General features: G+C 38.5%; 249 protein-coding genes, 2 tRNA genes, 7 pseudogenes and 1 riboswitch (2 of these 259 running past the window's edge). Of the genes and pseudogenes, 85 read left to right on the forward strand and 173 right to left on the reverse strand.

The annotated features are described in order from the left end of the window. Positions 1–689, forward strand: partial view of an EamA family transporter gene (locus BEN71_RS09895; RefSeq protein WP_068975940.1) — the 3' portion only. It extends 229 nt beyond the left edge of the window; 689 of the gene's 918 nt are visible here — the last part of the coding sequence; the start codon falls outside the window, past its left edge; the stop codon is at positions 687–689. A 73-nt stretch (positions 690–762) separates the two neighbouring features. On the opposite strand, the gene cueR is transcribed toward BEN71_RS09895, so the two are convergent. Next, a complete protein-coding gene (gene cueR / locus BEN71_RS09900; protein WP_068975939.1) occupies positions 763–1167 on the reverse strand; it encodes a Cu(I)-responsive transcriptional regulator in 405 nt (134 codons plus the stop codon). 64 nt (positions 1168–1231) lie between these two features. Beyond that, entirely contained in the window at positions 1232–3709 is a 2478-nt protein-coding gene (locus BEN71_RS09905) for a heavy metal translocating P-type ATPase (protein ID WP_068975938.1), read from the reverse strand. Between the two features lie 145 nt (positions 3710–3854). Here BEN71_RS09905 and BEN71_RS09910 point away from each other — a divergent pair, with 145 nt between their 5' ends. Beyond that, positions 3855–4055, forward strand: coding sequence for a heavy-metal-associated domain-containing protein (locus BEN71_RS09910; RefSeq protein WP_130113717.1), 201 nt, complete (start codon positions 3855–3857; stop codon positions 4053–4055). Positions 4056–4403: 348 nt separating this feature from the next. Next, a complete protein-coding gene (locus BEN71_RS09915; protein WP_068975936.1) occupies positions 4404–5879 on the forward strand; it encodes a coniferyl aldehyde dehydrogenase in 1476 nt (491 codons plus the stop codon). A 107-nt stretch (positions 5880–5986) separates the two neighbouring features. Here the strand turns inward: BEN71_RS09915 and BEN71_RS09920 are convergent, their stop codons facing one another. After that, a complete protein-coding gene (locus tag BEN71_RS09920; RefSeq protein ID WP_068975935.1) occupies positions 5987–8185 on the reverse strand; it encodes an OsmC domain/YcaO domain-containing protein in 2199 nt (732 codons plus the stop codon). Positions 8186–8551: 366 nt separating this feature from the next. On the opposite strand from BEN71_RS09920, the gene yddG reads away from it, so the two are divergent. Next, positions 8552–9475 carry an aromatic amino acid DMT transporter YddG gene (yddG, locus tag BEN71_RS09925; RefSeq protein ID WP_068976000.1) on the forward strand — a complete coding sequence of 308 codons (924 nt, stop codon included), beginning with the start codon at positions 8552–8554 and terminating at the stop codon, positions 9473–9475. 41 nt (positions 9476–9516) lie between these two features. Here yddG and BEN71_RS09930 read toward each other — a convergent pair whose 3' ends face one another. The 3 genes from BEN71_RS09930 to BEN71_RS09940 all read right to left on the reverse strand — a co-directional run bounded on the left by BEN71_RS09930 (position 9517) and on the right by BEN71_RS09940 (position 11677). Further along, a complete protein-coding gene (locus BEN71_RS09930; RefSeq protein ID WP_068975934.1) occupies positions 9517–10404 on the reverse strand; it encodes a DMT family transporter in 888 nt (295 codons plus the stop codon). A 104-nt stretch (positions 10405–10508) separates the two neighbouring features. Further along, entirely contained in the window at positions 10509–11123 is a 615-nt protein-coding gene (locus tag BEN71_RS09935; protein ID WP_068975933.1) for a lysozyme, read from the reverse strand. 107 nt (positions 11124–11230) lie between these two features. Then, positions 11231–11677, reverse strand: coding sequence for an urease accessory protein UreE (locus BEN71_RS09940; RefSeq protein ID WP_227542591.1), 447 nt, complete (start codon positions 11675–11677; stop codon positions 11231–11233). Between the two features lie 361 nt (positions 11678–12038). Between BEN71_RS09940 and BEN71_RS09945 the strand changes: the two genes are divergently transcribed. Both BEN71_RS09945 and BEN71_RS09950 read left to right on the forward strand, forming a co-directional pair. Next, a complete protein-coding gene (locus BEN71_RS09945; protein WP_068975931.1) occupies positions 12039–12503 on the forward strand; it encodes a universal stress protein in 465 nt (154 codons plus the stop codon). Positions 12504–12535: 32 nt separating this feature from the next. Beyond that, entirely contained in the window at positions 12536–12979 is a 444-nt protein-coding gene (locus BEN71_RS09950) for a universal stress protein (RefSeq protein WP_068975930.1), read from the forward strand. A gap of 53 nt (positions 12980–13032) precedes the next feature. On the opposite strand, the gene BEN71_RS09955 is transcribed toward BEN71_RS09950, so the two are convergent. Next, a complete protein-coding gene (locus BEN71_RS09955) occupies positions 13033–13266 on the reverse strand; it encodes a hypothetical protein (RefSeq protein ID WP_068975929.1) in 234 nt (77 codons plus the stop codon). Positions 13267–13794: 528 nt separating this feature from the next. On the opposite strand from BEN71_RS09955, the gene BEN71_RS09960 reads away from it, so the two are divergent. Together BEN71_RS09960 and BEN71_RS09965 are read left to right on the forward strand one after the other, a co-directional pair. Then, positions 13795–14268 (forward strand): CinA family protein, encoded by a 474-nt coding sequence (locus tag BEN71_RS09960; RefSeq protein ID WP_068975928.1) that lies wholly within the window; start codon positions 13795–13797, stop codon positions 14266–14268. Positions 14269–14411: 143 nt separating this feature from the next. Continuing rightward, positions 14412–14888 carry a hypothetical protein gene (locus BEN71_RS09965; RefSeq protein WP_068975927.1) on the forward strand — a complete coding sequence of 159 codons (477 nt, stop codon included), beginning with the start codon at positions 14412–14414 and terminating at the stop codon, positions 14886–14888. A gap of 67 nt (positions 14889–14955) precedes the next feature. Here the strand turns inward: BEN71_RS09965 and aroC are convergent, their stop codons facing one another. The 4 genes from aroC to BEN71_RS09985 all read right to left on the reverse strand — a co-directional run bounded on the left by aroC (position 14956) and on the right by BEN71_RS09985 (position 18746). After that, the gene (gene aroC, locus BEN71_RS09970; RefSeq protein WP_068975926.1) at positions 14956–16050 is read right to left on the reverse strand and encodes a chorismate synthase; all 1095 of its coding nucleotides are present in this window, start codon (positions 16048–16050) and stop codon (positions 14956–14958) included. Between the two features lie 12 nt (positions 16051–16062). After that, positions 16063–17073, reverse strand: coding sequence for a 50S ribosomal protein L3 N(5)-glutamine methyltransferase (prmB, locus tag BEN71_RS09975; RefSeq protein ID WP_068975925.1), 1011 nt, complete (start codon positions 17071–17073; stop codon positions 16063–16065). Positions 17074–17184: 111 nt separating this feature from the next. Beyond that, entirely contained in the window at positions 17185–17568 is a 384-nt protein-coding gene (locus tag BEN71_RS09980) for a lysozyme inhibitor LprI family protein (RefSeq protein WP_068975924.1), read from the reverse strand. 794 nt (positions 17569–18362) lie between these two features. Further along, positions 18363–18746, reverse strand: a complete 384-nt coding sequence (locus BEN71_RS09985) for a hypothetical protein (protein WP_068975923.1) — start codon at positions 18744–18746, stop codon at positions 18363–18365. Positions 18747–18910: 164 nt separating this feature from the next. On the opposite strand from BEN71_RS09985, the gene BEN71_RS09990 reads away from it, so the two are divergent. From BEN71_RS09990 to gcvH, 8 genes are all read left to right on the forward strand, one after another. Beyond that, positions 18911–19216: a hypothetical protein gene (locus tag BEN71_RS09990; RefSeq protein ID WP_068975922.1), complete on the forward strand. Its 306-nt coding sequence runs from the start codon at positions 18911–18913 to the stop codon at positions 19214–19216. Positions 19217–19375: 159 nt separating this feature from the next. Further along, positions 19376–20749 carry an ABC1 kinase family protein gene (locus tag BEN71_RS09995; protein ID WP_068975921.1) on the forward strand — a complete coding sequence of 458 codons (1374 nt, stop codon included), beginning with the start codon at positions 19376–19378 and terminating at the stop codon, positions 20747–20749. Positions 20750–20993: 244 nt separating this feature from the next. Then, complete coding sequence (locus BEN71_RS10000; protein WP_171404994.1) at positions 20994–22280, forward strand: acyl-CoA dehydrogenase family protein; 1287 nt, start codon at positions 20994–20996, stop codon at positions 22278–22280. Positions 22281–22311: 31 nt separating this feature from the next. Then, entirely contained in the window at positions 22312–23511 is a 1200-nt protein-coding gene (locus BEN71_RS10005; protein ID WP_068975919.1) for an acyl-CoA dehydrogenase family protein, read from the forward strand. Between the two features lie 134 nt (positions 23512–23645). Continuing rightward, on the forward strand, positions 23646–24131 hold the full coding sequence (locus BEN71_RS10010; protein WP_068975918.1) for a GNAT family N-acetyltransferase: 486 nt from the start codon (positions 23646–23648) through the stop codon (positions 24129–24131). A 275-nt stretch (positions 24132–24406) separates the two neighbouring features. Then, the gene (locus BEN71_RS10015; protein ID WP_068975917.1) at positions 24407–24856 is read left to right on the forward strand and encodes a MaoC family dehydratase; all 450 of its coding nucleotides are present in this window, start codon (positions 24407–24409) and stop codon (positions 24854–24856) included. Between the two features lie 95 nt (positions 24857–24951). Beyond that, positions 24952–25983, forward strand: a complete 1032-nt coding sequence (locus tag BEN71_RS10020) for a helix-turn-helix transcriptional regulator (protein WP_068975916.1) — start codon at positions 24952–24954, stop codon at positions 25981–25983. Between the two features lie 144 nt (positions 25984–26127). Then, on the forward strand, positions 26128–26502 hold the full coding sequence (gcvH, locus tag BEN71_RS10025) for a glycine cleavage system protein GcvH (RefSeq protein WP_068975915.1): 375 nt from the start codon (positions 26128–26130) through the stop codon (positions 26500–26502). Between the two features lie 78 nt (positions 26503–26580). Here gcvH and BEN71_RS10030 read toward each other — a convergent pair whose 3' ends face one another. The 8 genes from BEN71_RS10030 to BEN71_RS10065 form a co-directional block, all read right to left on the reverse strand. Then, positions 26581–27636: a 3-deoxy-7-phosphoheptulonate synthase gene (locus BEN71_RS10030; RefSeq protein WP_068975914.1), complete on the reverse strand. Its 1056-nt coding sequence runs from the start codon at positions 27634–27636 to the stop codon at positions 26581–26583. Positions 27637–28370: 734 nt separating this feature from the next. Then, on the reverse strand, positions 28371–30479 hold the full coding sequence (locus BEN71_RS10035) for a sensor domain-containing protein (protein WP_068975913.1): 2109 nt from the start codon (positions 30477–30479) through the stop codon (positions 28371–28373). Positions 30480–30967: 488 nt separating this feature from the next. Then, entirely contained in the window at positions 30968–31837 is an 870-nt protein-coding gene (locus BEN71_RS10040) for an MBL fold metallo-hydrolase (protein WP_068975912.1), read from the reverse strand. A gap of 2 nt (positions 31838–31839) precedes the next feature. After that, complete coding sequence (locus BEN71_RS10045) at positions 31840–32250, reverse strand: DUF6691 family protein (protein WP_068975911.1); 411 nt, start codon at positions 32248–32250, stop codon at positions 31840–31842. A gap of 2 nt (positions 32251–32252) precedes the next feature. Further along, positions 32253–32669, reverse strand: coding sequence for a YeeE/YedE family protein (locus tag BEN71_RS10050; RefSeq protein ID WP_068975910.1), 417 nt, complete (start codon positions 32667–32669; stop codon positions 32253–32255). Positions 32670–32798: 129 nt separating this feature from the next. Beyond that, a complete protein-coding gene (locus tag BEN71_RS10055; RefSeq protein ID WP_068975909.1) occupies positions 32799–33137 on the reverse strand; it encodes a hypothetical protein in 339 nt (112 codons plus the stop codon). An 86-nt stretch (positions 33138–33223) separates the two neighbouring features. Beyond that, positions 33224–33970 carry a zeta toxin gene (locus BEN71_RS10060; protein ID WP_068975908.1) on the reverse strand — a complete coding sequence of 249 codons (747 nt, stop codon included), beginning with the start codon at positions 33968–33970 and terminating at the stop codon, positions 33224–33226. Positions 33971–33976: 6 nt separating this feature from the next. Beyond that, complete coding sequence (locus tag BEN71_RS10065; protein WP_068975907.1) at positions 33977–34234, reverse strand: hypothetical protein; 258 nt, start codon at positions 34232–34234, stop codon at positions 33977–33979. Between the two features lie 267 nt (positions 34235–34501). Here BEN71_RS10065 and BEN71_RS10070 point away from each other — a divergent pair, with 267 nt between their 5' ends. The 6 genes from BEN71_RS10070 (at position 34502) to BEN71_RS10095 (ending at position 41603) form a co-directional block, all read left to right on the forward strand. Then, positions 34502–34813 carry an ArsR/SmtB family transcription factor gene (locus BEN71_RS10070; RefSeq protein WP_068975906.1) on the forward strand — a complete coding sequence of 104 codons (312 nt, stop codon included), beginning with the start codon at positions 34502–34504 and terminating at the stop codon, positions 34811–34813. 142 nt (positions 34814–34955) lie between these two features. Then, positions 34956–36683, forward strand: a complete 1728-nt coding sequence (locus BEN71_RS10075) for a SulP family inorganic anion transporter (protein WP_068975905.1) — start codon at positions 34956–34958, stop codon at positions 36681–36683. A gap of 179 nt (positions 36684–36862) precedes the next feature. After that, entirely contained in the window at positions 36863–38059 is a 1197-nt protein-coding gene (gene sstT, locus BEN71_RS10080; RefSeq protein WP_068975904.1) for a serine/threonine transporter SstT, read from the forward strand. Between the two features lie 68 nt (positions 38060–38127). Then, a complete protein-coding gene (locus tag BEN71_RS10085; protein ID WP_068975903.1) occupies positions 38128–38805 on the forward strand; it encodes a YoaK family protein in 678 nt (225 codons plus the stop codon). A 13-nt stretch (positions 38806–38818) separates the two neighbouring features. Continuing rightward, positions 38819–39352, forward strand: coding sequence for a DUF2058 domain-containing protein (locus BEN71_RS10090; RefSeq protein ID WP_068975902.1), 534 nt, complete (start codon positions 38819–38821; stop codon positions 39350–39352). A 181-nt stretch (positions 39353–39533) separates the two neighbouring features. Next, positions 39534–41603 carry a TonB-dependent receptor plug domain-containing protein gene (locus BEN71_RS10095; protein ID WP_068975901.1) on the forward strand — a complete coding sequence of 690 codons (2070 nt, stop codon included), beginning with the start codon at positions 39534–39536 and terminating at the stop codon, positions 41601–41603. Positions 41604–41838: 235 nt separating this feature from the next. Here BEN71_RS10095 and BEN71_RS10100 read toward each other — a convergent pair whose 3' ends face one another. The 13 genes from BEN71_RS10100 to BEN71_RS10160 form a co-directional block, all read right to left on the reverse strand. Then, positions 41839–42579 carry an adenosylcobinamide-GDP ribazoletransferase gene (locus BEN71_RS10100; RefSeq protein WP_068975900.1) on the reverse strand — a complete coding sequence of 247 codons (741 nt, stop codon included), beginning with the start codon at positions 42577–42579 and terminating at the stop codon, positions 41839–41841. Further along, a complete protein-coding gene (locus BEN71_RS10105; RefSeq protein WP_068975899.1) occupies positions 42576–43202 on the reverse strand; it encodes a histidine phosphatase family protein in 627 nt (208 codons plus the stop codon). Before BEN71_RS10105 ends, BEN71_RS10100 begins: the two co-directional genes overlap by 4 nt. Positions 43203–43239: 37 nt before the next feature. Beyond that, a complete protein-coding gene (gene cobT / locus BEN71_RS10110) occupies positions 43240–44292 on the reverse strand; it encodes a nicotinate-nucleotide--dimethylbenzimidazole phosphoribosyltransferase (RefSeq protein ID WP_068975898.1) in 1053 nt (350 codons plus the stop codon). A gap of 100 nt (positions 44293–44392) precedes the next feature. Next, positions 44393–44917 carry a bifunctional adenosylcobinamide kinase/adenosylcobinamide-phosphate guanylyltransferase gene (gene cobU / locus BEN71_RS10115; RefSeq protein WP_068975897.1) on the reverse strand — a complete coding sequence of 175 codons (525 nt, stop codon included), beginning with the start codon at positions 44915–44917 and terminating at the stop codon, positions 44393–44395. After that, a complete protein-coding gene (locus BEN71_RS10120; RefSeq protein ID WP_068975999.1) occupies positions 44905–45579 on the reverse strand; it encodes a 2'-5' RNA ligase family protein in 675 nt (224 codons plus the stop codon). Before BEN71_RS10120 ends, cobU begins: the two co-directional genes overlap by 13 nt. Positions 45580–45693: 114 nt before the next feature. Further along, complete coding sequence (locus tag BEN71_RS10125; protein WP_068975896.1) at positions 45694–46953, reverse strand: MFS transporter; 1260 nt, start codon at positions 46951–46953, stop codon at positions 45694–45696. Positions 46954–47050: 97 nt separating this feature from the next. Next, positions 47051–49312 carry a TonB-dependent receptor gene (locus BEN71_RS10130; RefSeq protein WP_068975895.1) on the reverse strand — a complete coding sequence of 754 codons (2262 nt, stop codon included), beginning with the start codon at positions 49310–49312 and terminating at the stop codon, positions 47051–47053. 18 nt (positions 49313–49330) lie between these two features. Continuing rightward, positions 49331–50575 (reverse strand): MFS transporter, encoded by a 1245-nt coding sequence (locus BEN71_RS10135; RefSeq protein ID WP_068975894.1) that lies wholly within the window; start codon positions 50573–50575, stop codon positions 49331–49333. Further along, the gene (locus BEN71_RS10140) at positions 50563–50943 is read right to left on the reverse strand and encodes a hypothetical protein (protein WP_068975893.1); all 381 of its coding nucleotides are present in this window, start codon (positions 50941–50943) and stop codon (positions 50563–50565) included. The genes BEN71_RS10135 and BEN71_RS10140 overlap by 13 nt, the downstream gene beginning before the upstream one ends. Next, positions 50940–51620 carry a GNAT family N-acetyltransferase gene (locus tag BEN71_RS10145; protein ID WP_068975892.1) on the reverse strand — a complete coding sequence of 227 codons (681 nt, stop codon included), beginning with the start codon at positions 51618–51620 and terminating at the stop codon, positions 50940–50942. The genes BEN71_RS10140 and BEN71_RS10145 overlap by 4 nt, the downstream gene beginning before the upstream one ends. A gap of 72 nt (positions 51621–51692) precedes the next feature. Next, a complete protein-coding gene (locus BEN71_RS10150) occupies positions 51693–53537 on the reverse strand; it encodes an IucA/IucC family protein (protein ID WP_068975891.1) in 1845 nt (614 codons plus the stop codon). After that, positions 53534–54985 (reverse strand): lysine N(6)-hydroxylase/L-ornithine N(5)-oxygenase family protein, encoded by a 1452-nt coding sequence (locus tag BEN71_RS10155; protein WP_068975890.1) that lies wholly within the window; start codon positions 54983–54985, stop codon positions 53534–53536. The genes BEN71_RS10150 and BEN71_RS10155 overlap by 4 nt, the downstream gene beginning before the upstream one ends. Then, on the reverse strand, positions 54978–56771 hold the full coding sequence (locus BEN71_RS10160; RefSeq protein WP_068975889.1) for an IucA/IucC family protein: 1794 nt from the start codon (positions 56769–56771) through the stop codon (positions 54978–54980). Before BEN71_RS10160 ends, BEN71_RS10155 begins: the two co-directional genes overlap by 8 nt. 419 nt (positions 56772–57190) lie before the next feature. Here BEN71_RS10160 and BEN71_RS10165 point away from each other — a divergent pair, with 419 nt between their 5' ends. Next, positions 57191–57886, forward strand: a complete 696-nt coding sequence (locus BEN71_RS10165; protein WP_068975888.1) for a hypothetical protein — start codon at positions 57191–57193, stop codon at positions 57884–57886. 15 nt (positions 57887–57901) lie between these two features. Continuing rightward, positions 57902–58312 carry a hypothetical protein gene (locus BEN71_RS10170; protein ID WP_130130704.1) on the forward strand — a complete coding sequence of 137 codons (411 nt, stop codon included), beginning with the start codon at positions 57902–57904 and terminating at the stop codon, positions 58310–58312. Positions 58313–58319: 7 nt separating this feature from the next. On the opposite strand, the pseudogene BEN71_RS10175 reads toward BEN71_RS10170, so the two are convergent. Further along, positions 58320–58646 (reverse strand): annotated as a pseudogene (locus BEN71_RS10175) (aminoacyl-tRNA deacylase); the annotation flags it as partial. Between the two features lie 169 nt (positions 58647–58815). Here BEN71_RS10175 and BEN71_RS10180 point away from each other — a divergent pair. Next, on the forward strand, positions 58816–60036 hold the full coding sequence (locus BEN71_RS10180) for a tyrosine-type recombinase/integrase (RefSeq protein ID WP_068975886.1): 1221 nt from the start codon (positions 58816–58818) through the stop codon (positions 60034–60036). 159 nt (positions 60037–60195) lie between these two features. On the opposite strand, the gene BEN71_RS10185 is transcribed toward BEN71_RS10180, so the two are convergent. The 13 genes and pseudogenes from BEN71_RS10185 to BEN71_RS10240 form a co-directional block, all read right to left on the reverse strand. Beyond that, on the reverse strand, positions 60196–60702 hold the full coding sequence (locus BEN71_RS10185) for a lysozyme (protein WP_117276795.1): 507 nt from the start codon (positions 60700–60702) through the stop codon (positions 60196–60198). 33 nt (positions 60703–60735) lie between these two features. Further along, positions 60736–60897: pseudogene (locus BEN71_RS19570) on the reverse strand (DUF7940 domain-containing protein); the annotation flags it as partial. Beyond that, positions 60894–61208, reverse strand: coding sequence for a hypothetical protein (locus BEN71_RS10190; RefSeq protein ID WP_068975507.1), 315 nt, complete (start codon positions 61206–61208; stop codon positions 60894–60896). The pseudogene BEN71_RS19570 and the gene BEN71_RS10190, both read right to left, overlap by 4 nt. A gap of 51 nt (positions 61209–61259) precedes the next feature. Beyond that, positions 61260–62585, reverse strand: coding sequence for a hypothetical protein (locus tag BEN71_RS10195; protein ID WP_068975508.1), 1326 nt, complete (start codon positions 62583–62585; stop codon positions 61260–61262). Between the two features lie 18 nt (positions 62586–62603). After that, positions 62604–65312 carry a phage tail protein gene (locus BEN71_RS10200; RefSeq protein ID WP_068975509.1) on the reverse strand — a complete coding sequence of 903 codons (2709 nt, stop codon included), beginning with the start codon at positions 65310–65312 and terminating at the stop codon, positions 62604–62606. Next, a complete protein-coding gene (locus BEN71_RS10205; RefSeq protein ID WP_068975510.1) occupies positions 65305–65541 on the reverse strand; it encodes a hypothetical protein in 237 nt (78 codons plus the stop codon). Before BEN71_RS10205 ends, BEN71_RS10200 begins: the two co-directional genes overlap by 8 nt. 7 nt (positions 65542–65548) lie before the next feature. Beyond that, positions 65549–65764: a hypothetical protein gene (locus BEN71_RS10210; RefSeq protein ID WP_068975511.1), complete on the reverse strand. Its 216-nt coding sequence runs from the start codon at positions 65762–65764 to the stop codon at positions 65549–65551. Then, on the reverse strand, positions 65764–66729 hold the full coding sequence (locus BEN71_RS10215) for a baseplate hub domain-containing protein (RefSeq protein ID WP_068975512.1): 966 nt from the start codon (positions 66727–66729) through the stop codon (positions 65764–65766). Before BEN71_RS10215 ends, BEN71_RS10210 begins: the two co-directional genes overlap by 1 nt. Positions 66730–66732: 3 nt before the next feature. Beyond that, entirely contained in the window at positions 66733–67878 is a 1146-nt protein-coding gene (locus tag BEN71_RS10220) for a hypothetical protein (protein ID WP_068975513.1), read from the reverse strand. Beyond that, positions 67875–71423: a transglycosylase SLT domain-containing protein gene (locus BEN71_RS10225; RefSeq protein WP_086322800.1), complete on the reverse strand. Its 3549-nt coding sequence runs from the start codon at positions 71421–71423 to the stop codon at positions 67875–67877. The genes BEN71_RS10220 and BEN71_RS10225 overlap by 4 nt, the downstream gene beginning before the upstream one ends. A gap of 62 nt (positions 71424–71485) precedes the next feature. Continuing rightward, entirely contained in the window at positions 71486–72064 is a 579-nt protein-coding gene (locus BEN71_RS10230) for a hypothetical protein (protein WP_068975696.1), read from the reverse strand. A gap of 76 nt (positions 72065–72140) precedes the next feature. Further along, a complete protein-coding gene (locus BEN71_RS10235; protein WP_068975695.1) occupies positions 72141–73025 on the reverse strand; it encodes a KilA-N domain-containing protein in 885 nt (294 codons plus the stop codon). 76 nt (positions 73026–73101) lie between these two features. Continuing rightward, positions 73102–73266, reverse strand: coding sequence for an Arc family DNA-binding protein (locus BEN71_RS10240; RefSeq protein WP_068975694.1), 165 nt, complete (start codon positions 73264–73266; stop codon positions 73102–73104). A gap of 114 nt (positions 73267–73380) precedes the next feature. Between BEN71_RS10240 and BEN71_RS10245 the strand changes: the two genes are divergently transcribed. After that, on the forward strand, positions 73381–73725 hold the full coding sequence (locus tag BEN71_RS10245) for an Arc family DNA-binding protein (RefSeq protein ID WP_068975693.1): 345 nt from the start codon (positions 73381–73383) through the stop codon (positions 73723–73725). A gap of 149 nt (positions 73726–73874) precedes the next feature. Here BEN71_RS10245 and BEN71_RS19490 read toward each other — a convergent pair whose 3' ends face one another. The 31 genes from BEN71_RS19490 to BEN71_RS10405 form a co-directional block, all read right to left on the reverse strand. Then, on the reverse strand, positions 73875–74000 hold the full coding sequence (locus tag BEN71_RS19490; RefSeq protein WP_319922622.1) for a hypothetical protein: 126 nt from the start codon (positions 73998–74000) through the stop codon (positions 73875–73877). A gap of 92 nt (positions 74001–74092) precedes the next feature. Continuing rightward, complete coding sequence (locus BEN71_RS10255) at positions 74093–74530, reverse strand: hypothetical protein (protein WP_068975692.1); 438 nt, start codon at positions 74528–74530, stop codon at positions 74093–74095. Beyond that, entirely contained in the window at positions 74530–75000 is a 471-nt protein-coding gene (locus BEN71_RS10260) for a phage tail tube protein (RefSeq protein WP_068975698.1), read from the reverse strand. Before BEN71_RS10260 ends, BEN71_RS10255 begins: the two co-directional genes overlap by 1 nt. A 106-nt stretch (positions 75001–75106) precedes the next feature. Next, entirely contained in the window at positions 75107–75658 is a 552-nt protein-coding gene (locus BEN71_RS10265; RefSeq protein WP_068975295.1) for a PD-(D/E)XK nuclease family protein, read from the reverse strand. Positions 75659–75773: 115 nt separating this feature from the next. Further along, complete coding sequence (locus tag BEN71_RS10270) at positions 75774–76145, reverse strand: DUF3168 domain-containing protein (protein WP_068975296.1); 372 nt, start codon at positions 76143–76145, stop codon at positions 75774–75776. Beyond that, a complete protein-coding gene (locus tag BEN71_RS10275; RefSeq protein ID WP_068975297.1) occupies positions 76142–76600 on the reverse strand; it encodes an HK97-gp10 family putative phage morphogenesis protein in 459 nt (152 codons plus the stop codon). The genes BEN71_RS10270 and BEN71_RS10275 overlap by 4 nt, the downstream gene beginning before the upstream one ends. Before the next feature lie 3 nt (positions 76601–76603). Beyond that, entirely contained in the window at positions 76604–76933 is a 330-nt protein-coding gene (locus tag BEN71_RS10280; RefSeq protein WP_068975298.1) for a phage head closure protein, read from the reverse strand. A 1-nt stretch (position 76934) separates the two neighbouring features. Then, the gene (locus BEN71_RS10285) at positions 76935–77240 is read right to left on the reverse strand and encodes a head-tail connector protein (RefSeq protein ID WP_068975299.1); all 306 of its coding nucleotides are present in this window, start codon (positions 77238–77240) and stop codon (positions 76935–76937) included. After that, the gene (locus tag BEN71_RS10290) at positions 77237–77419 is read right to left on the reverse strand and encodes a hypothetical protein (protein ID WP_068975300.1); all 183 of its coding nucleotides are present in this window, start codon (positions 77417–77419) and stop codon (positions 77237–77239) included. Before BEN71_RS10290 ends, BEN71_RS10285 begins: the two co-directional genes overlap by 4 nt. Before the next feature lie 53 nt (positions 77420–77472). Next, positions 77473–78675 carry a phage major capsid protein gene (locus BEN71_RS10295; protein WP_086322802.1) on the reverse strand — a complete coding sequence of 401 codons (1203 nt, stop codon included), beginning with the start codon at positions 78673–78675 and terminating at the stop codon, positions 77473–77475. Next, entirely contained in the window at positions 78668–79330 is a 663-nt protein-coding gene (locus tag BEN71_RS10300; protein ID WP_068975302.1) for an HK97 family phage prohead protease, read from the reverse strand. Before BEN71_RS10300 ends, BEN71_RS10295 begins: the two co-directional genes overlap by 8 nt. Next, the gene (locus BEN71_RS10305; protein ID WP_068975303.1) at positions 79323–80558 is read right to left on the reverse strand and encodes a phage portal protein; all 1236 of its coding nucleotides are present in this window, start codon (positions 80556–80558) and stop codon (positions 79323–79325) included. The genes BEN71_RS10300 and BEN71_RS10305 overlap by 8 nt, the downstream gene beginning before the upstream one ends. Continuing rightward, on the reverse strand, positions 80555–82075 hold the full coding sequence (locus BEN71_RS10310; protein ID WP_068975304.1) for a terminase large subunit: 1521 nt from the start codon (positions 82073–82075) through the stop codon (positions 80555–80557). The genes BEN71_RS10305 and BEN71_RS10310 overlap by 4 nt, the downstream gene beginning before the upstream one ends. 35 nt (positions 82076–82110) lie before the next feature. Next, positions 82111–82575 (reverse strand): TerS protein, encoded by a 465-nt coding sequence (locus BEN71_RS10315; protein ID WP_068975305.1) that lies wholly within the window; start codon positions 82573–82575, stop codon positions 82111–82113. Positions 82576–82685: 110 nt separating this feature from the next. Beyond that, on the reverse strand, positions 82686–83018 hold the full coding sequence (locus BEN71_RS10320) for an HNH endonuclease signature motif containing protein (protein WP_068975306.1): 333 nt from the start codon (positions 83016–83018) through the stop codon (positions 82686–82688). Positions 83019–83330: 312 nt separating this feature from the next. Continuing rightward, positions 83331–83834, reverse strand: a complete 504-nt coding sequence (locus BEN71_RS10330; RefSeq protein ID WP_068975307.1) for a hypothetical protein — start codon at positions 83832–83834, stop codon at positions 83331–83333. Next, complete coding sequence (locus tag BEN71_RS10335; protein WP_068975308.1) at positions 83818–84093, reverse strand: DUF968 domain-containing protein; 276 nt, start codon at positions 84091–84093, stop codon at positions 83818–83820. The genes BEN71_RS10330 and BEN71_RS10335 overlap by 17 nt, the downstream gene beginning before the upstream one ends. Beyond that, positions 84080–84259: a hypothetical protein gene (locus BEN71_RS10340; RefSeq protein ID WP_068975309.1), complete on the reverse strand. Its 180-nt coding sequence runs from the start codon at positions 84257–84259 to the stop codon at positions 84080–84082. The genes BEN71_RS10335 and BEN71_RS10340 overlap by 14 nt, the downstream gene beginning before the upstream one ends. Before the next feature lie 225 nt (positions 84260–84484). After that, a tRNA-OTHER gene (locus BEN71_RS10345) sits at positions 84485–84546 on the reverse strand. A gap of 401 nt (positions 84547–84947) precedes the next feature. After that, positions 84948–85262: a hypothetical protein gene (locus BEN71_RS10350; RefSeq protein WP_068975310.1), complete on the reverse strand. Its 315-nt coding sequence runs from the start codon at positions 85260–85262 to the stop codon at positions 84948–84950. A gap of 140 nt (positions 85263–85402) precedes the next feature. After that, a complete protein-coding gene (locus tag BEN71_RS10355; RefSeq protein WP_068975311.1) occupies positions 85403–85843 on the reverse strand; it encodes a hypothetical protein in 441 nt (146 codons plus the stop codon). An 83-nt stretch (positions 85844–85926) separates the two neighbouring features. Next, positions 85927–86358 (reverse strand): RuvC family protein, encoded by a 432-nt coding sequence (locus BEN71_RS10360; RefSeq protein ID WP_068975312.1) that lies wholly within the window; start codon positions 86356–86358, stop codon positions 85927–85929. An 85-nt stretch (positions 86359–86443) separates the two neighbouring features. Then, positions 86444–86713, reverse strand: coding sequence for a hypothetical protein (locus BEN71_RS10365; protein WP_152033033.1), 270 nt, complete (start codon positions 86711–86713; stop codon positions 86444–86446). 4 nt (positions 86714–86717) lie between these two features. Then, on the reverse strand, positions 86718–87116 hold the full coding sequence (locus BEN71_RS10370; protein WP_117276793.1) for an HNH endonuclease: 399 nt from the start codon (positions 87114–87116) through the stop codon (positions 86718–86720). Positions 87117–87433: 317 nt separating this feature from the next. After that, the gene (locus tag BEN71_RS19340; protein WP_068975314.1) at positions 87434–87676 is read right to left on the reverse strand and encodes a hypothetical protein; all 243 of its coding nucleotides are present in this window, start codon (positions 87674–87676) and stop codon (positions 87434–87436) included. Beyond that, positions 87666–88007, reverse strand: a complete 342-nt coding sequence (locus tag BEN71_RS19345) for a hypothetical protein (protein ID WP_068975315.1) — start codon at positions 88005–88007, stop codon at positions 87666–87668. The genes BEN71_RS19340 and BEN71_RS19345 overlap by 11 nt, the downstream gene beginning before the upstream one ends. Positions 88008–88257: 250 nt before the next feature. After that, positions 88258–89067, reverse strand: a complete 810-nt coding sequence (locus BEN71_RS10385) for a hypothetical protein (protein ID WP_117276784.1) — start codon at positions 89065–89067, stop codon at positions 88258–88260. Further along, positions 89060–90043: a hypothetical protein gene (locus BEN71_RS10390; RefSeq protein ID WP_068975864.1), complete on the reverse strand. Its 984-nt coding sequence runs from the start codon at positions 90041–90043 to the stop codon at positions 89060–89062. Before BEN71_RS10390 ends, BEN71_RS10385 begins: the two co-directional genes overlap by 8 nt. Beyond that, positions 90040–90774, reverse strand: coding sequence for a phage antirepressor KilAC domain-containing protein (locus BEN71_RS10395; RefSeq protein WP_227542680.1), 735 nt, complete (start codon positions 90772–90774; stop codon positions 90040–90042). The genes BEN71_RS10390 and BEN71_RS10395 overlap by 4 nt, the downstream gene beginning before the upstream one ends. 2 nt (positions 90775–90776) lie before the next feature. Continuing rightward, entirely contained in the window at positions 90777–91088 is a 312-nt protein-coding gene (locus BEN71_RS10400; RefSeq protein ID WP_152033038.1) for a hypothetical protein, read from the reverse strand. Positions 91089–91111: 23 nt separating this feature from the next. Beyond that, entirely contained in the window at positions 91112–91297 is a 186-nt protein-coding gene (locus BEN71_RS10405; RefSeq protein ID WP_068975861.1) for a hypothetical protein, read from the reverse strand. Positions 91298–91400: 103 nt separating this feature from the next. Between BEN71_RS10405 and BEN71_RS10410 the strand changes: the two genes are divergently transcribed. The 10 genes from BEN71_RS10410 (at position 91401) to BEN71_RS10455 (ending at position 97057) form a co-directional block, all read left to right on the forward strand. Beyond that, complete coding sequence (locus tag BEN71_RS10410; RefSeq protein WP_068975860.1) at positions 91401–92090, forward strand: S24 family peptidase; 690 nt, start codon at positions 91401–91403, stop codon at positions 92088–92090. Between the two features lie 200 nt (positions 92091–92290). After that, a complete protein-coding gene (locus BEN71_RS10415; protein ID WP_068975859.1) occupies positions 92291–92635 on the forward strand; it encodes a hypothetical protein in 345 nt (114 codons plus the stop codon). Further along, positions 92635–93009, forward strand: coding sequence for a hypothetical protein (locus BEN71_RS10420; protein WP_117276776.1), 375 nt, complete (start codon positions 92635–92637; stop codon positions 93007–93009). Before BEN71_RS10415 ends, BEN71_RS10420 begins: the two co-directional genes overlap by 1 nt. A gap of 4 nt (positions 93010–93013) precedes the next feature. After that, entirely contained in the window at positions 93014–94081 is a 1068-nt protein-coding gene (locus BEN71_RS10425) for a coiled-coil domain-containing protein (RefSeq protein ID WP_068975880.1), read from the forward strand. Positions 94082–94114: 33 nt separating this feature from the next. Further along, entirely contained in the window at positions 94115–94924 is an 810-nt protein-coding gene (gene bet, locus BEN71_RS10430) for a phage recombination protein Bet (RefSeq protein WP_068975879.1), read from the forward strand. Beyond that, positions 94911–95549, forward strand: coding sequence for a hypothetical protein (locus tag BEN71_RS10435; RefSeq protein WP_117276775.1), 639 nt, complete (start codon positions 94911–94913; stop codon positions 95547–95549). The genes bet and BEN71_RS10435 overlap by 14 nt, the downstream gene beginning before the upstream one ends. 72 nt (positions 95550–95621) lie before the next feature. Continuing rightward, positions 95622–95969 (forward strand): hypothetical protein, encoded by a 348-nt coding sequence (locus BEN71_RS10440; protein ID WP_068975877.1) that lies wholly within the window; start codon positions 95622–95624, stop codon positions 95967–95969. Further along, positions 95969–96523 (forward strand): hypothetical protein, encoded by a 555-nt coding sequence (locus tag BEN71_RS10445; RefSeq protein ID WP_227542592.1) that lies wholly within the window; start codon positions 95969–95971, stop codon positions 96521–96523. Before BEN71_RS10440 ends, BEN71_RS10445 begins: the two co-directional genes overlap by 1 nt. Then, on the forward strand, positions 96507–96782 hold the full coding sequence (locus BEN71_RS10450; protein WP_068975157.1) for a hypothetical protein: 276 nt from the start codon (positions 96507–96509) through the stop codon (positions 96780–96782). The genes BEN71_RS10445 and BEN71_RS10450 overlap by 17 nt, the downstream gene beginning before the upstream one ends. After that, on the forward strand, positions 96782–97057 hold the full coding sequence (locus BEN71_RS10455; RefSeq protein ID WP_068975156.1) for a hypothetical protein: 276 nt from the start codon (positions 96782–96784) through the stop codon (positions 97055–97057). The genes BEN71_RS10450 and BEN71_RS10455 overlap by 1 nt, the downstream gene beginning before the upstream one ends. Before the next feature lie 89 nt (positions 97058–97146). Here BEN71_RS10455 and ybaK read toward each other — a convergent pair whose 3' ends face one another. Further along, positions 97147–97614 carry a Cys-tRNA(Pro) deacylase gene (ybaK, locus tag BEN71_RS10460; protein WP_068975155.1) on the reverse strand — a complete coding sequence of 156 codons (468 nt, stop codon included), beginning with the start codon at positions 97612–97614 and terminating at the stop codon, positions 97147–97149. A gap of 161 nt (positions 97615–97775) precedes the next feature. Here ybaK and BEN71_RS10465 point away from each other — a divergent pair, with 161 nt between their 5' ends. From BEN71_RS10465 to BEN71_RS10500, 8 genes are all read left to right on the forward strand, one after another. Then, positions 97776–98420, forward strand: a complete 645-nt coding sequence (locus tag BEN71_RS10465) for a CDP-alcohol phosphatidyltransferase family protein (protein ID WP_068975154.1) — start codon at positions 97776–97778, stop codon at positions 98418–98420. Positions 98421–98446: 26 nt separating this feature from the next. Then, on the forward strand, positions 98447–100195 hold the full coding sequence (locus BEN71_RS10470) for a bifunctional alpha/beta hydrolase/class I SAM-dependent methyltransferase (RefSeq protein ID WP_068975153.1): 1749 nt from the start codon (positions 98447–98449) through the stop codon (positions 100193–100195). 94 nt (positions 100196–100289) lie between these two features. Then, on the forward strand, positions 100290–101657 hold the full coding sequence (locus BEN71_RS10475; RefSeq protein ID WP_068975152.1) for a phosphatase PAP2/dual specificity phosphatase family protein: 1368 nt from the start codon (positions 100290–100292) through the stop codon (positions 101655–101657). Continuing rightward, on the forward strand, positions 101654–102088 hold the full coding sequence (locus tag BEN71_RS10480) for a hypothetical protein (RefSeq protein WP_068975151.1): 435 nt from the start codon (positions 101654–101656) through the stop codon (positions 102086–102088). Before BEN71_RS10475 ends, BEN71_RS10480 begins: the two co-directional genes overlap by 4 nt. Before the next feature lie 81 nt (positions 102089–102169). After that, complete coding sequence (locus BEN71_RS10485) at positions 102170–102820, forward strand: lysophospholipid acyltransferase family protein (RefSeq protein ID WP_171405023.1); 651 nt, start codon at positions 102170–102172, stop codon at positions 102818–102820. After that, complete coding sequence (locus tag BEN71_RS10490) at positions 102817–103761, forward strand: phosphatidate cytidylyltransferase (protein ID WP_068975149.1); 945 nt, start codon at positions 102817–102819, stop codon at positions 103759–103761. The genes BEN71_RS10485 and BEN71_RS10490 overlap by 4 nt, the downstream gene beginning before the upstream one ends. Positions 103762–103819: 58 nt before the next feature. Next, positions 103820–104410: a hypothetical protein gene (locus BEN71_RS10495; protein ID WP_068975148.1), complete on the forward strand. Its 591-nt coding sequence runs from the start codon at positions 103820–103822 to the stop codon at positions 104408–104410. Between the two features lie 201 nt (positions 104411–104611). Continuing rightward, complete coding sequence (locus BEN71_RS10500) at positions 104612–105094, forward strand: lytic transglycosylase domain-containing protein (RefSeq protein WP_162994971.1); 483 nt, start codon at positions 104612–104614, stop codon at positions 105092–105094. Between the two features lie 355 nt (positions 105095–105449). Here BEN71_RS10500 and BEN71_RS10505 read toward each other — a convergent pair whose 3' ends face one another. From BEN71_RS10505 to BEN71_RS10515, 3 genes are read right to left on the reverse strand one after another with little or no spacing between them, the layout of a single operon-like run. After that, positions 105450–106235, reverse strand: a complete 786-nt coding sequence (locus BEN71_RS10505; RefSeq protein ID WP_068975146.1) for a glutathione S-transferase N-terminal domain-containing protein — start codon at positions 106233–106235, stop codon at positions 105450–105452. A gap of 38 nt (positions 106236–106273) precedes the next feature. Then, a complete protein-coding gene (gene rraA / locus BEN71_RS10510) occupies positions 106274–106786 on the reverse strand; it encodes a ribonuclease E activity regulator RraA (RefSeq protein ID WP_068975145.1) in 513 nt (170 codons plus the stop codon). Positions 106787–106798: 12 nt separating this feature from the next. Continuing rightward, positions 106799–107479, reverse strand: coding sequence for a Rossmann-fold NAD(P)-binding domain-containing protein (locus tag BEN71_RS10515; RefSeq protein ID WP_068975144.1), 681 nt, complete (start codon positions 107477–107479; stop codon positions 106799–106801). A gap of 214 nt (positions 107480–107693) precedes the next feature. Here BEN71_RS10515 and rpsT point away from each other — a divergent pair, with 214 nt between their 5' ends. Continuing rightward, the gene (gene rpsT / locus BEN71_RS10520; RefSeq protein WP_004720657.1) at positions 107694–107960 is read left to right on the forward strand and encodes a 30S ribosomal protein S20; all 267 of its coding nucleotides are present in this window, start codon (positions 107694–107696) and stop codon (positions 107958–107960) included. Between the two features lie 154 nt (positions 107961–108114). Next, positions 108115–108918 (forward strand): hypothetical protein, encoded by an 804-nt coding sequence (locus BEN71_RS10525; protein WP_068975143.1) that lies wholly within the window; start codon positions 108115–108117, stop codon positions 108916–108918. Positions 108919–109294: 376 nt separating this feature from the next. Here the strand turns inward: BEN71_RS10525 and ispF are convergent, their stop codons facing one another. Next, positions 109295–109786: a 2-C-methyl-D-erythritol 2,4-cyclodiphosphate synthase gene (gene ispF, locus BEN71_RS10530; protein WP_068975142.1), complete on the reverse strand. Its 492-nt coding sequence runs from the start codon at positions 109784–109786 to the stop codon at positions 109295–109297. A gap of 98 nt (positions 109787–109884) precedes the next feature. On the opposite strand from ispF, the gene BEN71_RS10535 reads away from it, so the two are divergent. The 5 genes from BEN71_RS10535 (at position 109885) to BEN71_RS10555 (ending at position 113727) form a co-directional block, all read left to right on the forward strand. Beyond that, on the forward strand, positions 109885–110535 hold the full coding sequence (locus BEN71_RS10535; protein WP_068975141.1) for an A1S_1983 family putative colistin resistance protein: 651 nt from the start codon (positions 109885–109887) through the stop codon (positions 110533–110535). Positions 110536–110647: 112 nt separating this feature from the next. Then, positions 110648–111247 (forward strand): hypothetical protein, encoded by a 600-nt coding sequence (locus BEN71_RS10540; RefSeq protein WP_068975140.1) that lies wholly within the window; start codon positions 110648–110650, stop codon positions 111245–111247. 19 nt (positions 111248–111266) lie between these two features. Continuing rightward, positions 111267–111905 carry a DUF4304 domain-containing protein gene (locus BEN71_RS10545; protein ID WP_068975139.1) on the forward strand — a complete coding sequence of 213 codons (639 nt, stop codon included), beginning with the start codon at positions 111267–111269 and terminating at the stop codon, positions 111903–111905. Between the two features lie 196 nt (positions 111906–112101). Continuing rightward, entirely contained in the window at positions 112102–113142 is a 1041-nt protein-coding gene (locus BEN71_RS10550) for an AlbA family DNA-binding domain-containing protein (RefSeq protein ID WP_068975138.1), read from the forward strand. A gap of 27 nt (positions 113143–113169) precedes the next feature. Further along, the gene (locus tag BEN71_RS10555; RefSeq protein ID WP_068975137.1) at positions 113170–113727 is read left to right on the forward strand and encodes a CbrC family protein; all 558 of its coding nucleotides are present in this window, start codon (positions 113170–113172) and stop codon (positions 113725–113727) included. A gap of 43 nt (positions 113728–113770) precedes the next feature. On the opposite strand, the gene BEN71_RS10560 is transcribed toward BEN71_RS10555, so the two are convergent. Beyond that, the gene (locus BEN71_RS10560) at positions 113771–114373 is read right to left on the reverse strand and encodes a GNAT family N-acetyltransferase (RefSeq protein ID WP_068975136.1); all 603 of its coding nucleotides are present in this window, start codon (positions 114371–114373) and stop codon (positions 113771–113773) included. Between the two features lie 318 nt (positions 114374–114691). Further along, positions 114692–115429, reverse strand: coding sequence for an SDR family oxidoreductase (locus tag BEN71_RS10565; protein ID WP_068975135.1), 738 nt, complete (start codon positions 115427–115429; stop codon positions 114692–114694). Between the two features lie 125 nt (positions 115430–115554). On the opposite strand from BEN71_RS10565, the gene BEN71_RS10570 reads away from it, so the two are divergent. After that, positions 115555–116448, forward strand: a complete 894-nt coding sequence (locus tag BEN71_RS10570) for a LysR family transcriptional regulator (protein WP_068975134.1) — start codon at positions 115555–115557, stop codon at positions 116446–116448. Between the two features lie 4 nt (positions 116449–116452). Here the strand turns inward: BEN71_RS10570 and BEN71_RS10575 are convergent, their stop codons facing one another. The 4 genes from BEN71_RS10575 to BEN71_RS10590 all read right to left on the reverse strand — a co-directional run bounded on the left by BEN71_RS10575 (position 116453) and on the right by BEN71_RS10590 (position 120204). Continuing rightward, the gene (locus BEN71_RS10575) at positions 116453–117313 is read right to left on the reverse strand and encodes a DMT family transporter (protein WP_068975133.1); all 861 of its coding nucleotides are present in this window, start codon (positions 117311–117313) and stop codon (positions 116453–116455) included. A 110-nt stretch (positions 117314–117423) separates the two neighbouring features. After that, positions 117424–118461, reverse strand: a complete 1038-nt coding sequence (fba, locus tag BEN71_RS10580; protein ID WP_068975132.1) for a class II fructose-bisphosphate aldolase — start codon at positions 118459–118461, stop codon at positions 117424–117426. Positions 118462–118590: 129 nt separating this feature from the next. Beyond that, complete coding sequence (locus BEN71_RS10585) at positions 118591–118866, reverse strand: hypothetical protein (protein ID WP_068975131.1); 276 nt, start codon at positions 118864–118866, stop codon at positions 118591–118593. Positions 118867–119016: 150 nt separating this feature from the next. Next, complete coding sequence (locus tag BEN71_RS10590; RefSeq protein WP_068975130.1) at positions 119017–120204, reverse strand: phosphoglycerate kinase; 1188 nt, start codon at positions 120202–120204, stop codon at positions 119017–119019. A 142-nt stretch (positions 120205–120346) separates the two neighbouring features. Here BEN71_RS10590 and BEN71_RS10595 point away from each other — a divergent pair, with 142 nt between their 5' ends. Genes BEN71_RS10595 through BEN71_RS10605 form a run of 3 tightly spaced genes read left to right on the forward strand, consistent with a single transcriptional unit; the run spans position 120347 to position 121901 of the window. Continuing rightward, positions 120347–120730: a DUF2237 family protein gene (locus tag BEN71_RS10595; protein WP_068975129.1), complete on the forward strand. Its 384-nt coding sequence runs from the start codon at positions 120347–120349 to the stop codon at positions 120728–120730. Then, entirely contained in the window at positions 120730–121338 is a 609-nt protein-coding gene (locus tag BEN71_RS10600) for a Maf family protein (RefSeq protein WP_068975128.1), read from the forward strand. Before BEN71_RS10595 ends, BEN71_RS10600 begins: the two co-directional genes overlap by 1 nt. A gap of 50 nt (positions 121339–121388) precedes the next feature. After that, entirely contained in the window at positions 121389–121901 is a 513-nt protein-coding gene (locus tag BEN71_RS10605) for a hypothetical protein (RefSeq protein WP_068975127.1), read from the forward strand. Between the two features lie 289 nt (positions 121902–122190). Here the strand turns inward: BEN71_RS10605 and BEN71_RS10610 are convergent, their stop codons facing one another. Beyond that, entirely contained in the window at positions 122191–123216 is a 1026-nt protein-coding gene (locus tag BEN71_RS10610; RefSeq protein WP_001988464.1) for an IS30-like element ISAba125 family transposase, read from the reverse strand. A gap of 292 nt (positions 123217–123508) precedes the next feature. Here BEN71_RS10610 and BEN71_RS10615 point away from each other — a divergent pair. Continuing rightward, positions 123509–123754 (forward strand): annotated as a pseudogene (locus tag BEN71_RS10615) (acyltransferase); the annotation flags it as partial. Positions 123755–124003: 249 nt separating this feature from the next. Here the strand turns inward: BEN71_RS10615 and BEN71_RS10625 are convergent. From BEN71_RS10625 to groES, 3 genes are all read right to left on the reverse strand, one after another. After that, a complete protein-coding gene (locus BEN71_RS10625; protein ID WP_015056392.1) occupies positions 124004–125533 on the reverse strand; it encodes an IS91 family transposase in 1530 nt (509 codons plus the stop codon). 188 nt (positions 125534–125721) lie between these two features. Then, the gene (gene groL, locus BEN71_RS10630) at positions 125722–127362 is read right to left on the reverse strand and encodes a chaperonin GroEL (RefSeq protein WP_004201176.1); all 1641 of its coding nucleotides are present in this window, start codon (positions 127360–127362) and stop codon (positions 125722–125724) included. A 55-nt stretch (positions 127363–127417) separates the two neighbouring features. Then, positions 127418–127708 carry a co-chaperone GroES gene (gene groES, locus BEN71_RS10635; RefSeq protein ID WP_004201172.1) on the reverse strand — a complete coding sequence of 97 codons (291 nt, stop codon included), beginning with the start codon at positions 127706–127708 and terminating at the stop codon, positions 127418–127420. A 193-nt stretch (positions 127709–127901) separates the two neighbouring features. Between groES and cutA the strand changes: the two genes are divergently transcribed. Continuing rightward, positions 127902–128231: a divalent-cation tolerance protein CutA gene (cutA, locus tag BEN71_RS10640; protein ID WP_004201171.1), complete on the forward strand. Its 330-nt coding sequence runs from the start codon at positions 127902–127904 to the stop codon at positions 128229–128231. Between the two features lie 4 nt (positions 128232–128235). After that, a complete protein-coding gene (locus tag BEN71_RS19460) occupies positions 128236–129267 on the forward strand; it encodes a protein-disulfide reductase DsbD domain-containing protein (protein ID WP_004201169.1) in 1032 nt (343 codons plus the stop codon). A gap of 10 nt (positions 129268–129277) precedes the next feature. Here BEN71_RS19460 and BEN71_RS10650 read toward each other — a convergent pair whose 3' ends face one another. From BEN71_RS10650 to cysK, 5 genes are all read right to left on the reverse strand, one after another. After that, positions 129278–129916, reverse strand: coding sequence for a phosphoribosylanthranilate isomerase (locus tag BEN71_RS10650; RefSeq protein ID WP_004201168.1), 639 nt, complete (start codon positions 129914–129916; stop codon positions 129278–129280). Between the two features lie 4 nt (positions 129917–129920). Next, positions 129921–130286, reverse strand: coding sequence for a bleomycin binding protein Ble-MBL (gene ble, locus BEN71_RS10655; RefSeq protein WP_004201167.1), 366 nt, complete (start codon positions 130284–130286; stop codon positions 129921–129923). 3 nt (positions 130287–130289) lie between these two features. Beyond that, complete coding sequence (locus tag BEN71_RS10660; protein WP_004201164.1) at positions 130290–131102, reverse strand: subclass B1 metallo-beta-lactamase NDM-1; 813 nt, start codon at positions 131100–131102, stop codon at positions 130290–130292. 100 nt (positions 131103–131202) lie between these two features. Then, entirely contained in the window at positions 131203–132228 is a 1026-nt protein-coding gene (locus tag BEN71_RS10665; RefSeq protein WP_004994718.1) for an IS30-like element ISAba125 family transposase, read from the reverse strand. 307 nt (positions 132229–132535) lie between these two features. Further along, positions 132536–133534 (reverse strand): cysteine synthase A, encoded by a 999-nt coding sequence (cysK, locus tag BEN71_RS10670; protein ID WP_068974266.1) that lies wholly within the window; start codon positions 133532–133534, stop codon positions 132536–132538. Positions 133535–133765: 231 nt separating this feature from the next. Here cysK and plsB point away from each other — a divergent pair, with 231 nt between their 5' ends. Further along, a complete protein-coding gene (gene plsB, locus BEN71_RS10675) occupies positions 133766–135970 on the forward strand; it encodes a glycerol-3-phosphate 1-O-acyltransferase PlsB (protein WP_068974267.1) in 2205 nt (734 codons plus the stop codon). An 84-nt stretch (positions 135971–136054) separates the two neighbouring features. On the opposite strand, the gene BEN71_RS10680 is transcribed toward plsB, so the two are convergent. Together BEN71_RS10680 and BEN71_RS10685 are read right to left on the reverse strand one after the other, a co-directional pair. Beyond that, positions 136055–136732: a class I SAM-dependent methyltransferase gene (locus BEN71_RS10680; RefSeq protein ID WP_068974268.1), complete on the reverse strand. Its 678-nt coding sequence runs from the start codon at positions 136730–136732 to the stop codon at positions 136055–136057. Positions 136733–136777: 45 nt separating this feature from the next. Continuing rightward, positions 136778–137422 (reverse strand): TetR/AcrR family transcriptional regulator, encoded by a 645-nt coding sequence (locus BEN71_RS10685; RefSeq protein WP_162994927.1) that lies wholly within the window; start codon positions 137420–137422, stop codon positions 136778–136780. Positions 137423–137824: 402 nt separating this feature from the next. Here BEN71_RS10685 and BEN71_RS10690 point away from each other — a divergent pair, with 402 nt between their 5' ends. Together BEN71_RS10690 and BEN71_RS10695 are read left to right on the forward strand one after the other, a co-directional pair. Further along, positions 137825–139066 (forward strand): OmpP1/FadL family transporter, encoded by a 1242-nt coding sequence (locus BEN71_RS10690; protein WP_068974270.1) that lies wholly within the window; start codon positions 137825–137827, stop codon positions 139064–139066. 199 nt (positions 139067–139265) lie between these two features. Beyond that, positions 139266–139514 (forward strand): hypothetical protein, encoded by a 249-nt coding sequence (locus BEN71_RS10695; protein ID WP_068974271.1) that lies wholly within the window; start codon positions 139266–139268, stop codon positions 139512–139514. Positions 139515–139609: 95 nt separating this feature from the next. Here BEN71_RS10695 and BEN71_RS10700 read toward each other — a convergent pair whose 3' ends face one another. Then, positions 139610–140365: a phosphodiester glycosidase family protein gene (locus BEN71_RS10700; protein WP_068974272.1), complete on the reverse strand. Its 756-nt coding sequence runs from the start codon at positions 140363–140365 to the stop codon at positions 139610–139612. Between the two features lie 198 nt (positions 140366–140563). Here BEN71_RS10700 and BEN71_RS10705 point away from each other — a divergent pair, with 198 nt between their 5' ends. Next, positions 140564–141103 carry a lecithin retinol acyltransferase family protein gene (locus BEN71_RS10705; RefSeq protein ID WP_068974273.1) on the forward strand — a complete coding sequence of 180 codons (540 nt, stop codon included), beginning with the start codon at positions 140564–140566 and terminating at the stop codon, positions 141101–141103. Between the two features lie 170 nt (positions 141104–141273). Here the strand turns inward: BEN71_RS10705 and BEN71_RS10710 are convergent, their stop codons facing one another. Next, a complete protein-coding gene (locus BEN71_RS10710; RefSeq protein WP_068974274.1) occupies positions 141274–141723 on the reverse strand; it encodes an SRPBCC domain-containing protein in 450 nt (149 codons plus the stop codon). A 98-nt stretch (positions 141724–141821) separates the two neighbouring features. Continuing rightward, positions 141822–142871: an aldo/keto reductase gene (locus BEN71_RS10715; RefSeq protein ID WP_068974275.1), complete on the reverse strand. Its 1050-nt coding sequence runs from the start codon at positions 142869–142871 to the stop codon at positions 141822–141824. Positions 142872–143034: 163 nt separating this feature from the next. Between BEN71_RS10715 and BEN71_RS10720 the strand changes: the two genes are divergently transcribed. After that, positions 143035–143934 (forward strand): LysR family transcriptional regulator, encoded by a 900-nt coding sequence (locus BEN71_RS10720; RefSeq protein ID WP_068974276.1) that lies wholly within the window; start codon positions 143035–143037, stop codon positions 143932–143934. Positions 143935–143978: 44 nt separating this feature from the next. On the opposite strand, the gene BEN71_RS10725 is transcribed toward BEN71_RS10720, so the two are convergent. Beyond that, positions 143979–144296 carry a pyrimidine/purine nucleoside phosphorylase gene (locus BEN71_RS10725; RefSeq protein ID WP_068974277.1) on the reverse strand — a complete coding sequence of 106 codons (318 nt, stop codon included), beginning with the start codon at positions 144294–144296 and terminating at the stop codon, positions 143979–143981. 117 nt (positions 144297–144413) lie between these two features. Further along, positions 144414–146135, reverse strand: a complete 1722-nt coding sequence (locus BEN71_RS10730) for a glutamine--tRNA ligase/YqeY domain fusion protein (RefSeq protein WP_068974278.1) — start codon at positions 146133–146135, stop codon at positions 144414–144416. A 166-nt stretch (positions 146136–146301) separates the two neighbouring features. Here BEN71_RS10730 and BEN71_RS10735 point away from each other — a divergent pair, with 166 nt between their 5' ends. The 5 genes from BEN71_RS10735 (at position 146302) to BEN71_RS10755 (ending at position 150342) form a co-directional block, all read left to right on the forward strand. Next, the gene (locus BEN71_RS10735; RefSeq protein WP_068974279.1) at positions 146302–146811 is read left to right on the forward strand and encodes a peptidylprolyl isomerase; all 510 of its coding nucleotides are present in this window, start codon (positions 146302–146304) and stop codon (positions 146809–146811) included. 141 nt (positions 146812–146952) lie between these two features. After that, positions 146953–147684, forward strand: coding sequence for a UDP-2,3-diacylglucosamine diphosphatase (locus BEN71_RS10740; protein WP_068974280.1), 732 nt, complete (start codon positions 146953–146955; stop codon positions 147682–147684). Positions 147685–147710: 26 nt separating this feature from the next. Then, positions 147711–148256 carry an RNA 2'-phosphotransferase gene (locus BEN71_RS10745; RefSeq protein ID WP_068974281.1) on the forward strand — a complete coding sequence of 182 codons (546 nt, stop codon included), beginning with the start codon at positions 147711–147713 and terminating at the stop codon, positions 148254–148256. An 87-nt stretch (positions 148257–148343) separates the two neighbouring features. Beyond that, positions 148344–148997 (forward strand): oxygen-insensitive NAD(P)H nitroreductase, encoded by a 654-nt coding sequence (gene nfsB / locus BEN71_RS10750; protein WP_068974282.1) that lies wholly within the window; start codon positions 148344–148346, stop codon positions 148995–148997. A 151-nt stretch (positions 148998–149148) separates the two neighbouring features. Further along, the gene (locus BEN71_RS10755) at positions 149149–150342 is read left to right on the forward strand and encodes a hypothetical protein (RefSeq protein WP_068974283.1); all 1194 of its coding nucleotides are present in this window, start codon (positions 149149–149151) and stop codon (positions 150340–150342) included. A 134-nt stretch (positions 150343–150476) separates the two neighbouring features. On the opposite strand, the gene BEN71_RS10760 is transcribed toward BEN71_RS10755, so the two are convergent. The 5 genes from BEN71_RS10760 to ftsB all read right to left on the reverse strand — a co-directional run bounded on the left by BEN71_RS10760 (position 150477) and on the right by ftsB (position 155920). After that, on the reverse strand, positions 150477–151730 hold the full coding sequence (locus BEN71_RS10760; RefSeq protein ID WP_068974284.1) for a D-amino acid dehydrogenase: 1254 nt from the start codon (positions 151728–151730) through the stop codon (positions 150477–150479). A gap of 200 nt (positions 151731–151930) precedes the next feature. After that, positions 151931–152016: riboswitch (glycine riboswitch) on the reverse strand. Between the two features lie 76 nt (positions 152017–152092). Next, complete coding sequence (locus tag BEN71_RS10765; RefSeq protein WP_068974285.1) at positions 152093–153361, reverse strand: D-amino acid dehydrogenase; 1269 nt, start codon at positions 153359–153361, stop codon at positions 152093–152095. A 254-nt stretch (positions 153362–153615) separates the two neighbouring features. Continuing rightward, positions 153616–154752 carry a rod shape-determining protein RodA gene (gene rodA / locus BEN71_RS10770; protein WP_068974286.1) on the reverse strand — a complete coding sequence of 379 codons (1137 nt, stop codon included), beginning with the start codon at positions 154750–154752 and terminating at the stop codon, positions 153616–153618. 99 nt (positions 154753–154851) lie between these two features. Then, positions 154852–155568 carry a 2-C-methyl-D-erythritol 4-phosphate cytidylyltransferase gene (gene ispD, locus BEN71_RS10775; RefSeq protein WP_068974287.1) on the reverse strand — a complete coding sequence of 239 codons (717 nt, stop codon included), beginning with the start codon at positions 155566–155568 and terminating at the stop codon, positions 154852–154854. Further along, on the reverse strand, positions 155534–155920 hold the full coding sequence (gene ftsB, locus BEN71_RS10780) for a cell division protein FtsB (RefSeq protein ID WP_068974288.1): 387 nt from the start codon (positions 155918–155920) through the stop codon (positions 155534–155536). Before ftsB ends, ispD begins: the two co-directional genes overlap by 35 nt. A gap of 315 nt (positions 155921–156235) precedes the next feature. On the opposite strand from ftsB, the gene BEN71_RS10785 reads away from it, so the two are divergent. Together BEN71_RS10785 and BEN71_RS10790 are read left to right on the forward strand one after the other, a co-directional pair. Beyond that, positions 156236–156490 carry a type II toxin-antitoxin system Phd/YefM family antitoxin gene (locus BEN71_RS10785; protein WP_068974289.1) on the forward strand — a complete coding sequence of 85 codons (255 nt, stop codon included), beginning with the start codon at positions 156236–156238 and terminating at the stop codon, positions 156488–156490. Next, positions 156487–156744, forward strand: a complete 258-nt coding sequence (locus BEN71_RS10790) for a Txe/YoeB family addiction module toxin (RefSeq protein ID WP_068974290.1) — start codon at positions 156487–156489, stop codon at positions 156742–156744. The genes BEN71_RS10785 and BEN71_RS10790 overlap by 4 nt, the downstream gene beginning before the upstream one ends. 90 nt (positions 156745–156834) lie before the next feature. On the opposite strand, the gene eno is transcribed toward BEN71_RS10790, so the two are convergent. From eno to BEN71_RS10805, 3 genes are all read right to left on the reverse strand, one after another. After that, positions 156835–158124, reverse strand: a complete 1290-nt coding sequence (gene eno / locus BEN71_RS10795) for a phosphopyruvate hydratase (RefSeq protein ID WP_068974291.1) — start codon at positions 158122–158124, stop codon at positions 156835–156837. A 64-nt stretch (positions 158125–158188) separates the two neighbouring features. Continuing rightward, complete coding sequence (gene kdsA, locus BEN71_RS10800) at positions 158189–159046, reverse strand: 3-deoxy-8-phosphooctulonate synthase (protein WP_068974292.1); 858 nt, start codon at positions 159044–159046, stop codon at positions 158189–158191. A gap of 27 nt (positions 159047–159073) precedes the next feature. Continuing rightward, on the reverse strand, positions 159074–160714 hold the full coding sequence (locus BEN71_RS10805; RefSeq protein WP_068974293.1) for a CTP synthase: 1641 nt from the start codon (positions 160712–160714) through the stop codon (positions 159074–159076). A 228-nt stretch (positions 160715–160942) separates the two neighbouring features. Here BEN71_RS10805 and BEN71_RS10810 point away from each other — a divergent pair, with 228 nt between their 5' ends. After that, positions 160943–161419: a prolipoprotein diacylglyceryl transferase gene (locus BEN71_RS10810; protein WP_068974294.1), complete on the forward strand. Its 477-nt coding sequence runs from the start codon at positions 160943–160945 to the stop codon at positions 161417–161419. 115 nt (positions 161420–161534) lie between these two features. Here the strand turns inward: BEN71_RS10810 and BEN71_RS10815 are convergent, their stop codons facing one another. The 3 genes from BEN71_RS10815 to BEN71_RS10825 all read right to left on the reverse strand — a co-directional run bounded on the left by BEN71_RS10815 (position 161535) and on the right by BEN71_RS10825 (position 165614). Beyond that, positions 161535–162626, reverse strand: a complete 1092-nt coding sequence (locus BEN71_RS10815) for a YheT family hydrolase (protein ID WP_068974295.1) — start codon at positions 162624–162626, stop codon at positions 161535–161537. Positions 162627–162820: 194 nt separating this feature from the next. Next, entirely contained in the window at positions 162821–163228 is a 408-nt protein-coding gene (locus BEN71_RS10820) for a nuclear transport factor 2 family protein (protein ID WP_068974296.1), read from the reverse strand. Between the two features lie 361 nt (positions 163229–163589). Beyond that, a complete protein-coding gene (locus BEN71_RS10825) occupies positions 163590–165614 on the reverse strand; it encodes an NADPH-dependent 2,4-dienoyl-CoA reductase (protein WP_068974297.1) in 2025 nt (674 codons plus the stop codon). A gap of 161 nt (positions 165615–165775) precedes the next feature. Between BEN71_RS10825 and BEN71_RS10830 the strand changes: the two genes are divergently transcribed. The 5 genes from BEN71_RS10830 to BEN71_RS10850 all read left to right on the forward strand — a co-directional run bounded on the left by BEN71_RS10830 (position 165776) and on the right by BEN71_RS10850 (position 170087). Beyond that, the gene (locus tag BEN71_RS10830) at positions 165776–166318 is read left to right on the forward strand and encodes a PadR family transcriptional regulator (RefSeq protein ID WP_068974298.1); all 543 of its coding nucleotides are present in this window, start codon (positions 165776–165778) and stop codon (positions 166316–166318) included. 15 nt (positions 166319–166333) lie between these two features. Next, complete coding sequence (locus BEN71_RS10835) at positions 166334–167245, forward strand: alpha/beta fold hydrolase (protein ID WP_068974299.1); 912 nt, start codon at positions 166334–166336, stop codon at positions 167243–167245. A 341-nt stretch (positions 167246–167586) separates the two neighbouring features. After that, positions 167587–168885, forward strand: coding sequence for an MFS transporter (locus tag BEN71_RS10840; RefSeq protein ID WP_068974300.1), 1299 nt, complete (start codon positions 167587–167589; stop codon positions 168883–168885). A 143-nt stretch (positions 168886–169028) separates the two neighbouring features. Continuing rightward, entirely contained in the window at positions 169029–169364 is a 336-nt protein-coding gene (locus BEN71_RS10845; protein WP_068974301.1) for a hypothetical protein, read from the forward strand. Between the two features lie 240 nt (positions 169365–169604). Next, the gene (locus BEN71_RS10850; protein WP_068974302.1) at positions 169605–170087 is read left to right on the forward strand and encodes a DUF3828 domain-containing protein; all 483 of its coding nucleotides are present in this window, start codon (positions 169605–169607) and stop codon (positions 170085–170087) included. A 47-nt stretch (positions 170088–170134) separates the two neighbouring features. Here the strand turns inward: BEN71_RS10850 and BEN71_RS10855 are convergent, their stop codons facing one another. Next, complete coding sequence (locus BEN71_RS10855; protein WP_068974303.1) at positions 170135–172162, reverse strand: DUF4034 domain-containing protein; 2028 nt, start codon at positions 172160–172162, stop codon at positions 170135–170137. Beyond that, a complete protein-coding gene (locus BEN71_RS10860) occupies positions 172159–174153 on the reverse strand; it encodes a DUF1266 domain-containing protein (RefSeq protein ID WP_068974304.1) in 1995 nt (664 codons plus the stop codon). Before BEN71_RS10860 ends, BEN71_RS10855 begins: the two co-directional genes overlap by 4 nt. A 183-nt stretch (positions 174154–174336) precedes the next feature. On the opposite strand from BEN71_RS10860, the pseudogene BEN71_RS10865 reads away from it, so the two are divergent. Further along, positions 174337–175037: pseudogene (locus tag BEN71_RS10865) on the forward strand (SIR2 family NAD-dependent protein deacylase). 84 nt (positions 175038–175121) lie between these two features. On the opposite strand, the gene BEN71_RS10870 reads toward BEN71_RS10865, so the two are convergent. Together BEN71_RS10870 and aspA are read right to left on the reverse strand one after the other, a co-directional pair. Continuing rightward, entirely contained in the window at positions 175122–176129 is a 1008-nt protein-coding gene (locus BEN71_RS10870; protein WP_068974315.1) for a DUF4349 domain-containing protein, read from the reverse strand. Positions 176130–176282: 153 nt separating this feature from the next. Beyond that, a complete protein-coding gene (aspA, locus tag BEN71_RS10875; RefSeq protein ID WP_068974305.1) occupies positions 176283–177734 on the reverse strand; it encodes an aspartate ammonia-lyase in 1452 nt (483 codons plus the stop codon). Positions 177735–178116: 382 nt separating this feature from the next. On the opposite strand from aspA, the gene putP reads away from it, so the two are divergent. Continuing rightward, positions 178117–179622, forward strand: a complete 1506-nt coding sequence (gene putP / locus BEN71_RS10880; RefSeq protein ID WP_068974306.1) for a sodium/proline symporter PutP — start codon at positions 178117–178119, stop codon at positions 179620–179622. A gap of 103 nt (positions 179623–179725) precedes the next feature. Here putP and BEN71_RS10885 read toward each other — a convergent pair whose 3' ends face one another. Beyond that, a complete protein-coding gene (locus BEN71_RS10885) occupies positions 179726–180223 on the reverse strand; it encodes an Lrp/AsnC ligand binding domain-containing protein (RefSeq protein WP_068974307.1) in 498 nt (165 codons plus the stop codon). 118 nt (positions 180224–180341) lie between these two features. Here BEN71_RS10885 and putA point away from each other — a divergent pair, with 118 nt between their 5' ends. Beyond that, a complete protein-coding gene (gene putA / locus BEN71_RS10890) occupies positions 180342–184127 on the forward strand; it encodes a trifunctional transcriptional regulator/proline dehydrogenase/L-glutamate gamma-semialdehyde dehydrogenase (protein WP_068974316.1) in 3786 nt (1261 codons plus the stop codon). A gap of 112 nt (positions 184128–184239) precedes the next feature. Here the strand turns inward: putA and BEN71_RS10895 are convergent, their stop codons facing one another. From BEN71_RS10895 to BEN71_RS10910, 4 genes are all read right to left on the reverse strand, one after another. Next, positions 184240–184734, reverse strand: coding sequence for a TetR/AcrR family transcriptional regulator (locus BEN71_RS10895; protein WP_086322778.1), 495 nt, complete (start codon positions 184732–184734; stop codon positions 184240–184242). A 76-nt stretch (positions 184735–184810) separates the two neighbouring features. Continuing rightward, positions 184811–185155, reverse strand: a complete 345-nt coding sequence (locus BEN71_RS10900) for a DMT family transporter (RefSeq protein ID WP_068974308.1) — start codon at positions 185153–185155, stop codon at positions 184811–184813. 903 nt (positions 185156–186058) lie between these two features. Then, complete coding sequence (locus BEN71_RS10905; RefSeq protein WP_068974309.1) at positions 186059–186283, reverse strand: hypothetical protein; 225 nt, start codon at positions 186281–186283, stop codon at positions 186059–186061. A 204-nt stretch (positions 186284–186487) separates the two neighbouring features. Continuing rightward, positions 186488–186703, reverse strand: coding sequence for a hypothetical protein (locus BEN71_RS10910; RefSeq protein ID WP_068974310.1), 216 nt, complete (start codon positions 186701–186703; stop codon positions 186488–186490). Positions 186704–187035: 332 nt separating this feature from the next. Between BEN71_RS10910 and BEN71_RS10915 the strand changes: the two genes are divergently transcribed. Next, entirely contained in the window at positions 187036–187317 is a 282-nt protein-coding gene (locus BEN71_RS10915) for a hypothetical protein (protein ID WP_068974311.1), read from the forward strand. Positions 187318–187723: 406 nt separating this feature from the next. Here BEN71_RS10915 and BEN71_RS10920 read toward each other — a convergent pair whose 3' ends face one another. Then, positions 187724–188518 carry a BRO-N domain-containing protein gene (locus BEN71_RS10920; RefSeq protein WP_068974312.1) on the reverse strand — a complete coding sequence of 265 codons (795 nt, stop codon included), beginning with the start codon at positions 188516–188518 and terminating at the stop codon, positions 187724–187726. Positions 188519–188661: 143 nt separating this feature from the next. Here BEN71_RS10920 and BEN71_RS10925 point away from each other — a divergent pair, with 143 nt between their 5' ends. Together BEN71_RS10925 and BEN71_RS10930 are read left to right on the forward strand one after the other, a co-directional pair. Beyond that, positions 188662–189039 carry an Arc family DNA-binding protein gene (locus tag BEN71_RS10925; protein WP_068974313.1) on the forward strand — a complete coding sequence of 126 codons (378 nt, stop codon included), beginning with the start codon at positions 188662–188664 and terminating at the stop codon, positions 189037–189039. A 77-nt stretch (positions 189040–189116) separates the two neighbouring features. After that, positions 189117–189590, forward strand: coding sequence for a hypothetical protein (locus tag BEN71_RS10930; protein WP_068974314.1), 474 nt, complete (start codon positions 189117–189119; stop codon positions 189588–189590). Here the strand turns inward: BEN71_RS10930 and BEN71_RS10935 are convergent. The 6 genes and pseudogenes from BEN71_RS10935 to BEN71_RS10965 form a co-directional block, all read right to left on the reverse strand. Then, positions 189550–189918, reverse strand: a pseudogene (locus BEN71_RS10935) (IS3 family transposase); the annotation flags it as partial. The gene BEN71_RS10930 and the pseudogene BEN71_RS10935 sit on opposite strands and share 41 nt — an antisense overlap. 61 nt (positions 189919–189979) lie before the next feature. Next, a protein-coding gene (locus tag BEN71_RS10940) for an IS3-like element ISAba14 family transposase (protein WP_223155595.1) occupies positions 189980–191112 on the reverse strand; the annotation gives its coding sequence in 2 pieces (ribosomal slippage) (positions 189980–190860 and positions 190860–191112; 1134 coding nt in all). A gap of 88 nt (positions 191113–191200) precedes the next feature. Continuing rightward, positions 191201–191994, reverse strand: a pseudogene (locus tag BEN71_RS10945) (IS3 family transposase); the annotation flags it as partial. 540 nt (positions 191995–192534) lie between these two features. Continuing rightward, a complete protein-coding gene (locus BEN71_RS10955; RefSeq protein WP_152033039.1) occupies positions 192535–193491 on the reverse strand; it encodes a hypothetical protein in 957 nt (318 codons plus the stop codon). Positions 193492–193632: 141 nt separating this feature from the next. Further along, positions 193633–194139: a PIN domain-containing protein gene (locus tag BEN71_RS10960; RefSeq protein ID WP_068975728.1), complete on the reverse strand. Its 507-nt coding sequence runs from the start codon at positions 194137–194139 to the stop codon at positions 193633–193635. Beyond that, positions 194136–194951, reverse strand: a complete 816-nt coding sequence (locus BEN71_RS10965) for a hypothetical protein (protein ID WP_068975729.1) — start codon at positions 194949–194951, stop codon at positions 194136–194138. The genes BEN71_RS10960 and BEN71_RS10965 overlap by 4 nt, the downstream gene beginning before the upstream one ends. A 245-nt stretch (positions 194952–195196) precedes the next feature. Here BEN71_RS10965 and BEN71_RS10970 point away from each other — a divergent pair, with 245 nt between their 5' ends. Both BEN71_RS10970 and BEN71_RS10975 read left to right on the forward strand, forming a co-directional pair. Next, on the forward strand, positions 195197–195421 hold the full coding sequence (locus BEN71_RS10970; RefSeq protein WP_068975730.1) for an excalibur calcium-binding domain-containing protein: 225 nt from the start codon (positions 195197–195199) through the stop codon (positions 195419–195421). 173 nt (positions 195422–195594) lie between these two features. Further along, entirely contained in the window at positions 195595–195828 is a 234-nt protein-coding gene (locus tag BEN71_RS10975) for a DUF2171 domain-containing protein (RefSeq protein WP_068975731.1), read from the forward strand. A 130-nt stretch (positions 195829–195958) separates the two neighbouring features. Here the strand turns inward: BEN71_RS10975 and BEN71_RS10980 are convergent, their stop codons facing one another. From BEN71_RS10980 to BEN71_RS11040, 15 genes and pseudogenes are all read right to left on the reverse strand, one after another. Continuing rightward, the gene (locus tag BEN71_RS10980) at positions 195959–196456 is read right to left on the reverse strand and encodes a lipocalin family protein (protein ID WP_406565279.1); all 498 of its coding nucleotides are present in this window, start codon (positions 196454–196456) and stop codon (positions 195959–195961) included. Positions 196457–196716: 260 nt separating this feature from the next. After that, positions 196717–197223, reverse strand: a complete 507-nt coding sequence (locus BEN71_RS10985) for a lysozyme (protein ID WP_117276797.1) — start codon at positions 197221–197223, stop codon at positions 196717–196719. A gap of 33 nt (positions 197224–197256) precedes the next feature. Next, a pseudogene (locus BEN71_RS19575) lies at positions 197257–197418 on the reverse strand (DUF7940 domain-containing protein); the annotation flags it as partial. After that, positions 197415–197696 carry a phage holin family protein gene (locus BEN71_RS10990; protein WP_068974361.1) on the reverse strand — a complete coding sequence of 94 codons (282 nt, stop codon included), beginning with the start codon at positions 197694–197696 and terminating at the stop codon, positions 197415–197417. The gene BEN71_RS10990 and the pseudogene BEN71_RS19575, both read right to left, overlap by 4 nt. A 49-nt stretch (positions 197697–197745) precedes the next feature. Next, positions 197746–197919, reverse strand: a complete 174-nt coding sequence (locus tag BEN71_RS19210; RefSeq protein ID WP_162994925.1) for a hypothetical protein — start codon at positions 197917–197919, stop codon at positions 197746–197748. 123 nt (positions 197920–198042) lie between these two features. After that, entirely contained in the window at positions 198043–198273 is a 231-nt protein-coding gene (locus BEN71_RS10995) for a hypothetical protein (protein ID WP_068974362.1), read from the reverse strand. Next, positions 198266–200149, reverse strand: coding sequence for a hypothetical protein (locus BEN71_RS11000; RefSeq protein ID WP_068974363.1), 1884 nt, complete (start codon positions 200147–200149; stop codon positions 198266–198268). The genes BEN71_RS10995 and BEN71_RS11000 overlap by 8 nt, the downstream gene beginning before the upstream one ends. A 15-nt stretch (positions 200150–200164) precedes the next feature. Next, positions 200165–200557: a hypothetical protein gene (locus BEN71_RS11005; protein ID WP_068974364.1), complete on the reverse strand. Its 393-nt coding sequence runs from the start codon at positions 200555–200557 to the stop codon at positions 200165–200167. After that, positions 200554–200856 carry a hypothetical protein gene (locus tag BEN71_RS11010; protein ID WP_068974365.1) on the reverse strand — a complete coding sequence of 101 codons (303 nt, stop codon included), beginning with the start codon at positions 200854–200856 and terminating at the stop codon, positions 200554–200556. Before BEN71_RS11010 ends, BEN71_RS11005 begins: the two co-directional genes overlap by 4 nt. 2 nt (positions 200857–200858) lie before the next feature. After that, entirely contained in the window at positions 200859–202091 is a 1233-nt protein-coding gene (locus BEN71_RS11015; protein WP_068974366.1) for a hypothetical protein, read from the reverse strand. Positions 202092–202148: 57 nt separating this feature from the next. Beyond that, positions 202149–203768, reverse strand: a complete 1620-nt coding sequence (locus tag BEN71_RS11020) for a hypothetical protein (protein WP_068974367.1) — start codon at positions 203766–203768, stop codon at positions 202149–202151. Positions 203769–203777: 9 nt separating this feature from the next. Beyond that, a complete protein-coding gene (locus BEN71_RS11025) occupies positions 203778–205736 on the reverse strand; it encodes a hypothetical protein (protein WP_068974368.1) in 1959 nt (652 codons plus the stop codon). After that, positions 205726–206139 carry a hypothetical protein gene (locus BEN71_RS11030; RefSeq protein WP_068974369.1) on the reverse strand — a complete coding sequence of 138 codons (414 nt, stop codon included), beginning with the start codon at positions 206137–206139 and terminating at the stop codon, positions 205726–205728. Before BEN71_RS11030 ends, BEN71_RS11025 begins: the two co-directional genes overlap by 11 nt. Further along, positions 206139–210224, reverse strand: a complete 4086-nt coding sequence (locus BEN71_RS11035; protein WP_068974370.1) for a tape measure protein — start codon at positions 210222–210224, stop codon at positions 206139–206141. The genes BEN71_RS11030 and BEN71_RS11035 overlap by 1 nt, the downstream gene beginning before the upstream one ends. A 554-nt stretch (positions 210225–210778) precedes the next feature. Then, positions 210779–210985, reverse strand: coding sequence for a hypothetical protein (locus tag BEN71_RS11040; RefSeq protein ID WP_068974371.1), 207 nt, complete (start codon positions 210983–210985; stop codon positions 210779–210781). Between the two features lie 215 nt (positions 210986–211200). On the opposite strand from BEN71_RS11040, the gene BEN71_RS11045 reads away from it, so the two are divergent. Further along, positions 211201–211416, forward strand: coding sequence for a hypothetical protein (locus BEN71_RS11045; RefSeq protein WP_068974372.1), 216 nt, complete (start codon positions 211201–211203; stop codon positions 211414–211416). 427 nt (positions 211417–211843) lie between these two features. Here BEN71_RS11045 and BEN71_RS11055 read toward each other — a convergent pair whose 3' ends face one another. The 27 genes from BEN71_RS11055 to BEN71_RS11180 all read right to left on the reverse strand — a co-directional run. Further along, positions 211844–212131, reverse strand: coding sequence for a hypothetical protein (locus tag BEN71_RS11055; protein ID WP_068974373.1), 288 nt, complete (start codon positions 212129–212131; stop codon positions 211844–211846). 59 nt (positions 212132–212190) lie between these two features. Then, on the reverse strand, positions 212191–212751 hold the full coding sequence (locus BEN71_RS11060) for a hypothetical protein (RefSeq protein ID WP_068974374.1): 561 nt from the start codon (positions 212749–212751) through the stop codon (positions 212191–212193). Between the two features lie 60 nt (positions 212752–212811). After that, positions 212812–213555: a phage tail tube protein gene (locus tag BEN71_RS11065; RefSeq protein ID WP_068974375.1), complete on the reverse strand. Its 744-nt coding sequence runs from the start codon at positions 213553–213555 to the stop codon at positions 212812–212814. Further along, positions 213548–213718, reverse strand: coding sequence for a hypothetical protein (locus BEN71_RS19215; protein WP_167443675.1), 171 nt, complete (start codon positions 213716–213718; stop codon positions 213548–213550). The genes BEN71_RS11065 and BEN71_RS19215 overlap by 8 nt, the downstream gene beginning before the upstream one ends. Positions 213719–213727: 9 nt before the next feature. Further along, positions 213728–214150 carry a phage tail terminator protein gene (locus BEN71_RS11070; RefSeq protein WP_068974376.1) on the reverse strand — a complete coding sequence of 141 codons (423 nt, stop codon included), beginning with the start codon at positions 214148–214150 and terminating at the stop codon, positions 213728–213730. Beyond that, positions 214143–214613 carry a phage virion morphogenesis protein gene (locus tag BEN71_RS11075; protein ID WP_068974377.1) on the reverse strand — a complete coding sequence of 157 codons (471 nt, stop codon included), beginning with the start codon at positions 214611–214613 and terminating at the stop codon, positions 214143–214145. Before BEN71_RS11075 ends, BEN71_RS11070 begins: the two co-directional genes overlap by 8 nt. Positions 214614–214620: 7 nt before the next feature. Next, positions 214621–215055 (reverse strand): gp436 family protein, encoded by a 435-nt coding sequence (locus BEN71_RS11080; protein ID WP_068974378.1) that lies wholly within the window; start codon positions 215053–215055, stop codon positions 214621–214623. Between the two features lie 7 nt (positions 215056–215062). Further along, positions 215063–215419: a hypothetical protein gene (locus tag BEN71_RS11085; protein WP_068974379.1), complete on the reverse strand. Its 357-nt coding sequence runs from the start codon at positions 215417–215419 to the stop codon at positions 215063–215065. A 10-nt stretch (positions 215420–215429) separates the two neighbouring features. After that, complete coding sequence (locus BEN71_RS11090; protein ID WP_068974380.1) at positions 215430–216506, reverse strand: major capsid protein; 1077 nt, start codon at positions 216504–216506, stop codon at positions 215430–215432. A gap of 2 nt (positions 216507–216508) precedes the next feature. Then, a complete protein-coding gene (locus tag BEN71_RS11095; protein WP_068974381.1) occupies positions 216509–216895 on the reverse strand; it encodes a hypothetical protein in 387 nt (128 codons plus the stop codon). A 2-nt stretch (positions 216896–216897) separates the two neighbouring features. Next, the gene (locus tag BEN71_RS11100; RefSeq protein WP_068974382.1) at positions 216898–217860 is read right to left on the reverse strand and encodes a hypothetical protein; all 963 of its coding nucleotides are present in this window, start codon (positions 217858–217860) and stop codon (positions 216898–216900) included. Positions 217861–217924: 64 nt separating this feature from the next. Continuing rightward, positions 217925–218269, reverse strand: coding sequence for a hypothetical protein (locus BEN71_RS11105; protein ID WP_068974383.1), 345 nt, complete (start codon positions 218267–218269; stop codon positions 217925–217927). Then, the gene (locus BEN71_RS11110) at positions 218270–219475 is read right to left on the reverse strand and encodes a phage head morphogenesis protein (RefSeq protein ID WP_068974384.1); all 1206 of its coding nucleotides are present in this window, start codon (positions 219473–219475) and stop codon (positions 218270–218272) included. Continuing rightward, complete coding sequence (locus tag BEN71_RS11115) at positions 219476–220948, reverse strand: phage portal protein family protein (RefSeq protein ID WP_068974385.1); 1473 nt, start codon at positions 220946–220948, stop codon at positions 219476–219478. 10 nt (positions 220949–220958) lie between these two features. Next, positions 220959–222212: a PBSX family phage terminase large subunit gene (locus BEN71_RS11120; protein WP_068974386.1), complete on the reverse strand. Its 1254-nt coding sequence runs from the start codon at positions 222210–222212 to the stop codon at positions 220959–220961. A gap of 11 nt (positions 222213–222223) precedes the next feature. Then, positions 222224–222649, reverse strand: coding sequence for a DUF2280 domain-containing protein (locus tag BEN71_RS11125; protein WP_068974387.1), 426 nt, complete (start codon positions 222647–222649; stop codon positions 222224–222226). A 58-nt stretch (positions 222650–222707) separates the two neighbouring features. Beyond that, entirely contained in the window at positions 222708–223349 is a 642-nt protein-coding gene (locus tag BEN71_RS11130; RefSeq protein ID WP_068974388.1) for a putative metallopeptidase, read from the reverse strand. Between the two features lie 166 nt (positions 223350–223515). Next, positions 223516–223902 carry a PDDEXK family nuclease gene (locus BEN71_RS11135; RefSeq protein ID WP_068974389.1) on the reverse strand — a complete coding sequence of 129 codons (387 nt, stop codon included), beginning with the start codon at positions 223900–223902 and terminating at the stop codon, positions 223516–223518. 545 nt (positions 223903–224447) lie between these two features. Further along, positions 224448–224524 (reverse strand) — tRNA-Arg (locus tag BEN71_RS11140). 436 nt (positions 224525–224960) lie between these two features. After that, a complete protein-coding gene (locus BEN71_RS11145) occupies positions 224961–225182 on the reverse strand; it encodes a hypothetical protein (RefSeq protein ID WP_068974390.1) in 222 nt (73 codons plus the stop codon). 305 nt (positions 225183–225487) lie between these two features. Then, positions 225488–226141, reverse strand: a complete 654-nt coding sequence (locus tag BEN71_RS11150) for a DUF6988 family protein (protein WP_068974391.1) — start codon at positions 226139–226141, stop codon at positions 225488–225490. A 108-nt stretch (positions 226142–226249) separates the two neighbouring features. Then, complete coding sequence (locus BEN71_RS11155) at positions 226250–227113, reverse strand: ORF6N domain-containing protein (protein ID WP_086322784.1); 864 nt, start codon at positions 227111–227113, stop codon at positions 226250–226252. 96 nt (positions 227114–227209) lie between these two features. Beyond that, on the reverse strand, positions 227210–227464 hold the full coding sequence (locus BEN71_RS11160) for a helix-turn-helix domain-containing protein (protein WP_068974392.1): 255 nt from the start codon (positions 227462–227464) through the stop codon (positions 227210–227212). 182 nt (positions 227465–227646) lie between these two features. After that, entirely contained in the window at positions 227647–228144 is a 498-nt protein-coding gene (locus BEN71_RS11165; protein ID WP_068974393.1) for a hypothetical protein, read from the reverse strand. A gap of 2 nt (positions 228145–228146) precedes the next feature. Continuing rightward, the gene (locus BEN71_RS11170) at positions 228147–228560 is read right to left on the reverse strand and encodes a DUF559 domain-containing protein (protein ID WP_068974394.1); all 414 of its coding nucleotides are present in this window, start codon (positions 228558–228560) and stop codon (positions 228147–228149) included. After that, the gene (locus BEN71_RS11175) at positions 228561–229481 is read right to left on the reverse strand and encodes a helix-turn-helix domain-containing protein (protein WP_068974395.1); all 921 of its coding nucleotides are present in this window, start codon (positions 229479–229481) and stop codon (positions 228561–228563) included. After that, on the reverse strand, positions 229478–229595 hold the final stretch of the coding sequence (locus BEN71_RS11180; protein ID WP_068974396.1) for a hypothetical protein. 191 nt of this gene lie beyond the right edge of the window; only the last 118 of its 309 coding nucleotides appear in the window; its start codon lies beyond the right edge, outside the window; it ends in the stop codon at positions 229478–229480. The genes BEN71_RS11175 and BEN71_RS11180 overlap by 4 nt, the downstream gene beginning before the upstream one ends.

Raw genomic sequence — 229595 nt, forward strand, 5'->3', positions numbered from 1 at the left:
TCAGTGCTATCCATACTGGAATGCCCACTTCCTTAGTGGCCTTGGTGGTTCAATCACAAGCGTTTTTTACCGTTGTCATTGCTTTTTTATTTTTAAATGAACAAGTTAAATGGAATCAATGGCTTGCAATCCTAATTGCATCAATTGGACTATTCATTATCGCTTTTGGGCAGCAGCATACAAATATTCCCCTGATCGGACTGCTCTTAGTATTATGTTCCGCACTGGCTTGGGCTTTTGGTAATATTGTAGTGAAACGGATTGGGAAAATTAATCCCATCGGCTTAGTTGTTTGGGGCAATATTCTCACACCTCTGTGGTTTTTACTTTTAGCAGTTCAGCAACAAGGATGGCATGGTGTACAGCATGATTTGCTCAATATATCTTGGCAAGGCTTAACAGCAGCAGCTTTTTTAGCCTATTTTGCCACGATTATTGGTTATGGTTTATGGGTTTATTTATTGGCTAAATATCCTGTTGCTAAAATTAGTCCCTTGTCTTTGTGGGTTCCTGTAATTAGCATGATCTTTGCTTATTTATTTTTAGATGAACACTTAAATATATGGCAATGGTTAGGCTCAAGCGTGGTGATGTTTGGATTAATGGTTCATTTATTAGGTTCAAAACTTATTCATTTTAAAGGTAAAAATATGAATGGAAAAAATTCGACTGTAAATAAAGTGAATTGAAATCAAAAAATCTGAAGTGAAATGCTTCAGATTTTTAAATATGTAGAAAAACATAGGACAAAAATACTCTAGCTTAACTTTTCTCTACACTACCCAACTCAATATTTTTTAAAATCGCACAATCCGCCTGATCATTGCCAGAGCAACAATTGGCAGAATGTTGTAGCAAATCGACCATTGCCTGTAATTGTGCAATTTTATCATTCAAGACTTGAATATGTTGTAAGGTCAGTTGTTTTACTTCAGCACTTTGACGTTCGTTATTTTTCCACAAAGACAGCAATTCTTTCATTTGCTCAGAAGAAAAACCCAAATCACGTGCATGACGAATAAAATTTAAAGTTTTTAAATCTTGCTCTGAATAAACTCGATAACCTGAAGTCGCACGTTTTGCAGCATCCAACAAACCGATTTGCTCATAATAGCGAATCATTTTATTGGAAATGCCAGACTGCTTAGACACTTGACCGATATTCATATTCAGCTCCTGATTGATTTTCAAGGTTCAAATCTGATGACTTAAACCCTGAAAATACGACTTGTTATGCGTCAAATTTGATTGCATGAAAATATTTTAAACGTAAAGCATTACCCAAGACAAATACTGAAGATAATGCCATCGCACCTGCGGCAAAGATTGGTGACAGTAAAATACCAAAGCTTGGATATAAAATCCCTCCGGCAATCGGAATCAACGCAATATTATAAATAAATGCCCAAAATAGGTTCTGGTGAATATTACGAATCGTGGCTTTACTGAGTGCAATTGCATTCGGAACGCCTTGCATATTGCCTGACATCAAGACGACTTCAGCAGCTTCCATCGCAACATCGGTACCTGTACCAATGGCAATACCAACATCAGCTTGTGCCAATGCAGGCGCATCATTGATCCCATCACCAACAAATGCTACACGACCATATTTTTGCTGTAGTTGTTTAACCACATCAACTTTGCCATCAGGTAGAATTTCAGCTTCGACTTGATCTATCTTTAACTTTTTGGCAATCGCTTGCGCAGTATGGCGATTATCACCTGTAATCATTGCCACTTTTAAACCAAGTTGATGTAGTGCTTCGATCGCAGCATAGGTTGATTCTTTAATCGGGTCAGCGACAGCAACAATAGCCGCAAGCTTTTGCCCAATTGCCACATAAATTGGAGATTTACCATCATTCCCCAAGCGTGCTGCTTCGGCTTCAAATGCACTAACATTTACACCAATCTCATGCATATAACGGTCAGCACCGATTTGTACCGCTTGCCCTGCAACTTCAGCTTGAATCCCTGAACCTGTTACTGAATCAAAAGCTGTGACAGGCAAGAAACTGATATTTTCCTGTTGTGCTGCTTCTACAATCGCCAATGCAATTGGATGCTCAGACTTAGCTTCAACTGATGCGACAATTTGCAAAACTTGCTCGCGTTCAAAGCCATCCATCACCTGAAAATCAGTTAAAGTTGGTTTACCTTCGGTTAATGTTCCTGTTTTATCCACAGCAACGACTTGTACATCTTGTAAAAGTTGTAATGCTTCGCCTTTACGGAATAGCACACCCATTTCCGCACCACGACCTGTACCGACCATGATCGAAGTTGGTGTTGCTAAGCCCATTGCACACGGACAGGCAATAATCAGTACCGCAACAGCATTGACTAAACCAAAGGTTAACGCAGGATCAGGACCAAAAAACAGCCAAACAAAGAACGTTAGCAGTGCCAAGCCCATCACCACAGGAACAAACCACATGGTGACTTTATCCACTACGGCTTGTATGGGTAGTTTTGAACCTTGCGCTTGCTCAACCATACGAATGATTTGTGCTAAAACAGATGATTCACCAATTGCAGTTGCACGGATATTCAATGTGCCATTTTGGTTAATCGTGCCACCAACCACGGATTGACCTACAACTTTTTCAACAGGAATCGGCTCACCCGTAATCATAGACTCATCAATATAACTATGTCCTTCGACCACTTCACCATCTACAGGCACACGCTCACTTGGGCGAATTTCGACAATACTATCACTTGTCACATCTGAAATTGGGACTTCTAAAATCTGTCCGTTCTGGTGAATACGGGCAGTTTTGGGCTGCATACCGATAAGATGCTGAATGGCTTGGGAAGTACGTCCTTTGGCTTTTGCTTCAAAATAGCGCCCAAGCAAAATTAAACTGACAATAACCGCAGCCGCTTCATAATAAACATGCACCGTACCTTTTGGTAAAACTTGCGGTAAAAAGGTTGCGACTAACGAAAAGCTATAAGCAGCGAACGTCCCTACTGCCACCAACGAGTTCATATCAGGTGCAAAGCGTAATAGTGCAGGAATACCTTTTTGATAAAATCTACGCCCAGGGAAGATCAATACTAAAGTTGTCAATACAAACTGAATCAACCAACTTTGATATTGCCCGATATTATGCATAACCCACATGTGAAATGCAGGAATCATGTGAGAACCCATTTCCAATATAAAAACAGGTAAAGCCAAAACCAGTGAAATGATTAAGTCACGTTTTAACTCTTGTAATTCATTGGCTTTTTTATCTTGTTGTTCCGTTTTATTGCTGGAAACAAGTTTGGCATCATAACCCGCTTTTTGAACCGCTTGGATTAAGCGTTCACTACTGACATTGGCATCTGCTTGAATCCATGCTTGCTCAGTCGCCAAGTTGACAGTGGCTTGTTGTACACCTTCAACTTTTTTAAGTGCTTTTTCCACACGTGCTACACATGAAGCACACGTCATCCCTTCAATTGTCAGTTCAATGACGGGGCTTGCAGCTACATCATAACCTGCACGTTCAACAGCTTTAATCAGATCTTCACGATTTAAGGGTTTTGATGAGCTGATCACTGCTTTTTCAGTTGCAAGATTCACATTTGCAGTTTCTACACCCTCAACTTTTTTCAAAGCTTTTTCAACACGCCCAACACATGAAGCACATGTCATCCCCTCAATCGACAATGTTTCCTGATATTGTGATGCTGTAGTCTGTTGCGAGCTCATATTCGACCTCCCATTTAAAATTCTGTTTTAAGCATACAGATTGACATCATGGTAAGGTCAAGCGATTTTTTAAATAGATTTTAAGTCTTGACCTTACCACCATGTTAAGGTTTAGACTTGCTCTAAACGATACTTCTCTTGGAGAGTGAAAATGAAATTATTGATTGAAAATATGACCTGTGGCGGTTGCGCACGTGGTGTAACTGCAACCATTCAAGATGTCGATGCCAATGCTAAAGTTGAAGTAGATTTGGCAAGTAAAATTGTCACTGTAGATACCACTGCAAGTACTGATCAAATTACTGTAGCTTTAGCAGAAGATGGTTTCCCTGCCAAAGTTCAGTAATTCATAACGAATACATTTTGAATCAAAAATGCAAAAAGCCAAATGTTAATTTCATTTGGCTTTTTAGATTAAGATATAGACAAAATATTCTCTTGCTCATCCCGTTAACTCTAATTTGTACTCATTTAAACACTTTTAACATCCCGTCCAAATGATCGCATTCCGTTTATATTTCGATCACCAATACATCTTAATTTTGATGCGGTGATTGTAGAACGCAAACCCTATCTATTTTTATATTAAAACGTTAGCGTCTTATTTCGATATATTTGCTTCCTCTACCGCTAAAGTATTAGTATCAATGAAGAGCAAACTCAACTTAGAAAACAAACAAAGGGATTAAGCAGAATGGGACTTCCTCTACAAGACCATGGGAATGGTCAAGAAAATAGCATCTCATCCAATCACTTACAGCAGATATTTAATCAGCAACGCGTTGCATTTGATGCATTTCCCTACCCAGATGCAAGCTACCGTCAAAATAAGTTAAAGCAACTTAAGCAACAAATTATCCGTTATCAAGATGTTATTGCGACGGCGATTAATCAAGATTTTGGTATGCGTTCTGTCGATGAGTCAAAGATTACTGATCTTATGGGCTCACTCTTAGAAACATCGCATGCGATTAGCCATGTTAAACGTTGGATGAAACCAAGTAAGCGCCATACTGAATTATTATTTATGACCAATAGTCTACAAGTTCAGTATCAACCCAAAGGGATTGTTGGCGTGATTGTGCCATGGAACTTCCCTGTTTATTTGGCGCTAGGGCCTCTAGCCGCTGCATTGGCTGCGGGTAATCGTGTGATGATGAAGCTTTCAGAATTTACACCGAAGACCAATGCTGTTGTTCGTAAGATGCTCGCTGAAATTTTTGATGAAAATGAAGTGGCTGTATTTGGCGAAGAAATTAGCAATCCATCGGAATTCACCTCTTTACCGTTTAACCATATCGTGTTTACAGGTTCGCCCGCTGTCGGACATATTGTGATGCGTACAGCAGCTGAAAACCTCACCCCTGTAACTTTGGAATTGGGTGGCAAATCTCCTGCACTTGTTACGCAAAATTACCCAATCGCTGAAGCTGCAAAGCGTATTATTCATGGTAAAACGACCAATGCAGGACAAATTTGTGTATCACCAGACTATGCTTTAGTGCCAAAACAGCATGTCGATGAATTTGTTAATGCATGTAAAGCCAATTTTCAGGCAATGTTTGGTGATAATATTCAGGAAAATACTGATTATACCTCAATCATCAATGAACGCCATTTTCAAAGGATTCAAAGTATTCTTGCTGATGCTAAAGCAAAAGGTGCTCAAATCATCAGTTGTGCAGAATATGATTCAACTCAAACTGGACGTAGAGTTCCTGTTCAATTGGTACTGAATTGCACCGCAGATATGCGAATCTTACAAGAAGAGCTGTTTGGCCCAGTCTTACCAATTATTGCCTATGATTCTCTGGATGATGCGCTTCAATATATCAAAGCGCATGAAAGACCATTGGCACTGTATTGCTTTAGCCATGATTCAAGCGAATTAGATTTTATTTTAAAAAATACCCATTCAGGCGGTGTAACGGTGAATGATTGGGGGTGGCATGTGGTGAATCATGATGCGCCGTTTGGTGGCATTGGAAATTCAGGTATGGGAACTTATCATGGCGTTGAGGGTTTTAGAGAACTTTCACATGCGAAAACAGTACTCAAACGTCATCGTTTCTTCCCTACGCAATTGTTCTATCCGCCGTATGGCACTTGGATTCAAAAATTGATGATTGGTTATTTTCTAAAAAAAGGCGATCCGAATTTAAAAGAGTGACATGATCTTGGAAACGGTACGGTATTAAAATAAAGAAACCTAATCAATTGATTAGGTTTCTTTATTTCTTAGATTAGCATTTGAATGAACAATACTCATTCAAAATCTTAGCCAGCTAAACCTACAGCTTTAGCCCTCGCATGATGCAATTTCTTATAGCTATCAATTAAACGCAAATGACGGTCTAAACCTTCAAGTTTCATACTGGTTTCAGTTAAACCATAGAAACGAATGCTACCTTCCAATGAACCGATCACCGCATCCATACGTTCATCACCGAACATACGACGGAAATTGGTTTCATAATCATCCAAATCCATATCATCATCAAGTTCAACTTCAAGCATGACATTCATACATTGATAGAACAAACCACGTTCAACCGTATTGGTATTGTATTGCAAGAATTGCTCAACCAAATCTTTAGCTTCTTCAAATTGCTGTAATGCAATGTAAATCAACAATTTCAATTCAAGAATAGTCAATTGTCCCCAAACAGTATTGTCATCAAATTCAATCCCGATCAAGGTCACGATATCGGTGTAATCATCGACTTCAACTTCTTCCAGACGTTCGACCAATGCCTCTAATTGTTCATCATCCAAACGATGGATATTTAAAATATCTTCGCGGAATAACAAAGCTTTATTGGTATTGTCCCAAATCAAATCTTCAACCAAATAAATTTCAGAATAATCAGGCACGATGATACGACAAGCTGTTGCACCTAAATGCTGATACACCGCCATATAGACTTCTTTGCCCATTTCTTCCAAAATGCCGAATAGCGTCGCAGCTTCGGCCTCATTATCACCATTGCCAGTGAAATCCCACTCAACAAATTCATAATCAGATTTTGAGCTAAAGAAACGCCAAGACACTACACCACTTGAATCAATAAAGTGCTCTACATAGTTATTCGGTTCAGTCACTGCATTTGAGCTAAATGTCGGTTTTGGTAAGTCATTCAAACCTTCAAAACTACGACCTTGTAACAACTCAGTTAAACTACGTTCAAGTGCAACTTCCAGTTTTGGATGTGCACCAAAAGATGCAAATACACCACCTGTACGTGGATTCATCAAAGTCACACACATTACAGGGAATTCACCGCCCAATGATGCATCTTTGACCAATACAGGAAAGCCTTGCTCTTCTAAACCTTTAATCCCTTCGACAATTTTTGGATATTTGGCTAATACATGCTCAGGCACATCAGGTAGCGCGATTTCACCTTCTAAAATTTCACGTTTTACAGCACGTTCAAAAATTTCAGATAGGCACTGAACTTGAGCTTCTGCCAAAGTATTGCCTGCACTCATACCATTACTAAGATATAAATTTTCAATCAAGTTTGAAGGGAAATAAATCGTTTCACCATCAGATTGACGGACAAATGGTAATGAGCAAATACCACGTTCGGTATTACCTGAGTTGGTATCGTATAAATGCGTACCCAGTAACTCATTGTCAGGGTTATAAATTTCTAAAGTATATTCATCTAAAATTTCTTTCGGTAAAGCCCCTTTTTTACCAGGCTTAAACCATTTCTCATCGGGATAATGCACAAATTCAGCATTGGCAATCTCTTCACCCCAAAACTGATCGTTATAGAAGAAATTACAGTTTAAACGCTCAATGAACTCACCCAGAGCTGAAGCTAAAGCACTTTCTTTAGTCGAGCCCTTACCATTGGTAAAACACATCGGCGATTGTGCATCACGAATATGTAAAGACCAAACATTCGGCACGATATTACGCCATGACGCAATTTCGATCTTCATGCCCAAACCTGCCAAGATCCCAGACATATTGGCAATGGTTTCTTCTAAAGGCAGATCTTTACCTGGAATATAAGTCGTATTTTCTTTAGCTAAATCAGGCATGAGCAAAGCTTGTGCATCAGCATCAATGCTTTCGACTTCTTCGATGACAAATTCAGGTTGATTTTGAATGACTTTTTTAACCGTGCAACGGTCAATTGAACGCAAAATGCCTTGGCGATCTTTATCCGAAATATCAGACGGTAATTCAACTTGAATTTTAAAAATTTGTTTATAGCGGTTTTCAGGATCAACAATATTATTTTGTGATAAACGGATATTATCTGTCGGAATATCACGTGCAGCACAATACACTTTGACAAAGTACGCAGCGCATAGAGCTGAAGATGCAAGAAAATAGTCAAATGGACCAGGTGCAGAACCATCGCCTTTATAACGAATCGGTTGATCGGCGATGACGGTAAAATCATCGAACTTGGCTTCTTGACGAAGATTGTCGAGATAATTAACCTTGATTTCCATGTGGGCACCTAAAAATTGCTATGTGTGGTCATGGACACATAAAATTTAAATATAAAACTGAAATACTAAACTAAGTCGAATCACAGAGAAGAATTGACTTAAAAAAGAGACTAGCATCAACTGACGTTAGCAATAATGAACGCTATTATAGAGGGATTCTGTAGAATTGATAATGTTTGTCGGATATTTAAAATTTCTTACTTCAAAATATAACCATTTTTTATCGAATTTCTCATTTTCATTCGCTCTTTTTCATAGAATAAAATGCTTATTTGAAACACAATTTCAGCTATAATTACGCCTGAAATATCTCGCCCCCCTAAGTCAGTACTGTTCTTATCCTAGAGCAAAGATACGCTTCGTATGATGTCAAAAAATCTTGCTACATTGATCGGCTTCAGTGCAATTTTGCAGTGGTCATCGATTGTGGGTTTATTGAAAAAAATCAGTTTCAGTATTGGTGCTGATCTTGCCGTTATGTTGATGTACACACTCAGTACCATCATTTTATTGGTTTTTTTTAAAATTCCAGATTTAAAACTTATTTCAAAGAAATATTTAGTTTTTTCAACACTACTTTTTGTAGTTTATGAATTATGCTTCTCGTATGCGATTGCGCTTGCACAGACGGCACAGCAAGCAATTGAAGTCAGTCTAGTCAATTATCTTTGGCCAAGTTTAACAGTTGTCATGTTGATTTTATTTAAAGAAATTAAATTCAACATCTTCGTTATTATCGGTTTAATGATTAGTTTAAGTGGAATTGTTGTCATACAAACTGGACAAGGTGATCTGAGTTGGGGAAATATTCTTTCCAATGTTCAAGCCAATCCGATCAGTTATATCTTAGCATTTCTAGGTGCGAGCTTATGGGCGCTGTATTGTGTTGTCACCAAAAAATATAGCGATGGACACAATCCGATCTCATTCTATTTTATTGCCATTTCATTATTGCTTTGGGTGAAGTATTTACTTAGCCACGAATTGAGTCTAAATGCGCTACCAGATTTTGATTTGATAACTCTGACTTATATGGCAATCGTATCATTGGCTGTTGCACTTGGCTATGCTGCATGGAATATTGGAATTATCAAAGGAAACATTACCATACTGGTGACGTTGTCTTATTTTAGTCCAGTCATTTCTACTGTTATTTCGATGTTTATTCTACAGACTACACTCTCAACTGAGTTTTGGTATGGCGTCATTTTGGTGACAATGGGTTCATTTGTTTGTTGGATTTCGACCAATTGGCAACTCCTTAAAAGCAAAATATTGAAAAGCGCTTAATCATTCAAAATTCGAATTTAGCAATAATATTTATATTTTGATTAAGCCCAAATCACCAATATTGCTGCGATTACAACCAGAACTAAGCCAAGGTGTTCTGTTTTAGCAAGTTTTTCTTTAAAGAAATACATTGAAATGAGTAAGCTGAATAGAATTTCAATCTGCCCTAAAGTTTTAACAATTGCGACGGATTGCATACTCATGGCTGTAAACCACCCAAGTGAAGCCAAGAAGCTACAGACACTTACTTTAAATGTCAGCCCTATTTTTCGCCACATTGCTATTAATGTTTTCCGGCTAAATAAGATCAAATAAACCAACATGCCAATGCATTGAAATCCAATAATACTTAAAAGTACCCATGAAGCACGATGTATATAAGGCAAATTTGTTAATTCTAAACTCGCTTCACGAACCAATAATGATGTAATGGCAAAACACAATCCACTCCCCATTCCGATTGCTAAAGTAGAGAGTGAAATAGGTTCTTTATTTCTGCCTTTACTCAATAGAAATACAGCTAAGCCACCTAAACCAACGCCGAACCATCCATAAGCTGTGAGATGATCACTTAATAAAGTCGTGGCGATAATTGCAGCAAAAATCGCTTCACTTTTTGCTAGACCGACACCAATCGCGTAATTTTTTTGTTTAAATAGTTGTACCATTAGTGCCGTTGCAGCAATTTGGCTCAGTCCTGCAATGACAATATAAATCCAAAAATATGTGGTGAATTTAACCTGTGTTTGAATGGGTTGAAAATGATATAGCAATGAAATATATAAAATTGCGAAAGGAAAACCAAATATAAATCGCGCTAAAGTTACGCCGTAAACATCAACTGATTGACTGAGTTGTTTTTGAAATGCATTTCGCCAAGCCTGCATAAATGCAGCCATGAGCGTAAACAAAATCCAGATTGAAGTCATGATGGAAAGGTGTAACTTTAAAGTGCTTCAATATACACCTTGTAACCCGTCAAATCGAATCAATGTTTAATATTTTGATGATGTTAGCTCTAGAAAGTAGTTGATTAATTTTTAGTTAAAAAATACGCCTTTTCTACAGCCCTGCGATTCACCAAACCTTGAACCGTCTGCCCACCAGCTTTGACCCAAACATCAAACTGATTACTCGCCCCTACATAATCCGAAGCATTTAATAACTTTAACAATGTCGAATTCCGAAACGCACCAATTCCAATGTTATAAGTCAGCGAAACCAATGCATCAAATTGATGCTGATTTAAAGGTACTTTAACTGCTGTACTGACAGTCTGCTCAAAACGTTTAAGATCATGTTGCATAAAGCTTTGGGCTTGTTCAAGTGTACAAAGATCACCATATTGAACCGTTTTACCATTTGGGTAAATTGTTGTCCCATAACCAATCGTACAAACTCCAGTACCATCATCATAAGCTTGTAGTTCCAAACCTTCAAAACCACAAATCAGCGCAATCCCTTTAGGGCTGACATATTTAAAATGATGAATTTCTGAATCTTGCGCAAAGCCTATATCTTCATTTGTACTATGATCAATAGCTACCGCTATATCATCTGAATGTTTAGATTTATTTTTCTTATTCTGTAGTTCATGCAATACCGTATTTGCGACAGTCGAAATTAATTTAGACCAAAATGATTTCATGGTACTTGCTCAAACAGATCAAAGTTGAATATTGATAGCAATAAATTGAATCCTGAATGATTCAATAAAGATAGTGTATTTTAGTTTCTTGAATGGCGACCTAAAATTTAGCCAAATGGTATATCTACTTCCTGTTCAAATATTTGCTCCTCTTCATTGATCATTAACCCTAAGCTCATCAACTTTTCCGCAAGGATATAATCAGGCTCGAAATACAGTGCTGTGGGTGTGAACATAAGTGGTACATTTCGATGTCCCAAGTAATAAGCCGCTCTCAAAAGATCGAAATTATTTTTAGACAAAACTTTCATTAATTGCTTTGGTTTAGCTTCTATAGATAAATTATCAATACGTCCAACCAATTTAAAAGAACTTGCACATAAATCGTCTAGATATTGAAAAAATGCACCATGATTATGCTTGATATTTAAATCCGCACAAAGATAGTGCTTTCTACGAATGCTATGGATAGGCATTATTTCTTTAATCTTATTCAAGACTTTAGTTTTGCTATTAATTTTTTTATATATTTTCATCTTTATCCATGCTTTCACACGACTTTATTCTTAAAAAATTGAAACGGAATGACAAAATCATTCACAGTGATCAATGATGATTAAAATAAAAAAGCATAGATCATGCCAATTCTTGATAATTTTATCATTTAGTGTAATTTTTAATGTTAGTGAAACGTATGTATGCGTTGTCTTTTCATTAAGAAAAAATATGAATATATAAAGCTTCGCAACGGAAAAAGAATACTTACAAAATAAAACCATGAAAAAATTATGTGTATTTCACAATATATTGAAATAACACACTTTTAGTCAAATAAATGACAACTACTCTCAATTGCGAGAAAACTTACAATATGCTATCTATAGGATTATAACGAGATATAAAAGGAGAATATAAATGTCCTATCAACATATCCTTCTCGCAGTAGATGACTCTCCTATTTCTTACGCTGCAGTTGAACATGCAGAAAAACTGGCTCTTGCTCTAAACAGTAAAATTACTGTGATGAGTGTAATAGCGGTAGATCCTTTTAAAGGCGTAGATTTCTATAAAGTTGCACCAGCAGTGACGCAATACTTATTTGAAGCAGAGAAAAATGCACTTGGACGTCTAAAAGATATTCAAGAAACACTTATTCATCATGGCGTAAGCACTGTTGAAACGAAAGTTATTCGTGAGCTTCCACCTGCGACAGGAATCCTTGAAGCAGCTGATGAATTAGGTGCTGACATCATCATCATGGGTTCTCATGGTCGTACTGGCTTTAAAAAATTCTTCTTAGGAAGTGTTGCACAGGAAGTTCTGGCTATTAGTCCTCTTCCTGTATTGATTATTAAATCTGCTCAACATACAGATTCTTAAATTTTATTTAAATGATATAAAGGTATATGCACATGTCTTATCAAAATATTCTTGTTCCAGTAGATGGCTCTGATATTTCTTTCTCTGCACTAAAACATGCTGCTTCAATTGCAAAAGCACTGGGTAGTAAAGTCACTGCAATTAGTGTAGTTGCAGATGATCCTTTTGCTGCTGCTGATTTTTACTATTCTCCAGACATGTTAAAAGAATATATTAAAGAAGCAGTTAAAAGCGCTGAAGAAGCTTTAGAAAAAGCGAAAAAAATAGCAGAAGAAGCTGGTGTTCAAATCGAAACTCAAGTGGTTAGAAATGCTGTTTCTGCTGAAACTGTTACTCAAACTGCTGATTCACTTAAAACTGATTTAATTGTGATGGGTTCTCATGGTCGTAAAGGCTTCCAAAAATTCTTCCTCGGTAGCTTTGCACAAGATGTCTTGGGACAAACTCAAATCCCAGTTTTAATTGTGAAACAATAAGTTAAAACTATAAAAAAACCTCCTTATCATTAAGGAGGTTTTTTTATTCAAAATTAATGTGTTGCAATCACTTTGACTAAAATTGTTTGCGTCTCTTCAAAATCATCATAAATCTGTTTTCGAGTAAGTTCTTTAGATTTGACTTTAAATTCATGATTTTGGTAATGAATCACATTTGGAATTTGATCAAAATAATTTCCATCAGCTTCTATACTTTCTTCAAATAAAGGTGTGCCAAGCTGATATTCTTTGCTTTTAAGAACAACATATTTTACTGTCGTTTGCATGATTCGCACTCCATTTTCATATGCACTTTATTTTTATTTATATCACTTTTTTGCACGCTTCACAGTTAAAAATTCATAAATTCGCCTAGTTATTCTTCATTTAAGCTTAGAAAAAGAAAATCCACTCTTTTGGAGTGGATTTGCTGATTGTCAATTTTATTATTTTCAATTCTTTATTGTTTTGAAGCTATCTTTTATCAATTATTGTTACTTTTGAGCTTTATTCTTATCAGTATTTGTTCTTTGTGATTTGATTATGGCAAATGAACATGACAGTAATATTTCAAGTTTCAGCTTTTTTTAAAATTTAAACACACACATCGCTTAAAAATAACTTTTATTGATTTTAAACCCTATTGAATACTCTTTATATGATTGAATTAACAATACTTTGTCAGTTCGTTGATAAAGATCATTGAACTGATGATTTATGATTTTTCTAAAACTGCATTTCGTAGTAAATGCTTCTATTTTACACACAAATAAAGTATAACTTGTTGAATATTGGAATTTTAATAGTGTTTTATCATGATTCGCCAGTGTTGTGACCAGCTTGAAAAATTAGGCTTAAAAATAGCTTTTATTGAAAGTGCCAGTTCTGGCTATTTGAGTAGCCAATTTTCAATTTATAAGAGAAGTGGTGCTGATATTTTGCTGGGTGGTTTGGTTAGTTACGACCCTTCTATTAAAATATCAATCCTAAAAATAGATGCTCAACTGATTGAAAAATATACGGCTGAATCTACTGAAGTGACTCAAGCCATGGCAATTCAAGGAAAACAATTATTTACCCAAGCGGATTTAGTTATCAGTTGTACTGGGCTACTCAAGCCTGGTGGTAGTGCTACAATAGAAAAACCTGAAGGAACTTTTTTTATTTCAATCTATTATCAAAATAAGCTCAATAACTTTAAATATTTGCTGAATGGAGATTCTCTTTCTCGTTTAAATCAATTGACCACTTTTGTTGCTTCAGAAATGATCAATATTTTAAATAAATAAGCAGTTATTTGATTTAAATCATCAATATATACAAATCTCCTACCTCAAAGTCGATATATCTCATTCACTTTTTAACAAAAAAACGGTACATTTTAAAACACGTTATAAACAAGTAAATAACATTAATGATTACAGGAAGCGTTATGAAACTTCAATTGGCTTTAATTTCTTCTCTGACTTGTCTAGCTTTGGTCGGTTGTGCAGGCTCTTATCCTGAACGTGTTGTGACCAAAGGACCATTAATTTGTGAAGCAAATGAAGTCTGCCCTGAACTATCTATGCGTTGGAAAGATGAAGTACGTGATGGTTTTAAAATTACTGCTGAAATTAATAATCCGACAAAATATGATATTAAACAATTCGTTTTCTTAGTCGATGGTCAAGCCTATACCTATTCAACTTTAGACTCATCTAAGTTTGAAAATCAGGTTTCATCAAATTCAATCTTAGTTCCTGTGAGCTTCTTAAATTCTTTCCGTAGCGGTAAAGAAATTTCACTTAAACTCGTAACTGATCAAGGTGATGTTGAGCGTTCAATTTTAAAAGCTGATGGTCAAAAATCGTCTGCTTATTTAACTTTCTTGAAAGGTTATACAGGTCAAGTTCCTGCTGCTCAATAATGAGCATTTCAATAAAATAGAATGCAAAAAAACCAGACTTAGCGTCTGGTTTTTTATTTAAAACAAATTATTTTGGTTCAATCGGTGCAAATGGTGCAACGACATCAGCATTCTGCGCACGATGGCGCATAAAGTGATCCATTAATACAATTGCCAACATTGCTTCAGCAATCGGCGTCGCACGGACACCTACGCAGGGATCATGACGACCTTTGGTTAAAACATCGGTATCTTCACGATCAATATTGATAGTTTTACCAGGTGTGGTAATACTTGCCGTTGGCTTAAGTGCAATCGCAACACGAATAGTTTGACCGCTTGAAATACCGCCTAAAATACCACCTGCATGATTGGCAAGGAATCCATCTGTGCTAAGTTCGTCACGAGTTTCATGCCCAAACTGCCCTGCAACTGCAAAACCATCACCGATTTCAACGCCTTTTACAGCATTAATTCCCATCATGGCATGGGCAATATCTGCATCTAAACGATCAAATACAGGTTCGCCCCAACCTACTGGTACTTTTTCAGCAAGAATTTCGAGTTTAGCACCGCAACTTGTACCTTGTTCACGCAAAGAAGTCACTAAAGCTTCAAAACGTGGCACAGCATCCACATCGCCACAGAAGAATGGATTATTCGGAACTTCATTCCAATCCAATTTTTCAGCAACTTCTGTCCCGATTTGCGTTACATGACCACGAATCACGATACCAAATTTTTCAGCAAGGAATTTTTTAGCAATCGCACCTGCAGCGACACGCATTGCAGTTTCACGTGCACTTGAGCGACCACCACCACGGTAGTCACGGAAACCATACTTTTGCGTATAGGTATAATCTGCATGACCAGGACGGAAAGTTTGTGCAATATTGCCATAATCTTTGGATTTTTGGTCCGTATTGCGGATCAATAAACCAATCGGTGTCCCTGTGGTTTTGCCTTCAAAAACACCTGAAATGATTTCAACTTCGTCGGGTTCTTTACGCTGAGTCGCAAATTTTGAAGTCCCAGGTTTACGACGATCTAAATCTTTTTGCAAATCTTCAGCACAAAGCTCAAGACCTGGTGGTACACCATCAACGATTGCCATTAAGCCTACGCCGTGAGATTCACCACAAGTCGTTACACGGAAGAGTTGTCCTATACTATTACCTGCCATGCTCACGACTCCTTAAGCTTGAATAGACTGAATAAATAAATCACGGAATGTACGACATTGTTCAGCAGTGAGGGCAAAAATACCAGTACCACCTTTTTGGAACTGCAACCAATAAAAATCAATGGTATTGAAGTTTTGTTTCATTGCCCATTCAGAATTACCGACTTCAATGACGATCAAACCATCTTCTGTTAAGTAATCAGGTGCTTGCGCTAACATTTTACGCACTAAATCCAAGCCATCTTGACCTGCTGCAAGTGCAAGCTCTGGCTCATGATGAAATTCATCTGGAAGATCCGCCATGTCTTCTGCATCCACATACGGTGGATTTGAAACGATCAAATCATATTGATTTTCAGCAGGAATTTTAGCAAACAAATCAGACTCTAAAAGTGCAACTTGATATTGTTTGTCATGGTGTTCAGTATTGATTGAAGCCACTTCTAAAGCTTCTTTTGAAATATCCGTCGCATCCACTTCTGAGTCTGGGAATGCATAAGCCAAAGCAATCGCAATACATCCCGAACCTGTGCACATATCTAAAATACGTTGTGGTGTTTTAGGATTTGGGTTTTCAGGTAGGTTATTTACGCCTTCACGTGCTTGACCATTTTCATCTAAGCAATAAGGCGCAAAACGATTTTCAATTAATTCCGCAATCGGTGAACGTGGAATTAATACGCGCTCATCGACATAAAATGGCTTACCAAAGAAATAAGCCAAGTTTAATAAATACGATGTTGGAACACGTTCATTGATTCGACGTTCTAAAAGGCTTAAAAATTCAGCTTTTTCACTCGGTAATAATTTAGCATCTAAAATTTCATTGTCTGCATTCCAGTCCAAAGACATAGTTTGTAGAACGAGTGCTGAACTTTCAGCAAAATAATCTTCTGTACCTTGACCTAAATGTGCATCGTATTGACGTAAAGCTGTAACCCCAAATCGAATAAAATCGCGAATTGTAACAAGGTTTTCAGCAGCTTCCTGTAAATGTTCAGGGCTAATAGTCGGTCGATCCACTTAAGGTTTCTCCAAGGTCATAATTTAAAACGCCTTATGATACCTTGTTTTGCATGACATTTATAAGCATTTACTACAATTTAAATGCAATTCATTTTTAGACAATCATCATCATAAACGATAAGTCAGTTTCTCTAGCATATTTGCACGGGTTACCGTTTGTTTTAACGCACAATTATAGTATTTCATCGCATAAGTATCAGATGCTGATTTTTGACTTTTGCCACATTGTTCACTGCGCATTTTAAGCCATGTTTTTTGATATTTTTTTTGTAGTTTCTTTTCTTTACTCGTATATAAATCTAAGGTCTTTTTAAACAATGATTTCATACGATCATCTTGATCATTAAATTCAGATTTAATACAACGGGTAATAGAACTTGTACTATTTCCTGCCGAATTCATACAACTAATATAATCTGAACTATAGCCGATTGCTTTTGCTTGTATTGGTAATAATAAAGCGAGAGCGATTCCCCAATATTTCATTTGCATCAAAATTCCCCAATTAAAAATCATTCTTCTAATTTAAAAATAATCTTTCTGAGTTTAAAAGATTTCAAATAAAATTCAATTGATAGGCTTCATTGATCATCACTTTTACAATTTATTTACACATTCAAATGATAGTCAGGCTCTAAATTTCGATCAAATGTGCTAATCAGAACCACTATTTTCGCTAATTGAAGTAACTTTACCATTTTTGAATGTGATATAGCCTAAATCAGTATAATACCAAAGCTCATCCTTACCTCTTGAAGTGGTATATGCGCTTTTTCGATTTGGAGCTCCCCAATATGTAGCTTTGATAATTTGATCTCCGGTCATTCCTATTTGAGGATCTCGCGCTGCTTTCCAAAGTTTATATTTTTGAGTATCTGTTAAATAAGCCGAAGCCTGCTGAGGAACATTTAATTTTGTTTTTACTGAGTTTGGACAAGGTTTACCTTGATAGACTGTTTACCCTTTATAGGTGCAGGTATATACGTCAGCAATAGCACTTTGCATACATAATAGAAGCGTGAATAGCCCCAAAAAAAATTTCAAGAAGCACCTGTATTTTTAGATTTATTGTTTCATTATTATTGTATATTTTTAGCACAAATCAAGCGAAATATTGATCAAGTTAATCAAAATTAAAAGCCTATACAGTCTGCTTACAGATTCGAATAAAATATTACTCGAACCTCAGATTGAATCACATAAGTCGTTATTGATTTAAAAACAAAGGATTAAAATTCAATTTAGAATATCAACATGATAAATGAACTGAGCTTTCAAATATTTCATTATTTCCAACAAATATCAATTTTTTGATTGGTCGTTTTAACACAATCATAAGCAGTTGAGTTCCATTGTTGATCAGAAATAATTTTTTGGCTATTTCCATCTCTTAAATAGCTTTTAGCATTCAATGTTGCCCCCTGATTAATTTGAATATGGGCTTTTGAACAAACGCCATCATCCAATTCATTTTGGCAACTTTCATATTGAATTTGATAGATTTTATCTTGGAATTGTAAATTTACTTGTCGAGCACCAGCGACAAAGCCCTCATCTATTTCACAACTTTGAATATTTGCCTTAGTCTGCCCAAGAAAACAACGATCAGCATTCACCTGCGTCGTTAAAATAGAACTTATGATCAGTATATATTTAAATTTTGCCATCATTTCCCTATTCCTTAGGTCTTTAAAATGAAAAATGACGCAAAAGACTAACAAAAAATCATCTTACTTACGAACTTAAATACAATTTTTAAACTTATCTCTTGATTTTTTAAAGTTTTGTTCCCATATAATTTTTGATACTTTCCATTAAAGTAGTTTCAAATCTTATGAGTTATAAACACAACAACCTTATGGCAATGCGCCAATCTTGGTGGGAAGATGAATCTTCTGCTTCTGTTCAAAGTGAAAAACGTTATTTACAAACAATCTTAACTGAGCAAGGTGTTTTTGAAGCACCAAGCATTGATGATGTAAAATATTTTTTCTTTAGTTTACCGAGCATTATCATTGTAAAAGGTTATGCCCTTGGTTTCACTGATCCAAGTATTAAAGAATTGATCCAAAACCATATTGAGTCAAATAAGCAGTTATTGATTCAAAAACATGAGATCAAAATTCAATTTAGAATGTAATTTTTCCAATCGGATCAGTTGATTGTTATACCTTTTCAAACTTAAAGTACAAAATTACCATTCCATTCAGCGAATTGAGCTATTTAAATAGCACCATAACATGTAATATTCTTTACAGTTCCTTCACTTTTCGAATCGCTTATAAAGGATTTCATCTTCATGTCTGATCAGAACGAAAAGCTTAAACAGTTAAAAACCTCTTCTATGGATCGTCGTTTATCCATTGCGAAAGCATCATTATTAGCAGGTACGCGCTGGGCAGCTTCAAGTGCAAGTTCAATCTTTTCAAGTGAAGAGGAAAAAGAAAAAAAACGTAAACAAGCGATGAAAGAACAAGCCAATTATCTTGTTCAAGAAATCGGAAAACTGAAAGGCTCAATCGTTAAAATTGGTCAAATGATGGCGCTATATGGTGAGCATTTTTTACCAGAAGAAATCACTCAAGCTCTAAATACGTTAAATAATCAAACAGTTGCACTAGCTTGGCCAGCGATTAAAGAGCAATTAACACGCCAGTTGGGTTCTAAACTCGATGATTTAACTATTGATCATGAACCAATCGGTACAGCTTCTCTAGCTCAAGTCCATCGTGCGACACGTAAGTCAGATGGTTTAGAACTGGTTTTAAAAGTTCAATATCCTGGTGTCGCGGATGCGATTGACTCAGATATGAGTTTATTTAAAAACATGCTTAAGCTCACCCGTATGGTTCCGCAAACACGTGAGTTTGACCAATGGTTTGATGAAGTCCGCGAAATGATGCATCGTGAGGTGAATTATCGTGTTGAAGCTGCAACCACCCGTCGTTTCGCTGAAAGATTAAAAAACGATGCGCGTTATGGTGTGCCACAAATTATTGATGACTATTGTACAGACCAAGTGTTATGTATGACTTTCGAACGTGGCGTGCCGATCAATAGCCCCGTGATGCTGTCTCTCCCTCAAGAACGTCGTAATCAGTTAGGAGAAGCCTCTCTTGAAATTGCTGTTCGTGAGTTGTTTGAATGGGGTGAGATGCAAACTGACCCGAACTTTGGTAACTACTTGGTTCGTTTAGGCAATGGTGACGACATTCAAGATAAAATTATTTTGTTAGACTTCGGTGCAATCCGTCAGTTTGATCATCAATTATTGACTGTGGCTTGCAACTTGATCAAAGCTGGTTACAACCATGACGCTGAAGCAATGGTTCACTCGATGTCTGGCTATGAATTTTTTGATGGTATGCCACTCAGTATCAAACCTGATATGGCAAAAGTATTTTTACTCGCAACAGAAGCATTTAGTACACCTTTAAACAATCCAGACCTCCCTGCGGGTGTTATGGATGAACAAAATCGCTATGATTGGAAAAAGAGCCAATTACATAGTCGTGTGATGCAACGTGCGTCTAAATCAATGGCTTCACGTTATTTCAGTGTTCCACCTAAAGAATTTATGTTTATTAGCCGTAAATTCATTGGTGCTTATACATTTATGACCGTGATTGAAGCAAAAACCAATGTTCGTAAAATGATTACGCCATTTGTTTAATGGCTTGAATAGCGACTGACTTTAATTTCTCAAAATGTCAACTTTACCAATACCCAACATTTGTTGGGTATTTTTATGTGTAAATAATTATTGAATTACAAATAGTTAAATACATAATTAAAACATTAACAACCATTCATCAAAGGTCAACCACTTTGTCAGCTTTGACATAGTTTTTTCAATATTTGCATGTCAGGATGTTGCCATACCAACATCAAAAACAAGGTACTGTGGAATGTCCAATATGGTAAACAAAGCTCAGGGCTTGGGCTTAAATCTAATTACAAAAATTGCTGGAAGTGACTTACTTGATCAATTCAAACTACGTAAGTTTATTGAAAAATCACTTTATCAAGGTTCAAAAGCAGGTTTTAAAACGCTCAGTGCGACACAAAAAGCGTTTAAATCGGATTCAAATGTCACTAAACAACGTTTACCAAACCAACAAAAATCATTATTTGATCTGAGTTTAACTGAAGAACAGCAAATGACTGTAGATGCCATGGATCAGTTTGCTGCTGAAGTACTTTATCCATTGGCGCATCAAGCAGATCATGATGAAAAGTTTCCTGCAGAACTTTGGCAACATAGTATTGATCTAGGGCTTAATTACTATGCCCTACCAGAAGCTTTGGGTGGTGTTGCATCTGAAAAGAATATTGTCAGTAATATTCTGATCGCTGAACGTTTAGCCAAAGGTGATTTCTCTTTGGCAGCAGGTTTGCTTTCAACATTTAGTGTGATCAATGCACTTACACAATGGGGTTCGGAAACAGTACAAGCAACTTATTTACCCGCCTTTGCCAATGATGCAGAAATTCAAGCAACTTTTGCAGTACAAGAAGCAACGCCTGCTTTTAATCCAATGTTATTGAAAACTAAAGCAACTTCATCTAACGGTGCTTACAGCATTTCAGGTGAAAAAACTTTAGTATTATTAGGCGAAACTGCGGATCTATTCCTTGTTAGTGCTGACTTCAACGGCAAGCCTGATGTTTTTGTGGTGAATCGTGACCACACTATTACTGTTAAAAAATCTCCAGCGATGGGGCTTAAAGCCACTGAAACAGTGACTTTAAAATTTGAAAATACCCCTGCTCAACGCTTAGGTGATGAAGACTTTAACTATAGCTATTTCCTTGATTTAGGAAATTTGATGTGGTGTGCAATGGCAGTCGGTACTGCTGAAGCAGTGAAAGAATACAGCATCCAATATGCCAATGAACGTACAGCATTTGGTGAGCCTATTTCACATCGTCAAAGTGTTGCCTTCATGATCGCTGATATGGCAATCGAAATTGATGCGATGCGTATGCTGATTTTAAATGCTGCAAGCCTTGCAGAATCTGGTTTACCTTTCCATCGTGAAGCGTATTTAGCACGTCTGCTTTGTGCTGAAAAATCAATGAAAATTGGTACAGATGGCGTACAAATCTTGGGTGGACACGGCTTTACCAAAGAACACCCTGCTGAACGTTGGTATCGTGACTTACGTGCAACAGCTGTATTACATTCAGGCTTACATGCTTAATTAAAAATATAAAGATTACAGGATATAGATCATGAATTTACAAAATCCGAAAAAATTCAAAATGCTTGTAGATCAAGCGCATGAAACTGCACTGAATGTACTACGCCCGATTTCACGTAAATACGACAAGGCGGAACATGCCTATCCAAAAGAATTAGACATGCTTGCTTCATTGCTTGATGGTATGAATGATGGTGGTGATGGTTTGAATGCAGGCGCTGCGATTAATAAACGTGGCGATAAAGATGCCAGCAATAAAAATGGCACCAATATGTCCACAGCTTTGGGCATCATTGAAATGTGTTATGGCGACACTGGTTTACTACTTTCTATGCCACGCCAAGGTTTAGGAAACTCTGCAATTGCTGCAGTTGCCAATGACGAACAGCTAGAACGCTTTAAAGGCACTTGGGCTGCAATGGCGATCACTGAACCTGGTTGTGGTTCGGACTCAGCTGCAATTCGTACTACAGCAACAAAAGATGGGGATGACTATATTCTCAATGGTGAGAAAATTTTCGTCACTTCAGGTGAACGTGCTGACTCCGTCGTGGTTTGGGCAACTTTAGATAAAAAACTAGGTCGTGCTGCAATCAAATCCTTTGTTGTACCTAAAGGTACAGCTGGCATGAAAGTTGAACGCCTTGAACATAAACTCGGCATCAAAGCTTCTGATACTGCTGCAATCAGTTTTATCGACTGTCGTGTACCTGCTGCAAACTTACTTGGAAATGAGGAAATTGATGTTGCCAAAGGTTTCGCGGGTGTAATGGAAACTTTTGACAATACTCGTCCACTGGTTGCTGCGATGGCTGTTGGATGTGCCAAAGCATCGCTAGAGCGTATCAAAGAAATCTTTAAAGACCAGCTTGATCCAAACTATGCAACGCCTTATTTACAAACTTCAAATTTAGCCGCACAGATTTACCGTATGGAAGCTGAATGGGAAGCAGCGCGTTTATTAACGATTAAAGCAACATGGATGGCTGACAATAAAATGCCAAACTCGCGTGAAGCTTCTATTGCCAAAGCAAAAGCGGGTCGTATTTGTAATGAAATCACCCTGAAATGTGTCGAATTAGCTGCAAGTGTCGGTTATAACGAAGATGAATTGTTAGAAAAATGGGCGCGTGATTCAAAAATTCTCGATATTTTTGAAGGTACACAGCAGATTCAACAGTTGATCATTGCACGCCGTGAACTGGGTAAATCTTCAAGTGAATTGAAATAAGATTTAACTTAATTTTCAATATAAGACCAGTAAATGCTTTATATTGATAAAATTTTAAGCAGTTAAATTTTAAGCACAACACAAGCGATGAGTTTTTTGATATAAAAATTCATCGCTTTTTATTTTCATTATTTATGTATTCAATTCGCCCCATACAACAGCAAGACAATGCAGCAATTGCACAAGTCATTCGTGAGGTTTCTCAAGAATTTGGACTCGCTCCAGAGTCTGGCTTCGCCGTGGCAGATCCAATTTTGGATGATCTCTATCAAGTTTATTCTCAAAAAAATGCACAATACTGGGTAATTGAAGATCACAAAGGTCGTGTTGTCGGTGGTGGTGGCTTATCTCCACTCAAAGGTGATACTTCAATTGCTGAAATTCAGAAAATGTATTTCTTATCAGAACTACGTGGTTTAGGCTTTGCTAAAAAAATTCTAGAAAATGCTTTTGAATTTGCAAAGCAAAATGGTTTTAGCACTTGTTATTTAGAAACCACCAAAGACCTTTGGCAAGCGGTCAAACTCTATGAAAAACTGGGTTTTGAACATTTGGCTCAACCTAAAGGTGATACAGGTCATAGCCATGCATGTGAAATTTGGATGCTCAAAACACTTTAATCCGCACATTTGAAAATATCCGTCATATTTTCCAAAATGAACTTTGGTCGTATTTTCATTAGATTCAAGAATTTTCAAAATGCGATGTGATTAAAAGATTTGTGGAATGATATTGTCCAACACTTGGATAATGATTCACTTAAAAAAATAATGTATATGGTGGCAATACAGTCATTGAAATTGCATAACGACGATCTAAAATATTCAGATCATTTGTTTCATGCTTACAAAGTCATCATGTTTAGATATTGTATGTAAAAGGGAATGTATAAAAGATGTTGTATTTAGAAGATTTAAATGTTGGTGATCATTTTCAAAGTCGTGAATATGAAATGACTTTAGAAGAAGTTTTAGAGTTTGCTGGTAAATACGACCCCCAAGTTTTTCATACAGATCCTGAAAAAGCCAAAGACCATCCTATTTTCCAAGGTTTAGCTGCTAGTGGTTGGCATACATCTGCTGTTACGATGCGTCTTTGGACAGAGTGCTTCCCTGTCGCTTATGGTTTAATAGGCTCTGAATCAAGTTTAAGGTGGCCAAAACCAACACGTGTTGGCGATAAAATTCATGTCGATGTTGAAATTGTTTCAATCACGCCATCGAGAACAAAAAACGATCGTGCTATTGTCGCGTATGTCACTCAAGCGAAAAATCAATTTGATGATGTATTGCTTATTTCTACCACTAAAATTGTGGTTTTTAAACGTAATTTTGATGCACATTAATCCTTAATTTGTCTTACAATATTTAAGGTTTTTTCCATATTTCATGACAATATGATTAAAGAAATAGAAACAATCTTGAGCGCAATGGAAAGCACATGAAAACAGTCTCAGCTCGCCAAGATCAGGGAATTCCTGGTGTATATGGACTTTTATTATTAGATATCGTCTCTCGTTGGGGCTATAGTGCAGAGAGCCTTTTCGCTCCGTTTAATTTTACCAGCGAACAACTTGCAGAGCCTGAATGTCGTATACCCACACCTATTGCCAATGAATTGGTCAAGCATGCATTAAAGCTGACAGGTGAAAGTACCCTGGGTTTCCATTTAGGGACTCAAATGCGTATTTCAATTCATGGTTTTATCGGCTATGCGATTATGACTGCCAATGACATTACTGATGCTTTGGTTTTGGCAAATCGTTTTATTCAGTTACGTATGCCTTTTTTGCAATTGTATTTCTCAACTTTTGGTGAAAAAGCCACTTTACAACTACAATGTGATATTGAAATTGAACCTTTACGCACAGAAATTGTGATGGGGCTGACCTTTGGTATCATGACCATGGCAAAGGCGCTCACTGGCATTGATGATTTAAAAGGCGATATTGACTTCGATTTTCCGAAGCCAGATGGTTTCGATACTTACATCGAAAAACTTTCACCTTTATATAATATGCGTTTTGAACAACCACATTTAATCGCGAGTTTTGATAAATCCTATCTCGGCTTAAAAATGGTCAATGCTGACCCGATTGCCAGTCAAATTGCAATTAACCAGTGTGAAGCTGAGTTATCTGCCTTGGGGGAGCGCCGTCGTCTCGCTATGCGTGTACGCGATATTTTGACCCATTCAGAGCAACATTATCTCAGTATTGAAAATGTTGCTGATCGTTTGCATATGTCGGATCGAACATTAAAACGTCAACTTGCAGCAGAAGGCACTTCGTTCTCAACCCTTGTCGATGAAGTGCGCTACCGCCATGCAACGTCTCTCCTTTCCCGAACGGATTACACCTTAGAGCAAATTGCTGATGAACTTGGCTATAGCGATGTTGCTAATTTCAGTCGTGCATTTAAACGCTGGAGTGGTCGTAGCCCGAGTAGTTGGCGCAAAGATCCTTATTTATAAGGGGCAAATCATAGAGAATCTTTTACTGATTCGATGATCTTATTGGATTCTATGAATAAGATTATCAATATCTTTGCCTTTTGTTTTAATGTAAAAACCTGTATAACGCTTAACAAAAATAAATGGATTAATTGAGGAGTCATTATGAATCATCCTTCAGATTTGAAGTATGCAAGCACACATGAGTGGGTAAAAATTGAAGGTGATCTTGTGATTACTGGTATTTCTGATCATGCTCAAGATGCTTTAGGTGATTTAGTTTATGTTGAAGCACCAGAAGTTGGTAGCCAAGTTGTTTCAGGCGCACAAGCAGGTGTGGTTGAGTCTGTAAAAACTGCATCTGATATTCATGCACCTGTATCTGGTGAAGTGGTTGAAGTGAATACTGCACTTGAAGATGACCCAGATTTTGTCAATGATGACCCATATGGCAAGGGTTGGATTTATAAAATCAAACCTAACAATATTGCGGATGTTGAAAAGTTATTGAGCAATAGCGAATACGAAGCAGGTCTTTAAGCCTCAGGTTATTCGTAAATGTTCGCAATAAAAAAGATCAGAATTATTCTGATCTTTTTTTGTTCCAATTTTCAATTATTAAGCTGTTTCCAACAAAACTTTCGCAGATAATTGCTCTGCGACATCTAACAATAATTTTTCAGTTTTATCCCAGCCTAAACAACCATCAGTCACAGACTGACCATAAGTCATATCACAAGAAATCTTTTGATTGCCATCAACCAAATGACTTTCTAACATCACACCACGGACCTGAGTTAAATGACGTTCTTGAATAATTTGTTGTAGTACCAACGGTTGTTTGAGTGGGTCTTTATGGCTATTGCCATGACTACAATCAATCACCAAAGCAGGTAACTTTCCTTGATGTTTATTGCGAATATGTTGGATCGACACCGCATCATAATTTGTCCCAGTATTTGAACCACGTAGGATGATGTGCGCCAATGGATTACCTAGGCTCTGTAAAATACTCGGTGTTCCCTTTTGGCTCATGCCTAAAAATTGATGAGGATGGCTTGCCGATTGAATTGCATCTAAAGCAATTTGAATTGAACCATCTGTACCATTCTTGAAGCCAATACTGTATGGCATATGGCTTGAAATTTCACGATGGATTTGTGATTCACTGGTACGTGCGCCAATCGCACCCCAAGCCAATAAATCATCAAAGTAACCTGTTGCCATCGGGCTTAAAATCTCACTTGCAATTGGCAAGCCCATTTCAATAATATCGAGATATAGCTGACGTGATTTTTCTAATCCGAGTTGCATATCAGCAGAACCATCTAAATGAGGGTCATATAAAAAGCCTTTCCAACCTACTGTTGTACGTGGTTTTTCAATATAAGTACGCATCACTATGAAGATTTGATCTGCAACTTTTTCTTGAAGTTTTTTGAGTTTTGAAGCGTATTCAAGTGCTGATTTTTCATCATGGATTGAACATGGTCCTGTGATAACCATTAAACGAGAATCCGTACCATTTAAAATATTTTGGATCGTTTGGCGTTGTTCTGCTATTTGCAATGCATAGTGTTGTTCTAATGGAAATTTTTCTTTTAATTGTGCAGGCAAACTAAGTTCAGTTTCTGTCGTTTGATTTTGTTGTAAAGCAATATTTAAAGCATTCATGATGTATTCCTTTGGACTCTTATTCAGTCCGAGCTTTTATTTGAGCGTCTGTGATCGTTTCGAATGGCGTATTAAAGTTTGCATTTGACTAAAATAAGACCAATAAAAGTTGCTAAAGTACACATCGTTAAATTTCATCATGATATTCTCCAAATTTTAAAACATATTTATTCAAGCTAAATTTTGACACATAGGCATAAAAAAACCTGATCAGGGTTGCCGATCAGGTATTAACTTGGTGGGCAACCATTTTTCAGTGCCCGAACGACTTCAGGCAATTATCTAAAGTATTGCCAGAAATAATAAGAAGTAGCGATAACAGGTTGCTTTAACATCTTTATGTCGTTCATAAAAAACTGTATTGAATTTAAAATACTCGTAGTACATCGAATTTACAAGTGTTTTTTAGATTATTTTCAAAACTTTCTGACCTAAATAAACACGGGGTTAAAGAAGCCTTATATTAGGGTCTGTTGACAATTCGTCTATGTTTGCGATTTGTGTATTTTTTAGCTGATACTAGGCGTGAAATACGAAACTTAGTCATTCTAAGTGAGTAGTTCATAACGAAGTAGCAGCAAAAAATACACCAGTCCCGAAGGGTTGTGGCTAAAATTATCACAAACTTCGTTATGAAATTTAAAAATGGAACCACCATTCTTTTCATTTCATGCCTCGTTTGCTCTATTTTAGCCGACAACGCAAGCCATTTATGAAATGTCAACAGACCCTAATTAAATTAACATTTGTTTAGCATCATCGGCACTGATAGCTTGGCTAAATAGAAAGCCTTGTCCAAATTTACAACCTGCTGCTCTTAAACTATCAAGTTGTTCAACCGTTTCAATACCTTCAGCAATAATATCCAATGATAAAATTGGTCCAAGTTTGGCAATCCCTTCGACAATGGCTTTGATTGACTTTTCTTCATGCATGCGATTGACAAAATTATAATCAATTTTCAATGAATCTACTGGATAATCACGTAAATGGGTCATTGAAGAATGCCCTGTACCAAAATCATCCAAGGCAATCCGTACTCCCGAATTTTTCAACTTTTTCAAAGCACGTACTACATATTCATAACCGCGATCAGCCAGAATATGTTCAGTAATTTCGATTTCAACTAAATCATGTGGAATTTTATAAGCAGCCAAACGCTTCAATAAAATTTCAGCATAATTATCACGCATAAATTCTACTGGCGAAGCATTGATTGAGATCGGAACAACATTAATTCCTTGCGAAATCCACGCTGACATATCAGTAAAAATTTTGTTATGCATGGTTTCACTGATTTTGGTCGCTAACTCAAAATCATTAAAAGCTTCAACAACTGTCGCTGGTGAATGTATATTGCTATCTTCATCACGCCATCTGAGTAAAGCTTCAAAGCCAATGATTGAGCAATCATCCAACTTAACTTTAGGTTGATAAAACGGTTCAATTTGATTATTACGGATAATCTGACGCGCCGTGTCGAGTTGCTTGGCTTTCATTTGGGCAATTTCAAACATATCTACGCCAAACATACGAATGCCACCACGACCACGATCTTTTAAATCATTGAGTGCAGTATCTGCACATTTTAATAGACCAGAACCATCTTTAGCATCTACTGGGTAAACCGACCCACCAATACTCATTCCCCCATTCAGCAACTTACCACTATATGTAATTGGTGCTTCGAGTTGCTTTAAGAGTTTTTTTGAAACATTTATAATTTGTTCATTACTTTCAATATTTTCAATCACAACAGCAAATTCATCACCACCCAATCTTGAAATATAAGCATTTTCATCTAAGCAATGTGCAAGTCGCTTAGACAATACTTTAAGCAAGTGGTCACCAGCAGAATGTCCCAATGTGTCATTAATATGTTTAAAGTGGTCTAAATCGATCAATAACAAACCAATTTGACCACGTTCGTCTTTTGCTTTCGTAATTGATGTTTTTAATTTCTTTTTAAATGCTCGACGGTTCATTAAGCCCGTCATTTCATCAAACTCACTGGTGATACGGAGTTTTTCTTCAGCAATTCTTTGTTTCGTGACATCACGAGATACACATAAAATACTGGTGGTTTGCCCTTCTTCATTCACCACAGGAGTCAGAATATTGTCCCAATACATGGTCAAATTACCAAAGACACTTTTTCCTGCAAAACGAGCATTCTTACCTTTCGCCGCTTGTTTGATTGCTTTCTTGCCTTGTTCACGAACTTCTGGTGGCAATAATCCAAGCCATTCCATGCCAAAGGTTTTGACTTTTTCTTTACCAAGTAAAGCAATACAACCTGATTTGTTCATGTGAGAAACAAAACCATCGGGTGTAATAATTTTGATACAGTCCACACTGACATCTAGCATATCTGTATTAGCACGTAACGACTCACTGGTTTCGCGTAATAACAATGCACGGTCATGAATATTGGTACAAGTTATAGTCCAATCAAATTGTTTACGACCATATTCTGTACTTTGCGCAAGGAGTAAAAACCACTGATAGTGTCCATCTACATTACGGATGCGACATTCTTTTTCAAAATTTTGACCTGTTTTTTGTGCAGTGATCCAAATATTATAAATATGCTCCGCATCTTCAGGATGTAAATATTTAATCCAGTCGGTATCACAGATATTGTTCGACTCAATGCCAATAAATTGTTTGAGTGGAGTATTGCAATACCCCACGCCAAGCTTAGTCATCCACACTAAATGTGGCATTAAATCCAAAGCTTGTTTTACCTCATTGGAAATTTGTGCAACTTTTACAGGAATAGAATTGGCAGACGAATCCACTGGATTCAAATTCGAATCTAGAGGTAAAGTGATACTCGCCATAAATTAATCCTATAAAATCAGCACATTTACAAATATAAACTATTTTATAAAAATGTATATATTTTAAACATGCATATTCGATGACAACCCATAAAAAATGTATTTAAACACTCATATCAAAAATAATATATGATGAATATAACATTTTTACACCAGTTAGTGACATTATATACAGATAAATGTATGGAATCCAATATTCAGACTACGACAATGGTCGAGATTGTTTTTATAAATATTTTTATCTAGTTTTCCATATTTTAAATCATATTTATTATCAAAAACTTAATCTAGATAAAAATAAGAATAAATTAATTATTAATCAAAAATAAACAATATTTTTTGTTTTTTAAATTTTATTACAAAATATTGTACTCAATATGAAATTCCTATAAAAATATAATTATATTCATAAAAACATTATGCTTTTTTATAAAACTTTGAATCATGCTTAATTTACATTCATTTAATTAACTTAATGTGCCTAAAAATCATCCATTAAAATAATTTAAAGGTAATTTTAAATAACGTAAACCATTGACTTCTGGTTCAGGAAATTTGCCACCATCCATATTAATTTGAATTGCAGGTAAAATTAATTTCGGCATAGATAATGTTGCATCTCGTTGTTCACGCATGCTGATAAAATCTTGTTTGGTAATGCCTGTATGAATGTGTATATTTTCATCACGTTGAGTTTTAATCGTGGTTTGATATACATAATGTTGTCGTGACTCAGGCAAATAATCATGACATAAATACATCCGCATATGATCTGGAAGTTTATAGATTTCATTGACTGAATCAAATAACTGAGAAGCACTGCCCTTTGGAAAGTCACAACGTGCAGTCCCATAATCAGGCATGAATAAGGTATCTCCAACAAATACAGCATCACCAACCACATAGCTTAAACACGCAGGTGTATGCCCTGGCGTTGGAATATTGTACGCATCCATTTCACCAATCATAAAATGTTCATGATCTTTAAATAAATGATCAAACGATTGATGAGAATTTAGCGCTTTAATATCGATGTTATAAATCTTTGAAAAAATATCTTGCACAATAGTGATTTTTTCGCTCATGGCGATTTGACCACCTAACTGTGCTTTTAAATATTGTGAAGCAGTTAAGTGATCTGCATGCACATGTGTTTCAAGTATCCACTGAACTTTAAACTGATTTTTATTGATATAGGCAATAATTTGATCTGCATGTGTCGTCTGCGTTGTTGCTGATGAGGCATCATAATCCAAAACACTGTCAATAATTGCACAATACTGAGTTTTAGGGTCTGTTACGACATAACTAAAGGTATTGGTATTTTCATCAAAAAAATCTTGAACCAGTGGATTCATCATTATGCTCCAGCAACTTTACGGTGAATCAAAACCCCAACTAACATTGCAATAATAAAATATGCAGCTTGATAATATCCCAAACCAATCAAAGTAAAAGCAGGTGCTGGACAAATCCCCGCAATTCCCCAACCGATTCCGAAAATAAATGCACCTGAAAGTAGTTTTTTATCAAGTTGATTATTCTTTGGTAAATCAATCGGTTCATTGAACACTGTTACGGGTTTGCGGATCGCTAACTGAAACGGGATAAATGCAACAAGAATTGCACCAATCATTACAAATGCTAGACTTGGATCCCACTGTCCAAATAGATCAAGGAAACCGATTACTTTTGCAGGATTTGACATGCCTGAAATCATCAAACCTATGGAGAATAAGCCACCGAATACGAATGCTAGAATATTTTTCATGATCAAGCTCCTATCACATGGCGCATCACATAGACAGTCATAAATCCTGCGAGCATGAATGTACAAGTTGCGACGATTGAACGAACAGATAAACGACTCATTCCGCAAATACCGTGACCACTGGTACAACCTGAACCCAAGCGAGTCCCAAAACCGACCAACACCCCTGCGACGATCAATAAAATGGGTTCTGAATGCACCATGACAATTTCAGGCTTAAAAAATAGACCATACGCAAATGGCGTAATAAATAAACCCAATAAGAACCATAAAGCAGGGGTTTTAAACAAGCTTTGTGGATTCAGCACTTGTGCAATCAAGCCACTAATCCCTGCAATACGACCATTTACAAATAAATAGCCAACCACTGCGAGTCCAAGAAGAATCCCTCCTAAGAAGGCAAGTACAAAACTGTGCATCGATATAAACCAATAACAATATATGTTTTTATAATATATATTTAATTTAATTATTCAATCTTATTTTTGTATAAGTCTATACTTTAAAGTGCATACATTCTAAATCTACAAGTAGAATCAGCTTTATTTTTACGCTTCACCATTATTTTTTTTAAAATAATTTTTTAAACGTATGGATAAAAGATCAACGACTTCATTTTGCTCTGAATGTGCGATTAAATCTTGAAGTTGCTGCACATTTAGGCTTTCTATCAAATGTAATATTGCCCATTCCACGCCAAAACAACCTATATTACTTGGTGGAGAAAGCTTAATTAAACGCTTTGCGATTTCTAAAGTTATTGGTAATTCAAAACTTTGTAAGTGCTGATCAAATTCCTCTAGTGGAAAATCATCTACATCTTGGCTACGCTCTGGAGGTAATTGCCCTATTTTTTCAAGTTTAGAGATCAAATCTAAGTTATTCATTCCAAGTTCTCTGACTATAAATGGTTGCTTTATTAAAACTTCATAAAATGATCTTTGGTGTTTAAATGTATAGAAAATTTTCTATTTTAACTAAATTCATCCAAGACTTTTTCAACAAACCATTTTGGAAACAACTCAACCGCAGGATTTAATTTTAATACTTCTGCTTTTTCAATCTCTGCAATAAAAGATGCTTTTTCACCATGACTAGAATTGTCAAAAATATAAGCGCGATCTGATGCTTCAATCGCAGACATGAGTAAATCCAAACTTCGATAATAGCGCTCACGAATCTTTTGTTCAGGTACAGCATGCCCACCTGTATTGACTCGATAATACACACGTCCAATATTAATCTCAGGATCTACTGTCGCGACATAGTACAAATAGGTTTTAAAACCATGCTCCTGTGCTTCACGTAAAAATTCAACCTTGCTGATATGTGACATCACCGTTTCAAAGGTAAAACTGATTTTTAGACGTAAAAATTCAAAACGAATAAAATCAATAATCCGTGCACATAAATAGGAATCTATTTCCTGAATTTCAAAAATGATGAGGCTATCGTCAATGATTTTTGGCTCGGTCGATAATAAAGGAATGAATTTCTGATCTTTTTTGCGCTTTTTTTGTTTTAAAAATTCTAACAATGCTGATGCAGATAAATCACGATGAAAATCATCCAAAGCCAAACTTTGCGTTGCATAAAGCTGCTTTTCTAATTCATCTGCATTTAAGTACGCCCCGATTTGATGGGGCGCTAAATATTCTTTAATGGTGCTTTTACCTGATCCATTGGGACCAGCAAACATTCTTATTCTCGGTTGACGCATAGAACCTTATGCCATCACCTCTTGTTTTTTCTTACGTTTCAAAACACTACGCTTTAACTTTGGATCGACATAGGCATCTGAAAGATCTTTAACAATATGAATCTGACCATCCACCCGTTCTACGAGCTGTTGATTTTGAGCATAAGTTACTTTTACAGTTGAATGGGTCGCTTGCACAAAAGACTGTGCAAACGCATCTACAGCAAGCATCGGAATCGTTGCTTCCTCACGTAGTGTGGTTTTCATCACTGTAAATGTACTCATTATGTATATTCCAACTGTTTTTAAAGCTGTTCTCAACATATTATCATAAGTAGACAATTTGTCTATTTATTCAACGAATCAGTAATAAACTCATTATTTAACGAGAAAAAAATGAGTTTCTGGCTTATTCAAAATTGTGAATAAAATAGCCTGAATTGTTATATAGATAAAATTGATTTAGAACTTCATCAAAAAACATAAAGTTAGTATCATGCGATGATGATAGACACAGTTATAATAGCGTAAATAATCAGGGAACCGTTATATATGTCTAATGATCTTGAAATTGATGTAATGCGTGAATCAGCATCATCCGTTGTGACTATTTTAAAATCTTTAGCCAATACAGATCGCTTACTCATTTTGTGTCATCTTGCTCAAGAAGAGCTGAATGTTTCGCAAATCGAAGAAAAAACTCAAATCAATCAGCCTACATTATCCCAACAGCTCATGATGTTGCGTAAAAGTGATGCTGTATCTACTCGCCGTGATGGAAAGCAAATTTATTATTCCATCAAGGATGAAAAAATGACGGTAGTATTGACCACTTTATATGACTTATATTGCCCTAAAGTTTAACTTTGAGATATTTTCATTTAGATTAAGCAACAGACTAAATTTATACTAAAAACAAATTGTTAACTCCTTAAAGGATTATTTTAGCTGTTTTCTTAGCATTTTTTCTGCATAATATATATGAAAATGTGATAACAAAGCACTCATGTCTGACTCCAAGATTCATCTCAGTAAAATTTTTCCTGCTTGGCAATGGCTTCAAGATTATTCAAAGCCAAAATTTCGAGCTGATTTACTCGCAGCATTAATTGTCATTGCCATGTTGGTTCCGCAAGGCATGGCGTATGCGATGGTTGCTGGCTTACCTCCTGTAACAGGCTTATATGCCAGTATTTTACCGATGATTGTGTATGCAATGGTGGGTGGAAGTCCGACACTTTCAATCGGTCCAGTTGCGCTGATTTCAATGATGACCTTTGCAACACTTTCTCCCCTATACGAAGTTGGATCACCTGTTTATATTCAAGCGGCATGTCTTTTAGCACTTTTGGTTGGCATACTTTCGACCTTATTGGGTATTTTCCGTTTTGGTTTTCTCATTCGTTTAATCAGTCATCCTGTGATTAAAAGTTTTATTATTGCTTCTGCGGTATTAATCGCATTGAGTCAGGTCAAATTCCTCGTTGATGTTCCTTTAAAATCTGGAAATGTGGTTGAATTTATACACAGTGCTTGGCAATACCTCAGTTTAACCAATCTTCAAACCTTGGTTTTTGGCTTATTCGCAATTCTATTTTTAATTTATGCACCAAAATTTTTAAATAGCGACCTATTTAAATCTTTTGCGCATTCAATGCCTTTTTTAATCAAAGCACTACCCTTATTTTTGGTTTTTATTTCAATTGCTTTGGTACATTTTCTGCATATAGATCAATATGGGATTAAAACAGTTGGGGAAATTCCTTCTGGTTTTCCGCCTATTTCCATGCCGTTTTGGAGTTGGGACTTGCTGGTGCAGTTATTGCCAGGTGCAGCCATGATCACCATGGTCAGTTTTGTTGAATCTATTTCGATTGCGCAAGCCACCGCTTTTCAACAACGTAGTGAATTAAATAGTAATCAAGAACTCGTTGCGCTGGGTTTAGCCAATTTTAGTGCAGGAATTACGGCTTCCTTCCCTGTTACGGGCAGTTTATCTCGTACAGTCGTCAATGCAGATGCAGGAGCCAGAACACCGATGGCAGGTGTATTGTCCTCTATTTTCATTGTGATCGTTAGCTTATATTTCACAGGTGTTTTTAAAGAGCTCCCTTTGGCAATACTGGCAGCAACAATTATTGTTTCGATTTGGAAGTTGGTGGATTTTAAGCCCTTTGTCGATTCTTGGCGCTATTCCAAAGCAGATGGAATTGCCATGTGGGTGACATTCTTTGGTGTTTTGTGTATCGATATTTCAACAGGTCTAATCATTGGTATTGTTTCGACGTTTCTATTACTGTTATGGCGAATCAGTCGTCCACATATCGCCGTGATTGGTTTGGTTGAAGGTACACAGCATTTCCGTAATATTTCACGTCATGATGTGTTGACCAGTACCAATATCGTGTCGATCCGTATTGATGAAAACCTAACTTTTTTAAATGCCAATACGCTCAAAGAATTTGTCATTTCAGAAGTGAGTAAACATCCAGATTTGCACCATGTTGTGATCAATTGCTCAAGTATTAGTAATATTGATTTGAGCGCACTTGAAACCTTAGAAGAAATTAATAATGAGTTGAATAAACTCAATATTCTAACCCATCTTTCTGAAGTCAAAGGTCCTGTGATGGATCGCTTAAAACAATCAAACCTCATTGATGAGTTAAGCGGTAAAATTTATTTAACTCATTATCAAGCGATGCATGAGTTAGATGCACAAACATTCTGTTAATTTTAGATTGAATTTGCTTAATTAATAAGCAATATTAAAGCTTGATTTTCAAAAAACCTACATGTTTTTTAATATCTTAGTTTTTACAAAGCATTTGTATGATTTAAGTTATTCATTTTAGGTATAGAATAGTCAGCTTGTTCATTGATTTTAGACCAATTTAGGCAAAAAGGTTCAACATGTTTGCTGCCCTAGCACGTTTAAGTTTAGTCACACGTATTATTATTGCCATTATTCTTGGTTTTATAGTGGCGTTTGCATTTCCAAGTTCAGCTGAATATTTCAATATTTTAGGTGAATTATTCATTAAGGCGTTGAAATCTGTTGCGCCAATTTTGGTCTTTGTATTGGTACTTGCCTCTATTGCCAATTTTAAAGTCGGTAGTGGTGCGGGAAATTTAAAACCTATTTTGGGTTTATACACCATTGGAATGTTACTTGCTGCAATCAGTGCAGTGATCGCAAGTACGATATTTCCAAGTACATTGGTATTTACCCATGCCTCTGATGCGGCTTTGCAACCACCAGGTAGTGTAGCTGAAGTTTTAAAGAATTTACTTTTAAGCTTTATTACCAATCCTATTACAGCTTTACATGAAGCAAACTTCATTGGGATTTTAGCTTGGGCTGTGGGTTTGGGTGCTGCATTACGTCATGGTTCAGATACTACCAAGCGTGTGATTACAGATGTTGCAGATGCAGTAAATTCAATCATTCGTATTGTGATTGCTTTTGCACCGATTGGTATTTTCGGTTTAGTTGTGGCAACTTTTGCACAAGCTGGACTCGATACTTTGAAAAATTACGCACAATTGATTGCAGTTCTAGTTGGCACAATGTTCTTTGTGGCTTTGGTAATCAATCCATTGATCGTGGGTTTCGTCATGCGTAAAAACCCATACCCTTTGGTTTTAAAATGTTTAAGAGAAAGTGGAATCACCGCATTCTTCACTCGTAGTTCGGCTGCCAATATTCCAGTGAACTTAGACTTGGCGAAACGCTTAGGTGTTAATGAAACCACAGCGAACGTTGCGATTCCATTAGGTGCAACGATTAACATGGCAGGTGCTGCTGTTACAATTACGGTGCTTACCCTTGCTGCTGTACATACGCTAGGTATTCAAGTTGATGCTGTGACCATGATTATTTTATCCGTGGTTTCTGTAATTACAGCATGCGGTGCTTCTGGTGTTGCTGGTGGTTCATTATTATTGATTCCGATTGCTTGTGGTCTGTTTGGTATCCCTTCTGAAATTGCTATGCAAGTAGTTGCAATTGGTATGGTGATCAGTGTGCTTCAAGATTCAACTGAAACTGCATTGAACTCTTCTACTGACGTCTTATTTACAGCAGCGGTAGATCTTTCTAAAAAGTAGTATATTGCGCTGTGAGTAGTAAATGTTCTATTCACAGTCTCAAAAGTATATGAAAAATAGAAGTTACTATGCCTTTACAACATTTACCCGTCTGGATTCAACTTGGTGCTTTCATGCTTGCAGTCAATGCAGGCATGATTAATGTTTTAGGTTTAATCACCGTTTTACATCAGTCTATCTCTCACATGACGGGGAATGCCAGTCTGCTTGCTCAAGCGCTGATTCATCAACAGTTTGATATACTTATTTATCTAACGCTGATTCTGCTCAGTTATATACTGGGTTCAAGTTATAGTGGTTTTATCTTGGGCAATAGCCATTTTGAGCTTGGGCGTCGTTATGGCGTACCACTCAGTTTGGTCGGCATTTTTATTTTCCTATGCTGGTTATTTATTCCCAATTACCCGAAATATGCCCTACTTTGGGCAAGTGCTGCGATGGGAATGCAAAATGCGATGGTTAGCCATTATAAAGGCACGATTATTCGTACAACTCATCTTTCAGGTGTTTTAACTGACCTCGGATTGGCTTTGGGTTATTATTTCCGAGGATTCTCAAGTGAAAAACGCCGTGTCATACTACATTTGCTTATTCTTTTTGGATTTATTATCGGTGGAATGATTGCCACCATCATTCATCCTTATTTACAATTGAATGCATTTCTTATTCCCGCAGGCTTAAGTTTGAGTTTAAGTCTGGTGTATTGGTTCATTTATTTTCGGCATGGTTCGAAACATCATTCATAGTTGGTTAAGTGTTATGGTCAAAAATGCATTGCAAGCACAGTTATTAAAAGCTGGCTTAGTTGACAATAAAAAGGCAAAAAAATTGTCAAAACAGGCTCAACATGAGCAACGCACTGGTCAAAGTAATGAAGCGGAATTAAAAGCAAAAATTGAGCAAGATAAACAAGAAAAAATTTCTAAAGATCAAGCGTTAAACCAAGAGAAACAAAAGGTTTTAGATGAAAAAGCCTTAAAAGCATCGATCATTCAAATGATTGCACAGCATAAAATTAAAGATACGGATGGTGAAGTTGTTTATCAATTTATTGATGGTACGATTAAAAAAGTTTATTTGAATCAGCAAATATATAATGCTCTTGTTTCAGGTAGCTTAGTGATTGCCAAAGAAAGTGATCATTATGCATTTTTACCAAAAGCTTTGGCAGAACGTATCAATGAGAAAATGACCGGCTTTATCATTAGCACCAATGCAGAGAAAAATGAACAAGTTACAGATGAAGAAGATCCATACGCAGCCTATGTCATTCCTGATGATTTAATGTGGTAAATCCCCTTTAAAATCGCAGCGTCTTATTCAGCCAATTATTTTCGAATGATTGGCTTTTTTACGCCCGATTAAGAATATAAATACAATTGATAATTATTTAGTATTTCTTGTGATCTCCACAATATTTCTCCACAATTTTCGGTTAACCTTACGCGAAATTACATAAACGGAATTCTGCAACATGCACCGTACAAAACTTTACTGGGGTACGCTCAACACATTAAGTATCGCTATCTTTGCGATAAATTCAGCAAGTTTTGCTGAAGATCTTATCGCTGAAACTCAACAACCAACCAATAATACTGCCGAACAACCACAACAATTAAAAACCATCGTAGTGACAGGTTCGAATGCACAACCCAAAGATCCAGATATCAGTGCTGTTGCAAAAACTATCGTAACACGTGATGAAATGCTGAAATATGGCGATCAATCAGTCAACGATGCGTTACGTCGTGCAGCAGGTTTCCAAATGCCGACGCCTGGACAAGGTCCTCGTGGTGGCTCAGGTAGTATGCGTTTCCGTGGTGGTGGTGCGCCAATTTTCCTGATCAATGGTGAACCTGTACAAGGTGGTCCGCGTGGTGGCATGTCGGTCGTCGATTCAATCACCCCAGAAATGATTGAACGCATCGAAATCACCAAACAACCGAGTGTTGCGCAAGCTTCAGTTGCCTCTTCTGCTGTGATTAATATCATCCTAAAAGAACCATTAGATGATGCACGAATTAGCGGTTCGGTAAAATTAGGCTACGGACTCACTGAATCAGATAAAAAAGAAGAAGAACGTAAGAATGTCAGTGTGCAAGCGGATGGACGTGATGGTGCATGGATTTATAGCGTATCAGCTAATCAAATGTGGAATGACTCAACCTCAACGACTGAGGTTGAAAATGCCAATGGTATTCGCCAACAAACTCGTAATACTGATCGTACCAGTACCATGTTTACACCACGTGTAGAATATCAATTGGATGATCAGCAAAAATTAGTGGCTGAAATTTTCTATCGTAATAATGAAACAGATGGCAATAGCGGCAATCAAATTCAAAATGATAAGAATGACAGTATCCGATTGAATACGCGTTATGAGCGTAAAGATAAAGGCGACTCAGACAAAGTCCGTTTTACTGTAGAAAAGCAGAATGAAACTGAGTCAACCAAGTCGAGCCAATATAGTTCTTATATTGATGAAACAGTAACAGAATATGGGCTTGCCTACGACGGTGTACGTAAGTTTGATGAAACAAAACAAGTTAAATTTGGCGTGGATTCTCGTTTTAATGAGCTTGAAAGTAATATTGCAGAAACTCTAGATGAACAACGCTATGCGCTTTATTTAGAAGGCAGTTGGAAATTCACACCACGTCAAACGATTACTTTGGGAGCGCGTCAAGAGTGGTTGGATCGTTCAGGCTTAGTTGAATATACTGATCAAAATTTTAGCCCTGTACTTGCACACCGCTTTGATTTTACAGATACATGGTCATTACAAACCAATATCAGTCGTGCCGTAAAAAGCCCAAATAGCAATAATTTAATGCCAACGGTATCCGTATCGACCGATGCCGATGCAGGAACAATGAACAATCCTGATCGTGGTGGTAATCCAAACCTTTTGCCAGAAAAAATTACCGCATTTGAAACTACTTTAGGCTATAACATGGAGTCTGGTGGTGTAAATATTACAGCCTATCATCGTGATATTGATGACTATATTGAAAAAGTCATTCGCCTTGAAAATGGTCGCTATGTCGAGCGCCCTTATAACCAAGATCAAGCCACAACCTATGGTGTAGAGCTTGCAGGACGTTATGCATTAAAACAAACGGCAAAAGGTCACTCACTGATGTTAACAGGTCAAGTATCTACAGTACGTGCCAAAATTGAAGATGCTGATCACAATGAACGCTTAGTCAGTGATGTAGCACCGTATACCGCAAGTACAGGGCTTTCTTACAACTTTCAGCCGTGGCGTCTTGCGACCAGTATCAATGTTAATTATACCCCAGAATTTACACGTGCCTTAGACTATCTGCCTTATGACCGTACCAGTAATGAACGTGTCAATGTTGATATTAGTGCAACCAAACGCTTTGACAAAGGTTGGGCTACAACGTTCAGCGCACGTAATATTTTAAGTACCGATTATAAAGAACGCTTGAATCATCAGTCTGATGGTAGTTTGTACGAAGCACGTGTGAATGATGCGATTCCAAGCTTCCTATTTACCGTAGAAAAGAAATTTTGATTAAAAAATTAGAGTGCTTGTAAAAGTAATTTTTCAGTCTGACTTAATCAATATTGGTCGTACCCTTTCCTGAGCAAGTTTTAAAGCACTGCTTTAAAATAAAGCGCACGTGAGGGTTAGGGAGAGGTTTTCTTAAAGCCTCTCCCTAACCATGATGATCTATGAGAAAAAACGCCCAAAGCAATCTTTATAGACGATGCACTAAATATCACAGTTAAAATTAAAGATAAAAACATTAAAGATAAAAACTCAATACCACAAAACTCAAAAGACTCACCGCTTCAACAATTTCAATACTCGCTCCCACTGTATCGCCTGTAATACCATCAATTCGTTGAACAAATTTATGGCGTAAATAGATTAAAGTGAGAATAAAAATAATCGCTGTCGCCAAACCAGTCCAGACAAAATAACCTGTCGCTAAAAGTGTCAGCGCAAAAACAATCATTGCCCATGTTTTGGGAATATATTGCGCAATAGAATACCCTAAGCCTTTTGCACGTACATATTCAGTCGTAAGGAATAAGAAGAGTGGTGCTAAACGCCCTAAAATCGGGAATAAAATTAAAGCCAAATATAATTTTTTCTCTAAAAGTACATACAGTGCTGCCCATTTGATTAAACAAAGAATGATTAGACTTAATACCCCAATCGGACCACATGCAGGGTCTTTCATGATGCTTAAAGTTCGTTCTTTGTCACCAAAACCACCAACCCATGCATCCGCAGTATCAGCCAAACCATCTAAATGCAAACCACCAGTTAACCAAATCCATAACACTAAAATCAATGTACTAAGTAAAATAATCGGTAAAGTATTTAGAAAATAAGCAGTTACAAATAAAATCAGCCCTATCAATAAACCAATGATCGGATAGAACAATAAGGATTGTGCATTTTGTTGTGGGCTTGGCATTGCCTTAAGTTGAATTGGAAACGTGGTTAAAAACTGCAATGCGATTAAAAAAGGTGTCATTTTTTATTCTCTATCCATTTCAATTGCATCATTTCACTGTCCAATATAAAACAATTGAGCTGCCCTAACTCTGCCGACATTTTTAAAATATCATCTAAAGGTTGTTGCAAAGCCAGACATTTCAAAAGTTTAATCACCCCACCATGCGTCACAATCAAGGCATTTTGATGATTCTTTTGTTGCATTTCCAAACCAACATCTGTGATAGCCGTTAAAACTCGCTGTTGAAAACCTATCAATTTTTCTGCATTGGGTGGTGTAAATCGTGTTGGAAATTGCCAAAAATTTGCCAATAATTCAGGATTTTCATCATAGATTTGCTGTGTAGAAATTCCTTCCCAATCACCAAAATGCATTTCTTGTAAATGAGGATCTGTGATCAATCCTAAATCTAAATCAGTTGCTAACTTTTCTGCAAATTTAAAACAGCGTTGTAAAGGCGAGGTAAATATGACATTCCAAGGTTTATAAATTGAAGATTGATGATCAACAATCGTATGCTGATCAATTGTCTGTTGCATTTGTTGCCAACCCAATTCGGTTAATTCATCATCCGTTGAACCACGTAATGTGTGACTTAACGTGGTTTCACCATGACGAAGTAAATCAATCCTCAATTTCATTTAGTTACCTTTGTTCACATGCAAATCGTGAATTGTTTTAAACCTTCTCACCAATCACCGCTGCTTCTGCAAATGTCGCCATGTTGTTATGCAAACTACACGCCAGTTTAATTACACCAAGCGCTGCCCCCGCACCACTGCCTTCACCCAGACGTAGATTCAGTTTTAATAATGGATCAGCACCCAATTCTTGCAACAAGCGTTGATGACCATATTCCGCAGATTGGTGTCCAAATAGCATCCATTGACGCACTTGTGGATTTATTTTTACCGCAAGTAATGCCGAAACAGTGCTAATAAAACCATCGACGATCATTGGCAAGCCACGTTGAGCACAGCGAATATAGGCACCAGTCATTGCTGCAATTTCTAAACCACCTACGGCGCATAAGGCTTTAAAAGCATCATCCGCCACATAGTCTTGGTGAAGTTGAATTGCTTGCTGAATAATATTTTTCTTATGTGCCAATTGTTCTGCGCGAATCCCTGTGCCGACACCTGTTAATTTTTCAGCAGGCTCATTCAATAGAAAACAGGCGACTGCCGATGCAGAACAGGTATTACCAATGCCCATTTCACCTGCAATATAAATCGAAGCGCCATTGGCAATGGCTTTTTCTACACTATCATGACCAAGGTTCATGGCTTGAATACACTGTTCTTCAGTCATTGCCACCTGTTGTGCAAAGTTTGCTGTACCTTGTGCGATGCAGTGACGTTCAACACCAACATATTCATAAGCTTCGCCCACTGAGCCACAGTCGATCACTTGAAGCGTTGCATGATACTCTTTGGCAATTACACTAATACAAGCACCGCCAGTGGCAAAGTTTTGTAGCATTTGCCGAGTCACCGCTTGAGGATAGGCTGAAATATTTTCCGCCATCACACCATGATCACCTGCAAAAATCGTGATCCACGGCGCATCTACATTTGGCTTTACTCTGCCCTGTAAACCTGCCAATTGCACCGCAACATTTTCCAAAACAGAAAGTGAACCTGTTGGTTTCGTCAGTTGTAATTGACGTTGTTCAGCCTGTTGTTGCATTTCAGTATTGGGAACTTGACATGCATCTAACCACCAATTCATTTTCTATTCCTACTCATTTTTACTTCAAAAATAATTTGTTCAAAGCTGATCACAATAGATGTTACATTTATTGAAACAGCCGTGTGAAAAGCCTGATATATTAACCTTTTAAGGTCATCGGGAAACCTGCAACGCAGAACATGACTTTGTCCGAAATTTGCCCGAGCTGTTGGTGCAAACGACCAGATTCATCGACAAATTTACGGGTAATTTCACCCATTGGAACTACGCCCAACCCTGTTTCATTGCTGACTAAAATAATTTCTGACTTTAATTTTGGCAAAACAGCTAACAGCTTCTGACATTCTGCCAATTGTAAATTTTGATCTTCATTCATCAATAAATTACTCATCCACAAGGTCAAGCAATCCACTAGAATAACTTGCCCTGTTTCAGGTGCATTCTGATCGATGCGTTGTAAACATTCTGCTAAATATAGTGGTTCTTCAATCAGTTGCCATTCTTGCGGACGTTGAGCTTGATGATGATCAATTCGATCACGCATTTCGTCATCCCAAATCTGCGCAGTCGCAACATAAGTCACTGTGAGTTTTGAATCTTTGGCAATCTGTTCCGCCAAACGGCTCTTACCAGAACGTGCTCCACCCAAGATTAATTGCAACATGAATGAATCTCCTGAGAATTTTCCCTATGATGTTGAATCAACGGAAACTGATGTAAGGTGATCAACTGACCTTGTAAAACGTTGGCTTGGTAAATACCAAAACTGAGTTGATCGATACTGATTTCAAAAGTTTTCGGTGGTATAGAATCAATTATTTTAAAAATTTCATCTGATTCAAACTCTTGTGAATACAGCCCCAGTGTAATATGTGGGCAATAATTGAGTGCAGCAATTTCTTGAGAAGACTTAGAAAATGAATTTCTAATTTTGCTTAGGCTATTTTCATTATCTTCTATTTCTAAAAATAAGGCACTACTGAAACTATTCAAGCGTCCAACTTTTAATTGGAATGGTTTAAGTTCAAGTACTTTTAAACGTTCCATTTGCTGTTGAAATTGTTGCTGTGAAAAATCATCGTCAAAATGTACTTGAGCTTTATTTTCAAGTAAAAAACCACAAATATATAAGGTGATATGAAACTGGCGGGTATTCGGTTGAAACAAATACGGCGCAAATTGATTCCGAAGTTGAGTTAAATAATCTAATAATTCAGGATCTTGTATTTCCAAATACCACAATGCGTAATGCGCTCTCCCTTTGTGCCACTCGGGATAGTCATGTGCTTCTGTTGGAACTGTTAGACTGTTGGGTTGTAAAAACACCTGAAAATTCACATCGAATTCAATCGCATTATTAAACCATGTATTGAGATTTTTTTGATCTTGAATTGAATGAGTGTTGTGCAATTAATCTTGAATTTTATTCAGTTTAAATCCTTAACCATACTTTTCAGTTTTTAATCTTAATACGACGAAATATCCTGAAAATAGAATAAAGATTCCGATCAGCATGTAATAAGGAAAAATCATATCGAATTGGTATAAAGCTGTACTCAATAATGGTGCGACGACCAAACTTAAACCTTGAACCATAGTGCAAAGTGCTGCAATTTTAGTTTGTAAATTCAATGCGACAGATTGTGCTGCACCTGTGGTAAAAGCAGGCATTAAACACGCCACTGCAATTCCATAAAAAATATAAGCACTTTGAAAAATGAAAATATTGGCACTGATGATGGAAATTCCTAAACCAAGCAACATGCTACTCAGCCCGACAAAAAGCAGTTGTTGTAATGACCATTTTAACCATTTAGAAATAGCGATTTGCATCATGACCAATGCGATTCCCACAATGAGTGAACATTGTGAAAAATAAATCGCACTTTGTGGAATACTCAGTTGAAATTTATCCTGAATATAAAATCCAGCAGTTAAATTTAAGGTCACAATCGCGATATATAAGCTAAATCCTAGAATTAACCAAATGATTGCTTTGTTTATGCTGTCTTGTTGAAGCTTAATCTGTTTTAAGTTTGCAACGACATCACCCTCTTGTTGTAAATAAGTCTCTTGTTTTTGATGAATCTTAGCTTGATGATTCAACTGTTCTTTTGGATATAAACATACAATGACAATACTCATCAGCGCTAAAATTATCACCGCCAACCACATCGGAACAAGAATCCCCCATCCGATCAATAAAGTCGTGACCAATGGACCAAGAATTAAGCCCACACTATTTAATGATCCAAATTTCGCCATCATTTGACTACGTTGTTTCTCCTCAGTACATGAGGTCATGACAAAACTTTGTAGCGCGATTTGTGGCATTGCCATAAAAATTCCTGTACTGGCTCGAGTCACTAAAAGTAAGCTGAATAGCAGACTCATCGCGATGCTATAAGTAACACCATAACTCAGCACAGCAGAAAATAATCCCCACGTGATGGTCATCCCAATAAAGCCAATACTGAGCAAATAGAATTGATTTTGCCACTGCGCTTTTTTTGAAATCCACATTGCAGTCAAACTCATCAATAAAGCGCTGACTGAAACCAAAAGCCCTGCTTGAAACTCTGTCATGTGTAATTGGCGAATAAGTGGGGCAAGTAAAGGTAAAATCATTGAAAAGCTAACACCATTCGCCAGACTTGCAGATAATAAAATCCACAGTGTTTTATCATTATTTTTATTCATTTCATCTCAGTACATAGAAATATTAAACATAAATTTAAAAGTTAAAAACCGCGTTTAAAAAGAAAGCCCCTTCCAAATATGAAAGAGGCTTTGAAAATTAATACTTCATGGTATATGTCAGACCATAAGTACGACCCTGTGCAGGTAAACTTGAGATTGCACCATAAACCGTTGACACGGCTTGGCTATAAACTGATTTATAATCTTTATTCCAAACGTTATACACACCAAAACCTAAAGTCCCCAAACCGACTTTAGCATTGGTAATCACATCCATGGTGGTAAAACCTTTGATTTCCGCAGGTGGACGTGTCGAACCGTTGTCGATTGCATCTTGGCGTGCTTTATCTGTACCACCAATAGCAAGCGCTTGAACACGAAGCCCTAAACCATCATTGAACTGCCAGTCTGAATATACTGTCCCTTTTAACGGCGCTACACGAATTGCATCCAGTTCTTGCCATTTACCATGACTATTTTTATATTGTCCTGAAGTATAGGCAGCTGTACCGCCGACTGTCCAATTTGGTGATACTGGATAAGCAATATTGGCTTCTGCCCCATAAACACGTTCATCAGTATCTAAGACTTCAATGGTGTAATTAGGTGCGCCAAATTTCAGACTTTTATCAGAGTCATTATAAAACGCAGTTAAACCTGCATTAATTCCTTTAGGCGTTTGAATACGCCAACCCAACTCATAGTTATTCACTTTAATTGGATCAATGGTTTGGCTATTTACAACAAAGTTTGCAGGAACATCACGTAACATACGCTGTACGTCTGGTAAATTCGATCCTTGAGAGAAGTTGGCAAAGACTTGTTGAGCATCAGTCAGATGATAAACCGCTCCGATATTAAATAATGTCGCATCATGTTTCACCGTACCACCATTTAAAGATTTGGCTTGATAATCGGCAACATCATGAGCAATGATCGCTTCTGTATAAGGTACTGAACTCGATACATCACTCTCTACTCGTTCATGACGTATTCCTGCTTGTAAACCAATACGATCCGTCAAATCATAGTGACTTTGGATAAACGCTCCAAATTTACTGGTTTCAACATCGGGTCCAAAACCATAACGCTGTTGCGGTTTAAATTTAAGACCATTACTTGCCATAAAAGTGGCTAAATCATAGCGTTGAATATTTTGTCGATCTTGTTCATTTTCATAATCAAGACCATAAGTCAGTCCAAGTTTTCGCCCCTGTAAATCAAAATCCTTTTGCAGTGCTAAACGTGCGCCCCAAACATCAATATCCGTATCAGATTGATATACCAAGTAGTTATTCTTACTATCTTTTGGTAATGCACTATGTGCAATTGGGTTTACAGCAGGATACCAACGAGCCTGTTCATTGCGATAATACGCTTCTGCATTTAAAATTTGAGTGAAGAAATCATCATTTTGATATTGAGTGTTAAAACTATAACGCTCAGTTTGTGGTTGGGTATCGAGTTGCAAACCTTTCACAGCTTTTTGACTTGGCGCAGCACCAAATAGTACTGCTAAATTTTTACCATAATCTGGACCATAGTCACTGTCTTGTTCATCATTGTAATACTGCGCTCCAAAACTTAAGCTCTGACCATCTGCAATTTTCCACGTTAAACGACCATTGACATCGATCGTATCGGTATCTTGACGATCTGTTTGTGCAACTTCAGGGCCTATTCGGTCACCATGACTGTCTTGAATTTCACCACGTTTGGCATAACCTACACCCAAAGAACCTTTTAAAGCGCCTTGATTGAATGAAACCGACTGTGACGCTTCATACGCCATTGCATCACTTTTAAAATTATCACCTGAAGTTACACCAAGTTTAGTTTCAAAACTTAAAGGTTCTTCGCCACCATTCTTGGTGATGATATTGATAATCCCACCTGTCGCCCCTGAACCATAAATGCTACTTGCTCCTGACACCACCTCGATACGTTCAATCATGGTTGGACTAATACTATTGAGCTGTCTTGAGCCATCGCGATAGCCAGTTTGGGGTACACCATCAATCATATATTGCACCACACGACCACGCATGCTCATGCCATAGTTCGAGGTTGTTCCACTGCTTGGGGTTAATGACGGCACCAATAAACCTAAAATATCTGCGGTACTTTTACCTGCATTGGCTTGTTTTTCAATTTGTGTACGGTCAATGCTGTAAACCGTCCCTGCAATATCAGCAATGCTTTGTGCAGATCGAGTCGCTGTCACCACAATCGGTGCAAGTTGAGTCACTGAACTTTCAGTATGACTACTTGAATTAGCTGTTGAGTCCTGAGCATACAGTTGTGTGCAAATCGCCAAACTTAAGCAAGTTACTTGGAATTGAATTGATATTTTTTTCATTACGAATGCCCCATTTATTTATGGATTTAGAGTTTTTTGTGATTTGAAAATAATGATTTGTGAAAGCGCCACACTCAGTACAGATACCAGTGCAAGAACGATATAGAACTTTCCATAGCCCAACGATTGCGCTAGAAAGCCTGATGTCGCACCGCCAATGAAATAGACCAATAATTCAAAGCAAACAAGGATCGTGAAATCCGTCCCTGCTTGTTCCTTAGAACTACTTTGCATGAAATAGGCGTAGAGCGAAGTCATCGCGATATAGCGTATAGCAAGGAATGCAACAACAAAGACGCCCAATAATAAGTGCCATTGATTCAGCCATCCAAAGATGATCGCCATGCCCAGTAACCCATAAACCACAGTTCTACACCAACCAGCCCAGACCAGTAATTGTGTTGCTTTGAGTTTTTTAAGGAGAAATGCGGCAGATACCGCTGCCAGTAAACCTACACCCGCTCCAACAACTGACATCAATACGCCAATCTGTGACAGTGACCATTTTTGATCAATCAACATTGGATTGAGCATTGCCATTGCAGGTGCTTCAACAAAGCGGTAACAAATAATCAGCAATAATGCCCATCGAATTTCAGGTCGTTTAAATGCTCGGATTAAACTCGGTGCTGTTTTGGCTATTTGAGCATCTGTTTTTTCTTGAATCTTAAATACTGCCAACATGGTCAAAGCTGTCATCGTGGCGAGACAAGTCAGCGCAATTTTCCAGCCATAATATTGGTATAACCACAAAGTCACGGCACCACCAACCATGCTTCCTAAAGCTACACCGATACTTTGCGCCATACTCCCCAAACGATAATCAGACTCGGAAAAAGCTTCGATGGTATAACCATCAATGGCAATATCTTGTGTGGCAGCAAAAGTAGAAATCCATAACCCAATCACAATGAAAACGGTGAAACCATAGGAGAATTGGGTAAATGCCAGTGCTAAAACACCGATCACTAAAGCAATTTGAGTGAACAACAACCATGTTTTGCGCTTACCTAATTTTTTAAGATAAAAACGATCAATCAGTGGCGCCCAAAAGAATTTAAATGCCCAAGGAATATAAAGCAGTGACAACATCCCAATCCAACGGAGATCCACACCTTGATGTCTTAGAATCGCGGGTAAAGCCACATTATAAAAATACAATGGTAAGGCATGTGCCAAATAAAGAATGATGACAACCGTCAGGCTCATTCTTGAAAGTTGGGTGACTGAAATAGCCGTACGATTCGAATTTATTTTTTGCATGACCATCGCCCCATTGCCCATTGCAAAGCATCTGCGTGATCTAAAGTGACATAATAAGGAACACGCCAAGCAGCATGTAATGCAGGAGTATTTAAGCGTTCACGATCTGCTTTATCTTGCGCTAAACGGACTAAACCAATGCAATATTTAAAAAAATCGCTTTTAAATTTCTTATACCACGCTGCTTGCAATGCTCGATATTGTTCAGGAAATGTTGTTTCAACATCCGTTTGCATCACTAAAACAAAATCTTGTTTTTGTACAATCAATGTTTCGACTTGAGTGAGCCACAGTTGAAATTCCTCGACAGATACATTTCCTGAAAAATGCATGTCGATGATTTGAATATGGGTTGAACGATAGCTCATAAACTTGTTTCAACCTGCTTCGTAGTATCACGTTCATGTTGAGTTTTTTTAGCGCCACCTTTTTGAACTGTGTCTAAATATTTTGTAGATTCAATTAAATAGTGACCAAATTTGCTATAAAAAGTATCTCGGAAGCAGTAATAGAGCATGGCATCTTTTTCAGGCATCGGGATAATGCCCTGTGCTTCATAGCAAAGTTCTTCAACCACAGCAGCATAAGGTTTTACTTTAGAATCAGGCTCGCCCACGATTTTGAGAGACCCTGCATTTTCAAAAATATAGAAACTTAATAAGCGCATCACAGCACGAAGATAACCTTTGCCAAAAGCTGATTTTTCCCCAAAAAGTAAATGCCAACCTAGATCTAATTCATGCCCATCATAATAGCGTCCTAAACGATCACGCTTGCCCTCATAAATTTCGGTATATCCCACATCTTGACCATCTACACCGACAATCAAAATACGATGATGATCATCTGAAAGCATTTTTTCGTAGTAGACTTTCAAATCAGTTTCAGATTTGTTTAATTGCCATTGTGGAATCACATGGGGTTCATGCATCCAACGATGTACCATTGCCATGTCTTCAGGATATTGCATTTGCCGCAAGTAGAATTGCGTCTCATTCTCATAGTATTCATAAAAATCTGGCAGTTGCTGTGATAATGTTTTCATCATCTGTCCTTATTTCAATCTAGAATTTATTTAAATCACTTACTTAAATCGGTTGTTATTCAATATTGATGATTAGCTCAGTTCTGTTTGGCGCTTTGCTGATGTTTGTATAGGAGAAGATTGTGTTTTATTTAAACTTTCCCAATTTTTAAGCGTATTGGGACTCACAGGATTTGCGATCGGATCTAAAAAGACTGGGACTGGACGCTCGGCTTCATCGTTATAACTGGTGGTGAATAGGCGAACACGATTCAGACAAATTTTGTCGTATTCATTTCTAAACATCGTAAATTTGGCAATTCTCTCTGCCAGTTCAGGATGTTGCTCATGAAATTCGGCGATGACATTTGAAACAGTTTGCCAAAACTCTAGTTCTGAATGTTGCGGATAATCTTGCAGAAATACATTACAGATATAACGGTAATGCACCATAAACAAACCAGTGAAGATAAAATGGCTGAGTTCTTGTGCTGAATGACGAAGAAGAATTTTGCCTTCTTCGGGTAAATCGTGGAGTTCAGGAAAATCCTCATCAACTAAATTTACATCGTCTATGAAATCTTTCAGCACCATCGCTTTCGGAACACCATCTTCATGAATCAACATGGTATTTTCACCGTGCGGTGAGAATGCAAGTCCATATTTATAAAGGCAAATAAGTAAAGGTGTAACACTCACTTCAACAAACTTTTTTAACCATGCCAAAGGAGATAAACCAGAAGCTTGAATTAAAACATCAAGGATGGATTGTCCTAGAATATCTCGATGTAAAAGCCCTGCTTGTGAAAATACCTGTTGACCTTGTTTTAAATAAGGATCAACACTTTCTCGCCACAAACAACCGAATAACTCTTTAAACTGATACGGCGCACCATCTATTTGGTCATAGCACGGTTGTTGAATAGTTAAAGTCGCAACTTCGCCAAGGAATACCACACCTGTTTTTTGTAAATCGGTATCATTTTTGAGAATATTTTTGAGCCATCCCGTAACAGCAGGTGCAGCTAAGTTACGTTTAGAGGGTAAGCCACGATAAACTGCTGTATTAAAAATGCTGACAGGCAACTTAATGTAATGACGTTGTGAGTTCGTTGTATTGCATAATGTGCGAATTGACTGCATTGGCACATAATCATCTTGCCCAATATCTAACTCAACAATTCTTTGATCCACAATTTCATTGCTGTATGTAGGAACAATCCATTGGTGCCATTGCCACGCATGGACTGGAATTAAATAATAATTTTCAGGGTTAAGCGCTAAAGTTTGCATTTTTTCACGGAACTTGAGCAACTCCTCTTGATCAAATTCATGTTGATAAAGTTCACCCGCTTGCCACTCAGTGGTCGAACGAAACTCGGCTAAATCTTGATGAACTGCTAACCATAAAACTTTAACGTTTGGAGAAAGCTCTGGTGCTGAACTGAGATAGTCATCATAGCCAAAGCCCATCCGCCCCTTACTCATAATCAACCAAGGATGACCACGTAACATTCCTTCAATACGATGATGCGGTTCAGTCAGGACTGCATGACTCGTGAATCGATTTTCATCAAATACATGTGCTTCTGCGAGCCACGTATTGTTCATTTCTTTGATTAAATAAGCTTTAGTAAAAGGTTTCACTTCAGCTTGTTTGGAAAAAGCAGCAATAAATTGATGTAAATTCCAAGCAGGATTTTCCAAATCCCTTGATTCTCGAACTGAACCTTCTTCGATCAGCCAATGCCCCAATAGATACTGTTTAGCTTTGAATTGATAAGTACATTCAGCCAGTGTCAATTGAAATGCATTTTCAGTTAAATGCTCAACCTGAATAATTTCTTCATATAAGAACTCTGCAATCGCCATTTCAATTAAACGTTGCCCTGCACTACGCCACTGTTTTTGCGTAATTTGTAATTTAGCAAATGTCATATTCTGTTCTTCTCAAAAAATGGGTGTGTTGTATGTTTGATCTCTTTGGAATGAGGCTGTTGGTTTTTGACTTGCTGAAAAGCTTGATTGGTCTGAGCCATGCTTAACTGTGAAATAGACTTTGCTTGATAAGCATTGACTTCAGGATTTTGGAATGGATTAAAGTGTTGGAAACATTGTGCTGTATTGCCTAAATCATATTGCGTATAACCGAGCAATTGATTGGCGATCGTCGCTGCACGATGCGCTCCTAAACCTAGATCAGGCACACCAACACCATGAGTATGCATTTCCATGTTTTGTACAAATATTTCACCGACTGCATCATGTACCACACGGTAGTCTTCACTGATCTGCCAACGCCCTTGCGCATTGGCTTGAATATGCGTTTTGAGTTGTTTCAAAAACTCAAATTCAGGGGTGTGATAGCCTGTCGCACTGACGACAAAATCAGCATCTATTGAAAATTGTTTTAAAGTCACACGGTCTTGAAACACCAACTTGACCTGATCTAAACCCGTAAAAGTGGCATCTATGAGATTCGCTTGGCTATGTAGATGCGTAGATGATGGTTGCCCACCGATACTACGGTGATACAGCTTTTGATAAATCTCATGAATGGTTTGCGCACTAATCCCTTTATATAACAACGATTGTTTGCCTAACTGGAGATCTTTATTTAATTCATCAAACTGATAAAAGTGTCGTAAATAGTCAGGGCTAAAATGCTCCAATCCTAAAGGTGCATATTCCATTGGGAAAAAACCACTGGCACGGGTGAGCCAATGCAGATTGAATTGTGCTTTCTGCTGACGATCATAGTCATATTGTTGATCGAATAAATCTAAAAAAACTTCCGCTGCGGATTGTCCAGACCCAAGTACCACAATATTGCCTTTTAAGGCTCGATGAGAATCATCTAAATACTGTGAAGAATGGATACATCGCTCAGGATGAGCTTTTATCAAACTTTGTAAACACTTGGGCAGATAAGGAATATTGCCGACACCCAATACAAGATTACGGCATAAATATTGATTTTCTGTACCATCTTGAACCACACAAACTGCAAAACCATTTTCAACGGGCTGAATCGAAATCACTGTCGACAAATATTCAATTTGCTCAATTTGATCGGCAACCCATTGACAATAATGATTATATTCACGACGAGGAATATGTGTCTGTTCTAGAAAATAAAACTTGTATAACCGTTGTTGTGCTTTGAGATAATTCAGAAAACTAAAGGGACTGGTTGGATCAACCATTGACACCAAATCTGCCATGAACGGCACTTGCAAAACGGTATGTGGAAGTTGCATCCCTGCATGCCAGTCGAATTGTGCTTTTTTCTCAAAAAATAGATAGTCTAAATCTGACTTATGATGTAACAAACTCGCTAAACTTAAATTAAATGGCCCTAGACCTACACCTATAAAATCAAGCATATACAGCATCCTTTTCAGTTTGAACCATTTGAAATAAAGGATTCGGAAGCTGGATATAAATAGACTGTTGTTCTACAGGTGCAGTAAGTTCATCTAATTCATACAAACGAGTAAGTAAATTACCTTTATAGGGCAATGTCGGTTGATACAATAAACTGCTTAACAAGCTACTTTCAGGATATTGTTCTAATAAATCAGTAATTTGATCACGCAAAATATCGAGTAACTGTTGTTCGTGAACAGTACCTGTTGCACCGATCGCATTGATAATGCCAAATAAAGTATTGCCAAAGAAATAATAACTAAAACGCTCATCAACAAAGGCTTTCGAACCCACTGCATGCGCTTTAACATCAAGTTCAGGAAATTCTTTTAAAATTTCTGTGGCATATTCTTCTATATAGTAAAAGCCTTGATTATCACGTAACCATAAATTCTTTGGCTGATTATGTTCCAACTCAACTAAAACATTTTGCTGATGAGACTCAAACGCCATACCGTAGCGATGATACAGATACATCATTGGTACTAAGCTGATTCCTAAAAATTGTTTAAACCAATTCAATGCAATCTGTTCTAAGCTCAATTCAGGTTGAGCATGTGCGATATTTTCAAATAAATGATCAAAACGATTTAGATCCTGACTTGGATGGTCTTGGCACAGTGAGGCAATACAAGTCACTTGCTGTTGTTTGTCAAATGGCTGATCTCGAAAAATACAGATGGTTTCATTGATAATCTTTCCATCTATTGTTAATGCTGTCCAAGCAGGATCATTGACGGCTTTTAACGTTGGACAATGTTTTAGAATGTTCTTACCGAATCGACCATTCCACAAACGATGTGTCATTTCACCACGATGACACTCCTTGGCTAAATTAACTCGTATAGAATTGGTAATCATCACGGATAATGATGGTTTTACCATCCACGGCGCTTGATAACTTGCTAAAGTTCGCACCGATGTCGTTGGTGAAAATTGCCATGCTTTCTCACCGAAATCGATGATTTTGTTCTTGGTTTTAAGTGCTTTATACCAATCTTTACTTTGTAAATAGCGTGCTTGCCAAGGATGAAATGTGAGTAATTGATAATTTGAATAGGTTCGTAGTTGCTCTAATTCTACTTCATTCAAATACCAACGAATTTCTTGCTTGAGTTGTTTCGAAATTTGCGTTTCTTCAGCAGAACCTTCTGCAAAATATTCTTGATCAACCAACCAGAAATACAGTTGTGTTATACCTTTATTTTCTGGTGAATATTTCAGCCAATCTTCATGAATAAAACCTAATCTACTCTTTGGCGCTGGGTGCATACTGTGCCCTAAAATTAAGGCTTGTTCTGTGTAAATAAAATCTTGTTTGGCTTGAATGAGTGAATCAAAATCATGTTCACGATGTGTTAAAAATGCTGTTAATGCGTCACGACTTTGTATCCACTTTTCAACAAGTGATGATGCGTCTAATGTAACTTCTGAATTTTGTACTAATTCGTCTAAAAGTAATGCGACTATTGCGATGTGGCTGTATTTTTGTACCTGCCCTTTGTTTAGGATCTGTGGCAGTTTCGCGATACGGTGTCGTCCAACTAAACTGCTATAAGACAACGGGACATATAATTGAGATTGGATTGAATCCAAAGGGATCATTAATAACGTCATGCCTTGGCTAAACGTCAATTGGGTTGAATTTTGTTGATATTTTTCAAGCAAAATTCCACAACCTGTTTCTTGTGAATATGCATTGATTAGGTGCTGCATCGCCAAACGGCTGGCAAGCTCTTTCATCTGACCAGATTCCTCTGTACAAGACTTTTTACTGCACTAAAAAGTTTCAAATTAATTTATGATTTTTCTCAAATGTGCTCTAAAACACATCAATAATGCTAATGATTCTCATTTTTAAACGCAAGTTTGTATCATTTCTGTTTTCTTGTGATTAACTAAATGAATTTAAAAAAATTAAAATTTATATTTATTTTTTCTAATATTTTTATCACTAAAATTGTCATAGTTATAAATGATAATATTCTCATTTATCATTGGTAGATTTCATCTAATTATTCATTTTTTTTGAAATATCTTTGCTAAACCAATTTATTCTGAGTTGCGAAATAATGAATCAACTATCGTAAAATCAAAAAATTACTTAAAATTCTTTTAATATTTCAACATAATTTGAATATCTTTTTTAAGATTGCTTAGATATGGAAAACTTTTTAAAAAGACTCTCATTTTTCTTAATATATTTACCCGCTCTAATTTTTGCTTGTCAATTTGCGTATTTTTCTGGTTTATGCGAACCACTAGAAGTTCAGATTGCTTCTTTAGGGCTTAACTATAGTGAAGTGTCACTTCTAGGTTATTTGAATACCTCAGTTTTATTTCTAGAAACTTTTAATAAAATTGCGTGGGCAGTTATTATTTTGATACTTTTTTTAGTAATAGCTTTAATATTCCATATATTTGCTATCCATCCGTCGGAACGTAAAAATGAAAGCTATAGATTAGAGGCTATTTTTTATCAACTGAAATTTAATGTCCCACAATGGCTATTCAGCATAAGTCGATTTTTCAACACATTTTTAGGACTACTCTTAACATATTCAATAATTTTTATATTTACTATTTTTTTGATCATGCATTATTACAATAAAGGTAAAAAGGATCTTTTATCAGAATACAAACAAATTTCTGAAAGCACTGAATGTTCATATAGAGAAGGTTATGTTTCATTAAATAATAACTTACTCAGAACTCAACCAATACTATGTGGTAATCAAAAGTGCTATGGTATTGACCTTGATAACCATATGGTCATCACTTATCTCCCTGAAAACTATTCAAAACCTTTATTTTTAAGAGAATCAATTGAAAATAAAATGCTTAATGAACATAAATAAATATAGAGAACTTACATGCCAGATTTCTTTCACTTCTTAATCCTCGGCTCATACGATATGATCTCTGAAGGATCTTTCATCGTTAAATTAGTTGGAATCGGATACTTTATAACCCAATTAATGATTCTCTATCTCATTTTTTATTACATTTATCAAAAGATCAATTTTTCTGAAAGTATTTTAGAAGTTGATTCTGCAAAGATCAAAGACAAGTACTATATTCCAGAATTCAAAGCACCTGCTGCCAATGTGACATCACCAGCAAAGTACCGCTTAACTTTTGAAATTTCAAATGGAAAATCAGGCGTTTTCTTTGCTGAGAAACAATTATATGAAAAGGTAAAGATAGGCGATATAAAAATGATTGAATATAGATCGGGAAAATTTGGTTCAAATATTCTTGTCGAAAATATTATTGAATCTTAAATGATTATTAAATATCCAAAACATCAACAAAACTTGCACCTAAAACTTTTGCCAAATCTTGTGGTTTTAGCCCAATATCCAAGCCACGCTTACCACCACTGACATAGATTTTAGCTAAGGATTCAGCAGTTGCATCGATCACCGTTTTTAAACGCTTTTTCTGTCCTACTGGACTAATACCACCGACTAAATAACCTGTTAAACGCTCAGCATCTTTAGGATCTGCCATGTGCAATTTTTTACAACCAAAAGCACTGGCAACTTTCTTTAAATTCAACTGATGATTAACAGGTAATACCGCAACAAAATAATTTTTATCGTCAGAAAACATTACTTTTAAAATCTTTACAAATCTAGCGAAATTTATAAAACCTATATAACTTTTAGAATCATAAACTTGTCAAATTAAAACAAATATAAGCAAATTATGCAAAATCATTATTTGTGAGTACAATTGTGAGTACCACTCCAATTAATCATTCTTTTTTTAAAGTTACTCACACATGCTGACTGATACTAAAATTAAAAGCCTTAAACCTCGTGACAAAGCTTATAGAGTAGCTGATCATAATGGACTCTGCATTGAGATTCGACCTAGTGGAACCAAATTATGGCGTTACCGCTATCGGTTTAATGATAAAGCCTCGATGTTAAGTCTTGGTGAATACCCTCTTGTAGGTCTGGCTGATGCTAGAAAAGCTCGTGATCAAGCTAGATTGCTTCTTGATAAAGGCATTAATCCATCTCAAAATCGAAAGCAAGAAAAAATCGAAGCTCAATATCTAAGTGTAAACACATTTGAATTAGTTGCTAATGAGTATATTGCAGAAATTTTAATTGATAGGTCAAGTGGCTATATCAGCAAATTTAGAAAAGCCTTGGAACTTGATGTCTTCCCTGTTATTGGTGACAAGAATGTAAGGGATATAACTTCCGCTGATATCTTGCATATCGTTAAATCCACGGTTAAACGTGTTAGGGAAACTGGAAAAAGAGGAAGTGGTGAAGTTACTGCATTAAATAATCAGAAATTTATTGGTGCCGTAATGCGCTACGCTATCGCAACACTAAGAGCAGATGTTGACCCGACATATGCTGTGCGAGGTGCTATTGTTCGCCCAGAGATTGAACATGCTAGACCTTTAACAAATCAAGAGCAAAAGCTTTTTAGATCTGGCTTGGATACATTTAAAGGCTCAAATACTGTTAGAAATGCACTGCTAACCATGGCTTATACAATGTTACGCTCAATTGAGATTCGTCGCATGAAATGGAGTTATATTGACTTCGATCAAAAAATTATAAATTTCCCAATTTCAACCAAAAGCAACAACCAAGAACGAACAACAAAGAAAAATCGATTGCACCTTGTGCCAATGTCAGATCAATTATTTGATTTGTTAAAAATGCAATATGTGGAATCTGGCAACAAAGAATATGTATTCCCTAGCATTTACGGCCATAGTGATGGTGAGATTGGTAATTCAACAATCAATGTTGCTCTTAAGAATATGGGGCTTAAAACTGTTACAGCCCATGATTTTAGGGCTACAGCATCAACGATTTTAAATGAAAAAGATTTTGATGAAAATTGGATTGAAAAACAACTAGCTCATGCAGACCAGAATAAAACAAGAGCATCATATAACCATGCTAAATACATGGAACAACGTAGAGATATGTTGCAACAATGGGCTGATATTGTGGATGGGTGGAAAGGTTAGGTTTGGTTTAGTCAGCCACATAGCATTTAAGTGGTAGTTGGGGGTTAAGGTTTTTATATCTAATTTCCGACTAAGTTAAAGCGGGTGTGATTGATTGACAAATCCAAGATTAAGTAATAAATCTTGGTTGACAGATTTCTACTTTAGCAACAAAGCCCTCTAGAGGGCTTTTTCAAACAATTTCTTTTCACTTAAACGACGATTTGTAAGACCATTCACCACTTTACCTTTCACTTTATTCCAGCGCGGGAATTGTTCGGCGGCACCTTTATAATCGCCTGCATTCAGTTTTTTAAGCAATGTAGAATTTAGAAAAGCACTTACACCAATGTTGTAAGTCAATGAAACCAATGCATCGAACTGATTTTGATTAAGCTGAACTTTGACTTTATTGACAGCATTTTCAAATGATTTTAAATCATATGCCATATATGCTTTGGCTTGCTCAAGCGTACATTTATCACCTTTTTTAACCCGCACCCCATTCGGGTATTTGATTGTTCCAAAACCGATCGTCCAAACGCCTCCGCTATCGGGATAAGCTTCATTTTCAAAGCCCTCATACCCACAGATTCGATCAATACCAGCCTTGCTTATCACTTGTTGAATTTTAGCAAACTGTTGAATATGAAATTCAGGTTGTGCTTTTAAGCGAGCTAAGATCATAGCCACACCAACAAATGCACCAACGTATTCTTTCCATTGCTCAGGAATTGAATTTTTCACATCCTGAGGAATCAAATTCCAGAATGTTAAAAAGTGCTCAGAGAATAAACTCAAGACAAAAAAAATGGCGCTTAATGCGCCTACTTGTACTGACTTGAGTTTCCAAGCCTGTTTCCAGTTATAAATTAATTTCATTTACGATCCTCTCTATGGCTCTGAATAATTGCCGTGTCTTGCTTAAGTTGATTGATTGTATTAATGGTCCATGTGCCACCCGAAACAGCTATACCGAGCAATATCGCTGCCCCCCACTTCAATAAACCGATAGCGCCTTGAGCTTGATGGTTTTGCTGTTCAAGCGCTTCAATTTTGACTCGTTGCTGATCAAGTGCTTGGTGATACCCTTTATTAATTGCATTTGATTCAATGAGTTGTTCAGATACTTTTTGCAATTTATCTGTCACTTCATTTAATTTTTTCCAAAGTGATGCACTTGGTTCATTCACTTGCGCCCCCTAAATTTTGGCAATAAAAAAGCACCTTATTGGGCGCATTAGTTAGTGTAAATTAATCCATGATGTGCCGTCATAGCACCGTAATTTTTTTAAAGTTGAATCAAAATAGACATCACCCTCACTAACATCAACTGTTGGAGCTGAAGCTAGTGGTACATAATTAACCTGACCAGAAGACTTTATTCGTAATCTTTCTTGTCTTATTACAGAGTTTACTGCTGTTGTTCCAAACCCAATATATGTACTTTGATTTGTATCACTCCATACTGTATTGGAATGGAAAGACATTATAGCTTTTGCACCAGAAGCCCAACCGGATGTAGAGTACCCTTGACCAGTAATAAAACCAATCATAGTATTAGCTGGTGTTGCTGATGGGGATTCAACACTACCACCAGTAGTTGCACAACGAATACCAGCAGATGCAGAAGCACCATAATTAACAACATTAATGTTTGATTGCACACCACCAGACGAACTTACAGTCAATGCAGCGTCATTAATATTGGAAATTGGACTTGTATGCAAGTCATTAGAAGCATCCCAAGTGCCACTTGCAGAATGTACAAATATACCGCCATGATGTGGCATTATAACTCGTTCTTGACGAACATTTGAGCCTTTTGGTGTTGTAAGGAATCTTAAATAAGAACCATAATTAGTCGGTGTTTGATTTTCTGCTGCAACCCAGTGGATAGAAACAGGAGATGAAGCCTGAAAGTCTCCACCAGAATGGTAGGCTCGACCACCAACACCTGAAAATATATCACCTTTTAAAACACCTGTTGGTGCAGCTGGTGTACCTCTTGCGTATCTACCATGTAGTATTCCACCGCCATTTATACCGTATGTTGTGGCTGTAATATCTGCTTGCTTGCTCAGATCTCCAACATTTGTCAGGTTTAATTTTGCATCCTTACCAAGCGTCATAACCTCGGAATCATTTAGAATGAAAGACATATTTACAGCTTGTCCTGTACCAGCACTACTTGCGTTAAGCCTGCACTGACTGCCAACTACTGAAATCTGCATATAGTTTGAGTTATTAGGATCAGATGAACTAAATGCAGTAAAGGTACTTATATTAGATGTGCCAGATGGTATAGCGCCTACAGATGTTTGACTGTCATCATCAATTGTTTGAAAAAGTGTTCTATCTGAAATTGGAGAACCAGAAAACCTTGATAGAATACGCCTGGCAACACCTTCAATATTTAAGTTGCTGTTTATAGTTCCGCTAGACGACCCTCCACCGCCAAGGTTATTTGAAGCAACTTGTTTACTTACGCCGCCCTGAACAACCTCGATAAGCTCAGTTCCGTCCAACGGTGTTGTAGCTGCTGGTAATTCTGAAATCTTTTTAGCCATGATGAGCTCCTCTAAATTCTAAATAATTAATATTTCGCCAGCCTCGGTTACGCGGGTTTCACCCGACTCCGTAATGCGCGTTTCACGCAAAGAAAGCACATGCTCAAAACTCTGAAAGCTCAAAAATCCATCTCGCTCGGATGAGATTTTTACTTTTATCGCGTCGGTAGTGATGTTTGAAATGTCTATCGTATGTGAATTCACAACACCAACATTTTGAGTTAAAAGTAGCGTCTCGGAATTATTAGAATAATCAAATGCGTAGATGGAAATAATGTAAGTGGTCCCGCTTTCCAGTGTTACACTGCCTTCATACCACCCAAGAATTTCACCACCGGTTTGCTGTATGCGGTTTCGATCTACCCATGTTAAAATCAGATCCGTTTCAATATCTACAGGCCAATATTCACCATTAATTTTTACATTGGCTGGTGGGTAAGGGCGGATTGCACGCGCAGCGCAGGTCAAGTCGTGTGCTGTTGCTTCGCTAACATCAAGTACATCCGATCCGGTCAGTGTTAATGCCTTAAGTGAAACATTCTCTCCGCTTAAATACTCTAAATCATCAAGACCTGAATAATTATCCCAACCAAACACTTTTGAACCCGCATCATGCTTTTGCGGTACTGTGTCAAAACATCCACGTTTCACATTGACCACATTTGTTACTGCATTAAAACTAACAAAAGCCATGATTTCATCATTGACTTGGATTCGATGATTTACGTCAAGCAATTCAAATTCAGCAACATTTTCAAGTTCAAAACTCGAATCCATATATCCGATGTCATTTTTCAAAGAAGCACTTGGACAGAAATCTAAAGTCGTTCTTTCATCGTAACCCGCACCCGCATCCACATATAAACTTGCATTTACATGTTGGTTATTTGGACGGATTGCTGCCATTCCGACATAACCAAGTTCAGGATAATTTGAAAGTTTGGCATCTACTTCATCCTGCCCATACTGCTCAACGAGCTCAATGTACGGCACTTCAAATGCAATGGCTGTCGCGTTTTTTGCAGTGCTATCGCCACTGGTGATCGGTGGCACATATTCAACAACAGACTGCATTGGACTGCTAAAAGAGTCTTCAATTGCTTCGACATAAACTGTGTTATTGATCCCATCGCCACGTTTTATTGTTCGGATACGCATTACAGCTTCAGATAGCCCATAGCTTTCATCAGATAGCTTAAACGGCATACCTTCGTGCCAGTTTTCAGAAAAACTTTCATCCACATCAAATGATACTGATGCCAATGTGCTGGATAGTGTTTTCAGATCACGCAATGAAACACGACTAGCCAAATCACTATTGGTAAACCCTTTATAATCAACTGACTGAGAAATGACCCCACCTTGTTGTGCAATCCGAGCGATGTCTTGAACTGTCACAGTTGAATCTTTTGCACGCTCACGATCCCAATACGTCACAGTGACTGAATTGACACATTCAGCTAGAGTGCGACGTTCAAAGTCAAGATTACGAATATTACTTTCATCCAATAAAATTAAATTAACATCATCATAGTCATCACGAATTAAATAAAGCTTCCACTTGTTTGTGACACGATCCAAATATAGCTGTGCATTAATGTGCTCTTTGATGTTATCAACAAACTCATTAATTGAAGTTGAATCAGTCCATTTGATCGACATCCCCATTTGTTCATCATAGAGAGTATCAGCTGCATGTCTAAAAGATGCATCGTCAATATTCGATTCTGAAACGCCTACCCCCCATACTTGATTTGTCAAACATTCACGTATGATATGTGCTGGATTAATGTCTGCTTCTTTCATTGATCGATTTTTTAACCTTAAATCAAACCAAATCCAATTACCTGGACGCTCTCCAAAACCATCATCAATACATTTAATAGTGATTCTATTTGAACCAAGTTTGAAAAATGAAGCACTCAACTCTTTCGAATAATAGTGAGCGTTCACATTGTAATCAGATAAAGTTAGGATCCCATTCACCCAGACTGTTATTCCATTATCTAAAAAACATTCAAATAAAAAACTTTGATTCAATGAATCAATATCAACGAATGTTTCAGCCCACAAAATTGTTTGTTGTTCAATTACTGTAGCTGGTGATGTAGGAAAACCATAGTGCCCAGGACCTGCAAAAAATTTATCACCAAACGGTGATGCACCACTGTTCCATAAGCTTTTATCTACATCTGTATAATCTGCCGAATCTGACGCTGAAACACTTTTATATTTCCAAATCGTATCTTCAGGTTTAAATAAATACTGTTTTGTATTGATTTCCGCTTTTTCGTCATACCACTGAACTTGACCATCATGCCGTGTATGAATCCGCTTCACACGCCATTTTGAGTCAGGCATGTTTGGTGCAGTACCGATGTAAACATTATCAAAAACAACCGAACACACCCCACGATACGCAGAAATCAATCCACCAAAGGCATTCGAAATTTTTGCGCAAATACGCTGTAAAGTACTGCTTTTCTGCTGATCTGAACGTCCAAATAAAAGCTCAATATTTCCTTGGATACCACCTGATTGCTCATCTCCACCAAATAAGCTTGGCTTATTGATATAGATAGTTTTATTTGTATTCTCTTCTGCCAAATAAGCATCTTTGTCTTGAAATGAAATTTTGGTGATTGCATCGATTGGGCCATGACATAAAACAAAATGAGCACTAGCAAAATACTTATAACCTATCGTTTGCTTTTTCTTTTTAGCCATCTTCTTTAGCCCTCATAATCACTTGCTGCGCCATTGCATCATGGCCAAACAGTTCCTCAAAACGCGCTATTGGCATTCCGTTATCAAAAAAATCTTTTATCTCAGCATTGGTTAAGCCGTGATTCAAAAAAAAGCGTCTTGCTTTGATCGTACACATGCTGCAAGCACGTATATGATGGACAAAAATAAAGCCCGCATTTTGCGAGCAATGGTCATTTTCAGATTGCATAGATCACCTATTTTTTGATTGCCTTCGGTGTTTCAGCTAAAAATGCTGTAACGTTTGGTGCAACATCACAAGTGCCAAAAATAACAGGAATTGATCCCCCTTCATCAGCAGCAGTTAAATCAAGCTCACCTGGTGATAGCTTTGTTTTTTGACCCTTTCTCATCATTAGATATGAGTACGCAGCTGATGCGATTGATATTACTACAGCTATAATCGGGAACATTACACAATCCTAGTTGTCGTCGGGTTATCTTCTGGCATATACGGAAAGCCGAGAAAATTATTAGTGTTACCAAATCGATGGCATGCAGTTAATGATTTCATGCAACCGGGATAGACTGTCACAAAAAATACTGATTGAGCTGCTAAATCAAATACAACTTGCTTTTGTTCTACAATATTCTTTGCATTTTGAAAATCTTGCTCATAAGTCGGACTCAATGGATCTAAAGCATCACGATTTGCAATAGCTTGCTCAAGTTCAATTTTGGCAATGTTATATTCAGATAAAGCCACATCTGTTGTTATTTGACTAGACAGCGTATCTAAGCGACGAATCAAAGTGACTGATTGTCCAGTGCTCGATTCAATTGCTACATTTACACCTGCATTACTTTGCAACATACCAAGCCTAAAATAATTATCATCAACAGATAAATTACGTAGTTGTACATTTAATTTATCTACTGATTTGACTGTTGTTTGAATACCCCAAAGCAACTTGTCTAGCTTACAACCCTTTCCGTACAAGTCGTGACAACAAGTTCGTTGATACTTATAACGCGCACCAGCTCGCCCCAAACTTGTATAGTCTGTTTCACACTTCAGTGTAATTTCTACACCTTCGGGCTTAACAGCAGTTACACGTCCCTGCCACAACGTTGAAATCGTGCCGAACTGCAACTTGCTTACTTTAACAAGAATGTTTTCTTCAAGTGCTGAACGTAGACAATCTTGTGCAAACTCACTATTCAAAGCAAAAATAATATCGATTGAATTTTTCTCTAAATCACTACTTGAATCAATTGATGATCTAGTGAGTGTAATTGCTTCATAAATAGTCTCGCCATCTTGAACAGGCTTATCACCAGATGTGTAGTAAAACTTACTTTCACCTCTTGTGAACTCGTACAATTCACGACGAACAGCAGAGTTGGTTAGTGATTGAAAAAATTTACTCAATCCCATTTTTCAAACCCCTATTTCTAAAATTGAAACTGAAGCCTCAACAATATCAGCACCTTGAAAATTTAAATCAATAGAATCAGCATCTAATCGATGTAGGCTTAAATATGAAATGCGTTGAATAGATGAAGCATTCTTATTCAACGCAGGCGTTATCGTGATTTGTACAGTGCTTCCCGAAACCAGTGCAGATGCGGTGATAGTGTGAGCCGTCCAGATGCCATTACTCTTGATTGCAATATGTTTGCGAACATCACTAAGCTGCTTATACTGATCGGATTCAATCAGCATGACTGATGAAATGAATCCTGTGCTTTTACAGCGCATATTAGCTTCATACGTTGGCAACCAGAACGGACGGTATTTTCCTCGTCTGCGAAATAGAAATTGCCGATATGCATACAGATCTTCAGCACTATGAATCACCGCTCGGTACTGCTTTGAATATCGCGCAAAATTCCAATCTGAGTTTTGAAAAATCACTCCAACTTCGTTATTAATCATGTTCTGTTGCTGCACCAAGGTAGATTCCATGGAGTCACCAGAATAAGTTAGGCAAAACCAATACAAATCATTTCCTAAAAATTGTTGCGGCACACTTTCAGCAACTTCAGGTTCATCAATTACGATAAATGTAATGGATGACTGTGTATGTAGGCTGCTAATCTGTCGCGAAATATCTCCGCTAATAAAACATACTCGCACTGGGTAAAGCTTCGCATTCGAGATATTCACGACATTAGTAAGCACCAAGCGGTCGACTTCAACTGTTTCAACTTTAACCAATACTTGCTCAGAGTTGTTTTTCAACAATGCAAGGCAGCCATCATAAAAAGAGAAAATATCAGTCCGACACATCACAAAATCAGCAGATACATCACCAACAAATTGAGATTCCTGAAACAATGGAACAGCCCAGTTTTTACGTATTCCGCCCCATTGAGTATTGAAATGCTGTGCAATTTCATTACGTAATACAACTGAAGAAAAGCCCAGCGTTTGCCGGGCTTTATCTTTGAGCGGAGTTCTGACTTCTGTACCATTTTTAGACTCAAACACATCAGTTTTAAACCCTAATGTTTCAGTCCCTCCAACCAATGCTGGCGAAGTTAACAAAATTACCTCACCGAAATTTTCCGTTGTTAATTTCATGCAATCATCGCCTTAATCGAAGATCGATTATTTTTAATGAAATTCATAAAGGTTTTAGTACCAGATGAAGTGCCCATGAAATCACCTACAATCGAAGGATCTAAGATGTTATTGATTTGTAGATGCTGTAAATTTGCTTGTTGTTTTTGTTGCGCCTCCTCCATATATCCGCTAATAGTTGGACTTTGAGCATTTATCAATTTAGGCGCATCCAACGCTAATCCACCATCAGCGAACCCATTACGAATTGAATCTCGCAATGCATAGAAGCCAGCCGGCCCACCTAGTGCAGCGATTTCTTCTTGCGTTAAAACCCCTTCACCTTTGTGGACAATACCAGCCGGCTCATATTTACCACCGAATCCAGTAAAACCACCAGTTGCATAGCCAACAGGACTCAATGCTGAAACAGCAGCTTGAAGCAATCCAGTTTCCATTGTTGCAATACCAACTGCTGGCAAATTATATGGGAAAGGTGCTGATGCCCAAGCTGCTGAAATTGCTTGATAACTATTCATTGCAGTAGAGAACAATGCAAAGCCTTTTTGAACACTACCAAGAATGGCATAAGCCGAACTTGATGAATCAACTAAGCCCATCATCATGCCTGCAAAATCTGCACCGTACTGGGCACCGTATGACATCTGCATAGCCAAACGCTGTTGTTGATACTCCTCTTCTGTCAATAGCATGTGCTTACGTGCTTCTGCAAGCAAATCTATGTCTTGCTGATATGGAGACTTTTCAAGCCCCATCATGGACTGATAATCACTCCAAACCTGTTCACGCTTGGAGTTTTCTTCTACTCCCTGCTGAATATTCGCCTGCTTTACTAGCGCATTTTTCATCTCAGGTGAATATTTCGCAGTATTAAGAATTTCTTCTCGTACTAATGCGTAATATTCTTTGGCATAGTCTTCAGTAGATATCCAGTGGCGCTTAGCTTCAAGGAGTTGTTTTTTATCACTCAGCTCTTTTTGTTTCTGAGCTTCCTGATATTCAGCAACGTCTTTTTGATACGCAGCATTTTGCATTTCAGTGTATTTCTTGATTGCAGAATCATCGCCTGCAAATGCAAGTTCAATAGCTTTGATTTTTTCCTTATGATCAAAGGCTAACTGCTGATCTTCGGTAAAATAGGTTTGCTGAACAGTCTGTTGATTTTCTAGAGCTTGTTTGCGAACCTCCTCTAGCTCGCCCCAATATTCAGTCCAATCTTTAAGATTTGCAGCAGCATCGTTAGCTAAAATACCAGCAGATTTATTTGATGTTCCACCCAGTCCAACAAGCCACTTGTCAACCAAACCAGAGTAGGCGGATGCCTCTTTGGTTTTAGCAGATGACCCAGTAAATCCTTTTGACTTTAGATCTTTAGTTCCTTTAACCCCAGCGTTATATGCGGTTACAGCATCACTCCAGTTCCCAAAAATCTTGAATGACTCGGCTAGGTCCTTAGCCGCCACTTCTGCCGACTTTTTGACATCATATGAATCAGCTACAGAGAGACCATATTGCTTTCGATAAATACCCGTTGTTTGAAATGGTCCAATCGCACCAGTCTGACTTTTTGCATTTACATTCCCTTTGGATTCTTGAGCCATTACAGCAGCAAGCATATTTTCAGGAATACCGTACTTTGAGCCAATCTCATTTAATCCATACTTTGAATTAATTTCTGCAACTTTTTGAAGCATTTTTAGCTCTGCGTTGCTATATGAATACTGCTTCTGGCTTAATTCAATCTGCTTGCGCTTTGCCTCCTCAATTTTCTTTTCAGACTCTTCACGAGCCTTAGTTTGTTGCTGAAGTTTGTACCCAGCCTCAACCTGCAAAAACCAAGCTTTAGATGAAGTTTCTGAAAAACTCATGCCCGAATCTTCTCGCGCATCAGCAAAATAGTTTGCCTTATCACGACTCCAACCTTTTGCAATGTTTGCAACAATGTAGTTTTCGCGGGCTATATCAGCACTTATATTTTTAAGTGCCTCTCTTTGCTTCTGAGTGAACCCAAGAAGTGCTTGCTCTTGAGCTGAGATCGACTTCGCATTTTCATTATTCAGTCTAGTATTTTCTTGAACCTTTCCTGAATAAATACCTAAGACTTTTCGTGCATCATCAACTGCTGATTTTTCTTTACCCACTGACTCAGCTTTTTTATCAATACTAGACTTTGCAGTATCACTTATCGTTGCTAGGCTGTTCACGGCTGTAGCAAGTTCGTTCGAATTTATTTTACCTAAACGATATTGCTCAAATAATCTAGATGCTGAATCACGATCTTTTTCAGATACCTCTGAATTTCGAGTAACAGCATCAATAAGCCCGAGAAGCTCATTCTTTTGCTCACGGAAAAGTTTATTTGCTTCATTTAACTCGTCTGTAGCTTTACGAGTAAGTACACGCTGTTGGGTTGTATCTAACTTCTCATATTCAACACGTAGCTCTGCAACTGTTTTCCCTTGGGTGCTTAATGATGGATCTAGTGTATCGCTAGACTTTTTCATATAAAGAAAAGCAGAGCCGGCAGCAATCCCCTGAACAGCTAACATAGCCAAACCAGCAGGGCCACCAAGAAAAGCCATTGCGCCACGTAATGCAACCATTGCGCCGGTGGTTGTAGATGCTGATGCAGACAGCCCAATTAATCCAGCACCAGCACGAACCGAAAATGCAGCTAATTGGGCTAATTGAATACTTGTTGCAACAACAGTTGGCACCAATTTAACTGCCATGGCGGCAGTTAATGCTAAGGCAACCGCTTTGATATCATCCATATTATCTGATACCAGTTGCACTACAGGAACCACGTTATTTACAAGTGTTGCTTTTAATCCATCCCATTGCAGATTTAACAGCTGCACATTTTCTTTTGCCAGCGCCAAGGTCTCAATCATCTCATCTGACATGATTGCATTAGCGCGTTCTGCCGCATCACCCCATTTTTTAAAACCCTCACCTCCATTTTCTAATAACGGGATAAGCAAGGAGGAGTCTGAAATAATGGCCTCCATATAGAACTTCAGGTCATTTTGAGAGGCACCGACTTTCTGCAAAGAATCATAATAAAGCTGAAGTGCTTCTGGTCCTGACAGCTTTTGGAATTGCTGAATAGTTACACCAACAAGAGGAGCAATATTTTCAAAGAAGTCAGCTAAAGGCCCACCACCAGTCTGTTGGAAATCACCAATACGGTCTTGCATGTCTTTCATCTTATCAGCGAAAGACTCCATGCTAATCCCAGCAGTTTCCGCACCTTTTGCGTAAAACTGAAAGTCTCGAACTGAAGTATTGGCAAGTTGGGCGAATTTTTTAATTTCACTTCCGGTTTGAATAGTTTGGTCTGCAAAGGCAGCCATGCCGCCAATCGAAATCCCCGCAACCGCAGCACCAAATGCGGTCGCTGCGATACTCGCAACACTAAAGCTATTTGCAATATTTTTACTTGAGCTTTTGGCTTGGCGTTCAGCCTGTGTCATTGGGCCCGTAAAATTGCCAATTTTTGTAACCAAATCTAGGGTTAAACGACCCAATGATGCTGTTGCCATAGCTTTTCCTCAGGCAATAAAAAACCCCGCAAATGCAGGGTTTGTTGATGTTTAATATTTACTTAAAGGCCACGTGAATCCTTTATCGTCTTTTCTGAATAACATGCATCACTGTTAGAAAGTTCATAGGCTAAAGTAATGTATCCAGAATTTAAATTTTTAGCTTTTGCCTTTAGCATAATATTTTTTACACCATTAGTTTCCAATGGCCCCCATGCTACTGCTAAAATACGCTCTTCTTTAAGTAAGCTCATTGTCCATTCATTTGAGTCTTTCCAAATACTACCGCTTCTTAGGAAATTAAAATCACCCTCAGGTTTCCCGTACTTGGAGATTAGTGACTCTTTTGTGCTCGAAAACTCATCTCTAATTGCATCACCATAAACGCTAGTAGCAATAGGCTTTCCAAAACCTATTACCTTGCAAAGCCCATTTTGCGGTGTTATAACCATTAAATAGTCTGCAAATCCTGCGTATGGAATAGGTACCTTTTTAAAAGAATAAGAATTATCCCCAAGCTTTTCTGGCTGCCCACTAACTTTGATTACATCAGCCAACGACATCCCAACTTTAAGCCCAAACGGAGCATCTGCGAAAGCATTAGTTGTTAATAGCGCTAAGATAAATAGTATTTTTTTCATGCGAATGCCCTCTTATAAGTAAATATAAGATACTAATTTATAGTACAAAAAGAAACCCACCGAAGTGGGTTTGTGTTTATTTGCGCTTGTAATCTAATGCCATGCGTTCGGCGCAATTTAAATGCCATTGATAATATTCAGATCGCTCACGCTGTCTTTTTAAATCATCTTTATCTATAAAGTGGAATGCAAACATCGCTCCATCAGTAAAATGATCATGTACAGCCGCAGCCATATTTGGGCTAAGTGTTCTAAGTGGCTCACCAAACTGCCTCCACCACTCTCGAATCCAAAGCATATGCCATGCTAAACCTTGAACATTATTGTGATAATTTTTATCTATTTGAATTAAATTATCTTGCTTAGTTGAAACCTTAGCCTTTAACTCCATTGTTTCCAGATAATGAACAGCCTCTGGAAAATGAATTTCTAAAAGCTCTGCATAGCGCGGGATTTTAAAATGTCGATTATGGCGCGCCCACATTTCAGCAAAGATTTTACGTTCACCTTGAGAGCGACGCGCCACAATCTCATGAAGTAATGCTTGCTGTTCTGGTGAGATGGCTTGGCGCGCCTTAACTCTGAATTGCATCACCATTGCGTCGTAAGCCCGAATAACCTGTAAATGGAATTTTGCAGAAATCCACATTGCGTACGAGTAAACCAATTCTTTCACAACATATGTGCCTTGTTCTTTACCTCTACCACGAATTATATTTACTGCTTTCTTACATGATGCAGGATTTCCTGCATCATAATTTTCATCCTCAATTGCAGCTATCAACTCTTGAGTTTTTTCATTCTCAATAAAAAATCCGGGCCGATCCTTACGCAAATCCCCACCAGCCTTATGAAGATCATTCAAGCAATAGCGTCCATCTTCATCCTGACGAATTGAAAACTCACCAATAACCAACGGTTGAGTATTTGGATTTACTAGATTTTGTGTTAAATTAGACATAGTTACTTCTCATTAGTAATGACATCAATTAAGCCCTTGCCGTCGAAAGTCTGGGCTTTTTTGTTGTCTGTTAAATTCATGCTTTCGCACTCTTTTGGTTTTCTCGCTTTTCTAACCATTCTTCAATGATCATATTTAGCTGAGCTGTGATAGTTCTGCGGTCTTTCTGAGTTTCCTCTTTAAATCGCTCTAAAGTTTTTTCAGGTATACGCACGTTTACCTGTGGATCTTGTCTTGCCATTTTCAACTCCATCTCAATGTTAGCACTAGCTAACAATTGCTAACATAGCAAACAATTCAAACTTGTGTCAACATATTTTGCTAACAATTGCTATCAAAATATTAGGACTAGAAAATGTCTGAAGATGTTCAATTTAACTTACGCATACCATCTGAGCTAAAACAGCAGATAGTTGATGCTGCCAAGCGAAATAGCAGATCTATTAATGCTGAGGCTCAATTGCGACTAGAGAGAACATTTGAACTCGATAGCCTCCCCGAGCCAACCAATCCAAAAAATATTACTGACCCCGATAAGCTCGAAGCTTGGGCTAAATCGGTGCTTAATGAGCTATTAAAACTTAAAGATATAAGCAACCGAGTCGATCGACTAGAGGGTGATATGGAGAAAATGGAGGCTAATAATTATGATGTTGAAAATAGATTAAATGATCTGGATGGTCGAGGATATGAGCCTTAACTCAAATTCCAAGTCTCACATCTAATCCTTGCTTCCAGAGCCTCAATTTGAGGCTCTGAATATGATATGTACTAGCTCAAATCTAAGCATCAAACTCTGCAAATTTGCAGAGTACTTCTCATATATGAGGTTTGGGAAACCAACCCAAGTCAGCTTCCCCCGAAACTTTGCATCATGTATTCCTCAAGCGACAATTCCTGTGGTTGATCCTCATGCGGCATAAATGACTGTGCTTTTACATCCTTAGCGCCTTTTGAACTCAAGTATGTAGCCATTAGATTTCCAATGGCTTGCTCAATGCGACGACCAATAAAAAGAGAGCCTCGCTTTTGACGAAAGGCTCTCCAAATTAAATACTCTTGGCGAGTTATTCTTTGTTTGGCTTCAGCAATTGTTCTTCCTCCAATTCCATTGATGACGAGTTCACACCATCCTTCTTCTTCTTCGCTAAGATCCAATTCTTTCCCGCAAAATCTAAAACCTCGTCAGCAGCGGTATACATAGCCTCAATTACTTCAGTTGAAATCGAGCCAGTCTCTGAAAGTTTTGGAAAAAACTTTGTATCTTCATCTTCGTGTACAACCAAAAATACTAAAGCTTTTTTTAACTGATCCAGTGTAAGGTCTTGCTTGTTTTTAAGCTTCCAAACATCTGAAGCATTAACAATCTCATCATGTGATGCAATCTTAATAAGGATTTCACCACCGACTTCAGCGCCATCTTTATCGCGGAACTGAATTGTTTTTTCAACAAAACTACCTACACCAATCACCTGCTTGGTTGCTGTTAATGTTAATTTAGCCATTATGGAGTCACCACGCGTGGAGTTGTTACAACTGCTGAAGTACGAACAAGGGTGAACGTATAGCCAACCAATGCATCTTGTTCAACTGTTGGTGCGGCTGGGTTGATATAACCCTCAAATGACCACCAAATACGATCTTCAGGTAGGTCGATACCAGCAACAGCCTCATAAGTAGGTGGTGTTTTAGAGTGGCTTGAACCTACATGCCACTTCACCTTTTCACCTGATTCAGCAAGCTCAATTAGTTTCAAATGGCTTGTGTTTGTATCATCAAGATCAATTTGAATAGAACCTTCACCCGGATCACGCAGACCGCGCTCATAATCTTTAGTGTCCGAATCTAGGCAGGTTGAATCAATCTTTGAGAACGAATCCTCACCGAATGAAAATGCTTTAGGGCAAGTGAAACGAACCACTGCACCATCGACAACAGCAAAAATCTGTGTCCCGTTGGATTTAATACGCGCCATGAGTAGCTACTCCTCAAATTTTTGGCATAAAAAAAGCCACCGAGTGGTGGCATTGGTTTGAAATTAATTTATTTATTCAAATAGGCATGGTTATCAGATGAAGTAATCAATCCTCATCGAGCATCCACATCTTTGGAACAATAATCTTGGTAATATTATCTGGAAGGTCAACCTTGAAATCGCAAGCAATCGCATATCCAGATTTCACATTCATTTCATGCATGTATTCAAGCAGCTGAGCGAGTGATTTGCTAGTGAATGACTTTTTACACTCAACTGGAACAGTTTCACCCTCAAGCTCTGCAAAAAAATCTGGGCGCTTCCCACTTGCCAATGGTTTCCCTTTTACTATTTTTATTCCATTTCTCTGCCCATATATTTTCATCCAGCTGTGAACTACTGAATACTCATCTTCTCCGAGTTTCTTTTCTGGTGAGACAGAAAGCTTGTAATTGAAAATACAGGCATCTTGCACAGCCATTCGCAGCATTGAGAATGTTACAGATTTACCATCATCATTTTTTTCTGTAAATTTCAGCAAGCTAATCATTGTCTCAAAATCTTGCTCCAATGATGCATCATAAGCATGAGCCAATACATCAGCAAATGTGAAGTTTGCGCTATCACTGTCAGTTATCTTAGAATTGATATCAGTCATTTTGTTAGCCTTAATAACATTATGATTAGAGCCCGTTTTGTGCTTCCAACACTTATCGGGCTTGTTTATTTATTATACCAAAATTAAAGATAATTTAATATAAAACAACAACTAACTATCTATCCAAAAACCAATTCGCATCAAAGCCGCGACCAAAAATATTGGTATCAGCTATGCGTTCGAAATGGTTTGGGTGAATATTGGTGACATAACAGTGTGGGTCTAAAGCCTTTCTGATTGCAGCACGGATATCGGATGCTCTTTTCTGCTGAGTGTCGTAAACTACAATCTGAAATGAAACATGGTCTATAGCGGCTGGGCAATCCAAGTGGTTTTCAGGATTGGCTGTGACCACTGACCAGACTGCATAGGGATATGGCGTTTTGTGTGGCGCTACATCTTCAAATACTCTTAAAGGATTAGTGCCGAGCAATGTTGTGACCGCTGAAGCCAATTTCAGCGTCGGAACTACGGGTAAAATGTTCATAATTTTGCGAGTTCCTTGTCGATTTCTTTATTGAAGTTTTCAGCAAAGCTATTGGTCACGGCTTGGATGTTGTTTTGCAGTGCTGGGCGCATGAATGGTGTGCCTGGATTGTTGGCACTTGGGTACTCAATAAAGCGCCAATGTCGAGTGTCGCCACCTGGTGTTTTAGGTGGATTTTTGTTTGAGAATGACGCACCACCACGAACACCGACACGCATCACCACTTCATTCGGGTTTCGTGTTTTCCCCGCAGCAATAGCAATGTTTTTCCAGATCTTTTCTGCGGTTTCTGGATCATCCAGAGTTTTTGCATTGGCCCTTGCCGCATCCCGGACAATCGCCATAGCTTTACGAGCAGAACGTCGAGCAGCGTTCTTCATCAAGCGAGGATTGCCAAGTCTTTTAAGTTTTTCTTGAACCTCATCCAATCCTTCAATATTGAATTCTACTGACATGGCTTACTCCACTAACGACAACTCCAGCGTCATGTAAATACGACCATTCTCGTTGTCAGGTTTAGGTGGTGATACAATCTGGAAAGTCTGTCCATCGAATAAAACACGCATGCTTGAGTCAATATCATCACGCTTGCGTAGTTTTAGCCTCGCTGTTGTTTCTGATCCTGCAGCTTTGGCATTAATGGAGTCTTTAACAGATAGAAATTCAAGCTTGCCCCAAAGCTTTTTATATTCAATCCAAGCTTCGGTTTCATAGTTGTATTCATCATAGGTCGTGGTTTTATGCTGAATCGTCACACGGTGGCATAGTTCGCCTGCACGTTGGGACATATCACACCCCCATATCACGATAAGGCTGGATGCAGTTCCAGTAACCAAGTGGCAACTCAGTAATCCCTTGAGATGTTGCCTCTCGGTTTTTATACAGATGCCCCACGTAGAGAAGTCGAGCAGCATCAAGCAAGCTGTTATCAACTAGATCGTTTTCATTTACTCGCTCAGCCTCGGTTGCGATAACTTTGCGATCTAGGTTTATTTGAATTTGCTCATTGGCAGCATCGATATATGTCTGTATCAAAGTATCTTCATCATCATGATCTACATGACAATGCAACTTAGCTTTTGCGAGATCAATCATTCTGGTTTCGCCCGTTTTGCTGTGGTTTTGGTTGTTTTAGGTTTTGGTTCTTCCACAGGTTCAACCAAAACACCTTTATCTACTAAGTGCTTTACATCCGCTGGATTAGCTGTGCGTTTGTCACCAGTTTGGTAATACTTATCGCCATAGTGCTCACGCTTAACGTCGTACTCAGTCATGACTATCTCCTAATAAATAAGGGCCAGCAATTTGGCCCTTATTGGATTTTGGATTAACCGCCAGCAACTGCTGGAGTAATATCTCCATATATAAATGCTTCAGGACGATACACAGCAAGCGCCAGACGCTCTTCCGCAAGAATGGTTACTAAGTTCTTAACGAAATCATCTTCGTTCTCAGTTGCCACCTCTACACGAGACTGCCAGCGATCAAAGATTTGAGCACCCATTGAGAAGGCACCAGTCAGGAATTTACCCGCAGCAATCGCCTGTGTTTCTGCAACCGGAAGACCCCACAGAGTCGGGTTTAAGTTGCCTTGTGGATTGCCAATGATGTACTGACCAGATGTGTCTTTCAGGGTTTCGATTGCAGCCCAGTCAATCGGGTTTAGCACATGGCCGCTTGCAGGGTATTCAGCAAGAATTGCCTGAAGCATTGCGAAGCGCAGAGTATCAAGCTTGCTTTCTGCTGTAGTGGTTACACCTGTAGGGCGAACATAGGCAGATGCTTGCGGAATAATACCTAACAAGTTTTGACCAGTACCATCACCATTTAAAATTTGCTGTTCTTCTTTGAAAGCCAAGCCGTAGCGTAAGCGACCATCAATGTACGACTGCAATTGTGATGCATCATCCAAGATTTGGCGTGATGCCTTCATGTAATGAGCAATAACTTTTGCGGTAGTCGATTTAAGATCGAATTTGATATCCGATTCAGGTTTTTTCGCACCCTCAGCAACCATTCCAGCGTTGTTTGTGAAGCCAGTTTCTTGAACAAATTCAAGAGCATTACCATCCATGCGACCCTGCATCAACAGGTCACGAATCGTAAGCTTACGATCCTGTGGAGCAATAATGCCTGGAATGCGTGTGGCTTGTACTAGATCGCCAGCCGAACCCGCAGCATCCGTGGTTGCTGAAGTAATGGTGGCTTTAATTTCAAGGTTTGCTTTGCCGCGCTGTCCAGCCGAACCAACCAGTGATTTAAACTGATCAGATTCCACAAATTGACGACCAAGAGATTTAACCTCTTCATTACCTTCATGCGGGCGACGGGCAGCTTTCTGCTCAACTTCATCGATGCGAGCTTTAAGCTCGTTTAATTTAGTGATTGCTTCATCTGCAGCCTGCTTTGCGCCTTCGGCAATTTTGTCGCCATGCTCACGCTTGCCTTTGAAGTCTTCAGCAATACCTTTAACTTCATCGACTTGTTTTTTAAACTCTTGAGCGAGTTGTTCTAAATTTTGATCAGTCATTTTGACTTCCTCTTAAAATATTTAATGCGGTAGAAATAGATTTCGCTTGTAGTTTTTCATCTTCAGACTCGCTCAAAAGATGGCGCAGACCCTTGCCAGCGATTGCAGTGGCTTGCGTTTTTGAAAAGCCTGACTCTCTCAGGAACTTTTCAAATTCAGGTAAAGTTGGCAGTTCGCCTTCTTCTAATTTGGATTTCACAGAAATAACTGTGCTTTTCTCATTGGCTGGCGTGGTGACAATTGAGATTTCACCCAAATCCAACTCAATCAACTCACGAATATCTGTGTTTTCGTTGTAGCTGGATTTAACTGTGCGGTAGCCAATGCTTAGACCATCGATTGCACCAGCCTTTAAAAGAGCATGTGTAGACTTTGCTTTTGGAACATCATCAACCAGTAATTTACCTTCGACATACAAGCCTTTTTCATCTTCGACCAGCTTGGTATAAACCCCGATAGGCTCATTGGTGCTGTGATTCCATAGCACTGGCGGGAATTTCCCCTTGTCAGACCACTTGGCCAGCGTATTCTTAAATGCACCCGGCAAAATAATGTCGTTGTACCAGTCCAGATTCCCAAAAACCGCACCGTAACCCGAAAAAAAACCGTCCTCTTGGACGGCTTTAATATCTAAATTAAAACTTTTTCTATTCATTTGTTTCACCTTTTTCGGCGCCCAATGGGACCATTTGCATCTGAACCATCAACTTGTCTGCGGTTGGATCATCAGCCCTTGGCATATCCTCAAGCTCTCGCACTTCATTGCGGGTGTATAGGCCATTCTGAGTCATCTTCACGTAGAAGTCAGCTCTTGCTGTATTGTTGGCACGTAGCAACCCATCAACCGCAAATTTAGGGCGATAAAGATACTTCTCGTGTGGTAGCAACAACTTCCGAGCGATTGTCTGCTCATATCGAACCAGTTGTGGGTTTAATGAGTAAGTAAGAAAGCCCTGATTGGTTTGTTCAAGGCTTGATGCCCATGAGCTGGCTTTGTTTGTGTGTCCAATCAGTTGAGGCGGCACACCAAAGGCCCGACAAATTTCCTCAATACCGAAATAACGACTTTCAAGAAGCTGTGCATCAACCGGATTAATTCGGATATTTGCAGCACTAGCCACTTTCATTCCTGCCTCAAGCACCATGTATTTTCCAGCATTCTCGGGTCGGCTGAACATAGAAAGGCTTTCACGTAAAGAATGGCGCTGCTCTTTGGTTAGCGTTGTTTCTCCACTCTCAAGAAAACCACCGACCTTCAAGCCATTCTTGAACCAGTCCTGCGCCTGATTATTTGCATCAAACTGCATACCAATCGTCTGTGCAAAAAACTGAATTGCCGATAAGCCCACATAACCATCCAAAGTAAATCCCTTAAAGTGCAGAATTTCATCATCGGTATAGATCTTAACTTTGCCGTTTTCCGTGTAATGGTATTCAAAGCTTCCGTCTTTCAGGCGCTTTTTAACCATTTCACTAGGAAACAATGGCTCTAAAGAAATAACACTGCGATTATTGCGGCGAGCAATATAACTGTACGCATTACCCCATAAATCTAAGCATGCAGATTGAATCTGCCAAAATTCACTGGCGCACATATCTGCATTGGGTGAATCATGCAAGATTCGATACAGTTCGTGGTCCTTGGCAATCTTTTTTTCAGTGTCGTATAGGTGAAGTGGCAATGTTGAAATAGTTTCAGCGCGTAGTTTTACACATGCCCAAACTGCCGATAACTTCAGGGATGTTTCAGGGCTGACCACCGCACCACCAGAAGACATGTAACTATCTACCGGATAGGAAGCATCCCCTTTCTTTAATTGAGTTTTTCCAGTCAATCGTGACCAGAAGCGAGACCAGAATCCCGTGTCTTGTAAGTCGCTCATGCTATCACGATGTCCTCTAAATATCCGTCAATGTCATAGTTGACTGTTTCATCTTTAAAATTGGAAACACCACAGGCCATTGCTAGGGCCACGATAGGGTCAATTCGGTTAGTGGCTTTTGATTTATCCAGTTTTCGACCGCCTGCTGGATCCTTAACCACTACAGCATTTGCTGCTGCAAGCTCCAAAACAGGGTTGTCGTTATGCACAATCCTGGCATTTAACAGTTCAGCTTCTAATGTATCTAACGCTGGAGACATGTCTTTAAATCCCTGTCCAAATGGGACTAGTGGCAACTCTAAGCCTATTAGGTCGCACTCCTTCTTAAACACATCAATACGCCATCTATCAAATGCAATCGAATGAAGTATTTTTAACTCAGATGCTATTTCACCAATCATTTGTGCCACAAAACCATAATCTACAGTTGCGCCTGGCGTGGTGAACATGTGCCCTTGTTTCACAAACAGGTCGTACGGCACACGGTCACGTTTTGCTCTGTCATCTAGTCCAATACTTGGAGTCCAGATATACGGGTAAACATAAAACTTGTTGTCTTTTTTTCCTAAAAACACGCAAGCAGTCAAGTCGGTACGAGCCGACAAATCCAGTCCTGCCCATACTTCATCACACTCATAAATTGGCGGTAATTCATCAAGGCATGTATCCCAAGTCTGTTTGGCAATAAACGGTGACACGGTGGAAACACGCTGATTCAAGTTTAGGTTTCGGAAAGTGTTTTCAGCACTCGGCATCCGACTGGCCTTTTCTGCTAATTTTTGCATATCAGGCTCCGACCTAAACTTGCCCAATGCTGGATTGGATAGCTTCCATGAGTTCTTATCTAAAATATCGCTATCCATTGGTGTGGTGTATAGGTGGCACACTGTCTTTGGATCTTCACCCTTTAGCGCATCATCAATCCAGATACTCAGCAGGTCTGCATCAGTGGCAGCCTGCGTACTAATCACCATCAAGAGTGGTGCTTCATGTGCGCCCTGAGCTGTCACCACCGCATCAACAAATTCATCTTGCGGCCCTTTTACCTGTCCCGTTTCATCAAGAATTGCCAAAATAGGCGATAGACCGTGTGTTGTTTTTCCTTCTGCTGATAACGCCCTGAACTCGACGTTTTTCGCCAAGCCTACGAGCGTTTTTGTCGATGGAATGATATGAACCAAGTCTTGCAAGTCTTCATTCAGATTAATCATCTTCACGGCCAGTTTGAAAACAATGGCTGCCTGATCTCGCGACAATGCGCCACTGACGATCTGGCTGTTCTGCTTTGCTTCTGGGCCAATCAAGTGAGCTAAAAGGATGCCTGCGATTAAAGCGGTTTTACCATTCTTTCGTGCGATGCTCAAAATTGCTGTGTGTGTTCCATGCGGATTGTCATAAACATCCAAAATAAATTTCTTTTGAAAATCCTCAAGAATGATCGGCTGACCAACATGCGCACCCTCTGGTGCTTTGCAGTATCTTTCGATAAATGCAATTACTCGTTCACCGCGTGTCATACATTCCACCTATAAGACGATAGGCATTAAAAAAATCAGCTCGGTCGAGCCAGTAAATCATCTGATTCTTTGGTTTTTTCAGCAGTCTGTCTGCCTTTCGCTGCTGCTGAGTTTTTCCCGCGTTGCTTGTCTGACTCACCAACCGTTGCCACTGCATGAACTTGAATATGTTTTGACAGTGCGATTGATCTGCGACTAAGCGTTTCCAGTAGCGAATGCTTAGGGTTTAGAACAACCGTCCCACGATCATTGGTTAGCGTGTCACCCTCCTCAAGAATCTCTTGCTGGATGCGCTCAATGTCTGCCTGACAGCGAGCTAGGTTTGCTGCATGTTGCAGGTCTACCGTGTTCCAACTTTCCTTTACGCGCGCGCGCACAAGTGCATACCAAAACGGCATGTCAATATCTCGAAGTTGAACGTGTCCTGGTGGTGCAATATCCTGATCATCTACTAATTGCGTTTTGACATGAGTGCTGTCTGACCGCTTTCTTCCCGCCATGTGTTCCAGCCTTTAAAATCCCAATAGAACTAAAAGTGAGTTTCGGGGGCGGTTCCTAAAGGCAAAACTCCTGAAGAATACCCATCCCCCACCATCTAATTGATTTTGTTCTATTTATTCCAGTGATGATTAGGATCAAGCGGAATACCACGCTCATCACAACCAATGATTACTTCACGCTTTTCTTGTCTCTGAATGGTGGAGTCATGATGTAATTTGCACACCGCTTGCCAGTTGCTCTTATCCCAAAACAAAGACTGATCACCCTTATGCGGAATGATGTGATTGACTACGGTTGCAACCACAATCTTATTTTGTTCTTCACACATGACACACAAAGGATGTGACCTTAGATACGACTCTCTGGCCTTGCGCCATCTTGAGTTATATCCACGTTCGCTTGATGTTCGCTTGTCGCTGCGCCATGATGGAGTGTTGCTCATATCACCACCTATTTGCCTTCGGTGTCATTGCCTGCAATTTGGTTTGGAGTCTCGGGAGTTTCATGAATCAAGGTACTCATGTTGGCTTGGCTCGTCCTCGTCGGGATTTAACTGGAGCAACAGCTCCTGTATCTGACTGCTCTGTGTTACCAGCATCTGAATAAGCTGACTGTTCTGCTGCAACACTTGATTATTCTGCTTTACGATCTCGGTTAGTAAGTCGAGCAATTGCTTTTGTGATGGATTCTTTTGAGTTGTCATACATTGCCTTTAGTTTTTGTCTGCGTTGTTCACAACCTTCACATGCCATAGTTATTCCCTCAAATACATCAAATCATCAGGTGTATTCAACCAACACCCATGTTTATTACAAAATGCATGAATGTCATTCAAATACTCGGTGAACTGATCGATCGTTGCATCCGTTGTGCTAATCAATTCATTCAAGCCATCTGCCACTTGTTGGTATTGCGGGTGCTTTTGATCTTTCAAAACCTTGACTGCTGCAAACGTCTTTCTGTATTGACCCACATCATCACGATGATAAATACGTGCTAGGAATTGCTTCTTGAAAAATAAATGCTCTGTGTCTTTATCGGTGCCCTGATGTTTTGCCCACTGCGACACCCATAGCCAATAAAGTCTGTTCTGCGCCTTGCTTCGATCTTCTTGCTTTTGATCTATCCGAACAACTAAAGGCTTGCCATCACTTAACGCATTCGCATGATGTCTATGCATGTAGGCAATTGCTTTACCCACTTCTTCAAACGACTTAATGACGAATGTTGCAGGTTCGAGTTTAAAAGTATTCTTCATCCCTTTTACCCACCATCAACTCAGTCTTGACTAGCCATTGTTCGAATAGCTTTTCACTTTCTGCCCGATTACCCAACTCAAACCGATCAAACGCAGCATGGCATTTAAAGCAAAGGGGAATTACAAATAGGTCAGAACTTTTGATTCCCCTGCCTTTACCATGCTTTGCTGAATTACTGTGAGCAGCTTGTGAATTAGGATTACCGCACCTTACACACGGAAGCTTTCTGATCTCAGCCAGCCGCTTAGGACTTCGCATTGAGCTGCTTCTCTATGCTTGCAATCTGTTTGCCAATCTTTCTTAACTCACCAATACAGTCTTGTTTAAATGCATGGCTTGAAAAGAGATGGTTGTAATTCATTAACCGCGCTTGGTTTGCTTTAAGTATTTCTAAGTTTTTATATGCTTCTACACGATCAACCATGACCACCACCAATAAGAAAAGAAAAACCCCACTCAGTTATTTAGTTGAGCAGGGTTATGTGCCGTAATACGTTCAGCAAAATGCCACCGAAGTGGCGGGGTTACTTTTTCAATTTGCCACACTTACGGCATTCAATTTGCACAAAAATATCTGATTCGTACTCATATTCGTGAACGCAGAACAATTGTTTCAATAATCTAAGCATATTGATCTCTTGAATATTAGTGCGCCATGTAGGACTTGAACCTACGACCCAAAACGGCTCTTACCAACTGAGCTAATGGCGCAAAAAAAGGACGTGGTGATCAGCCACATCCTTGCCTTAGATTACGATATTGATCAACTCGGCAACTGATCTACCGCTACTCAACACGACAAACATCTCAAAGTTAGCTATTGATTTGCTTTGTGTCTTTCAATTCCATTGGTCGGGGAGTCACCCACAATTTGAGGCTCTGAGGCTAACTCAATGTGTGACGAAATCACATTGGATTCAAACCGATTTATACGGCTGGTTTCTGCATCCCACCGTTTGCGCTTATAGCTGAGCAAATTGCACAGCGTCACAAATCCAAGTTCTTTTAAAGCTAACAGTCTTTCATGAGTCGATCCTCAATTGATCACTTGTGTATGTCACAAGCACCTTTATAAAATTTTAGACAACAAAAAAGCCCACATTTCTGTGAGCCTATTGTCTACAATTCCAAACCTTGACTGCAAAATTCACGACTTCACGCTCATTTTCCCAATCCAATTGATTGTATTCATCTTCCAGTGGATGTGGCCATGGTCCAATATCACTACTTGGAGAAGATGCACCACATTCATGACAGCTTGCTTGTGCACTCCATTGAGTTTGTTTTTCTCCACAAACCTCGAAATTCATGATCTTAGAATCAATAACAATAAACTGCTCTGAACCTTCACCACACCAAGGACAAGGTAAAGCTTTTACATCAGGACGCATATTGTTTTCTTGATCAGAATGCCAACGATTTTCCATGTAAGCCCCATGAGTATTCAGACAAAAAAATACCCACGAGATGGAGTCAGTGGGTATGGAAACTGCAAAACGGTAGTGAATTACTATAACTTCGTCCACTGTAACAGAAATATGCCATATCGTGGCATGCCAGTCAAACACTATTCGATTCTTAATCTTTTATCATGACCTGAAACATAGAAAGCACCACAGCTCACCATGCTTCTTAAACAGTTACGCCCCAACTTAAACTCTATTTCCATTCTTCGGTCAGATAGATTACGCATATTTTTTTCAATAAACAGCATAACTGCACGCTTAGCAGATTCACAAACTCTTGATGTTTTCTTAAAATCCACAATCCACTTGCGCACTTCTTCAGCTTCAAAATCACTTATTTCACAAATGATCTGGTCTTTCCGCAATGCTACACCTTTATTATTTTCACATATCATCCAGTAAATTTGATTCACACCAAGACTATCAGGCTCATTGCCGCTTTTCATGCGATTGATTAAAACGTATGCGCCATACTGTTTAAACCAATCCTCGGCTGTAAACTTGCTCCAATCCATCGTTTCAATTCTCACCGCTGCATTCATAATTGACCCTTATTTCCCAAATACACCCAAAATCATCATCGTGAAAAGAAATGCAACCAACACGATCATTTCGTTTCTATCCATCATCCCATCCCCCAAATCAACATACCCGCATCACGCTGCTCTTGATTCGTTCGACCTTGCCAGCCAGTAATGCGATTAAATTCTTCTGAATTCTTTTTGGTTTTGGTTGGTCTTACCAGCACCACTGCCAAACCCAATGATTCAGCCATTTCAGAAAGTAAAATACCTGTCGCATGATTCAAACCAACACGACGTGATATTTGCTCACTAACTTGTCTCGAATGATTCCCGCCTGTTCTAAAGTTAGCCTTCTTGTTATGCCACCCTGCCTCGATCACCACTTTCTTAATCTGATCTTGGTGACTGCGAAATAACTCAACAGTTTCAGCAAAGGTCAAATTCTTCAGCTCAAATGACTGTCCTAAGATGGCCACCCCTGATTTTTCTAAGTCTGGATCAATGCCGATGATGAGGGGTTTAGGAATTTGCATTTAACCCCCAATCAATTTGGTTAATGGCTCTTTGAACCACCAAGCTAAAAGCAAGATAATCAAACAGACGTATGAAATGGATTCGCTATTCATGCTCACCTCGCAAAGCTTTCTGAATCTCATAAGCCATACTTGGCCGCATGGTTGTGTACTCATCATCAATCAATTTTTGAAGCAAAGCTTTTAGATCCTTGTCTTCGCCTTGATAAGTTTTAATGCTTTGAGCTTGATTTGAATTCCATTCTTCAAGCCGATCAATCTCAGCCTGTCTTGATCTCTGACCCATCGAAAATGCTTCAAGTCTTGTGCAATTTCTTGAATGTTGATTTTTCTTGCAATATTCATCAAAAGTCATTTGTTTATCCATGACGTTCCGCCTCCAAGATTGCTTGAGGAATCCCCATCTTTTCAAAATAAAAAACTATTGGCTCTTGTATGAATTTAACCAACCCAAAACGAACTAAATGACGCACTTGGGAGCAATCCCTAATAACCTGAACATCTCGATAGTGAGCAAGCAAATCACGCCAAGCCTCTAGCGACATTGATCGCTTGTTGTGATTGCATGCTGTGCAAGCTGGTACAAGATTCTCAATAACATCATTTTCAGGTTTAGATGGCTTACCAGTTTCAATGTCACGTACGACCGCAATCAAATGATCCGCATGCCATTTATCACCAAGCAATTCGCCACAATAAGCACAATGACCGCCAAATTTTTGCTTTAATTCAGCACGTTGAATTTTGGTTAATTTCATAACTCCATCACCTTCAATTTTCTCATGGCTTAACTCTGCATAAGCTGCAAGTTCTTCCGCCTCAGATCGTCCGTAATAGTGGTGTTCAATGGCGGTGCGGAGGTCGTTAATTGAAATAAAAACATCAAAACTAAAAACATCAGTTTCAAACCAATTTTGATCATATGGATTCCACATCTCACAATCTTTATATCTAATGTTTTTGAAATAATTAGGTGTTAAGTTGGTATGACTTGCCTCCTCAGGCGCACCCTCCACAATCGCCTTTGCCTTTTCAATGCCACCCACTTGCTCGATTAGGTTGTTTGTAGTTGTGGTCATGCCGCTACTCCTTGCGTTCTAAGCAACTTTGCTTGTTTGAAATACAGATAGTCAGATACATTGTTAAAAGCCGTTTCTACACGAAGCAGCGCATCACTACGCACACGCTCAAAACCTAGCGGAACTTCTTGCTCAAGAGCAATGTTTAATTCATCGTTAATGCCTTTCCAACGCGTTTTAATTCCTGCACCACGATCCACTTTTAAATCACAACCAAAACGGAATTGCTCAAAACTCATTTTTTGGCATTTGGAACTGCGTTGGCACTGTTAAAACTTCATCTTTTTCGACTGAGTAATAATGTGAATCCACACCTAAAAACCACTCTTGCTCAAGCGGAATCAATAGGTTTTTAAGACAGATAATCAGATCACCGTGATATACGTCATAAACCACGTGCTTAGGCGTAAGCTCTTTATCAGCCAAGTCATTTTCTTCACGCCATGTATCAATGCTGTCGTTCACTTCATCAATATTGAAAGTCATTTCGAGCACATGAGTTTGATTAGCCTGTGATTGATACAGGTTTCCGATTTTGTTCGGGTTATATTTCTTATTGCGCTTTTTCATGGTGCACACCCTTTCTCATGGCATGAACGGATTGCGTTTTTAGGACGCTGTAATCGCTGAGGCTTATATCGAATGTAGTAGCAGCTCTTGCATGCAGCTTCATAACAAGTGCTCTTAGTGCCATCTCTTTTTGGCTTTCCTGAGTACGTAAACCAAAACTCACTATCCAATGGCCAGTATTCATCGCATTGAATACAAAGCTTTTCGCGCCCCAATTCGGTTTCGATAAATTTAGGTTTATTTGGTTTCTTCACACCCCACCCCCTACTTGTTCATCCAAAAAACGCACCGCATTCGGCAATGGTTTTTGCTCAGCCCGCAAAGCCGCTTTGTATTTTTCAAAATCATCAAACGGGTCAGGCCAATAATCAGAATCAGATTTCATTTCCAAGTCGTGTTCAGCATGCTCAAACTTGTTTGCTTTCTTAACCTCACCACGAATTGCAATTTGTGCTTGAACAAACGCCTCTTTTGGTGTCATGCCCTGCTCACGCAATCGGTTAGTCATAGTCAAAATCAACTGCTGTTCTTCGTTTAATCCTACTTTTTGTGCCGTGGTTTTTTCCTCAGCGATTTGCTTCATTCCGATCTGCTTTGGTGGCTCATAAAACGTCTGGCTTTTCCCTTGAACTTGAGCTTTCAAAAGGTTGGCGTTATAAATCCCTTTAAATTGATTTTGAGCTTCTTTCATCTGCCCCATGTTGATTAGGTATTCAACTTGGTCAAAAGCGTATTTAGCCAGAGTGGTGATCTTGTTTTTTTTGCGGTTTTTAGTGTATTCACAGACGCGCGCCCAAGCCTCATCAATTGACCACCAAGAACCAGATACACATAACGCTCTGAATTGCGCGATAGTTGGGCAATAAGCCTGTGTGCTTAGTTGGGTTAGTCCGAAGTGGAATTGAGCCTCTGACACACCAACCATCGCACCGATGATGATAGTTTCAACTTGATCAGGAGATACGTTGCCCATCTGGTGAGTAAACAGGTTTCCGTGAATGACGCGCATGGTGTCGATAAGCTGCTGGGCTTGCTGTGGGCCAAAAAAGAAATTAGTCATGCTGCACCTCAATCACATCAATGATGTTGTTTGGCTGCTGCTGATTTCGTTTTGCGTAGTAATCAGCCCATGCTTGTTCACGTTGTTGCTTTGGTTTGGCTTGATTGGTTTGCTTTGGCTCAAATAAGCCTTGGTAGTTTCCAGTGATTGAAGTTTTCAAAGACTCATTGCTGCCATCAAATCCCCATTTCTGGAAATCTTTGTAAATCGCATTTAGGGCATTTTTAGTCAGCTTGGTTTTAGTGGTCGTTGATCGATTAGAAACAAACTGCTCCCAAAGTGAGAAATCACAGATTGGTGAGAATCTTTCTGAGGTCAGTTTAATTACTTCGTCATAAGATAATTTGCGAGCCTTGTCTTTGCGTTCAGCTTCGGCTTTTGCTTTTTGTTGTTTTACAAAGATTGAATAACCGTAAAAATTGGCTTCCAAAGGTTTTTTAGAGCGAAGCGACTTAATTAATAATTCTATAGAAGTAATTCTATAAATTAATTCTATTGTGTCTTTAGTTATGGAAGTGCTGGCGCTTTCATATTGGAAGTGCTGGCGCTTCACTTTTGGAAGTGCTTCACTTTTGGAAGTGGTACTTTCATTTTGGAAGTGCTCAACCAATGAGACCTCATTGATCTGGTACTCATTACCCTTGCGACTGTTCTCGCTAACCAATGTAATAACACCTAAATCAAGCAGCTCTTTGAGACCTCTTCTAACTGTGCCTGTACCCATTTTTTTAGAGCCTTCGAGCTTTCCACCCTGCAACTGTGAATAGCTCACATGGTCGGTTATCTTGTCCTTAAAGCCGTTAATACGATCCTCAAGTTCTGCATAGACATTTTTTGCTGCATCACTTAAAAAAGGTCGCACCTCATATCGGTATAACCGACTAGACATGACATAGCCCTTTTCAAACTTGTCAGCCATTTTTTTACCTTTGTTGAATTGGACAATGTTGTCCTCATGTTTTGGAAGTGCTGTCATGCCGCCACTCCCTTCTCTAACCACTTCGCAATGCGAGTAATTAATTTTTGAGTAAGTTTTACCTGGGTAAATACCTTTTCACCTGATTCAGTTAATCGAGGCGCAGAAGTCACAACATGCACGAGCTTCTGATCTATAGACTTTTGATAAGCTTGAATTTTTGAATATTGATCACGGTAAACAACCTTGTGGTCAATCAAGTATTGAGCAAGTTGGTTTTGACCAATCTTGAGAACTTTTGCAGATTCACGGATACCTAATACATTGGTGCAATCAGCAATGCGGTCTAAGCCTTTTGCTTTTGGTTCAAGCGACTGAACTTTGTGCTCAAGCTCGATTACTTTTTCTGTATAACCAAGTAAGGCTTGGCGAAGGAATGCAGGGTCATCAAGATTTAAAGCAGGCTTTTTAAGTGCATCTTCCATTGCAGTCATGCGGTCAAATACCTGGGCTTGCAACTCGTAGCTGTATGACATTGCCATCAAGCAAGCTTCGCGTTTTGGGAAGCGGTAGCAAGGGCGTTGCTCACCATTTCCAGCAAGATAAGACGAGCGAAATTTTTCGCTGGTCTCTATCCCTAAAACCTTTGGTACTTTTGCCATAAAATCAGCATGGCGAAGCTGAACTGGCTTTTCGTCAAACTTGCGGCTATCGTTGATATAATCAACAAGCTCAAGCGATACCATGGTCACTTGGTCTGTGTTATTATCATTTTGAATTTGTGCTAACATATTCACTGTTCATTTCCCTCTAGGTTTTGAATATCAAGCTCAGTAGTTACCGCTACTGGGCTTTCTTTATTTGTGGACGATGTATTCACCGTATTTGTGGTACTACCAAACGCTCTACTGAGATACTCATGTTGTTTCTTGAACTTCAGGAGCTTCTCAATGGCTGCATCCCGAATCCATTCCGAGCGTTTTATGTCGTCCATTGCTGCCAGTGCATCAATCGCCTGCAATGCTTCATGTGTCATGCGGACTGATGTTGAGTCAGTCTTTTTCCCATGCACATCAAGAAAACCTAAATCTAGTGCTTCTTGCATATCGTCTACCCCCATTTGCCCACCTATGCGCTTAGCTTTCCAAGTTTGGCTTTTAACTTCCCTTTGGTTGATATTTCAAAAACCGCCTGTGTGCTTAACGGGATGCCTTTGCGCCAATAATTAATCACAGATCGATCTCGACCAAGGATTCGAGCGAGATCAGCGTCACTTTTGGCTTTATAGAAAGTTCGCAAGTCATCTACGGTCATGTTTATTTACCTAAACTACGATGTTTAGTTTATTGAACAATAAGTTTAGGAATATGTCAATTTTTTTGTTTAGTATTTTAAACAAATGTAAGGTTTTACTATTATGCAAACGACATCAGATAGAATTAACCAGCGTATGAGGGACTTGGGTCTGCAACACAAGGATTTGGTTGCTGCCACTGGAGCGAGCAAAGGGACTGTTACCAACTGGATTAATGGGGTAAATAACCCAACTGGAAAGAGATTGGTTCAACTCGCTCAGGCGTTAAAAACTACCTCTAGTTGGTTATTAACTGGAAATTCAACCCCTGAATTTACACAAGTCGAACCTTGGGATAGCAACACGCCTCTTGATGATGACGAGATTGAAATTCCATTCTTTAAGGATTTCTCTTTTGCTTGTGGTGGTGGCTCTATTGGCGAGGCTATTGCTAATGAAACACGCAAATTGCGAATGTCTAAAGCAACGCTGCGAAACTTATCCATCATGAAAGAGAATGCCGTGGCAGCGACTGCAATCGGCGATTCAATGAGTCCAACTATTAAAGATGGCGATACAATCCATGTTGATCTTGGAAGAAAAAATATAAAAGATGGAAAAATTTTCGCTATTTGTATTGGTGGGCTTTTCTACTGCAAACGACTCTACAACTTGCCTTTGGGTGGGGTTCGTATCGTTTCTGACAACTCTGTAGAATTTCCAGAAATACAGTTAAGCGCCCAAGAAATAATTGATCAGCAATTAGAAGTTATCGGCTGGGTTTGGCAAATATCTAGCTTAGAAAGTTGGTAATCACTCACAAAATACAGCCTGACTATATGTCAGGTTTTTTATTGTCTAAAAATTGGTGTTCATAAAAATAATAAAAAAAGTTCATTTTACTAAACAAAAGCATTGACTCATTTTGTTTAGTTTACTAAACTAAACCTCGTAAACACAAAAAAGCCCAGCTACTTTCGACAGACACTGGGCTTCAACACAACGAGGTCATTATGACAACTAAATCCAATTTTCTCAAGTCTGCATTCATTGCAGCATCAATCAGCGCGGGGATAGCAGTAGCTTACGCTTTCCAGCCTGCCAAAGTGGCTGATGATAATCCTCAAGTGGTTATCACTGCTCAAAAATATGAAGTGCTTAAACGTACTTGCCATGAAACCTGTGTCGCTACTGTCAAAGCTAATGATTACAGCATTTATGTTGAGTATGCCTTGGACGATGCTTCAGTCGAGTTTCTGGACATTCTGAACGTGGTGCATTCCGATGAGACTGTGAATGCTTATATCGACCAGTATGAAATTCAAAAGATTAATGCTGCGATTGCTGGAGCTAAATAATGAACACTCAAACCAAACCTGAGTTGTTCGCGCCCTGCTTTCCTTTTGCTATTGATAAGAAATCAATTGAAGTTGAACACGATGTTGTGACGTTTAGTTTCACGTTTGGAATGTATTCAATTGATTGTGAAATCAAAGGTGAACAGCTCACTGATATGGCTTATTTAGAGCCTCAGTCAAACCCGCAAAACGGCTATGAAGTTGAATATACAAAATTCGAAGTTGATAGCAGAACACTTGCTGTTGTAACTCGCTCTGACTTTGAAGAAACAAAAATGAGTGTTGAGTTCATACTGACTGAATCTCAGGTTTATGAGTTGAATGAATGGCTTGAAGCGGATGCGGTTGAAAAATTTGAAATGGCACAAGGATAAGAATATGAATGCAAAATTTGAATTAGAAATCGCGGATCAAAACATTGTTGTATCTGCATTTCGCACACCAGGCGGCACTGCTGAATTGTTCGAGCGCATTGCTCAAGAAGCGCGTTCACATGTGCCTGATGTGACCACTAAAAAAGGACGAGATCAGATTGGCTCGCTCGCTCTAAAAATTAGTAAATCCAAGACATTTATTGAGAAGTGTGGCAAGGAATTGGTTGCTGAGCAAAAGGCTCAAATCAAGCTTATTGATGATGACCGCATTGCGACTGTTAAAAAGTTTGATGAACTTCGGAATGAAATCTTGGCGCCTCGCGATGCTTGGGAGCAAGCTGAAAAGGATCGCGTGGCGAAGCATAAAGAAGCTGTTCAATTTATTAAAGATCACGCACCTGAAGCTGATGCTACTTCGTTAAAGTTAAAAGGCGATATTGAGTTTTTGGAAAACCTTGAGATTGGTTCGCAGTATGAGGAATTCGAAGAACAAGCCAAGCTTGCCAAATTTGAAACACTGGAAGCACTGCGCAAAGCATTAGCCGACCGTGAAAAGCTTGAAGCCGAACAAGCGGAACTTGAACGCTTACGACAAGCTGAAATTGATCGTCAACAGAAAGAGCGTGAAGAAGCTATTGCTCGTGAGGCTACTGAAAAAGCTCAACGTGAAGCAGAAGCAAAAGCACGTTTTGAAGCTGAGCGTGTGGAGCGTGAAAAGCTTGAAGCAGAACAGCGCGAATCTCAATTAAAGATTGAAAAAGAACAGGCTGAATTACGTGAGCAACAATTGAAGCAACAAGCTATTGAGCGTGAAAAGCAAGCTGAAATTGATCGTCAAAAAGCTGTTGAAGCTGAGCGTTTGCGTATTGAGCGTGAAGCGGAAGCAAAAGCAGAAGCTGAGCGAAAAGCCGAAGAAGCGCGTAAAGCTAATATTGAACACATGCGCTCAATCAATTGTGAAGCAGTAAAAGCTCTTTGCTTTGAGATTCCAAGTCTTACAGAAGAAATGGCGAAAGATGTGATTCGTGCGATTGCGAAAAACTCTGTGCCTAACGTGTCTATTAAATATTAAAAAATTGGCGGTCTAACCGCCTTGGAGATGAATATGAATGCTGTAGCTCAAGTGGAAAATCAATTGGGTGTATCGCTTAAAGATTACGATGTTGATCAAGCTATGTGGTCTGCCCTGACTTCATCAATCTTTCCTGGCGCGAAACCTGAATCAATCGTTATGGCGGTTGAATATGCGAAAGCGCGTAATCTCGACATCATGAAAAAGCCTTGCCACATCGTCCCAATGAATGTGAAGGATTCTAAAACAGGAAACACCGAATGGCGTGACATTATCATGCCATCCATTGCAGAACATCGAATTACAGCTTCTCGCTCTAACAGTTATGCAGGAATTGAGGCTCCAGTATTTGGTCCAATGATTGATATTAATTTTGGTGGCGTTTCTCACACTGTTCCTGAATTCTGTACCGTAACTGTTTATCGAATGATTCATGGTGAAAAGGTTGCTTTTGCTCACACTGAATATTTTGAAGAAGCATGCGCAACTGTAAAAGGTGGTGGCTTAAATTCAATGTGGACAAAGCGTAAGCGTGGTCAGTTATCAAAATGTGCTGAAGCAGGCGCTCTCCGTAAAGCATTTCCTGAAGAAATTGGTGATGAGTACACCAAAGAGGAAATGGAGGGAAAAATTATCACTGTAGGCAATGATGTTTCTGATGAAAATAAGATTGCAACAGATTCTCGCCCTACCCTAAACGACGCACAAATTGAAAAAGCCATTACTAAAATCAAAGCAGGTCAAGGTGATTTAGAGTCACTAAAGGCTCATTACAACATCACTAGTGAACAAGAGCATTATGTTCGCGCTCAAACCGAGGTGCTTGATCATGATTCAGTTTAGAGCCTCAGGTGTGGGTAAGCTTATGTCTTACCCTGAAAAAGACACTTTGTCTGAGGGTGCGCTCTCCCATATTTATGAAATGGAAAAGCAAATAATGTTGGGGTGGAAACCTAATCTTAATACGCTTGAAATTGAAAAAGGTCGTGCTGTAGAAGATCAAACAATTGCTTTATACAACCAAGTTTCAGGCAACTTTTATGTCAAGAATAAGGTTCGTAAAACTTCTGATCTATTCACTGGTGAGTGCGATATTTGCGAGGATGAAGAAGATTTAATTTTAGATGTTAAGTCGTCTTACTCAAAAGACACCTTTCCCTTAACTATAAAAGAAGGTCAAAAAAAGCTGTATGAATGGCAATTAGACACATACATGCACCTTTGGGATAAGGGGAATTCAGGCTTGGTTTTTGGATTGGTAGACACTCCAAGTCATCTAATTAAAAAACATGAACCAGAAGATTGGCACATTGTTGGGCATATCACCCCTGAGCTTCGAATCACAACATTATTCCGTAAGCGAGATGCAAAGCGTGAAAAGCAATTGATAAATAAAACTCGTGTTGCTCAAGACATGCTTTGTGAATTGCTTGATAAACGGGGGTTTAAGTGGGAGCAAGCAGCATAATCCTATTCCAATAAAAGAATAGGCTCAAATTTAACGGTAATTATTTATTTTAATAGAATTATGGTGGTTGTGATGGAAATTAATCAATTAAAACCTGCTGAAATTATTCGCGATGAGATGGGAACTTGGTCACACCCTACTTACCTTGCTTACTTAGATAAATATCATTCGGATGACGAAGTCATCTCATCAGAAGCATGGGGAGCAATGCTGGATCATTTCAATATTGAGACAGTTATCTTTTATTTAGAAAGCTCTGTGTCTTCTGATGATTGGGAAATCATGATGGACAATTGCGATATTACAAAATGGGATCCGATTGCACCAAATGGATTTTTCTTAATTGATATTAACTTTAGTGAAGATGATGCATACGCGCTTTTCGCACGTGAAATTCGTAAAAAAAGTGAGGTTGCGTGATGGATATTAAAGGAATGCCAACATTGGCAGAGAAACAATCATTTTGGGCTGAGCAATTACCAAATTTCGAAGCAAAATATTGGTTGACAGACCGTGCTGAAGTCCTTGTTTTTGATATGGAGCAAGGTAACTATGTTGTAAAAGATGGTCTTGATCCGATTTATAAAGATGATGCAAATGACACTTTTCACCGTGTGAATACTGGTTGGGCGATGTGGTTAAAAGCTATTAGTTTTTCTAAAGCCCAAGCCATCCCGGAAGGTTTTGTTTTGGTGCCTAAAAACGAACTAACAACAACATATTATTGGGATGGCGCTGAGTATGTAGTGAGCTGTGTTTCTGAATATGAAATGGATTTAGAAAAAGGTGAAATTGCAGAATTAGAAAAGTGGGAGCAAACCAAATCAACTAAAGCATTTTTTGCAAACATATATTCGGATGAAGATAACTTCGAAATTGTGGAATTTGATTCAATTGAGGCTGCTGAATTAGCTGTTAGAGAAAACAAAGCAATGATCGAAGCACAGGAGCAAAGTCATGACAATTCAAACTGAGGAAATCGAACTTAAACAAACCTGTGGTGAATCACCTGAACAATACGATGCTTTTTATAAGGGCAAACAGGTTGGTTATCTCCGCTTAAGACATGGCGAGTTTAGAGTTGATTATCCTGATTGTGGTGATGAGACAATTTTCTATTCAGAAGAAATGCAAGGCGATGGAAAATTTAAAGATGATGAGCGTGATGAATTTCTTTTAAAAGCCAAGCAAGCGATTGTGAAAAGATTGAAAGAAGAAAAGGAGGAAGGTTGATGGGAGTTATCAAAGAGCGTGACGATGATCTACTTCAGGCTATTTTTGATGAGATGCAATATCTTAAGCGAGTGTTACTCACTAAAAATGAACGTCGAATTGGTCGTGCTGAGTTTGCAAAATTATTAAATATTGAGCCTGAAACGCTGGATGCACGAATTAGAGAAGGTCGCTACACTAAGCCATATAAAGATGGTAGGAAAAGCTATTGGTTAAACTCCTATGTTCAATCTGTAATACTTGATGTAGACTCAAATTATAAAGCCACCTCATAGGTGGCTTATTTATTTAGCAATAATTTTTGCGAGTAACATTGTGAGTAACAAGAATAAAAACAAGATGATTTGATTAATAAAAATACTACTTATTCGTCTATAATATCAGCGAAATTAGCACTTAAAACTTTAGCTAAATCACTTGGATTTACACCTATATCTAGCCCTCTTTTTCCGCCACTTACATACACTTTATTTAGCACTTTTGCACTTTCACAAATAACTGTTTTTAAACGCTTTTTCTGTCCTACTGGACTAATACCACCGACCAAATAACCTGTTAAACGTTCAGCATCTTTAGGATCTGCCATGTGCAATTTTTTACATCCAAAAGCACTGGCAACTTTCTTTAAATTGAGCTGATGATTAACGGGTAATACCGCAACAAAATAATTTTTATCGTCAGTGACCATCAAGGTTTTAAACACTTCTTCAACATCTAAACCCAATTTTTCTGCGGCTTCCAAACCAAAACTTTTTGCATTCACATCATGTTCATATTCATGAATAGAAAATTCAATTTTATTAGATTTTAAAACTTTACAAGCAGGTGTCATGATAGATAGCAAAATGATTAACTCTAGAATGGATAAAATTATAGGACGATTCGCACAAATTTAAAAATAACTTTGCTTATTTTTAATCCTGAAAATTAAATCTTGTCAAACAAACAATTATTTGCTTAAAATCCATTCAAATAGCTAATTTTAATAGAACAATGCCATCCATTTACCAGTTAAAACCTGCATTTCAAAACTTATTACGCCCCTTTGTGCAAAAGCTATTTAATGCAGGAGTCACAGCGAATCAAATCACCCTTTTGGCGATGTTCATTTCTATTGCAATCGCCATTTTTATTTATGTCTATTTTCTTGATATTGCACCGAATGTATGGCTATTGATCTTTCCTGTATGGATGCTGGTTCGGATGGCATTTAACGCGATTGATGGCATGCTCGCGCGTGAGTTCAAACAACAATCCAATTTAGGCGCATTTTACAATGAATTGTGTGATGTGATTTCCGACACAGCACTCTATATCTGTTTAGCCGTGTTTAGCTTTATCAGTACACCGCTCTTACTCTTGATTGCTTTTTTAGCGATTTTAAGTGAATACACAGGTGTAATGGCACCACTGATTGGTCAAGAACGTCGCTACGATGGACCAATGGGAAAAAGTGACCGCGCATTTTGGTTAAGTTTAATCACTGTAATTATCGTGATATTTCCTATATTCAGTACAAATCTGCAACTGCTCGGTTGGATTTGTAACGGCATACTCTGCCTTATCGGATTATTACTTATTTTGACAATTTATAACCGCATTAAAAACAGTTTGAAATCGACCACTTCGTCAGTTTAATTCTTAAAAATTTAGGGTATTTAACAATGTATAACAACAGTCACCACACATTCACCACGCATGATAATACTGAGATTTTTTATCAACATTGGAAAACAGCGTCTGTTTCTGAGTCTAAAAAAGCCATCATTTTATTCCATCGTGGTCATGAACATTCTGATCGTATGGCACATTTGGTCAATGAGCTGAATTTACCAGAATTCGACTTTTTTGCATGGGATGCACGTGGTCACGGTAATACTGCTGGCGAACGTGGTGATGCGCCGAGTTTTTCAGCATGTGTCAAAGACATTCAATACTTCGTACAACATATTGAACAAAATTATGGCATTGAAGCTCAAAATATTGCTGTGGTTGCTCAAAGTGTTGGTGCGGTTCTAGCAGCCACTTGGGTGCATGATTATGCTCCTAAAATCCGTGCATTGTGCCTCGCCTCGCCTGCTTTTGACATTAAACTTTATGTGCCTTTTGCTGAACCAAGTTTAAGAGTTATGGAAAAAATTCGTGGCAATTTCTTCATTCAAAGTTATGTCAAAGCCAAAATGCTGACTCATGATGAAGAACGTGCAACAAGCTATGATACAGATCCAAAAATTGCCAAAGCGATTTCTGTGCGTATGTTGCTTGGTTTATATGATGCCTCTAAACGTATTGTGGCAGACTCGCAAAATATCTTTGTACCGACTCAAGTGCTGTGTTCTGGTTCAGACTTTGTGGTTTTCCAAAAACCACAACGAGAGTTCTATCAAAAACTTCCACATCCTAAAAAAGAGTTTCATGTCTTAGATGGTTTCTTCCATGACACTTTAGGCGAAAAAGATCGCTATATTGCCACTGAAAAAATCCGTCGTTTTATCCAACAATGTTTTGCTGTGGAATATCAAGCACCCGATGTTTTAAATGCCGATAAAATTGGTGTCAGTTGTGCCATTGCAGAAGATCTCAGTTCACCATTACCGAATAAATCAATTAAAAATATCTTTTGGGAAATGACTAAAAAGAATTTGAAAATTGGTAGTCATTTATCTACAGGCTTAAAAATTGGTGAAGATACAGGCTATGACTCAGGCAGTACCTTAGACTTTGTTTATCGCAATCAAACAGAAAGTGGCAATCCGATTGGTAAAATCATTGACCGTCAATATTTGAATGCGATTGGTTGGCGCGGTATTCGAGTTCGTAAACAGAACATTGAACATCTATTGCAAAAATACGCTGAGATCCTTGTTAAAAAGCGTAAGCCTTTAAGAATTATGGATATTGCTTCTGGTCATGGTCGTTATATTTTAGATGCTGTTGCGCAATTACCAAAACACCCTGATTCTATTTTACTAAGAGATTATAGTGAGATCAATGTGCAAGCGGGTCAGCAAATGATTGCAGATCGTGGTTTAGCTGAGATTGCTGAATTTATCAAAGCAGATGCATTTGATACGCAATCTTTGGCTTCGGTAAAACCAAAACCATCACTGGCTGTCGTTTCAGGTTTATATGAATTATTTAGTGATAATGATTTGCTTCGTCAATCATTAGAGGGTTTAAGTAAGGCAATTTTGAAAGATGGCTATCTGATCTATACCGGTCAAATTTGGCATCCACAACAAGAGTTTATTGCTCGTGCGCTTACCTCACACCGTGAAGGTGATGCTTGGGTCATGCGTTTACGCTCTCAAGCTGAAATGGATGCTTTGGTTGAGGCCGCAGGCTTTAAAAAAGTTGATCAATGTATCGATGAATTTGGAATATTTACTGTTTCTGTTGCGCAAAAGCTGTAAAGTGACATAAAGGTAGAGGTTTAAATGATTAACCATCTACCTTTCTAAAATGATTCAACTTTTATAAATTAAAATAATAAGTCATGGAATATGTATGCAGACACTCGATAAAGAAAAAGGCACTTGGAAATGGGGAATTCTCTGCTTAGTATTCCTCGCGCCATTCTTCTTCCTGACTTATGGTTTTGCCAACCATTATGCGTCAGGTTTGAGTCATGTACCCAGTATCGTATTTGACTGGGAAAAGCATATTCCGCTGTGGGCTTGGACGATTGTACCTTATTGGTCAATTGACCTATTTTACGGGCTTTCATTATTAATCTGTTGGAATAAATTTGAACTTCGGCAACAAGCTTCACGCCTACTTCTCGCACAAATTATTAGTATTACGTGCTTTCTCTTATTTCCTCTAAAATTCAGTTTTGACCGACCAGCTTTGGATGGATTCTTTGGCTTATGGTTCGATGTACTCATGGGCTTCGATAAACCCTTTAACCAAATGCCTTCTTTACACATTGTTCTTCTAGTCATTCTTTGGGATTTTTATCGCAGACATGTACAAGGTACTTGGAAATACCTCGTTGATCTATGGTGTTTTTTAATCGGTATATCCGTACTGACCACATGGCAACACCATTTTATAGATGTTCCGACAGGTATTTTAGTTGGTGCGATCTGTCTATGGTTATTCCCTGTTTCAGCCAAATCACCATTCAAAAAAGATGGTGTCCAGTTCTTAACATCTAAGCATTTAAAACTGGGAAGTTACTATATGTGTGGTGTGGTCATTTTCGGGATTTTGGCTTATGAGTTCAAACCTTGGGGACTGTGGTTGATTTATCCTGCTGTAAGTTTATTTATCGTGGCGCATAGTTATAGCCTTGTTCGTCCTCATTTTATGCAAAAACAAAGTGATGGCAATATGACCATTGCGGCAAAAATCCTTTTAGCGCCTTATCTTATATTTGCATGGTTGAATAGTCGCATCTGGACGAGAAAGCATCCTGAAGATTCATTTATTATCGAAATTGAAAATAAACAGATTTATATCGGGCGTATTCCTAACTTAAACGATACTCAACAATATCAAGCCATCTTTGACTGTGTTGCGGAACTGCCTTTAAAACATGATTCAGTAACGCATAAAAGTGAATATCAGCAATATCTCAGCTTGGATTTAATTCCATTGCAAGCCAATCAGCTTCAATATGCTGTGGAATATTTCAATGTGCAATTGAACGAATTAAATCACACAGATTCTAAAATTTTAGTCTGTTGTGCTTTAGGCTATTCACGCAGTAGCGCTTTGCTTGCCGCATGGTTAATACAGCAAAAGCATGTTGAAAATGTCCAAGAAGCCGTTGAGTTGATACAAAAAGCACGTCCGTGGGTGGTATTAAAAGAGCCACAAATTGAGGAATTACAAATTTACCAACTCAAACTCAAAGGTTTAGCGCCATGAAGATGAACTTCTTTGTGGTGGCTAAATTATTATCGTCTACCACAGCTTTATTATTTTCAGGCTATCTGGCTTTTGCGCTTTCAATAATTGCGATTTTACTTAAAGGTTGGCAATCCATTGAATTTTGGATATTCATTGTCATTACGTTGTTATTATCTTTTACACACCACTATATTTCCTTCCGTGTGAAATTCGATGCTCAACTCCTTGAAATGATGGCACAAGAATCAAAAATCGAAAGCATTGAAAACTTAACCCAACAATTTGACCAAAGCTTAGTATCAATGAAACTCATGCCCGAATCTAAAGCAGGACGTGATTGGTCAGTACGCTTCGCAGGTTGCTTTAAACTATTTAAAATACAAATTGCTTTGCTGTTACTGCAATATTTTGTTTTAATCATTTTAATCTATAGATTACTTGCACAATAAATTGTTCAATATCAATTGGCTTCAATAATGAATCAAATACCAGAACAGACTACACGATCATCAGTAAAAACGAGTGAAAATGTGAAAACCAATATCGCTTCTAGTTCGATTGCACGTTTTATCGCATTTTTAACACGTCGAGGTGCGCGCTTACTGACTGGTGCACGCAGTTTATGGATTGGTTGCCAACCTGACATGAAACAACGTATTTATTATGCCAATCACAATAGCCATATCGACTTTATTTTATTGTGGTCTTCATTACCTAAATTAATGCGTCGAAAAACCAAACCTGTTGCCGCTTCAGACTATTGGCTCAAAGATGGTTTTCGCCAATTCTTAATTAAAGATACTTTTAATGGTGTGACGATTCAGCGCAATCGTGAAAATAATGCCGATCCATTACAACCGATCAAAGAAGCGCTTGAACAAGGTTATTCGATTATTTTCTTTCCTGAAGGCACACGTAATCTGAATGACGATATTGATTTATTGCCTTTTAAAAGTGGCTTATACAACCTACATAAGCAATTTCCAGAGATTGAAATTGTTCCTGTATGGATTTCCAATTTAAGACGTGTCATGCCCAAAGGTGCTTTTATTCCTTTACCCTTACTTTCAACGGTTTGTTTTGGTTGCCCTTTAGAACAGCACTTAGAATTAGAAAAGACAGCCTTTATCGACTATGCACAAAGTAAGTTATTAGAATTAAAAGAGGTTGAAAATCAATGATTTTAGATAATCTCGATAAGACCTATCTTTTATTTGGTATTTTCGCAGGCATTTTGATTTTTGCATCCAGTGTCGGTTTTATTCTCAAACAAAAAACTGGAGATCAACCATCATCTGTTATTGATAACCTCAATGCACGTATCAATGCATGGTGGGTCATGCTCATCGTGATTGGCGCAGCAATTGCACTGGGTAAAACTGCATTTATTGTATTGTTTGGGATTATTTCATTATTTGCTTTACGTGAATTTATTAGTCTATTGCCAACACGGCGTGGTGACTATTTCCCTTTATTGATTAGCTTTTACTTTGTTATTCCCTATCAATATTTTTTAATTTATACAGATTGGTACGGGCTTTATTCAATTTTTATTCCCTTATATGTATTTTTACTGATTCCAATTGCCAGTTTAAAACAAGAAGATACCAAACATTTTCTAGAAAGAAGCTCAAAAATCCAATGGGGTTTGATGGTCTGTGTGTTCTGTATTTCACATGTTCCTGCTTTGCTGAATTTGAAATTACCTGCTTTCAAAGGTGAACCGATTTGGTTGGCAATTTGGCTGATTATGGTCGTACAAGCATCCGATGTTTTGCAATATGTGTGTGGTAAGCTTTTTGGCAAGCATAAAGTTGCACCAGTATTGTCACCGTCCAAAACTGTTGAAGGACTCCTTGGCGGCATCATTTTAGCGACAGCGCTTGGTGTTGCAATGTCATGGCTCACTCCATTCACCTACTTACAAGCAACTGTCATTGGATTGATTGTTTGTATTTTTGGATTTTTTGGTGGTTTGGTGATGTCTGCAATCAAGCGTGACCGTGGTGTTAAAGATTGGGGACAACTCATTCATGGACATGGCGGTATGTTAGATCGTATTGATTCTATTTGCTTTTCTGCACCGATCTTCTTCCATATCTTGAGATATTGGTGGAGTTAACACAAAGTTTAAATCGCAAATTTAAAGACAAAACTTAATGGATAAGGGGGTTAAAACAATGTATATGAAAACAACAATTTCACTGTTTGGCATGATGATCGTATTGCAAGGTTGTAGTCTATTTGAAGGTTCCGGTTGTAATAACAAAAAAACCGTAGATGCTGTCAAAAAACTTTATGCTAAACAAGTAAATACAAAGCCATTTACATCTATGGAACAGGTACAAAATCAGTTCGGTCCTGACGGCAAACAAACCAATCTTCAAACACAGTCCATTGTTGGAATTTCACTCGCAGATATCAAGCAGATTAATACTTCAAAATCCGCTGGCAATACCAGTTCAGCCTCTGAACCTCAACAGAATGAACAAAGAGATTACCTAATTTCACAGTTTGAAGGTGCGGACTATATTTGTGAAGGTGTGATTCAACAACACGTTGATCAAAATGCTTTAACTGAGATTCGTAAAGACTTACCTCAACAAGATTTACTCTCGATCAAAAACAATCAACTGGCGATTCCTGTTTACTATGCTGTGTACGAAAAAAGTGGAAATAATCAATTTCAAGTCGTATATGCGCCTCAAAACCCAGCCCAATTGATGTTAGCCATCATGCTAAAACAACATCAAGTCAGTTCTAATAAATAGCAAATTGATGATTTTAAGTTGTCAAACTTGTGCGAATAAAGTTGGGAAATAGATACAATTCAACTATAAACCTTGAGTTATCTCGCATTGACAGGTATAGGACGGCAACTTAAGATCGAGTAACTTTGGAATAATCTAATTGGTCGTGTTTTGAATTTTCATCATTTAAAAGTTGCTTCAATAATTACATTAACACTTGCAATGACAGCATGTTCTTCTTTAGGCGGTGGCTCAGTTCAAAAACGTGCAGCAAAACTTTCTGGTGGTATTCAAAAAGCCTATTCCGTTTCACCTGACGTGGCAAATCGTGTTTCACCCATCATTGTGCAAAATGCCGATCAATACAATGTCGATCCACTATTACTCGCAGCCACCATTCGCCAAGAATCAAGTTATCGTAGTTATGTGACTTCTTCTGCGGGTGCTGTTGGACTCACTCAGGTCATGCCACGTTATTGGCAACAATCCTGCCCTGGTGACTTATTCAATGAGTTTGTCAATGTGCAATGTGGCACCATGATTTTAGCAAAATACAATCAGTCAGCGGGCAGTTGGAAAAAAGCTTTGGCATATTACAATGTTGGGCCAACCAATTATGAAACAAATCGTAAAATGCGCAAACAAGGTAAAAAATACGCAAAACAAGTCAAACAGCATGAGAAGAATTTAAAATCAGCTTTGTAAATGTTGCTTATCCTTAACGACTAATTTTATACAGCAACATCAAAACACTTTTTATTTTTCAATAAAATTGGATACGCGCTAACGTCATCCGCAACGTGTTTGAGGCAGGACTACATCTGTAAGTTAATGTTTCTGCGATATATCAATCAAAAGATGGTAGTTATCGAGTTTTGCAGTGAGAAGCGAAGCTTCGCAAGGTGGTTTCCTTGCGCAGTTTCACTGCTCATTTTTCCGAAAAAAAAGTAGGTCGAGCCGAAGGCTTATCCTGAAACTAAAACTTTCGATGTAAGACTCCGTCAAGTATGCTCTAAATCAGTTTGAAAGGTGATTTTTTTAAGTTATTAGCATCAATTACTTAACCATATTGTTTTTGTAAATAATTTACAATTGATTCAGACTCAAACAACTGTGCGCCTGTATTTGGGTCAACCAAATAAGGCACTTGAATATCATTTTTAACACGCCCCATCACAGGAACAACTTTTTCACGCTTACCACCTGTCAAAGGAATATATTTACCAGGTTTTAAACGCAAAACCGATGGACCTTGATCTTGCCAACGCTCTTTAGCCACATTATGAAAAACAAAAGGAATCTCAAGCTCAGTCAATACACCGCGTACAATACGTGTATAGGGGCTTGCTTCAAATCCCCACAACTCAATCAATTGTTCAGGTGCAGCACGATTAACAATCTTTTTATCAATCCATACGCCACGCGCACCATTGATTAGCGTACCAGCAAAGGCCACCACTGGATATTTTGGATAATGTGCATACTTCTTCGGCGTCTTACCATTCTTTCCATAGTGTTTAAATAAATAATGGATAATATCTTGGGATTCATACAGTTTTTCACCTGTATTTTCATCAACCAAGAATGGAAAACGCATTTTTCCACCCAATTCTTTGACTTGTTTACGATATTTCGTACCGCCTTTTGGACATGGATAAACTTCATAATCCAAATTCAATAAAGTCATCACCTCACGGACACGGCGACAAAATGGTGAACCTTCAAATTCATATAACTTTAGTGCTTTTTCAGGCTGATTTGGAAATGGCGTACCATTTGCACCACGACCACCTGCTGTAATTGCTGAAGCTAAAGCCTGTACGACTTTTATTTGATGATGCACCATCTTGCGACCCTCAGGGATAACCCTATTTTGAAATCATTTTATAGATCAACTAATTTTTCTTTTGATACTACAATTCCATTGTTATCGGCATAGACATATTCGCCGGAATTGAAAGTAACACTGCCAAAATACAATGGAACATCCACCTCGCCTATGCCTTTACGATTACTTTTTTGTGGAATTGAAGCCAATGCATGTACACCTAAATCTAATTCAGCCAATGCATCTACATCACGTACACAACCGTAAATGATGACGCCATTCCAGTGATTTTTAACCGCAGATTCAGCAATCATATCGCCCATCAAAGCACAACGCATTGATGCACCGCCATCAACAACCAGTACCTTGCCCTGACCATCTGTCGCAAGTAATTCTTTAACACGTGAATTATCTTCAAAGCATTTCACTGTCACGATTTGACCACCAAATGTTTTGCGCAATCCATAACTTCTAAAGAATTTACCATCTAGAGATGGGATCAAAGTTTGAATTTCTTTTTCAGGATTGTCATCCAATAAATCACAAGTTACGAATGCGACTGTAGACACTTTATTTCTCCATTATATGGCATTTTGTATGCGCAAGTTTTGTATGTATAAATTATCATATATTTCAATTTTTTGAGTTTGAGTTTGTGCAACCTCGACCATAGTATGAGCGACTTGCTCTGCTGTCACTGGCTTATATTTAAAAGAGTTTGGTACTAAATGTGAAAATTTACGATAGAGTTTTTGTGTTGCATCTTCAAGAAAACGCTCCTCTGTACGATCACCCAATAACAATGAAGGTCGAATAATCGAGAATCTATAAAGGTTTAATTTTTGAATATATTCTTCTAACTCGCCTTTGACTTGATTATAGAAAATTGGGGAACCTGCTTTTGCACCCATCGCACTGACCAAAAGAAAATGGGCTTCTGTCATTTCAAACAGATCAGCAAAATGTGCATTGATTTCAAAATCAATATTGTAAAAAGCTTGTTTAGATCCTGCTTTTTTAATGGTTGAGCCTAAACAACTAAACGCATGACTATAGCCATTTACATCTTGATCATTGAGTAAAAGGAAGTCATCTAAAACAAATTGCTCCACTTTTGCATATTGTTCAAATTCCGAATTTTGCTTTCTCACCACGACGGTTATTTTTTCACAACTGCTTAATGAATTTAATTGTTCAACCAAAGATTTTCCCACTAAACCTGTTGCCCCGATCACAATTGCACTTTTTATCGAATTAGTCATTTTTTAAACAATCTCCTAGATTTATCACTAATCTAACGTTTTATTTCAAATTTTTCTGCAACTAAAATGTTGTCAAAGCATGTCAAGACTTGACTTTGATGGGCTATTTAATCACAATATGGCACTTGTTTACGGGCTGGTGATAATCCTCTGATGTAGGTTTTCAGATGCGATTTCAGCCCGCCCAGACCAATCTATTTCAAGGAGTGCACGAGTGGCAAACTCTGCTCAAGCAAAAAAACGTGCTCGTCAAAACGTTAAAGCACGTAAACACAACGCAAGCTTGCGTTCAATGGTACGTACATATATCAAACGCACAATCGCTGCAATCGCTACTGGTGAATATGCTGCTGCAACTGAAGCTTATAAAGCTGCGGTTCCAGTAATTGACCGTATGGCTGATAAAGGTATCATCCATAAAAACAAAGCTGCTCGTCATAAGAGCCGTTTAAATGCACAAGTTAAAGCTTTAGCTAACTAATTTATGCATTCGAAAAAAGCCCGCAAGGGCTTTTTTTACGCCTATGGGTTTTACTTCGCACTTCAAAATTTAAAATATCAATTACAAAACTTCAATAGTTTTAAAGTGCTGAACTTGTAGCATTATTCAATAATAACGCTTGATTCTAATAACAATGCAAACACTCACAACTATTCCTACGATTTATATATTCATCTTTAGTGCAATTGCCTTGCTCATTTGGTCAATTTGGCTTGCTAAAAAGTGGGTTAATCGTTTAGATGACCACCAAAGCACAATAAGTGCTACCACATCCAAATCAAGCTATTTCTTCCCTGCAACACTTATTTTCGTGATCTCGTCTATCGTCTTACCTTTTCTGATCATACTCCCAGTTTCTATTTTTAATTTCATTACCAAGCCTAGCTACCAAGCAACCATCACCTCCTACACTTCTGAATGGGTCACAGATCGAAATTCCAAAGGTATTGAAACCAGAACGTTGATGTATGATGCCTATGTCAGCTTTCAAGATCAGCATGGGCATGTAATAAAAAGCATTCAAACCAATGTCAGTTCTGCACAACAACCTGTTATTGGTGAGCATATTAAAGTGCTCTATGCAGATGGTGATCAAATTGTTCAGGAACTTACAATACGTAACTACATCCTGCAATTTGCCGCTTTTTTTATGACGTTCATTATGGTTTCAATACTCTATAGCATCTTTGCTTATGCGATGAATTTCAACATGAAATCTCTACAGAAATTTTGGTATATATTGATTTTTAGAATCACGATTCCTTTAGCAACCACAGCAATGTTTGCTTGTTTTATCTATGTCATTTTTGAATATTTCTTCTTAGGAAATCCCAATGCGCATCCTATTTGGGTAGCAATAATTTGTAGTGTATTTGCATTGGCACTTTTACCCGTCATTATTCATTTTGTTCGCGGAAATAAAAATGAGGATGCCTAAACATCCTCTGGTATATATTTCTTGATGACTTTCTTTATTAATCGCTGATGTTACACAGTAACACCAAAATCGTAGATTGCTCCTAGAAAAAAGTGGATACGCGATAACGTCATCCGCATTTGTCTGAGACAAGACTACATCTAACCATAAATGTTTCTGCGATATATTCAAAATTTTGACGGAAGCTGACGAGTTCTGCGGATGACAATGGTTTTGCTTACTTTTCCCGTAAGAAAAGTAAGGCGAGCCGCAGGCTAATCCCTAAATCAAAACTTTTGATGCAAGACTCCGCCGAATGTGCTCTAAAACTGTTTGTAACGTGCATTGTTTTTTAACTGCCTAACATCAATGAATCACTTATAGCAATTACACAAAGTTATTTTCCAACATGACTGACCAATACTGTTGCAGTAGAAAGAATCCCTTCCTGACGCCCAGTAAAACCTAATTTCTCAGTAGTAGTTGCTTTAACACTGATTTGTGTCACTTCAACATTCAGTACATCTGCAATACTTTGACGCATTTCTAAATTGTGCTTTGCGAGTTTTGGTCGTTCACAAGCCACAGTGATATCGGCATTATTTAAACGATAACCACGATCTAAAATCAGTTGATAAACATGCTTTAACAAGTTACGACTGTCTGCACCTTTAAATTCAGCATCCGTATCTGGAAAATGCTGTCCAATATCACCCAGTGCCAATGCGCCAAGTAAAGCATCACATAACGCATGAAGCACGACATCGCCATCTGAGTGCGCTTTTAAACCCTGTGTATGTGGAATTTTTACACCTGCCAAAGTCACAAAGTCACCTTCTTCAAAGGCATGTACATCCATTCCCTGCCCAATACGAATTGGTACGATCATTTTCAGCTCCTTTATGCAGTTTTTAAAGTTAAAATCTTTATTCGCCGTTTCTAATTCGCTATAGTACGAATGCAAACATAGTGAAAGTATAAGCGATCATGCTGTTGAAAACAGAACTTAATCAAATTAAAACGCTTTTGTCTGGTCTCATTTTAGGCTGTCTCAGCACGTCTGCGGTCTATGCATTGCCTGTCGATTGTGGACATTCAAATACAACGCTTTTAAAAAAGTTATGTAGCACACAGTTCAGTGACTTACGTTCAGAATTAAATGAAAAATATCTAACGGCTTACTTGATTACTGATGCACCGATCCGTTTGATCAATGATACAAATCATTTATGGTTTAACCGCTTACAACAATGTAAAAGCAATGACTGTCTTAAACAACAATTTGATATTCGATTTGAAGATTTGAATTTTTATACGTCTATGAATCAAAGTTTAACTCAACATTTCATCAAATATGAACATGGTGAAATCTCTAAACAACCAATTCATTTACAAATTCATCAACTCACTAAAGATCGTATTAAAGTGGAAGGTATTGCCTACCGTAATCCAAATAATCGCAAAGAGACTCAAATCGTTCCTTTACTTGCCTATACCACACCTGAAAAAAAGAACGAGATCTTGGACAATGAGCATGATTGTAAATATCAGCTTAATTTTCAAAAAGCCATTTTAACCGTTAAAACTCAACAAAAAGGCTGTGATCGTTTTACGGGGATTTACCGTTTATACGACTAAGTAGCTCTGATTCATCACGAAAATGAACAATTTTTTTCATAAAGTGCTTTGAATTATGCAGATCGCTCAAATATATTAGTCTCTATAACAACTAAACAATATAGAGATAAAAATGACAAAGCTTTTAATTCTAGATCAAGTACCCACTCAGCTTGATCAGACTTCTTTTGGTGGTCTACCTGTTAAAACTATCGGTACACATATAGATTGGCCAATCTGTGAGAATTGCCAAGGGGCAATGCAATATCTAGGTAAAGTCAAAACAGATTTAGGGCTTGAGTTAATTTTTATGTGTAGCCAAGATCCAGGTATGTGTGATGATTGGGATGCCGATGGTGGCGGGAACACTGTTCTTATTATTGACAACACAAATGCTTTGGAACACTTTCAACCCGCTGAATCTGAAAATACACTTCGTGAAACAGAATACAGTGCAAAAATCATTGAAGACCAACACTTAGATTACGCTGAATCACGTCAACAATGGTCTGGTAAGAAGCGAGAAATTTTAGGACAACTTTCAGGGCAAGCAGAATGGATTCAAAATGATGAAACGCCTAACTGCGATTGTTGCCAACAGCCAATGCGCTTTATTGCCCAACTAGAAGAAGGACCAGACCATCGGACATCAATGAACTTTGGCGGTGCAGGTTCAGCCTATCTCTTTGATTGCCCACAAGGCAAAACAGCCAAATTTCTATGGCAATGCTGATTTTTTGTGAATAAAGAACATGGATAAAAACTTTGTTTCTGCTCAATTACGCAACCAGTTTTACCCGATTTTAAAAACACAAGGTTTTACTCAAAAAGCAGATGTATTTAGACAGATTGATGGTGAAATCATTCGTATTGTCGATATTCAACATTCAGTAAAACGGCATTGTTTTCAGGTTAATCTCGGTATTCACCTACGCCCATTAGGTGAATATATCATGGGTTGTACAAGTAAACCTTTAGTCATTGAAACAATGCGTGAATATGATTGTGCATGGAGAAATTCAATTTTCCCTAATTTGATCAATGATTATGATAGCGACTGGATGTATGGTTCAAACGAACAAGAAGCTATCGAAATAGTTCAATTTTTAGTGTCCGAGTGGAATCGTCAAAGTCAAAATTTTTTCAATGCGTTGGCGCATTGGCCACAGGATTTTATTCATCAAGCAAACCTTGCCGTTCAAAATCCAATACATCCAATGGATATGGCTAAATTATGTCATGTCGCAGCTGCTACAGGAAATTTAGACTTAGTCAAAACTTTAGCTGAACTTGCTCTGCCAGCTGTGCCTGAACGAGCAACCTCCTTAAAACAAAAGCTCGAATCCTTTATGATAAATCCTCATTTAGCGATTCCTAATATTTCACCTTAGACATTTCTGGTAGGTGCATATTTATTCATAAATTTGAAATATTTGTTATATTTTCTAACAACTTTACATACACATTTTAAAAACTACAGCTTTATTTATTTGTCTGTATCACTTATAAATAAACCTATATAAATAGTCTGATGACATATTTGTTGTAAATACCGAACACCAAAAACAGAGGATTAAGGGTGTTAATATGGATTTGAACACGTATATCACCAATAAGTTTAAAAACTTTAATGAGTTCCTCGAAACTCAATGGCATGACTACCCCAATAAATATAAAGAAATCCAAACTTTACTCTTCTTTCAGGCTTTTACATCTAACTCACTTTCCGAAAAATTTGAAATTAATATCTATCAAGCTTTTAAATATCCCACATTAAGACACTATTTCCAACAAATTGAAAAATATATTAATATCCCCCCCAAACAACTTTTCCCAACTTCATTTCATCGTCCTTATGAACATATTCTAAATGAATTAAAATATTTAAGTTTTTATCAAGATCATTTTGAGCTACATAAAAAAATAGAAAAAATTCGTGATACCTACAATAAAATCTCTATTCCTGTTGCAAGCCATGATATTTACCAAGAAATCCTACAGTATTTAAAACTGAGTTTTGAATATATTGCTGACCCGAATTTAAGTATTGAATTAAAGACCAAGTTAATTTACCAATGGCAAGACATTCATAACCTAGAAACTGTTACTGCTTATAAATCTTTAGAAAAGATCAAAATCACGTTAAATCATTACCAAAGCAATGCCAATGCAGATTTTTATAAGCAATTGATTCAACAAGGTGAAAATCAAAGGATTGAGTTTAAAGAACGTACCACGGACTTACTCACCAATCGTAAATCTGATCGTTGGGTAAAAGCTTGTTTTGCCTTTATGAATACACGTAATGGCTATGTTTTTATTGGTATTTCGGACGATTTAAAAATTGTCGGGATTCAACAAGAGCTGGCAGAACATTTTAATAATTCAATTGATCTGATGAAGCGCAGTCTGATTGATAAATTAGCACATGAAAGCAATAAAATTTCCAATATTTATACCACGCTAGAAGAAATATACATTCAAAATAAAGTTATTTTAGTTTTTAAATGCAATAAAGCTGATCGTCCTTTGTACTATAAAGGTGAATTGTTTATGCGTACCAATGGTCAAACCACACGTGTTCCGCCTGAATTAATTGAAAGTTTTAGAGAAGAGTTTTATTGTTAATCATTCATAAAAGAAGCAGAAAAGAATATGGATTATCCAAATTTTAAATATCATCCAAATGCTTATAAACTCGATATCTTTATTAAAGAAGATGGTATTTGCTCGGTTTGCAAACAGCAACGAAATTTAAAATATAACTGCTCATTTTATAGCATTGATAAGCCAGATTATATTTGCCCTTGGTGTATTGAAAATGGCGAAGTTGCTAAAAAATTTGAAGGGAGTTTCTTTGACTTAGCTGATTTAGAAAGCGCTATTTTTCATCAACAAGCGGATGGTGATTTTTATTTTACTCACGAAATGAATCCAGAATTAATCGATACAATACTTTATAAAACTCCTAGTTATTTTACTTGGCAACAAGCCGTATGGCTTACTCATTGCATGAGTCCTTGTAAATTTATTGCCTATGCAACCAGTGAAAATATTAAAGATATTTATAATGAACTCATTCCTGATATTCAAGAATCCTGTGTGAATGAAGATTCCATTCAGAATAATATGTATGAAGATGGCTGGTTTAAAGGCTATCTTTTCCAATGTGTTCACTGCTCGCAACACCGTCTACATATCGATTGCAGTTAACAATCTGAAAATAATTGAATCTATAAAATAAGTAAAAATTTGGTTAGTAGCTTTCTATAAGAGAATTTAGGTGCTTTTGGGTATTTGCCCATTCTTCTTTTAGCAAACTATACATGACTGTATCTCTTACTGTTCCATCTTTGCGCAAAGCATCTTGGCGGAGGATACCATCACGATGCGCACCTAAACGCTCAATCGCTTTTTGACTTTTTAAATTACGAATATCTGTACGCAAGACAACTGAATTGGCTTGCAATGTTTCAAAGGCATAACGAAGCAATAAGAGCTTACAACTGGTATTAATATGCGTTCTTTGTGCCGATTTCGCATACCATGTATAACCAATTTCAACACGGCGTACATCCCACACAAAATCACGAAAGCTGGTTGTTCCAACAATACGTCCAGTCGTTTGATCGAGTACAACAAAAGGTACACGTAAGCCTTGAGATTTAAGTTCTAAGGCTTTGGCAATATACGCATTAATCTGGGAGTAATGTGGTACCGAGGTATAATCAAGCTCCCATAGACTTCCATCTTTACACACATCAACTAAAGCCTGTTCATGTTCGGCCTGTAGTGGTAAAAGCTGTACACCATTGATGTGTAATGGTGAATAAAGCGAGGAAAAAACATCTTGATTCATAGCAATTACACCAATGTAGAGGAGGCTCCCCCATTGTCCGCTATGTTTTTTTAAATTTTATGAGCAAAATATTAAGCTTTTAAGACTTTATATCAAATTATTTCAAACCAACCATTATAACCTAATACAATTATTTTAAATCTACGATATTAAAACTTAAATAACATCCGAGTTTAAGAGTTTTTAATACGTAAGATGATTTTAAAGTGAAAATTTAAATCATATTACAAGCTTATTCAAAACTCTTTCACTCAATGATCCATACTAAATTTAAAAAATGAATTATTGCAATTTCACTATTTAACTAGAATAAAAGTATTATGCAAAACCACCATTCACACGAATTACCTGAGAATTAATCCAACTACCATCTTCTCCTATTAGCATACCAACCACATTGGCAATTTCATTCACCGTTGCGATTCGTTGAAGAGGCGCTAAATTAGCAATTGCATCAATTTGCTCTTGAGTTTTTCCTTTATAGAAAAGTTCCGTACCTGTTGGTCCTGGTGCAACAGCATTCACAGTAATATTACGTCCACGTAGTTCATTTGCAAGCACATGTACCAATCCTTCCACACCTGCTTTAGATGCAATATATGGACCATAACCTGGAAATGATTTTGCAATTACACTGGTTGATAATGCAATGATTCGCCCACCATCATGTACTGTTTGAGCAGCATGAGATAATACTAAAAATGCACCACGTAAATTAACCTGAATCACTCGATCAAAATCATTTAGGCTTTCTGGAACTATTTTTACCATAGGCATAACACCTGCACTATGTACGACAACATCAAGTTGTCCATTAATTGCCTGCGCTTGTTCAAATAATTGTTGGACTTCAATTTCATTTGCAACATTGGCTTTTATCGCCGTAGCCTTCCCACCTAATTTTTGAATATATTGTAAAAAGCTTTCAGCTTCATTTTGATCATTTGCATAATTAACAATGACAAAAAAATCATCCTTCACCAATCGCTCTACAATTGCTCGTCCTATACCTTTAGTACCACCAGTAACCAAAGCTGTTTTAATTGTGTGATTCATTTAAACCTCGAATTAAATTAATTTGTGTATCAATTTTGCTTATGTACAGTTTAATATTTCCATTGTATGGATAAAGACTATTTTTTTGATAAGATAATTCTATAATCATCAACAATCACATTAAAATGGATAAGTTAGTAACTTTAAATTTATTTACTCGAATTGTTGAATTAAAAAGTTTCAGTCTTGCCGCTGATCAACTTGCAATTCCACGTGCCACCGCCAGCCATGCGATTAAGCAATTAGAGTCAAGTTTAAATACCCGTTTATTGGAACGTACAACTCGCCATGTTCGCACAACTTTAGATGGGCAAGCCTATTATCGACGCTGTAAAAGTATTCTTTCAGAATTGGAAGATGCAGATTCCGCATTACGAGATATCCACGCAAAACCTAAAGGTATTTTACGCGTGGATTTACACGGTACGCATGCAACAAAAATTGTATTGCCACGTATCGCAGATTTTCATCAAAATTACCCAGATATTCAATTGATCATGAGTAGTGGAGATCGTTTGGTCGATTTGGTAAAAGAAGGTATTGATTGCGTTATTCGAGCAGGTACCTTACAGGATTCATCGTTGATCGCAAGATCATTGATGAAAATGCCTCAAGTGATTTGTGCAAGCCCTGCTTACTTAGCACAATATGGTTATCCACAAACACCTAATGACTTGAAACTTCATCATTGTGTTGGTTTTTTTTCATCATCTAGACAACATTCATATCCATTCGAACTTATTGTTGATGGCAATACCGTACAATATCAACTTCAACACTGGCTCAGTGTGAATGACGCAGAAAACTATGTCATTTCAGCTTTACAAGGTACAGGGCTAATTCAAGTGCCGCGTTATCATGTAGAAGATGCGATTCAAAATAATCTTTTGGTCGAACTACTAAAAGATTGGCAAAGCCCATATATGAATGTGGCTGCCTTGTATCCACAGCATAAGCAGCTTTCACCTAGAGTTCGTGTATTTATTGATTGGCTCGTGACATTGTATCAACAGTTATAAATTTTTAGATTGCCAACCCTAAACATACCACCCCACCTAAGCCCAAAACTAGCCCCAATGCTGTAATCACTTTGAGTTTTTCTTTGAAAATGATTAAGCCTGCAATCACACCAAATAACACGACCAGAATATTCATCCCCGCAAAAACAATTGCTGGTGAATCTTTAAGTAAAATATGCGCTTTCACATATAAGGCAATATTTGCAAAATTTAAAAGCCCTAAAACAAAGCCTGCAAAGATATTTTTAATATTCCAATCCGCTTTACGAAACAATAAATAAGCGATAGAAAGAATAAAGGAACAGAAAAACATGAGGGTCAAAGTCACAGGAAATTGCAATCCTAGACTCGTCGTATATTTCAACAAAATATCGACAACAGCATAACCTATCCAAACACTGAGTAAATACATCACACCTTTTCGATCTAAAGATGAGTTTGAATCTTGTGAAGAATTAGTTTGAGAAAAAATAATACAAAGTACAGCAATAATTCCTAAGCCGATGCCTAACATTTTCAATTGATTAAATTGTTCTTGAAATAAAAAATAAGCCGCCAATAGTGATAAAACCACAGATAAACGCTGTGCAATTTCAGTTTTAACAATCCCTGCTGTATGTAATGATTTAGCAAGACATAAAAAGATACTCGGTAACACCATTCCTAATACAATGATCAACCACCACGGTGTTTGAGATACTGAAATATGGGCTAAATCAGGCTTAAACCATAAGTAACTGAATATACTGGCAATGGCATAATTCCATGCAATCATTTGCAGTGCATCAAAGCCTTTCTGTTTGGCAAATTTCAACAGGATAGAGACCAGTACACTACACAGTGCTGCTGAAAAAATCAGTTCCATGACGATCTTCTTATTTCAATTTAGTATTTCAAAAAGTTTAATAAAAAGCCCACTAAAACTTAGTGGGCTTTCTTTTACAAATCATTCAATTTATAAATAATTAAATCAAATTATTTATAACGATCCACCATTTTCTCTAAAGAAATTGGACGAATCTTGTCGGCATTACCCGCTGTACCAAATGCTGTATAACGATCTACACAGATTTGTTTCATTGCATCTACAGTTTTCGCGAAGAATTTACGTGGGTCAAATTCGCTTGGTTGTTCAGCCATCATACGGCGCATTGCACCTGTAGACGCTAAACGTAGATCTGTATCGATGTTGATTTTACGTACACCGTGTTTGATTGCTTCAACCAATTGCTCAACAGGAACACCATACGTTTCTTTGATGTCACCGCCATATTGGTTAATGATCGCAAGCCATTCTTGTGGAACTGAGCTTGAACCATGCATTACAAGGTGTGTATTTGGAAGTGCCGCGTGGATTTCTTTAATGCGGTCAATTGCCAAAATATCACCTGTAGGTGGACGAGTGAATTTGTACGCACCGTGTGAAGTACCTACAGCAATTGCAAGTGCATCAACATTGGTATCTTTTACAAATTGAGTTGCTTCTTCAACTGAAGTAAGTAGTTGAGAATGATCAAGAACGCCTTCAGCGCCTACGCCATCTTCCTCACCTGCCATACCTGTTTCAAGGCTACCCAAACAACCGATTTCGCCTTCAACAGACACACCACACGCATGCGCCATTTGAACCGTACGACGAGTTACGTCTACGTTATATTCATAAGTTGTTGGTGTTTTACCGTCTGCACCTAATGAACCGTCCATCATCACTGATGAAAAGCCCAATTGGATAGAACGCTGACATACATCTGGATCTGTACCATGATCTTGGTGCATTACCACTGGAATATGTGGCCATTCTTCAATTGCAGCTAGAATTAAATGACGTAAAAAAGGAGCGCCTGCATATTTACGTGCGCCCGCAGAAGCTTGCACAATTACAGGTGAATTTGTTTCGTCAGCGGCTAACATGATTGCGCGCATTTGTTCTAAGTTGTTTACGTTAAACGCTGGAACGCCGTAGTTATGTTCACCGGCATGATCCAAGAGTTGGCGCAATGAAATAAGAGCCATAATATCCTCCCAAGTAATGCCCCATATTCTACATGGGGAATTATTTCAAATCAGCAACAATCTTGACTATTTCATAAAAAATCCCTGCTTTAGCAGGGACTTTTAACAAATATCAACAAAGCACTTAGATTATTGTGCTTTTGGCGCTTCTTCTTCATGAGGAGTCGCTGCATCTGCTGGTGCATTTGAAAGTTCAGCAGGAACATCCGTATTTTTTTCATCAAGTACAGGCTTGTCGATTGCATCGATCGCTGCTTGTTGTTCTGGAGTTATATTTTCAGACGCTGTAGAAGTTGCTTCTGAAGCAGATGTTTGTTCTGACGCAGGTACTTTTTCTTGTTTAGAACATGCAGTCAGTGCTAAAGGAGCAATCATAAGTGCTACAAGAGCAAATTTAAATTTCATCACATTTCCCAGTGTTAGTGATTGGATTAAATTTAGTTTATTGCAAAAATATTTCATTTTTATTACTTGAAGATGAATAGCAAAAACAAAAGGGCTGACACAGCGTCAGCCCTTTCATTAAAACGTCATAAATGTGTTTTAAATAAGTGATTATGCACGTTCAAGCAATACAGCAACTGCAGGAAGTGTTTTACCTTCTACAAATTCAAGGAATGCACCGCCACCTGTAGAGATATAACCGATTTTGTCAGCAACTTCATATTTATCAATCGCAGCTAAAGTATCACCACCACCTGCGATCGAGAAACCTGCTGATTCAGCAATTGCCAATGACAATGCTTTAGTGCCTTCGCCGAATTGATCCACTTCAAACACACCTACTGGACCATTCCAAAGGATTGTTTTTGAAGTTTTTAGAATCTCAGCAAATGCTTTTGCTGTTTCAGGACCCACATCTAAAATCATGTCGTTATCAGCAACATCTGCAACATTTTTCACAATTGCTTTCGCAGCAGCAAGTGAACCTAAGAAATCATCAAAGTTGATTTCTGAAGCATCAGCAACAACAACGTCAGTTGGAAGTGGAACTGAAACTTTCGCTGCAATTGCTTTTGCAGTATCAATCAAATCATGTTCACACAATGATTTACCTACATTGAAACCAGCCGCAGCAAGGAATGTATTGGCAATACCGCCACCCACAATCAATTGATCGCAAATATCAGAAAGTGAAGTTAAAACATCAAGCTTAGTTGATACTTTTGAACCAGCAACGATTGCAACCATTGGCTTTTCAGGTGTTTGAAGCGCACGACCTAAAGCATCCAATTCAGCTGCAAGTAAAGGACCTGCTGCTGCAACTTTGGCTAAACGTGCAACACCTTCAGTAGACGCTTCTGCACGGTGTGCAGTACCGAAAGCATCCATTACAAATACATCGCAAAGTGCTGCATATTTCGCTGCTAATTCAGGGTTATTTTTCTTTTCGCCTGCATTGAAACGACAATTTTCAAGCAATACAACTTGACCCGCTGCAACTTCAACGCCATCCAAGTAATCTGTAAATAGTTTTACTTCTTGCCCTAAAGCTTCAGTTAAATAAGCCGCTACAGGTGCAAGAGATTGTTCAGCTTTTGGTTCACCTTCAACTGGACGACCTAAGTGTGAATACACCATTACCGCAGCACCTTTTTCAAGTGCCAATTTGATTGTCGGTAAAGCCGCACGTAAACGTGCATCGCTTGTAATCACACCATTTTTAACAGGTACGTTTAAATCTTCACGGATAAGAACACGCTTGCCTGTTAAATCGAGGTCAGTCATACGCTGAAAATTCATGTATAGCTCTCTTTTATTAGATATTGAAAATCGCGTAGATTCTAAATGATTACACAAAAAAAGGTTAGATACTTTCGTAGAAAAGCTGTAGAAAAGTTCTGTTTTGATTATTATAGGTCAAACTTTTTAATTTTAAATGCTTATGTCTATCCATCCCAATCCTAAAATCAATGGTTTAAATGTCTTAGGTGAGCCTTTGGCAAGTTGTTGCTTCTCACCTATTACGGGTTATTTTCGTAACGGATTTTGTCATACAGCACCTTCTGACATCGGACAACATACGGTTTGTGTCGAATTAACTTCTGAATTTTTGAGTTTTTCCCAAAGAATGGGTAATGATTTAATTACACCCTTACCAGAACATGGCTTTCCAGGCTTACAACCAGGCGACTTTTGGTGTCTATGCGTGACCCGTTGGGTTGAAGCTTATCAGCATGATATGGCGCCACGTGTAAAATTACAGGCGTGTCATCAAGCAGTTCTGTCTTACGTTCCTTTAGATTTGTTAATGGAATATGCTGTTTAATGACTCATTCTGAAAATAAAAATGCTGAGATCATTTTGGCTTCATCAAGCCAAACTCGTAAAGATTTAATGAATCGTCTAGGTTTAACTTATCACTGTATTTCACCTGATATTGATGAAACTCCGCATGGTGAAACTCATGCCGATGATTTGGCAAAGCGTTTGGCTTTTGAGAAAGCGCAAGTCATAGCAAAAGACTATCCCAATGCCATTGTGATTGGTTCAGATCAAGTGGCTTGGCGTGAACATTCTCCGCAGGATTTTATTGGCAAACCTTTAACTGTAGAAAAAGCAATTCGACAGTTGCAAGCCAATTCAGGTCAGAATGTTTATTTTAGTACCGCACTCAGTGTGCAACATCTAGCTTCTGGTTTTGAACACACCTTGGTTGAGCATTATCATGTGAAATTTCGAGAATTAACACTGGATGAAATTCAGCGTTATATTGAAATGGATCAACCATTACATTGCGCAGGTAGTTTTAAATGTGAAAGTTTGGGAATTTCATTATTTGAACAAATGATTGGTCAGGATCAAACTACACTGATGGGTATGCCCATGATTCAGTTGTGTGGGGTTTTAAGAAAATTGGGGATCATGCTCCCTTGAATATTCATAATTTCTTTCTTATAGTAGATAAAAATACTTAAATATATTCTATGAAAAAAATACTTTTGGTTTTAAACATATTTATTTTATGTAATTCTATTTTTTTAAACACAAGTTTCGCTAAAAATGATTTTTTAGTTCAAGAAAAAAATAAGTTAGAAACTAAAAATCTACTGGATGATTGGGTTGATTTCAAATTAAACTACTATCAAACCAATAAAGAAATTGAGCTTAAAACTCATGATTCTGAAAGCGACATAGTAAATATGAGTGATAATGAATATGCTGAAAATTTAAGAAAAAGTTTAATATTAGCATTCCAAATTAAAAAAGCACATTTAGAATCTTTAAAGCCAAAGACTATTGAAATGAAAAATCTTATTCGGCATCTATTACAAGAAGATCAAATTACAACTGAATTAATGTTCGATAGAAAATATGACAATAAAGTAAATGAAAAAGAACAAAAACAGGAACTATTAGAAAAGATGAATGAGCAGAATAAAAAGATGTCCGATGAAATAGAGCAGAGAGCTTTAGAGTATTTAAAAGACTTAAGATAATAAAATATCAAGATAATTGGATAAAAATCATATGCAACAATATCATTTTAATTCTATAGTTATAATTGTTTTTTCAATCGTATTCTTTATGTCAATTCCAATTCTTTTAAAGGATAATCACAGAACAAAACTAGATATAAAGAGTTATTCCAAAACTATCTTTAGAGACATTCCCCTGCTTTTTGACACCCAATTAGAAAAGAAAAACCATGAATTAACATATATTAAAGTTAAGAAAACTGATATGAGTTTGGAACAATATAAATTAGTCGAACAACGTTTGGCGAATTCAAACATGAGGTGCGACAGTTTCAAAAGCCATATGATAATCAACAAGCTGAGCAAATTTCTCTAATGGTGTAAGCCAATCTAACGCCTTTCTAGGACGAGTATTCAGTGACATGGCAACTTGATTTAAATAATGCTGATCTGCCTGATTTAAATCAATCCCTTTAGGTAAATATTGCCTAATTAAACCATTCATATTTTCGCATGTGCCTTTTTGCCAGGGTGAATGTGGGTCACAGAAATATACATCTATGCCTAAATCTTCTTCGAGTATTTTATGTTCTGACATCTCACGTCCACGGTCATAGGTCAACGTTTTACGCAGTTCTGCAGGTAAATATTTCAGAGCTTCAGTTAAAGCCTTGCGCACTGATTCTGCCTTTGCATCAGGTAATGTTGCCAAGATACAGAGCCGTGTATTTCGTTCAATAAGTGTTGCTATCGAACTTTTATTGTCTTTACCTTTAATTAAATCAGCTTCCCAATGACCCGGTATTTTTCTTTCTTGAACTTCGGCTGGGCGCTCATGAATAGTTTTAATATCCTGTAATATAGAATCTTTTTTAGGTTCACCGTTAGCTTTTCGCTTTTTATTTTCATGACGTAGACAGGATAATAAGTCTTTTTTCAACTCACCCTTGGGTAATGCTCGTATCGTTGAATAAATCGTTGTATGGCTTACATTCATTGTTTGATCCAAATCAGGAAATGTCTTTAAACGCTTTGCTATTTGCTGAGGAGACCATAAACAACGGATCGCTTCAACAATAAATTTCCAGAGGATTGAATCGATTTTGAGTTTTCTGTGACCACGTCTACGTCTAGCAAAAGTGTTATCAGAAGCATATTGAGCTTGATAAACGTCATTGATGCTATTTCTTTTAAGCTCACGATAGATCGTACTAGGATGTCTTTTAATGAGTTCAGCAAATTTTCTGGCTGAAAAGCCTTCTTTTCTTGACTCAAGCATTAATGCAGTACGATCTTCAAAGTTAAGATGATGGTATGACAATTTTATATACTCCATAAACCCTTTAAATTAATTAGGTGGTTTATGTCGCACTTCAAGTTTTACTCTGCCCTCCATTGTTTTCAATTTATCGGATTTCTAAAAACATGAGATATATGTTTCAATAAAAGTTTTTAAGAACTTTATACACCAAATACCAATGCTTCACTTATGATAAAGTGGATTAAAATTGCAGAAAATGGGTAAATCCATAAAAAATGTCAACATCTTCAAATATACAATTGTATTTCAATTTCCGTTGTTTATAGTTGGAACATTTTTTTAAATCTCTACACTCAAGGTTAGATTTATGTCTACTGCTCATAAAAAAGCATCCTTATTGCAAAAAGTCAGTAAAGGACTCACAGTTGGTTCAGTCATTACAGGAAGCACGTTTTTACATGGTCCCCCTGTTTTGGCACTCGGTTTTACCAAGCTGTTTAAAAAATCAAAAAAAGTAGACGAAACCAATATTCAATTGGCCAATAGCTGGATTGGTGTAAACAACCACCTGATTGAAAAGGTGCTGCCAAACCTAAAGTGGGATATGGGTATAGGAAGTTCAACCGCCCTTTTTGGCGAGTCTGGCGGGTAGGAAGCGGCCGCGCAAGCGCCGCTTTGGGCACAGATCGGGCACAGATCGGGGGTTCATGCGTGGGTTTTCGACATCGCGGGGCCACGCAGCGGCTCAGTGCGTAGCCATTTCTCACCGAATCCCGGCACAGGGCCGAGCGCAGCCCTGCGGGGTCGTGGCCGCATCGGATCGGACTCTGGCTTGGCTGCCGGCTGTGTGGCCGGCGCCTCATCACGCGGCGGGCGGCGGGGCGCGCGCTGCGGGCCGGTAGTGCGCTTGCTCCAGCGCGCCGTGTTTCTCGAAGTGGGCGAGGATGGCGCGAATGGCCTTGGGGTCTTCGATGCTGGCGACGATCCGCACCGCGCCGCCGCAGTGGGCGCAGGTGGTGATGTCGATGGAAAAGACCCGCTTGAGCCGTTGCGCCCAGCTCATCGCACGGCGCTTCTGCTCGGGGCTGCGCGGCTCGTCGTGGGCGCTGACGTCCACTGGCGCCGCATCGCCCGCAGGCCGCCTGCCGCGCCCCGAGGGCGTCAGCTGCGCGCGCAGGTTTGCATTCGGGGCGAATACGCCGTGGAAGCGGGTGAGATGCGCGCGTGGCGGCGGGACCAGTGCCGCCAGCTTGGCGATGAAGTCCACCGCATCCCATTCGACATGCGTGGTGCCATTGCGCCACGGCGTCTTGAGCTGGTAACGCACCCTGCCCTGTGGCGAGATCGATAGCCGCTGCTCGCTGATCGCCGGGCGCGTGATGTAGCGGCACAGCTTTTCGAGCTTGTGGCTTTCGTGTGCTTCCGCGGCCACGCCGGCATGCAGCGAGAAGCCGCCGACCTTGCCGGCGTCGCCCTCCAGCGGACCGGCGTCGCCAGGCAGCGTTTGCAGCGTGACGACCTTGCGGCCAGCGTCGCGACCGGTGGCGATGCGGTAGGTCATCGAACTCATCCGCAGCCCATCCATGCCGTCGTCGCTACCCGCGCTGTCGGACAGGAACACGGATTCGTCTTCGCCTTCGAGCCAGCCGCGGCGCGACAGGTGCCGGCACACGCGATGCGCGATGGTGTTGGCCAGTTCCGTCAGTTGCGCCGATGTGGGCGCACGGGTGCGGTGCAGGCGCGGCTTGCGCTGCGGACGCTCGGTGGTGTCCTCGTACACGCCGTCGAGCCACAGCATGTGGAAGTGGATGTTGAGATTCAGCGCGCTGCCGAAGCGCTGGATCAGGGTCACCACGCCGCATTGCGCCGTATCCCGCGGCACGCCGGCCTGATCGGCAAGCCAACCGGCGATCACACGATGCACGATGCCCAGCACCGGGCCGATCGCCTCAGGCTTGCTGGCGAACAGGAAGCGCAACGGGTACGGGAAACTCAGCACCCATTGCCGCACCGGCCGCGGGCCGAACACCTCGTCCACCAGATGCCGCGCCGACTCGGCCATGCGCCGTGCGCCGCAGCTCGGGCACAGCCCGCGCTTCTTGCAGGAATACGCCACCAGCCTCTCGGCACGACAGTGCTCGCAGACCACGCGCAGGAAGCCGTGCTCGAGCACGCCGCAGCGCAGGTAGGTCTCGAACTCCTCGCGCACATACTCGGGCAGCGGGCGGTCTTCGGCCTCAAGACGCGCGATGAAGTCCGGGTAGTGCGCCTGCACTAGCGCGTACAGCAGCGTGCGCTCGGGCAGGTGGCGCGCGTAACGCGCAGCGGCGTGGGCGGCCGGCAGTGGCGCGCACACCTCGGCCTGCCGCCGGGGTGCGGTCAGGCGCGGCACGCAGCGCTCCGTTGCAGGGACGGCTGCTCAGGGTTGCGCCCGCGAGCACGCGTTCATATCGGCGTTTTCTGATCTTCGCGTCAGACATTGCCGCGGGGCGGGTAGGAAGTCTCCCGCCTCGGACGCCAGAACGCACAAAGCCCGGCACGAGGCCGGGCTTTGTGGTCTTGCTTGATGGATCGCGGGGCTTAGAAATCCATGCCGCCCATGCCGCCCATGCCGCCGCCGGCCGGCATCGCCGGCTCGTCCTTCTTCGGGGCCTCGGCCACCATCGCTTCGGTGGTGATCATCAGGCCCGCGATCGACGCGGCGTTCTGCAGCGCGGTGCGGGTGACCTTGGTCGGGTCCAGGATGCCGAACTCGATCATGTCGCCGAACTCGCCGTTGGCGGCGTTGTAGCCGAACGCACCCGAACCTTCGACCACGCGGTTGAGGATGACCGACGGCTCATCGCCGGCATTGGTCACGATCTCGCGCAGCGGGGCTTCCATCGCGCGCAGGGCGATCTGGATGCCGTGGTTCTGGTCTTCGTTCACGCCCTTGATGCCGGCGATCGCCGCCTTGGCACGGATCAGGGCGACGCCGCCGCCCGGGACGATGCCTTCCTCGACGGCCGCACGGGTCGCGTGCAGGGCGTCTTCGACGCGCGCCTTCTTTTCCTTCATCTCGACTTCGGTGGCGGCACCGACCTTGATCACCGCAACGCCGCCGGCCAGCTTGGCCACGCGCTCCTGCAGCTTCTCGCGGTCGTAGTCGGAGGAGGTCTCCTCGATCTGCGCCTTGATCTGCTTGATGCGCGCCTCGATGCCCGCGCCTTCGCCGGCGCCATCGATGATGGTGGTGTTTTCCTTCGACACCTGGATCTTCTTGGCGCGGCCGAGGTCCTTGATGGTGGCCTTCTCCAGCGACAGGCCGACTTCCTCGGAAATCACCACGCCGCCGGTCAGGATCGCCATGTCTTCCAGCATCGCCTTGCGACGGTCGCCGAAGCCCGGGGCCTTCACCGCGCAGACCTTGACGATGCCGCGGATGGTGTTGACCACCAGGGTCGCCAGCGCTTCGCCTTCGACTTCCTCCGCCACGATCAGCAGCGGCTTGCCGGCCTTGGCCACGCCCTCGAGGACGGGCAGCAGGTCGCGCACGTTGGAGATCTTCTTGTCGTACAGCAGGATGAAGGGATCATCCAGGTCGGCCGACATCGACTGCTGGTTGTTGACGAAGTACGGGCTCAGGTAGCCGCGGTCGAACTGCATGCCCTCGACCACGTCGAGTTCGTTGTCCAGGCCGCTGCCTTCCTCGACCGTGATCACGCCTTCCTTGCCGACCTTGTCCATCGCCTGCGCGATCAGGTCGCCGATGTTGGCATCCGAGTTCGCGGAGATCGCGCCGACCTGGGCGATTTCCTTGCTGGTCGACGACGGCTTGGACAGCGACTTCAGTTCGCCGACCGCGGCCTTCACCGCCTGGTCGATGCCGCGCTTCAGGTCCATCGGGTTCATGCCGGCGGCGACCGCCTTCATGCCCTCGCGGATGAACGCCTGCGCCAGCACGGTGGCGGTGGTGGTGCCGTCGCCGGCGTTGTCGGAGGTCTTGGAAGCGACTTCCTTCACCATCTGCGCGCCCATGTTCTCGAACGCGTCAGCCAGTTCGATTTCCTTGGCGACGGAGACGCCGTCCTTGGTGATGGTCGGCGCGCCGTAGCTCTTCTGCAGCACGACGTTGCGGCCCTTCGGGCCGAGGGTCGCCTTCACGGCGTTGGCGAGCACGTTGACGCCGCGCACCATCTTGGAGCGCGCGTCTTCGCCGAAACGAATGTCCTTGGCAGCCATTGCGAATTACCTCGAAAAATTATTCGGATGAGAAATGTGTGGGAGCGACGCGCGATCAGCCGAGGATCGCGAACAGGTCGTCTTCCTTCACCACCAGCAGCTCGACGCCGTCCAGCTTCACTTCGGTGCCGCTGTACTTGCCGAACAGCACCTTGTCGCCGACCTTGACCTGCGGCGCGCGGACCTGGCCGTTGTCCAGCACCTTGCCGGTGCCGACGGCGACGACTTCGCCCTTGATCGGCTTCTCGGTGGCCGAATCCGGGATCACGATCCCGCCGGCGGACAGCTTCTCTTCTTCCATGCGCTTGATGACCACGCGGTCGTGCAGCGGCTTGATATTGGACATGGCAACCTCGGTAAATGGTTGATTGACGTGGAAAAACCCGGCGATTTTAGCAGTCGCGCGAAGCGAGTGCCAAACCGCGGACAACAGAACCGGGCGAACCCGGCATGCCACCGAGATGGGGCGGGCCCGCCGACTTTCAAGGGCCGCACGCGGATGTCCGCCAGGCCCGCCGGATCGGGGCAGCCGCTACCCTATGCCGGTGAGCGCCCTGATCTGCTTCTGCACCTGTCCCGACGCCGACAGCGCCGAGCGCATCGCCACCGCGCTGGTGGCCGAGCGCCTGGCCGCCTGCGTCAACCTCCTGCCCGGCCTGCGTTCGGTCTATCGCTGGCAACGCAAGGTCGAGGCCGCGGCCGAGGTCCTGCTGCTGGTCAAGACCAGTGCCGAGGCCTACCCCGCCCTGCAGGAACGCCTGCGCCAACTGCATCCCTACGAACTCCCGGAGCTGCTCGCGGTCGAAGCCGCGTCCGGCCTGCCCGAATACCTGCAATGGCTGGCCGCCGAGAGCCGACCGGTAAACTGAGCCAATGACCGCATCCACGATCCGCCTGCGCCGCTGGCTGGCCGGGCTCGCCCTGCTGCTTGCGCTGCCCGCGACCTCGGCCGTCGCCCAGGACTTCGAACTGCCGCCGGTCGACGAGGTCTTCGTCCTGTCCGCGCAGGCCACCGCGCCGGACCGCATCGAGGTGCGCTGGCGGATCGCCGACGGCTATTACCTGTACCGGCACCGCACCTCGGTCAAGGCCGATGCCGCCTTCACCGGCGCGACCATGGCGCTGCCGAAGGGCAAGGCCTACCGCGACGAATTCTTCGGCGACGTCGAAACCTACCGCAAGGAATTGCTCGGCACCCTCACCGGCACGCCCGCGGCCGGCGCGAGCGCGACCACCCTGACCGTGAAGTACCAGGGCTGCGCCGATGCCGGCGTGTGCTACCCGCCGCAGACCCGCACCCTGAAGGTCGCGTTGCCGGGCGAAGCGGGCGCTGGCGGCTTCGGCTGTAAGGCGCGCGGGCTGCATGATTATGTCGTCAAGAACGGCTCTGCCGATCATCCCAACGCCGAGGTGAAATTCGCACTGGGTGATGTGGTCAACACCATGATCGGCTGCACTAATGGTGAAACGATCATGCTGTGCCACGACACCTCGCTGCCGCGCCCCTATTCTCTCGGCTTTCGGGTGCAAGGCACCGAGGGGCTGTGGATGGACGTCAACAAGTCGATCTATCTGGAGGGCAAGAGCCCACAGCCGCACCGCTGGGAGCCTGCCGAGGGCTGGTTTGCGAAATACGATCACCCGCTATGGAAACGCTACGCCGATCTGGCGGCAGGGGCCGGGCATGGCGGGATGGACTGGTTCGTGATCCACGCTTTTGTCGAGGCGCTGAAGGCCAAGGCCCCGATGCCAATCGACATTTACGACGCGCTGGCCTGGAGCGCGATCACGCCTCTGTCGGAACAATCGATTGCTGAGGGCAATCGCACGTTAGATTTTCCCGACTTCACCCGAGGGCAGTGGCGCACCCGCAAGCCGATCTTTGCGCTGAACGACGCCTATTGATCGACGCGATTTAGGCCAAGCGCACCGCAAAGGCGAAATTGGTAATCTTGTCGGTATCCTTGACGCCCGGCGCGCTTTCGACGCCGCTGGAGGTATCGACCAGCGGCGCTCCGGTGCGCGCAATCGCCTCGGCAACATTCGTCGGATTTAGCCCGCCTGCCAGCCCCCACGGCAAGGCACCGCGATATCCGGCCAGCAGCGACCAGTCGAACGCCAACCCCATGCCGCCGGGCAGCGCGCCTTTGGGGGTCTTGGCGTCGAACAAGATCAAGTCCGCCGCCCCGGCATAGGCTGCGGCGCGTGCGACATCGCTGGCGCTGGCGACGGGCAGCGCCTTCCACACCGGCTTGCCAAACCGCGCGCGCAACTGGGCCACGCGTTCGGGCGATTCCGAACCGTGCAGCTGCAGCGCGTTCAGCTTGGCTGCCACCAGTGCGTCGGCGATGACAGCATCATCCGCATCGACGAACAAACCGACCATGGCGATCTGGCCAGCTGCGCGCGATGTCAAAGCGCCCGCGACATTCGACGTAACCGCACGGGGCGACGCTGGATAGAACACCAACCCGGCATAGTCCGCCCGCGCCGCGATGGTCGCATCGAGCGCCTCGGGTGTGCTGATCCCGCAAATCTTGATTTTCGCGGGCATGCGGTCAGTCGGGGTTCTGGATCAGCCGCACCAGCGTGCAGTCGGGATCGATCAGGTAGCCGATCCTCAGGCCGCTCGCCTCCAGTTGCGGAGCTTTGAAGCGCGGCCAGCCGGTGCTTTTTTCCTCGGCTCCCGCCGCGTTCACCAATGCCACCATGGCATCGAGATCATCCAACCGCAGGCAACAGCCGAACGAGCTCGTAGCTGGGTCGAGGTCAGGATAGGGGAAGAATTCGAGCTGCAAACCGCCGCGCTGCAGGATCATCCAGCCGCGATCCTTCCAACTCGTCGCAAAGCCCAGCTTCGCATAAAACGCCTCTGTCACATCGAAATCGCGCGATGGCAGATTGGGGGTGACGTGGTCAGCCATGGCTCAGCGCAGCTTGTCGGCCATGCGGGCCGTATGAGTGATTGCGGCGCGGCTATCGGGGGCGGAATGGCTCATCACGATCATGCTGGCCTTGGGGAACGCCGCACCAAACGCGCGCGCTGACGCGGCGTAGTGCTCAGTGTCGGCATCACCGAGATTGCCGAGCGACTTGGCCTTGCTGTCCTTGATCAGGCAGCCACCAAAAGCGATGTCGGTGCCGTCGATCCCAACGGTGATATTGTCACTGGTGTGGCCGGGGCCGGGGTAAAATACCTTGAGCGGGCCAAAGTTGGGCGCGGTTGCTGGTTCGACCCAGCCATTGGCGGCGAAAGTCAGGCTGTGTTGCGCCGCAACCATCCCCTCTTGCGGGGCAAGCTGGTTCGACAACGCATTGGCATAAGTCGCAATCCCCGCCGCATGCAGCGCGTCCATACCGCCCATCTTGTCCTGATGCGCGTGAGTCACCACCGCCAGCGCGACCGGCAGGTTGATCTCCTGCTTGATCCAGTTGAGGATCTGGGCGGTCTGGTCATCGGTCCAGGCGGTATCGACCACCAGCACGCGGCCGCCATCCCTGACGATCAAACCGTTGGAAGCGACTGCCCCGAAACCCGGCATGTCGAGATAGGAAGTGTGCTGCCAGACATTCGGTGCGAGCTGGCGGAAAACCAGATCGCCAAACCGTTGGTCGCCAGTTTCCATTTGCTGGCCAATCGTCGGGCGGATTTCACCGGGCATGCACCCGCTCAGCATCAATGCAGCGGCTAATGCGGTGCTCAGCTTCGCGACCGGGTGCATAATATTGGGCAATTCCATCAAGTTTTCCTTTTATTCAGCATTAAAAACCCCGCAAATGCGAGGCCTAGTAAATAGATGATCTTAATTTGGTTCACTGTAGCAAAAATATGGGGCGAATTCAAACATGAGGTGCGACAGTTTCAAAAGCCATATGATAATCAACAAGCTGAGCAAATTTCTCTAATGGTGTAAGCCAATCTAACGCCTTTCTAGGACGAGTATTCAGTGACATGGCAACTTGATTTAAATAATGCTGATCTGCCTGATTTAAATCAATCCCTTTAGGTAAATATTGCCTAATTAAACCATTCATATTTTCGCATGTGCCTTTTTGCCAGGGTGAATGTGGGTCACAGAAATATACATCTATGCCTAAATCTTCTTCGAGTATTTTATGTTCTGACATCTCACGTCCACGGTCATAGGTCAACGTTTTACGCAGTTCTGCAGGTAAATATTTCAGAGCTTCAGTTAAAGCCTTGCGCACTGATTCTGCCTTTGCATCAGGTAATGTTGCCAAGATACAGAGCCGTGTATTTCGTTCAATAAGTGTTGCTATCGAACTTTTATTGTCTTTACCTTTAATTAAATCAGCTTCCCAATGACCCGGTATTTTTCTTTCTTGAACTTCGGCTGGGCGCTCATGAATAGTTTTAATATCCTGTAATATAGAATCTTTTTTAGGTTCACCGTTAGCTTTTCGCTTTTTATTTTCATGACGTAGACAGGATAATAAGTCTTTTTTCAACTCACCCTTTGGTAATGCTCGTATCGTTGAATAAATCGTTGTATGGCTTACATTCATTGTTTGATCCAAATCAGGAAATGTCTTTAAACGCTTTGCTATTTGCTGAGGAGACCATAAACAACGGATCGCTTCAACAATAAATTTCCAGAGGATTGAATCGATTTTGAGTTTTCTGTGACCACGTCTACGTCTAGCGAAGGTGTTATCAGAAGCATATCGAGCTTGATAAACGTCATTGATGCTATTTCTTTTAAGCTCACGATAGATCGTACTAGGATGTCTTTTAATGAGTTCAGCAAATTTTCTGGCTGAAAAGCCTTCTTTTCTTGACTCAAGCATTAATGCAGTACGATCTTCAAAGTTAAGATGATGGTATGACAATTTTATATACTCCATAAACCCTTTAAATTAATTAGGTGGTTTATGTCGCACTTCAAGTTTTACTCTGCCTTTAATACAAAATGGTTGGAAATTAAAAAATAATGATAATGGTATGAATCTATTTTGTTATGACACATATATCAGTTTAAATATCTTATATCCAACTCAATTGCGTTATGTATCCCAAAATGGAGATAGCTTTGAAATTAATGACTATCTAACCGAGTGGTATATTGAATATTATTTCTATGGTAGTGATATTCATTATTGTACATAAAAAAAAAAGCCTCAAACTGAGGCTTCTTCTAACACCAACTACAAATCAATCCGCTGAAATATCTTCAAATAACACAGAAGATAAATAACGCTCACCCGCATCAGGAAGAATCACCACAATGGTTTTTCCTGCATTTTCAGGGCGAGCCGCAAGTTTTGCAGCAGCAGCTAAAGCCGCACCACTAGAAATACCCACAAAAACACCCTCTTGAGTTGCACTTTGACGTGCAAAATCAATCGCTTCTTGGTTTTCAATTGCGATTACTTCATCCACCAAACTTAAATCTAAGTTTTTAGGAATGAAGTTTGCACCAATCCCCTGAATCTTATGAGGTCCTGGTGTCAAGGTTTCGCCACGTTTAGTTTGACCAATAATTGGAGAATCCGCAGGCTCAACAGCAACAGAATAAATTGGCTGTTTTTTTACATTTTCAAAATAACTCGAAATACCTGAAATCGTACCGCCTGTACCAACACCAGCAACGAGAATATCAACTTTACCGCCTGTAGCCGCCCAAATTTCAGGACCCGTCGTGGTTTCATGAATCTTAGGATTTGCTGGGTTTTCAAACTGTTGTGGTAAGTAATACGTTTCAGGCTGTTCAGTCGCTAAACGCACAGCTTCATCAACCGCACCTTTCATTCCTTTTGCAGGTTCAGTCAGAATCAAATTTGCACCCAAAGCTTTTAATACTTTACGGCGTTCGATACTCATACTTGCAGGCATGGTTAAAGTAATATCATAACCTTTCGCCGCAGCAACAAATGCCAAAGCAATACCCGTATTTCCGCTTGTAGGCTCAACGATGTGCATGCCTTTTTTCAAAAGACCTTTTGCTTCAGCATCAGCGATCAAAGCAGCACCGATACGATCTTTTACAGAAAACGCAGGGTTACGGCTTTCCACTTTAGCAAGTACAGTAGCACCACCCGAAATCAGACGATTAATACGTACTAAAGGTGTATTACCAATCGCTTCAGCGTTGTTGCTATATACAGCAATACCTAAATTTTCAGTTGCTGGGAAATTTGGATCTGTAGACATGGTCTTTCCTTGAATCTAAATATGTTATATCACTCTATCATAATGCTTTTTTATGAAACTTTGATATTCGGTTACTGAATTTAATTATATCTATATCGAAATAGATTATTCATATAAATCATAAGTTTAGTTTTTAAGCAAATTGTTTGACTGAATTGTCATCAAATCAAAGTGTATATTTGTATATTATTTCAAGCATAATAACGCTATGACGCTAACCTAGAGAATATTATGGCAAGCAATGCTTATCAAAAATTTTACCGACAATTTACAAAAAAAATCTTAGATAAAATCGTAAGCCCACAAGTTTTAGGTGATACAGAAAAACTGGAAAATACTATACATGATCCGAATACACCAAATTCACCGATTTGCTATGTGATTCAAGACGATTCAACATCAAATAAAGTCTTAATTGACAATGAAACAGAAAAAAGAAATTTAAGCCCTGCTTTTGCACCATTGGTTTTATCTGAGAATTATCAAGAAGATGATTCTTTCATTATTTTAGAACCGAGTAAGAGTAACGCTTCAGCTTATTATCCTGACAAAATTATTCGTCTGGTTGAATTTTTATTAAAACATCCTGAACAAGATGTGCTTTTAGTACCCACTACGATTCTTTGGGGACGCGCGCCTGAAAATGAGGACAGTTGGTATAAAGCTTTGATGGCAGATGCTTGGACGAAACCGACGGGGATTAAACAAGCGCTCAATATCACGCTCTATGGACGTGATAACTATATCGAATTCCATCAAGCGATTTCGTTACGTTCACTAATTGATTCAGCTATTGAGCTTACACCGAACTTCTCACCTGCACATTATGTGGTGACTGAACTCAACAAACAGTTTAATGGCTATAAAGAAGCCATTTTAGGTCCTGATATTTCTGACCGTCGTAACGTCATTAAAAAATTAATGATGTCGGAAGCCGTCAAAGAAGCCATTCTGAATGAAAGCATTCATAAAAAAATCAGTGTCAATGAGGCTGAAAATTTAGCCCATAAATATTTAGATGAAATTGTTTCGGATTTTTCATATTCAACTTTGCGCTTTGCTGAGATTGCCCTGACCAAACTTTGGACACAGCTTTATGACGGAATCGAAGTGCATAATTTCGATACAGTCCGTGAACTCGCCAAAGATTATGAAATTGTCTACACGCCGTGCCATCGTAGCCACATCGACTATTTATTATTGTCTTATGTGATTTATAACCGTGGTTTGATGATTCCGCATATTGCTGCGGGTATTAACCTCAATATGCCTGTGGTTGGACAATTGATGCGTGGCGCGGGCGCGTACTTCATTCGTCGTAGTTTCAATGGGAATGCACTTTACACTGCTGTCTTTAAAGAATATATCTACAGTATGCTCAGCCGTAATACACCGATGGAATATTTCATCGAGGGTGGCCGCTCACGTACAGGTTTATTGCTTGCACCGAAAAAGGGCATGCTCGCTATGACCATTCAGAGTCATTTACGTGGTAATAGTAAGCCAATTGCATTCATTCCAACCTATTTCGGTTATGAAAAATTGATGGAAGGCAGCTCTTATATCAAAGAATTAGGAGGGCAAAAGAAACAAGCTGAATCATTGTTTGGATTGTTAAAATCTATTCAAAAAATTGAAAAAGTCTTTGGTGTCGTTCATGTAAATTTAGGTGAGCCAGTGTTCCTTGATGACTTACTCAAAAAACACAATGCACCTGAACATGTTGCTTTACATGAAGAAATGCCTGCTTCGGTTAAAGCAACGGTGAATGATGTTGCGATCGAAATTTTAGAAAATATCAATAAAGCAGTCGTGATTAATCCAATCAGCTTGATTTCTCTTGTTTTATTAAATGCACCGACACATGCCTTGGCTGAACGTGAAGTCATCCAACGTTTAGAGCAATTAAGAAACTTGCTCAAACTATATCGTTATGATGAACGTATGAAAATGACAGAGCTTTCAAATCAAGAAATCATTCAATATGCAATGAAGCTTAAGCAAGTTGAATTGATTGAACATGATAATGAGCGCTGGGTAAAAGTCAGTGATACCCAAGTCGGTTTACTAAAGTACTTTAGTAACAACATTTTGCATACTTTTATTCTGCCTGCATTAATTGCCAAAGTATTGAAGACACAGACTGAACAACAAGTTTTTGTCATTGCTAAAGCTGATTTATTGAGCCAAGTGATTGCACTTTATCCTGAAATTCAGAAAGCCTTTTTCTTAAAATGGGATGAATCTGAAGTTCAAACTGAAATTGAACAGCTTTTACAATATTTCGTGACTGAGAAATTAATTCAAATCAATGATCAAGATCATATTCAAATTTCTGACGCTGATCCAAAAGTTCGCTTACTTTCTGCTTTTGCACATTTATATGATGTCAATGTCGTAGTAAAAGACGCTGAGAAAGAAGATAAAGAGAAATAAGCTTTTAAAATTGAATTTAGAATAAACAATCCCTTCACTTACTTTTGCATCATGAAAATTATGCATCAAGTTGAAGGGATTTTTTTAGCTCTTTAATCCAATAAAACCATAATAATTCAATACCTGTGCAAAGGTTTCTATAGTAGAAAACCCTGCTTGCTGATATAAATGCTTCATTTCATCTACACTGATCAATGCAAAGTCTTGATCAATACGATTTGCCATAACCTCAGCCTGCTTCTCAGATAAGCCTGTTTTTAAAGCAAGTATTTTCAAGGTTTCTAATTGTTGAGGATTTGAGATTTGAGTGAGTTCATAACTTAAACACAATCCAAATTTACTTAGGCTATTTCCAATATCTTTAAAAAAATGTCCTTTTTGTTGTGTCGGTACAAAATGCGAAACCAAAATTGCCAATGCAACATCAAAAGTTTCATTTAAACTGGATAAAACTGAAGTATCACCCTGTACAAATTGAACCTGATTTGAAAGCCCTGAATCCGCAATATATTGTTGCGCTTTTTCAATCATATTCGGTGCAGGATCAATCGCTGTAAATGTCCAATCAGGAAATTGTTCAGCTAAATATTTCAACTCATAGCCTGTACCACAACCAACCACTAAAATATTTGCGTTCGACGGCGCATAGGTTTTCAATAAAGCATGCACTTGCAAATGAATCATTTCATAACTTGGAATCAATTTACGGATATGCTCATCATAGCCATCGACTACAACAGGGTTGTTAAAATCCTTTGCCATCTTTCCATCCTTTAAGAATGTTGAATTTAGAGATTTTTAATACGGCTACTTCGACGATTCAACATCTTGAACTTGCTTCACTTTCACCGCTTGCAAACAAAAATCAGCAATTTGCTTCACAAAATATTCTTTATAGGTTTTGTCAAAACGGTTGGTTTTAGCAATACTTAAAGGCTCAATCACCACGAACGTCATCGCCCCCACAATACATAGTGCCGTGGTATTTAGATCTTCAAAAATGAATTCACCAGAATGGCGACCTTCGGTTAGTATTTTAAGAATACTTTCTTTAATCAATTGCTTACTTTGAAAACGTTCCAATTCAAATTGTGGATCGACAGGTTCAAATAAAAGTGAATAAGACAAACGTGGGCTGTTCATCGCACGTTTCACAAAGGTCGTCACTGCACGATGTAACTTTTCCACAGCAGTCTGTTCGGTATGCGCAATATCATTGAGAATATTGACTTCGATATGAATTGCGGCATTTAAAACTTCAATTAAAACCTGATTTTTATTTTCAAAATAGCGATAAACCAAACCACTCGACACCCCTGCCCGATCTGCAATCGCTTGAATTTGCGCATCTTTAAATCCTCCTTGTGCAACCAATTCCCGTGCAGACAATAAAATCATCTCACGGTTTTGTTGCATCTTTTCTTCCATCACAGAGGATCGTTTATAACTCATGACTTTATAAAAATTCCATTTAAAAATAAAAGATTAAAAAATTTAAAGTAAATTTTACCCTAATTTTTCGATGTGGTAATTCAGACTAAATACTAATGAGTTTCGACTCAATTAGCTATCCTTTGGGCAGTAAACCTTTTTGCAATGAATCAGAGTGTATATTGAATAAGCACAATCGTGAGAGAACACTCTCAAATAGATTGATTTTATGCATGATTTGTAAAGAGATTGTCCGAAAATCCCCCCTTATATTGGTCAAATCTCCCCTTTATTCACTTGCTTAAAAATGATTCACTAAGTTGATCAAAGAATCGTATAAAAGCTTTATAAATTAGCCTTTTGGGTTAGATTATTTATAAAGTTTCTATACGGTAATAACGATAATATTCAAGGAAGAATAGAATGAAAATAAAACCACTTATTTTAAGTATGTTGCCGATTTTAGCGACGACATATAGCCACTCAGCTGCAATGGATCAGTCTGGACAGTCGATTTTAGCCTTTCTTGAAGATAAAAATTACGTTGAAGCCAGTATCGCTGTGGTCGATCCTGATGTATCGGGTAAAGTTCGAGATCGTCCAGATCTTGTCAATGTAGGAAGTACCGATCTCAGCACTGGAGATATGGCAGAATCTTTTCAATATTATAATGTTGCACTCAAACTCCAAATCGCGCCGATGGTGTCTTTTGGTTTGATCTATGACCAACCCTTCGGTGCAGCTGTCAAATACCCTTTACGTGACAATAATACATTTTCAGACAACAAGATCAGTCAAACAGGAACTGAGGCCAATGTCGATACCCAAAATATTAGTATGCTCTTTGGCTTCCAACCTGACCCACATTTCAACCTCTATGCAGGCGGTGTTTATCAAACTGTAAAAGGTAATGTGAAACTTCGTGGTAATTCCATGAGTATTTTCAATGGGTATGATGCCGATTTTAAAAAAGATAATGCAGTTGGTTGGCTTGCTGGTGCAGCATTCCAAATTCCAGAAATTGCACTAAAAGCTGCCGTGACGTATCGCTCTGAAATTAAGCATAAGTTACAAGCAACTGAAAGTATTTTTGGCGAGCCTCTAGTCCTCACTGCTGATACAAAAACTGAAATTACCACACCTCAATCGGTCAATTTAGATTTTCAAACTGGGGTTTATAAAGATACACTGGCATATTTAAATGCACGTTGGGTCAATTGGAAACAGTTTGAGTTAAGACCGACACAGTTTGGGGCTTTGACTGAAATGGCGACAGGTGAACTCAGCCAAGGGCTTTACTCAGGTGGTTTCAATCTTGATGATTATCATAAAGATCAATACAGCGTCACACTGGGTTTAGGTCATCAATTTACAGAAAAATGGGCAGCTTCTGCGGATGTGTCTTGGGACTCTGGTACAGGCAATCCTGCCTCTGTACTCAACCCAACTAAAGGTGGCTGGGGCTTAGGCTTAGGTGTGCAATATAATCCTGCACCAAACTATTTCATTGCAGGTGGTGTGAAATATATTTGGATTGGTGATGCAACAGCACAAGATGGTACATACTACCTCCCTGTTCCTGGTATTTCTGAAATCGCCCAACAAGGAGACTATAAGGACAATACAGCGATTGGATATGGTCTAAAAATGGGTTATCGTTTTTAATCCATTCTATTGGATTTGGTTAAATTAAGGTTTTAGCGTAGACTTCTTTCACTTGTAACACTTAACGAAAGAAGTCTTTTTTATTTTCAAATATAAATTCATTTTTCAGTCATTTGTACATGTTATACATCAAATAACGGAAATTAAAAAACAAGTTAGCGTCTAACTTAAAATCTCAAAAATTTAAAGGTATATCAATATGAAACTCTTACGTTTAATTCCAGTTTTGGCATTGGGTACAATTTTAACTGCTTGCGGTGGCTTACCTAAAGAGTGTGAAGAATCGTGGAAACACATGGAAGAACTCGGCAAGCAAAGTGGCATGCCTGAAGAATCGTTAAAAGAACAAAAGAAAGCGTTTGAAGAAGAAATTAAGAAGTTATCTAAAGATGAAGCAATTCAAGCATGTAAAGCGCAATCGTCAATTCTTGGAATGGTTAAACAATAATTTCTTATAGTCACCTAAGAGCAGTACGCATGTTAAAAAAATTAGCATAAATATTGCTCTTTTTAGATTCCTAAAAATAATAATACCTAAGCTCATCAATCACATTGTTTTGATTCATCATAAATAAACATCGGTCCTAATTCATAAATTTGATCATTGCGTTTGGCTTGCGGAATATATGCACTGGAAATAGAACCATCTAAGTATAAGGCTTGGTTGATTTTTAATTGTGTTTTGAAAATATCAGCAAAATCATAAAAACTGATTCGTCCACGACTAATCACAAAATATAACTGATTGTTTTTGATTCCAACACCGTTACGGATTTTCAATGATTCTGAATTTTTCACAAAAATCGGATTGATGCTTCCATTTATCACCAACATCGGACCTGACTGCGTGGCATAGGTGGATTGGAAATCTGTATTTTTAAATTGTTGCGTGGTTTGAATGACTGCTTTATTTTTATTCCAAGCCACCACGCCATTGGGTTGCATAAAGAAATTACCAAATTGATTTTTTTGAAGATTCAAGGGATAAAGCTGTTTTGACTGTTCGACATATAAACCTACGGGTTCAAACGTTGCGTGATACATCCCAGCATTCATTGCAAAACTAAGTCGACAATCTTTATGTTTTTTCAGAATTGCTGAAAAGCGTTTAAAAGGCTTATTTTGTGCATCATTTAAGGCTAGTTTTAGTTTATGAAATTCATCGATTTTGACAACATCTGCAATAACTTGATTGTTATGCTTAATTTCAAAATATTCGGTATTGGCTAGCGTTTGTGATGGCATTCCACTCATACCAAACCACGATAATAGCAACGGTAAAGACACTTTTAGCTTCATATCATGTACACAAATTCTATAGAAATCCCCCCTATTCTAAGCTGTATAGCTTCGATAAATGAATATTATTTATCATTTTAGATGCAAATTTTTACTTAATTATCAATTTCAAGGCTTCTATATTCACATGACATCGCTATAATGGCTCTGTCCTTTCAATTAAATACATGTGTACACTTTATTTGAACTGAGTGGAATATGCAGATTAAATCAGTAACAACAAAGTATGCTCTAGGTTCGCATCTTATCGTAAAACATTTTGGCTATAGCCATCATGGGATTTACGCCGGTAAGGGACGCGTCATTCATTATTCTGGTTTTGCACACCTTTTCAAAAAACGCCCGATTGAAATCACCACACTAGAAAAGTTTGCTCATGGTAAAACCATCCATATTCGTCAATATGAACAGCCCAAATTTAAAGGTCGCCATGTGGTACGCCGTATGCGTTCACGCATGCATGAAAATAATTACCATTTAATTATTAATAATTGTGAACACCTCTGTAGTTGGGCAATCACAGGAATTGAAAGTAGTCCTCAAGTGGTCAAAATGATGAACCGTTTAACCACGATTGGTTATATCAGCTCTATTATGACCTATATGAATGGTTTATTTTTAACGATTGCAACCACATGTTTTGCTTTAGTTTTATATATAAAAATGAAACTGAGAGCCCAATCTAAACTTAAACTTCCAACTTATTTATCGATTAAAGAACAACAATCTAAAAAATAAAACAACTAGGCAAAAAAAACCCTACCGAAGCAGGGAACGAGAAATATCACGTTTTTTTCAAGGTGAGCATAACGCTCAACCTCAATATGAATAGCATTCCGATAAATGTCAATAATTAATTAAATTACAATAATTTAATAAAAATAAATTAACATTTTTTTTACAAAAACTTAACGGTTAAATGGTGGAAATTTGTCATCTATTAGATTCAATTTTATACCATGTTCCAAATAAGCTTTTAAATTATCAATGACTGTTGTGAATCCACCTGTAGCATCGACAACAAAAGCGATCAATTCCGCCCCTTGTAATGGAATATCGTAATTTCTGATTTTTAAGTAGGTTTGCTCTGCACTGACCTGTTCAAAAATAAAATCTACTGTCGATTTCGGATCTCCCCAAATCACTTGAATCAGTCTATTTTCAATGATATTTAACACTTTAACTTGTGCGGTCACTTCATATTTAGCCCAACGCCATTCTACAGTTTTGCCCTGTTCTAATTTTCCAGTTGAATGACTAAACCAAAATTGCGTGGTGATTTCAGGATTGATAAAAGCATTAAAAACGTCATTGATCGGTTTACGGATCAGCATTTGGGTTTCAATGGTTGGGTTCATTGTGTTGCTCCAAATTGAATGTATAAACAATGTGATACCACATCATTTATAGATGCGGTATTTTTATTTTGTTAATCATTTTTTGATCAGTTTGTTTACTATGCTATAAAATTGGATTTAACAAGTGCATGGTATCGTTCTGAAAATTGTCCATTCCAATAAGGATAATAGGGATAAGGCGGATAAATCGCACTTACAGTATCCAATCGTTGGATTTGATCTTCATTCAATTTAAATTGATTCGCTTCAAGATTTGCAGACAATTGTTGCGAATTTCTAGCGCCGATCAAGACAGTTGAAACTGTTGGTCGTTGCAATATCCAATTAAGTGAAATTTGTGGAATAGAATAACCCGTTGCAAGTGAAATATCCTGAAGCACATCTAAAACCTGATACAGATATTCTTCATTGACTGGTGGTGCGAATTGCGCTGTTTCATGTAAACGACTATGTTCAGGTAATGGATGATTTCGATCAAATTTACCCGTCAGTCTACCCCAACCTAGTGGACTCCAGACCACAGCGCCAATTTTTTGATCGTGGTTTAAAGGCAGCAGTTCCCATTCATAATCACGTCCAATCAGTGAATAATAAATCTGATGTGCGCTGAATTTTTCATAACCATAACGATCCGCAATTGCTTGGGCTTTCATTAGCTGCCATCCTGCAAAATTGGATGCACCGATATAACGAACTTTACCACTTTTAACCAGTTCATCTAGAGATGACATCAGTTGTTCTAGTGAGGTAAAACTGTCAAATTGATGAAGTTGTAACACATCTATATAGTCGGTATTTAGACGCTTTAGAGACTGCTCTACAGCGTGGATCAGATAATGACGTGAATAACCTACATTATTGATTTGTTCATTGCTTCGTATGCCAACTTTAGTAGAAATAATGACCTGTTGACGTTGATTGGTTAATGCTTTTCCAAGCATCCGTTCAGATTCACCATCTGAATAGACATCAGCTGTATCAAAATAGTTAATACCTGCGTTTAAACATTGCTGAATCATTTGATTGGCTTCAGTCTGATCTGCCTGCCCCCATGCTGAAAATAATGGTCCCTTACCTCCCAATGTTCCTGCACCAAAACCAAGTTCTGAAACTTGTAATCCTGAACTGCCTAGAAAGTTATATTTCATGTGAATCTACCATCAGTGATTGATTCATCACAGAATAATCATCGTAAATATTCAAATAAATACGAATAATCAACAATCATTTTTCTGATTTTCTTGATAATTGTTTTTGTGTTTTGTGTTTTTGGAAAATCGTTTAAAAATGTTGAGATAAGGCGCACTGATTATGAATACTGATGATTTTCACTTTTTTGTCCGTGCTGCAGAACTCGGTTCAATTAGTCAGGCTGCCAAAGAAGCCGATATTTCAGTTTCAGTAGCGAGTCAACGAATTCAAAGACTTGAACAGCATTTAATGCTTAGGCTATTTTACAGAACTACTCGGCGTTTAACGCTGACGGATGAAGGAAAAATTTTACTCAAACAAGGTTATCCACTCATTCAAGAATTTCAAACACTCAAAGATAATTTATTGGAACAAAATCAGGAATTAACAGGAACGCTCAAGTTGACAGCTTCAGCAACATTCGGAGCAAAAATACTTACATCTGTGATTGCTCAATTTCTCTTACACCACCCAAAACTCAATATAATTTTAGACTTAAATGATCAAAATGTAGATCTGATCGAACATGGCTTTGATGTCGCCATTCGTATTGGGAAATTACAGGATTCAAGTCTGATCGCCAAACCACTGATGGATAATCCACGCCTACTTTGCGCAGCACCTGAATATTTAGCACATCATAGTATGCCTAAAACACCTAGTGACTTATTACAGCATCAATGTATTGTGCAAAACCATCAACAAGGTTTAAGCCATACATGGCAATTGTTTGATAATGAAAATAATGCCTATTCGGTCAAGGTATCAGGACAATTTATTTCCAACTCAGGTGATGGCATTCGCCAAGCTTCTTTGGCAGGCGTTGGTATTTCCAATCATTCGCTTTGGCATGTACAGGAAGATTTAGCATCTGGAAAATTAGTCCAAGTACTGTCCGACTATACTGTTGAGCCTACACAAGTTTATGCCATCATCCCTGATCGGAAGCTTGTTCCACAAAAAGTAAGCGTTTTTATTGAGTATTTACAAAATTATTTTCAAAAAACACAATCAAGATAACAACATATTATTTTTATTTTCAAAATCTTAAAATAAAAAATGCATTATTCTAAATGACAAACATAGTCTACAACTTCACTTGACTGCATACTAAAGCGACTATTTTCAGGAACTTTAAAATACTCACCCGCAGAAAAAGATTTAAATTCCCCATCCCCAATTTTGATCAGACATTTTCCTGAAATAATTTCTATTCTCTCAGGGACATGCGTTTCAAAAGTTAAAGGCTTTTCTGTAGGAAGCAACACACCTAAAGTTTTCTTCGAACCATCTTGGCATTCAATCAGATAACTGATAGATCGACCATCAAAATGAATATTCGGCTTTTTATGAACAGTGACAAAATCAAATTGTATCGCCATGACACAAACCTGTTTAATTTTTATACATATACAATGTATATCTTTTCATGACTTCATTTCAATATTTTTATCAAAAAATAAACCCAGCCGAAGCTGGGTTTAATACTTCAATTAAAATTACTTATTCGGTTTAAAACTGTCTTTCAAATCTAAGATACGGTTAAACACAGGTTTATCGCTTGTATGATCGTGCTGATCTGCAACAAAATATCCTTCACGTTCAAACTGGAAGCGATCTTCAGGATTTGCTTGCGCCAATGCAGGTTCAATCACCGCTTGCAAAACTTGTAACGAATCTGGATTTAAACATTTCAAGAAATCGTCATCGGCATCAGGTGCAGCCTCTGTGAATAAACGATCATAAACACGTACTTCCGCAGGAATACCTTTAGTCGCAGATACCCAATGCACAACACCTTTCACCTTCCGTCCTTCAGGGTTTTTACCTAAAGTTTCAGGATCAATCGAACATTTTAGCTCGATCACTTCGCCATTTGCATCTTTAATCACTTCATCGCACTTGATGACATAAGCATGACGTAAACGCACTTCACCCTCAGGAATCAAACGTTTAAAGCCTTTTGGTGGTACTTCTTCAAAGTCTTTACGGTCGATGTAAATTTCTGATGTTAAAGGAATGATACGATCGCCCATATCCACGTTTGGATGACGTGCATGGCTCAAATCCATATCTTCAGGCAGATTCGTTAAAGTCACTTTGAGTGGATTTAATACAACCATACCACGCGCTGCGGTATTTTCCAAAGATTGGCGAATACAGAACTCAAGCATTGCCACATCAACAATACCATCCGTTTTAGACACACCAACACGTTTACAGAAATCACGTAAACCTTCAGGTGTGAAACCACGACGACGCATACCCACCACTGTAGGCATACGCGGATCGTCCCAACCACTTACATGATTGCCTTCAACCAATTTACGCAATTTACGTTTAGAGGTAATGGTGTAATCAATGTTTAAACGGCTAGATTCGTACTGATGTGGTACAGATGGCGATTTAACTTTTTCAACCACCCAATCATAGAACGGGCGGTGATCTTGGAATTCCAATGTACATAATGAATGGGTAATACCTTCAATCGCATCAGATAATGGATGCGCATAGTCGTACATCGGGTACATTTTCCATTTATCACCTGTTTGGTGATGTTCAGAATGGAGTACACGGTACAAAATCGGATCACGCATGTGAACATTTGGTGACGCCATATCAATTTTGGCACGTAATACCGCTTTGCCTTCGCCAAACGCACCATTGTTCATTTGTTCAAAACGTGCAAGGTTTTCTTCGACCGAAGTATCACGGTATGGAGAGTTTTTACCTAAATCGACAAAATTACCACGATTTAAACGGATTTCTTCAGGGCTTTGCAAATCAACATAAGCATCACCTTGTTTGATCAATTGAATCGCCCAAGCGTGTAACTGATCAAAATAGCTCGATGCATAACGAGGCTCACCATTCCATTCAAAACCAAGCCATTTCACATCATTGGCAATACCATCGACATATTCTTGTTCTTCAGCATCTGGATTGGTATCGTCAAAACGTAGGTTACATAAACCTTGGTATTCTTCTGCGATGCCAAAGTTCAAACAAATCGCTTTGACGTGACCAATATGTAAATAACCGTTTGGTTCAGGTGGGAATCGTGTCACGACTTGTTGAGTGCGACCTGCTGCCAAATCATCAGTAATCACTTGGCGTACAAAGTCCAAACCTGCCTGTTGTTCTTGCTGCGCATTATCGACAGATGCAGTATTGGTTGTCGGGGTTTTCGGCAGTTCTGAAACAACATCATTTGGCTTCATAGTTGATAAATCACTTCTAAAAGTTAAAATAGGATCAATAAAAACGAATTTTCGAAAATATTAACAAAGAAAATCACGTTTTTGCTTGCTATGTAGTTTACAGTTTGCTTATGCTTCTCTCAACCAAAAACCCATGACATTTTTGTCATGATTAGGAGATTATAGAATGAGTTTTCCTCAAGTCGAATTAAACACCAACAAAGGACGCATTGTTCTTGAACTTAACTCTGAAAAAGCACCTAAAACTGTTGCTAACTTTTTAGAATACGTTCGTGATGGTTTTTATGATGGCGTAATCTTCCACCGTGTGATTGACGGTTTCATGATTCAAGGCGGTGGCATGGATGAAAATTTCAAAGAAAAAGCTACGCGTGACTCTATTGAAAACGAAGCTGACAACGGTTTAAGTAATGATGAAGGTACGATTGCAATGGCGCGTACTCAAGCTCCTCACTCTGCTTCTGCTCAATTCTTCATTAACGTGAAAAACAACTCTTTCCTTAACCACACTGGTAAAACAGCACAAGGTTGGGGCTATGCAGTATTTGGTAAAGTAACTGAAGGCTTAGACGTTGTTGAAGCGATCAAAGGTGTTCGTACTGGTAACCGTGGTTATCACGCTGACGTTCCTTTAGAAAATGTTGTCATTGAATCTGCAAAAATTATTGCTGAGTAATTTTTAAATCCTCCCCAACCCTCCTTTAATAAAGGAGGGAGTAAAAGCCCAAATATAAATGGGTGGAAAGTCCCTCTTTAATAAAGGTGGGTGAGGAGCATTGCTCCGCAAGGGGGATTCTAAAATAGGTAAAATAAAATAGTGACCCATCTGTTTATCGCTGATTTACATTTGTCACCAGATCACCCTCGACTCGTTCGGGGGTTTTTAGCTTTATTGGAACAATATCAAAATAATAATGCCACACAACCAACCCAACTCTATATTTTAGGCGATTGGTTTAACGCTTGGATTGGCGATGACTACACTGCCCCATGGTTAGATGAAATTGTCACTGCTTTAAAACAGTTCACATCATCAGGTAATCAAGTTTTCTTTTTAGTAGGTAATCGCGACTTTGCTCTAGGTCAGAAATTTCTCAATCAATTCAATGGCAAACTCCTACCCGAGATTTATACCCTAAATATTGGAAATAAAAAATTTAGAATCGAACATGGCGATGCCCTGTGTACCGATGATGTTTCTTATCAACGTTTCCGTAAAATTATTCGTAATCCGATTATTTTAGGCTTATTAAAAAGTACACCTTTAAGTTTTAGACAAAAACTTGCCAATGGTTTTCGTAAAAAAAGTCGTGAATCCAATCAAACTAAAAGCTATGCCATTATGGATGTAAATGCACAAGCTGTTGAAACTGCCTTAGTTGAGGTTGATGTATTGATTCATGGACATACCCACCGCCCTGAAATCCATGATGTAAATGGAAAACCACGTATTGTTTTAGGCGATTGGCGTGAAAAAACATCTGAAGCAATGATTCTAGAAGTGAATGATGATGGACAATGGAATTTTTTTAATTGGAAGATAAAATAGAGAATATCTAACAAAGGATATTCATCATGAATGATAAAGAAATAAGTAAATATTTGAGTTTTATCCTCAGACATCAGCCTGAATCAATTCAATTAAAATTGGATCAGCAAGGTTGGGCGAATATTGAAGAACTTATAAACAACGCTGAACCTGTCAATAATTTCAGAATCGATAGAACTACGCTAAATTCAATTGTTGAAAATAGTGATAAAAAACGTTTTCAAATCAACAGTGATGGTTTAAAAATCCGTGCTGTACAAGGTCACTCCACATCTACTGTGGATCGAACGTTTACCGAAAAGATGCCACCAGAAATACTTTTTCATGGTACTGCCGAACGGTTTATTGACTCGATCAAACAACATGGATTAGTTCCCAAGGAACGTCAGTATGTACATTTATCAGAAAATATCGAAACAGCTATAGCAGTTGGTCAGCGTTATGGTAAACCACGTATTCTGAGTATCAATGCCTTAGAAATGTATCATCGTGGGATTAAATTTTATCAGGCTGAAAATGGTGTATGGCTTGTCGAGCGAGTTGATCCACAATTTATTGCGTTTGAACCGTGAAAATTCACGCTTATTTACGTTTCAAAAGATTCAAATTATCTGAAATGTGTCTATAATATCGAAAATTTACGATATATGAGACAGCTCATGGATTTATTAAACGTATCAAAAACACGTTATACCACCAAAGCTTATGATGCAACTAAGAAAATTCCGCAAGAAAAATTCGAAAAGTTACTAGAAATCCTACGTTTAACGCCATCTTCGATCAACATCCAACCGTGGCACTTTTTCATTGCAGATAATGATGCGGCCAAACAACGTATTGCCACAGCACTGGTTGGAAAATATGCTTATAACGCACCTAAAGTTTTAGACTCATCACATACCATTCTCTTTTGTACCAAATCTGATATTACTGAACAACATTTAGCAAATCTATTGAGTCAAGATGATTTAAGCGGTCGTTTTAAAGATGAAAAAGCCAAACAAGGTCAAAAAGATAGCCGTTCAGGTTATGTAGATTATTACCGTACTGAAAAAGGTGATATTCAACGTTGGGCAGAAAACCAAACTTTCATTGCACTTGGGCAAGCTCTCCTTGCAGCAGGAATCGAAGGGATTGATGCAACACCGATCGGTGGTTTTGATGAAACGATTATCACCGAGGAATTAGGTTTAGACGAAAAAGGTTTGATTCCATCTGTACTCATGACACTAGGTTATCGTAGTGATGCAGATTTCAATGCTTCATTGCCTAAGTCACGTTTAAACAAAGAAGAAATATTTACCAAACTTTAAGTTTTTGAATCGTCAAAATTTAAATAAGAGAAGTCATACGTGACTTCTTTTTATTTCACTCATAAATATCTAACTCAACAAATATCATACCCACTCAACATTTATCCTAAGAGATAATAATGATCAAAGTTAAAATAAAAATACATGCTCTATGAAAAAGACGATTTTACTCACTCTATTGATCACACAGTTCTACGCATGCTCATCTTTTGAAATGAGTGCTGAAAATAAACAAAATCAAAAATTCTCAAAATTTAGTCAACAATTTACCAATCCTGATCATATTCAAAAAACAGATGAAGCAAAAATTCTAGCCGAACTACAAATCATGACACCGTATATTCTTTCACTCAATACTCAATCAGTGAATATGCAAGGGAAAATACCTGAAAATAGGGATAATCTTTATTTAGATTTTGCCAACTTAAATGCAGCTTATTCTGAATATTTAGTATTCCATCATTGCATAGATTTATCTGAGAAATATTTTTTAAATGCTGAACATACTTATTTAAAATTATTACAAGACTCACCTTATGATGAAAATCTTCTCTACAATATTTCTATTTTCTATGCGCGCAACTCCGTACCATTCGATGATGATCAACACCAACAGATACGCACCCAACTTTTAGAAAAATCTAAGCAATATGCTGAAAAAAATCAAGAAATTAATACAGAAAATCAGCAACATAAACACCATTACTACGCTGTACTGAGTGAGCTTCTCAATGCACTTGATAAACAAAAGATCAGGAAAGATCAACAAAAAGCATTAATACAAACATTACAGCCTTTTTTATTTGAATTACTCGAACAACCTAACATGGATTATGATTCTGGTAATTTTTTTATATTGGTCAAATATTATGATCAGTATTTAAAAGCGTATTATCCTCAGCAAGCAAAATCTTGGCTAAAACAAAACCAGAATAAAATTTTAGCATTTTACAATTCACATCAGGATGATAATACTCAACGGAACAATACGATAAGTGCACAACTCTATGCATTATTAGATCAACCAGAGAAAGTATTATATTTTCTCAAGTTATTAAAATTTACCGAAAAAGATAATTACACACCTCAAGATATTCTCGATGAACAACTTTTCGATACAATGCGTCATTCAAAAGCATTTCAAGACTGGTTTTCACGATATTCACGAGAATACCAAGCTTATCTAGAGCAAAATCCAAAGGTTTGTAACAGCCTACAAAGCAGTGTGCATTCTGAAATAAAATTATTAAACAATCAACGATCTAAACACGTATTAGAGATCAATAAAAATGTAGGTGAAGCACCTAAATCATCACCAAAGCTTGAACAAAAACCTGTGAAATAACATGAATTGTCCAAAGTTAAGCATTGTAAATGTTATGACTGATAACTTTTGCATGCATTTATTTTAAAATTTTTAAAATCAATTTTCAGCATGAATCAAATGTTCATGCTGAAATATATTTTCAATCCAATCGATTAGATTGGATGTGAACTGGCAATTTCTTGGCTGATCATCACTGCTGTTGCAGCAGAAAGCGTCCATCCCAGATGTCCGTGCCCTGTATTATAGAATACCCGCTCACGTTTTCCACGTTTTACCACAGGCATCATATTTGGCATCATCGGTCTTAAACCTGCCCATGGAACACAATGTTCAGTTGAAATATCGAAGTTCTTATTCACCCAATCCGTTAAAGGCTGAATACGATCTGAACGTATATCTCGGTTATAACCATTAAATTCCGCTGTACCTGCGATACGCAAACGATTTGCACCTAAGCGAGAAGTCACAATCTTGGCGCTTTCATCAAGCAAGCTGACCCACGGTGCGCCATTGATACTTTTCTCATCGTTGAGTTGCACTGTGATTGAATAACCTTTGACGGGATAGACATTAACGCGATCACCCAATTGATTGGCTAACTGGTAACTACCTACTCCACCACAGACCACAACTGCATCTGCGCTAATTTGTTCAATGACTTTAGCATGGCTTTCTTGACCATTCACATTTTCGCCACTGCTGTGATATTGAATATTTACACCTGTAGAAGTGTGATCAATATTCACTACTTCCATGCCAAAGATGTATTTCACCCCATACTTTTCCGAAGCTTTCGCAAGCCCCATAGTAAATTTGTGAATATCACCAGTTGCATCACCTGGACAATAGAAACCACCATAATATTCACCAGTTAAACTTGGCTCTATTGATTTAATTTCCTCAGGTGTCACTGCATGGCGCTCCAACCCGCCTTTGCAAAGTAAATTATTGACAGCAGTTGCTACCTTATAATCTTCTTCAGAATGATAGAAGTGCAAAATTCCACGCTTTTCTAGGTCGAAATCAATACCTTCTTGTTCTGCAATACTAAATAATCTTTGACGTGCCAACAGTGCCATTTTGACCGTATCGCACGTATTGGCTTCGTAATGTTTAATATTGCCAAGAAACTCAACTAACCACGCATATTTGTGCAAATCAAATGCCGGATTGAGCAATAATGGGGCATCTTTTTTTGCCATCCATTTTATGCCTTTGAGTACAGTTGATTTTTGATTCCAAACTTCTGCATTACAGGCAGACAGCTGTCCACCGTTGGCAAAAGATGTTTCCATCGCAGGAAATAAATGTTTATCAATAACAGTAACTTGATAACCTAATTGAGCAAGTTCATAAGCAGAAGTTACACCTGTAATTCCTGAACCAATAACGACGACATGACACATACGCACACTCCTTTGAAATGTAATGTTCAAGACGTTTCATTCGTCCTAAAATACATTGTCAATGTATGCCCCATCTGTCATGTGTACCTGAGAGCTTCGATAAAACCTAAGTCATTTATAATCAATCTTTAGGTTAAACCATCCCCTTCGGTGAGCCATTTCTTTTTATTTTCAATAGAATGGCTTCTCTCCAGAGTTTTACAATGATTACAGTCCTTTTGCCTGAGAGTTTCCGGGGTCGTTGCTCCTTCGGCGAGTCAGAAGACTTCTCTCCTGCAATCATCTTTCCTTGTATATAGCAATTAATATGCCACTGATTAAAATTAAAACAATACTTAATGACCAATTTCTTTCAATTTTTATCAATGATTCACTGAATCATAGCGGAATACATTCAAATCATCATATTCAATTTGCGGTGTCGTCCCAGAAATAATATCGGATAATAATTTTGCCGAACCACATGACATTGTCCAACCCAGCGTGCCATGCCCAGTATTGGTGAATAAATTTTTAAATTTTGTTTTACCGACTATTGGTGTTCCATCAGGCGTTGCAGGTCTTAAACCTGTCCAGAAATGTGCATCTGAAATATCACTGGCTTTTGGAAAAAGTTGCTGTAATACCATCAACAAAGTATCTTCACGACTGGCTTTTAGGGAACGATCAAAACCATTAATTTCTGCCATTCCGCCCACACGGATACGATCATCAAAACGTGTCAGAGCAATCTTATAAGACTCATCTAAAATCGTCGATACGGGTGATAATGCTGGATCTAAAATCTTCGTGGTGATCGAATATCCTTTGAGTGGATAGACAGGTGCATCTATATCTAACTGCTTGAGCATCTCATGGCTATAACTGCCAAGTGCCATCACATAGGCATCTCCTTTTACTCGAGTTCCATCACTGAGTAAGATCCCTGTAATCTGATCTGCATCCTTTTCAATTTTTTCTATACTGGAATTAAACAAGAATTGAACACCTTGTTCAGCCGCGAGTTCAGCCAATTCTGTCGTGAATTTTTGACAATCTCCCGTTTGGTCATTCGGTAAACGTAAGCCACCAACAAAATCAACCGTCGCATGTGCTAACGCAGGTTCAGCATGAATAACACCTGCTTTGTCTAATAATTCAAATGGCACACCTTCGTGCTTTAAAACTTCGGTATCTTTACCCGCAACATCCAACTGTTCTTGTTTACGGAATAATTGTAAAGTTCCTAGCTGGCGTTCATCAAAATGAATTCCTGTTTCAGTACGCAAATCATCTAAACAATCACGACTATATTCTGAAATTCGCACCATGCGTTCTTTATTGATTTGATAGCGATTGATATTACATTCTGCGAGCATGCGCACCATCCACTGGTACTGGTACATATCGCCTGTCAGTTTAATTGCCAATGGTGAATGGGGCTGAAACATCCATTTAAATGCTTTGAGTGGAATGCCAGGCGCAGCCCAAGGTGATGCATAGCCAGGGGAAATTTGTCCAGCATTGGCAAAACTGGTTTCTAAAGCAACATTCGGCTGTCGATCAATCACCGTCACATCATGCCCTGCTTGTTTTAGATAATAAGCTGAGGTTGTACCGATAACGCCTGCACCAAGTATAATAATATGCATACAGAACTGAACCTTATATAAAAAATTAGATTTTTAATTAAAAACTATAATAAAAAGTTATACTTTTAGAAAAATATATTGATCAATTCTCAATGTAGCATTTCATATAAATTACGCAATATAGTTTTATATCATGCTTAAGTATTAGAATAATTAGATCTGTTCTTTTTATTTTCTATCTTATTCAAATAAAAAGGGTATTTTATAAATACCCTATTATTAATTTACAATTTTAAATATTTAGATCATTTATTTTAACGATGTGTGTGAATCGACATCACAATCCCAAAGCTGGCCAATAAAGCGATTACTGCTGTTCCGCCATAACTCATTAATGGCAATGGATCACCTGTTACTGGTAAAATTCCACTCACCATACCTGAATTAACAAAAACATAGAAGAACACCGATAAACCTATCGTACCTGCCAATAATCGCCCATAGTTATGGAAGCAGTTTAGGCTGATCATCATGCATCTAAAGATAATCGCAGTATAAAGCGCGAATAAAAAGAACACGCCCATGAAGCCAAATTCTTCGGCATAGGTCGACATGATGAAATCGGTATGATGTTCAGGCAAATAACCCAATTGTGACTGCGTACCCTCTAAGAAGCCCCGCCCAGACAAGCCACCTGAACCAATAGCAATCTTCGATTGGATAATGTTCCATCCCGCACCTAAAGCATCAGACTCTGGATCGAATAATGTCAAAATACGTTTCTTTTGATAGGCTTGCAGTACAAACGTCCAAATAATCGGGAATGCACATGCCAAAGCCGCCAATGTCCCACCGATATACCACCAAGACATACCACTCAAGAACAATGCAAATACACCACCAATCACAATACCAATCGCTAAATCGGGCTGTAATAATGCCAAAACGAATGGCACCATCATAATGATCAGTGCAACAACGATATGACGAAATTTCGGTGGTAAAGGCATCCGTGAAAAATACCACGCCATCATCAGCGGCATGGCAAATTTCATAAATTCACTGGGTTGCATACTGCCTATGCCTGGAATGGTCAACCAGCGTTTTGCGCCTAAGCGCACATCACCGATCAGCAATACAAGTATGAGCAATAGTATGGCAAACAAATAGAACCAAGGACTGATGGCTTGATATACTTTGGGTGGTACTTGCGCACATAAAAAAAGCACAACGAAACCAACAGCGAAGCTGACACCTTGGCGAATCACCATCGACATATCTTCAGAAGATGCGCTATAGACCATCAATAGCCCTAAGACCATATTAATAATCAATAAACCGAGCAACCACGGATCGAGATGTAATCTATCCCATCTGGACGTGTTTTGGTTGAAACTTAAACCATCTCGAACTGATTGGCGTAAAAACTTATATTGTGGCGATGGCGTCATATAAAAATCTTAAATTAAGCTTTATTTTTACGTGATTATAAAGATAAATGCTGAGTGAGAAAATCTCTCATTTTAGAATTTTAAACTATTTCTTTAGGATTACTGCTGTGATTGTAAAATGAGTCGTGCCAATTCCAAATCGTCTTGATAAGTGATTTTAATATTGTCTGAACGTCCCATGACTACTTGTACCGCTTCACCAATATGTTCTAAGGCACTGGCTTCATCTGTAATGACAACATCATTCTCTAAAGCTGTTTCTATCGCTTTTTTAAGTGTTGCAAATGTTGAAATTTGTGGGGTCTGCGCTTGCCACAACTGTTCACGACTCACTGTTTTGTGAATGTCTTTTTGATTCTCAACCAATTTCAAAGTATCACGTACAGGGATCGCTAAAATTGCACTACAGTTTTGTTCAATTGCTGTTTGGATGAGATCTTCAAGGCATTCTTTTGTTACGCATGGTCGTGCGGCATCATGTACAAATACAAGATCATCTGCTTGAGCGAATTGCTCTAAGTAATTCAATGCATTTAAAACAGAGTTAACACGTTCTGCACCACCAAGACAAAAATGACTAATTTGCTTATTTTTAAGTGGCAATGTTTGTGCGTATTCATCTTGCTCACCGATTGCTAACACATAACCTGTGAGTGGTAAATCATTTAAACGTTCTATCGTATGTTCTAAGACAGTTTGGTCTTGGATGATTTGATATTGTTTCAGTTCAGTTTTTGAAAAACGGCTTCCAGTACCTGCAGCAGGAATAATTGCCCAAATTTTACGGTTCTTCTGGTGCTGGTTCACTGTCTTCATTTGTTCCTGAATTGTTTAAACTTGGATCTGTAATAATCGGTTTGTAATGGGTACTGATGGTACTCATTTGCACAAAAGTTTCGTGTGGTTTTACTAAACCTAAATCAAGTCGTGCATGTTCTTCGATGGCTTCCGCGCCATTTTTTAAGTCATACACTTCGGCAGCAAGGATGCGATTGCGTTCTTTTAGGTCGGCATTGACTTCAGCTTGCTGTTCGATTTGCTGTACAAGTGCTTGATGCGGAAAATGCCCTCCCGCACCGAACCAAAAGCGGTATTGAAGTACCGCTACGATGACGATCGCGAGTACGGCAATCACTTTACTTGAAGTGGTTTTAAAGACGTCTAGCATGTATTTTTGTCTTATGTCACAGCGTTAAATTAAGGTGCTAATATACATCAAATATTTTGCATGGTGAACGCTTTACTGTGGTAAATATGCAAATGGTGAATAATCTTAATTATTACATCTACAGTTTCGGACACAATTTCAAGATGAAATTACTGATCACGATTATCAAATAGTTATTCAAATAAAATTCTCTATATCAGCGCTGCGCCATTCAAAATTTAAAACACGATCTGTAACAGTTGAACATATTGAATGGTTGCTGACATTGTACAAAAATATGTACAATAACGTGTACTCAATTTAAAAGGTGCTGTTATGAAAATTGTTACATATTCGGATCTTCGTAAAAACTTAGCAACTGTATTAGATGGTGTCATTGATGATCATTCCCCTGTACTAGTGACTCGGCAAAATAATCAAACAGCCGTCTTGATCAGCTTAGAAGATTTTAATGCCTATGAAGAAACAGCCCATTTGCTAAAAAGCCCTGCGAATGCAAAAAGATTGCGTGATTCAATTGCACAAATTGAAGCAGGTAAAACAATAAACCATGAGCTGATTGAAGAATGATTTTAAGTTGGAGCAATGAGGCTTGGGAGGATTACCTTTATTGGCAATCTACGGATAAACAAACACTCAAAAGAATTAATACATTGATAAAAGACATTAAACGATCACCATTTGATGGAGTTGGCAAACCAGAACCTCTCAAACATGATCTCAGTGGTTATTGGTCAAGACGCATTGATAAAGAAAATCGCATCGTTTATAAAGTCACAACAGAATCAATTATTATTGTGATGTGCCGTTATCATTATGATTAATTCCAAACATTCTTCCAATTTCTGCACGCGTTATACATAAAAAACCACTCTTTTAGAGTGGTTTTTTCAATCTAAATCAATCAATAACGATTAATTCAAACCTTTAAATTCAGCTTTACCACGGTAAACTGCATTTGTTAATTCTTCGATACGAAGCAATTGGTTATATTTAGCAATACGGTCAGAACGTGAAAGTGAACCCGTTTTGATTTGACCCGCAGCAGTACCCACAGCAAGATCTGCAATTGTAGAATCTTCTGTTTCACCAGAACGGTGAGAAATTACAGTGCTATAACCATTTGCTTTCGCAAGGTAAATTGCATCTAAAGTTTCAGACAAAGTACCGATTTGGTTATATTTGATTAAGATCGAGTTACCGATTTTCTCATCAATACCCCGTTGTAAAATCTTAGGATTTGTAACGAACAAGTCATCACCAACCAATTGAATTTTATCACCAAGGATCGAAGTCAAGTAAGCCCAGCCTTCCCAGTCAGACTCATCCAAACCATCTTCAATAGAGATAATTGGATATTGCTTCACAAGACCCGCTAAATAGTCAGCAAATTGGTTGCTTGTGAATGCTTTATTACCTTCACCTGCAAGTACATATTGACCATTTTTATAGAATTCTGAAGATGCACAGTCAAGCGCAAGCATGATGTCAGAACCTGCTTTATAGCCAGTTTGACCAATTGCTTCAAGAATCGCAGTAATCGCTTCTTCGTTAGTGCGAAGGTTAGGTGCAAAACCACCTTCATCACCAACAGCTGTATTTAAACCTTGTTTTTTAAGTACAGATTTTAAAGAATGGAAAATTTCCGCACCCGCACGTAAAGCTTCAGAGAATGAAGTAAAACCTACAGGCTCAATCATAAACTCTTGAATATCTACAGTATTATCTGCATGCGAACCACCATTGATGATGTTCATCATTGGTACAGGCATAGATAAAGTCGTTTGACCACGTAAGTCAGCGATATATTGGAACAATTCAGTTTTCTTTTCAGCAGATGCAGCGCGAGCAGCAGCCAAAGAAACCGCTAAAGTTGCGTTAGCACCTAATTTTTCTTTATTTTCAGTGCCATCAAGCGCGATCATTTTGTCATCAAGCGCTTTTTGTTCAAATACGTTTTGACCTTTTAATAAGTCTTTGATTTGACCGTTTACGTTTTGAACTGCAGTGCGAACACCTTTACCCAAGTAACGTGATTTGTCACCGTCACGAAGTTCCAAAGCTTCACGAGAACCAGTTGAAGCACCAGATGGTGCACATGCACGGCCAACAACGCCAGAGTCTAGGATAACGTCTGCTTCGATGGTAGGATTACCACGAGAGTCCAAAATTTCACGTGCACGAATGTCAACGATTTGACTCATGAACAATTCCTCAGTTGATTAATAAAATGACGCGCCATATTTCAGGCGCATCTAATTGTAAAAATTAGTGTGTATCTAGCTTTTTGAAACCTTTGACCAAGGTATCCAATTCTTTCAGCTGTGCTAAGAATGGCTCTAACTGAGACATCCGTAATGCACAAGGTCCATCGCATTTGGCTTTTTCAGGATCTGGATGCCCTTCTAAGAACAAACCTGCAAGACCTGTCGCCATACCTGCACGTGCAAGTGTGGTGATTTGCGCACGGCGTCCACCCGCAGAATCTGCACGACCACCTGGTGTTTGAAGCGCATGTGTCACATCAAAGAACACCGGCACATTCATCTCTTTCATAGTATCGAAGCCAAGCATATCAACGATTAAGTTGTTATATCCAAATGCTGAACCACGCTCACACAGAATCAATTTGTCATTTCCTGCTTCCAAACATTTGTTCAGAATATGACGCATTTCATGCGGTGCAAGGAATTGTGCTTTTTTGATGTTAATAATGGCTTGTGTTTTCGCCATTGCTTCAACAAGATCAGTCTGACGACTTAAAAAAGCTGGAAGCTGAATAATATCTGCAACTTCAGCAACAGGTGCTGCTTGGTAAGGTTCGTGGACATCGGTAATGATCGGCACATTAAAATGTTTTTTAATGTCACCTAACCATTCAATGCCCTTTTCCAAACCAGGACCACGGAACGAATGTAAGCTCGAACGATTGGCTTTATCAAAGCTCGCTTTAAAGACATAAGGAATCTCTAAGCGTTTGCAAATATCTACATAAGTTTCTGCAATTTCAAAAGCTAAGTCTTTCGATTCAAGTACGTTCATTCCGCCGAATAATACAAATGGCAAGTGGTTTGCCATTTGTATATCGCCTAAACGTACAATTTCTTGTGGTTTTAATTGTGACATTTAAACTTCCTAGTCGTGTCCTTAAACTTATTTGCTATTTTGGTGCTGTTTTTTCGCAGCATCAATAAAGCCAGCAAATAATGGATGTCCATCACGTGGTGAGCTGGTAAATTCTGGGTGGAATTGTACAGCAATAAACCAAGGATGTTCAGGAATTTCTACTGTTTCAACAAGATGTTGTACAGATGAATAACCTGAAATTTTCATACCTGCTTCTTCAATTGCAGGAATGAAACGATCATTCATTTCATAACGATGGCGATGACGCTCTGTGATTTCAGCTTTGCCATAGACTTCACGTGTTTTAGTGCCTTCAACCAATTCTGATTTTTGAGCACCTAAACGCATTGTTCCACCAAGATTTGACTCAGTGCTACGATGTTGAATTTCACCACGTTCATCTAACCATTCAGTGATTAGACCAATCAATGGGAATTTAGTCGAACGGTTAAATTCAGTTGAAGTCGCTTCTGGCATATTTGCAACATGACGTGCAAATTCAATCACAGCCAATTGCATACCTAAACAAATACCTAAGAATGGTACATTGTTTTCACGTGCAAATTGAATCGCTTGCATTTTACCTTCAGTACCACGTTCACCAAAACCACCTGGTACAAGGATTGCATCAGCATCTTTCAATACTTCTGCTGGATTTTGGCTTTCAAGTTCTTCTGCATTAACATAGTCAATTTGAACTTTTACGCGATTTTGAATACCCGCATGTAAAAGTGCTTCATTCACAGATTTATAAGCATCTGGAAGTTCAACATATTTACCGACCATCGCAACACGGATTGTGTATTCAGGGTTCAATAATGCTTCTACAACATGATCCCAATCTGAAAGGTCTGCTTCAGGAAGATCGTTATAACCAAAACGTTCACAAATTAAATCGTCAACATTTTGCTCATAGAATGTACGTGGAATTTGATAGATTGAACGTGCATCTTTACAGACCACAACAGCACGTGCTTCTACGTTAGTGAATAACGCGATTTTACGTGTTGTGTCTGCATCGACATCATGTTCAGTACGACAAATCAGGATGTCTGGCTGAATACCAATCGACAATAATTCTTTAACAGAATGTTGTGTTGGTTTAGTTTTTAATTCTGCAGCAGACTTGATATATGGCAATAATGTTAAATGCATCAACATGGTACGCTTATGACCAAGTTCAACCATTAACTGACGTACTGATTCCATGAATGGGAGAGATTCAATGTCACCAACTGTACCGCCGATCTCAACGATAGCCACGTCATAGCCTTCGCCTGCGCGAAGAACACGTTCTTTAATATTATCCGTAATATGTGGAATAACTTGGACAGTACCACCAAGGTAATCACCACGACGTTCTTTATTTAAAACATCTTGGTAAACACGACCTGAAGTAAAGTTATTCAATTTGGTCATTTTAGCACGACGTAAGAAACGTTCGTAATAACCCAAATCTAAGTCAGTTTCAGCACCATCTTCAGTGACAAATACTTCACCGTGCTGAAATGGGCTCATAGTCCCAGGATCGACATTAATGTATGGATCCATTTTGACCATGGTTACTTTTAAACCACGGGCTTCTAAAAGTGCAGCAACTGAAGCAGCTGAAATACCTTTACCTAGTGATGATACAACACCACCAGTGACGAATATAAAATGGGTCATTAAGTTTCTCGTACAATGGAGCCTAAATTGGCCTACAATGTTGTGCGATTTTACTTTACCTTGTACCTAGAAAGCAAAGTCAATTCACATCAATTCATAGAACAATAAACAATTGGCTATTCTATCAGCATTTCCAATAAAAATTTAGCACTTGATTAGGTGATTTTTAAATATCATTTTGCTGTTATACTAACGACATCTCTTTAATCTGTTTTGTTTTGAGTAATTATGAATAAGAAATTTTTAATTTGTGGCGCAATTGCGACAGCACTCCTTGTTTCCGCTTGTGTAAAAAAAGAAGAGCCTAAAGAAACTGAGCAAGAAAATGTTGAGAATACTCAATCTGCTTCTGAAGCTTCTGAATTCCAAAGTCTTCCAAGTGTTGAGCAAAATACAGCTCAAGAAACTCAGCAAGAAGAAATTCCAGCACATGTAGAAGTAAGTCGTACTGAAACAGCCAATACTATAACTGAAATTCGTACAACTACGCATGAAGCACATGCGACGACTCAAAATACTCAGCCTGAACAAGCTCAACCGAAACCAGAACCTAAGCCGGCTAAAGCTGAGTCAGTAAAAACTGAAACTGCTCAAACTGCGCCTAAACCACAACCTGCTCCAAAAGCAAGTTCTGGTACAGCGCAAACTGAAGATGACGCTGTTGCCGCTGCGATTGCCGCTGCGACACCTGCGCTTAAAAACTAATTTTAGTTTTAGCATTAAAAAAACCAGTCATTTAGACTGGTTTTTTTATTTGAGTTTTAAATGAGTACCGCCTTTTAAGATCTGAACTCACATTAAAAGCCATGCTCAAAATAAATTAGAACTGCTTTAAAAAATCTGCCATCAAACGCGATGCCCAAGACTTAGTTTGTACGCCCTCATAAAAACCGCAATGACTGCCCTTTTTTGTGGTAACAACTGCAACATTTTCCATACTTTGAATGGTCTGCTTAAATGGCTCTAAATTTTTAATCGAACAGACTGGGTCATCTTCAGCATTTAAAATCATGAGTGGAATTTTCACGTTTTCAAATACATAGATTGGATTAATGGCTTGAGAATAACTTTGATAGTCAGCATAACCTGCCATTTCATAGTATTCATTTTGAAATTCTTGCAAAGTCTTGGTTTGTAGAACCTTTTGCACTGAACCAATTTGACGCCATATCTGCTCATAAGGCTCTATGAATGACTGAAATAATTTTTTGGTCATGATTTTGGTATAAAAAGGATGAACATTTTCAAAACCTAACTCTGTGTCATAACCTGGACACATTGCAAACGCGGCTTTAAATGGCGTATCTTCGCCCTGTTCACCCAAATAGCGTACCAATAAACCTGTCCCTGCCGATGAACCGACCGCATAAAGTTCAGATTGTGGAAATTGCTTTTGGATAAAAACCAATTGCTCTTTTAGATCAGACGTTGAACCGAAGATCGACATTTGTGGTACTGGCATTGGTAAACCTGCATGCCCACGACGTAAACACAGGGCAATCCGCCAACCTGTATATTCATGTAAATCTTTAACCAATTCACGCATACTCGCAGGCGTTCCTGTAATGGTATGCATGATGACAACGGTTGGGGTATTTTTCGGCAAATCATAGCCATACCACGAAATCGCGGTAATTCCACCATCTTGCATGGTCAGTTGATCGAGTCGATCATATTCCAACTTGATGGTTTTTTTCTTAATGATATCAAAATACAGCAAATGTGCATGGGTATTACTCAGCCAAGGCGTTGGACGATATTTATCATGCAGTTGTGGCAACTGTTCAAGTATTTCAGCCATTTGACCCTCTGGCTTATAATACAATTTCGGCAGTTCAGCACCTGTGACTTGATCAAGAACAGTTTGCGTCAGTTGAGTCGCTCTATTAAGCGTAGCATTGAATATAGACATTTTGATTCCCGTTGGCTGACCATTTTGAAAATACCTATGCGCTTAGCATCATTTAAAAAAGATCAATTACCGAATAGATTCAGAATGTACGAATACATTCTGAATTTCAAACAATTTAAGTGACAAACGATTTAAGTGGCAAAATATTTAAGTCACAAGTTAAGTACGAAAATATTTCATTAATACGTGAAATATTATGCAGGCTGATATTTAGCGAAACGTTCAGCCATTTGTACAGCCAACGCCTCTAAACCTTGTTTTGGACGAATCATCACTTCAAATTCAACAATTTGACCCTGTTCATTGAAGCGAATCATATCAATGCCTTTCAGTTGTTTTTCAGACACAATTGCAGAAAACTCAAGCACCACACTTTGCTCATCTTCAGTAAAGAATTCACGGTGATACGTAAAGTTTTCAAATACCTGAATCACATTGGTCAAAATAAAGTAAACCACCTGCTTCCCTTCATAAGGCTTAAATGCCACAGGTGAACGAAACACCACATCATCAGCGAGTAATTCACTGAGGATACCCATGTCACGTGTTTTTATCATTTCATGCCATTTTTGAACAGCAGGTTTGGAATTTGTGTAGCTCATTTTAATGTCCTTTTAAATTTAGCTCCATCTCCTTTCAGGAGATGAGATGTACTTCACAATGAAAGCCCCTTCTCCCTATGGGAGAAGGTTGGGATGAGGGGAGGCAAAGCTCAAAAACACCTCTCCCTAACCCTCTCCTTGAGCCATATATGGCGCAAGAGAGGGAGAATCTCACATTAAAAATACGTGATATTCCCTCTCCTTTCAGGAGATGAAAAGTGTACTCCGCAAGGGAGAGGTGCTTTTAAAAGAAGATAAAAGTTTCTATTTCAATTTTTAATTTAAAACAACTAAAATCATGACTTTAAAATCCTTAACTCCCTCTCCCCAACCCTCTCCCAAAGGGAGAGGGAGCTTACCGTTAGATCACCATCGCCAATTCAGCACCCTGACGAATGGCACGTTTCGCATCCAGCTCGCCCGCTTCTTTCGCACCACCGATCAAATGCACAGATTTACCATCCGCCTGAAGCTGATCAAACATCGCTGTGAATGGCTCTTGCCCTGCACAGATCACCACATTATCGACATCTAAAATCATGGTTTTTTCACCCACGGTGATATGTAAACCTTGATCGTCAATCTTGTCGTAGCTTGCTCCCGGAATCATATTGACATGACGGTGTTTTAAACCTGTACGGTGAATCCATCCAGTCGTTTTCCCCAGACCTGCGCCAACGGAATTTGTTTTGCGTTGCAGTAAATAAATTTCACGTGGTGACTGTTCAACTTCAGGGGCTTTCAGACCGCCGACATGCTCATAAGTGGTATCAATACCCCATTCATCATAGAATTTCTGAGGATTTAGACTGCCACTTTCGCCTTCATGTGATAAATATTCAGCCGTATCAAAACCAATACCACCCGCGCCAATGATCGCAACTTTTTTACCGACTGGCTTACGGTCACGTAACACTTCGATATAGGACAATACTTTTGGATGATCAATGCCTTCGATATTTAAATGGCGTGGTGTTACACCTGTTGCAACCACGATGTCATCAAAGTTTTCGGCACTGAGCTCTTCATACGTTGCTGTGTGATTCAGTAGCAATTTAATGTTCGGTTGCAGTTCAATTTTACGTTTGAAATAACGTAAAGTTTCATAAAACTCTTCTTTGCCCGGAATGGTTTTGGCAATATTGAACTGACCACCAATTTGATTAGATGCTTCAAAAATCGTGACGTTGTGACCACGATCTGCTGCATAAGTTGCAAAACTTAATCCCGCAGGTCCTGCGCCAATGACTGCAATATTTTTAACATTTGCGGAATCTTTAAAAATCAGTTCAGTTTCATAACATGCACGTGGATTCACCAAGCAAGTGGCAATTTTCATAGAGAAAATGTGATCTAAACACGCCTGATTACAACCAATACAAGTATTGATTTCATCTGCACGGCCTTGTTCAGCTTTCGCAACAAAGTGTGAATCTGCCAGCATTGGACGAGCCATTGAGATCATATCCGCATCGCCCTGCGCTAAAACATGTTCAGCCATTTCAGGGGTATTGATACGGTTTGAGGTAATTAAAGGCACATTCACTGAACCTTTTAACTTCTTCGTCACCCATGTAAATGCAGCCCGAGGAACTTTAGTCGCAATCGTTGGAATACGTGCTTCGTGCCAGCCGATCCCTGTATTGATAATCGTTGCGCCTGCTTTTTCGATTTCTTTCGCAAGCTGAATGACTTCTTCAAGGGTTGAACCACCTTCAACCAGATCAAGCATAGATAAACGATAGATAATGATGAAGTTCTCACCGACTTCTTCACGGGTACGGCGCACAATTTCTATCGGGAAACGAATACGGTTTTCATAGCTACCGCCCCATTCATCATCACGATGGTTGGTACGTGCTGCGATAAATTCATTGATCAGATAGCCTTCTGAACCCATGATTTCCACGCCGTCATAGCCTGCAATCTGTGACATTTTTGCACAATTGGCAAAGTCAGCAATCGTTTGTTGTACTTCCGCAGACGTTAAAGCATGTGGTTTAGTTGGGTTAATCGGTGCTTGAATCGCTGATGGCGCAACATTCTCAGGCTGATAAGAATAACGCCCTGTATGTAAAATCTGTAATGCGATTTTCCCACCTGCATCATGTACGGCTTGGGTAATGACTTTATGTTTTTCTGCTTCTTCTACAGTATCAAGTTTAGAACCACCAAAGAATGTCACCCCATGATCATTCGGTGAAATACCACCTGTCACAATTAAACCCACACCGCCTGCTGCACGTTCTGCATAGAAAGCAGCCATACGGTCATAACCACCATCGACTTCTTCAAGCCCTACATGCATAGAACCCATTAACACTCTGTTTTTTAATGTGGTAAAGCCTAAATCTAAAGGCGCAAGTAAATGCGGATAATTAGACATGAATACTCCTTGGCTGCTTTCGCTGGCTTGTGATATTTGCAATTTTTTAATTTAGTGCAACTTGTTGCAAAAATTTATGTTTTATTTATAAGCGAGAATTGATTTTTATGCAACATGTTGCATAATGACTCGACAGCTATTTTTTTGAGATTTGTAACAAAATGTCCTTAGCCCATGTACTCCTCACCAGTTTGATCGAAAAACCAAGCACAGGTATCGATTTGGGGCGGCGTTTTGACCGATCAATGGGGTTCTTTTGGAATGCAACACATCAGCAAATCTATAGAGAACTCAATGGCATGTTACAAAAAGGTTGGATTTCTACCATTGAGGAAGAATCTGAAAATAGTCGCAAAAAAACCTATCAAGTTGAACAACTTGGGCGTACTGAACTGGCAGATTGGATGGTCAAACAAAGCCCACCTGCGCAACTGCGTGAAGAACTCATGGTACGGTTACGTGCCGAAGCACAATTTGGTGGAAATACCGTTTTACCTGAACTCGAACGTCATTTAGAATTACATCAAGAAAAATTGAAAGTCTATCAATCAATCTTCGCAAAAGATTTCCAACACGAAGATGACACTGACAGAACATTATTTATTCATAAAATGATTTTACAATTGGGTATTAACCTTGAGATGGGTTGGATTGATTGGCTTGAAACCATCATCCCTCAATTGAAGAAATTTTCGCAAAATTAAAATATAGGTACAACTATGCCGTTTTATACAATGCCTGATGGTGAAAAATTATTTGTTCGTGAAATTGGTCAAGGCGAACCTGTAATGGTGCTCTCTGGCTTAGGTATGCATAGTTGGCAGTGGCTGCCTTTTTTATTACCAAATATTAAACAATATAAATTTTATATTCCTGATTGGCGTGGATTTGGTGGCTCAAAAGCCTGTGAAATTCCACAAGATATTGCCGCAATTCCAAACCATTGGCGTGATTTAGATTGTCTAATTCAACATTTGGATTTAGATAATTTTATCTTGATGGGCTATTCCATGGGCGCATCTACGGCAATGCACGGCATGCAATATGGCGACCTACAAAGCAAATTAAAAGCCTATTTGCATATCGATCAAACACCAAAGATTCCAAGTGATTTAAACTGGGAGTTTGGTTTATTTGGAAAAAAATACTTTAAAATAAAACGCTTACTGAAAGATTTTTCTGAATTTTTACATCAATACTCAAACTATCGTTTTGTTGATGAATTACCACTTGAACCACGTACTGAGCTTATTCAAATTTGGCTGAATTTCATTAAAATTCAAGGCAGTAATAAACTTAGTCCAATCATGTTCAATTTGGCACTCAAACATCCTACGCTTCAACGTCATTTGTTGCCGATACGTCGGATGGATTATCTAACATGGTATATCGATAACTACCTGAATCATAATGAAGATTATCGCCAATCAATTTCAACACTTGCCTGCCCAACCACCTTCTTTATTGGACAATTGTCTACACTTTATCCAATCGAAGGCCAGCTCAGAGTGTCAAACTCTCTCAGTAATTCACAAAATATTATTTTTAAAAAATCAGGACATACACCGCTGATAACTGAACCAGTAAAATTCAGTCGTGAAATTTCAGCATTTTTAAAGAAAGTGAGTTGAATCCATGTAAATTTAGGGTGGGATAAGACATATTATTCCATCTTAAATTTTTTATTTTTTTGATAAATCATTCAACAACCCAGAACTAAAAAACAATATTGACCGATTTTTTATAAATAAAATAACTAAAAAAATCTGTAAAGTTGCTCTAAATTCTCACATCATGTAAATAAACACAATATAAGTAATGCATCATTTTTTGGCAAACTTGTATTTAGCTGTGTGTTTTTTGTACCGAATAAAAATAGATCCATCTTTTAATCCTAGAATAAAAAATAGTTTGTGAAAATCATGTTCTATTTTCAAAAACAAAAAATTCAACGTCATAATAAGGATATTGTATGAGTGAAACACACACCTATCACCCACATGAAAAACGCGATCGTGTTATGGCGATTGTGGGTGCTGCTTCGGGTAACTTAGTCGAATGGTTTGACTTTTATATTTACGCTGCTTTTGCAACATATTTTACCCATGCGCTTACCGCACCTGATATGAATGACTCAACCAAAGCCATTTATGTGTGGGGCGTTTTCGCTGCCAGTTTCTTTATGCGTCCAATCGGCAGTTGGTTATTTGGTTGGATTGGTGATACTTATGGTCGTAAAAAATCCATGATCATTTCGATCACTCTCATGGCAATTAGTTCTTTTTTATTCGCAGCACTTCCTACTTATGAAGATGTGGGGATGCTGGCTCCCTTTTTACTGCTCGCAGTACGATTACTTCAAGGGCTTTCTGTCGGTGGTGAGTACGGTACCGTTGCCACCTATATGAGTGAAGTTGCACTTAAAGGGCAACGTGGTTTCTATTCATCATTTCAATATGTAACACTATCTGGCGGACAACTTTTAGCAAGTTTACTTGGCGTCATCATGCTCGCACTGATGTCCAAAGAGGAATTAATGAATGGTGGATGGCGTATTCCTTTCATTATTGGTGGTGTTGTTGCAATTCTTTCATTCTTTGCCCGTCGTCATTTAAAAGAAACGCTAAAAGAGGATGAAGGTAAAAAAGAGGGATCAGGTAGCTTAACTGAGCTATTTAAGCATAATTGGAAAACCTTCCTATTGGTTGTTGGTTATACTTCTGCGGGTTCACTGTGTTTTTATATTATTACTGTATATTCAAAAACATATATCACCAGTCTCGGTTTTGCTGACAAAACTGTCGGCTATATGATGACCATTGCACTGTTTGTATTTATGTGTGCTCAACCATTATTTGGAATGCTTTCTGATCGAATTGGTCGACGTGCCTCCATGATTTTGTTTAGTGTGAGTTGTGCAATCTTTATCTATCCCGTGATGGTGATTGCAATGCCTTATTTCCATGATTCAGCAGTGATCGTTACGTTGTTACTGATCTTCCTCATGTTTATGCTGAGTTTCTATACTTCAATCAGTGGACTTGTTAAAGCTGAAATGTTCCCTGCACATATTCGCGCCCTCGGTGTCGGCTTCGCCTATGCCGTAGGTAATGCAATATTTGGTGGTTCTGCACCTGCTGTTGCACTTAAGCTCAAAGATATGGGACATGAAAATAGCTTCTTTCTTTATGTGATTGTGATGCTGATCATTTGTTTGATTTGTAGTTTACAGTTGCCAAAACAACCTGAATATTTACACCATGACCATTAAGTACATTGATCTAGAAACCTTTGAGTAAAGTCCGTATATGTTAAAGAAAAGATCTGTTTTTACAGATCTTTTCTTATTTTAATCATTCGATTAATTTATGATAAGACAACTAAAACATCCATCCCACGACATTTAGAGGAAATATGAAAAAAATAATATTGAGTCTTATGATTTTATCGATAAGTGCATTCTCAAGCGCAAAATCTCAAACTTATACCATTTTAAATGGTGGCGGTGTTGATGATCTTGGATTGATCCTTAAAGATAGTAAAAATAAAGAAGTTCACGCCTTCTGTGATCAGAAATGTGGGGATTGGTTTGATCCTGATGAAGAGTCAGGTGGTGAGCACATTAAGAAAAAAATTATTGGGAAAAAAGTTCAAGCTGAAATAAAAGTTGAAAACAACAGAGATCGCATAGTTGGTCCTGGAGCAAATGAAAGACTAAGTTTCATTAAAAGCGTCAAATTGATAAAATAATTTTTCATTTCATTCAAATTAGAATTTATAAATACATCTTATTAATCAATAAGATGTATTAAGTCCAAATGACTTAATAATTCTCGGATGTAGTCAATTTTCACCACTAGAAATAACATACTTAAACATGAACTACTTACAAAGTATCACCACTCATTTTCCTTAAGAAAAGTTTATAAAATGCAATTTTTTAATGCATTGATATAAAATAGAATCATCATTAGCTCAACAATATTCAACATGATCTATCATTCTAAAAACACATTTAAGAAAATATTTCTAACGACGACCATTTTATTTTCAAGCTCAATCAGCTTTGCAGAGCAATGCTTATCACCACAAAAACTTTCTGAGCAAATGTATAAAAAACATTTCAGTGGGCGCAATGATGATGTAAAACCACTGGCTTCAACAAGTATACAAAACTTAGAAAAATACCTGACAAAACCGCTGGCTAAAAAAATTGATAATGACAATAAATGCCAAACTAAAACCCAGATGCTGTGTAATTTAGAATTTGATATTTTAACCGATGCACAAGATTTACCTGAAAAACCACGCTATAACATCACCCAAATTTCCAATACTCAAGTAAATGTCATGATTTCAGGTGTCGATTATAAAAAGAAAATTACACTAAGATTTGCACAAGAAAATGGTTGTAGCAAAATTTCAGATATTCTTTATCCTACGCATCAGTCATTAAATCATCTTTTAAAGTAAAAAGATGATTTAACTTTAACAGAGCAACTTAAAATAGATGTATTGTTTTAGAACAATACATCCTGTCGCCCAGGCATTTGATCCGCTGAGATTTTATCAACAGCAAACTGATATTTTAAAATATTCTTCATCGAGTCCTGTTCAACAACATCAATTGCACCAATCACATCTTCATTTTCAGGATCTTGCAATCTTGCGGCTTCACACCACTTAACCGCTTCAGGATAATTAAAATAATGTGGACGATCTGCTTGATCTGCATACAAGCGTGCCAAAGCGGTCATTGCCTTAATATGTCTGTTCCATCCATGCTCGATCAATAAGGGAATAATGGTGTCGCCCAGATCGGGGTAAAAACTATAATAAAACATACGGTCAGCATATAAATCTATAATATCTCTTTCTAACTCTTCATATTCATAAGTACCGTCTTTACGCGACTTTTCTAAACCGATTCTGGTTTTTTCAAAATAATCTAAACTCTGTTTCAGTAACGGATAAGGTTGAGTTTCACTCTCTTTAATGCCTCGATTGAGATAATTCACGCCCACGTTATACATGGCAATATAATGACCTTGCTCTGCTGCTTTGGTTGAATATTTTTTTGCAATATCAACATCGTATAAACTAGAATCTTCACGTGAATGAATATAACCACAGGTAAAACTCGGATTGACATAACCCAAATCCGACGCCCGATGCAACATATCAATCACCAGTGGATAATCCTCTGGTGCATCAAAAGGCTTAAAAACCCGATAAAAACAACAATCATCACCTTCAGGAAATTTCTTCGGCTTTTCCAGAGTCATTGCAAACTCATACCATGACTGTGACACCAAAGGATTTTTTTCTATTCCAGACCAACCATGCTGCGCGAGTAAGCCATATAAAACAGAAGCACTGGCTAGAATTTTTCGGTTCGATATAGCAATTTTTCCTAAAAAATCATTTGATCGAGCATGTTTATACCAATACTCGATTGCACGGCGTAATTCATATTCATCAAAAATATCTTCATCGACGGTATGTAAGTAACATTCTAAAATCTTAGGATCAGACTCATTCAGAAGCCAATAAAAATATGCCAGACGCAAATAGATTTTGGCACGATTGGCATCACTGAGTGGACGTTTCAATAAGTCTTGCGCGATTTGAATATGCTTTTTGATTTCCCCAGTTTGCTCACTCGAATAACTATCTTCTACCGAGTCATACCACATCACAAAATTGAGTTCATTCTTTTCAATTTCTGAAAAATGCTGACACCAATCTGATTGAATAAATCGAGTAATGGCTTCATAGCTGTAGCCCCATCGTGGCAATAGATAGAAGCAATAGTCAATCGCTGCAACCAATCCAAACTTTGATTGATCTATAAAAACTTTTAGCCAAAGCGCAGATGCTTTTTGTGGTAAATCCAGCGAATTTCTAAGCTCAATATACGGTACGAGCAATTCAGGGATTTGCTCAGGCAATTGCAATGCTAAGTCTGCATGTAAACCACTTAAAGCAGCCAATTCTTTATAAGAAGGTTTGATAATATGTCTTAAATTTTGTGGCGGTTTTTGTTTGGTGAACCATTTTTCAAACCATTGCGGCTCGTCCAATCGTGCTGCTGTATTTAATAAATGAATTGCGACAGACCAGCAATCACTTGAAAAAGTTAAAGCTTGCATCGCAGTAACATACACTTGCTTCTGTGCCTCTCTTGCACAGTCCCACATATCTTCAGTAACTTGATTTGCCCAAGTTCCACCACGATACTCGGCAGACCAAAATCCCCAGTAACGCACTTTCATCAAATAAGGATAAATACTTTCAGGATATGCTTTCGACCAATCCTCTATATGTTTCAGCGCCAAAGGTCCTTGATTTAGAAACATTTCATGAAACATACGATAGGCAAAATTAAACCAATCATGTTCCCATTGTAAGGCTGTTTTACCACTACGATCATGCCAAAGTTCAGTAAAATATTTTTCTAATTCAGCAAATTGTCTATTTTCAAGTAAACCAAAAGGATATTTTTGATCTTTACGAAAAGCTTCATGTACATATTCTGCTTTGATCATGACGAAGCTCCTACAACGATCGCATTAGAATGATTCTGCTGTGTGATTAAATCATTTTGAAGTTGTGATCGTTTTAATTCAGGGAATAATTCTAAATGCCAATCTACTGATTTCCAATTACAACTTGAACTTTCTAAATAGCGACCGACTTCATAACGTGCTGATTTATCATAACTCTGATGATCGGAGTGCTTGATAATCAAATCAATTTCACGCCCTTGTGCATAATACTGCCCCATTTGTTTCCAACTCTCACAGCAATCTTGAATAATCTGCGCAGAGGCTAAAATATACTGCCAAGCTTCATCTTCTTTGATGTAATCAAACTGATGGAGTAAGCGCATGGTGACAATTTTCTGAATATGCGCATAGACCAATACATCCCGATAATAAGGACGCTCATGTTTATTTAAGTCGTACCATCCATGAAAATCCCCCACATAGAAGTAATCTTTAAAGAAATATTCAATACTGGTCAGACGCTCAATTTGGCTATCATTTTCCAGTTTTAATAACTGATCTAAATGTTTCTTAAACTTTGTTTCATCATTTTTAAAATCATCAAGTTGCAAGTTATCTACATCATCATGCGAGATTTTATTTCTGGCATAGATCAAGTCCCCAGTCGCCAATGCCCATCTTTTTCTCGAATCAGCATTACTTTTAAGGAAAGGCATGGCAGGAATCGCAAAGATCACCATTAAAATTTTAAAAATCCAACCCACTAACGGAATTTGACTGAGTACAACAAGTGCAAGAAAGACCAAGTAAAAAGGTAAAAGAATTAAATGAATCAAAAAATGCATACTTTTCTTTTCAGCAAATTCGAGTGGAATATTTAATTTCCGTTGATCAAATGCGACATCAGTAAAGGCTTTGACTTGCTCAATCAATTGACTTTGTGGTTCGAGAATAAATTCTTCACGCTTGGTTGCAATCATCATCCATTGCAAAACTTTAGATTGCTTATCGCACAATTCCATAAGGTTCGGATCATGCATCACAATCCCTTCAACTTGTACCTCATTGTCCAGTTCATAGAAATAAAAATAAGGCTTTTCAGTTGATGCCGTTTTTATTTTAGCTTCAACTTTGATTTCATTCGATTCGTCATTCGACTCACTTTCCGCAACCAATTCAGGCTGATAAAGAATCCCCATACGCGCACAATCTGAGTTTTGATTATTCTTCGGTTGAATCAAGTTCAGGAACAATAAAACATCGTCTGCATATTTTTTGACAGGAACTTCGTTCTGTTTCCCTTTAATTTGTTCAATGCACCAATCTTCACCATCCCACTCTAAACTGATGGTGACATGAGGTTTATTTAGCTTATCTCGCAAGCTGAAATAGCGAAATATCCCTTGTTCCTTTTGGGTCACGTAAAACTCTGCATACCCACCAGTTAAATCTTTAAGATGATCAAATTGCCCTAAGCAATGTTGCATATAACGTGATTCAAATGCCAACTCTTGACGAAGCAATTGCCCCATGGCATTAATTTCAACAAAACGCCCCGTGCTCACCGTTAAAATATCTGTAAGCGCATTTTCATTACTGTCCCATTTGCCCTTTTCCAAACGCTTTTTCATGAGTTCATGATCTTTATGCCAAGCCTCTAAAACTTGGTCATAGGTCATTTTCATGAATTTACCTTTTAAATTACTCTTTAAACGTGAATTAAAAAATTCAAGAATCGGTTTCTCTAAAGCCAAAATTTGCTCGTGCAATGGATCAACATAGAGCATCTGACTTTCGGGCTGTTGTTCTAATTTCTTTAAAAACCAAGTAGGGATTGGCTGGGGTAATTGGCAAATTTTCCATGCAGACACTGAGTTGACATGAAAGACTGGTTTGAATTGTTTAATCACAAATTCAAAGAATTTTTTTTCCAACCACTGCGTAATTTCAGGGTCATCATTTCGTTTTTGGCTACGCTCAACAATGGTTTTTTTTACTTCAGGCGCATTGACAATATCACGTGTTTCCATTGTATTCCATTTTAAAATTATATATTTATGACTGTTTTTATAAATATTATTGATAAAAACATTCAAACTTGCTGGATGTTTAATTGACTTATTCTATAACAAAATCTACCCAATAAACTAGAATTTAACGTGTTTATCATTTCGCTATGATATGATTTTATAAAATTCAAAATATCGTTCATTATGAAAAAAATCGTGGTCTTTTCAGGTGCAGGTATGAGTGCTGAAAGTGGCATCAGCACTTTTCGTGACAGTAATGGTCTTTGGGAGAATTACGACATCCAAGATGTTGCTACTCCTGAAGCTTGGCATCGTAATCCTGAGCTCGTTCAACGTTTTTATAATGAACGACGGAAAAATATTTTAGAAGCCCAACCGAACAAAGCACATCAAATCATTGCTGATTTAGAACAATATTTTAATGTAGCAGTGATTACCCAAAACATTGATGACCTACATGAACGTGCAGGTAGCCAAAATGTGATTCATTTACATGGTAATATTCGTTTGGCAAAAAGTTCAAAAGCAAATGCACAATACAGTACTGAATTTTATCCAATAAAAGGTTGGGAACTCAATTTAGAAAATGATAAATGCCCTGATGGCTATGCTTTACGCCCTCATGTGGTGTGGTTTGGCGAAGCTGTTCCCGCCTATGAGGATGCTGTTCAAACCATTCAAGATGCTGATATTTTATCGTGATCGGCTCAACTCTGACGGTATATCCTGTTGCAGGTTTGATTCATGAAATACCATCAACATGTGAAGCCTATTATATTGATCCGCATGCCAGTTATGAGCGTGTACCACAGCAATATCAATGCCTAAAAATGAATGCGACTGAGGGCATGCAACAACTGTTTGAACGTTTTATTGCAAAATAAAACCCAACCTTACCGATTCACTTGATCAGTAAGGTTGCTATCTCATATTTAGATGAAATCAATGCGCTTTCAATCCATCAAACTTTATTCATCTGAAGCATTTGATTTGTTATTTTGATCTGATTGATGATCTTTTGGATAATCAGATTTCAAAGAATCATTAAATAATTTATTCAATAACGGCTTGAATAAGCGATACAGAATAATTAAGACTAAAATGATTAAATACAGTGGCCAAATTGTGATGAGAATCACCAACAAATCTAAAATAAAGTGCCAACCATATTGCACACCATCCCAAGCGCGTTTCCAGAAACTATTTCCATTTAAACGCGCCACTGCATCTACATCGACATCTAAACTTTCACGCACCATCGCAGGCTGTTTAATGCTGATACTAATGGTACTAAAACGCACACGGTCTTGAACTTCAAGTTGGGTTAAACGGGAAATTTCATTGAGTTCGGTACGTCTGGTATCACTTGGCACGGTCTGTGTTTGTGCCATTTTTTCTTCTAAGAGCTTTAATTCAAAACGTTTTGCTGAATATTGTTGTTGATTTAAAAAGAACATTAAAGGCAAAAGTTGATTGACATATACTGCTGCTTTATCACTTGGAACACGAACAATAATTTCAGCATGCGGATTTACTTTTTCAAAAACTCGGATTTTTCCATCACCAATTTTTTGCGTCTGAGTGTCCATCACATCAAAATTAATATTCTTTTGCTCGATAAATCCACCTGCTTGAAAGGTTAACTTGTCGATTTCCAAAGCTGTTTTAACGACATCTTTTGCCGTGAAATCAACTTGCGCTTCACGTACCATTCGGCGTGCTTTTTCTGCATCACTCACTTCTGTGGTCAGAATTGTTTCTGGCTTCTGCTCTGTTACAGGTGTTGTATTGGGATTACTTGGTGAAGCAGCATCTGCGACAGCCTGATCCGCTGCTTGTTTCGCATTTTGTATATCTTGTGAAGCAACTTCAACGCTTGAATTTGTCGCACTATCTGCACTCGCTTCTTCTGCCTTTTTTGAGCATCCTGAAATAAGGATTAAGCTTAAAGCGAGTATTAAATGTTTATTATTCATGATCATATTTCTTTCATTTGAGTTTATACGTTATAAATTTTTCTCGATTATATAGAAATTCTAATCATGTCGCTATGCAAAAAAAATACAGCATCGAAATGCTGTATTGCTCAATCTCATCTGTATTTACAAAGAATGTCTACGCGAATGCACTTAACTCACCCGATCCATTTCCTCATAAGGCTGAATATCAATTTTTGAAATCATATTTTCAAAAGAGAATATTTCATCCAATTGTTCTTGAGTCATTAAACCTTGCTCAAGTACCACTTCTTGAATAGTTTTATTCTCAGCAATACATTGTTTACCAATTTCATCACATTTTGCATGACCTAGAATCGGATCAAGCAAAGTAATAATCCCAACACTGCGCATCACAGCATCAAAACAAGTTTGTTCATTGGCAACAATGCCTTGAATACATTTCTCATCTAAAGTTTGAATACCATGCGTTAGGAGTTCAATGGATTCATTCATAGATAAAGCAATAACTGGCTCCATGACATTCAACTGTAATTGCCCTGCTTCGGCTGCAAAAGTAATGGTGAGATCATTACCTATCACTTTAAATGCAATTTGATTGACCACCTCAGGAATTACAGGATTCACTTTTGCAGGCATGATCGATGAACCCGCTTGTAATTCGGGTAAGCGAATCTCCCACAAACCGGTTCGAGGTCCAGAACTGAGTAAGCGTAAATCATTACAGATTTTAGAAAGCTTGACTGCTAAACGCTTTAAAGTACTCGAAAGAATAATGAATACACCACAATCACTGGTTGCTTCAACATAATCCTCTGCACCAGTTAAATTTAGACCTGTAATTTCTTTTAAATTATCACTCACTTGCGCTGCATAACCATGAGGCGTATTCACCCCAGTACCAATTGCAGTTGCACCTAAGTTTATTTCCAATAGCAATGCTCGAGTTTTTTTAATCAGACGTACATCTTCTTTTAAAAGCGTCGCAAAAGCATGAAACTCTTGTCCCAAAGTCATCGGAACAGCATCTTGTAACTGGGTTCTACCCATTTTTAAAACATATTGGAACTCTGTCGACTTTAAAATCAGTGAACTAATTAAGTTATTTATTTTTTCAAATAATACATCAAAGGAATAATAAGTCGCTAAACGCAATGCTGTAGGATACACATCATTGGTCGATTGCGATTTATTGACATGATCATTTGGATGAATAATGTCATAACGCCCTTTTGCATAACCTAATGCTTCTAAAGCAATATTAGCAATCACCTCATTGGTATTCATATTGATAGAAGTGCCTGCTCCACCTTGGTAAATATCAGTTGGAAAAGAATCTTTCCAATTTTGTGGATTTTCTATTAATTGATTACAAGCATTTTGGATGGATAAACTGATTTCTTCAGAAATTTTATTGAATTGTAAATTGGTTTTGGCTGATGCTTTTTTGACTTGAGCCAAAGCACGAATAAAATGGCTTTGTTCTCCCACCGTATGTTTGGAAATATTGAAGTTTTCCAAAGCGCGAACCGTATGAATACCATAATAACTATTTATTGGAACTTCTTTACTGCCCAATAAATCCTTTTCGACTCGCATTGTTTCTAATTGAACCGTTTCCATTTGCTTTACTCTTTTTTATATGCACTATATTTGTGCTATATCCATATTATTCTTTTTAATTCATTTCTCTATTAGCAAAAGACACCATTTAGATAAATTATTCTTATTTAAATATAGTCTAATGTTAACAATGTAACATCGTGTAAATAATCATTTTAGGGATTATTTGAGCACTTTTCTTTTATTTTAATTTTTAGTTTTTCTTATAAAATTATGTATTTTTTCGATTGTATCTAAATGTACAATTGGATACATAAACCACCATTATTTACATTAGAACCCAAACAGCGATTTTTTTTATTTCTGTAAAGAATCAGCAAGTGAAATTAACGCTAAAAAAATAAAACTTGGAGCTTTATCTCCTTAAAGGAATGAATTGGATATGGACTCAATCAACCCCACAGTAGTGACATTTATTTTTTATATTATTGCTATGGTCTGTATAGGCTTATATGCGTATAGACGAACCACGAATTTTTCAGATTATATTTTAGGTGGCCGAAGCTTAGGAAGTTTTGTTACCGCATTATCTGCTGGTGCCTCTGACATGAGTGGTTGGCTCCTGATGGGGCTACCTGGTGCAATCTATATCACGGGGCTATCTGAATCTTGGATTGCGATTGGCTTGATTATCGGTGCATGGTTAAATTGGTATCTGGTCGCTGGACGCTTACGTGTCCATACAGAAATTCAAAATAACGCTTTGACATTACCCGATTATTTCACCAGTCGTTTTGCAGATAAAAAGAAAGTGCTTCGTATTATCTCGGCTTTGGTAATTCTCATTTTCTTCGGGATCTACTGTGCTTCTGGCATGGTGGCGGGTGCTCGTCTATTTGAAAGTATTTTCGCAATGGATTACTCGACGGCTTTATGGGTAAGTGCAATCGCAACGATGAGCTATGTATGTATTGGCGGTTTCCTTGCAATCAGCTGGACAGATACTTTCCAGGCTGGCTTGATGATTTTTGCTTTGCTTCTCGCACCAATTATGACTTTCCTTGCGGTAGGTGATTTAACTACTGTGAATCACTTAATCGAATCTGTTCGACCTCATGCAGCAAATATGTTCCAAGGTGTTAGTGCTATCGCCATTATTTCATCCATGGCTTGGGGCTTAGGCTATTTTGGTCAACCACATATTCTTGTGCGTTTTATGGCAGCAGATTCAGTTAAATCTATTCCAAATGCCCGCCGTATCGGTATGGCATGGATGATTCTATGTTTAGGTGGTGCAGTTGCAATTGGCTATGTGGGTATCGCTTACTTTGCAGCAAACCCAGATATTCCTGCTGCTGCCATCGTGGCAAAAAATCCAGAAACCGTATTTATGGAATTAACCAAAATCCTCTTTAATCCATGGATTGCAGGTGTGGTTCTTGCTGCGATTTTAGCGGCAGTAATGAGTACCTTGAGCTGTCAATTACTCGTATGTTCAAGTACATTGACTGAAGATATTTATAAATCATTTATCCGTAAAACTGCATCACAAAATGAGTTGGTATGGGTGGGTCGTTTAATGGTATTGGCAATTTCAGTATTGGCAATCCTTTTAGCATTCAACCCTGAAAGTAAGGTACTCGGTTTAGTGGCCTATGCATGGGCTGGTTTTGGTGCTGCTTTTGGACCATTGATTATCTTGTCAATTTTCTGGAAACGTATGACGTTGAATGGTGCGATCATTGGGATTATTGTCGGTGCAGTGACCGTTATTCTTTGGAAAAACACCATGGCGCACACAGGTTTATATGAAATTGTACCAGGCTTTATCCTGTCTTTCATCAGTATCGTAATCGTCAGTTTAATGGGTAAAGCGCCTGAACAAGAAGTCATTGATCGTTTTGACCACGCTGAACAAGTGTATGATCATGAGATGAAAAATCTTTAATATCGGTAATAAATTAAATCTTTAATTTTATAGTTACCATTAAAAAACCTCTCCTGAGCCAATCAAGAGAGGTTTTTTAATATTTTGAATGTTAAAAAATATTCTACTTTTTTGCTTTTGCCTTAAAATTCAAATGCAACTGTCCACTGTCTTTAATCACTTCCATCACAGGATAACTTCGGGTTTCTTTCACACCAGGTAACTGCCACAGTACTTGCCCAGAAATACGGCGAAACTCCTCCATATCTGCACAACGAATTTTCACTAGAAAGTCAAAGCCACCACTAATCATGTGACAAGCCATGATTTCAGGGTATTGCACCACTGCATCGGAGAATTCATCCAAAGCATTTGGCGTAGTTTTATCCAAAAGTATTTCAACAAAAACGACAAAATTTGCCCCTAACATTTTAGGATTAAGCTTCGCCTCATAGCCAAGAATATAACCTTCTGCTGTGAGCTTTTGCACACGTGCAAGTGCAGCCGTTGCCGATAAGTTCACTTCTTCAGCCAATTTAATATTGGAAATTTTGGCATCTTTTTGCAGTATTTCTAAAATCCGAATATCTATTCGATCTAGGTTTAAATACGCACCTTCCATAGCATAATTCTCTAAATATTATTCAAATTATAGTGAGTTATTCACCAAATATTCTGTAATCATAAATTATATAAGGCGAAATGCTCAACAAAAATTTTCAAGTCACAGGATGTTGGCAATGAATATGAATTCACCACAAAATTTAGACTCCCATACAAATTTGAATACAGCATCTATTCAAGATTTTGCACCAAGCTTAGATTACATCACTGAGTTTAAAGATAAGTCTGATTTAGAAGATGCAATCAATACGGCTTGGCGTCGCTCTGAACCTGAATGCGTGGAGAATTTACTTGATCACAGTCAAATGTCCGAAGAGTTGAATCAAAAAATTTATGAGATTGCTTTTAATCTCGCGCATAGCTTACGTGACCGTAAAAGCTCATCTGGAAAAGCAGGCATTGTGCAAGGCTTATTGCAAGAGTTTTCTTTATCATCACAAGAAGGCATTGCCTTGATGTGTTTGGCAGAAGCCTTACTGCGTATTCCAGACAGTGCAACTCGTGATTTATTAATCAAAGATAAAATTAACCAAGGCAACTGGAAAGATCATTTAGGTCAAAGTAATTTGATGTTCGTGAATGCTGCAGCGTGGGGTTTAATGCTGACAGGCAAGCTCATGGAAACCCCAAAACAGAATAGCCTTTCTGGTATTTTAACCTCTCTTCTCGCGCGTACAGGTAAAGGCGTCATCCGTAAAGCTGTCGATGTGGCGATGCGTATGATGGGTGAGCAGTTTGTCACAGGTGAAACCATCGAAGAAGCTTTGGATAATGCCAAAGTACTTGAAGATAAAGGCTTCCGTTATTCTTATGATATGTTGGGTGAAGCTGCTTTAACTGAGCATGATGCAGATCGTTATTTTGAAGATTACACCCAAGCCATTCATGCCATTGGTAAGGCTTCAGCAGGCAAAGATGTTTATTCCGGTCCAGGTATTTCAATCAAGCTTTCTGCATTACATCCACGCTATCAACGTTCACAAATCGCCCGTGTTCACGATGAACTCTATCCGCGTATTTTAAATCTTGCGCTTTTAGCCAAAACTTATGACATCGGTTTAAATATTGATGCTGAAGAAGCAGATCGTTTAGAACTTTCTTTAGAGCTACTCGAACGCTTATGCTTTGAACCGCAATTGGCGGATTGGAAAGGTATCGGCTTCGTCATTCAAGCTTATCAAAAACGTTGTTTCTATGTGGTTGATTATATTGTTGACCTTGCAAAACGTAGCCAAAAACGTTTAATGATTCGTTTGGTAAAAGGTGCTTACTGGGACAGTGAAATTAAAAAAGCACAAATTGATGGTATGTCAGATTACCCTGTCTTTACCCGTAAAGTGCATACCGATTTGTCTTATATTGCCTGTGCGAAAAAACTGTTGGCTGCACCTGATCAAATCTATCCTCAATTTGCGACACATAATGCGCAAACCCTTGCCACGATTTACCAATTGGCAGATCCACAAAAATATTATACAGGTCAATATGAGTTCCAATGCTTACACGGCATGGGCGAACCACTTTATGAACAAGTCGTAGGAAATGTTGCTGATAATAAACTTGGAATCCCTTGTCGTATTTATGCCCCAGTCGGTAATCACGAAACACTGCTTGCCTATTTAGTCCGCCGTTTATTGGAAAATGGCGCGAATACCTCTTTTGTTAATCGTATTGCAGATAAAAGTATTCAAATTGATGATCTCATTGAAGATCCAATTCATGAAATCATGCAAACTGCACAAAAAGAACAAGCCATAGGTTTAAAACATCCTGCGATCCCTTTGCCTCAAGATTTGTATCAAGGCATTCGACAAAACTCAATGGGTTTAGATCTCGCCAATGACAGTGAATTGGCTGAATTAAACTGTATTGCTCAACAGTATTCTTCTCATCAATGGAACAGTGCTAGCCTCGTTGATCAGCTTGATATTCAAGATTTATCAGAAAGTAATGCAGTTGAAATCCGTAATCCATCGAATCATCAAGACCTCGTTGGCTATGTCATCGAAGCTGAAACAGCACAAGTAGATTTGGCTTTAGAAAATGCACATCAAGCATTAGAGGATTGGAAAAATACCTCGAAAGACGTTCGTGCAGACTTACTGTTGAAAGCTGCGGATTTGATGGAAGCACGTATTCATGAGTTGATGGTTTTATTAAACCGTGAGAGTGGTAAAACCTATAGCAATGCCATTGCAGAAGTCCGTGAAGCTGTGGATTTCCTCCGTTATTATGCAGCCCAAGCAAAAGCGATTGATCATAATACTGTCATAGAACCATTAGGAACTATTTTATGTATTAGTCCTTGGAACTTCCCATTGGCAATTTTTTCGGGGCAAATTTCGGCAGCTTTGGTTGCTGGAAATACCGTGATTGCAAAACCAGCGGAACAAACCCCTTTAATTGCAACACAAGCGATTCAAATTTTATGGGAAGCAGGCATTCCAAAATCAGTCGTACAACTTTTACCTGGTCGTGGTGAAACTGTTGGCGCCAAACTCAGCCAAGATGAACGTATCCAAGGTATTATGTTCACAGGTTCTACTGAAGTTGCCAAAATTTTACAGAAAACTGTTGCCCAAAGACTGAGCCCATCAGGACAACCAATTCCATTGATTGCCGAAACAGGTGGTCAAAATGCCATGATTGTGGATTCATCAGCACTGACTGAGCAAGTTGTGATTGATGCAGTGAATTCAGCCTTTGATAGTGCGGGTCAACGTTGTTCTGCCCTGCGTGTACTCTGTGTGCAAGAAGACAATGCAGCGACATTGATCAAAATGCTCAAAGGTGCAATGCAACAGTTGAAAATCGGCAATCCGATTTTATTAAAAACTGATATTGGTCCTGTGATTGATCAAGAAGCACAGCAAAATATTGAAAAGCATATTGAAATGATGCGTAGCAAAGGTTATCCAGTCCATCAATTTGCAGATAATACCCCAACATCTGACTTAAATGCGGGTACATTTATTGTTCCAACCTTGATTGAACTACCGAATTTAAATGATTTAAAGCGTGAAGTCTTCGGTCCAGTCTTGCATGTGATCACCTATAAATATGGTGAGTTAAAACAACTTTTAGAGCATATCAATTCTAAAGGTTATGGTTTAACGATGGGTTTACATACCCGTATCGATGAAACCATTCAAACCACGATTGAGCATGCGGAAGTTGGAAATCTCTATATTAATCGCAATATTGTCGGTGCAGTCGTCGGTGTACAACCGTTTGGTGGTGAAGGTTTATCAGGCACTGGACCTAAAGCAGGTGGTCCAATTTATCTATATAAATTGATGCAACATACCACATTGCCATTACAACCTTTTGGCACGGTAAAAACGCTTTCAACACTCAATACAAAAAATTCTGAAATTTATGAATTATTTGAAAAATGGGTAAAGCAAAACCATACTCAAATTCAATTACAACCATATCAATCTCCGGTCGCATTGTATGAGTTACCTGGACCTACAGGTGAATCTAACCAATATCAAATTGTGGCACGTCAACGTATCTTGGCGATTGCAGACAATGAAACTTCGCTACTCGATCAATTCAATGCAATCTTAAGTTTAAATGCGCAAGCCATCATTTTGAGTGACAATACACTTGCCTTGAAAATGATTCAGTCTATGCCCCAAGCTTTAAAACAAAAATTCACGATGGTCAATGATTTAATCACTGGTGAATTTAATGCAGTCTTACACCAAGGCTCTCAACAAAGTTTGCAAAATACTCAAGCGATGGTTGCACAACGCCAAGGTGCTATTGTAGGAATTACCCATTGTCATGATGTAAATGGGCAAATTCCACTTGAACCACTATTGATTGAACGCGCAATCAGCATCAATACAGCTGCTGCCGGTGGTAATGCAAGTTTGATGACACTAGATAGTTAAGAGTTCATTGACTTTCTAAAGTAAAAAACCATCACATTTACACCGTATTACCCAAGCTTTTTGAATGAGAAGCTTGGGTATTTTTAATGCCTTTGCAATCCAAAAATATTATTCAATTTTTTATAAAACTTCTTTGAATTAACTCATTTTTTATGTCTATTAATTTTTGCTGATTTTCAGATTTAAAGCCTTCCATCAACCATGCACCATCCGCAGCATAACGTAACAATTGTAAATTCATATCCTGATCAGTCGCTTGATGTCGCACCAAACGTTGTGCCAACCACTGGTTCCATTCTGCACAAAAAGCCTGATCTGAAATAAACGTTAGACACAAAGCTGACCACACTGAACCGATCCCAAAATTCTCACTCGTTAATGTCAGCTCAATATAAGCACGTGTAAAACAACCATATTCAATCGTTTTCGTTGCTAGATATTTTTCAACTTCATCATCTAAAGTATGCATTGCACTGCTGATCATTGCCGTAATTAAGCTTTGTTTATTGGGGAAATGATGAAACACGCCCCCCTTTGTCACATTTGATAAATCTGCTACAGCCTGAATAGATACACCTTGCATACCACTTTCTGCGGCAAGTCGCATGGTATTTTGCAAGATAAGCTGTCGAACTTTTTCCGGCTCTTTTTTACGTTGATGCGCGTTGCTAATCTGAGTCAAATTAATGCCCTGCGGTAGTTGAAAATAAATTAATTACGATAACACCTGAAATAATCAAAGCAATACCAATCATCGCAGCAAGATCAAGACTTTGTTTAAATACAATAAATCCTAAAAATGCTGTCAATACGATACCAACACCCGCCCAAATTGCATAAGTAATTCCCAATGGAATGACTTTCACCACTTGTGATAACAAGTAAAAGGCGATGCTATATAACACCAAAACGGTTAAAGACGGCACTAATTTAGTAAAACCTTCTGATTTTACAATAAATGTAGAACCAATCACCTCTGAAACAATAGCAAATGCTAAGAGTAGATATGCAGTTAAAATAGGATTCATGAATAACTCAAAATGAAGATACCAACCAAATGGTATGTTAATATATTCTAGCTAAAATTTAAAATTAATTTCGATATGATATAAATATTTCTTAATAATAAATGTAAATCTATGATAATTATATTTTTTGAAAACAAAAAAGTGAAATATTTTTCAATATTTCACTTTTATAGATCCTGCTTTTACTTTGCCATCAAGCTGGACTTACAATGTAAAAGAAAGAAATGATAGCAATCAATACAAATACAGCGAGAACCAAATAAGTATTTAACGTATTGAAACTTTTTAAAAAATTTAAAATTTCCATTTTTTATTTTTCACAAAAAAACCAGACATTATAATAATATAATTTGTCCAACTTTGTAAGAACATTAAGTTAAATTAAATTTATAAAACATTTTTAAGAGTGACTTTTTGTATCAAAATCTGCTGATAAAAAACTAAAAATTACAGTAAAAAATTATCATTATCAAATGATAAATATTATCATAATATTGATTTTATTTACTTATTTTTCAAAAATCATAATAATCTAGTAAAAATAGAATCAAACAAAAAGTATGCCAACTGCTTTATATTTATTAATTATGCTTAACAAATAATTTTATACGTGAATAAAAAAGTATCCGCTTTCTTTAAATTCAAATCATAATTTAATTATTGGTAAAAAATGTGCACAATCCCGTATAAACCGAGATAAATTCAACTTAACAATCTGAACTCATTTTTTTCGATATGTATCTCCATTTTGTTTATTTAAACAAAAAATTTTAAATTAAAATTAAATAATTTGATGGATAACTCTTATCAATATTTTATTATTTTTTTTCATAAAAAATTTAGACTCTCATCCTTGAGATAATTTTTAATACAAAAATTTAAATGTGTATTTTTTAAGCAAATTTATCGAACTTCAAAATAATGTTTTTCTGTCACTACTTTAATTTTGATATTTTTATAAAAGCGGAGTAATGGATCATTTGGGTCTTTCTTGAGCGCATCAGCGAATTTATCTTCATGCATCAATTGTGCATAAGTCTTATAACCGATTTCTAATACAGAAGGTTCCTTACCCTCAAGTTGGTAATCTTCAATACGCTTATTGATTTTCTTGACACTAATTTCCATCACAGCCTCCATAAATCTTTTTTTTTATAACATTGTTTTATGACATTTATATTTAAATAACACAGTAATTTGACTTTCGAATTTTTATTACATCAATCTAATAATTAGTAAATATTTATTAAGAAAATTCAAATAAATTATTCAGATGAACATTTTACCTTATGATGAAATCCCTTTCGATCTACTCCAAAATAAAGCTAATAATTAAACCTTCGCAATTTGTTGATGTAAGCTTTGTAAAAAAATATCAGCCTCAGCTTTAGTTTCACATTTCTTGTGATACGTACCATTGGCTTTATAATTATGCGGAGTATATTCAATATCTATAGAAAAATTTTGTGTAATCATGTTTTTAGAAACATGTACAGCAATGATATGAATTGAATTTAGGTAAAAACCATCTTCTATTTTAACCAACATTTTACAGCCTCGAACTGATCACACAGGAAGTTAAAACAAAAAAGCCCATCATAGGATGATGAGCTTATTGTTTAAATAATTTAAACCGTATTGTACATTAATTTAGCTAAAATTGATTTTTTTTGATTGTTTTTTATCTACGACATCCCCCCAATCTATGCTTTTTTTTACAATATCTTTAAAAAACATAACTCAATTATACGTTTCCAATTTTATTGTTTGACAATTTGCTCTCTTTTTCCAACTTATCGATGCTAAATTAATAGCGTGACACAAATCACAAAATTATTTTCTAATGATTTATTATGCTTTATTTTATGGAGGCTTTCTCTATGAATTATTTGATTATTTTAAACTCTTCACACGATTACCATTTTGATGAAGTTCATAAAATCATCCAAAATTATGATTCATCTATCCGTGTGAATACCTCAACTTGGCTAGTGAATACAATCTATGATGCTAAAATCATTCGTCAACATTTATCCAATATTTTAGGAATAAATGATTCACTCCTTGCTTTTAAAGTTGATCATGAACACTCTTTTGCCAATGAATTAGATTTAAATGATTGGATGGAGGAAATGGAACAGAAAACTGTATTAAGCCCTTAAATTGATAATCCATTCAAAACAGTTGATAAAAGCAAATAAAAAGCTACTCCGTTTATAGAAGTAGCTTCTCAATTTCGTATTAGCTAATCAGTTTTATGAATGTATTAAACACTCAGCATACTACTGAGAGTTTCAATTTCAAGAATGATATAAATTATTGAAATTAATTGTTTTTATTCATTTAAAAAATTCCACCTGCAAAATTCCAGCAAAATAAAAACAAAACTCAAGCATAAATGATTAGTTTGATTGATGTTTTTGACCATCATCTAAAACTAATTTTAGCAGTTTGATGTTATGCATAAACAGCCTCCTGAAACAATTCTTTTTCTTTTTTGGCTCTTCGGAATATCTAGTGGAATTTAATAATTCATAGATATTCCGTAAAACCAATAAATAGTAGAAATTATATCGGTAAATTTTTCTGATAAGTTCCTGCTAACCAATCAAAATTTTTCACACATTCTTCTAATGCTTGTTTCTTGGTGGGCTTTACAAACCACCATGCCACAAATGCACCATCTTTAAAATTGTCGTTGATTCTATAATACATCGTCGGGTTTAGTTTCTTGATCGAATCACCAAACTCTCTCCACCATTCACGCACCCAAATCATATGAGTTGCCAACGCATGTAAGTTTTGTAATTCAGCTTCACTAAATTGTTTCTTTTCAGCATTACTGTATAAAGCGATTAAGTGATGTACGTACTCAACTGCTACAGGTATGACATCGTAAGGGATGTCTTCAATGTGTTCTACGTTGAAACGCTGATGTACGAGCTTATAAGCATCGCTATAGTTTAAATGCTTCGTTTTAGCTACAAGCATGTTCACGGCGTTGGTTAATGGCTCTCGTTCAGATTTGTGGGTTTTGGCTACAGGTGCACCAACCTCCTTATCTAAAATATCGAGTACCCATTTGCGGAATTCTTTGGCAACAGGAGTACGGGCAAAGAACGTGATGAGATGTGCCCCACGTAAGCTGAATACCCGTAACACCAAATTGGGGTTCTGGGGGTTATCTATAATTTTTGTCATATCATGAGCAAATTCATCATTATTTCGGTCATAAATTTTGGTTACGGCATCAGCTCGTGAATAACCCAAAGCACTTGATAATTCTGTTGATGGAATCCAAATTTGCTGATCATTGCTTTGTATTGGATGAAATTGCATTGCATTAAATGTTAAACTGTTCATATCAATATTCCTTGAAGATTGTTGATAACTCGCCCCGTGATCCGCCAAGATTTTTCGGGGCGTTTTTATGACACCACTTTTAGTGCCTATTGACGCAACATTACAATGACACTACTATTGGTGTCAATAGATAGGGGTTAAAAATGTCTTCAAAAGAATTAATACGGCTTCAAGCTCGTTTGCCACAGGCTACGCATGAAAATCTAACCAAATATGCTGAACAGCAAGGTATATCTATGAACTCTGCAATGGTGCAGCTTTTAGATTTTTCTTTGGAATTAGGGCTTCAAGGCGAAGGTAATTTACTTGACAGCACACTAACGGACTTCAAAACCAATTTGATCAAAGCTAAGTACATTATTGGTGAATATATCCAGCAAGAAATTGTGGCTGATTTTGAAAATAAAAATAGTGAATTATATTTAGATTTTATTGGTAAAAAGTTTGATAACCTTGATGTGCAAGAACGAAAACTTTTAGCAGATCTTGTCTCAGTACTGGCAAATAAAAAAACTGATTAAACCTAAGTTAAGTTAGTTTCTGGGGTTAAATCTAAGTTAACTTAATAAATTTTAAAATTTACAAATGAGTAAATGCAATGATTGAAAACATTCCAGAGCCCGAAGTTTTCCTATTAAATAGTGCTGAATTTCTATATGAAGCATTCAATATATTTATTCCATTCATTGATGATCATGATCCTTTAATTATATTTAGTGGCGAAAACGATTTTGATGAAGACACCTTTATTGAAGAAAATAAAATTAAAATTGGAAACATGTCACTTTTAATTTTTTCATCAATAGAAAACTATCTAAAATATAAAATCGCTCTTAAATCACCACTACTTCTAATTGAGAAACTATCAAATTTACAATGGAAAAAAATGAAATTTAATGATTTCTATATGCATGGATTTGAAGATTTACTGAAATTATATAGTGTAATTTATGCTACTACAGAGAATACTCAGTTAAAAGATGGGTTTGAAGACTTAAGAAAAACAAGAAACTTATTTGTTCATGGTGATCCTAGACAGTATCGTGGACAATCGATCCCTCTAAATTCTTGAAATATTTCTGTTCAAAGGCTTCTGGACTTAACCAGCCGTTTGCAGAATGCCTTCTGACCCGATTGTAATAAATCTCAATATAATCAAACAAGACCGCATTCGCCTCTTTTCGAGTCGAAAACACACTGCCATGTACCACATGACCTTTTAATGTATGAAAGAAGCTTTCAGTCACTGCATTATCCCAACAGTTTCCACGTCTAGACATACTCTGAGTACAATCATTTTTCAGTAACAGCGCTCTAAAATCACGACTACAGTACTGTGAGCCTTGGTCCGAATGAACCATAACACCAGTTGGATAACCCTGACGAGCCATTGCATAGTTAGAGGTGGTCCCACTTGTTTGAACAACTAAAAGCGTATTTATAAGTGATATTCCGCTCTAGTTAAGCCACCTTGTTTTGTTGGGGTAGCTGATCATAGTAAAACTCATTTGGTGTCATTTTGTCTAGACTCGAATGAGGTCGTTTCAAATTATAAAACTCAAAATATGCACTTAATTGCTTTTTCGCATCTGTGACACTGCTATAAGCTTTGAGATACACCTCTTCATATTTAACGCTCCGCCATAATCGTTCAACCATCACATTATCTACCCATCGACCTTTACCATCCATACTGATTTGAATGCCATTTGATTTCAATACATCAATAAATGCATCACTGGTAAACTGGCTGCCTTGGTCTGTATTAAATATTTCAGGTCGACCATATTTTTCAATCGCTTCATTTAAAGCCGAAATACAAAAATCCACCTCCATACTAATCGATACCCTATGCGCAAGTACCTTGCGGCTATGCCAATCAATCACAGCACATAAATAAACAAAGCCTTTTGCCATAGGGATATACGTTATATCCGTAGACCACACTTGATTACTGCGCTGAATAGCCAACCCTTTGAGCAGATATGGATATTTACGGTGAGCTTGATTAGCCTGGCTTAAATTTGGTTTGCAATATAACGCCTGAATACCCATTTTCTTCATTAAAGTACGTGTATGACGTCGTCCTATATGATGTCCTTGACGATTCAACAAATCACGCATCATACGACTGCCTGCAAAAGGATATTGCATATGTAATTCATCAATACATCGCATCAGCTTCAGATCTGATGCACTCACAGGTTTTGGGCGATAGTAATAACAACCACGGGAGACTTTCAGCAGCTTAGCTTGCTTAGATACTGAAATCTGAAGTGAGTCGTCGATTAACTTTTGTGGTTGAAGCGGCCCAGTTTCTTCAACACACCTTCTAAAAAATCAATTTCTAATGCCTGCTCACCGATTTTTGCATGTAGTTTTTTTAGATCGATGGGTGGTTCTGTTGGAGCTTTTGATTGATCGAAAGCTTGCGAGGAAGCTGAGATCAATTGATTTTTCCAGTCAATAATTTGGTTTTGATGAACATCAAACTCAGCACTCAATTCAGCAAGTGTTTTTTCTGCTTTAATCGCAGCAAGTGCTACCTTAGCTTTAAAATCATTTGAATGATTTCTTCTTGGTCTACGTGCCATAAAATACTCCATATATTGATGTTTATAACATCATTTGAGGAGCAGAATATCACTTATAGGAGTTGTTCAAATTTACGGATCCATCTCTATTAAACGTATCACACACCAACTGGCGGTCTATTCGATGGCTGGTTTGCCACCCCACGATACGACGGCTAAATAAATCTAGCATCACACATAAATACAACCAACCTTCTTTAGTGCGGATATAGGTAATGTCTGTTGTCCAGACTTTATTAGGCTGAGTAACTGTAAATTGGCGATCCAACAAGTTGGGTGCTGTAGGCAAACGATGGGTTGAATCAGTCGTATGCTTGTATTTACGCGCAATCCTGCTACGTAAACCAAGCTTTTTTAGCATCCTTCCAATAGTACGTTCGCTCATGTTGTAACCTAAATCATGCATGTCATGTACTAATGAAGGTGCACCCAATCGTGCATGATGCTGCCAATATACGGCTTTTAAGTCATTATATTTCTGTGCCGTATTGGCTTGACGTTTTCGCCAGGCATAATAGCCTGAAGTGCTGACACCTAGGTATTTACAGGCAGAAGATACGGTGACTTCATTCATATCTAGATCTTGAATTACCGTGTACTTTTCTTGGCATGATCTGTTAGAAAGTACACATGCGCTTTTTTTAAGATGTCATTGGCTTCCTTGAGCTGTTTGACTTCTTTCTCTAATTCCACGATCCGCTGTTGTTCTGGTGAAAGTTGACGTTTGCTTGAACCTGCCGGATTGGTTTCACGAATCCATTTATCTAATGTTGAATAACCCACACCTAATTTCTGGGCGATTGCAGCTACAGACTCGTGTGAGTTTGAAAGTGCATAATCAATCGCTTGCTGTTTAAATTCGGGACTAAAACGTTTAGCCATTTCTTGAATCTCCAAAGATTAAAGTTACGTTATCTTTAGAGGGACGTGCTGTCCATTATTTTGTCTAGGATCATGGTTCAGGTGACGAAAGTATTACACTGGAAAAGCTTGTTAAAGTATCGTCATTCTTTATACAAGAAATATGGAATAAAAGTGCATTAGATGAGCATGACTTTATATTTCAATATTTTTCAGACTTCAGCGGTGCTTTAGATAATTACAATGATACTACTAACTTTTTCCCTCCAATGGAGGAGACAAGCGAAGAACATATAAAACTATTGAAAATATATAGATTTTTAGAATGTTTCTTAACAAAAAATGAACTTCTAGCTTTTCTAGGTTTAAATAAAATTGAAAGAAAAACTGAATGCCCTGCTTGCTTAATGTATTCATTTTATTTTAAAGATTTTAAAAGCGAGTCTGCTAAAATTTTTAAAAATGACGATGGTGAAGATACATTAAGATGTTATTTATGTCAGCTTGAAACAACCATTGAAGATTGAGTAAAAAGCGCCATATGGCGCTTTAAAAATACAATTAATCATTTATTATTTTAATTTTTTGTAGCTTAATTTCCTTCAATATTTTATCCACGCACAAATCAAAATCGTTAAAATCAATATTTATAGTATCTTTCTTCATTTGACTACATTGATTTATCCATTGAGAACCCTGAGATAATGGGTAACTTTTACTGATATTTTCAAATAAATTTTCAGAAAGTATCATCGTGCTAACACTAGATAGCTTAGTTTTTAAATCATATAAAACTGCTGAATCAAATTCATGAAGATTTTTTACTTCATTATCTAAAATATTGAAATTCGCTCTGCTCAAAATAAAATCATTATAGCTTTGTAGTGCTCTTTTTCTATCTTTCTCCAGTATATCCAACAAATTGGTTTCCATATTATTAATAATATTTAAATTAAAGAAAATACTTTTAAAATCATCTCTATTAAAAAATAATTGCATGCATCTAGTATTTGCAATTTTTAAATTTTTTTCATCCCATGTAAGATGTATCATCTTATTAAGCTTCTTAAAATATTGATTAATATTATTAACCTTTCTTTCCAAGTCACTCAACGCTTGATATTTTTCCCTTTCTCTAAACTCAATTTTCCAACTACTAAATACCCATATTGCAACAATTGGAGCAATTAAATATGTAGCCCAAATAAATATATTAATTATGTCACTTTTATTGGATATGCTTAAATCATTTCCAGATAGTCTGTAAATAGCAAGTCCTAATACAGAAATTGAAATATAAACTCCTAACATCATTAGGATCATTTTGTATTTATTTAAACCATCTTTATCCTGTTTTTTAATATATCTTGATAATTTTGCATCTAAATATTTAGCGTATCTTCTTCTGCTTTGTAATTTTAATAAAATTATAAGTAAAACCAGTAAAGAGATTTTTAAAGAAATTTTAGCTCCAAAAATCAAACCTACAAACCATATAACAGAGTTATACGTAATCATGGTTAAAAAATACAGTATAATGTATAATATTGTACTAAAAATCAATATTAAAACTGAATTTAATAAAAATCCTAGACTAAATTTTAATAGGTTACTTCTATCCAATCTAAAGAAGTTTAATATATACCTTTTATAATTCATTTACTGAACTCGTTCACTCTCTTCCACTGGTAAACCAGTACTCACCATCTGTTCAAAATAGGTTTCATCAATATAATCAAAAACAACAATTGGTAAGCCTAAGCAATCTACTATTTTTTTAATACCTTTATCATGTGTAATAATTATTGAAGCATTATTAGCAATTGCTATTCCTAATATTTGAATATCAACCTTTATTTTTTGATTGGGTCTTTGACTTTGATTACTCTTAGGTAAACTAGCCCTATAATCTTTATATATCTTTGCTGCAGCTAAAGCAGCTTTTGCATCGAAATCTAAAGCTTTAAACTTTGAATTTGGCTTAAGCAAACTCAAAGAACGTGCTTCATTATCATCACCTGCAATAAATTCGGAAATAACAGGCATAGGCAAAGCAATTGTTTCATGCAATAAAGCTTTTAAAGCAGAAACAAGATTGTAATATTCCGAACTAGACTTCTCTCCATCAAGGAAAGTGATTAAGGCATTCGTATCTAAGATGATCAATCTTGTCGCTCCTTCAGCCACTCAGCTATCGGGTCATCGTGTGTAGACCAATTCGATGCACCTTTTGCTCTAAAGTCATCAATCCATTCTTCTAAGCTGACATCCTCAATAACATAAAACTTATTGATGATGTATTTCTTAAGCGTTAATTGATAAGAATTAGATTTCGATAGATAAGTCGCTTCCCCTTCAAATCTTAAACTTTTATCTGTATTAAAGTACGGATGTAATTCTTCTAGTAATTTCTTAGAACACTGTGCAGGAACTTCCACACCATTGTTCAAAATAATGGTGATGTGGTCAGACTTGTCTCGGCCTTTTTGCAGTCGAGTTAAACGACCATCCAAAGACTCTTCTTGAGTGAATGTTTCTTCTGTCTCTAATTCAGGAACGACATATAAAATTTCTTTAGGCTCATACATTTCATTATGATTGAAACTACCATAAGAAATCTCAGCATGATGAAAACCATACTTACCTAGTTCTTTTTGAATACGAGCAATTTGCTTATGCTTTGCAGCAGTATCTTTCATCACATTGGACATGGCCAATGATTTACAGTCACTTGGAACTGTAACTGCAATGGTCGTTGAACCTTCTTTAATCGTGTTGAACTTGGCTTGTTTAATTCCAACAATTTGCCCTAGTGCAGATAGCAAGTTTGCAACACTGGAAATTTCTAGATCATGTAAATGCCCATCATGGATTTTTAAAACAAAATCAAGATCGCCAGCTTGTTCTTGCTGAACAGCTGGATCGAATAGATCAAGACTTTGTTGGGCAACTTTGCCCTTTTTACCCACTTTTGACATTACAATTTATTTTCAATTTAGGTTGCTTATATTATGTTCAACTTATAGAACAAATGAAAGGTAACTTACAAACCAATCCAACTTCACTATTTATGGCTAAATCAGAGATTTGTCAACCAAAATTTATTGCTAAATCATCAATTTGTCAACCAAACTGGCTTTTATACGACTTTTTGACTGATTCATTGAGCAACCATACACTTCGTTGTTAGACTTCGGCTAATGTTTTGACTTTAAAATAATTTATGAAATTTATACTCATTTTTGCTTTGGGGTTCACTTCTATAAATGTATATGCAAAAAAATGTGCTGACTTCTCTACACAGCAGCAGGCTCAGAAGTGGTATGAACAACGGAAAAATTCAGGACAGACGGGCTGGAAAAGTTTAGACCGTGATGGAGATGGTCAGGCATGTGATTGCCTGCCAGGTGGGAATGGGAAAAAGTGTCCGAAGAAAAAGAGGAAATAGTATCAGAGTAGCTCAGTCCTTTCGTCTTATGTCTAAATACTACAATGTAATAAAACTGTGTGAGAGCGTAAGTATTCTATCGTCTTTGTAGCCCTTCTATTGCAATCCCTGATATCAGTGATGTTTTCCTATAGGCTGAATATTCAATCACATTTAAATAGGACAGTAATCCAATGACTACTATTAATGTTGAAAATATTAAAAGCCATGCAGATGTTATCGCTTCCTGTGGTACTAAAGTCGGTGAAGTCGACCACATGCAAGGTACAAATCAGATTAAGCTGACAAAGCATGGGGATGGACATCACCACCTGATCCCTGTTTCATGGGTTGGTGAAATCACTGACAGTAAAATTGTACTCAACAAAGACTCACAGGAAGTTAAAGATACTTGGGTACAAATTTAAAGACCTGCTGAGCTTAAATAAAGAAGCCCTCACTTGAGGGCTTCTTTATAAAATAGAATATTTAATTCAAAAAATTATCAAATACTAAATTTAGCTTAAGTAGATCTATGCATTTACAAAACTTTAGTTATTAATTTTGGGGCGTTTTGATCAGACTACTTGTGTCGTAACCAAAGTTTTTAGCAGTCTCTAAATAAGAGGTATATGTAGCCCCATCAATTTGAGGAGATCTAGACAAAATCCATAAGTATTTCTTGGTTGGACCACCTACCAATACAACTTTATATTCAGGATCAATTCTAAGAATCCAATAATCGCCTTTTGTAAATGGTACCCATCGCAACGCCTTTGGCATGAAGCTAACTTTTAGCTTACTGTTGCCAGTATTAATACTCTTAGCTAAACCTTCAGAACTTTGCAGATTACCATCTTTATTTTGACATGAATTTAGAACTTTAACTGTTTTGTCTTGATTAAGTGAGTACTCCGCTGTTGTATTAACTGAACATTTTCTTTGAAAATAATTAGGTAGGTGAGCTATTTCATACCACTTACCCATATATTTGGTAATATCAATATTATCAACAGTTTTCACATGACTGACTGGACTTTCTGCAGCTTTGACCATCGAAGCAACTGAAACAAGAGCTAAACCAATTAATATGATTTTTTTCATTTTGAAATCCGCCTTATCTATTTAAATCTAAAAAAAGTTCAAATCATTGATTAACTCAACACATTGTGTCTTTTCAATAAATTTAACGTATTCAATCTTAGAACATAAATTAATATTTCTTCATTAATTCTTGTTTCAATAGTATTTGAATTGTAATTACTATTTTATGTACAACGAGCTATAAAGTGTAGAAGTTCATTAAAGAACCCTCCTTAGAGGGCTTTTTCAAACAATTTCTTTTCACTTAAGCGACGATTTGTTAAACCATTCACTACTTTACCTTTCACTTTATTCCAGCGCGGGAATTGTTCAGCTGCACCTTTATAATCGCCTGCATTCAGTTTTTTAAGCAATGTAGAATTTAGAAAAGCACTTACACCGATGTTGTAAGTCAATGAAACCAATGCATCGAACTGATTTTGATTAAGCTGAACTTTGACTTTATTGACAGCATTTTCAAATGATTTTAAATCATATGCCATATATGCTTTGGCTTGCTCAAGCGTACATTTATCACCTTTTTTAACCCGCACCCCATTCGGGTATTTGATTGTTCCAAAACCGATCGTCCAAACGCCTCCGCTATCGGGATAAGCTTCATTTTCAAAGCCCTCATACCCACAGATTCGATCAATACCAGCCTTGCTTGTCACTTGTTGAATTTTAGCAAACTGTTGAATATGAAATTCAGGTTGTGCTTTTAAGCGAGCTAAGATCATAGCCACACCAACAAATGCACCAACGTATTCCTTCCATTGTTCAGGAATTGAATTTTTAACATCCTGAGGAATCAAATTCCAGAATATTAAAAAGTGCTCAGAGAATAAACTCAAGACAAAAAAAATGGCGCTTAATGCGCCTACTTGTACCGACTTGAGTTTCCAAGCCTGTTGCCAGTTATCAATTAATTTCATTTAATACTCCACGTGTTTGCTTGGCGTTTAAGCCAAGATTCAATAAATGTACTTCCTAAAATGCCGAGTGCCGATGCAATTGCAATCAACGCAAGCGGACTAATATCTGGAACCTGTAAAACAATTGCACCTGCGATCGTTGACGTTGCTGCACCTAAAATTGTTCTGCCAAGAGCCAATCGCCATGTTAGCTTCTCATCTGACACAAGCAATTTCGCAAAGCCAATACAGGCTCCCATTACAACAATGAGTAATAGATTTTTTTCATGCTCTTGCATGAATCCCCCTTATTTTTGGCAATAAAAAAACGAACTATCTTGTTCGGCTTTACTTGAGTGCTTTGATTAATTCCACAGTGGCTAGAATTATTGGAGCAGTTTGCCATGCAAGTATTCCAATAATGACTGATAGCACAATTAAATAAGTCCAAATTCTTAATGGTTTGCTTTCTGATAATTTATTCATCGCTTTATCAACCTTAAAATTTAAGTTAAAATTCATTTATGTTCTGATCCTCAAGTCTTCGTTGTGGGTTAGAAATAGAAACCCCAAGAGCTGTGAACTCTCGGGGTTTTATTTTTGGCAATAAAAAAGCACCCTATTTGGGTGCTGTATTTGATAACTTCACACTTCTATCTGAACCACAGTGCCCTGCAGTGCAGATCTTTTAATTTCATTATTTGAGATAAATACTCGATCACCAGTTTTGTACTCAACTGCACTTGTACACATCACCAAACCTGAATTATCAGAAACCAAGACTTTGTAATTTGGGTGATTAACACTTGTAATTGTGCCGACAAATTCAGGTGCTTTAGGTATCAAAGCCATTAGTCTTTCAAGCGGATTACTCATTTACAATACGCTCCACTTTTACACTTTGCTCTACTTTTGAATATGTAAATGACACATCAACAGCATCAACAATACCCCACCACTTCCCATCGAATGCAAAAATATCGCCGATAATTTGCTCTGGTGACTTTAGCGAAATAGGCATATTGAAAGTATGTTCTTCAACACGCCCTGATTTTGCTAACTCAGCTCGACCAAAACCGCCCATTGAGACGACATTAAAAAGCGGATTTGCTACTGGTTCTAGCAAAATATCACCTGCAGTATTTTTACGTTTGATTTGCCCTGTGTTTCCGTTTCTTGGATTTGTTAATGTAATGGCATTGTAATTCAATAATTCTTGGTAGCTTTCAGAGTGCTGTGTGACAAGGCTTTCAGGTATCAATGAATCATAATCACTAACAGTCATTGCATCCCAGTAAGTCTTTTTATAAAGCGGCTTTATGGAGAGTGTGTTGCTATCTTTTTCACTATAAACAAAACCACCACCCGCTTCAGCAATCATTTTAATCGCATCGATTGGCGCCTGATTTGTATAGCTTAGACTCTCAGTTTCAACGATCCAACCAAGATCATCAATAAGTTGCCAATTCAGTTGAGTATCACTATTTACTCGATCTAATTCAGCTTGAGCAAGCTGTACTGACGTACGCTCATTTTCTTGCAGGTAAGATCTCACTGGTGAGTATTGAGATTCTAACAACGCTGATTGACTACGACCCGACAACGTGTAAATCGTTTTAGCGAACACTTGGGATTTTGAATAATCTTCATACATCATCATGTGAACATTGCCATTCACAGAAATTTTCAACACATCAAATTTTTGCAGTTTACTCATTTCGGGTTCAGCAACAGTCAAGCTGTAAGACCAACACCATCGGCTTCGATCTGAACCATATTTGCCATTTAAAACAATGATTTCTTCATTTGTTCGTGTGTTTATGATTGATACTTCATTCACGATATACCACCAATTTTGATTCTCAATTGCGGGAATACAGTCGTCTACACCAAAATTTAGGATGACATTATGTGCATCAACTTCTGTACATAAACAATTGAATTCTAGATTTGTACTACCGACATATTTTGGGGTTTCAGGCTTTGACCAAGGTTGAATGGAGTGTTTTCTGTAGTAGATTGATTGAGATTTTTGCCACACAAATTCACTTGCCGTGACAATTTCAAGCCCTTTATCCCATTTAAATTGATATGTTTTTTCAAAGTGTTTTGCGACTTCATGAGAGTATGTAAATTGCTTACGCTTTCGAACCAACTCAACCCAATTAGATTGACGCTCAATGCATTTTTTCTCAGCTACTTCGTAACCAAACCCATAATGTTTCTTAAGCCTTATATTTTCCTGCCAATTCAAATCTAAATTAGAATTTAAGCCTGTGGTTTTTTCAAAAATAGTTCGGATATATTGAGCAAGAGACTTTCCCTCTTCATTTCTAATATCTACAACATTAAGCTGGGTTAAACCCGCATCATAAAAAAAAGCCCTATTTAGGGCTCTTAATATTGGTTTAGACCAAGGCGTTCCCACCACTCTCAAACACGGTAAGGCTTTTTGATAATTCAAATCGCTATTTAATGACACACCAACAATGTGATTAATATCGAAAGTGCCTACAGCTTCAAAAGTGAATGCAGTATTAATATTGATATTCGCTGAACCACGTACATCAATCGGTGGTTCTACTGCACCTATTGCTGAAAACTTAAATGATGTATCAATGCTAATATTTGCGTAATTAAACCCATCCCCAGCTCCAAAATTTAAAACCAAATTGTGAGCATCAACTGGCTTTAATTCTTTGGTGAAATTTAGGATTACATTCAAAGCATCTGGTGGCGTGTAGTCAGACATTTACCACCTCATTTTTTAAAGCTGTGGGCTTAAATAAATCACATCAAGTTTTACACTTGAGCCAATAACGATTTCATAACTATCTAAAACAATGTCAGTCCCAACATCAATATCAACAACAGCAATACCCTCTCCATTAAACAATCTTGCCCATTTTGCTGTGCCAGATTTAATCGCAACCCCTGCATTTGTTGGGAAAAGCTCGATATTGCTTTCTTTAACTGATTTAGCACAAGGATTTTGCAGATCAAGAACTAAAAGTTTTGCCGAACTATTTGCGTTAATATCAACTGATGCAGGTTTTGTATCATCATAAAAAATAATGGTAGCATTTGCGCTACCCTGATCTAGGAAATTTGCTGTTGCTTGAAGCATTGCTAAGCTAGCTTTAAGAGATGGTTTGTTCATTCTAATACCACATTATCTTGAATCACTGCGTTATATGCAGAATTTGGATCAAGTGCTACTACAAAATAAACCCCTAGTGGCACTTTTTCAAATTTATAAACACCCATTTTTGATACAGTTGACGCTACATATTTAAAAGTTTGCTTGTTAAAAAGCACAACTCTTGCATCAGTTGCTACATTTAGTTTTTTTACAATGCCTGAAATCTCTCCAGTGAAAACAGTTTCATTAATCGGTGTGGAAATATACTTCTCTTTTTGTGCTAACTTAACTTTGTGCTTAATCACTATCAAGTTCATTATTAAGCCACCCTCATCAAGATTTGCCCTGCTTTACCACTGCCTGTAGATACGTTTACTGGAATAAAAGAAAGATCTATGTTTGACGCTTCAGCACTTGCGCTGTTTATTGGCATTTTACTATATAGCCAGTGCAGAAATGGCATCGTTCCGATCGGCACATTATTCTCATACAATATCGGCTGTGATGTTAATTGATTAACACTTGCAGTCGTACTGATGGTGTCAAACCAGCCACTTGAGTAGTTCTTATCCCAAACTGTACCCATAACAAATGCATCCTTGCTGCCGCCACCCGTCACCCCTCCATGCAAGCAGATGGATGAGTTTGCATTTACACCACCAGTCTTACCAGAGTATGCTTGATTTGTACTAGCTATTGTATTATTTAAACAAGAAATTAAAAAAGTGTCATTAGTGCCTGGTCTTAAACAACTATCAATAGCCCCAAAACCATAAAGTGCATAATGACCATCAAGATTTGTAGGTTGTATAGCAATATAAAAAACATTCTCATCACCAAAAACGTGCCACCCCACCACCCCACCTACTGGTGGTTGAGTTTCATTTTGCGTAATATGTGGGGCGGCATTTAAGGCATAATACCACTTCGCCCAACCGTTGGAGGCATTTGCACCACTGCCACTTGCCACCCAATTTTTACTTGCATTTTGACTATCGAAAGGCACTTGAAATCCCGAAAGATCATCAATGTTATTCATTGTTTCAATCAAACCGACTTTTGCAAATTTTGCATAAGATGGTGTCCAATTTGGATCTAAAGCATCAACAACACGCAAATATGGACGACTCGAGAGTAAAACATTGGTTGAGCGATAAGCTGCTTTTCCAACTCCTGAAAATGATTTTTCCCAACCAAGTGGCGGTAATGATGATGATATTAAACCTGTTGCTGTCGTAACTAAGGGCGGTGACTGAAGTTGAAAAGTTGCAGTATTATTGCTCGGTATCGTTAAGACTTTATGGTCACCATTGAATTCATTTTGCTCTGCACCGGTAATTCTGATGATTTGTCGTTTGCGTAGATTATGATTGCTAGAAAATACTGCTGTTACAACTGTTCCAATAGCGGTCAGAGTTGAAATAGTTCCCAAGTTGAGACCATGTACTAAGCAAGCATCCAATACATCCAGCACGCAACCAAATCTATTTTCAATTTGTGGCGCTGAGTTATTCGTGTTTGAATAAAATCTAATATTCGTATCTTTATTCATTTTAAACTCACAAAAAAAAGACCGCATAAGCGGTCATAAAATTAATTTATTCAGCACTCAGACAATTCGATCAATATCACCACGTAACATAATCTGAAATTGATCGGAAACTTGCGTCGGTTCTGATTGTTTTACTGTGCGAATAACCCAAACAGGGTACATTGCTGAGATTGAGTTAAAGCGCAATACATTGCTGTTCGCCCAACCCGCACCCCAACCCTCTTTTTTAACAATAAAATACGGTACTTTAGTGATTGGGTTGATTGGGGTAAAATCCTCATTCACAGTGCCTGTGCCGACTTCACCCGAATATTCCCCTATACACTTAAAACCTGTACCGCTTGTAAACACAAGCGCCCAACGCTCTTGAATAGCACCCTTATTGGTCATTTGAATTGGGTAGATTGCATCATTATAGTTTGCTGAAATTGCACCACCTGAAGCTTCATCTGACCAAATATTATTCCAAGTTTGTTGAACAAATTTATGAGTGTAACGCGCTTGCATATCATCAATTACAAGTGCAGAACCAACGATTGTATTTTCCGCATCATAGTTATGTGTTACAGGCTTTGTGAACGTGATTTGACCACTGATTTGCACATCTCGAATCAAACCCATGTCTTGATAGCGATATTTAGCAGCAAATGGCGGTGTAAATGCATTTACAGCAAAGTCACCACTCAATGTGAATCTTCCGTAATCATAATCAACAACATATTGATCATACGGAACTTTCACACCTTTGCTGTCTTCAAGCTCACACCAAGAAATACGCTGATCATCTAGCACATAGGTTTTGCCCGCCACATGATCAGGCATCATATATTCTTTAGATGAGCTCAAAACACACATACCACCCACACGGAAAACTGGTACACGACCGTCAAGCGGTAAACGTGTTGCAGACAAACCAAGGATTTCAGCATCAAGCGGAATATAAGTGTAAGCAATAGCATTGTATCGAGCTGATGACGCATCAACCCAAACTGGCACATTCAGATACTTTTTACCTGCTTCTTCATATTCTAAAAGAACGTCATACCAAGGCTTTGCCTCAATCGAAGGTCTATTTGTTGCTGTAATTTCGGTTTTTATATAGAAAAACAACTCTACTAAACCAGTGATGTAGTTGATTTTGCCGTGTGCTCGACTTGTTTCAATCACACCATTTTCATCAGCAGTCAAAGTTAACTGACCAAAATCCAATGATGAAATCACAATGGTTAAAGATTGCGGGCGAATCGGAATGATTGGTGTTCGAAAACTCAGTTTATTGACTGGTGGTAAGTCGGTTGTAGTTGTGAGCGATTGCAAAATAACACTATTATCAATGTTTGGTGTCCATGTATCTAATTCGACATTTCCGTTTCCGTATTGCATCATACCCGATGCAACCCCGCTATTAGTTGCGGGATCAACATTTCGATAAAGCGTGCCATTTCGATCCAAAAACGTATCATTTCCAATTTTGAAACGAACTGAACCAGTCAATACTTGCTCATCATAGCCAGATGACAAGTCAAGCTTAATTTTCTCAGCAAGAATGGTCTGATTTGCAGAATTTAAGCCTGATGTATCCCGATATACAACATCAATATCAACAGGATTGTATGCTCGCAACTCAACATCACGACCGCCAATTTGAGAAACTTGCGGTGAATAAAATGAAGCCATGAATCCCCCTTATGCTGATGCGTAGACATTGGATGGTGTGTATATATAATCAAAAACTTTCCTGATCATTGTTGGTGTGACTTCCGCTTGACCGCTCGCGTAATCAATTGTGCCTTGCACTTGGTCTTGATTATTCACAAGATTCCCCATGCTTGATGATATTGGAACGTCGATCAGATCAAGATAACCCGCAGTTCCATCTACTGCACTGAGCGGAATCCTTAGACCAATACTACTTGGTTGTAGCGGTGAGCCAGTGCCGACTATAAATGTTAATTTTTGGGCTGAATCAGGCACAATATTAAATTTAGTCTGAGTTTGTTTTGATCCAAAATTATAAGTAATTTTAAATTCAGTGTTTTTCTGCGGAAGCTTAAGCGGGATTATTTCGCCCTCGCCCGTGCTGTAATTAATAAAGCCTGTCGCATCACCAGTGAACTTACCTTGTGCATTACTGACCGCTTTCTTTGCCACGCCCTCAAGTAACCAATCAATCGTTGCTGTTGCGACTCCACCTTGATTCAATCTGAATGCAAATTTTGCCTTGTTCACAGGTAATCCCGAGCGCACAAAAGTGATGATCGGTGTACCCCATAAAAGCAAGATCGGTGTACCCACATCTGGTAACTCACCCGCTGTGAATGTCCAAGATCCTGTTTCATAATTGATACGACCTGACCCAAACGACGTACTTAAACCTTTTAACTGTCCTGACCCATCATCCTTAAGTTCGTAAAACTTACCTTGCGCCATGTATGAAATCGACAAACAACCAGGTGCAGGAATTGGAACTAAAACCCCAGTCCAGTTCGAACTTTGATTGTTTTGAGTCACTGGCACTGAGTAGCTTTTGAAATACTGACTTGGTGACGCAGCGGGTGTAAACGTAATCGCGAGTGTAGTTGCTCTTGAGCCTGCAGCAGATGTCCACTGAATCAATCCGCGTTGATAATCAATCGTACCAACTTGTGTACCTTGCGTATTTTTGAGTAAACCACCTTGGTCCGTGATTTGCTGACCAAATAAGTTAAATGAAACACTTGAAGGCATCACACTTGAGCCAATGTACAGGTTTTGGCTTGTGCTTACAGTGGTTGAGAAATTCGCCGAGATAGAACCAGAATTACCTGGTACCAAAACAACACTTTCCCCTGCAGCATTCACATCAACGATTGGCGACTCGGTCTGCGCTGATGGAATAAGTTGAGCGAATATATCTTTCACATTTACAGTGAATTCACCTACTTTTGCTTCACTTTTCAGGTTTGTAGATGAGTAGTAAAGCCCTGTATCAGCAACAAGTGTGTCTCGCAATATAGTTTGGCTTTTCTCACCGCTGTACCACTGTTTCGCTGATAAGCCAACATAGTCCTGATCAAGTGGATCATTTAGTGAATATGTTGCAACCTTATATTCAACTTTCTTTCCATCAATAATCAAAATTGCTGTGCGTGTTTCAACTTTCGTAACACGCACATACTGCTCATGTTGAAGTGCTTTACCCTCATTTGAAGCCAAAACAATCGTACTACCCACTGAAGCTTCTGTTTCTTCAGGAAACATAATAACTTGCAAGGTTTTCATGCCTTGATAGTGTGTATCTTGAGGGTATCCCGCAGTCTGACCACCTTTCGCTAAATAATTTTCAATTCGGTTTTGAGCTGCTTTACGTTGATCAGTCCAACTTTTCGTACTAAACAAAAGGGCTGAAACATTCGGGTCTTTTGGTAGTTCTGAGATGAATACAGTTGCACCCATTAACTTATCAGTATCATTTGTAATAACGGCAGGGAAAATCTTGCGAATAGATACATTACCCATCGTGCGATCTAATTCGGAAATATCATCAAACAGGTTATTACTAAGCCCATCTTGAATGATTTGACCGTTGTATTTACCACCACCGTCGTCGTTATCAGTCAGACGTTCAGACTCATAAATGACTAAATCTTTAGTTTCAATCGGCATCTTCTAACTCCAAAAATCTGAGCGTTACGTTATATTCGTCGTCTTCTGAAACGCTTGGGTGATCAAGCACAGGACGTGCCTCAATTGCTTTTTCTTGATGATTAAAAGCAACATTAAAAGTTCGCTTATCATGAAAATATTCAAACTGAAGCGTGAATTTTTCTTGCAGTACTGACCAATCTTTTAGCTTTGAAACTATGTGACGCTTAACCCATGCCATGTTTTTGTCAGCAGTGAGTGTGATTGGTCGTCCCGACTTCTTTTTGCCTTCTTGAATGATCAAAGAACCGTTTACTGCTCGTTCTTGAGATTGCTCAATGGGTTGCCAATCAAATTCATCAGACCATAAAAAGCCGTCTGACAATGAGACGGCTTCTGATGTTGCTACACGTATTAATTTCATTATGAACTCTTCTTGATAGCTTCAAGATCTCTTAAGACTGAATCAAAATCAGATTCAGTTTTTTGATTTCCGTAAACAGTGGCACTTGATTTACCTGTGTTGATCTCGTATTTCACTGTTTTAGAGTCAGTATTGAGACTTGATGATGACTTACTGCCTGAATACTGCGAATAACGCTCTAATTGCTCTCGCACATAGTTCGCATTTGAAGTACCACCACCACCGCCAGCAAACGAACCAATGATGTCGTAGCCATTTTTAGCAAGCCAAGATGTGGAAGCATTTTTATACCCATCGCCCGACTTAGAGCTACTTAAAATGCTTTTTGCAATTTCAGTCGCTCTTTTATCGTCATAACCCATTGCTTTGAGCTCTGCTTCGACACCGCTTTGGTCAAATGCGAGTCGAGTCTTCTCGCCTTTTCTTGTCGCATGGATACCGCCTTGTTGCGCTTCCAGTGCTTTATTCCAAGCTTCGGTAGATGAAAGAGCTTCTTCGCGAGCAACCTCACCCATGCGGCGATAAGCACTTGTTACACCATTTGAAACTGTTGAGGCGTGGGCTTTTGCTGCTCTGTCCATTTCTGCATAAGATTTGACGACGGTTTTTCCAGCCTCATCAACTGTGGTAATCATTCCAGCTGTTGCAGCTATAGACTTTGCTACGGCGATTTGTCCTGCATCACCCGACAACTCAGCGGCTTGCATTGCTTTTGTGTAAGCTTGTTGAATTCCTTCAGCTGTAGCCTTTCCACTATCTCTGATATTAATGAAATCCATCATTGCTTGTTTAGCAGCAAGTGCTAAGTTTTCTTTAGTTTCAATTCCAAGTCGCTTAAAAGAAGCTGTTACAGGATCAATATCATCGGGTAACTTCTGTGCCTGCATTTTTATTGCAAATAGCCCTTGATCTACCTGTGATGTTGAAATTACCCCTTGATCACCAAATTCTTTGAGCTTGGCTTTTGCCGCATCTATCTCAGCTTGTGATTTCGCGGTTTCTAGCCATTTAAGCCACGCTTGGTAAGTTACATCCCCTGCTTGTTTGCCAGTCACCCCAGCTTCGCTTAACTTGTTTTTAAAACCATCCAATTCCCCACCAGTAGCAGAAAAAGACTTGGATACTTTGTTCAGTGATGCATCAAGATCTACATCAAATATCTTTGCAGCAGCGGAGGCTCTGGAGTAAGCAGACTCAGCAACCTTACCTGATCCTGTAGTTGCATTATTAAGCTCTGTAATACGAGTATTACGATTATTGCGAAGCTCATTTTCTTTAGCATCTATAGCATTAACGGAGTTTTGAGCAGAAACCAATGCATTTAAATCACCTGTTCGCTTGGCTTCCTCAATCTGCTTATCCAGTAATACGCGCTCTACTGTAGCCTGCTTTTGGTATGCAAGAAGCTCTTCATCTGCCTTTTTGACGTTATCTTTAGCAACTTTAAGAGCCTCTTCTTTAACCTTGGCATTTTCGGCTGCCTGCGCTGCGCTTTCACCTGCCTGAACAGAAACCTTACCCGCTTCATCAATTGTGACGATATAGCCCTTGGTTAATAGATCAGCTTGCATCACGCCATCCATTACGCCACCATTGGCTTTAATGGATGCCTCAGCATAGGCTTGGACGGCTTTTAGTTTTTCATCCTCAGTAACTTTTTTCCCTTCAGCTTCTGTTTTTTGATCCGCTAATAGTTGGTTTAGCTTTTCTTTTGATAGAGCGATAGACTCTTGATTCCCTTGCTCCTCTGTTTCACTAATATCCTTGTAGGTTTCAATTACAGCCCACTTGTGATTCTCAGCAAGTTTAGCGGCTTCGCTACCATTTTTTTCAGCCTGAGCAAACATCCGATCGGATGCATTCAAAGCTTGTTGCGCTAAAGTATCAAAACCCAAGAAACCTAAGACTTGTGAACTAAGCGCATACAAACCACCTGATAAAAACTGAATTCCAGATAAGAGTAGTTTTAGACCGATATTAAAACCAGTTGCTATATCGCTAATGGCTGCAAATGCCATTCTTAATGTATTCAGCGCAACCTCAAGCCCACTAACCTCCTCTTTTCCGCTCAATAATGCAGCAAAAAGCGGAGAGACACTATCAAGAGCTGTGGTAAACGCACTCCAAATTGTCTCCCCGAGTGTAGCAACGTTTGAAATTAATGATTTTACAGTATCATATGCATCACTTAATGTTGATTTAAGTACATTAATTGTCGATGGATCAATGCTTTGTAGTTTATCTCCAATCCAAACAAAACCTTCACCAATATCATCAATAAATATTTTGAGGTTTTGGATGTTATCCGCAAGCATTGCTAACCACTGAGCAACCTGTGAAGATGTTCCACTTGCTTGATCCATCTTGCCAATCAGGATTTCCCAACTAGTTGAAATGCGTTGTAATGCGTTTCCGATTGTTGTTGGGAATTTATCGTAATCTGCTTGTACTGCCGCTGACTGACTTTGAATTGCCTTAACAACACGCTCGGCTGAGAGCTCTCCATTTTCAGCCATTTTACGGAGTTCACCAGTAGTGACATTCAATCCTGATGCCAAAGCCTTAGTTAAACCTGGCGCTTGCTCCATGATCGAGTTGAATTCATCCCCACGCAACACACCAGACTGTAACGCCTGAGCTAATTGTGTGATTGCCGCTTCACTTGCCTGTGCTGACCCACCGCCAGTTTGAATTGCTTGGTTAATCGTTTTCGTTAAATCTAATGACTGTTGTTGTGTAAGCCCCATTTGCTTACCAGTGTCATTAATCTTTGTGAATAGCGTACCTGTGGCTTCAAGTGAGCTATTCGTTGCAAGGGCAACCTGATGTACACCAGCCATCGCTTGAGCAAAGTTACCGCCATCTTGGGTGGCGATATTGATGCGTGCTGATAAGTTGGTATAAGAATCGGCTGTTTGGGCTAATTCCTTAACACCAAAACCAACACCGAGAGCAGCCATTGCACCGACTAATGCGTTTGCGGCAAATCTTGCACCACCCATTCCTTTAGATAAAGTTGATACACCTGAGTTGGCTTTTTCTGCCGCGGAATCAACTCCACTTAATTCATTTTTTAAACGTGAAATTTCTTGCTCAGTAATTTTGGTAACACGAGCAATTTCTTCCGCTGGAAGTTTGCTATTTTTTTTAAAGTCTTCAAGTTTTTTAGTTAGGTCTGTAATTGCATCATTAATTACAGTTGGTGGTCGAATACCTAATGCACTGTAGATATCATTTCCAGCTTTCTTTGCACTATCTGCCGCCTTATTTGTGCTATCTGAGACTTCATGCATTGCAGATGATGCTTTTGTTTGAAAATCTTTAAAGGCTATTTGGGTTAAGGATAGTGCATCCTCAAGCGCTACAACTCGATTGCTCGCCTCATTAAACTTTTCTAAAGGTACTGCACTGGTACTTTGACTCAGGTTCTTTAGTTCAGTTGTAGCTTGCTGTAATTCTTTCTCAAGCGTACTTATCGAGTTTGCACCCAATTGACTAATTCGTTCAATCTCTTGGGATGAAACAACAGCACCATCACCCATACTTTCAATAGCACGGGTTGCATTCTGTGCCTCAGAAACCACATTATTCAAATCCACTGATGTGAATTTTTGAACCTCGGCAATTGTCTTGCTTGCGGCTCTATCAACACCAGTCATTGCATTTGTTGCTACAGATTCGTAAGCGCCAAATGCTGTTTCAACAGTTTGAATTGACGACTTTAGGTCTTCAACACGATTTATTGCATTTTGTATATCAGCTGGTGAAGCATTTGTTTGAGATAGTCGTACCAGTTCAGCTTGCGCCCCTATCAGCTCTGATTTTAATCCGCTGATCATTTGCTGACTTTGGGTTGACATATCGCGCAACTGTGTTGCACTAATCGCACTTTTATCACCAAGTGATGATATTTCCGTTGTTGCTTTTGCCAGCTCACCAACCAAGGCATCTATCTTTATTTTTTCAGCTTCTGTTTTAATGGTCTCCAAAACAGATTTAACGGTTGTTTCAGATTGTTTTGCTGCGCTAATTAAACCCTTGTTATCACCATCTAAAATGAGTTTAAATGTTAGATTTTTTGACATGAGAACCTCAAAATTTAGGCAATAAAAAACCTCCATATAGGAGGTGGTACGATGATTAAGTAGTAGCTTTATTTTAAGGCATATAAAATTGCCGCCACAGAAAGTCCTAAAGCGCTTAATGCTAAGACTAGAAGCGCTACCCCTTGTAACAAACCGACACGATCAGCACCTTTTGATGTCATTTTTCCGCCTACCTTTTTATTAGTTTTTCCAAATATATACACATACAATTGCAGTCAATAAAAGTGCAATAAATCTCCACGCTTTCATTTTGTTGATCTCCGTTAGACACCAATTAATTAATTTGATAAAATCTTCCATACAGATTTACTTTCCTCTTTACTTCTCGGTTGAGTGGAATCCAAAACCCCGATGTTTCCGCATTGGGGTTTTTCTTTAGGTAATAAAAAAGCCGAACTAAATAGCTCGGCTTTCAAAGTAAAACTTGTGAGTTGTGCTTGATATCAATTCAAGTTGTAGTGGTGCGGTTTACAACTTTTTCTAAATTCTAGATATTAAAAACCTCCCGTAGGAGGTCCTCTAAAATAAGCAAATTAAGATTTCACAATTTTTAAAACTTTCCCTGTATTTGAACTTTCAAAAAGCATCTCAAAATTAGGACGAAGCACTTCACCTTCAAAAACAATATGCTTAATTCGTTCGTGGGTTTTGGCTTCATTTACAACAATATCATCTAGAGTCGCTTCGACCTCATATTGCGATCCAAATTGATCTTTTACATTAATTGCTAGCTTATTCATAAAAACACCTTAAAAACAAATAAAAAAACAGCCAAGGCTGTAAACAAAAAATTCAATGATTATTAAATTTGTACTGCTCACTGAATACAGACAATATACCCTAAAAGTATTAATCTTAGAAATATTTCAAAACCATAACTCTGGTTATGAAAAATTAATTGAGAGTTTTATGATATAAATGTTGCACTTTTTTACATTTTCCTTTTGGGTTTTATATGAAAAACAATCACACATCAAATGATTCAGAATCAACTACCTTGGGCTGGAAATTTATAGCCATCGTTGCGGTTTTAACATCAGTCTTTTTCACTTTTTTATATTTAGCCATGTCTAGTGAACCAGACTATATGCCTAGTCAAAAGCAAAAAGTAACGAACGAGCATAAACAAGTTACTACTGTGCCAAATACAGAAAAATCTTCATCTGAGTAATTTGAAGTTTAAGTGTATTTAATTAGACCTCCCTCGGGAGGTCTAATTAAATTATGATCTAAATCGGTAACTTTTGCTGATAATTTCCAGTTATCCAGTCAAAGCTTTAAAATTCATTATTCCACCACACTCCCACAATGCTTACACTTTCTAGCATCAAAACGAATTTCCTCACGACAATCTGGACACTGAAGCAATTAAACACTATTGCTTTGATGCAATCGATTATTAGCTTGCTGTGGTCGATATAGCCTTACATTGCTACTACTACAAGAGCTACAAACTTTAGTCTTTCGATTAAGAAGCCAATACAAAATACCCACTGGAAAGAAAAGCAAGAGTAAGACGATCAACACCAAAACACTCCCTTTGCTTTTGGTTGCCCCAACATGCCCACAAACTTGACACTCAACTGTATGACTCAGAATCAACGCTCCCACTGGATTCTAAATACTTTACCTTCCCAAATGGTTACGGTGTATTTTAAGTTGTCGATCGTGTAGTAATAATCAGTTAAAAACATTAGCTTTCCGCGCGAATCACGCGAAGTGTATTCATTCTTAGATTCGGGTCTTCCAAGCTTTGAAAGCATTGATCCAACCGAATCATCATAAGTAACCAATTCTGTTGAGGTGCGAATGCTTCTCGCATCTACCGCATAAGCGCTTACCGTAGTAAATCCAAGCAACAAGCTAATAAATAATATCTTTTTCATAAAACCCCCACGTTTTAATCAAAGAATATCTATCGCCCACTGAATAAGCAATGTGAAAATTAACCTTTCTTCACTTCTTCAGTGTATTTTGAATACGCTTTACTATCAGCATGATATGAAACACGCATAGCACTACCAAAGCTTAGAAGTGAATTTCGCTCATTGCGTTGAGCTGCTTTTAAGTATTCTAAAAATGTGCCGAAACTATAATCTAAAATATCTTTATGTCTATGACCTTTACTGATTAAAAACTGGAATGAGTCGAACCAAGTTGTTTTTGTTTTTTCTTTTGTTTTTTTAGCATCTTCTTGATCGAAGTAGGCTCTATTTACTGCCAGTACTTCTGAGAATATCGAGATAAATTTATCAGCATCTGTATTCATAATGTCAATAAAAACATCAGTGTCGAAATTAGTAGCGAGCGAACAAAGCATTAAAGCGGATGCCTTGTTTTGCTTTATAGCCGACTCGACTTTTTCATCCGAATAATCTTGTTTTAATTCTTTTCTGATAGGTTCTGCAAATTGAGACCATTTATCTAAATCTTTCACTGTGATTTGATTGATTTCAATATCTTCTTTTTGAATAGTTCTGTTTGATGCGAGAAAGAATTCATTCATATTAAAACCTATTAAACAGGCACAAAAAAGACGCTTATGCGCCCCATGTGCCTGTTGTTATTACGCTACAATTTTAAACTGCTCTACAATACCGAAAGAACCTAATTGCGGGTCAGTTGCTTTTGTCGCATCTGCAAGACATTCAAACTCAAGATCAAAACTTGCAAATTCTTCATTTATCAAGGCGAATTCAGTTTCAGGTGAAAATTGCACACGCCATAACTCCACCACCAATTTATCACCAGAATAGGTATCAATACCTTTAAATAACAAGGCATATTCATTACCAAGTGAATTTGCAATTGCGGTGCGCTCAACAGCACCTGCTGTAGCGGACCATGATACCGCCTCACTTGGTGCAGTATTAAAAACAACAGTACCAAACACAGGATCAAGCGTATAAGTTGAAGCATCTACAGCGCCACTTCCTGCTTTAAAGACAACATTGCTTAAATTGCGCTTGCCGAGGTTGATTATTTGCCCCGCAACAACAACACCTAGCACCTCATCAGCAATAGTAGATGATGCGACTGAACTGGTGTTGCCGCTGAATACAATATTTTTATTTTGCTTATTGATTTCTTCAGCGGTCATTTTACCAGTGACACCAGTTGCTTTTCGAAGTACCGCATCCTTGGCGCGGGTCCCATCTTTTGCGGTGAAGTGATCAACCGTTTCGGTAGTGATGCCAATATTTGCTTCTGGCGTGTTGCCCATTTCAAAATAAGCACCTGCGACACCATTTGTTAATTTAGCTGCTAACCACTCACCCTGTAGCGACATTAAATCAGGTTTTTTAGCCATCTGTTTTGACCTCTTTAGTTGTTTTACTTGGAGCAGACGGCTTCACTTCCTCAATGATCTTATCTGCTAATAATTGTTTGATTTGCTGGTCAGATAAGCCTCCAACGACCTCACCAACAGCAAAACGCCCTACAGGTTGCAGGGCGGTATATTGTTTTTGCATGTGTTTGTCCTAAATAAATCGTTTCGATTCAAAGAAAACTGTTAAATATGCGAATCCAGGTGAAAAGCCCTCTTTCACATCGACAAGTGACAGTGGTCTGCAGCTTGACTTGGGTTGCCAACCACTAAGCAAAGTTATGACTTCTTCAAGTAAATTGCCTGCTTCATCTGTTACCGCAGAACCATCGACCATTTGCGATTGAGCATTACGACATGCAACAGTTACAGCCCAACGCAAACCAAGCAAATTCACTCTAGAGTCACTAGAGTTATCTGACTTAGCAATACGTTGAAAATTCACATGCGCGGATGGTGTAATTTGCGACATTTCAGTTACTTTCACCGAATTCAATGGTGTATAGATCTGCTTAAATGCCGAAATCTCTTTTAGCTTTTCGGCAATCTCACGGCGTACAGCGAAAAAATCAGCCATGTATGTGGTTTCCTATAATGTCTAAAATTTCTTTCTCATCTTCGGAATTAATCCCAAGATAAGCCCTAGGCTCCGACTCTACACTTTTAACTTTTCGCCATTGTCCAACAACATTAAAAAGCAAATAACCTGATCGCGCTGTAGCTTTAAATCCAAAGTGCATACTTTCCGCATACTCAACATTAGTTCCCCACTCAACACCATTCGGTAATACATTGTGAGTTAAGCTGTTCATTAATCGATTAGTATCTCTTAATGTTTGCCCATTTTGCTCCTTTGCTCTCCATGATTGTTTCCATGGATTACCATCTGGGTCATGTTGATCAACAAAGCGCATCTGAGTCGATGAAACCCCATAAGCACCAATCTCATCATACATTTTCGATGTATCAAGATTAATGATCTGCTGTAGAGCTTCAATAACTGAGCTTTCTTCACTTGTAACTTTGATTGCTACAGCCATAATCACCTCACTTTAAGCTTGGCATCATATTTAAAACATCATCACCAAACACACCACCTCGATACGTTGTACCGATTGGCATAGTTGCAGGTGAGTTTTTCGGCTTCTCTTCAGTGACTTCATTCTCTTGATTGAGGATATTAAGTACAGCTTTACCATCAGCAATACGCTTCAAAAAATCAATTTCAGCTTTATAGCGATTCTCTACTTCTTCAGTAGGTTGCTGAAAGTAAAGGCGGTATCTTGCGATATTGCATGCGATTCGCTGTAGAGTACTTGGAATGCTAGGAAGCGGTAAGCTGTACTTTACCGCCACATAACTATCAATTTCCTCTGTCGCATCCTGCAAAGCTTCTGCAATCGCCCCATCAGGTAACATTGATTTCAGATTTTCAACTTCATTACCAAATCGCTTAATCAAATCCTCTTCAGTTGCGTACATAGATCACCTATTTGGTTGCTGTTTCGACCTTTTTAGCCTCAGCTTGAGCCTTTTTTAGGTCTGCCTGACTAGTAGCTAAAGTTTTTTCCAAACCTGCAACTTTTGCTACAAGCTCAGCAACTTCAGCTTCTGCTTTTTCCTTACCAGCAATCAAAATCGTTTCATTAACCTTAAGCTCAGCAACTTCAGCTTCAAGTTTTGTTAGTTGGGATGCATTGGTATTGGCTTTAGGAGTATCTAACTCCACATCCTCTGCAATAGCACCAGATACTAAAAGGGCTTGAAGTTGTTTATCTTCAAGCCCTTTGATTTCATCACCTGGTCGAAAATGACCAAGCGATTGTTTTGCGATGAACTTTGGCATTTTCTACTCCTTAAACAAAGCCACGACCACCAACCAAACCATTTTTATTGTTTGGAATAGCTAAAGGTGATGATTCAGCAAGTATTTGAATACTTGATGGGTTCTTTTCTTGCCATTGGCTCAAATAGAATTCTAAAGCTTGGCCAAAAGCCTCTACGTTTTGAATAGCACAGTGCGCGATCCAACCATTGGCATCTGAAATCAGGCCAAAGAAATCTTCAGGAATAAAACGCTCAGATGCACCACCGCCAATACTGTGTTGTACGTCATACGTCCAAATTTCAATATTATCTACAGTGCCACGGAACTGCGGTTTATCTTTATGATCAAATGTTGGTGTAAGTGGAACACTAATACCCGCATACGGCGCAATGAACTTTTCTTTAAATTCAGGGTCTTTAATCATTGTGTTGTAGACTTTGGATGTCGTCAGCGCCATTTGTGGTGATATACCTGAATGCTCTACAGATAAATCAATCATAGCCTGCCAATCATCCATGACTTTTGCACCAACCTGCCCCCATTTAATTAATGGAGAGAAATTACAAGCAGGATTACGCTCATAATCAACTTCATACTTTGGGAAATCCGCTGATGCAAAAGTGGTTTTACCATAAAGCAATACATCACGTGCAATTAGCAATTTTCGATTTTCAATCGATTGACGCAAATACAAAGCTTTCTGAGCTTGATCAATCAGCAATAAGTCTGCATCACTTAAACGGTTAGAGCCAGTTGCAACCACACCGAATTTACGCAATTGCGAAATTAAAGCTGTGTTTTGCACTTCGCTTGGCATGACTGTCATCATTGGTTTTAGATAGGCAGGCTTTACGAATTTTACGTTACCAGATTCACCTACTTTGATTTGACGACCCGCAGCGGTTGGTGTAACAAATGGTGCTAAAGGTGTTGCTGTATTTAATTCACCAACAGGTACTGTGTCTTTAGTGTATGAAACACGCTGAGGAAAGAAGCGATCAATTAACCATGGATCAACACGCTGAGTGGTATCCGTTAATAGAACCAATTGAGGGATATCAAGTAATTCAATTGGTGCATTTTGAAATGTAAAAGTTTGACTCATGATTAATTACCTACCACTTTTCGTAATTCGATTTTATTTTTCAATGCTTGAGCTCGCACTGAATCCATTTGTGCGGCTGTTAAAGCAACGCCTTTTACTGTAACTACAGCAACATCAAATACACCCTGTACATAAAGTGGCATTTCAAGATTGTTAGTAGCGTGATACGTTGATTGCTCCATTGAAAAATCAGCTACAGAGACAGCATTCCAATCGCTCAGCACATCGCCTGTGAAAGTGGGATGAACAACCTTGTTGTTTTCATCAACAAGTACCAGATCACCACGTAAATAAGCCACACCTGTTGTTGGTTTTGCGTTCTCGGTACGAACGTTGTCACCAACAACAAGTTGCTTGACAACAATTGTTTCTGTGATTGTTTGACCCATGATTATTTCGCCTCCTGAGCTGCAGCAAATTTACCGAATGCCTGATCCAGTGCTGTACCTTGTCCGTCTGCAATAAATTGCTGTTGATTGCTTTGACCACCAGTTGCCTGATGATTAAATAAATGCGCCAAATGCGGTGGCACAGTGTTATTTTGCTGTTGACCTGTGGGTGCTGGTTGACCACCCGCGAACTGCTTCATTTGTTGCGACATGAATGCAAAAGAAGCGTCATCCATATTTGTATATGATGTTTTTTCTTCTGCGCTAAATTGTTTATTCAAAGCAGTTTCTAAAGATTTAATATCTTCTTCACGTTTATTTGCTTTGAACTGTTTTAACTCAGCTTGAGCTGCATCACGCTCTTGCTCAGCCTTTGCCTGTGCTGCTTTCGCTTGTTCTAATTCGGTCACGTTTGTGTCCTCTTTGCTAAATTGTTTTGGATCGTGGCTTGCTGCCACGGCGTTGGTATTGTCATCAGCACCTAAAGCACAGAAAGACACTTCACGGATTCGACCACCACGGAATACTGTGATGGGTCCTTGGAGTAACTTTCCGTTTACCGTCACAGATGCATCTGCTTGGATTTCTTCAATGCTAGATGGCTCAATTCGTACTGACATCTGCCAAGGGAAACCATCATCCGAGTCTTGAGCCACTTGAGTACCAAACTCATTACTCATTAGGTCACCTGAAACAGTTAAACCAGTCTGATGATCAATTGAATGTGTATTGATAGCCCCTGCTCGTTGGCTTGATCGATGCTCAAGTAGTGCAGGAATACGTCCCTTTAATTCCATTGAATCCAAATCAAAAATGATTCGATCCCAATACCAATGGTCTGTGATGGGTTCACCACTATACGCAACACCAGAGAATGTTCGTTTCTTTTTGCCTTCCTCAGCATTATCGACACTCAGTTGCCCAAGTTGAAAACAATACTGGTTAGGCTTTTCAGCTTCAGGCATTTTCATGCTCCAATAAAAAACCACCCTAAGGTGGCTTTAACTTAAATATTTGAATCCTAATTGATCATAATGACCATCCAATCAGAACCCCAATCACCAAACCAGTCAGAAAGTAAAACCACATACGGTTATAGATTGGCGGGATGATCTTAAAATCATCGCTTTCCAACTCACTTAGAATTAAAGGGGGTGGTGGCACAAATTCAGGCTTAGGCTCTATTTGGATTCTTTTTGAATACAGTGGATTGTCTATTAAGTCTTGATTCATTGCTTTTCTAAAATCAACTTTAGCTTTAGCTATTTCAGCTTCGCCCAAGGGTTTTACATATACAACGCATCCACACGGACTATAACCATTGCCATTGAGACCATTCAGACCACGGCGACATGATTCGCATTTATTTTTCATTTAATTCACCAGTGCTTTTAATGTATAAACTAATTTGCTGTCACTCGTAGCAATTGAAACCACTTCAAATGACAAACCAATCTCAAACAACACACCCTGACCTGCATTTAACTTTTCAAGATCAATACCCAAGCCTTTTGCATTCTCAATCTGAATAATGATGTTTGAGTCAGATCCACGCATAAGCATAGGTGCATTAAGCTGAATTGTTTGCCCCACTTGATATGAAGCCACCTGTTGAAGTGTTGCGACACCTGTCACCATTGAGTTTGAATTATTCGATACAGCTTGGATTTGATTTAACCCATCCTGAACCCATTTCTTTAAAACATCCTCAGCAAGATTGATTGCAGGCTTTTGAATATATGCTGTTAACTCCGCATCATTGCCCTGCACGTAATCAATCAGTGTCTTAATTGCACTTGGTCTGATATTTGGATCAAGTGGAATAACTGTATTTGCAATCGTGTCAAATAGATCACGGCTTGAATCAGTCATTGGTGCAAGCAAACTTGTTAACTCCTTACTTGCAGCCCATTCCGCTTTGATTCCGTGTTTCTGATCAAGCAAATATTCTTGATTTAAAATCGAGTCTGTAATCTTTTGATCGACCACTGACTCCATTTCACCAAAAGTTAGAGGGCTTGTAGACCATCCTGATTCCTCGGCAATTACAGGCAAATCCTCATCCGAGGTAATACCGTACTTCTTCGCCTGCGCCTCTGTCAGAGCAATCACAGTACATCGGCACATAAACCCCCACGGCGGGTAATACAACAACCAAAACGGGTCATCTATGTGCCGAATAATGCGATTTAATGCTAAATGACTCGGACGAACGCGAGAATCATTGATCGCCGAATACATAAGATAAGGGCGTTTATCTTTATTTCGCTGGTGTTGTTGCCAACGTCCATGCCCATAAGCCGTTTGAATGTTGGTACGGAATACATTCTTTAAATATCGATCACTCAGTACAATCTCATTCTCAGCAACCAATTTCTTAAAGTCGTTGTAAGTACTACCATCAGCAATTGATTTATTGACCGCTTTAATAACAGTCTCTACCTGTTCAATACTCGATAAAAACCCGACGGTTGTTGCCAACTGTCGGGTCTTAAGGTCCATCGAATAAAATTCATCGGGTAATACTATTTTTCGCTCATGTGCAAATCGAAGTGCTTCAAGAAAAGTAACTGGTTGCATTTACTTGCCTCCGCTTGCACTCACATAACCCAACACATCTGCCGCATATAAAGCTCGTTCTAAGTTTGCTGTGAACTGAGACTGTGAAGCACTTGGCATCAATTGCATTAAATTTAATGCTAAATCCTCAGGTGATTCACTTGATTGAATCAGCTCATTAACTTGCTTCTGATCCAACAATTCAAACGAACGCTGCTCGTCGGTAAGCTCTTCAACCTCCTGCTGCTCTGGTGAGAGTTTCTTGGTACTGGCGGCAAAGCTAAAGGCTCTTTGTGGGAGGGCTTTGAACTGTGTATTAACTGAAACACCACCTTCATTCATTTTGAAGTGCTCAGCCTTAATGCCATATGTTTCCATAACATATTGCTGATTAAACTCAACTCCGAGATCCTTTAATTTTAAATCACGGTTAACGACATCAACATTAAGATCCTGCTCACCACCTAGAATGACTGTGTGCTTTTCAAAATTATTCAGGAGGCAAATTGAATCGATAATCTCTTGAACAGTTGGAGTAATCATTCGCAGATCAGAGTTACGCTTATCCATGCGTACTTCGTTGTGCACCACCCCAAGTGCCTTACTACCGCCCCCATCATTCTCAGATGTCATGGTTTGACCCAAGACGACCTTTTGAATCCTTTTGGTCATTACCCTATCAAATGCTTCAAAAGCTGAACTACCAGCACCTGAGAAGTTTGTACCTACAGTATTAACATCATCCTCAGAATCAATTGAAATTACTGACTGAGCATGGGCATTAAGTAATGCGGTGGTCATTGCATCAATATCATCTTGATTTCGCCCATCTCCCCCCACTTTACCCACCAATAACGGCGATCCGAAACGCTCTAAGAACTTCACCCAAAACTTGGTACTGTTGGTTTTAAAGAACCATAGCCAGTAAAGCTTGGAAAGTAATGGATCACCGTATGGCTGTTTAAATGTCGGTTTGCGTCGAGTCAAAAAGAACTTTAAGGGGTATGTCTTAAATACATCAATCTCTAAACTCGACTGAGGTTTTCGGAAAATTAATTGTCCATCATTTTTCGGCTCAAACCATTCAAGAGGCTTAACAACTATTTCACTCAAAGTAATACGACTTTGTAAATCAAAAGCAAAGACAGCCTCCATGACTGAATAACCGTATGGAAGAGCCTCCCATGCACCTGACACAATCTCAAAATGCCATTTGGTTAATAGCTCTTTAAGGAATAAAGTCTGTTCACCATGATCTTCAGCGAATCGCCACGGCGCATTCAAAACTGAATCTAGACGTGTCTCCATGGCTTGAGAAATTTCATCATCTGCCAATAGCACTGAGAGCTTTTGTCGAGATAGGCCCGCAGCTCTTAAGACTTCATCAATGTCAGCTGCACGCCCCATAGAAAAAGCAAGCTTCTCAACTGCAACTTCTGTCATTAAACCTGCTGACTTAGGTTTAGTTTTTTTCTGCTTTTGTGATTTAGCCATATTGCTTTACCTAGGTATAAACACGAGAACCACCACCGCCAGGACGAACTCTTGTTGGTGTGCTCTTAATCAATGGTTGTAAGCCATAGCGAATACCATCCATATGATGGTTATTCAGGTCCAGAATCTCAGGAAGTACGTCACCAGCTCGATTGACCTTATAGGAGTACAACTTGAATTCTCTTGCTGTCTCTGGACAATCAGGATGAATAACGATTTGCTTGAATTTCTTCATATACGTCACACCATCTTCTACAGATCCTGGCCACTTATCAGCAGCCTTGATCTTGAAGCCCTGACGCTTCATATAGCTGATCGTTTCAGGACGTGAGTTATCAGCTCGGATTTCATGTGTCCGTGCACCAGGTACTTCATCGAATAGATTTGGTAGATGGTCAATTTCACAGCCCACCTGATGTGCCTCATTACGAATATAGAGAATGTCGTTATGTATAAAGATGCGATTGAGTGTGGTTGGATCTTGCGAGAATCCCCAGTCAGATCCGTAATAAACCTCTGTCCAATCATCATCTGATTCAAATTCATCAACGACATAGCGACCAGAGAAAATAATCGCCTGACTAAACTCAAGATAAGCACCATGCCACACATGTTCGAACATCGACCATGCATTCTCATCACCAGCAGCTTGCATCCGAATAGCGCGCTTACGGTCCTCTTCGTATTCATCAAGTAAGGTCTGAGGTGCAAATGGATTATTGTTGATGTTTACTTCAATAACGATTGAATCATCTGGAGCAAACTCACCACGTAAAAACTCATCAATCGGATCATCCTTTGACTCTGGGTTCCAAGTCGCCCAGATTTGCGAACCTTCGGCACGCATTGTCGGACGCAATAAACGTAGTGATTTGGCTGAGAGTCGATTCGCTTCCTCAATCCATGCGATCTTAAATCCTTCAAGTGACTTGATAGAGTCTGCCGTATGATCTTGCATACCTTGGAACAGGATAACCCCTTCACCACCTTTACGCTTTATCAAGTCACGTTGCACATCAAATAAATGCGATACGCCTAAGGCTTTAATCTTGTCTTCAATGAGCTGCTTACTTGAGTATTTAATTGATTTCTGGATTTCACGAATACATACGGCACGTAGATCCTTATCAACTACACATTCCTCTACCAGCTGTTCACCAACAAAATGTGATTTACCAGATCCACGTCCACCATATGCTCCTTTGTATCGAGCAGATTTAAACCATGGTTTAGACCAACGTGGAGTTTTTATTCTAAGCTCCACGCCCAGCCCTCCTAATCGACAAATTCTCGAATAATCTTGATCTCTAAATCTGCACCGTCTTTACCAGTGTGCTCAACCTTTGTGGTTCTACCATCAGTCTCTTGTAATGCCAGTTTCAAAAGACTTTGTTTAGTTTTTTTGTTTTTCCCCGAATCGTCATACATTTTTTGCATTTCCTTTAATCGGTAGTACTTATTGGCAATCGGAATATCAATTAACCCTGAATCGAATTTTTCACGTGTCTCTTCAAATAACAGAACATATTTTTTACTGAGATTTTTTCCACGGCGTTTAGTTGGATCGTATAAAGCGACCTGGGATCGTTCAATAATCAAGTCAAATTCTTGCTTCACAAGATCCGCAACCTCTTGAGGGGTATCACGGCAAGCAAGAGACTGAACTATAAAGATTTTCACAGGCTCTTTTAGTGTTGCCATATACACCTCTTTGTGTCGCTACGTGTCGCAAGATAGCCAAAAAAAAGAGCCTCTAGGCTCAATTGATTACACACGTCCCACAACAAGCAGAAATACTCTTTTCAGACACAAACGGCGCATTCTTTGCGATTTCTAATAATCGTTTAACGTTTGCATCCGCACCCCAACGTTTAGTCTCACCAAAGAATACTTCCACGTCGTGACCTGCTAAGTAATGCTTTGGAAGTCCTGTATGGTCGCTACAGATAGGTTCACCATCTTCATCGCGTTCAACACCAATATGATAAAGCTCATGTTCGATCAAACGGCAAAACTCAACATCATTCGAGTTTTCACAAAAACTTGCATCAACAGTGATTAAGTACACTGGCACAAAACCGAACCAATCCCGCATCTGTTGTTCTTGGCGAGCTTTCTTCCATCCGCCTTGATTGAACATTACTTTTTCGCACTGACCCAATACCATTCGCTTTTTAGCCACGGCGGCAGATGAAGCCCAAGCAAATGCTAAAAAGGTTTCATCATCATGTAAGAGTTCCGCAATATGATCGTGATCAGGATTATGTAGATGACCGCCAACAGTCAGCCAATTCGCAACAACCCATTCTTTTAGATCAGGCGCGGGTGCAAGTCGTATTACTTCCTCTTCCTCGGCTTGATCAATAAAGTCAGTCGGTGGAAATGGTCTAATCTGTTCCATATGGCATCCATAAAAAAACCCATAATTTCTTGGGAAAAATTATGGGTATAAAATTAAGTAGGCTATTGGAGTCTCACCTACACCAATCATAGTACGTAAATTAAATTTAATTTAAAATAGCAAATTAAATCAAGAAATAAATTTTAACAATTGTTGAAATATTCTATTAAAAACTATTACAAATTAAATTAATTGCATAACCTGATTGGATTCGATCGGGATGAAACCTTTCAATTTTGTACCCCATATCTTCAGCTAAATCATATTTACTAAACGCATTCGCTATCTTCTTTCCACCACGACCAGCAGCCCAAGAGCTACCCACGATTTCAATAAGAAGATTTAACTTCACAATATAAAAATCAAATCGCCAATTTCTTGTTGATTCAAATTGAAATTTACGGCGATAACCAATGAGATTTTCTTCTAATTCTTGAAATAGGGTTTCTTCAGCTTCTAAATATTTTTCTGTAGCTTTAGGTAATGGTTTTGCTCTCGGTTTTCTTTTTATTTCTGATTTTTTGGTAAGTTGAGTGTATTGGTTAATTTCCATAAATATGACCTAACAAACAACCAATGTAATTATGTTGTGAAATCTTTATTGATGTAATAAAACCCAAAAATAAAAGATTTTAAATAATGAAACCAATAACTTGAATTCATAATATTAGCTTAACATTTATTATCAAAATATTGAGTATTTTCCCATTTATTAAAAAACTTACTATATACTGACCAACATAAAACACTAAGAAACAAACAAGAAATAGCGCAAAATAAAACCCTGTAGATTTGGGAGAACCTACAGGGTATTTTTTTGAGCAAAAGGCTCACACAAATATAAAAAAGAAACAAACAACGCAATTAGTTCAATCAAGGATCGTATTCTAATCACAGCTTTCAAAATGAGCAATACTATTTTTATTCAGCTTTACAGAAAATCAACTAATTCACGAAATAAAATCAATTAACCAGCAATTTAGTCTTTAAAATCTACAATCACTCTTCCATTTAGGCATTAAAAAAACCCCAACATATGGGGTTAAAGGTTTCGAATTCGAAAGGTTTAAAAAGGACGAAATCGATCTAATTAAAATATGGCACGCCATACAGGATTCGAACCTGTAACTAATGCAATAGAAGTGCAGTACTCTATCCAGTTGAGCTAATGGCGCATTAAAAAGGACATGGTGATCCGCCACACCCTTGCCTTAGATTACGATATTAATCAGCTCGGCAACTGATCTACCGCTACTCAACACGACTGCTTCTCAAAGTTAGCTATTGATCTGCTCTGTGTCTTTCAATTCCATTGGTCGGGGAGTCACCCACAATTTAAGGCTCTGAGGCTAACTCAATGTGTGACGAAATCACATTGGATTCAAACCGATTTATACGGCTGGTTTCTGCATCCCACCGTTTGCGCTTATAGCTGAACAATTTGTACAGCGTCACAAATCAAATCGCCCTTGTTTCGGGTGGCGAACTACCCTTAAGCGTATGCTGGCATGATGAATCTCCCGATCATGTTACTTGTGCACGTCACAAGCACCTTTATAAAATTTAGATGTAAAAAAAGACGCCTAAGCGCCTTTTGTGTCTATTTACATTTTATTCAATATCAAAAAAATGCTTCTCAGTGATCATTCTTATTTCAATTCCTTGATAATATCTAACCATTGGATCATTCGAGTTTTTACTTAATTGATCTAAAAATCTATTTTCTTTCATTAGCTTTGAATATGTCTTATACCCTATTAAAATTCTTGATGGTTCTTTAGTTTCCCTAAAAGCATCAATCCTCATATCAATCTCTTTTAAGCTAATACCCATTACAAATCCCTCTAAATTTTTTTAGAATTATAACATTCACTTGTTACATTTTTTAGAATTATCAAAAATATAAAAAGCCCACTAAAAAGTGAGCCTTTACTCGTCTTTCCGAGCTGTCAACAAATTTACACCTAAACTTAGAGCAAGATGCAAAGTTATCGTAAATGATTGTTACTATCATTTCAAACAAATGATAAAAAAATACCCACTGATTGGAGTCAGTGGGCATGGAAACTGCAAAACGGTAGTGAATTACTATAACTTCGTCCACTATAGCAGAAATATGCCATATACCTTGTACAAGGTCAATCCTGCACTTGAAAACAATCTCTAAATTTTCTTTCCACAATTTTAACATTGGTTACCAAATGGTTATCACCTGTTAAAACAGCCAATAAATAAGCTGCGTAATACATCAAATTATTAGATTGTCTTATAATTGGAAAAACTAATTCTGCTGGATAACCATTCATATTTCTATGGACTGCATGCAAACCAGAATGCACATAGGAATTTAAAGCATTCCAAGATATTTTTTTAAATTCTATTAACATTTTAATAGCTTCATTAGCAGGAGTATTCTTTAACTCTAATTGCCTCAGCATTTGGTTAATTGAAGGAAATTCTTTATTGTTTTTCTCTGCCCTTTCTTCGCTCAAATCTCCGACAATTACATCTATCTGTTCATCACTCGCTATATATAACGACCACAAGGCCTTTAGTAAGGCTTCATATTGCAATCTAAATAATGCAAATGCAGAAGTATTGCATTTTGCATGCGCTATCAAAAATCTCAGGCTTGTAGCATGTTCGATTGAAATAAAGCCAAGAGAGTCTGCGGCTTTATATCTTAAAGATTCATTATATAACGAAGCCTTAGATATCGGAATTAAAAGCTCTCCTTCAAGATGGTGAGAGGAGTAAAGCAGTCCTTTAATTACATCTTCATCAATTTTCATAAGCAATAAATTTTATCTTAAATCAATTATTTAAGTTAGGATGATACAGAATACCTAATTAAATTCAATAATTTATAGATATTCTGTAAAACGAATAAATAGTAGAAATTATATCGGTAAATTTTTCTGATAAGCTCCAGTCAACCAATTAAAACTTTTCACAGATTCTTCCAATTGTTTCTTTTGATCGGGCTTCACAAACCACCACGCTACAAATGCACCATCTTTAAAATTGTCGTTGACTCGATAATACATCGTCGGGTTTAGCTTCTTGATAGAATCACCAAACTCTCTCCACCACTCGCGCACCCAGATCATGTGTGTTGCCAACGCATGTAAGTTTTGCAATTCAGCTTCATTAAATTGTTTCTTTTCAGCATTACTGTATAAAGCGATTAAGTGATGTACGTACTCAACTGCTACAGGTATCACATCGTAAGGAATATCTTCAATACTGTTAACATTGAATTTTTGATGAATTATTTTCCATGCATCGCTTACATTTAGATGCTTAGTCTTCGTCACTAACAATGCATGTGCTTCATGTAGTGCTGTACGCTCTGATTTATGAGTTTTTGATAGAATCTCTTTACGATGAAAATAACATTCTTCGAGTTGCTCAAAAACATCCCAAGCTTGGTCAGTATCGAGCATTTTGGCATGACGAGCAGCACCGCGCTCTGTCCAAAGCATTAATACACGTGTTTTGGGTGAAATTTGCAACTGTCTTTGAGAGGGTTGCAAATCATTTGTGAGTGACTTTAAGCCACCCACAAACTTTTTCAAATCCTCACCAACAATTTTAAAGAAATGTTTTCCCTCAATAAAGCGAGCTTTATTACGTGAATAATTTTGCTTAATGTTGTCAGTGTCAGTCATATAGAAATCAGCAAGCATTGCTGTAGTGACAACTGGAATAGATTTAAAATTAACAATAGAAATTGCATTGCCTTTTAATTGAACAGTGTCCATAACTTTGTACCATTCCCAATTTATGTACGCTGGGATTTAGCGTCAGACCATGCGATTACAGTCTTATTTTAAATATTACCTCATTATGAGGTAATTTCAAGTACTATGTTTCTGCTCTAAAGATTCCACTAGATCATCCAAAGACTGAAATCCAATTTTTTGTGCTCGTAATTCAAAAGTATAGATTGTCCATGCTGACTGACTCGGGCTTGCATCACCCTGCTCCCATTTTTGGTATGTCTTTAAGCCAATGCGGCAAAGATGAGCTGTTTTAGCTTGTGTAAAACCAGTTACCCCCCTCAACTGCTTTATTTCTTGTGCAGTTGGTGGAGTCCATTTTTTTATAGTCATACAACTCTCATATGATAACGGGGATAAAGTCACCCGTGACTTACAGTATTTAAAAGTATTAGATCAATAAACAAATCTTTTGTACATATATTAAAAAACATTTAAGAAACATTCGCAGATGTTTAGTCCAATACTGGGTAAATGTTTTAGCACTATTAAGTTAAACCTTTAATAATAGTTTCCTAAAACCCTATAAACCCATATTTACAATGCAAAGCCGCCAACCCACACTTCACGTCAGAACGTGCATCATTTTGAGTACGTTCTGGTGACACCATCTCTGACCATGAACAACTATAAAAATAGCGATCAATAATTGCATCCATCCATTCATCTAAGACTTCTGATTGTCCTTGAATGTCCAGAATCAATTTCTGTACCGCACGTGCTTCATTATCATTGATCTGGCAATTATGTTTGGTTCTTTTAGGTCGATGTGGTTCAAAATCACTTGTTAAGTAATCAACAATAATCTGCTGTTGCTTCTCCTTAGTCATCTTTTTATATTTCTGCGCTTTCACTGCTGTATCCATAGCAACTGCGATCGGATTAATACTTTTCCCACATGTACCTGAAACACTATTCATCCAAGCCCCAAATTGATACAACCACCCCTCTAAATCAAAACGTGACCAATCCACTGCTTGTAAAATATGTTGTGTTGCTACTGCAGTACCCATCGTTATAAATCCCCTACCATTGCTTCTATCTGCTGAACCGCTAAACCTGACTTCACTTGCTCTGTGCTAAACCGTAATACTTGATATCCCATGACTACTGCAGCGTTGTATTTCTCCATATCGCCGATATATCCCTTACCACGTGTATGACGTCCATTACTCCAAATTCCACCTTCAACCTCGATCAAAATTTTCTTGTCCACAATGTGAAAATCAGCACGCCATTTACGCTTTGGGTGGAATTTATATTCCTGTTCAAAATTGATTTTTAGTATTCGTAATTGGTTGGCCAATGTGGATTCCCCAATACTGCCAACTCGTTGTGTTTTGACGCTGTTACGGTGTTTCGAGCTAGATTTTCTCTTACCACCAGTGCAGTAAAGTCTTTTGTATTCAGCGATAGAAAGACTTTCCATTTATGCAGCACCTCTGCCCTTAGATTTGAATCCAACTTCCTGCAGATATTCTTTCCAATTTTGAAGCTCATTCGGGTCTGAAAGTTTTGCAGCAATTCGACATGCTAAGTTTTCGTATGACTCACCTGCAGTGCTGTATTTGCTAATCACTTCAGGATGGCGAGCAAGTTTGTTGGCAAACGCGTAGATCTGCTGCGGTGATGAAAAAGTTAGAAATTCAGAATGACCATTGGCTTTCCCGTTGTCTGCCTTGTCGTATTTGTGTCGGTTTCTCAAAAGCATGTCGGCAAAATGGAAAATCAAAAGATCATCGCAAAGATTCTTGTCAGCATTGAAAAGTTCGAAAGCACGTTTCTCGCGTTCAAACCAACTTGCTTCGATAATCGACTTTGGCACTACCGTGGGATCGGCTTGATCTAATTCCAAACGAAGTTTTTTCAAACAAAGCCAGTCTTTTTTATTTTTAGATTCTAATGGGAGATTCCTTGGGAGATTCTGTGTCCCAAAATTGGTACTGGTTGCGGTACCAATTTTGGGACTGGTTCCCGTTCCAATATTGGTACTAGTACCATTTTTGGAACTAGTACCTAAATGAACACCAGTACCATTTTCGGTACTAGTCCCCTTTTTGGTACTGGTATCTGGACAATCTTCACGTCCAAATACACCAATCAATTGATAAACTTTTACGCCATTTCCTTTAATTTCACCCGTAAATTTGATGAACTTTTTAAGTTCAAGTTCATCTAAAACTTTAATGATCGTTTTGCGATTTAAGGTGGTGTCTTTCTCTAATCGCTTAATGCTAGGAAAGCATTTATGATCATCCCCAGCTCGATCAGCAAGCGCTAAAAGTACAAGTCTTTCACTTGCACCTGAAACTATTACTTTCCAAGCCCATATGGTTGCATCTAAGCTCATAATTCACCAGCCTCAGGCATTTCATAAATAAAACTGCCATGCATCAAAATTTTATTGGCCTGATATAGGCTTGCTACTATTTCACTCGCCTGATACACAGAAAGCCGATGCTCA

Origin of the sequence: Acinetobacter wuhouensis, assembly GCF_001696605.3 — a bacterium.
Classification (GTDB): Bacteria; Pseudomonadota; Gammaproteobacteria; order Pseudomonadales; family Moraxellaceae; genus Acinetobacter; species Acinetobacter wuhouensis.

What these genes read in the sequence shown, in the direction of transcription:
- cueR (WP_068975939.1), bottom strand. Translation starts at nt 1,167, where the DNA reads ATGAATATCGGTCAAGTGTCTAAGCAGTCTGGCATTTCCAATAAAATG.
- BEN71_RS09905 (WP_068975938.1), bottom strand. Translation starts at nt 3,709, where the DNA reads ATGAGCTCGCAACAGACTACAGCATCACAATATCAGGAAACATTGTCG.
- BEN71_RS09915 (WP_068975936.1), top strand. Translation starts at nt 4,404, where the DNA reads ATGGGACTTCCTCTACAAGACCATGGGAATGGTCAAGAAAATAGCATC.
- BEN71_RS09920 (WP_068975935.1), bottom strand. Translation starts at nt 8,185, where the DNA reads ATGGAAATCAAGGTTAATTATCTCGACAATCTTCGTCAAGAAGCCAAG.
- yddG (WP_068976000.1), top strand. Translation starts at nt 8,552, where the DNA reads ATGTCAAAAAATCTTGCTACATTGATCGGCTTCAGTGCAATTTTGCAG.
- BEN71_RS09930 (WP_068975934.1), bottom strand. Translation starts at nt 10,404, where the DNA reads ATGACTTCAATCTGGATTTTGTTTACGCTCATGGCTGCATTTATGCAG.
- BEN71_RS09935 (WP_068975933.1), bottom strand. Translation starts at nt 11,123, where the DNA reads ATGAAATCATTTTGGTCTAAATTAATTTCGACTGTCGCAAATACGGTA.
- BEN71_RS09945 (WP_068975931.1), top strand. Translation starts at nt 12,039, where the DNA reads ATGTCCTATCAACATATCCTTCTCGCAGTAGATGACTCTCCTATTTCT.
- BEN71_RS09950 (WP_068975930.1), top strand. Translation starts at nt 12,536, where the DNA reads ATGTCTTATCAAAATATTCTTGTTCCAGTAGATGGCTCTGATATTTCT.
- BEN71_RS09955 (WP_068975929.1), bottom strand. Translation starts at nt 13,266, where the DNA reads ATGCAAACGACAGTAAAATATGTTGTTCTTAAAAGCAAAGAATATCAG.
- BEN71_RS09960 (WP_068975928.1), top strand. Translation starts at nt 13,795, where the DNA reads ATGATTCGCCAGTGTTGTGACCAGCTTGAAAAATTAGGCTTAAAAATA.
- BEN71_RS09965 (WP_068975927.1), top strand. Translation starts at nt 14,412, where the DNA reads ATGAAACTTCAATTGGCTTTAATTTCTTCTCTGACTTGTCTAGCTTTG.
- aroC (WP_068975926.1), bottom strand. Translation starts at nt 16,050, where the DNA reads ATGGCAGGTAATAGTATAGGACAACTCTTCCGTGTAACGACTTGTGGT.
- BEN71_RS09980 (WP_068975924.1), bottom strand. Translation starts at nt 17,568, where the DNA reads ATGCAAATGAAATATTGGGGAATCGCTCTCGCTTTATTATTACCAATA.
- BEN71_RS09985 (WP_068975923.1), bottom strand. Translation starts at nt 18,746, where the DNA reads ATGATGGCAAAATTTAAATATATACTGATCATAAGTTCTATTTTAACG.
- BEN71_RS09990 (WP_068975922.1), top strand. Translation starts at nt 18,911, where the DNA reads ATGAGTTATAAACACAACAACCTTATGGCAATGCGCCAATCTTGGTGG.
- BEN71_RS09995 (WP_068975921.1), top strand. Translation starts at nt 19,376, where the DNA reads ATGTCTGATCAGAACGAAAAGCTTAAACAGTTAAAAACCTCTTCTATG.
- BEN71_RS10000 (WP_171404994.1), top strand. Translation starts at nt 20,994, where the DNA reads ATGGTAAACAAAGCTCAGGGCTTGGGCTTAAATCTAATTACAAAAATT.
- BEN71_RS10005 (WP_068975919.1), top strand. Translation starts at nt 22,312, where the DNA reads ATGAATTTACAAAATCCGAAAAAATTCAAAATGCTTGTAGATCAAGCG.
- BEN71_RS10010 (WP_068975918.1), top strand. Translation starts at nt 23,646, where the DNA reads ATGTATTCAATTCGCCCCATACAACAGCAAGACAATGCAGCAATTGCA.
- BEN71_RS10015 (WP_068975917.1), top strand. Translation starts at nt 24,407, where the DNA reads ATGTTGTATTTAGAAGATTTAAATGTTGGTGATCATTTTCAAAGTCGT.
- BEN71_RS10020 (WP_068975916.1), top strand. Translation starts at nt 24,952, where the DNA reads ATGAAAACAGTCTCAGCTCGCCAAGATCAGGGAATTCCTGGTGTATAT.
- gcvH (WP_068975915.1), top strand. Translation starts at nt 26,128, where the DNA reads ATGAATCATCCTTCAGATTTGAAGTATGCAAGCACACATGAGTGGGTA.
- BEN71_RS10030 (WP_068975914.1), bottom strand. Translation starts at nt 27,636, where the DNA reads ATGAATGCTTTAAATATTGCTTTACAACAAAATCAAACGACAGAAACT.
- BEN71_RS10035 (WP_068975913.1), bottom strand. Translation starts at nt 30,479, where the DNA reads ATGGCGAGTATCACTTTACCTCTAGATTCGAATTTGAATCCAGTGGAT.
- BEN71_RS10040 (WP_068975912.1), bottom strand. Translation starts at nt 31,837, where the DNA reads ATGAATCCACTGGTTCAAGATTTTTTTGATGAAAATACCAATACCTTT.
- BEN71_RS10045 (WP_068975911.1), bottom strand. Translation starts at nt 32,250, where the DNA reads ATGAAAAATATTCTAGCATTCGTATTCGGTGGCTTATTCTCCATAGGT.
- BEN71_RS10050 (WP_068975910.1), bottom strand. Translation starts at nt 32,669, where the DNA reads ATGCACAGTTTTGTACTTGCCTTCTTAGGAGGGATTCTTCTTGGACTC.
- BEN71_RS10055 (WP_068975909.1), bottom strand. Translation starts at nt 33,137, where the DNA reads ATGAATAACTTAGATTTGATCTCTAAACTTGAAAAAATAGGGCAATTA.
- BEN71_RS10060 (WP_068975908.1), bottom strand. Translation starts at nt 33,970, where the DNA reads ATGCGTCAACCGAGAATAAGAATGTTTGCTGGTCCCAATGGATCAGGT.
- BEN71_RS10065 (WP_068975907.1), bottom strand. Translation starts at nt 34,234, where the DNA reads ATGAGTACATTTACAGTGATGAAAACCACACTACGTGAGGAAGCAACG.
- BEN71_RS10070 (WP_068975906.1), top strand. Translation starts at nt 34,502, where the DNA reads ATGTCTAATGATCTTGAAATTGATGTAATGCGTGAATCAGCATCATCC.
- BEN71_RS10075 (WP_068975905.1), top strand. Translation starts at nt 34,956, where the DNA reads ATGTCTGACTCCAAGATTCATCTCAGTAAAATTTTTCCTGCTTGGCAA.
- sstT (WP_068975904.1), top strand. Translation starts at nt 36,863, where the DNA reads ATGTTTGCTGCCCTAGCACGTTTAAGTTTAGTCACACGTATTATTATT.
- BEN71_RS10085 (WP_068975903.1), top strand. Translation starts at nt 38,128, where the DNA reads ATGCCTTTACAACATTTACCCGTCTGGATTCAACTTGGTGCTTTCATG.
- BEN71_RS10090 (WP_068975902.1), top strand. Translation starts at nt 38,819, where the DNA reads ATGGTCAAAAATGCATTGCAAGCACAGTTATTAAAAGCTGGCTTAGTT.
- BEN71_RS10095 (WP_068975901.1), top strand. Translation starts at nt 39,534, where the DNA reads ATGCACCGTACAAAACTTTACTGGGGTACGCTCAACACATTAAGTATC.
- BEN71_RS10100 (WP_068975900.1), bottom strand. Translation starts at nt 42,579, where the DNA reads ATGACACCTTTTTTAATCGCATTGCAGTTTTTAACCACGTTTCCAATT.
- BEN71_RS10105 (WP_068975899.1), bottom strand. Translation starts at nt 43,202, where the DNA reads ATGAAATTGAGGATTGATTTACTTCGTCATGGTGAAACCACGTTAAGT.
- cobT (WP_068975898.1), bottom strand. Translation starts at nt 44,292, where the DNA reads ATGAATTGGTGGTTAGATGCATGTCAAGTTCCCAATACTGAAATGCAA.
- cobU (WP_068975897.1), bottom strand. Translation starts at nt 44,917, where the DNA reads ATGTTGCAATTAATCTTGGGTGGAGCACGTTCTGGTAAGAGCCGTTTG.
- BEN71_RS10125 (WP_068975896.1), bottom strand. Translation starts at nt 46,953, where the DNA reads ATGAATAAAAATAATGATAAAACACTGTGGATTTTATTATCTGCAAGT.
- BEN71_RS10130 (WP_068975895.1), bottom strand. Translation starts at nt 49,312, where the DNA reads ATGAAAAAAATATCAATTCAATTCCAAGTAACTTGCTTAAGTTTGGCG.
- BEN71_RS10135 (WP_068975894.1), bottom strand. Translation starts at nt 50,575, where the DNA reads ATGCAAAAAATAAATTCGAATCGTACGGCTATTTCAGTCACCCAACTT.
- BEN71_RS10140 (WP_068975893.1), bottom strand. Translation starts at nt 50,943, where the DNA reads ATGAGCTATCGTTCAACCCATATTCAAATCATCGACATGCATTTTTCA.
- BEN71_RS10145 (WP_068975892.1), bottom strand. Translation starts at nt 51,620, where the DNA reads ATGAAAACATTATCACAGCAACTGCCAGATTTTTATGAATACTATGAG.
- BEN71_RS10150 (WP_068975891.1), bottom strand. Translation starts at nt 53,537, where the DNA reads ATGACATTTGCTAAATTACAAATTACGCAAAAACAGTGGCGTAGTGCA.
- BEN71_RS10155 (WP_068975890.1), bottom strand. Translation starts at nt 54,985, where the DNA reads ATGCTTGATTTTATAGGTGTAGGTCTAGGGCCATTTAATTTAAGTTTA.
- BEN71_RS10160 (WP_068975889.1), bottom strand. Translation starts at nt 56,771, where the DNA reads ATGAAAGAGCTTGCCAGCCGTTTGGCGATGCAGCACCTAATCAATGCA.
- BEN71_RS10165 (WP_068975888.1), top strand. Translation starts at nt 57,191, where the DNA reads ATGGAAAACTTTTTAAAAAGACTCTCATTTTTCTTAATATATTTACCC.
- BEN71_RS10170 (WP_130130704.1), top strand. Translation starts at nt 57,902, where the DNA reads ATGCCAGATTTCTTTCACTTCTTAATCCTCGGCTCATACGATATGATC.
- BEN71_RS10180 (WP_068975886.1), top strand. Translation starts at nt 58,816, where the DNA reads ATGCTGACTGATACTAAAATTAAAAGCCTTAAACCTCGTGACAAAGCT.
- BEN71_RS10185 (WP_117276795.1), bottom strand. Translation starts at nt 60,702, where the DNA reads ATGATCTTAGCTCGCTTAAAAGCACAACCTGAATTTCATATTCAACAG.
- BEN71_RS10195 (WP_068975508.1), bottom strand. Translation starts at nt 62,585, where the DNA reads ATGGCTAAAAAGATTTCAGAATTACCAGCAGCTACAACACCGTTGGAC.
- BEN71_RS10200 (WP_068975509.1), bottom strand. Translation starts at nt 65,312, where the DNA reads ATGGCTAAAAAGAAAAAGCAAACGATAGGTTATAAGTATTTTGCTAGT.
- BEN71_RS10205 (WP_068975510.1), bottom strand. Translation starts at nt 65,541, where the DNA reads ATGCAATCTGAAAATGACCATTGCTCGCAAAATGCGGGCTTTATTTTT.
- BEN71_RS10210 (WP_068975511.1), bottom strand. Translation starts at nt 65,764, where the DNA reads ATGTTCCCGATTATAGCTGTAGTAATATCAATCGCATCAGCTGCGTAC.
- BEN71_RS10215 (WP_068975512.1), bottom strand. Translation starts at nt 66,729, where the DNA reads ATGGGATTGAGTAAATTTTTTCAATCACTAACCAACTCTGCTGTTCGT.
- BEN71_RS10220 (WP_068975513.1), bottom strand. Translation starts at nt 67,878, where the DNA reads ATGAAATTAACAACGGAAAATTTCGGTGAGGTAATTTTGTTAACTTCG.
- BEN71_RS10225 (WP_086322800.1), bottom strand. Translation starts at nt 71,423, where the DNA reads ATGGCAACAGCATCATTGGGTCGTTTAACCCTAGATTTGGTTACAAAA.
- BEN71_RS10230 (WP_068975696.1), bottom strand. Translation starts at nt 72,064, where the DNA reads ATGAAAAAAATACTATTTATCTTAGCGCTATTAACAACTAATGCTTTC.
- BEN71_RS10235 (WP_068975695.1), bottom strand. Translation starts at nt 73,025, where the DNA reads ATGTCTAATTTAACACAAAATCTAGTAAATCCAAATACTCAACCGTTG.
- BEN71_RS10240 (WP_068975694.1), bottom strand. Translation starts at nt 73,266, where the DNA reads ATGGCAAGACAAGATCCACAGGTAAACGTGCGTATACCTGAAAAAACT.
- BEN71_RS10245 (WP_068975693.1), top strand. Translation starts at nt 73,381, where the DNA reads ATGTCTGAAGATGTTCAATTTAACTTACGCATACCATCTGAGCTAAAA.
- BEN71_RS19490 (WP_319922622.1), bottom strand. Translation starts at nt 74,000, where the DNA reads ATGGCTACATACTTGAGTTCAAAAGGCGCTAAGGATGTAAAAGCACAG.
- BEN71_RS10255 (WP_068975692.1), bottom strand. Translation starts at nt 74,530, where the DNA reads ATGGCTAAATTAACATTAACAGCAACCAAGCAGGTGATTGGTGTAGGT.
- BEN71_RS10260 (WP_068975698.1), bottom strand. Translation starts at nt 75,000, where the DNA reads ATGGCGCGTATTAAATCCAACGGGACACAGATTTTTGCTGTTGTCGAT.
- BEN71_RS10265 (WP_068975295.1), bottom strand. Translation starts at nt 75,658, where the DNA reads ATGACTGATATCAATTCTAAGATAACTGACAGTGATAGCGCAAACTTC.
- BEN71_RS10270 (WP_068975296.1), bottom strand. Translation starts at nt 76,145, where the DNA reads ATGAACATTTTACCCGTAGTTCCGACGCTGAAATTGGCTTCAGCGGTC.
- BEN71_RS10275 (WP_068975297.1), bottom strand. Translation starts at nt 76,600, where the DNA reads ATGTCAGTAGAATTCAATATTGAAGGATTGGATGAGGTTCAAGAAAAA.
- BEN71_RS10280 (WP_068975298.1), bottom strand. Translation starts at nt 76,933, where the DNA reads ATGTCCCAACGTGCAGGCGAACTATGCCACCGTGTGACGATTCAGCAT.
- BEN71_RS10285 (WP_068975299.1), bottom strand. Translation starts at nt 77,240, where the DNA reads ATGATTGATCTCGCAAAAGCTAAGTTGCATTGTCATGTAGATCATGAT.
- BEN71_RS10290 (WP_068975300.1), bottom strand. Translation starts at nt 77,419, where the DNA reads ATGACTGAGTACGACGTTAAGCGTGAGCACTATGGCGATAAGTATTAC.
- BEN71_RS10295 (WP_086322802.1), bottom strand. Translation starts at nt 78,675, where the DNA reads ATGACTGATCAAAATTTAGAACAACTCGCTCAAGAGTTTAAAAAACAA.
- BEN71_RS10300 (WP_068975302.1), bottom strand. Translation starts at nt 79,330, where the DNA reads ATGAATAGAAAAAGTTTTAATTTAGATATTAAAGCCGTCCAAGAGGAC.
- BEN71_RS10305 (WP_068975303.1), bottom strand. Translation starts at nt 80,558, where the DNA reads ATGAGCGACTTACAAGACACGGGATTCTGGTCTCGCTTCTGGTCACGA.
- BEN71_RS10310 (WP_068975304.1), bottom strand. Translation starts at nt 82,075, where the DNA reads ATGACACGCGGTGAACGAGTAATTGCATTTATCGAAAGATACTGCAAA.
- BEN71_RS10315 (WP_068975305.1), bottom strand. Translation starts at nt 82,575, where the DNA reads ATGGCGGGAAGAAAGCGGTCAGACAGCACTCATGTCAAAACGCAATTA.
- BEN71_RS10320 (WP_068975306.1), bottom strand. Translation starts at nt 83,018, where the DNA reads ATGAGCAACACTCCATCATGGCGCAGCGACAAGCGAACATCAAGCGAA.
- BEN71_RS10330 (WP_068975307.1), bottom strand. Translation starts at nt 83,834, where the DNA reads ATGAAGAATACTTTTAAACTCGAACCTGCAACATTCGTCATTAAGTCG.
- BEN71_RS10335 (WP_068975308.1), bottom strand. Translation starts at nt 84,093, where the DNA reads ATGCGAAGTCCTAAGCGGCTGGCTGAGATCAGAAAGCTTCCGTGTGTA.
- BEN71_RS10340 (WP_068975309.1), bottom strand. Translation starts at nt 84,259, where the DNA reads ATGGTTGATCGTGTAGAAGCATATAAAAACTTAGAAATACTTAAAGCA.
- BEN71_RS10350 (WP_068975310.1), bottom strand. Translation starts at nt 85,262, where the DNA reads ATGGAAAATCGTTGGCATTCTGATCAAGAAAACAATATGCGTCCTGAT.
- BEN71_RS10355 (WP_068975311.1), bottom strand. Translation starts at nt 85,843, where the DNA reads ATGAATGCAGCGGTGAGAATTGAAACGATGGATTGGAGCAAGTTTACA.
- BEN71_RS10360 (WP_068975312.1), bottom strand. Translation starts at nt 86,358, where the DNA reads ATGCAAATTCCTAAACCCCTCATCATCGGCATTGATCCAGACTTAGAA.
- BEN71_RS10365 (WP_152033033.1), bottom strand. Translation starts at nt 86,713, where the DNA reads ATGACTTTTGATGAATATTGCAAGAAAAATCAACATTCAAGAAATTGC.
- BEN71_RS10370 (WP_117276793.1), bottom strand. Translation starts at nt 87,116, where the DNA reads ATGAAATTAACCAAAATTCAACGTGCTGAATTAAAGCAAAAATTTGGC.
- BEN71_RS19340 (WP_068975314.1), bottom strand. Translation starts at nt 87,676, where the DNA reads ATGAGTTTTGAGCAATTCCGTTTTGGTTGTGATTTAAAAGTGGATCGT.
- BEN71_RS19345 (WP_068975315.1), bottom strand. Translation starts at nt 88,007, where the DNA reads ATGAAAAAGCGCAATAAGAAATATAACCCGAACAAAATCGGAAACCTG.
- BEN71_RS10385 (WP_117276784.1), bottom strand. Translation starts at nt 89,067, where the DNA reads ATGACTAATTTCTTTTTTGGCCCACAGCAAGCCCAGCAGCTTATCGAC.
- BEN71_RS10390 (WP_068975864.1), bottom strand. Translation starts at nt 90,043, where the DNA reads ATGACAGCACTTCCAAAACATGAGGACAACATTGTCCAATTCAACAAA.
- BEN71_RS10395 (WP_227542680.1), bottom strand. Translation starts at nt 90,774, where the DNA reads ATGTTAGCACAAATTCAAAATGATAATAACACAGACCAAGTGACCATG.
- BEN71_RS10400 (WP_152033038.1), bottom strand. Translation starts at nt 91,088, where the DNA reads ATGCAAGAAGCACTAGATTTAGGTTTTCTTGATGTGCATGGGAAAAAG.
- BEN71_RS10405 (WP_068975861.1), bottom strand. Translation starts at nt 91,297, where the DNA reads ATGACCGTAGATGACTTGCGAACTTTCTATAAAGCCAAAAGTGACGCT.
- BEN71_RS10410 (WP_068975860.1), top strand. Translation starts at nt 91,401, where the DNA reads ATGCAAACGACATCAGATAGAATTAACCAGCGTATGAGGGACTTGGGT.
- BEN71_RS10415 (WP_068975859.1), top strand. Translation starts at nt 92,291, where the DNA reads ATGACAACTAAATCCAATTTTCTCAAGTCTGCATTCATTGCAGCATCA.
- BEN71_RS10420 (WP_117276776.1), top strand. Translation starts at nt 92,635, where the DNA reads ATGAACACTCAAACCAAACCTGAGTTGTTCGCGCCCTGCTTTCCTTTT.
- BEN71_RS10425 (WP_068975880.1), top strand. Translation starts at nt 93,014, where the DNA reads ATGAATGCAAAATTTGAATTAGAAATCGCGGATCAAAACATTGTTGTA.
- bet (WP_068975879.1), top strand. Translation starts at nt 94,115, where the DNA reads ATGAATGCTGTAGCTCAAGTGGAAAATCAATTGGGTGTATCGCTTAAA.
- BEN71_RS10435 (WP_117276775.1), top strand. Translation starts at nt 94,911, where the DNA reads ATGATTCAGTTTAGAGCCTCAGGTGTGGGTAAGCTTATGTCTTACCCT.
- BEN71_RS10440 (WP_068975877.1), top strand. Translation starts at nt 95,622, where the DNA reads ATGGAAATTAATCAATTAAAACCTGCTGAAATTATTCGCGATGAGATG.
- BEN71_RS10445 (WP_227542592.1), top strand. Translation starts at nt 95,969, where the DNA reads ATGGATATTAAAGGAATGCCAACATTGGCAGAGAAACAATCATTTTGG.
- BEN71_RS10450 (WP_068975157.1), top strand. Translation starts at nt 96,507, where the DNA reads ATGACAATTCAAACTGAGGAAATCGAACTTAAACAAACCTGTGGTGAA.
- BEN71_RS10455 (WP_068975156.1), top strand. Translation starts at nt 96,782, where the DNA reads ATGGGAGTTATCAAAGAGCGTGACGATGATCTACTTCAGGCTATTTTT.
- ybaK (WP_068975155.1), bottom strand. Translation starts at nt 97,614, where the DNA reads ATGACACCTGCTTGTAAAGTTTTAAAATCTAATAAAATTGAATTTTCT.
- BEN71_RS10465 (WP_068975154.1), top strand. Translation starts at nt 97,776, where the DNA reads ATGCCATCCATTTACCAGTTAAAACCTGCATTTCAAAACTTATTACGC.
- BEN71_RS10470 (WP_068975153.1), top strand. Translation starts at nt 98,447, where the DNA reads ATGTATAACAACAGTCACCACACATTCACCACGCATGATAATACTGAG.
- BEN71_RS10475 (WP_068975152.1), top strand. Translation starts at nt 100,290, where the DNA reads ATGCAGACACTCGATAAAGAAAAAGGCACTTGGAAATGGGGAATTCTC.
- BEN71_RS10480 (WP_068975151.1), top strand. Translation starts at nt 101,654, where the DNA reads ATGAAGATGAACTTCTTTGTGGTGGCTAAATTATTATCGTCTACCACA.
- BEN71_RS10490 (WP_068975149.1), top strand. Translation starts at nt 102,817, where the DNA reads ATGATTTTAGATAATCTCGATAAGACCTATCTTTTATTTGGTATTTTC.
- BEN71_RS10495 (WP_068975148.1), top strand. Translation starts at nt 103,820, where the DNA reads ATGTATATGAAAACAACAATTTCACTGTTTGGCATGATGATCGTATTG.
- BEN71_RS10500 (WP_162994971.1), top strand. Translation starts at nt 104,612, where the DNA reads ATGACAGCATGTTCTTCTTTAGGCGGTGGCTCAGTTCAAAAACGTGCA.
- BEN71_RS10505 (WP_068975146.1), bottom strand. Translation starts at nt 106,235, where the DNA reads ATGGTGCATCATCAAATAAAAGTCGTACAGGCTTTAGCTTCAGCAATT.
- BEN71_RS10515 (WP_068975144.1), bottom strand. Translation starts at nt 107,479, where the DNA reads ATGACTAATTCGATAAAAAGTGCAATTGTGATCGGGGCAACAGGTTTA.
- BEN71_RS10525 (WP_068975143.1), top strand. Translation starts at nt 108,115, where the DNA reads ATGCAAACACTCACAACTATTCCTACGATTTATATATTCATCTTTAGT.
- ispF (WP_068975142.1), bottom strand. Translation starts at nt 109,786, where the DNA reads ATGATCGTACCAATTCGTATTGGGCAGGGAATGGATGTACATGCCTTT.
- BEN71_RS10535 (WP_068975141.1), top strand. Translation starts at nt 109,885, where the DNA reads ATGCTGTTGAAAACAGAACTTAATCAAATTAAAACGCTTTTGTCTGGT.
- BEN71_RS10540 (WP_068975140.1), top strand. Translation starts at nt 110,648, where the DNA reads ATGACAAAGCTTTTAATTCTAGATCAAGTACCCACTCAGCTTGATCAG.
- BEN71_RS10545 (WP_068975139.1), top strand. Translation starts at nt 111,267, where the DNA reads ATGGATAAAAACTTTGTTTCTGCTCAATTACGCAACCAGTTTTACCCG.
- BEN71_RS10550 (WP_068975138.1), top strand. Translation starts at nt 112,102, where the DNA reads ATGGATTTGAACACGTATATCACCAATAAGTTTAAAAACTTTAATGAG.
- BEN71_RS10555 (WP_068975137.1), top strand. Translation starts at nt 113,170, where the DNA reads ATGGATTATCCAAATTTTAAATATCATCCAAATGCTTATAAACTCGAT.
- BEN71_RS10560 (WP_068975136.1), bottom strand. Translation starts at nt 114,373, where the DNA reads ATGAATCAAGATGTTTTTTCCTCGCTTTATTCACCATTACACATCAAT.
- BEN71_RS10565 (WP_068975135.1), bottom strand. Translation starts at nt 115,429, where the DNA reads ATGAATCACACAATTAAAACAGCTTTGGTTACTGGTGGTACTAAAGGT.
- BEN71_RS10570 (WP_068975134.1), top strand. Translation starts at nt 115,555, where the DNA reads ATGGATAAGTTAGTAACTTTAAATTTATTTACTCGAATTGTTGAATTA.
- BEN71_RS10575 (WP_068975133.1), bottom strand. Translation starts at nt 117,313, where the DNA reads ATGGAACTGATTTTTTCAGCAGCACTGTGTAGTGTACTGGTCTCTATC.
- fba (WP_068975132.1), bottom strand. Translation starts at nt 118,461, where the DNA reads ATGGCTCTTATTTCATTGCGCCAACTCTTGGATCATGCCGGTGAACAT.
- BEN71_RS10585 (WP_068975131.1), bottom strand. Translation starts at nt 118,866, where the DNA reads ATGAAATTTAAATTTGCTCTTGTAGCACTTATGATTGCTCCTTTAGCA.
- BEN71_RS10590 (WP_068975130.1), bottom strand. Translation starts at nt 120,204, where the DNA reads ATGAATTTTCAGCGTATGACTGACCTCGATTTAACAGGCAAGCGTGTT.
- BEN71_RS10595 (WP_068975129.1), top strand. Translation starts at nt 120,347, where the DNA reads ATGTCTATCCATCCCAATCCTAAAATCAATGGTTTAAATGTCTTAGGT.
- BEN71_RS10600 (WP_068975128.1), top strand. Translation starts at nt 120,730, where the DNA reads ATGACTCATTCTGAAAATAAAAATGCTGAGATCATTTTGGCTTCATCA.
- BEN71_RS10605 (WP_068975127.1), top strand. Translation starts at nt 121,389, where the DNA reads ATGAAAAAAATACTTTTGGTTTTAAACATATTTATTTTATGTAATTCT.
- BEN71_RS10610 (WP_001988464.1), bottom strand. Translation starts at nt 123,216, where the DNA reads ATGGAGTATATAAAATTGTCATACCATCATCTTAACTTTGAAGATCGT.
- groL (WP_004201176.1), bottom strand. Translation starts at nt 127,362, where the DNA reads ATGGCTGCCAAGGACATTCGTTTCGGCGAAGACGCGCGCTCCAAGATG.
- groES (WP_004201172.1), bottom strand. Translation starts at nt 127,708, where the DNA reads ATGTCCAATATCAAGCCGCTGCACGACCGCGTGGTCATCAAGCGCATG.
- cutA (WP_004201171.1), top strand. Translation starts at nt 127,902, where the DNA reads ATGCCGGTGAGCGCCCTGATCTGCTTCTGCACCTGTCCCGACGCCGAC.
- BEN71_RS19460 (WP_004201169.1), top strand. Translation starts at nt 128,236, where the DNA reads ATGACCGCATCCACGATCCGCCTGCGCCGCTGGCTGGCCGGGCTCGCC.
- BEN71_RS10650 (WP_004201168.1), bottom strand. Translation starts at nt 129,916, where the DNA reads ATGCCCGCGAAAATCAAGATTTGCGGGATCAGCACACCCGAGGCGCTC.
- ble (WP_004201167.1), bottom strand. Translation starts at nt 130,286, where the DNA reads ATGGCTGACCACGTCACCCCCAATCTGCCATCGCGCGATTTCGATGTG.
- BEN71_RS10660 (WP_004201164.1), bottom strand. Translation starts at nt 131,102, where the DNA reads ATGGAATTGCCCAATATTATGCACCCGGTCGCGAAGCTGAGCACCGCA.
- BEN71_RS10665 (WP_004994718.1), bottom strand. Translation starts at nt 132,228, where the DNA reads ATGGAGTATATAAAATTGTCATACCATCATCTTAACTTTGAAGATCGT.
- cysK (WP_068974266.1), bottom strand. Translation starts at nt 133,534, where the DNA reads ATGTCTACAGATCCAAATTTCCCAGCAACTGAAAATTTAGGTATTGCT.
- plsB (WP_068974267.1), top strand. Translation starts at nt 133,766, where the DNA reads ATGGCAAGCAATGCTTATCAAAAATTTTACCGACAATTTACAAAAAAA.
- BEN71_RS10680 (WP_068974268.1), bottom strand. Translation starts at nt 136,732, where the DNA reads ATGGCAAAGGATTTTAACAACCCTGTTGTAGTCGATGGCTATGATGAG.
- BEN71_RS10685 (WP_162994927.1), bottom strand. Translation starts at nt 137,422, where the DNA reads ATGAGTTATAAACGATCCTCTGTGATGGAAGAAAAGATGCAACAAAAC.
- BEN71_RS10690 (WP_068974270.1), top strand. Translation starts at nt 137,825, where the DNA reads ATGAAAATAAAACCACTTATTTTAAGTATGTTGCCGATTTTAGCGACG.
- BEN71_RS10695 (WP_068974271.1), top strand. Translation starts at nt 139,266, where the DNA reads ATGAAACTCTTACGTTTAATTCCAGTTTTGGCATTGGGTACAATTTTA.
- BEN71_RS10700 (WP_068974272.1), bottom strand. Translation starts at nt 140,365, where the DNA reads ATGAAGCTAAAAGTGTCTTTACCGTTGCTATTATCGTGGTTTGGTATG.
- BEN71_RS10705 (WP_068974273.1), top strand. Translation starts at nt 140,564, where the DNA reads ATGCAGATTAAATCAGTAACAACAAAGTATGCTCTAGGTTCGCATCTT.
- BEN71_RS10710 (WP_068974274.1), bottom strand. Translation starts at nt 141,723, where the DNA reads ATGAACCCAACCATTGAAACCCAAATGCTGATCCGTAAACCGATCAAT.
- BEN71_RS10715 (WP_068974275.1), bottom strand. Translation starts at nt 142,871, where the DNA reads ATGAAATATAACTTTCTAGGCAGTTCAGGATTACAAGTTTCAGAACTT.
- BEN71_RS10720 (WP_068974276.1), top strand. Translation starts at nt 143,035, where the DNA reads ATGAATACTGATGATTTTCACTTTTTTGTCCGTGCTGCAGAACTCGGT.
- BEN71_RS10725 (WP_068974277.1), bottom strand. Translation starts at nt 144,296, where the DNA reads ATGGCGATACAATTTGATTTTGTCACTGTTCATAAAAAGCCGAATATT.
- BEN71_RS10730 (WP_068974278.1), bottom strand. Translation starts at nt 146,135, where the DNA reads ATGAAGCCAAATGATGTTGTTTCAGAACTGCCGAAAACCCCGACAACC.
- BEN71_RS10735 (WP_068974279.1), top strand. Translation starts at nt 146,302, where the DNA reads ATGAGTTTTCCTCAAGTCGAATTAAACACCAACAAAGGACGCATTGTT.
- BEN71_RS10745 (WP_068974281.1), top strand. Translation starts at nt 147,711, where the DNA reads ATGAATGATAAAGAAATAAGTAAATATTTGAGTTTTATCCTCAGACAT.
- nfsB (WP_068974282.1), top strand. Translation starts at nt 148,344, where the DNA reads ATGGATTTATTAAACGTATCAAAAACACGTTATACCACCAAAGCTTAT.
- BEN71_RS10755 (WP_068974283.1), top strand. Translation starts at nt 149,149, where the DNA reads ATGAAAAAGACGATTTTACTCACTCTATTGATCACACAGTTCTACGCA.
- BEN71_RS10760 (WP_068974284.1), bottom strand. Translation starts at nt 151,730, where the DNA reads ATGTGTCATGTCGTCGTTATTGGTTCAGGAATTACAGGTGTAACTTCT.
- BEN71_RS10765 (WP_068974285.1), bottom strand. Translation starts at nt 153,361, where the DNA reads ATGCATATTATTATACTTGGTGCAGGCGTTATCGGTACAACCTCAGCT.
- rodA (WP_068974286.1), bottom strand. Translation starts at nt 154,752, where the DNA reads ATGACGCCATCGCCACAATATAAGTTTTTACGCCAATCAGTTCGAGAT.
- ispD (WP_068974287.1), bottom strand. Translation starts at nt 155,568, where the DNA reads ATGAAGACAGTGAACCAGCACCAGAAGAACCGTAAAATTTGGGCAATT.
- ftsB (WP_068974288.1), bottom strand. Translation starts at nt 155,920, where the DNA reads ATGCTAGACGTCTTTAAAACCACTTCAAGTAAAGTGATTGCCGTACTC.
- BEN71_RS10785 (WP_068974289.1), top strand. Translation starts at nt 156,236, where the DNA reads ATGAAAATTGTTACATATTCGGATCTTCGTAAAAACTTAGCAACTGTA.
- BEN71_RS10790 (WP_068974290.1), top strand. Translation starts at nt 156,487, where the DNA reads ATGATTTTAAGTTGGAGCAATGAGGCTTGGGAGGATTACCTTTATTGG.
- eno (WP_068974291.1), bottom strand. Translation starts at nt 158,124, where the DNA reads ATGAGTCAAATCGTTGACATTCGTGCACGTGAAATTTTGGACTCTCGT.
- kdsA (WP_068974292.1), bottom strand. Translation starts at nt 159,046, where the DNA reads ATGTCACAATTAAAACCACAAGAAATTGTACGTTTAGGCGATATACAA.
- BEN71_RS10805 (WP_068974293.1), bottom strand. Translation starts at nt 160,714, where the DNA reads ATGACCCATTTTATATTCGTCACTGGTGGTGTTGTATCATCACTAGGT.
- BEN71_RS10810 (WP_068974294.1), top strand. Translation starts at nt 160,943, where the DNA reads ATGAATAAGAAATTTTTAATTTGTGGCGCAATTGCGACAGCACTCCTT.
- BEN71_RS10815 (WP_068974295.1), bottom strand. Translation starts at nt 162,626, where the DNA reads ATGTCTATATTCAATGCTACGCTTAATAGAGCGACTCAACTGACGCAA.
- BEN71_RS10820 (WP_068974296.1), bottom strand. Translation starts at nt 163,228, where the DNA reads ATGAGCTACACAAATTCCAAACCTGCTGTTCAAAAATGGCATGAAATG.
- BEN71_RS10825 (WP_068974297.1), bottom strand. Translation starts at nt 165,614, where the DNA reads ATGTCTAATTATCCGCATTTACTTGCGCCTTTAGATTTAGGCTTTACC.
- BEN71_RS10830 (WP_068974298.1), top strand. Translation starts at nt 165,776, where the DNA reads ATGTCCTTAGCCCATGTACTCCTCACCAGTTTGATCGAAAAACCAAGC.
- BEN71_RS10835 (WP_068974299.1), top strand. Translation starts at nt 166,334, where the DNA reads ATGCCGTTTTATACAATGCCTGATGGTGAAAAATTATTTGTTCGTGAA.
- BEN71_RS10840 (WP_068974300.1), top strand. Translation starts at nt 167,587, where the DNA reads ATGAGTGAAACACACACCTATCACCCACATGAAAAACGCGATCGTGTT.
- BEN71_RS10845 (WP_068974301.1), top strand. Translation starts at nt 169,029, where the DNA reads ATGAAAAAAATAATATTGAGTCTTATGATTTTATCGATAAGTGCATTC.
- BEN71_RS10850 (WP_068974302.1), top strand. Translation starts at nt 169,605, where the DNA reads ATGATCTATCATTCTAAAAACACATTTAAGAAAATATTTCTAACGACG.
- BEN71_RS10855 (WP_068974303.1), bottom strand. Translation starts at nt 172,162, where the DNA reads ATGATCAAAGCAGAATATGTACATGAAGCTTTTCGTAAAGATCAAAAA.
- BEN71_RS10860 (WP_068974304.1), bottom strand. Translation starts at nt 174,153, where the DNA reads ATGGAAACACGTGATATTGTCAATGCGCCTGAAGTAAAAAAAACCATT.
- BEN71_RS10870 (WP_068974315.1), bottom strand. Translation starts at nt 176,129, where the DNA reads ATGAATAATAAACATTTAATACTCGCTTTAAGCTTAATCCTTATTTCA.
- aspA (WP_068974305.1), bottom strand. Translation starts at nt 177,734, where the DNA reads ATGGAAACGGTTCAATTAGAAACAATGCGAGTCGAAAAGGATTTATTG.
- putP (WP_068974306.1), top strand. Translation starts at nt 178,117, where the DNA reads ATGGACTCAATCAACCCCACAGTAGTGACATTTATTTTTTATATTATT.
- BEN71_RS10885 (WP_068974307.1), bottom strand. Translation starts at nt 180,223, where the DNA reads ATGGAAGGTGCGTATTTAAACCTAGATCGAATAGATATTCGGATTTTA.
- putA (WP_068974316.1), top strand. Translation starts at nt 180,342, where the DNA reads ATGAATATGAATTCACCACAAAATTTAGACTCCCATACAAATTTGAAT.
- BEN71_RS10895 (WP_086322778.1), bottom strand. Translation starts at nt 184,734, where the DNA reads ATGCGACTTGCCGCAGAAAGTGGTATGCAAGGTGTATCTATTCAGGCT.
- BEN71_RS10900 (WP_068974308.1), bottom strand. Translation starts at nt 185,155, where the DNA reads ATGAATCCTATTTTAACTGCATATCTACTCTTAGCATTTGCTATTGTT.
- BEN71_RS10905 (WP_068974309.1), bottom strand. Translation starts at nt 186,283, where the DNA reads ATGGAAATTAGTGTCAAGAAAATCAATAAGCGTATTGAAGATTACCAA.
- BEN71_RS10910 (WP_068974310.1), bottom strand. Translation starts at nt 186,703, where the DNA reads ATGTTGGTTAAAATAGAAGATGGTTTTTACCTAAATTCAATTCATATC.
- BEN71_RS10915 (WP_068974311.1), top strand. Translation starts at nt 187,036, where the DNA reads ATGAATTATTTGATTATTTTAAACTCTTCACACGATTACCATTTTGAT.
- BEN71_RS10920 (WP_068974312.1), bottom strand. Translation starts at nt 188,518, where the DNA reads ATGAACAGTTTAACATTTAATGCAATGCAATTTCATCCAATACAAAGC.
- BEN71_RS10925 (WP_068974313.1), top strand. Translation starts at nt 188,662, where the DNA reads ATGTCTTCAAAAGAATTAATACGGCTTCAAGCTCGTTTGCCACAGGCT.
- BEN71_RS10930 (WP_068974314.1), top strand. Translation starts at nt 189,117, where the DNA reads ATGATTGAAAACATTCCAGAGCCCGAAGTTTTCCTATTAAATAGTGCT.
- BEN71_RS10955 (WP_152033039.1), bottom strand. Translation starts at nt 193,491, where the DNA reads ATGATTACGTATAACTCTGTTATATGGTTTGTAGGTTTGATTTTTGGA.
- BEN71_RS10965 (WP_068975729.1), bottom strand. Translation starts at nt 194,951, where the DNA reads ATGTCAAAAGTGGGTAAAAAGGGCAAAGTTGCCCAACAAAGTCTTGAT.
- BEN71_RS10970 (WP_068975730.1), top strand. Translation starts at nt 195,197, where the DNA reads ATGAAATTTATACTCATTTTTGCTTTGGGGTTCACTTCTATAAATGTA.
- BEN71_RS10975 (WP_068975731.1), top strand. Translation starts at nt 195,595, where the DNA reads ATGACTACTATTAATGTTGAAAATATTAAAAGCCATGCAGATGTTATC.
- BEN71_RS10980 (WP_406565279.1), bottom strand. Translation starts at nt 196,456, where the DNA reads ATGGTCAAAGCTGCAGAAAGTCCAGTCAGTCATGTGAAAACTGTTGAT.
- BEN71_RS10985 (WP_117276797.1), bottom strand. Translation starts at nt 197,223, where the DNA reads ATGATCTTAGCTCGCTTAAAAGCACAACCTGAATTTCATATTCAACAG.
- BEN71_RS10990 (WP_068974361.1), bottom strand. Translation starts at nt 197,696, where the DNA reads ATGCAAGAGCATGAAAAAAATCTATTACTCATTGTTGTAATGGGAGCC.
- BEN71_RS19210 (WP_162994925.1), bottom strand. Translation starts at nt 197,919, where the DNA reads ATGAATTTTAACTTAAATTTTAAGGTTGATAAAGCGATGAATAAATTA.
- BEN71_RS10995 (WP_068974362.1), bottom strand. Translation starts at nt 198,273, where the DNA reads ATGAGTAATCCGCTTGAAAGACTAATGGCTTTGATACCTAAAGCACCT.
- BEN71_RS11000 (WP_068974363.1), bottom strand. Translation starts at nt 200,149, where the DNA reads ATGTCTGACTACACGCCACCAGATGCTTTGAATGTAATCCTAAATTTC.
- BEN71_RS11005 (WP_068974364.1), bottom strand. Translation starts at nt 200,557, where the DNA reads ATGAACAAACCATCTCTTAAAGCTAGCTTAGCAATGCTTCAAGCAACA.
- BEN71_RS11010 (WP_068974365.1), bottom strand. Translation starts at nt 200,856, where the DNA reads ATGAACTTGATAGTGATTAAGCACAAAGTTAAGTTAGCACAAAAAGAG.
- BEN71_RS11015 (WP_068974366.1), bottom strand. Translation starts at nt 202,091, where the DNA reads ATGAATAAAGATACGAATATTAGATTTTATTCAAACACGAATAACTCA.
- BEN71_RS11020 (WP_068974367.1), bottom strand. Translation starts at nt 203,768, where the DNA reads ATGGCTTCATTTTATTCACCGCAAGTTTCTCAAATTGGCGGTCGTGAT.
- BEN71_RS11025 (WP_068974368.1), bottom strand. Translation starts at nt 205,736, where the DNA reads ATGCCGATTGAAACTAAAGATTTAGTCATTTATGAGTCTGAACGTCTG.
- BEN71_RS11030 (WP_068974369.1), bottom strand. Translation starts at nt 206,139, where the DNA reads ATGAAATTAATACGTGTAGCAACATCAGAAGCCGTCTCATTGTCAGAC.
- BEN71_RS11035 (WP_068974370.1), bottom strand. Translation starts at nt 210,224, where the DNA reads ATGTCAAAAAATCTAACATTTAAACTCATTTTAGATGGTGATAACAAG.
- BEN71_RS11040 (WP_068974371.1), bottom strand. Translation starts at nt 210,985, where the DNA reads ATGAATAAGCTAGCAATTAATGTAAAAGATCAATTTGGATCGCAATAT.
- BEN71_RS11045 (WP_068974372.1), top strand. Translation starts at nt 211,201, where the DNA reads ATGAAAAACAATCACACATCAAATGATTCAGAATCAACTACCTTGGGC.
- BEN71_RS11055 (WP_068974373.1), bottom strand. Translation starts at nt 212,131, where the DNA reads ATGAAAAAGATATTATTTATTAGCTTGTTGCTTGGATTTACTACGGTA.
- BEN71_RS11060 (WP_068974374.1), bottom strand. Translation starts at nt 212,751, where the DNA reads ATGAATGAATTCTTTCTCGCATCAAACAGAACTATTCAAAAAGAAGAT.
- BEN71_RS11065 (WP_068974375.1), bottom strand. Translation starts at nt 213,555, where the DNA reads ATGGCTAAAAAACCTGATTTAATGTCGCTACAGGGTGAGTGGTTAGCA.
- BEN71_RS19215 (WP_167443675.1), bottom strand. Translation starts at nt 213,718, where the DNA reads ATGCAAAAACAATATACCGCCCTGCAACCTGTAGGGCGTTTTGCTGTT.
- BEN71_RS11070 (WP_068974376.1), bottom strand. Translation starts at nt 214,150, where the DNA reads ATGGCTGATTTTTTCGCTGTACGCCGTGAGATTGCCGAAAAGCTAAAA.
- BEN71_RS11075 (WP_068974377.1), bottom strand. Translation starts at nt 214,613, where the DNA reads ATGGCTGTAGCAATCAAAGTTACAAGTGAAGAAAGCTCAGTTATTGAA.
- BEN71_RS11080 (WP_068974378.1), bottom strand. Translation starts at nt 215,055, where the DNA reads ATGTACGCAACTGAAGAGGATTTGATTAAGCGATTTGGTAATGAAGTT.
- BEN71_RS11085 (WP_068974379.1), bottom strand. Translation starts at nt 215,419, where the DNA reads ATGCCAAAGTTCATCGCAAAACAATCGCTTGGTCATTTTCGACCAGGT.
- BEN71_RS11090 (WP_068974380.1), bottom strand. Translation starts at nt 216,506, where the DNA reads ATGAGTCAAACTTTTACATTTCAAAATGCACCAATTGAATTACTTGAT.
- BEN71_RS11095 (WP_068974381.1), bottom strand. Translation starts at nt 216,895, where the DNA reads ATGGGTCAAACAATCACAGAAACAATTGTTGTCAAGCAACTTGTTGTT.
- BEN71_RS11100 (WP_068974382.1), bottom strand. Translation starts at nt 217,860, where the DNA reads ATGCCTGAAGCTGAAAAGCCTAACCAGTATTGTTTTCAACTTGGGCAA.
- BEN71_RS11105 (WP_068974383.1), bottom strand. Translation starts at nt 218,269, where the DNA reads ATGAAAAATAAATGCGAATCATGTCGCCGTGGTCTGAATGGTCTCAAT.
- BEN71_RS11110 (WP_068974384.1), bottom strand. Translation starts at nt 219,475, where the DNA reads ATGCAACCAGTTACTTTTCTTGAAGCACTTCGATTTGCACATGAGCGA.
- BEN71_RS11115 (WP_068974385.1), bottom strand. Translation starts at nt 220,948, where the DNA reads ATGGCTAAATCACAAAAGCAGAAAAAAACTAAACCTAAGTCAGCAGGT.
- BEN71_RS11125 (WP_068974387.1), bottom strand. Translation starts at nt 222,649, where the DNA reads ATGGCAACACTAAAAGAGCCTGTGAAAATCTTTATAGTTCAGTCTCTT.
- BEN71_RS11130 (WP_068974388.1), bottom strand. Translation starts at nt 223,349, where the DNA reads ATGGAACAGATTAGACCATTTCCACCGACTGACTTTATTGATCAAGCC.
- BEN71_RS11135 (WP_068974389.1), bottom strand. Translation starts at nt 223,902, where the DNA reads ATGGAAATTAACCAATACACTCAACTTACCAAAAAATCAGAAATAAAA.
- BEN71_RS11145 (WP_068974390.1), bottom strand. Translation starts at nt 225,182, where the DNA reads ATGGGTATTAGCTTAAAAGAGATTGATATGAGGATTGATGCTTTTAGG.
- BEN71_RS11150 (WP_068974391.1), bottom strand. Translation starts at nt 226,141, where the DNA reads ATGAAAATTGATGAAGATGTAATTAAAGGACTGCTTTACTCCTCTCAC.
- BEN71_RS11155 (WP_086322784.1), bottom strand. Translation starts at nt 227,113, where the DNA reads ATGGACACTGTTCAATTAAAAGGCAATGCAATTTCTATTGTTAATTTT.
- BEN71_RS11160 (WP_068974392.1), bottom strand. Translation starts at nt 227,464, where the DNA reads ATGACTATAAAAAAATGGACTCCACCAACTGCACAAGAAATAAAGCAG.
- BEN71_RS11165 (WP_068974393.1), bottom strand. Translation starts at nt 228,144, where the DNA reads ATGGGTACTGCAGTAGCAACACAACATATTTTACAAGCAGTGGATTGG.
- BEN71_RS11170 (WP_068974394.1), bottom strand. Translation starts at nt 228,560, where the DNA reads ATGGAAAGTCTTTCTATCGCTGAATACAAAAGACTTTACTGCACTGGT.
- BEN71_RS11175 (WP_068974395.1), bottom strand. Translation starts at nt 229,481, where the DNA reads ATGAGCTTAGATGCAACCATATGGGCTTGGAAAGTAATAGTTTCAGGT.